This window comes from Algoriphagus machipongonensis, assembly GCF_000166275.1.
Taxonomy (GTDB): Bacteria; Bacteroidota; Bacteroidia; order Cytophagales; family Cyclobacteriaceae; genus Algoriphagus; species Algoriphagus machipongonensis.
Map to the genome: position 1 here is coordinate 288,358 of NZ_CM001023.1, position 230,686 is coordinate 519,043.

The 230,686-nt window shown below is 39.1% G+C and carries 156 protein-coding genes (2 of these 156 running past the window's edge); 75 read left to right on the plus strand and 81 right to left on the minus strand.

The annotated features are described in order from the left end of the window. The 5 genes from ALPR1_RS01345 to betA all read left to right on the plus strand — a co-directional run. Positions 1-459: the 3' portion of a metallophosphoesterase family protein gene (locus ALPR1_RS01345; RefSeq protein WP_008197881.1), read on the plus strand. Its footprint begins 438 nt before the window's first position; 459 of the gene's 897 nt are visible here — the last part of the coding sequence; the start codon falls outside the window, past its left edge; the stop codon is at positions 457-459. A 363-nt stretch (positions 460-822) separates the two neighbouring features. Continuing rightward, on the plus strand, positions 823-4,062 hold the full coding sequence (locus tag ALPR1_RS01350) for a SusC/RagA family TonB-linked outer membrane protein (protein WP_008197883.1): 3,240 nt from the start codon (positions 823-825) through the stop codon (positions 4,060-4,062). An 18-nt stretch (positions 4,063-4,080) separates the two neighbouring features. Beyond that, on the plus strand, positions 4,081-5,871 hold the full coding sequence (locus ALPR1_RS01355) for a RagB/SusD family nutrient uptake outer membrane protein (RefSeq protein WP_008197885.1): 1,791 nt from the start codon (positions 4,081-4,083) through the stop codon (positions 5,869-5,871). A gap of 65 nt (positions 5,872-5,936) precedes the next feature. Next, positions 5,937-7,190, plus strand: a complete 1,254-nt coding sequence (locus ALPR1_RS01360; RefSeq protein ID WP_008197887.1) for an alkaline phosphatase family protein — start codon at positions 5,937-5,939, stop codon at positions 7,188-7,190. A 60-nt stretch (positions 7,191-7,250) separates the two neighbouring features. Beyond that, entirely contained in the window at positions 7,251-8,918 is a 1,668-nt protein-coding gene (betA, locus tag ALPR1_RS01365; RefSeq protein WP_008197889.1) for a choline dehydrogenase, read from the plus strand. A 41-nt stretch (positions 8,919-8,959) separates the two neighbouring features. Here betA and ALPR1_RS01370 read toward each other — a convergent pair whose 3' ends face one another. The 3 genes from ALPR1_RS01370 to ALPR1_RS01380 form a co-directional block, all read right to left on the minus strand. Next, complete coding sequence (locus ALPR1_RS01370; RefSeq protein ID WP_040303108.1) at positions 8,960-10,516, minus strand: BCCT family transporter; 1,557 nt, start codon at positions 10,514-10,516, stop codon at positions 8,960-8,962. A 191-nt stretch (positions 10,517-10,707) separates the two neighbouring features. Further along, complete coding sequence (locus ALPR1_RS01375) at positions 10,708-12,567, minus strand: DUF4139 domain-containing protein (RefSeq protein ID WP_008197891.1); 1,860 nt, start codon at positions 12,565-12,567, stop codon at positions 10,708-10,710. Positions 12,568-12,694: 127 nt separating this feature from the next. Continuing rightward, positions 12,695-15,133, minus strand: a complete 2,439-nt coding sequence (locus tag ALPR1_RS01380; RefSeq protein ID WP_008197892.1) for a S9 family peptidase — start codon at positions 15,131-15,133, stop codon at positions 12,695-12,697. Positions 15,134-15,483: 350 nt separating this feature from the next. Here ALPR1_RS01380 and ALPR1_RS01385 point away from each other — a divergent pair, with 350 nt between their 5' ends. From ALPR1_RS01385 to ALPR1_RS01405, 5 genes are all read left to right on the plus strand, one after another. After that, complete coding sequence (locus ALPR1_RS01385) at positions 15,484-15,852, plus strand: PKD domain-containing protein (RefSeq protein ID WP_008197893.1); 369 nt, start codon at positions 15,484-15,486, stop codon at positions 15,850-15,852. Between the two features lie 287 nt (positions 15,853-16,139). Further along, complete coding sequence (locus tag ALPR1_RS01390) at positions 16,140-17,708, plus strand: arylsulfatase (RefSeq protein WP_050776352.1); 1,569 nt, start codon at positions 16,140-16,142, stop codon at positions 17,706-17,708. A gap of 164 nt (positions 17,709-17,872) precedes the next feature. After that, a complete protein-coding gene (locus tag ALPR1_RS01395) occupies positions 17,873-19,060 on the plus strand; it encodes a helix-turn-helix domain-containing protein (RefSeq protein WP_008197895.1) in 1,188 nt (395 codons plus the stop codon). 249 nt (positions 19,061-19,309) lie between these two features. Next, positions 19,310-20,365: an HAD family hydrolase gene (locus tag ALPR1_RS01400; protein WP_008197896.1), complete on the plus strand. Its 1,056-nt coding sequence runs from the start codon at positions 19,310-19,312 to the stop codon at positions 20,363-20,365. Between the two features lie 47 nt (positions 20,366-20,412). Then, complete coding sequence (locus ALPR1_RS01405) at positions 20,413-22,035, plus strand: arylsulfatase (protein WP_008197897.1); 1,623 nt, start codon at positions 20,413-20,415, stop codon at positions 22,033-22,035. Positions 22,036-22,318: 283 nt separating this feature from the next. Here the strand turns inward: ALPR1_RS01405 and ALPR1_RS01410 are convergent, their stop codons facing one another. Next, positions 22,319-23,161, minus strand: a complete 843-nt coding sequence (locus ALPR1_RS01410) for a DUF2490 domain-containing protein (RefSeq protein ID WP_008197898.1) — start codon at positions 23,159-23,161, stop codon at positions 22,319-22,321. Between the two features lie 370 nt (positions 23,162-23,531). Between ALPR1_RS01410 and ALPR1_RS01415 the strand changes: the two genes are divergently transcribed. The 5 genes from ALPR1_RS01415 to ALPR1_RS01435 all read left to right on the plus strand — a co-directional run bounded on the left by ALPR1_RS01415 (position 23,532) and on the right by ALPR1_RS01435 (position 28,455). Beyond that, positions 23,532-24,320, plus strand: a complete 789-nt coding sequence (locus tag ALPR1_RS01415) for a hypothetical protein (RefSeq protein ID WP_008197900.1) — start codon at positions 23,532-23,534, stop codon at positions 24,318-24,320. A 128-nt stretch (positions 24,321-24,448) separates the two neighbouring features. Further along, positions 24,449-25,930, plus strand: a complete 1,482-nt coding sequence (locus ALPR1_RS01420) for a hypothetical protein (protein WP_008197902.1) — start codon at positions 24,449-24,451, stop codon at positions 25,928-25,930. Positions 25,931-26,092: 162 nt separating this feature from the next. Continuing rightward, on the plus strand, positions 26,093-27,160 hold the full coding sequence (locus ALPR1_RS01425) for a hypothetical protein (protein ID WP_008197903.1): 1,068 nt from the start codon (positions 26,093-26,095) through the stop codon (positions 27,158-27,160). Positions 27,161-27,234: 74 nt separating this feature from the next. After that, positions 27,235-27,876, plus strand: coding sequence for an outer membrane beta-barrel protein (locus ALPR1_RS01430; RefSeq protein WP_040302435.1), 642 nt, complete (start codon positions 27,235-27,237; stop codon positions 27,874-27,876). 75 nt (positions 27,877-27,951) lie between these two features. After that, a complete protein-coding gene (locus ALPR1_RS01435) occupies positions 27,952-28,455 on the plus strand; it encodes a hypothetical protein (protein WP_008197905.1) in 504 nt (167 codons plus the stop codon). 6 nt (positions 28,456-28,461) lie between these two features. Here the strand turns inward: ALPR1_RS01435 and ALPR1_RS01440 are convergent, their stop codons facing one another. Beyond that, on the minus strand, positions 28,462-28,905 hold the full coding sequence (locus ALPR1_RS01440; RefSeq protein WP_008197906.1) for a DoxX family protein: 444 nt from the start codon (positions 28,903-28,905) through the stop codon (positions 28,462-28,464). Positions 28,906-29,075: 170 nt separating this feature from the next. On the opposite strand from ALPR1_RS01440, the gene ALPR1_RS01445 reads away from it, so the two are divergent. Next, on the plus strand, positions 29,076-29,933 hold the full coding sequence (locus tag ALPR1_RS01445) for a glycoside hydrolase family 16 protein (protein WP_008197907.1): 858 nt from the start codon (positions 29,076-29,078) through the stop codon (positions 29,931-29,933). Between the two features lie 4 nt (positions 29,934-29,937). Here the strand turns inward: ALPR1_RS01445 and rluF are convergent, their stop codons facing one another. The 3 genes from rluF to mfd all read right to left on the minus strand — a co-directional run bounded on the left by rluF (position 29,938) and on the right by mfd (position 35,509). Then, positions 29,938-30,669 carry a 23S rRNA pseudouridine(2604) synthase RluF gene (gene rluF / locus ALPR1_RS01450; RefSeq protein ID WP_008197908.1) on the minus strand — a complete coding sequence of 244 codons (732 nt, stop codon included), beginning with the start codon at positions 30,667-30,669 and terminating at the stop codon, positions 29,938-29,940. An 85-nt stretch (positions 30,670-30,754) separates the two neighbouring features. Beyond that, positions 30,755-31,978 (minus strand): gliding motility lipoprotein GldJ, encoded by a 1,224-nt coding sequence (gene gldJ, locus ALPR1_RS01455; RefSeq protein WP_008197909.1) that lies wholly within the window; start codon positions 31,976-31,978, stop codon positions 30,755-30,757. Positions 31,979-32,155: 177 nt separating this feature from the next. After that, complete coding sequence (mfd, locus tag ALPR1_RS01460; protein ID WP_008197910.1) at positions 32,156-35,509, minus strand: transcription-repair coupling factor; 3,354 nt, start codon at positions 35,507-35,509, stop codon at positions 32,156-32,158. A 123-nt stretch (positions 35,510-35,632) separates the two neighbouring features. Between mfd and ALPR1_RS01465 the strand changes: the two genes are divergently transcribed. Both ALPR1_RS01465 and ALPR1_RS01470 read left to right on the plus strand, forming a co-directional pair. After that, positions 35,633-36,247 (plus strand): cytochrome c oxidase subunit 3, encoded by a 615-nt coding sequence (locus ALPR1_RS01465; protein WP_008197911.1) that lies wholly within the window; start codon positions 35,633-35,635, stop codon positions 36,245-36,247. A 7-nt stretch (positions 36,248-36,254) separates the two neighbouring features. Then, entirely contained in the window at positions 36,255-36,698 is a 444-nt protein-coding gene (locus tag ALPR1_RS01470; RefSeq protein ID WP_008197913.1) for an SRPBCC family protein, read from the plus strand. Here the strand turns inward: ALPR1_RS01470 and ALPR1_RS01475 are convergent. Then, on the minus strand, positions 36,695-37,168 hold the full coding sequence (locus ALPR1_RS01475; RefSeq protein ID WP_008197915.1) for a Fur family transcriptional regulator: 474 nt from the start codon (positions 37,166-37,168) through the stop codon (positions 36,695-36,697). The two genes, ALPR1_RS01470 and ALPR1_RS01475, sit on opposite strands and share 4 nt — an antisense overlap. Positions 37,169-37,378: 210 nt before the next feature. On the opposite strand from ALPR1_RS01475, the gene ALPR1_RS01480 reads away from it, so the two are divergent. The 12 genes from ALPR1_RS01480 (at position 37,379) to moaA (ending at position 47,176) form a co-directional block, all read left to right on the plus strand. Continuing rightward, positions 37,379-38,632, plus strand: coding sequence for an aspartyl protease family protein (locus tag ALPR1_RS01480; protein WP_008197917.1), 1,254 nt, complete (start codon positions 37,379-37,381; stop codon positions 38,630-38,632). A 116-nt stretch (positions 38,633-38,748) separates the two neighbouring features. Continuing rightward, on the plus strand, positions 38,749-39,339 hold the full coding sequence (locus ALPR1_RS01485; protein WP_008197918.1) for a LemA family protein: 591 nt from the start codon (positions 38,749-38,751) through the stop codon (positions 39,337-39,339). Positions 39,340-39,348: 9 nt separating this feature from the next. Beyond that, on the plus strand, positions 39,349-39,786 hold the full coding sequence (locus ALPR1_RS01490; RefSeq protein WP_008197920.1) for a TPM domain-containing protein: 438 nt from the start codon (positions 39,349-39,351) through the stop codon (positions 39,784-39,786). Beyond that, the gene (locus tag ALPR1_RS01495; protein ID WP_008197922.1) at positions 39,764-40,570 is read left to right on the plus strand and encodes a TPM domain-containing protein; all 807 of its coding nucleotides are present in this window, start codon (positions 39,764-39,766) and stop codon (positions 40,568-40,570) included. The genes ALPR1_RS01490 and ALPR1_RS01495 overlap by 23 nt, the downstream gene beginning before the upstream one ends. A 217-nt stretch (positions 40,571-40,787) precedes the next feature. Next, complete coding sequence (locus tag ALPR1_RS01500) at positions 40,788-41,957, plus strand: molybdopterin molybdotransferase MoeA (protein ID WP_008197923.1); 1,170 nt, start codon at positions 40,788-40,790, stop codon at positions 41,955-41,957. Further along, entirely contained in the window at positions 41,957-42,532 is a 576-nt protein-coding gene (locus ALPR1_RS01505; protein ID WP_008197924.1) for a molybdenum cofactor guanylyltransferase, read from the plus strand. Before ALPR1_RS01500 ends, ALPR1_RS01505 begins: the two co-directional genes overlap by 1 nt. Before the next feature lie 11 nt (positions 42,533-42,543). After that, complete coding sequence (gene cobA / locus ALPR1_RS01510; protein ID WP_008197925.1) at positions 42,544-43,356, plus strand: uroporphyrinogen-III C-methyltransferase; 813 nt, start codon at positions 42,544-42,546, stop codon at positions 43,354-43,356. A 16-nt stretch (positions 43,357-43,372) separates the two neighbouring features. Further along, positions 43,373-43,609 (plus strand): MoaD/ThiS family protein, encoded by a 237-nt coding sequence (locus ALPR1_RS01515; protein WP_008197926.1) that lies wholly within the window; start codon positions 43,373-43,375, stop codon positions 43,607-43,609. A 1-nt stretch (position 43,610) separates the two neighbouring features. Beyond that, complete coding sequence (locus ALPR1_RS01520; RefSeq protein ID WP_008197927.1) at positions 43,611-44,642, plus strand: HesA/MoeB/ThiF family protein; 1,032 nt, start codon at positions 43,611-43,613, stop codon at positions 44,640-44,642. Further along, entirely contained in the window at positions 44,623-45,051 is a 429-nt protein-coding gene (locus tag ALPR1_RS01525; RefSeq protein ID WP_008197929.1) for a molybdenum cofactor biosynthesis protein MoaE, read from the plus strand. The genes ALPR1_RS01520 and ALPR1_RS01525 overlap by 20 nt, the downstream gene beginning before the upstream one ends. 207 nt (positions 45,052-45,258) lie before the next feature. After that, positions 45,259-46,176: a bifunctional molybdenum cofactor biosynthesis protein MoaC/MoaB gene (gene moaCB / locus ALPR1_RS01530; protein WP_008197931.1), complete on the plus strand. Its 918-nt coding sequence runs from the start codon at positions 45,259-45,261 to the stop codon at positions 46,174-46,176. After that, the gene (gene moaA / locus ALPR1_RS01535; protein WP_008197933.1) at positions 46,160-47,176 is read left to right on the plus strand and encodes a GTP 3',8-cyclase MoaA; all 1,017 of its coding nucleotides are present in this window, start codon (positions 46,160-46,162) and stop codon (positions 47,174-47,176) included. The genes moaCB and moaA overlap by 17 nt, the downstream gene beginning before the upstream one ends. 139 nt (positions 47,177-47,315) lie before the next feature. On the opposite strand, the gene ALPR1_RS01540 is transcribed toward moaA, so the two are convergent. The 11 genes from ALPR1_RS01540 to ALPR1_RS01590 all read right to left on the minus strand — a co-directional run bounded on the left by ALPR1_RS01540 (position 47,316) and on the right by ALPR1_RS01590 (position 62,926). Beyond that, on the minus strand, positions 47,316-47,972 hold the full coding sequence (locus tag ALPR1_RS01540) for a DUF2490 domain-containing protein (RefSeq protein ID WP_008197937.1): 657 nt from the start codon (positions 47,970-47,972) through the stop codon (positions 47,316-47,318). A 151-nt stretch (positions 47,973-48,123) separates the two neighbouring features. Continuing rightward, positions 48,124-49,398, minus strand: coding sequence for an alginate export family protein (locus ALPR1_RS01545; RefSeq protein ID WP_008197939.1), 1,275 nt, complete (start codon positions 49,396-49,398; stop codon positions 48,124-48,126). Positions 49,399-49,545: 147 nt separating this feature from the next. After that, on the minus strand, positions 49,546-50,988 hold the full coding sequence (locus ALPR1_RS01550) for a rubredoxin (RefSeq protein WP_008197940.1): 1,443 nt from the start codon (positions 50,986-50,988) through the stop codon (positions 49,546-49,548). Continuing rightward, complete coding sequence (locus ALPR1_RS01555) at positions 50,985-54,509, minus strand: nitrate reductase (RefSeq protein ID WP_008197942.1); 3,525 nt, start codon at positions 54,507-54,509, stop codon at positions 50,985-50,987. The genes ALPR1_RS01550 and ALPR1_RS01555 overlap by 4 nt, the downstream gene beginning before the upstream one ends. Positions 54,510-54,613: 104 nt before the next feature. Beyond that, positions 54,614-56,038 (minus strand): MFS transporter, encoded by a 1,425-nt coding sequence (locus tag ALPR1_RS01560; RefSeq protein ID WP_008197943.1) that lies wholly within the window; start codon positions 56,036-56,038, stop codon positions 54,614-54,616. Between the two features lie 135 nt (positions 56,039-56,173). After that, positions 56,174-56,836, minus strand: coding sequence for a response regulator (locus ALPR1_RS01565; RefSeq protein WP_008197944.1), 663 nt, complete (start codon positions 56,834-56,836; stop codon positions 56,174-56,176). A 58-nt stretch (positions 56,837-56,894) separates the two neighbouring features. Then, the gene (locus ALPR1_RS01570) at positions 56,895-58,706 is read right to left on the minus strand and encodes a sensor histidine kinase (protein ID WP_008197945.1); all 1,812 of its coding nucleotides are present in this window, start codon (positions 58,704-58,706) and stop codon (positions 56,895-56,897) included. Between the two features lie 3 nt (positions 58,707-58,709). Further along, positions 58,710-59,291, minus strand: coding sequence for a DUF4202 domain-containing protein (locus ALPR1_RS01575; RefSeq protein WP_008197946.1), 582 nt, complete (start codon positions 59,289-59,291; stop codon positions 58,710-58,712). A gap of 11 nt (positions 59,292-59,302) precedes the next feature. Then, entirely contained in the window at positions 59,303-59,680 is a 378-nt protein-coding gene (gene nirD, locus ALPR1_RS01580; RefSeq protein ID WP_008197947.1) for a nitrite reductase small subunit NirD, read from the minus strand. A gap of 6 nt (positions 59,681-59,686) precedes the next feature. Beyond that, complete coding sequence (gene nirB / locus ALPR1_RS01585; protein ID WP_008197948.1) at positions 59,687-62,197, minus strand: nitrite reductase large subunit NirB; 2,511 nt, start codon at positions 62,195-62,197, stop codon at positions 59,687-59,689. A gap of 306 nt (positions 62,198-62,503) precedes the next feature. Further along, positions 62,504-62,926: a nucleoside-diphosphate kinase gene (locus ALPR1_RS01590; RefSeq protein ID WP_008197949.1), complete on the minus strand. Its 423-nt coding sequence runs from the start codon at positions 62,924-62,926 to the stop codon at positions 62,504-62,506. 187 nt (positions 62,927-63,113) lie between these two features. Between ALPR1_RS01590 and ALPR1_RS01595 the strand changes: the two genes are divergently transcribed. From ALPR1_RS01595 to ALPR1_RS01610, 4 genes are read left to right on the plus strand one after another with little or no spacing between them, the layout of a single operon-like run. Continuing rightward, complete coding sequence (locus tag ALPR1_RS01595; protein ID WP_008197951.1) at positions 63,114-64,148, plus strand: DHH family phosphoesterase; 1,035 nt, start codon at positions 63,114-63,116, stop codon at positions 64,146-64,148. A gap of 51 nt (positions 64,149-64,199) precedes the next feature. Beyond that, positions 64,200-65,123: an FKBP-type peptidyl-prolyl cis-trans isomerase gene (locus ALPR1_RS01600; RefSeq protein ID WP_008197953.1), complete on the plus strand. Its 924-nt coding sequence runs from the start codon at positions 64,200-64,202 to the stop codon at positions 65,121-65,123. Between the two features lie 45 nt (positions 65,124-65,168). Next, positions 65,169-65,720: an FKBP-type peptidyl-prolyl cis-trans isomerase gene (locus ALPR1_RS01605; protein ID WP_040302449.1), complete on the plus strand. Its 552-nt coding sequence runs from the start codon at positions 65,169-65,171 to the stop codon at positions 65,718-65,720. A gap of 6 nt (positions 65,721-65,726) precedes the next feature. Continuing rightward, positions 65,727-66,272: an FKBP-type peptidyl-prolyl cis-trans isomerase gene (locus ALPR1_RS01610; RefSeq protein WP_040302451.1), complete on the plus strand. Its 546-nt coding sequence runs from the start codon at positions 65,727-65,729 to the stop codon at positions 66,270-66,272. 17 nt (positions 66,273-66,289) lie between these two features. On the opposite strand, the gene ALPR1_RS01615 is transcribed toward ALPR1_RS01610, so the two are convergent. Next, on the minus strand, positions 66,290-66,880 hold the full coding sequence (locus tag ALPR1_RS01615; RefSeq protein WP_040302452.1) for a methyltransferase family protein: 591 nt from the start codon (positions 66,878-66,880) through the stop codon (positions 66,290-66,292). A 32-nt stretch (positions 66,881-66,912) separates the two neighbouring features. On the opposite strand from ALPR1_RS01615, the gene ALPR1_RS01620 reads away from it, so the two are divergent. Together ALPR1_RS01620 and deoC are read left to right on the plus strand one after the other, a co-directional pair. After that, positions 66,913-68,118 carry an NAD(P)-dependent oxidoreductase gene (locus tag ALPR1_RS01620; RefSeq protein WP_008197957.1) on the plus strand — a complete coding sequence of 402 codons (1,206 nt, stop codon included), beginning with the start codon at positions 66,913-66,915 and terminating at the stop codon, positions 68,116-68,118. 9 nt (positions 68,119-68,127) lie between these two features. Next, positions 68,128-68,793 (plus strand): deoxyribose-phosphate aldolase, encoded by a 666-nt coding sequence (deoC, locus tag ALPR1_RS01625; protein ID WP_008197958.1) that lies wholly within the window; start codon positions 68,128-68,130, stop codon positions 68,791-68,793. Here the strand turns inward: deoC and ALPR1_RS01630 are convergent. Next, positions 68,790-69,896 carry a Na/Pi symporter gene (locus ALPR1_RS01630; RefSeq protein ID WP_008197960.1) on the minus strand — a complete coding sequence of 369 codons (1,107 nt, stop codon included), beginning with the start codon at positions 69,894-69,896 and terminating at the stop codon, positions 68,790-68,792. The two genes, deoC and ALPR1_RS01630, sit on opposite strands and share 4 nt — an antisense overlap. A gap of 234 nt (positions 69,897-70,130) precedes the next feature. On the opposite strand from ALPR1_RS01630, the gene ALPR1_RS01635 reads away from it, so the two are divergent. The 5 genes from ALPR1_RS01635 (at position 70,131) to ALPR1_RS01655 (ending at position 76,441) form a co-directional block, all read left to right on the plus strand. After that, complete coding sequence (locus tag ALPR1_RS01635; RefSeq protein WP_008197962.1) at positions 70,131-71,270, plus strand: hypothetical protein; 1,140 nt, start codon at positions 70,131-70,133, stop codon at positions 71,268-71,270. 33 nt (positions 71,271-71,303) lie between these two features. Then, complete coding sequence (locus ALPR1_RS01640) at positions 71,304-71,720, plus strand: nucleoside deaminase (RefSeq protein ID WP_040302455.1); 417 nt, start codon at positions 71,304-71,306, stop codon at positions 71,718-71,720. Positions 71,721-71,824: 104 nt separating this feature from the next. Next, positions 71,825-72,430, plus strand: a complete 606-nt coding sequence (locus ALPR1_RS01645; protein ID WP_008197965.1) for a superoxide dismutase — start codon at positions 71,825-71,827, stop codon at positions 72,428-72,430. 200 nt (positions 72,431-72,630) lie between these two features. Next, positions 72,631-75,060, plus strand: a complete 2,430-nt coding sequence (locus ALPR1_RS01650; RefSeq protein WP_008197966.1) for an outer membrane beta-barrel protein — start codon at positions 72,631-72,633, stop codon at positions 75,058-75,060. 64 nt (positions 75,061-75,124) lie between these two features. Further along, positions 75,125-76,441 carry a serine hydrolase domain-containing protein gene (locus ALPR1_RS01655; protein WP_008197967.1) on the plus strand — a complete coding sequence of 439 codons (1,317 nt, stop codon included), beginning with the start codon at positions 75,125-75,127 and terminating at the stop codon, positions 76,439-76,441. Between the two features lie 50 nt (positions 76,442-76,491). On the opposite strand, the gene ALPR1_RS01660 is transcribed toward ALPR1_RS01655, so the two are convergent. Beyond that, positions 76,492-76,956, minus strand: coding sequence for a MaoC family dehydratase (locus ALPR1_RS01660; protein WP_008197968.1), 465 nt, complete (start codon positions 76,954-76,956; stop codon positions 76,492-76,494). 201 nt (positions 76,957-77,157) lie between these two features. On the opposite strand from ALPR1_RS01660, the gene ALPR1_RS20155 reads away from it, so the two are divergent. The 4 genes from ALPR1_RS20155 to mtgA are packed head-to-tail and all read left to right on the plus strand — an operon-like array spanning position 77,158 to position 82,473. Continuing rightward, positions 77,158-79,008, plus strand: coding sequence for a transglutaminase-like domain-containing protein (locus ALPR1_RS20155; RefSeq protein ID WP_008197969.1), 1,851 nt, complete (start codon positions 77,158-77,160; stop codon positions 79,006-79,008). A 1-nt stretch (position 79,009) separates the two neighbouring features. Then, positions 79,010-80,932: a DUF3857 domain-containing protein gene (locus ALPR1_RS01670; protein WP_008197970.1), complete on the plus strand. Its 1,923-nt coding sequence runs from the start codon at positions 79,010-79,012 to the stop codon at positions 80,930-80,932. A gap of 48 nt (positions 80,933-80,980) precedes the next feature. Beyond that, positions 80,981-81,775, plus strand: a complete 795-nt coding sequence (locus tag ALPR1_RS01675) for a class I SAM-dependent methyltransferase (protein ID WP_008197971.1) — start codon at positions 80,981-80,983, stop codon at positions 81,773-81,775. Positions 81,776-81,777: 2 nt separating this feature from the next. Continuing rightward, on the plus strand, positions 81,778-82,473 hold the full coding sequence (gene mtgA, locus ALPR1_RS01680) for a monofunctional biosynthetic peptidoglycan transglycosylase (protein ID WP_008197972.1): 696 nt from the start codon (positions 81,778-81,780) through the stop codon (positions 82,471-82,473). A gap of 449 nt (positions 82,474-82,922) precedes the next feature. Here mtgA and ALPR1_RS01685 read toward each other — a convergent pair whose 3' ends face one another. Both ALPR1_RS01685 and ALPR1_RS01690 read right to left on the minus strand, forming a co-directional pair. Beyond that, positions 82,923-84,701 (minus strand): chloride channel protein, encoded by a 1,779-nt coding sequence (locus ALPR1_RS01685; protein WP_040302457.1) that lies wholly within the window; start codon positions 84,699-84,701, stop codon positions 82,923-82,925. Positions 84,702-84,780: 79 nt separating this feature from the next. After that, positions 84,781-85,695 (minus strand): M28 family peptidase, encoded by a 915-nt coding sequence (locus ALPR1_RS01690; protein ID WP_008197974.1) that lies wholly within the window; start codon positions 85,693-85,695, stop codon positions 84,781-84,783. Between the two features lie 70 nt (positions 85,696-85,765). Between ALPR1_RS01690 and ALPR1_RS01695 the strand changes: the two genes are divergently transcribed. Beyond that, a complete protein-coding gene (locus tag ALPR1_RS01695) occupies positions 85,766-86,749 on the plus strand; it encodes a hypothetical protein (RefSeq protein WP_008197975.1) in 984 nt (327 codons plus the stop codon). A 195-nt stretch (positions 86,750-86,944) separates the two neighbouring features. On the opposite strand, the gene yjjX is transcribed toward ALPR1_RS01695, so the two are convergent. Both yjjX and ALPR1_RS01705 read right to left on the minus strand, forming a co-directional pair. Further along, positions 86,945-87,511, minus strand: coding sequence for an inosine/xanthosine triphosphatase (gene yjjX, locus ALPR1_RS01700; RefSeq protein WP_008197977.1), 567 nt, complete (start codon positions 87,509-87,511; stop codon positions 86,945-86,947). A gap of 26 nt (positions 87,512-87,537) precedes the next feature. Beyond that, positions 87,538-88,245, minus strand: a complete 708-nt coding sequence (locus ALPR1_RS01705) for a YebC/PmpR family DNA-binding transcriptional regulator (RefSeq protein ID WP_008197979.1) — start codon at positions 88,243-88,245, stop codon at positions 87,538-87,540. Between the two features lie 144 nt (positions 88,246-88,389). On the opposite strand from ALPR1_RS01705, the gene ALPR1_RS01710 reads away from it, so the two are divergent. Continuing rightward, the gene (locus ALPR1_RS01710; protein ID WP_008197980.1) at positions 88,390-89,721 is read left to right on the plus strand and encodes an NAD(P)/FAD-dependent oxidoreductase; all 1,332 of its coding nucleotides are present in this window, start codon (positions 88,390-88,392) and stop codon (positions 89,719-89,721) included. Between the two features lie 89 nt (positions 89,722-89,810). After that, positions 89,811-90,242, plus strand: a complete 432-nt coding sequence (locus ALPR1_RS01715) for a DUF4890 domain-containing protein (protein WP_008197981.1) — start codon at positions 89,811-89,813, stop codon at positions 90,240-90,242. Between the two features lie 81 nt (positions 90,243-90,323). Here the strand turns inward: ALPR1_RS01715 and ALPR1_RS01720 are convergent, their stop codons facing one another. From ALPR1_RS01720 to mutY, 5 genes are all read right to left on the minus strand, one after another. Then, complete coding sequence (locus tag ALPR1_RS01720; RefSeq protein ID WP_008197982.1) at positions 90,324-91,802, minus strand: glutamate synthase subunit beta; 1,479 nt, start codon at positions 91,800-91,802, stop codon at positions 90,324-90,326. A 1-nt stretch (position 91,803) separates the two neighbouring features. Next, positions 91,804-96,294, minus strand: coding sequence for a glutamate synthase large subunit (gene gltB, locus ALPR1_RS01725; RefSeq protein WP_008197983.1), 4,491 nt, complete (start codon positions 96,292-96,294; stop codon positions 91,804-91,806). 397 nt (positions 96,295-96,691) lie between these two features. After that, positions 96,692-98,041: a gliding motility-associated protein GldE gene (gene gldE, locus ALPR1_RS01730; protein WP_008197984.1), complete on the minus strand. Its 1,350-nt coding sequence runs from the start codon at positions 98,039-98,041 to the stop codon at positions 96,692-96,694. 68 nt (positions 98,042-98,109) lie between these two features. After that, the gene (locus tag ALPR1_RS01735; RefSeq protein WP_008197985.1) at positions 98,110-98,559 is read right to left on the minus strand and encodes a single-stranded DNA-binding protein; all 450 of its coding nucleotides are present in this window, start codon (positions 98,557-98,559) and stop codon (positions 98,110-98,112) included. A 45-nt stretch (positions 98,560-98,604) separates the two neighbouring features. Beyond that, complete coding sequence (gene mutY, locus ALPR1_RS01740) at positions 98,605-99,672, minus strand: A/G-specific adenine glycosylase (RefSeq protein ID WP_008197986.1); 1,068 nt, start codon at positions 99,670-99,672, stop codon at positions 98,605-98,607. 145 nt (positions 99,673-99,817) lie between these two features. Between mutY and ALPR1_RS01745 the strand changes: the two genes are divergently transcribed. From ALPR1_RS01745 to ALPR1_RS01755, 3 genes are all read left to right on the plus strand, one after another. Next, positions 99,818-100,126: an HU family DNA-binding protein gene (locus ALPR1_RS01745; RefSeq protein ID WP_008197987.1), complete on the plus strand. Its 309-nt coding sequence runs from the start codon at positions 99,818-99,820 to the stop codon at positions 100,124-100,126. A 21-nt stretch (positions 100,127-100,147) separates the two neighbouring features. Next, a complete protein-coding gene (locus tag ALPR1_RS01750) occupies positions 100,148-100,975 on the plus strand; it encodes a tetratricopeptide repeat protein (RefSeq protein WP_008197988.1) in 828 nt (275 codons plus the stop codon). A gap of 181 nt (positions 100,976-101,156) precedes the next feature. Next, on the plus strand, positions 101,157-102,728 hold the full coding sequence (locus ALPR1_RS01755) for an Rne/Rng family ribonuclease (protein ID WP_008197989.1): 1,572 nt from the start codon (positions 101,157-101,159) through the stop codon (positions 102,726-102,728). 45 nt (positions 102,729-102,773) lie between these two features. On the opposite strand, the gene ALPR1_RS01760 is transcribed toward ALPR1_RS01755, so the two are convergent. The 9 genes from ALPR1_RS01760 to ALPR1_RS01800 form a co-directional block, all read right to left on the minus strand. After that, positions 102,774-103,994 (minus strand): hypothetical protein, encoded by a 1,221-nt coding sequence (locus ALPR1_RS01760; protein WP_008197990.1) that lies wholly within the window; start codon positions 103,992-103,994, stop codon positions 102,774-102,776. Between the two features lie 38 nt (positions 103,995-104,032). After that, positions 104,033-104,785: a LytR/AlgR family response regulator transcription factor gene (locus ALPR1_RS01765; RefSeq protein ID WP_008197991.1), complete on the minus strand. Its 753-nt coding sequence runs from the start codon at positions 104,783-104,785 to the stop codon at positions 104,033-104,035. Further along, complete coding sequence (locus ALPR1_RS01770; RefSeq protein ID WP_008197992.1) at positions 104,782-105,861, minus strand: sensor histidine kinase; 1,080 nt, start codon at positions 105,859-105,861, stop codon at positions 104,782-104,784. The genes ALPR1_RS01765 and ALPR1_RS01770 overlap by 4 nt, the downstream gene beginning before the upstream one ends. A 74-nt stretch (positions 105,862-105,935) precedes the next feature. Then, positions 105,936-106,580 (minus strand): tetratricopeptide repeat protein, encoded by a 645-nt coding sequence (locus tag ALPR1_RS01775; protein ID WP_008197993.1) that lies wholly within the window; start codon positions 106,578-106,580, stop codon positions 105,936-105,938. 11 nt (positions 106,581-106,591) lie between these two features. After that, the gene (locus ALPR1_RS01780) at positions 106,592-108,751 is read right to left on the minus strand and encodes a TonB-dependent receptor (RefSeq protein ID WP_008197995.1); all 2,160 of its coding nucleotides are present in this window, start codon (positions 108,749-108,751) and stop codon (positions 106,592-106,594) included. A gap of 147 nt (positions 108,752-108,898) precedes the next feature. Beyond that, on the minus strand, positions 108,899-110,698 hold the full coding sequence (locus ALPR1_RS01785; RefSeq protein ID WP_008197996.1) for a M14 family zinc carboxypeptidase: 1,800 nt from the start codon (positions 110,696-110,698) through the stop codon (positions 108,899-108,901). 81 nt (positions 110,699-110,779) lie between these two features. Next, positions 110,780-112,159 carry a sulfatase gene (locus ALPR1_RS01790; protein WP_008197997.1) on the minus strand — a complete coding sequence of 460 codons (1,380 nt, stop codon included), beginning with the start codon at positions 112,157-112,159 and terminating at the stop codon, positions 110,780-110,782. Between the two features lie 25 nt (positions 112,160-112,184). Then, entirely contained in the window at positions 112,185-113,519 is a 1,335-nt protein-coding gene (locus ALPR1_RS01795; RefSeq protein WP_008197998.1) for an alpha/beta hydrolase family protein, read from the minus strand. Positions 113,520-113,619: 100 nt separating this feature from the next. Next, positions 113,620-115,278, minus strand: a complete 1,659-nt coding sequence (locus ALPR1_RS01800) for a carboxylesterase/lipase family protein (RefSeq protein WP_008197999.1) — start codon at positions 115,276-115,278, stop codon at positions 113,620-113,622. Positions 115,279-115,798: 520 nt separating this feature from the next. On the opposite strand from ALPR1_RS01800, the gene ALPR1_RS01810 reads away from it, so the two are divergent. Further along, on the plus strand, positions 115,799-116,935 hold the full coding sequence (locus ALPR1_RS01810) for a hypothetical protein (protein ID WP_008198000.1): 1,137 nt from the start codon (positions 115,799-115,801) through the stop codon (positions 116,933-116,935). Between the two features lie 89 nt (positions 116,936-117,024). On the opposite strand, the gene ALPR1_RS01815 is transcribed toward ALPR1_RS01810, so the two are convergent. Continuing rightward, on the minus strand, positions 117,025-119,556 hold the full coding sequence (locus ALPR1_RS01815) for a M14 family metallopeptidase (RefSeq protein ID WP_008198001.1): 2,532 nt from the start codon (positions 119,554-119,556) through the stop codon (positions 117,025-117,027). Between the two features lie 191 nt (positions 119,557-119,747). Between ALPR1_RS01815 and ALPR1_RS01820 the strand changes: the two genes are divergently transcribed. The 3 genes from ALPR1_RS01820 (at position 119,748) to ALPR1_RS01830 (ending at position 121,332) form a co-directional block, all read left to right on the plus strand. Next, entirely contained in the window at positions 119,748-120,059 is a 312-nt protein-coding gene (locus tag ALPR1_RS01820; RefSeq protein WP_008198002.1) for a rhodanese-like domain-containing protein, read from the plus strand. A gap of 200 nt (positions 120,060-120,259) precedes the next feature. Then, entirely contained in the window at positions 120,260-120,856 is a 597-nt protein-coding gene (locus ALPR1_RS01825; protein WP_008198003.1) for a Crp/Fnr family transcriptional regulator, read from the plus strand. 68 nt (positions 120,857-120,924) lie between these two features. Next, on the plus strand, positions 120,925-121,332 hold the full coding sequence (locus ALPR1_RS01830) for a nuclear transport factor 2 family protein (protein WP_008198004.1): 408 nt from the start codon (positions 120,925-120,927) through the stop codon (positions 121,330-121,332). A gap of 221 nt (positions 121,333-121,553) precedes the next feature. Here ALPR1_RS01830 and uvrA read toward each other — a convergent pair whose 3' ends face one another. Next, positions 121,554-124,370: an excinuclease ABC subunit UvrA gene (gene uvrA / locus ALPR1_RS01835; protein ID WP_008198005.1), complete on the minus strand. Its 2,817-nt coding sequence runs from the start codon at positions 124,368-124,370 to the stop codon at positions 121,554-121,556. Positions 124,371-124,510: 140 nt separating this feature from the next. Here uvrA and pnuC point away from each other — a divergent pair, with 140 nt between their 5' ends. From pnuC to ALPR1_RS01850, 3 genes are read left to right on the plus strand one after another with little or no spacing between them, the layout of a single operon-like run. Then, complete coding sequence (pnuC, locus tag ALPR1_RS01840) at positions 124,511-125,128, plus strand: nicotinamide riboside transporter PnuC (RefSeq protein WP_008198006.1); 618 nt, start codon at positions 124,511-124,513, stop codon at positions 125,126-125,128. Further along, positions 125,115-125,642 carry an AAA family ATPase gene (locus ALPR1_RS01845; protein WP_008198007.1) on the plus strand — a complete coding sequence of 176 codons (528 nt, stop codon included), beginning with the start codon at positions 125,115-125,117 and terminating at the stop codon, positions 125,640-125,642. The genes pnuC and ALPR1_RS01845 overlap by 14 nt, the downstream gene beginning before the upstream one ends. A gap of 4 nt (positions 125,643-125,646) precedes the next feature. Beyond that, the gene (locus tag ALPR1_RS01850; RefSeq protein WP_008198008.1) at positions 125,647-127,179 is read left to right on the plus strand and encodes an arylsulfatase; all 1,533 of its coding nucleotides are present in this window, start codon (positions 125,647-125,649) and stop codon (positions 127,177-127,179) included. Between the two features lie 20 nt (positions 127,180-127,199). On the opposite strand, the gene ALPR1_RS01855 is transcribed toward ALPR1_RS01850, so the two are convergent. The 11 genes from ALPR1_RS01855 to ALPR1_RS01905 all read right to left on the minus strand — a co-directional run bounded on the left by ALPR1_RS01855 (position 127,200) and on the right by ALPR1_RS01905 (position 144,511). Beyond that, complete coding sequence (locus ALPR1_RS01855; RefSeq protein WP_008198009.1) at positions 127,200-128,282, minus strand: serine hydrolase domain-containing protein; 1,083 nt, start codon at positions 128,280-128,282, stop codon at positions 127,200-127,202. 119 nt (positions 128,283-128,401) lie between these two features. After that, positions 128,402-129,946: a M20/M25/M40 family metallo-hydrolase gene (locus ALPR1_RS01860; RefSeq protein WP_008198010.1), complete on the minus strand. Its 1,545-nt coding sequence runs from the start codon at positions 129,944-129,946 to the stop codon at positions 128,402-128,404. Between the two features lie 233 nt (positions 129,947-130,179). Continuing rightward, positions 130,180-131,040, minus strand: a complete 861-nt coding sequence (locus ALPR1_RS01865) for a phosphoenolpyruvate hydrolase family protein (protein WP_008198011.1) — start codon at positions 131,038-131,040, stop codon at positions 130,180-130,182. A 124-nt stretch (positions 131,041-131,164) separates the two neighbouring features. Then, positions 131,165-132,382 (minus strand): Tm-1-like ATP-binding domain-containing protein, encoded by a 1,218-nt coding sequence (locus ALPR1_RS01870; RefSeq protein ID WP_008198012.1) that lies wholly within the window; start codon positions 132,380-132,382, stop codon positions 131,165-131,167. A gap of 139 nt (positions 132,383-132,521) precedes the next feature. Beyond that, positions 132,522-133,481: a glycoside hydrolase family 43 protein gene (locus tag ALPR1_RS01875; protein ID WP_008198013.1), complete on the minus strand. Its 960-nt coding sequence runs from the start codon at positions 133,479-133,481 to the stop codon at positions 132,522-132,524. A gap of 84 nt (positions 133,482-133,565) precedes the next feature. After that, complete coding sequence (locus tag ALPR1_RS01880) at positions 133,566-134,417, minus strand: sugar phosphate isomerase/epimerase family protein (protein ID WP_008198014.1); 852 nt, start codon at positions 134,415-134,417, stop codon at positions 133,566-133,568. Positions 134,418-134,423: 6 nt separating this feature from the next. Then, positions 134,424-135,539: a Gfo/Idh/MocA family protein gene (locus tag ALPR1_RS01885; RefSeq protein WP_008198015.1), complete on the minus strand. Its 1,116-nt coding sequence runs from the start codon at positions 135,537-135,539 to the stop codon at positions 134,424-134,426. Between the two features lie 152 nt (positions 135,540-135,691). Beyond that, positions 135,692-136,438 (minus strand): ThuA domain-containing protein, encoded by a 747-nt coding sequence (locus ALPR1_RS01890; protein ID WP_008198017.1) that lies wholly within the window; start codon positions 136,436-136,438, stop codon positions 135,692-135,694. 51 nt (positions 136,439-136,489) lie between these two features. Continuing rightward, complete coding sequence (locus tag ALPR1_RS01895; protein WP_008198019.1) at positions 136,490-137,044, minus strand: plastocyanin/azurin family copper-binding protein; 555 nt, start codon at positions 137,042-137,044, stop codon at positions 136,490-136,492. A gap of 7 nt (positions 137,045-137,051) precedes the next feature. Then, positions 137,052-140,123 (minus strand): PVC-type heme-binding CxxCH protein, encoded by a 3,072-nt coding sequence (locus tag ALPR1_RS01900; RefSeq protein WP_008198020.1) that lies wholly within the window; start codon positions 140,121-140,123, stop codon positions 137,052-137,054. Positions 140,124-140,431: 308 nt separating this feature from the next. Next, complete coding sequence (locus tag ALPR1_RS01905) at positions 140,432-144,511, minus strand: hybrid sensor histidine kinase/response regulator transcription factor (RefSeq protein WP_040303124.1); 4,080 nt, start codon at positions 144,509-144,511, stop codon at positions 140,432-140,434. 651 nt (positions 144,512-145,162) lie between these two features. Between ALPR1_RS01905 and ALPR1_RS01910 the strand changes: the two genes are divergently transcribed. The 8 genes from ALPR1_RS01910 to ALPR1_RS01945 all read left to right on the plus strand — a co-directional run bounded on the left by ALPR1_RS01910 (position 145,163) and on the right by ALPR1_RS01945 (position 159,021). Then, a complete protein-coding gene (locus ALPR1_RS01910; RefSeq protein ID WP_008198023.1) occupies positions 145,163-148,285 on the plus strand; it encodes a SusC/RagA family TonB-linked outer membrane protein in 3,123 nt (1,040 codons plus the stop codon). Between the two features lie 20 nt (positions 148,286-148,305). Next, positions 148,306-150,174 (plus strand): RagB/SusD family nutrient uptake outer membrane protein, encoded by a 1,869-nt coding sequence (locus ALPR1_RS01915; RefSeq protein WP_008198025.1) that lies wholly within the window; start codon positions 148,306-148,308, stop codon positions 150,172-150,174. 24 nt (positions 150,175-150,198) lie between these two features. Beyond that, the gene (locus ALPR1_RS01920) at positions 150,199-150,903 is read left to right on the plus strand and encodes a DUF3823 domain-containing protein (RefSeq protein ID WP_008198026.1); all 705 of its coding nucleotides are present in this window, start codon (positions 150,199-150,201) and stop codon (positions 150,901-150,903) included. A 71-nt stretch (positions 150,904-150,974) separates the two neighbouring features. After that, positions 150,975-152,039: a family 43 glycosylhydrolase gene (locus ALPR1_RS01925; protein ID WP_040302464.1), complete on the plus strand. Its 1,065-nt coding sequence runs from the start codon at positions 150,975-150,977 to the stop codon at positions 152,037-152,039. Positions 152,040-152,219: 180 nt separating this feature from the next. Beyond that, a complete protein-coding gene (locus ALPR1_RS01930; protein WP_040302465.1) occupies positions 152,220-154,370 on the plus strand; it encodes a beta-L-arabinofuranosidase domain-containing protein in 2,151 nt (716 codons plus the stop codon). Continuing rightward, positions 154,363-155,910: a glycoside hydrolase family 43 protein gene (locus tag ALPR1_RS01935; RefSeq protein ID WP_008198029.1), complete on the plus strand. Its 1,548-nt coding sequence runs from the start codon at positions 154,363-154,365 to the stop codon at positions 155,908-155,910. The genes ALPR1_RS01930 and ALPR1_RS01935 overlap by 8 nt, the downstream gene beginning before the upstream one ends. Positions 155,911-155,964: 54 nt before the next feature. Next, the gene (locus ALPR1_RS01940; protein ID WP_008198030.1) at positions 155,965-157,815 is read left to right on the plus strand and encodes a glycoside hydrolase family 2 protein; all 1,851 of its coding nucleotides are present in this window, start codon (positions 155,965-155,967) and stop codon (positions 157,813-157,815) included. Between the two features lie 84 nt (positions 157,816-157,899). Continuing rightward, positions 157,900-159,021: an aldose epimerase family protein gene (locus ALPR1_RS01945; protein ID WP_008198031.1), complete on the plus strand. Its 1,122-nt coding sequence runs from the start codon at positions 157,900-157,902 to the stop codon at positions 159,019-159,021. Between the two features lie 55 nt (positions 159,022-159,076). Here ALPR1_RS01945 and ALPR1_RS01950 read toward each other — a convergent pair whose 3' ends face one another. From ALPR1_RS01950 to ALPR1_RS01975, 6 genes are all read right to left on the minus strand, one after another. After that, positions 159,077-159,733 carry a transmembrane-type terpene cyclase gene (locus ALPR1_RS01950; RefSeq protein WP_008198033.1) on the minus strand — a complete coding sequence of 219 codons (657 nt, stop codon included), beginning with the start codon at positions 159,731-159,733 and terminating at the stop codon, positions 159,077-159,079. Between the two features lie 945 nt (positions 159,734-160,678). Next, on the minus strand, positions 160,679-161,584 hold the full coding sequence (locus tag ALPR1_RS01955; RefSeq protein WP_008198035.1) for a serine hydrolase: 906 nt from the start codon (positions 161,582-161,584) through the stop codon (positions 160,679-160,681). Positions 161,585-161,709: 125 nt separating this feature from the next. Continuing rightward, positions 161,710-163,278, minus strand: a complete 1,569-nt coding sequence (locus ALPR1_RS01960; protein ID WP_008198037.1) for an amidohydrolase family protein — start codon at positions 163,276-163,278, stop codon at positions 161,710-161,712. Between the two features lie 137 nt (positions 163,279-163,415). After that, positions 163,416-164,774, minus strand: coding sequence for an FAD-binding protein (locus ALPR1_RS01965; RefSeq protein WP_008198040.1), 1,359 nt, complete (start codon positions 164,772-164,774; stop codon positions 163,416-163,418). Positions 164,775-164,825: 51 nt separating this feature from the next. Beyond that, a complete protein-coding gene (locus ALPR1_RS01970) occupies positions 164,826-167,009 on the minus strand; it encodes a xanthine dehydrogenase family protein molybdopterin-binding subunit (protein ID WP_008198042.1) in 2,184 nt (727 codons plus the stop codon). 8 nt (positions 167,010-167,017) lie between these two features. After that, a complete protein-coding gene (locus ALPR1_RS01975; protein WP_008198043.1) occupies positions 167,018-167,479 on the minus strand; it encodes a (2Fe-2S)-binding protein in 462 nt (153 codons plus the stop codon). A gap of 348 nt (positions 167,480-167,827) precedes the next feature. Here ALPR1_RS01975 and ALPR1_RS01980 point away from each other — a divergent pair, with 348 nt between their 5' ends. The 3 genes from ALPR1_RS01980 to alr are packed head-to-tail and all read left to right on the plus strand — an operon-like array spanning position 167,828 to position 172,206. Beyond that, positions 167,828-169,051, plus strand: coding sequence for an ATP-grasp domain-containing protein (locus ALPR1_RS01980; RefSeq protein WP_008198045.1), 1,224 nt, complete (start codon positions 167,828-167,830; stop codon positions 169,049-169,051). 15 nt (positions 169,052-169,066) lie between these two features. Then, the gene (locus ALPR1_RS01985) at positions 169,067-171,055 is read left to right on the plus strand and encodes a hypothetical protein (RefSeq protein ID WP_008198047.1); all 1,989 of its coding nucleotides are present in this window, start codon (positions 169,067-169,069) and stop codon (positions 171,053-171,055) included. Beyond that, a complete protein-coding gene (gene alr / locus ALPR1_RS01990; RefSeq protein WP_008198049.1) occupies positions 171,049-172,206 on the plus strand; it encodes an alanine racemase in 1,158 nt (385 codons plus the stop codon). Before ALPR1_RS01985 ends, alr begins: the two co-directional genes overlap by 7 nt. 63 nt (positions 172,207-172,269) lie before the next feature. On the opposite strand, the gene ALPR1_RS01995 is transcribed toward alr, so the two are convergent. After that, positions 172,270-173,370 carry a hypothetical protein gene (locus ALPR1_RS01995; RefSeq protein WP_008198051.1) on the minus strand — a complete coding sequence of 367 codons (1,101 nt, stop codon included), beginning with the start codon at positions 173,368-173,370 and terminating at the stop codon, positions 172,270-172,272. Between the two features lie 420 nt (positions 173,371-173,790). Here ALPR1_RS01995 and ALPR1_RS02000 point away from each other — a divergent pair, with 420 nt between their 5' ends. Further along, positions 173,791-174,201 carry an Rrf2 family transcriptional regulator gene (locus ALPR1_RS02000; protein ID WP_008198053.1) on the plus strand — a complete coding sequence of 137 codons (411 nt, stop codon included), beginning with the start codon at positions 173,791-173,793 and terminating at the stop codon, positions 174,199-174,201. A 53-nt stretch (positions 174,202-174,254) separates the two neighbouring features. Further along, complete coding sequence (locus tag ALPR1_RS02005; protein WP_008198055.1) at positions 174,255-175,091, plus strand: SDR family oxidoreductase; 837 nt, start codon at positions 174,255-174,257, stop codon at positions 175,089-175,091. An 88-nt stretch (positions 175,092-175,179) separates the two neighbouring features. Here ALPR1_RS02005 and ALPR1_RS02010 read toward each other — a convergent pair whose 3' ends face one another. The 10 genes from ALPR1_RS02010 to ALPR1_RS02055 all read right to left on the minus strand — a co-directional run bounded on the left by ALPR1_RS02010 (position 175,180) and on the right by ALPR1_RS02055 (position 190,517). Further along, complete coding sequence (locus tag ALPR1_RS02010; protein ID WP_008198058.1) at positions 175,180-176,286, minus strand: peroxiredoxin family protein; 1,107 nt, start codon at positions 176,284-176,286, stop codon at positions 175,180-175,182. A 277-nt stretch (positions 176,287-176,563) separates the two neighbouring features. Beyond that, positions 176,564-177,082: a DinB family protein gene (locus ALPR1_RS02015; protein WP_008198059.1), complete on the minus strand. Its 519-nt coding sequence runs from the start codon at positions 177,080-177,082 to the stop codon at positions 176,564-176,566. Positions 177,083-177,264: 182 nt separating this feature from the next. Beyond that, a complete protein-coding gene (locus ALPR1_RS20160; protein WP_008198062.1) occupies positions 177,265-177,876 on the minus strand; it encodes a serine acetyltransferase in 612 nt (203 codons plus the stop codon). Positions 177,877-178,196: 320 nt separating this feature from the next. After that, on the minus strand, positions 178,197-178,706 hold the full coding sequence (locus ALPR1_RS02025) for a hypothetical protein (protein ID WP_008198064.1): 510 nt from the start codon (positions 178,704-178,706) through the stop codon (positions 178,197-178,199). A gap of 238 nt (positions 178,707-178,944) precedes the next feature. After that, entirely contained in the window at positions 178,945-182,574 is a 3,630-nt protein-coding gene (locus ALPR1_RS02030; protein ID WP_008198065.1) for an amidohydrolase family protein, read from the minus strand. A gap of 154 nt (positions 182,575-182,728) precedes the next feature. Further along, complete coding sequence (locus tag ALPR1_RS02035; protein ID WP_008198067.1) at positions 182,729-183,769, minus strand: response regulator; 1,041 nt, start codon at positions 183,767-183,769, stop codon at positions 182,729-182,731. Beyond that, a complete protein-coding gene (locus ALPR1_RS02040; protein WP_008198068.1) occupies positions 183,769-184,161 on the minus strand; it encodes a response regulator in 393 nt (130 codons plus the stop codon). Before ALPR1_RS02040 ends, ALPR1_RS02035 begins: the two co-directional genes overlap by 1 nt. A gap of 68 nt (positions 184,162-184,229) precedes the next feature. Next, entirely contained in the window at positions 184,230-185,606 is a 1,377-nt protein-coding gene (locus tag ALPR1_RS02045; protein WP_008198069.1) for a sensor histidine kinase, read from the minus strand. Between the two features lie 60 nt (positions 185,607-185,666). Then, entirely contained in the window at positions 185,667-189,380 is a 3,714-nt protein-coding gene (locus tag ALPR1_RS20165) for a sensor histidine kinase (protein WP_008198071.1), read from the minus strand. A gap of 609 nt (positions 189,381-189,989) precedes the next feature. After that, positions 189,990-190,517, minus strand: a complete 528-nt coding sequence (locus ALPR1_RS02055) for a nuclear transport factor 2-like protein (RefSeq protein WP_008198072.1) — start codon at positions 190,515-190,517, stop codon at positions 189,990-189,992. A 240-nt stretch (positions 190,518-190,757) separates the two neighbouring features. Between ALPR1_RS02055 and ALPR1_RS02060 the strand changes: the two genes are divergently transcribed. Together ALPR1_RS02060 and ALPR1_RS02065 are read left to right on the plus strand one after the other, a co-directional pair. Then, positions 190,758-192,656 carry a tetratricopeptide repeat-containing sensor histidine kinase gene (locus tag ALPR1_RS02060; RefSeq protein WP_237701608.1) on the plus strand — a complete coding sequence of 633 codons (1,899 nt, stop codon included), beginning with the start codon at positions 190,758-190,760 and terminating at the stop codon, positions 192,654-192,656. Next, entirely contained in the window at positions 192,653-193,384 is a 732-nt protein-coding gene (locus ALPR1_RS02065) for a LytR/AlgR family response regulator transcription factor (protein WP_008198074.1), read from the plus strand. The genes ALPR1_RS02060 and ALPR1_RS02065 overlap by 4 nt, the downstream gene beginning before the upstream one ends. Before the next feature lie 90 nt (positions 193,385-193,474). On the opposite strand, the gene ALPR1_RS02070 is transcribed toward ALPR1_RS02065, so the two are convergent. The 10 genes from ALPR1_RS02070 to ALPR1_RS20185 form a co-directional block, all read right to left on the minus strand. Beyond that, a complete protein-coding gene (locus tag ALPR1_RS02070) occupies positions 193,475-195,646 on the minus strand; it encodes a tetratricopeptide repeat protein (protein WP_008198075.1) in 2,172 nt (723 codons plus the stop codon). Positions 195,647-195,855: 209 nt separating this feature from the next. Continuing rightward, positions 195,856-202,026, minus strand: a complete 6,171-nt coding sequence (locus ALPR1_RS02075) for a S8 family serine peptidase (RefSeq protein ID WP_008198076.1) — start codon at positions 202,024-202,026, stop codon at positions 195,856-195,858. Positions 202,027-202,419: 393 nt separating this feature from the next. Beyond that, complete coding sequence (locus ALPR1_RS20960) at positions 202,420-205,818, minus strand: sensor histidine kinase (protein ID WP_008198077.1); 3,399 nt, start codon at positions 205,816-205,818, stop codon at positions 202,420-202,422. Between the two features lie 340 nt (positions 205,819-206,158). Next, the gene (locus tag ALPR1_RS02085; protein WP_153231755.1) at positions 206,159-206,941 is read right to left on the minus strand and encodes a DUF6090 family protein; all 783 of its coding nucleotides are present in this window, start codon (positions 206,939-206,941) and stop codon (positions 206,159-206,161) included. Positions 206,942-206,945: 4 nt separating this feature from the next. Beyond that, complete coding sequence (locus tag ALPR1_RS20175; RefSeq protein WP_050776354.1) at positions 206,946-209,105, minus strand: sensor histidine kinase; 2,160 nt, start codon at positions 209,103-209,105, stop codon at positions 206,946-206,948. After that, positions 209,102-214,018 carry a sensor histidine kinase gene (locus ALPR1_RS21050; protein ID WP_008198080.1) on the minus strand — a complete coding sequence of 1,639 codons (4,917 nt, stop codon included), beginning with the start codon at positions 214,016-214,018 and terminating at the stop codon, positions 209,102-209,104. The genes ALPR1_RS20175 and ALPR1_RS21050 overlap by 4 nt, the downstream gene beginning before the upstream one ends. 3 nt (positions 214,019-214,021) lie before the next feature. Next, a complete protein-coding gene (locus tag ALPR1_RS02100; protein WP_008198082.1) occupies positions 214,022-219,916 on the minus strand; it encodes a nuclear transport factor 2 family protein in 5,895 nt (1,964 codons plus the stop codon). 464 nt (positions 219,917-220,380) lie between these two features. Continuing rightward, positions 220,381-223,671, minus strand: a complete 3,291-nt coding sequence (locus ALPR1_RS20180) for a sensor histidine kinase (protein WP_008198084.1) — start codon at positions 223,669-223,671, stop codon at positions 220,381-220,383. A gap of 63 nt (positions 223,672-223,734) precedes the next feature. After that, a complete protein-coding gene (locus ALPR1_RS02110) occupies positions 223,735-224,133 on the minus strand; it encodes a RidA family protein (RefSeq protein WP_008198086.1) in 399 nt (132 codons plus the stop codon). Between the two features lie 358 nt (positions 224,134-224,491). Continuing rightward, positions 224,492-228,388, minus strand: coding sequence for a sensor histidine kinase (locus ALPR1_RS20185; protein WP_008198088.1), 3,897 nt, complete (start codon positions 228,386-228,388; stop codon positions 224,492-224,494). Positions 228,389-229,014: 626 nt separating this feature from the next. Here ALPR1_RS20185 and ALPR1_RS02120 point away from each other — a divergent pair. Further along, entirely contained in the window at positions 229,015-229,959 is a 945-nt protein-coding gene (locus ALPR1_RS02120; protein WP_008198089.1) for a hypothetical protein, read from the plus strand. A gap of 119 nt (positions 229,960-230,078) precedes the next feature. Further along, positions 230,079-230,686, plus strand: partial view of a hypothetical protein gene (locus ALPR1_RS02125; RefSeq protein ID WP_008198091.1) — the 5' portion only. It continues 394 nt past the right edge of the window; the window shows 608 of its 1,002 coding nt (coding positions 1-608); the start codon lies at positions 230,079-230,081; its stop codon lies off the right edge, out of view.

The following is a 230,686-nucleotide window of genomic DNA, read 5'->3' on the forward strand; positions in this document are numbered from 1 at the left end:
TATTACAGTTTTGACAAAGGAAACTGGCATTTCATTATTCTTGATGGAAACTATGAGGGTATAAGCCTTGGAGAAGAGCAAATGAAATGGCTTGAGAAGGATTTGGAAAAATTGCCTGCTAATACTCCAACCTTGGTCATGTCGCATTTTCCGATTACCTCTATCACCAATGCATTGGTGGGTGGTCAGCACAAAGATCATAAGGAGTTAAAAAGCTTATTTTATAAGCATAAAGACAAGGTGCGAGTATGCCTGAGCGGCCACCAGCATTTATTGGATCGAACTTGGTACAATGATGTTCATTATTTCTGCAATGGTTCCCTGAGCGGATTTTGGTGGGGAGAAGGAGATGAAGAATCTGCCGGAAAACAATATTACCTAGAAACACCCCCAGGATATGCTATTTTGAAGCTTCACGACGATGGTCGAGTAGAAAATGAATATTTTCCTCTAATATAATATGACTTAAACCCTATGGTTTGAATGTCAGATATATAGATCACTTTTTGATTTTCGACTATATTTTTTTTAGTGAGTTCAAGCCAAATATCCTTCTCTTAGGGAGCCCTAGAGCACTTTTTAATGGGTATATCCCCCTTTTCAGGCTAAATATTATCGGACTTTTTCGCCTGTATGAAATATTATGCCTCAGTATTAATTAACCGTTAAGTTATAGAGAAATGAAATTAAATTCCTTTGATATATAAATTACAATATTTAATATTGAATGAATATTCAATAAATTTCTGTTTTAGAATGGACAATTATGTGGTATGTTCAAAACAGGAGAATGGGCAACGAATCAAATCAATACAATAATTTATGAAGCAATTTTTACAAAGAATCTCTGGTCGACAACCCTACTTTAGGAGTGTTGGACTATTGGTTTTGATCATGATGACTGTCACGCTACAGTCCTTTGCTCAAAGCCAAGTCAAAGGAAATGTAATAGACAAATCCGGGCTGGGTATGCCTGGGGTTTCTGTATTGGAAAAAGGAACTCAAAACGGTACTATTACAGATTTGGATGGTGCTTATACCCTTGAGCTGAGTACTGAAAATCCTGTTTTGGTGTTTTCATTCATTGGATACAAAACCATAGAGAAGCCTGTTGGAGCGCAAAGCACAATAGATCTTACTTTGGAAGAAGAAGAAACACTACTAGAGCAAGTAGTGGTAGTAGGTTATGGAACGCAAAGAAAAGTAAATGTCACCGGTGCTGTAGATCAGTTATCAGGTGAAGAAATTTCTGATCGTCCTATTGCCAATGTAATGCAGGGACTTCAGGGAATGAGCCCAGGTTTGAATATTACCTATCAAGGTGGAAAGCCAGGTTCTGTACCAAATATTAACATTAGAGGATTTACTTCTATCAATGGAGGTGATCCATTAATCATTATCGATGGTATCGCTGGTAATAACAGTGATTTATTGAGACTGAACCCATCGGATATTGAGTCTTATTCTGTCTTGAGAGATGCTGCGTCTGCAGCGATCTATGGTGCTAGAGCAGCTTTCGGTGTGATATTGATTACTACGAAAAAAGGCGCTGAAGGAAACCAAAGAATTACGTATAACAATTATTTCGCTTGGGGTAGACCTTCCGTTCTTCCTGAGCCAGTTACTGATCCCTACATACATTCGAGAGTTTTAGAAACTTCTACCAATAATACTCCTTGGGATTATGTGAATTATTCTGATGCGCATTATGCTTGGGCAAAAGAAAGATCTGAAGACCCATCAATTGAAGACACCAGATTGGATCCAAATAACCCGAACCTTTGGGCTTATATGGGGAATTATGACTGGTATGATTACTTCTTTAATAAATCAAGTTTCTCTACCAACCATAGTTTAGCCATCAGCGGAAATAGTGGTGGAAAAATGCCAATGGGATATTATGTGTCAGGAGACTACACTAATGAGAATGGGTTGAATAAGCTGGCGGATGATTATTGGAAAAGATATTCATTAAGAGCGAGAGTTACTGCCAAGCCTTTGAAATGGTTAGATGTAGATAACAACCTGAACATTTACCAGACGAAAAGAGAAGACCCTACGAATAACATCACCAGTGTTTACAACTTAAGACCAATCGATGTAGCAGTAAATCCTGATGGAAGTTGGGCAAATACTGAAACGGGCCGATTAGCAGCAAGGCTTGTTGATGGTGGAGAAAACCAGGAAAACATGTTCGGGTTCCAAAATATTTTAGGAGCAACTGCCACAACTTTAAATGGTGATTTGGTATTCAAAGGAACAGCAAGTTTCAAAAGAGAGCAATGGAAATACCATTGGGATAGAAAGAAATACAATATTGGTTTCGGTCCTGAAGATATCAGAACAGAAGGCGGTGACGGATCTGTCATCGAAAGAAATGGAACTTTGAATACGACCATTTTTGATTTTTATGGAAAATACTCCAAAACTTTTGGTAAGCATGACTTTAACGTTTTGGCAGGTTATAACCAAGAGAATTATGATTACTCAACGATTCAGGCGGAAAGAAGGGTATTAATTTCTTCGTCTCTTCCTTATATCGGATTGACCACAGGAGAGTCCTTTATTACTCCTTCCTATAGCGCCTACTCATTGAGAAGTTTATTCGGAAGGATTAATTATACTTTTGCTGATAAATATATTCTTGAAATTAATGGACGTTACGATGGTTCCTCAAGATTTCCAAGTGATAATAGATGGGGCTTTTTCCCATCTGTAGCAGCTTCTTGGTTGATGATGGATGAAGATTTCTTCCAACCATTAACGAGTGCAGTTTCTACATTCAAATTGAGAGCTTCTTATGGTAGTTTGGGTAATCAAAACGTATCGAATTTTGGATATATCCAGGCCTTGCCAACCAACCTTTCAAGTTACTTGATTGATGGAAGCAAGAGAACAATTATTAGCTCTGCTCCTTCTTTGGCAGTGGATCCTAACTTTTATACTTGGGAAGAGGTAATTTCTACCAATGTCGGTTTGGACTTTGGATTCTTGGGAGATAGAATCAGTGGTACTTTTGATTACTTCATTAGAGATACTAAGGGAATGCTTACTGACCCAGTAGAGCTTCCAGGTGTATTAGGTACTGCGCCACCAAAACAGAATGCTGCAGATTTAAGAACCAAAGGATTTGACCTTTCTATTGGCTATAGAGACCAGGTTGGAAGTACATCAAACCCAGTTCAATATGGTGTGAAAGTGATCCTTTCCGATTCTAGATCAACTATCACAAAATTCCAGAATGACCAGAATCTTTTCTCCAACTGGAGAGTAGGTCAGGAAGTAGGAGAAATTTGGGGACTTGAAAGTGACGGACTATTTGCCAATGAAGATGAGATCGCTCAATTAGATCAATCTAGCATTGTTCCATGGGGTGCACTTGACATTGTCCCAGGATGGCCAAAGTATGTGGATTTAGACAATGATGGTAAAATCGAAAGAGGGCAAACTTCAGATGATCCTAAGGATTTGAAATTGATTGGTAACTCTACTGCCAGATACAGATATGGAGCTAACATTGACGTAAGCTGGAGTGGATTTGATTTATCGATTTTCATGCAAGGTGTGGCGAAGAGAGATTATTATCCAAGCCGTTACCTATTCTGGGGACCTTACCAGCAGCCTTATGGAAACGTTTATCCATGGAACTTGGATTTCTACAGAGGTCAAGCAGATGGAGCGGATTTAATGGACCAGCACTCGCAATCTTATATCGATGCAGGCTTGGCTGACCAAAATCTCGATTCAGCTTATCCAGTACTTCAATCTTGGATGGCAGATGCCAATTATGGATCTGGATTGGATATTCCTCAAACCAATTACTTGTTGAACGGGGCATACCTAAGATTCAAAAACATCACACTAGGGTATAGCTTACCTCAGGCCTTGATAGAAAAAATGAAGGTGAGCAAAGTTAGAATTTATGTAACCGGAGAGAACTTGTTTGAGATCTCTGAAATCAAAAGATATGTTGATCCAGAGTCGATTAATGCCTCAAGCGGAGATGCAGATGCATATCCTTTCCAGAGAAAATTTGCATTTGGAGTTAACATAGACCTGTAATTAAGAATAGATAAAATCATGAAAAAATATATCCTTTATTTATGTGCAGCTTTAGTTTTAGCTTCATGTAACGATGATTTTCTAGATAAGTATCCTCAAACTTCAGTAGCTCCTGAGGAGTTTTTCAAGACAGAGGAAGATTTAGAGTTATATGTAAATGGCTTGCTGACATTGGCAGGGCCAGGCAGCTACTTAGCTGATCAAAGCAGTGATAATAGCGCGACTACAGGTGCGATTGAGATAAAAAATATAATGACAGGTTCTCCTAGTTCACAAACCCTTACCGGTGGATGGAATTGGGGTACTTTGAGAAACATCAATTATTTCCTGGATAATTATACCAAAGCAACAGGGTCTGAAGACGCTATTGCTCATTATGTAGGTTTAGCTAGATACTACCGTGCTGTATTTTACTTTAATATGGTAAAAAGGTATTCAGACGTTCCTTGGTACGAAACTACTTTGAATCCGGGTGATGAAGATTTATACAAGCCAAGAGATTCCCGTGAAATGGTTATGGGTAAAATGATGGAAGACCTTGATTATGCCATGGCAAATGTCAGAGAGTCTGTTCCTACGGGTACCCCAGATGTTTGGGCTGTTAAAGCCTTTACTGCAAGAGTTGCTTTGTATGAAGGAACATATAGAAAATACCATTCAGAATTAGGTTTGGAAGGAACTTCTGCTCAATTCTTAGAAAAAGCGAAGACAGTAGCTCAAGAAATCATGAATTCTGGACTATTCTCTATCTATAATTCAGGTAATCCAGAAAGTGATTATGGATCTCTATTCGGAGCTCAGGATTTATTAGGAAACCCAGAAGTAATTCTTGCTAACATTTATGATTCTAGCAAAGACAGGGGTTCAAATAATAACAGAGGTATTTTCGGAGATTATGAACAGTCTCCTGCAAGAGATCTTATTTTGAGTTACCTCATGAAAGACGGTTCTAGGTTTACCGACCATGAAGATTTCGATCAAAAAGGTTTTGTTGATGAGTTTCAAAATAGAGACCCTAGACTTAGTCAAACCATCGTTTATCCTGGTTGGGTAAGACAACCAGACGACACACCATACATTCAGGTTCTGAATAAAAATTTCACTGGATACCACCAGTTGAAGGGTTTTGTGAATAGCATTGATAATGTGGAAATTTCAAGTGATGATTTCCCAGTTTACAGATATGCTGAAACCTTATTGATTTATGCAGAGGCGAAAGCTGAACTGAATGAATTAAATCAAGGAGACTTGGACATGTCTATTAATTTGTTGAGACAAAGAGCAGGTCTTCCAAATTTAGATATGGCTGCAGCAAATGGTAACCCAGATTCTTTCTTAGCTTCTAAATACCCCGATCTATCAGGAGCAAATCAGGGAGTTCTTTTGGAGATCAGAAGAGAAAGAAGAGTAGAAATGGCCCTGGAAGGTTATAGATATGATGACTTGATGAGATGGAACGCAGGTAAATTACTTGAAGCTATTCCTCAAGGCATGTACTTCGATGGTCTTGGGAAATATGATATGACAGGTGATGGAATCGAAGACATCATTTTGGTAGATAAGGACAGTGTGATTCCTGTAGGGGATGAAAAGGAGAAGAATAGCTTGGGAGAAACTTTGATTTATTACAAAGCTGGAACGATCGATGAGAATGTGGATGTTTTCTTATCCAATGGAGCTGATGGAGGAATGATGGTTACTGAAACCAAAGAAAGAACCTTCGTAGAACCAAAATATTACTACAGACCTGTTCCTATTCAGCAAGTAACCTTAAATCCGAATCTTACTCAGATTTTCGGTTGGGAATAAAAAACCAATAGAAATTGTAGCCCGGAATTTTTGTTCCGGGCTTCTATAGTTATCCAATTATTGAAATGAAGAAATTAATTCTGGCAAGCTGTATTGGCTTGTTTGTATTACAAGCCTGTTCTACCCAAGAAAATCAGGAGGAACCTAAAGCGAAAAAAGCCCTTTTTGTCATTGTTGATGGTATCCCTGATGATGTTATTGATTCGGTGGCAACACCGAATTTGGATAAAATCATTGCTGAAGGAGGAATTACTAAAGCAACCATGGGAGGAGAAAAAGATGGCTATAGCCAAACTCCTACAATTTCTGCGGTTGGCTATAATTCTGTTTTGACAGGTGTATGGGCTAATAAACACAATGTTTGGGGCAATAGTATTAAAGACCCAAATTATCACTACCCCACTATTTTCAGGGCATTCAAAGATCAATTCCCAGAAAAATCAATTGGTATCTTCTCTACTTGGTTGGACAATAGAACCAAATTGGCTGGTGCTTCTTTGCCACAGACACAAGGCTTAACTTTTGATTATCATTTTGATGGTTTGGAATTAGACACTGTAAATTATCCTCATGATGAAGGAAGGATTTTCATCTATAACATCGATGAGGAAGTTTCGAAAGCGGCTGCCAAAACAATCTCTGAAAATGCTCCTGACTTATCCTGGATGTACTTAGAGTTTACGGATGATATGTCACACCGCCATGGAAACAGTCCTGAATTTGTCGATGCTGTAGAAAAAGCGGATATACAAATCGGTAGAGTTTGGGATGCAATCAAAGAAAGAGAAGCCAACTTCAATGAGGATTGGTTGATCGTGATTACGACGGATCACGGTAGAGATATGAAAGGATATGGGCATGGTGGTCAATCTGATCGTGAAAGAAGTATTTGGATTGCTACTAATTCAGATAATCTAAACAATCACTTCCAGGAGAGAGGTCAGACCGTTGATATCTTCCCTTCTATTGCAAATTTCCTAGGAATGGAAATACCAAAAGGAAACGCAATGGAATTGGATGGCGTTCCTTTTATTGGGCCTGTAGATGCAAGCCAATTCAAAGCTGAAAAAGTTGAAGGGAACATAAACCTCAATTGGAAAACGCTGTCCAGTGAAGAAGCTGGTAAAATTTGGATCAGTACTACCAATGATATCAAAACGGGTGGAGAAGATAATTATGAATTAGTGGCTGAGGTGAATTTACAAGACGGAAAGTATTCATTTACTCCAGAATCCATTGATTCAGAGTTTTATAAAATAGTATTGGAGACTCCTTCAGGATATCTAAACTATTGGATTATTGAAGAAAAAGGAGAATAATTAGACAATAGCTTTTGCAAGGAGCATGGTCTTGCTTATTCTTTGAAATAAATGCGATCAATGAAGTACGATTATATCATAATAGGTGGAGGTTCAGCTGGAGCCGTACTCACCAACAGACTGAGTGAAAACTCAGAAAATGAGGTTCTGGTTTTAGAGGCAGGAAGACCTGACTATAAATGGGATTTTAGAATCCATATGCCAGCTGCATTGACCTATTTGCTAACTGGAACGAATTATAACTGGGGCTATTCTTCAGACCCAGAACCTCATATGCACAATAGGAGAATTGCCCAGCCTAGAGGAAAGGTCTTGGGGGGTTCTTCTTGTATCAATGGGATGATTTGGATCCGTGGAAATGCCATGGATTTCAACAAATGGTCAGAAGATGAAGGAATGGAAGATTGGGATTATGCTCATTGCCTTCCTTACTTCAAAAGAGTGGAGGATAGATTGATTGGTGGAGACACTTATCGTGGTGATGAAGGTAATCTGAAATTGACCACTCCCAAATGTGATAATCCGCTGTTTGATGCTTTTTTTGAGTCAGTTCAAGAGGCGGGATACCCCCTTACTGATGACGTCAATGGTTATCAGCAGGAAGGGTTTGGCAAGTTTGACCAAACGATTTACAATTCAAGAAGACTTAACGCGGCGCGAGCATATATTCACCCTGTAAAACACCGAAAAAACCTTCATGTAGAAACGCAAGCGACTGTGATGCGTGTTTTGTTTGAAGGTAAAAAAGCGGTGGGAGTAGAATACAAGCAAGGTGGAAAGATCAAGCAAGTTTATGGGAAAGAGATTATTTCCTGTGGAGGAGCAATCAATTCCCCTCAATTACTTCAACTCTCTGGGGTGGGTGATGCTGCGCATTTAAAAAGTTTGGGTATACCAGTAGTTCACGATCTGCCTGGCGTAGGTGAAGACTTGCAGGATCACCTGGAAGTATATGTTCAATGGGCTGCCAAAAAACCTGTGAGTTTATTCCCCGCCTTAAGCCCTTGGAGAGCTCCAAAAATCGGTTTCGATTGGCTATTTAGGAAAAAAGGTCTTGGTGCTTCCAATCATTTTGAAGCAGGAGGTTTTATCCGTGGTAATGATGAGGTAGAATATCCTAACCTTCAATTCCACTTCTTGCCAATCGCAATTCGATACGATGGCTCAGCGCCAAAAGAAGGCCATGGTTTCCAGTTACATGTAGGTCCCATGAATACTGATGTTAGAGGTCGTGTTAAAATCAAGTCTGCAGATCCTACCGAATACCCAAGTATTTTATTCAATTACCTTTCTACTGAAAAGGAGAAAAAAGAGTGGGTTGAAGCCATTCGTCTTTCTAGAAAAATAATTGAAACCGAAGCTATGTCTGAATTAATGGGAGAAGAATTATCTCCGGGAAAAAATGTTCAGACCGATGAAGAAATTCTTGATTTCGTAGCCAGGGAAGGAGAAAGTGCTTATCACCCTTGTGCTACATGTAGAATGGGAGTTGGGCCAATGGACGTGACAGATCCAAAAACACTCAAAGTTCATGGTGTCGAAAATCTTCGCGTAGTGGATGCTTCGGTTTTCCCTTATGTGACGAATGGAAATATTTATTCACCTGTGATGATGGTAGCTGAAAAAGCCGCTGATATTATATTGGGAAATAAGCCTCTCAAACCAGAAAATGCTCCTTTTTACAAAAAGGAAGATGTGTTGGAAAATGAAAAAGCTCTCGAAAAATAATTTTAAGAGAGCTTTCAAAATAACAAGAGCCACGAATTAGATTATTCGTGGCTTTCTTTTTTCTCTTCCTGATATTTTTTCAATGCTTTGTTTACGGAGTAACAGACAAGCAACATTAACAAACAAACGGGTAATCCAGTAACCAAAGAACCTGTTTGAAGGGCAATTAATCCTCCTCCTAAAACTAGGACCGCAGCAACCGCTCCCTCAATCAAGGCCCAGAAGATTCTCAATTTTACCGGAGTATCATCCCGACCTCCACTAGTAATAAAATCAATTACTAAAGAGCCACTATCAGAGGAAGTTACAAAGAAAATCACACCCGCAATTACCACAAAAAGGATACTCATGTAAGGAAGTGGGAACATCTGAAGTAAGGAATAAAGCCCTGTATTGATGTTTTCTTGTACTGCTTCGCTGATTCCGCCAGCTCCAAAAAGCTCTACATGGAATGCGGTACTTCCAAAAATGGAAATCCAGACAATACTAGCAGCAGTTGGGCCTAACAAAACCCCAAGGATAAATTCTTTAATCGTTCTTCCTTTGGAAATTCTCGCTATAAATAATCCTACAAAAGGAGCCCATGCAAACCACCAAGCCCAGTAAAAGAAAGTCCAGCTATCCATCCAGTGTGTACCTCTATAAACTTCCATCCAGGTGGCTGTTCCGATCAGGCTTTGTAAATAAAATCCAGTGCTTTGAACAGTAGATCCAATAATAAACAATGTTGGGCCGACGACTAGCATAAATGTCATCAGTATAATTGCCATAATCGAAGCAACTTTACTCAAAATCTGAATGCCATTATGTAATCCAGAAACCACAGAAATGGTGGCGCATAGAGTAATAATTCCGATTAAGATTACTTGTACTTCTGGACTATCTTTAATTCCAAAAAGGTAATTCATTCCCGAATTGATATGTTGGATTCCTAGTCCAAGTGTGGTTGCTAAACCAAACATGGTTGCTACCACTGCCATAGTATCAATCAAATGACCAATTGGGCCTTTCAGTTTGTCTCCTAAAATCGGATACAAAATCCAGCGAACCCCAAGTGGAAGCCCTTTATTATAAGTAAAGAATGCGATAGCTAATCCCATCAAAGCATAAACGCCCCAGCCATGAAGACCCCAGTGGAGGTAAGATAAATTCAATGCATTCTTCGCAGCCAGAAGGGTACCCGCTTCTCCATATGGAGGATTTGAGAAATGACTGATGGGTTCTGCGACAGCATAAAACATCAAGACTAATCCTATACCTGCATTGAAGAGCATGCTGAGCCAGGCCCAAGTACTAAACTCAGGTTTAGAATCGGGGCCTCCTAATCGGATAGTTTTAAATCGGCCGAAACCTAAAAAAAGGCAAAATACCAGGACGACATTTACAACGATGACATAAAGCCAACCGAATTTTAAAGAGATGAATGCCTGTAGAGATTCGAATAAAGATCCGACAGAATCCTGGAAGATTAAAGTGAGTGTTACAAAGAGGACAATTAGTCCTGCAGAGGGGTAAAAAACCCAGGGTTGTATACTCTTGAAAAAGGGAGTTTGAGTGCTTTTTGAACTTTCGATAATAAAGGTGGTTTTTTCGCTAATTTACGCCTTTTTTGGCCCTTAGGAAAGGAATTAAGCCCTTTATAAAGTGAGTTTTTGACCTTTTATTTAAGTTTTTTCTTGGTTTAAAAAGTTATTTAAATCGGAGTTTAAAAAAGGATAATTTTAGGAGGTTTCATACGATGAAAAACCCCCTAAAATTGTATTGAAAAAAGGTAGATAATTTTATCTTTTTATCTATCCAAAATCACCTTTTCCCGCTTTGGATATTTTACCTCATACTGCAAAATAAGTTCTTGCTGAGATCCTGCCGGTATGGAAAGATCCCAAGTAACAATTCCTGTGAGTTCATCAAGTTTTCCACCTGACAAGTCGATGGCTTCCACCGAAATTTCAGAATTGACTGAAACAGGAATTTGGTCTTCTATACTGATGCTGATGGGTTGGGATTTGTTATTTTTTACCGTGATTTTATATTCTCTCCGCTCAGTGATATTGGATCCTATGGCGCGTTTTTTGGAAAACTCTTCATTCTTATCTCGTTGAATTACAATGCTTTTATCCCTTCCCATGGAGATTTTGAGTGTATCTTGAATTGAAGAGGCATTCAGTATGGAGCGGCCTACGAAGCCATCTTCAAAGTATAAATTGCTCTCTCCTTCCAGTAAACTGTATTGACTCCAGTAGCTGATTTCTGCCACCAAAAACACATCATTATCAACTTTTGGAATGGCCGAATAGAAATAATTGGCAGGAATATCATAGGCTTTTAAATCCACCATGGTTTTTTCTCCATTGGATTTAATGCTGTAGGGTTCAGCTACTTCGATCTCCACCGTAGTTTGGTTTTCCTGTACAATTGTCTGTATTGGCGGAGCAGGCATTGCTTCTTTTCGGGACATATTTTGAATTGCTCTACCAGAATTTTTAGAATAATCCAATGTTACAACTTCATTTAATGCCTGATTGCTAGGGTCTAGGACGACATTGATGGATGAAGAATTTATTGGCACTGTTTTTTGCTGGTATCCTATAAAAGAGAAGATTAAGGAGGTAGCAGATTTTGGCAAACTCAAAGAATAAAATCCTTCTATATCTGTGGCTGTTCCAATGGTAGATCCATTTACCAAGACCGTTGCGCCTGGTAAAGGCTCATTGTCTTCGGCAAATACTCTTCCCGAAACACTATTGAAGGCTATTCCGCTTTTTGAAAAACTAGTGAATCTAGCAAAATTCAGCTCCCACTTATCGATAGTAGGTACTTGACCACTTTCGTTTGGATTTCCATTGGAAAAACGAAGCTTAACATCATTCCAATCCACTCCTGTATTTTGATGTACTTCGGCTTTGTAGTTTAACTTTAATGGAGAATTCACATCTTTTACTCTCACATCATATTTAGGGTACCAACCTGCATTTGCTACTAAATAGTTTAATTCGAAACTAGCTGGGCCAGCGGCAGTTGCTTTTACTCGAATCCTAACTTCAGAGGTTGATTTATTGCCTGATTCCTGAATCGTACGAATCTGGTTTTTAAGTTTTTTCTTTTCCTGTTCGCTCTCTTCAAGTTTTGATACCAACTGATTCACTTCCGTTTTGATCTTAGTGAGTTCGGTTTCATAAAAATCCATTGCTTGCTTGAGCTGAGTCATATTTAACCCACTTTGACTTCCTCCGATCGATTGATTTGCATTAAGCAATTTCTCTTGCTGAACGAGTACATCCAAACGAACTTTTGACTCTTCTTCCTTCTTTTCAATCTCCTTTATTTGATTCTCAAGTGATGAAACTTCTTCATTAACTTTCTGCTCAGAAAGGTAATCTAAACGCTTGTTGACAGCCTGTATAACGAAATTTCCTTTTCCTTTTACCTGTATACTTTTTTCATCTAAATATGGAGAAAGACCCTTGATCAAAATGAATGATTCTCCTGCTAGAATCTGCCCAGAAGAGGTTTCAAAGACTTGAGCACCATTCAGAAAAACAGTTACTTCCTGAATTTTTGAGGTGAACTTGGTCTCTTTGATTTCTTGAGCAGTAATTTTAAAAGTGATGAATAGAACTAGAGAAGCAAAGAGTATCAATTTCTTCATAGCAGATCGGATTTGGTTGAAAGAATTTCTTAGTAAACAACGTAAAAAAGTGGGGTTTGGCAACATTTAAAACAAAAAACCCTCTCCAAATTAAATTGAAGAGGGTTTATTAATTTTGTAGAATTACTTATTCCGTCCCTTTTTCCATTTGATTTTTGTTCTTCACAAACTTCTCTAGCCAAGTGTCCATTTCCCAAAGCGTATGTAAAATAGATTCTTCGGCAGCATATCCATGACTTTCATTCGGTAAAAAGACCAATCTTGCCGTAGCTCCATGACCTTTCAGCGCATTGTAATATCGCTCTGATTGAATAGGAAAAGTTCCAGAATTATTATCCGCCTGACCATGAATTAATAGGATGGGCGTTTCTACTTTATGAGCAAAAGAGAATGGGGACATGTTGAAATATACATCTGGAGCCTCCCAATAAGTTCTTTGCTCATACTGGAATCCAAAGGGTGTTAAAGTTCTATTGTATGCACCTGACCTTGCAATTCCTGCAGCAAATAAATTTGTGTGAGACAGTAAGTTAGCAGTCATAAATGCTCCATAGGAATGGCCTCCTACCGCAATTCTATCACGATCACCGATGCCTAATTCTACAATATGATCTATGGCTGCCTCAGCATTAGCTACCAATTGCTCTATAAAATAATCATTGGGTTCTTTATCACCTTCACCCACGATTGGCATTTCGGTTCGGTCCATGATAGCATAACCTCTGGTCACCCAATAAAGTGGAGAACCCCAGCTTAATCTGGTAAAAGAATATTTTGATCCTCTAACTTGAGCCGCCACTTCTTTTGATTTGTACTCTCTTGGATAAGCCCACATTAAAACCGGAAGAGGACCGTCGCTTTCAGGATTATAACCTGCTGGAGTATAAATGACAGCAGATAAATTCAGTCCATCATTTCTTTCATAAGTAACCAATTGCTTATTGATCCCTTTTAAGGATTCATAAGGATGAGCAAATGCAGTCACCTGAATTGGTGCCATTCTCTTTCTGGTATTCACCAACCAATAGTTTGGCTGGATATCGGTACTTTCTTTCAAGGTGATGAATTCAGTACCATTGTCGTCAAGCACTTTTACTACACGCTCGTAATAAGGGGCTTGTGATCTCCATAGAATTTCCTGCTCTTTCGTTTTTGTATCGAAAGTGGATAGGAAAGGCATGTTTCCTTCTGGTGAACCACCTGGACTGGTCATAAAAACTAAGTCACCTTTACGAAGGAGTACATTTCTACCAAATTCATTTTCTGTATAAAGCGGATCTCCTGGATCGTTATAGAGATCATCGGATGATCTTTCAATAATTACTTTTTTAGGTTGAGAAGGATCTGAAGGATTGATAACAGATCTCACTTCTTTTCTGGATTGAGACCAGCGTTCATTGAGAATTGCGAAAGAGTCATCAGACCAAGCAATTCCAGCATATCGATACGGAGTGGAGGTTAATTTTTTCTTAGCGTCGGAAAAAGGTGCATTGAGTGTAAAAACAACATCTCTTTCCTCAATGTCAACTCGGGCATCTCCTCCATCTTGTGCTTCTACCCAATACAAAGTAGAAGGTTTATCAGCTCTCCAACTGATATTTCTGGGACCAGTTACTGTGGCATCAAATCCAGTTGGGCGATTTTCATCCAAAGGAATTTCAGCCAAAGTTTTGATTTTGCTGCCTCCGATAGACCATATTTCTACATCATAAGGAAATCTGTAGGCAGGCACTAAATAAGAAAAAGGCTTTCTTATTTGTTCTACAAGCACATATTTTCCATCTGGTGACAGGTCCATAGACTTGATCATTCCTGGTTTCCCAATAGGAGTTTTAGTTCCATCCATATCCACTAGCATCAATTGGGCATCGATGAAATAGGCAAAAAGCTTTTCCTCAAATGGGTTGGAAAGAAGATCTTGATAAGTTCGACTAGGAGCTGCATCCCCTTCCGTTTCTTGAATAATTGGACCCGCAGGAGCAGCTGGTTTTTTAGGAACATCTCCCCTGTTTGGGTTAGAGGCTTTGATCAATAGTTTATTTTCTGGAGTCCATGTCAAAGATCTACCCATGACATCATTGAGTATGGGTTCGCTGAGTTTTTTTGCCTCCAATGTGCTCATGTCTACCACCCAAAGGCTTATGCCATTTGACTCAGTTTGTGTAAAAGCAAGGTAGGATTCATCCATTGAGAGAGAAAAATCACCCATGTTGGGTTGAACAGGAAGTCCGGTTATTTGTTTTTCCTCTCCACCTCGGGTCATTTTGATTTTGATATTTTCCACTCCTCTTCCACGACTGGGACCTGAAGTAGCCGGATTAATCCTTAAGCCAGCAATCTTTAATTCCGGTTGGGAGAGGTCTTCAATGCTTGGGTTATCTGCTCTTTCCAAAAGCAGCATCCAGCTTCCATCTTTACTAAAATTGACGGAAGGAGTACTGGGAGCATTGACCAGATCCAAAATTGATTTTGGTGGTTTCTGGTAGGTAGTTTGAGCCTGAGAGTCAGGCAGAACTGTACCTATCAAAAATACTAAAAGTGATAAAGACTTAAATAACTTTCTCATTGTGGTAGGGTTTAATTTTCCTTATCTAAAATAGCTGATTTTGCTATATAACATGTCGAAAATGAGATCAAAGGTTAGAAATAGAGTTAAGTGCTCAAATAAAGATGAATAGGAAATAATGATCGTAAAAAAGGTTACAGTAGTGATGATCTCCTTGAGCTTTTATAAGGAAATGGATCTCGCGTTAAATGGGGCTGTGGAAAAATCATTCTACTGAACGATCAATATATCAATTATTTTAAGGCATTTATTGTGTTAATGACTGAAAAAATTGTGTTTAAATAATCTAAAATTCAAATTTTTTAAAAAAAATAATTTAATTTTAACTGAACTGACCAAAACTAATAACTATGAAAAAATTATTTTTAAGTACCATCCTTTCTATTTTCTTTCTCGGGTTTTCTACTTCCTGCTCCGAGGAGGATAAGGATAATTTTGAATGTGCCGTTGAAAGTGGTAAAGTTGACTTATACCATGATGTAGATAGTTCAGATCCGAAAACAATTAATCTGGAACTGAGGTATGTGGGCAATCATACCGTTTTAGATATTTTGTGGGATTATGGTGATGGGACCTCAGAGACAGTTTCAGGTAAGGAAACTTCCCATACCTATGCTGATGCAGGGAATTATAAAGTAACTGCTACCTTTATTATTCAAGAGGACAGCAACAATTTTTGTGAATTTGAATTGGATGAAAATGTGACTGCGGCAGAGTAAAGGTCTTATTTCCAATTATAATTAAAGGAAGAAAAAGTATAGAACATGCACTTTTCTTCCTTTTATTTTGATAGCTGTTTTAAGTTTTGTTCGATGGTATTTTTTCCTAAAAGAAAAATATCATAAATGTGTTTGTTATCATAATGAAAACAATGTGATTTTTTTATTTTAAATCTTTTACGTTTGATTTTCTTTTTAAATGGAGATAAATTTTAAAATCTAGTATTTAAAAATTGTCTTTTGAAAAGATTAAAATTAAATTTTGAAGTATCAAATTCTTCCCTGTTATGAAACATAATTTATCAATTTTAAAACTTGTCATCATGATGCTACTTTTTGTCCCACTCCTGGGGCAGGCACAAGAAAAACCCAATATCCTGGTGATTATGGGCGATGACATTGGTTATTGGAATCTTAGCTACAACAACCGTGGAATGATGGGCTACCGTACTCCAAACATCGACCGTCTGGCAAATGAGGGAGCAATTTTCACAGATTATTATGCTGAGCAGTCTTGTACTGCTGGTAGAGCCGCATTTATAACTGGGCAAATGCCGGTAAGAACGGGTTTGACTAAAGTAGGAATTCCTGGCGCTGCTGTTGGGATCCAAAAAGAGGATCCAACTTTGGCGGAATTATTAAAACCTATGGGCTATGCCACAGGTCAGTTTGGGAAAAACCACTTGGGTGATAAGGATGAATTCCTTCCTACCAATCATGGTTTTGATGAGTTTTTTGGAAACCTATATCACCTCAATGCTGAGGAAACCCCAGAGAATCCATATTACCCAAAAAACCCTGCATTTAGAGAAAAATATGGGCCTAGAGGTGTAATAAGAAGTACGGCGGATGGTAAAATCGAAGATACGGGACCATTGACCAAAAAGAGAATGGAAACGATAGATCAAGAGGTTTTAACAGCCGCAGAGAGCTTTATTGATCGTTCAGTGGATGCAGACAAACCATTCTTTGTTTGGTTTAATACCACTAGGATGCACTATGTAACTCATGTTCCTGAAAACTATTCCGGTAGAACAGGCCTTGGAGAATATGCAGATGGTATGGTTCAGCATGACGATCAAATCGGACAATTGCTGGACAAATTGGATGAAATGGGTATTGCAGATAATACCATCGTTCTTTATACCACAGATAATGGTCCACATTTTAATATGTGGCCTGATGGAGGAATTACTCCTTTCAGAGGAGAGAAAAACACCAACTGGGATGGTGGTTACCGTGTACCAATGATTATCCGCTGGCCAGGAAAAATCAAGCCCGGTACAGTAATCAATGAAATTGTGGCTGGAAATGACTGGATGCCAACCTTAATGGCAGCTGTAGGTGAGTCAAATATCAAAGAAAAACTGAAAAGTGGCTATACAATTGGTGATATGACTTATAAGGTTCACCTAGATGGTTATAACATCTTGCCCTTCTTAACTGGAGAAAAAGAAGTCACGAAGGATCAATATGGAGCGACCAATTTTCCAAGAAGAGAATTCTATTATTGGAATGACGATGGACAATTAGTGGCGATGAGATATGACCGTTGGAAATTGGTATTTATGGAACAACAGGCCGATAAATTTGGAGTTTGGATGTACCCATTTGTACAATTAAGAATTCCTTTGATTTTCGATCTAAGAATGGATCCATTCGAAAGAGCACAGCATAACTCCAATAGCTATTATGCATGGATGGAGGAGATTATCCAATTTGCTGGCGGTGCTTCCCAAGGCATAGCAGGTGAAATGGTAAAGACATTTGTCGAGTTTCCTCCACGTCAAAAACCAGATTCATTTAATCTGGATGCAGTTCTTCAATCTTTGACAGCAGGTCAGGAAGGAAATTAAAGTTTGAAAATTTATTTAAAAATGGAGCGTCCACAAGATGCTCCATTTTTTTTCCTTTTTTTTGAGAATCAATGAAGAAAGATCGATTTACATGGATTTTGATTTGAAAAACAAACATCTGAAATCATCAAAAAATTGTATGAATCATTAACTATTAAGTTTGGATGCAACTAGAACTAAATTTCTTCAATATCATCTATCTCCTTTCTTGTTCTATTGGATTTATTTTGGGTTTAGTTTTATTAACCTTTGGGATAAAGAGAAAGTCTACGAGTATCCTTTTGGGTTTAAGTTTTTTATTCCTCTCCTATGCCATTTTATTGGCGGGACTAATTGATTCTGGTTTGATCATTCATTTTCCTAATCTTTTTAGGACTGGAAATGTGGCCGCTTTGATTTATTCTTTTTTGCCCTTTGTATACATTCAATATTCCTTGTTTCAGCCAAAATTTAGGGTTTGGCATTTAATTCACCTTCTTCCAGCGATGATTTTCATCATAGATTTTATGCCGGTATTTCTATTGGATACAGCGGATAAAGTCGCAATGATTTCTTCACAGGTCAATGATCCTTCTTTAATAGTCAGTTATACTCAAAGCAGATTTTTCCCAGACAATTTCCATACTGAGTTTAGAACTATCCTGATCAGTATTTATTGGATTATCAGTGTCATTCTCGTTTGGAAGTATAAAAACAAAAATCCCCAGCTTGGAAATAAGCAAATCTTATTCAGATGGATCCAGACGTATTTGTTTTTTCAGCTAATCATTATTGCTCCCTTTTATTTAACATTTCAAAGCTCAAACAGTGATTTGGCGTATAAAGCAGTTCATTTTTCTGGTGCTCTAATGAATTTGGGTACAGGTATTTTTCTTCTTTATTTTCCCAACATTCTCTATGGGACCAATTTTTATAGGAAAAAGTCCAGCGCTTTTGACAAAGAGGATTTTCAGACATCTAAGGATGAAAAATCTGTTGAAATCGATCATGAAAAAGCGGAGGAACTCAGTAAGACTTTGGACGAACTCTTAAAAACCCAAAAGGTATATCTTAGAAAAGGCTATTCAGTTTATGATCTGGCGAAGGATTCTGGGATTCCACATTATTTGCTTAGTCAGTTTATGAATCAGCACCTGGGAGTTTCATTTCCTGAATTTATCAATAAGGCAAGAGTGATCCATAGTTGTGAGCTTCTCGATCAAGCCCAAACAGAGAATTATACTTTAGAAGCAATTGGAGAATTGTCAGGATTCAGCAATCGGAATTCTTTTTCTTCTGCTTTTAAAAAAGTGACAGGTAAATCTCCTTCAGTTTACCTCAAAGAGAGAGGATCCATCCGAGATGAAGGATAAGCACCATTTTTTATGCACAAATAGCCCTGATTTTTGCACATTCAAGAAGACTGAATAAAAGTTGCTTCTTTTAGTTATTTATCTTGATCAGTCCTATTTCCTTGTGAGAAGTATTAGTTGGGGTAAAGATTAACTGAAAGTTATTTTTTATCCTTTTTAAGCATTTAACTATTACATAATAGGATTTTAATTATCCAATTTCTAATTTATAGAACCTTTTTATTTATCCATATTCACCTTTTTCAGATTATGAGACATCTATTTTCTGGTAAACTGGCCAAATTAATTTTCTTCCCAGTAGCAGTTTCAATCCTTATTTCATGCGGGGCTCCAGAAGAAAAGACCTCTAATACCTCTGCAACTTTAGATGCTGCTGAAAGTTCCACTGATTTTTTGTCGTCTTGGCAAGATGGGCCAAAGAATAAAATTATGGATTGGGTTAAATCAACTACGACAGAAGGCTCTACAGATTTTATTCCCGAAAAAGACCGAATTGCAGTTTTTGACAATGACGGGACACTCTGGTCTGAGCAGCCCTATTATTTCCAATTGGCTTTTGCTATTGATGAAGTAAAAAGATTAGCTCCCGAGAATCCTGATTGGGAAAAAGACCCTTCGCTCAATGCTTTAATCAAGGGGGATATGGCAGGCTTTATGGCCGGTGGAGAAAAAGCACTTCTTAAAGCTGTGGCAGTGACCCACTCCGAGATGACTGTGGATGAGTTCGATGCTAGGGTGAAAAACTGGATCAAAACGGCGACCCATCCCAAAACAGGTAAGCATTATAATGAAATGATTTTTCAACCCATGCTGGAATTGCTCCAATATCTAAGGGCAAATGGGTTTAAGACATTTATTGTTTCTGGAGGCGGTATAGACTTTATGAGGGCTTGGACAGAAGAGGCATATGGAATTCCTCCTTATCAAGTGGTTGGTTCTCAATTTGGATTATCTTATGTGGACACTACAGCTAGTCCCGAATTGATCAAGATTCCAGAACTTGTTTTTTTGGATGACAAAGGTGAAAAACCTGTTGGGATTTACCGAAATATAGGGAAGAGACCTGTTTTTGCCGGTGGCAATAGCGATGGCGACTACCAAATGCTTCAATATACTTCCACTGGAGACGGCGCTCGCTTTGGATTAATAGTTCACCATACCGATTCCGTGAGAGAGGTTGCATATGATCGTGAATCACATATCGGCCAATTGAATAAAGGGCTTGATGATGCCGCAAAATACAATTGGCTAATTGTGGATATGGCGAAGGACTGGAAAGTCATTTACCCCTATGAGTTGAAGTAGTTTTAATTAGCAAATTTTAAACATGTAATAACTTTTAATTTATATCTATGAAACAAAAATTATCAATTTTAAAAACTGCCATTTTTGCCTTGTTGTTTTTGCCTTTTTTGGCGAATGCACAAGACAAACCAAACATCGTCGTCATTTGGGGCGATGATATTGGGTATTGGAATGTGGGTGCATATACCCATGGAATGATGGGTAGAACTCCAAATATTGATGGAATTGCCCGGGATGGAATGCTTTTTACAGACCACTATGGACAACCAAGTTGTACTGCAGGTAGAGCAGCTTTCATCATGGGGCAATTACCTGTTAGGACGGGAATGACTACCATTGGTATTCCAGGTTCAACACAAGGAATCCAAGCTGTAGATCCTACTTTGGCACAAGTACTGAAAGCACAAGGGTATGCTACCGCTCAGTTTGGTAAAAACCACTTGGGTGATAGAAATGAGTTCTTACCTACGATGCACGGTTTCGATGAGTGGTTTGGTAACCTATACCACCTGAATGCTGAAGAGGAGCCAGAAGAATTGGATTACCCAGGACAGAAAAATCCTGCTTACAAAGAAAAATTCGGTCCTCGAGGAGTTTTGCATACTTGGGCAACTGATACCGATGATCCTACTGTAGACCCTAAGTTTGGTAAGGTTGGTAAGCAAAGAATCGAAGATACCGGACCTCTTACCCGTAAGAGAATGGAAACTATCGATTCGGAAGTAACTGATGAGACTTTGAAATACCTGGACAGAGTGGGCAAAGAAGATAAACCATTCTTTGTTTGGTACAATACCACTGCCACCCATATCTGGTCACATAGTACCAACAAATACATCCAAGCTGCTGTAGACGAAGGACGCGCAGAGGAAGATGTAGTTCGTGCGAAAATGATTGAGCATGATGAATTGATTGGTAAGATTCTTCAGAAGATCAAAGACATGGGAGAAGAAGATAACACCATCGTGATCTACTCTACAGACAACGGTAATGAGTTGATGTACTGGCCTGATGGTGGTTATGCTCCATTCCGTGGTGAAAAAGGAACTACTTGGGAAGGCGGTCTGAGAGTGCCTATGTTAGTAAAATGGCCAGGTAAAATCCCTGCTGGTACTTATTCGAATGGTATCCAAAGTCATGAGGATCTTTATGTTACTCTTGCAGCGGCTGCAGGTGCTCCAAACTTGAAAGAAGAACTTTTAAATGGGAAAGATATTGGAGGGACTACCTTCAAAACCCATTTAGATGGCTATAATAATCTGGACCTATGGACAGGAAAAACGGATAAGTCAGCCCGAAGAGAAATGTTCTACTACGATGAATCCGATTTAATGGCAATTCGAGTAGATGCCTGGAAAATGCACATTGGGGTGAAGCATGGAGGAAGCTGGTTTGATGAAAAATCATACCCTAGTGTACCCTACATTGTGAATCTATTGATGGATCCAATGGAAAAAATGACTCCTGATTCTGAAGAATGGGGATATGCAGGTCGAAAATTTGTAGCTCAAAAACTTTGGGCACCTACTGCTGCTGTTCCATTCATTCAAGCACATTTGAAATCTTTATTAGATTATCCACCAAGTCAGGGTGGTGAGTCTTTGAATATGAAAGCATCTATAGAGAGAGCAATGAAGGCGATGGAGCAACCAACTGGTGGAGTCCACTAATTTATAATTTCATTGATGATCTTAACTCATCAATTAGCATTTCAAAGGCAGGTCCATTTTCAAAATGGCCTGCTTTTCTTTTAGTTCTTTTTTCTAATCCCTTAGCCTCATTCTAACTCAAACCGAAGAATAAAAGGGGAATCCAAATGGATTAATCTATAGATGTTGAGTTAATAGTTTTCAGTCTCAGTCACCAGATTCGCTATGGCTATATAGATTATCAGTCATTTTACTTTCAACCGGTAAAACATAAAAGTTGATGACATAATTATAGTCAATCTCCTTAATTCACATCATTACTTACCATATCAAAAGTCTCTCTCACTTTCGGTTGGAAGTTCCATTTCAAGGCTACGGTCGGTCCATAATACACATCAAACTGATTTCCATTTGTTCTTAACTGCATCTGAGCAATGATCCCTGTGAGCATGGTCAGGTTTTTGGTCAATCCAGCTGAGTAATACACGGATTGTCGAAAAATGTCGAATCGGTTTTTGGCATATTCCTTTGAAGGGAATTTGAACATGATCTCCGTATAATAAGAGATGTTCTGAGATGTGAAAATTGGGTTTTCCTTTTGTTTGAGGTAATGATTGACACCAAAACGTCCTCTTAATCGAGGGATGGTGCGTTTGATACCATTTTTATCATCGAAAAATTTTGTCTCGAATCTCACTTGTTCGAACAGACTTCCTTTGGGCATTTTTTGCATATAAGTTCCCATCAGTATCAATCGCCTTTCTAGAATTTCTGGATTTCCAGCCTCCTCGATCTCATATTTCTTATTTCGTGCGTAGCCAACATAAAACTTCATATGTTTAAATCCTGAGTAAACCAGCCAAGGCCTGACAACAAAGCGCTGCACATAAGCATAAGGGTTTGAATTGGTATAAGCACCTTGTGAGACTAATTGTACATCTACCTGGCCTGAAATTTTCCATTTGGTTAGTAAAGGAAAAGCGACATCAATCTCAGATATCGAGGCGGGAATAAAACCTAATTTGTATTGAGGTTCAGATTGGGCAGACAATTTAAAAGGGTTCAATAAATTGAAAAAGAGTGCAATACAGCAAAGGATTGTCCAGTTAATTTTTTCTTTGCCAGAATTTTTATAGAAGCCTTTCATGAAATTTATGACAGTAATAAACCCAGTCTAAATAGTTGCTGAATTTAATCTAATACTCGAAATATTTGATCTTTTAATGAACCAGAGGTGGAATTTTAAATAGATAAATTTTCCCGTATTTAATTTTCATCATTTGGTTGATATTGAGAGAATCTTAGAGTAACCGAATTAGGTTGATAAACTCCCTATACATCATATGATTTCTATTACAAGGAGAGCAATCTGAAAACCTTTTTTTATATAGAAATTACTTCGAAATAAGTCAGATTCTTGATCATAAATAAAAATTGTCAGCTACAATTCTTTAAATTTAAAAACATTAAGATTCATTTTTATTTAATAATTGAACCCAAAGCAATAATTAAAAACCATGAAAAAAATTATACTAAGTGCTTTTTTTCTTTTAGCCATTTTTCAATTTGGATTCGCTCAAGATGATGCAGCAGAGTTGGCTAAAAAACTTGCGAACCCTATCGCATCGCTGATTTCAGTTCCTTTCCAAAACAATACGGATTATGGAATAGGATCTTTGAAAGGAAGTAGAAATACAATGAATATTCAGCCGGTTGTTCCAATTTCAATCAATAAGAATATAAACATGATCACTAGGATTGTTGTCCCGGTAATCACTCAATATAATATCACCGCTCCAGGCGAAAAGCAGGCTGGTTTGGGTGATGCGGTCATGTCTGCTTTCTTCTCTCCTACAAATTCAGAAAAACTTACTTGGGGGGTTGGTCCAGCTCTTTTGCTTCCTGTAGGAACAAATGATTTCCTTACCACTAAGAAATTTGGAATGGGGCCAACGGCAGTTGCTTTGAAGCAGATGAATGGATGGACAGTGGGAGGCTTGATCAATCAAATCTGGTCAGTGGCAGGTAATGCAGAAAGACCTGATGTCAGTCAAATGTTTGTTCAGCCATTTGTCAACTATAACTGGAAGTCAGGGGCAGGAATTGGAGCAAATATGGAATGGACTCAGAATTGGAAAGCTTCAACTTCGACGCTTTGGTTAAATCCTACAATCTCTGCCGTAACTTCTTTAGGTAAGCAAAAAACACAATTTGTTGTTGGTCCAAGGTTAAACCTCGCAGCTCCAGAGGGAGGCAAGGCAGATTGGGGTTGGAGAGCGGTAGTGATATTCTTGTTTCCAAAATAAGTTGAGGTCAATGAATAAGAATTTCATTCTGCAGTTGTGTCAATCTATATCAAATGATCATGGCTTCAGAAGCCTTAAATGAAATTCATTTTAGAAAATTATTGTCTTAGTGATTTTTTCTCCTGAATATGAAGTCATCTACAAAGATATTTTTAGATAGGACGAGCCATGATGTTTCCGCATGGAGGGTTTTTGTTATTGGGCTTTTATTGCTGTTAATCTCATGTGGACTAAAGGCGCAAGACACAAACCACTGGGGTAATCAATTTGGAACTCGAGCGGCCTTGCTTGGAGGAGCTGTTTTATCAGACACCACTGACAATGCCGGTGTTTTTTATAATCCTGGAAATTTAGCCTTTTTGGATACGACTAGTTTGTCCCTAAATGCCAATTTGTATGGTTTGGAGAATATTAAAATTGAGAATGCCTTAGGAGAAAAAGCAGATTTTAAAGGACTTCAGTTCAATACAGTTCCCTTGCTAATTAGCGGAGCTTTAAAATTGAAGAATGGATTTCGTTTGAATTATGGGCTTCTGACTCCTGTAAGTTTTAAATTTAATGGGGTAGCGAGAATTGATCGTTTAAGTGATTTAGTGGAAGAAAGTGAAAGCCCGGGTGAAGAGGAATTACTAGCCGAGTCTTCCATCAATACCAGAGTTCAGGAAACGACTCTTGCCTTAGGAGTATCTAAAAAAATAGGTCCGAGATTAGGGATAGGATTAACATTATTGAATACGATCAGAACTGTGGATTTTACCTACCAGTTTTCAGGAAAAACCTTAACAAATGAGGTGGACCCCTTATTAATTTCGAGAACTTCTAATGAGTTTGTACACTACTTTAATATCCGTACTGCTCTCAAAGGTGGAATTAACTATCAAGGACAAAATTATGGTCTTGGATTTACTTTGACCACACCAGGCATTAAAGTGCTTGGAAATGGGACGGTAGCTAAAGATTTGACTTTGGTTAATAATAAATTAGAAATCTCTGACAATAGAATTTCTGCTTATGCTTCAGATCGTCAAGAAAAATTGAAATCAAAATATAAGTCGCCTTTGGAATTGGCTATTGGAGGGCATAAAACTTTTGGAAAAAATACACTTTCAATTAATGTCACTCATTTTTTAGGAATAGACAATTACAAGATTATTGAGGCAGAGCCGAATCAATTGATAAGACCAGATATTATTGAAGGGATTACCAGTTCAGATTTTCTAAATGTTGAGACATCGATGAAATCAGTGACCAATTTTTCAATTGGTATGGATCATTATGTCAAACCAAGTTTAAGCTTTTTAGGAAGTATTAGGTCTGACTTCAGTTACTTTGATCCTGACTTAGTTTTGGGAGATCAGCTGAGGACGGAAATTACCCAATGGGACATTTTCCATTTGAGTTTTGGTGCTGTAAAAAGAAATGAGCAGAGTAATTTGACCATTGGGCTGACCTATAGTTTTGGAAGTACCGATTCTTATGTTCAGGAAATCAATTACTCAGAAACTAATCCAAACCCACCTCTTGAAGGCACCTTTGCCATTACAAAAGCCAAGTATTCCAATATTGGGATTCTAATTGGCTATAGTCTGTATTTTAAGAAATTGAATTAAGAAATGGAGGAATCCATCTGGAATAAAGCTTATATGGTTTATATATTTTCTCTTTAAAAATTGAATTTTCACCAATGCAAGAAATCAATGAATATCTGGAAAATTCTGGAGATGGCATTTAATTAATTAACTTAATAAGAACAAAACCAAGAAGTTTAACGAATGGAAAGAGGGCAATACAGAAAAAAATCATTTTCCTTTTGGGGGATATTTGCGTTGGTTTTCAGTTTATTTTTTTTGTTCCAATCTCAGCTATTTGCTCAGGGAGCCCAGAAGATTTTTAATGATGTTCACGATGAATATTTTGATAGCCTAAAACAAATAGATTATCCGATGGTTTTTCCGATTCTAGGAAAAGGAGCCTACAAAAGGGGGTACGACTTACCTTATGCTTGGGGAGTCAGTGGTATTTATTTTACACAGCGTCAAGAAATAACCATTGAGAAAACGCTCATTGGGTTCAACAACAGTGAGATGATAGATGTAAGTAGCCTGATTAAGTTTGGGCCTACGATCGCCAATACCAATGCCTATACTATAAGGCCTGATTTGTGGGTTTTACCTTTTTTAAACGTTTATGGGATTATCGGTGGAGGAACCACCCAAACTGATGTGACTTTATTGAGTCCAGTAGGTTTTGAAACAAGTCAGAAGTTTTCCGTAGATAGCTATGGTTTAGGAGCCACTCTTACGGGTGCTTTTGGCCCGATTTGGATTGCATGGGACAACAATTACAATTTCGCAGATGTGGAGGTAGTAGTAGAACCCGTTCCCGCTTTTAATAGTAGTTTGAGAATTGGTCATGCTATTCCCGATGTGAATCACCCCGAGAGAACGCTTTCCATTTGGGCAGGGGTTTTCTATCAAATAATTCAAAACGACACCCAAGGTAATATTGCTGTATCAGATATATTCCCAGGATTTGGAGAAGGTAATTTCATTGCAATGTTAAACGATTGGGCTGATGGTCTGCCACCAGCACAAAGAGTTGTAGTCAAGCAAATTATTGGGAAATTGGAAGATGCTGCAGAAGGAATAGATACTTCTGATAGCTATATTGATTATAAACTAGACAAGAAAGTAACAGCACCATTCAACATTATTTTAGGCGCACAATATCAATTCAATAAGAACTGGATGTTGAGAACAGAACTAGGTGTATTTGGTAAAAGAAGTCAGTTCTTGCTGAATCTGAACTGGAGATTTCCAGGATTCAAAAAAATGAAATAATGAAAATAAAACGCTCAGTTCTCCTAATAGTCTGCTTTTTTTGTCTTCATCAAGTTTCAAATGCTCAAGTAATAATGAGTTTAATTTTTGGTGATAAGTTGAATACTGAGGACAATACCTTTGGATTGCATGTAGATTACAGCTTAAATGGGATTACAAACATTGAAGATTCTAAAGCATTAGGTTTGGGCTCTTTGAATTTAGGCTTGTTTTTCAGCCGGAAGTTTGATGATAATTGGGCTTGGAATTTGGAATTATTAGGTAAATATGTCAGAGGAGCAGCAGGAGTTCCAGCTTATTCTCTAATGGATCCAGAACTGGATGCTCTTTATTCAGGAACCAAGTTCGATCGAAAAATAAGCTATTTAAGTGTGGCTCCTACCATTCGATATTTAACTGATATGGGGTTGTTTCTTGAAGGAGGGGCACAGTTTTCTTGGAGGACAAGGAAAGCAAAAGACTATTTTGAGAAGAAAGTCCCAGATGGAGAACTGTCCCTGGAAGTGGATGTTAGAAATCAAATCAATCAAATCGATGCTTCCTATATTGTGGGTGTTGGGGCTTTCATCGGGAAGTATAAGATAGATGCAGTGGGTATCAGATATGTAGGAGGAATAGTGAATGTCATGAAAAACCAGGGAAATAATAAACATTCTCAGGTTGCCATCTATTATAACCTTCCAATAGGAAGAGGAAAAGTTGGTTTGAAGGATTAAACACCAATCGTTTCAATTGGTTCAAACATTTCGTTATAGGGATAAGCTTTCCTCCTATCTAAAAATTAGCATTCTATGAAAATCTTTCGGGAAATTTTTCTTTTCATAATTCTCTTGGGTTTATTTTCCTGTAAAGAAGACAAAGACATATTGCCGCTCAGTCCGCTTGAAGGAATTTGGCAGCGTGCAGTTTATAATTCCGATCAAAAAGTCTTTTTTATCTTCCAATATATTTTTCAGACAGATGGCACATTGGAGAAAAGTATTTTGATTAGAGAAAGTGAGACTACCAACATACTAGGTTATTACAGTAATGCAATTGGAACATACGAACTCCGTGGAGAGTCCTATACAGAGAATATTTCCAAGATGTATGAGTTAAAATTGGATGCATACCTCATATATGTTCCAAAAGAAAATCTTCAGGAAACGGAGGTTACAGGCACCTACCCCATAACAGGTAGTATGATTTTTTCTCCAAATAACAGAACTTTTGATTTGGTGTATCCTTGCAATGATACTCCTAATGGAAGAGTAAATAGTTGTGTTGGAGCCCTGACCTATAAAAGAGTTGATTAAAAGGTATTAACCATTTGGGTGTTTTTTCATCCAATGATCTACAGAGAATTTACCTGAGCCATATATTAAGAAGACAAACAAAAGGATGAGCGTAAGTAGAGATAACTCAAACTCCAAATTGTTTGAAACTGAGAGAAATCCTTGTTGGCTATTGACAAATAGTACCGCTCCCAAAAGAATCGGAATTTGAACGCCCACAGCAGCTCTGGTCATTAAGCCCATGGCTATCAAAATACCCCCCATCAAATGTGCAAAGGCCACTACATGAGCCAACCCTAGATTCACAAATTGTAAATCAGCATTTTCCATCAAGGCTAAAAGAGCGTCCGTATTGGAAATGAAAAGAATCCCTTTGTAAAGGATAAAAAGGCCTAAGAGAATTCGCAAGAAGTCAATCCATTGGGGATGGTGAGTATCTGCCCAATGCTCAATTTTAGAAACAGTATTCATGGCTTTTTGGGTTTTGGTTATACTATTTATACGTGAAAAATGAAAATAATGGTTTGAAAACCAGATTGTTAAGATATTTGGCAATATTCATATAAAGACAGAACTTTTTTCAAAGGTCCGAGACTGGAAGTAAAAAGTCTGGAAATATTCATATAAAGCAGTAATTTTCGATGAACCTCATACTCAAGCTCGTGAAAAGACTCTTATTAAGTATTAGCTCTATTTTTTTATTTCAAAACGCAATCAGCCAGCAGGTTCCTTCTGATTACACCTTGGTCTGGGAGGATGAATTCACTAAAGAAGGTAGTGTAGATCGGGAATATTGGAATTTTGAGAAAGGCTTCGTCCGGAATAGGGAACTTCAATGGTATCAGGAATCAAATGTCAATCAAAAAAATGGGTTTTTGCACTTTGAAGGAAGAAGGGAACAAGTGAAAAACCCGAATTATGAGGCAGGAAGTGAAAACTGGAAGAAATCTAGAGAGTATGCAGAATATACTTCCTCCAGTATTAATACAAGAGGGAAATTTGAATTTCAGTATGGGATTTTAGAAGTAAGGGCAAAGTTTGATACCTCATCGGGTATGTGGCCTGCTATTTGGACTTTGGGAGTGTCAAAACCTTGGCCTGCCAATGGTGAGATAGATGTATTGGAATATTATCAAGTTGAAGGGTCTCCAACCATATTGGCCAATTCAGCCTGGGCCCATGAAACGAAAAGAGCAGCTTGGGATGATGCCAAAATTCCATTTTCAAAATTTCTATCAGAGGACCCTCAATGGGCAGAGAAATTTCATGTTTGGAAGATGGACTGGAACGAGGAATATATCAGGATTTACCTGGATGATGAACTTATTAATGAAATTGACTTAAGCAAAACAATCAATCCGGATGGTTTTAATCCTTTTCATCAGCCTCATTATATCCTGCTAAACTTGGCTTTAGGTTCCAATGGAGGAGATCCAAGTTCCACCGTTTTCCCAAAGGAATATGTCGTAGACTATGTGAGAGTCTATCAAAAAAAGTAAAGGTTCAGTCTACAGTTTTGGAACTTTCTGATACTAAATCATTCAATTCCTTTAATTCACTTGCAGTTAAATCTCTCCATTTTCCTACAGGAATATCCAGGTGTACATTCATGATTCGGATCCTCTTCAACTGTCTGACCTCATAGCCCAAATATTCACACATTCTCCTAATTTGTCTATTGAGTCCTTGGGTAAGAATAATTCGAAATTTGACTTTAGAGATTTTTTCCACCTTACAAGGGTCGGTGACAGTATCTAGGATAGGTATTCCTGCCCCCATTTTCTGAATGAATCGATCAGTAATGGGTTTGTCCACCGTGACGATATACTCCTTTTCATGGTTGTTTTTAGACCGAAGGATTTTATTGACAATATCTCCTTCACTCGTCAGAAAAATCAAGCCTTCACTATCCTTATCCAAGCGTCCGATTGGGAAAATCCTTTGTTGATGCCCGATATAATCAATCATATTGTTTTTCTCAGCCTTGGTATCTGTAGTAGAAACAATTCCTACGGGCTTATTGAAGGCAATGTAAACATGGTCTTGGATAGGCTTTCCTACAGGCTTTCCATCCACGCAAACAACGTCTTTTGGCATTACCTTGGTACCAATTTCAGGGATCTTGCCATTTAGCGTGATTCTACCTGCTTCCAGTAATTTATCCCCTTCTCTTCGGGAGCAAAACCCTACTTCGCTCAGGTATTTGTTAATTCGGATGCCCTGCTTTTCTTCCATAAGTCAAAAATCTTGGATTTTTGGGAAATAAAAAAGCCCCGAAGAGTATTACATCTTCAGGGCTATTTCAGTTAGTTATTTCTTTTTATTTTCCTTTTTCTCCGATGGAAATCATTGCACATCTGAAACCAATTGCATTTGTAGCAGAGTCTTGGTGCATGAATCTACGGGTACCTGGAGAAAGCCAGTAGGCTACATCTTTCCAAGAACCACCTTTATAAACTCTAAATTCATCGCTCAACATAGAAGTTTCGTAGTTCTCAATTTCATCAAAAGATCCATCTTTTCTCAAGGGGTTCAAATCATCAAAATCTTGATAAGATAGTGGTCGGTAAACATCATATACCCACTCATTCATATTACCTGCCATATGATATAATCCAAAATCATTTGGAGCCATATCGTAAACATTGGTTGGAAGGATTTCACCGTCATTTCTTTGATTACCAGCGATACCCGCGTAATCACCACGACCTCTTTTGAAGTTGGCTAAGAAATCACCTTGCTTACCTTTTCTTTTCACATTGTAAGGGTTTCTAACGCCTCTACCATCCCAAGGATAGATTCTACCGTACTCTTGATTTTCATCCAAGTACTGCGTACCAATCATCGCCTTAGCTGCATATTCCCACTCACCTTCATTAGGAAGTCTGAAATCAGCCATCGCCACACCTCTTTCAATCAATTGATTTTTGGTAAAGGAAGAGTCGATTCCTCTTTCTTCTCTCACTAGCTCCTGAACATATTCTGTTCTCCACTTGGAATAAGCATTTGCTTGCACCCAAGAGACACCAGCAACAGGATAGAAATTAAAACCTGGGAATCTGAAATAATAAGATTGGTATAAGTCATTGAATGACATTTCACCTGACCATACATCTTCAGAAGGTTCTAATTTTAAGATGGAATCAGCACTGACATTTTTCTTCATATTGAAAAGGAATTCACGATAATCATTGTTCGTGATTTCTGTTTCATCCATGTAGAAATTTGAGATAGTTACTGTTCTCTCCAAGTTATCGCGGAATGCCATAACATCTTCCTCTTGCGTACCCAAAACAGCACGTCCACCCTGAATAAATTTCAAGTTGGGTCCAGGAATTTGTTCAGCATTTTTCGCCACGAAAAAATTGGTGGAGTCATTTTCTTCAAAGCTGAATTCTGCACCTGTGGTCGCGCTTGTTTTACCGGGCTTATTGGCAGTCCTTCTACCATAACCTGGAGTTTTGTTACAAGAGGTAAGAATAGAACCAGCCACAATAACCATTGCTGCGGTCCACATTCCCCAAGATTTGTTACTCAGACGCATATTTATAAGTATTTAAGGTCTTGATCAATTCGTAAATATAGAAGCTATACGGGCTACTTCCAATCGTTTTTTATGTCAGCAAGATTGATAAATGCACTTTAACATGCAAAATCTCAATTTATCTGCAAAATCGGTATGGGAAACTACAATATTTATGCCAGTTAAACTTTATTAAAATCAAGCCTCTGACATCTCATTTAAGGCATTTTGGGCTTTTGAAATGGTTGAAATTTCCGCAACTGTAAGAATCAAACGGTTTTTATGTTCTTTTATTTTGCTTCTCTTGGCATGAATCTGTACAAATTTCATGATTTTTCCGAAAATTTCGGAAGAATAAAAATCATCTCTTGATGATGGAAGCAAATAACACTTCATTTGATTTCCCTTTAGCATAAGCTTTTCTATCCCTAATCGTTCGGCCATCCACCTCAGTCTCACTGTTTCCATCAAGTCTTTCACGGATTCTGGTAATGGCCCAAATCGATCTGCTAGCATAGTAGAAAATTTGGCCAATTCTTCTTCATTTTTGATAGCATCTAACTTGGAATACAGACCAAGCCGCTCTGAAATATTGCTGACGTACTCTTCAGGGATCAACAGTTCCAAATCCGTCTCAATTGTACAATCCTGAACCAAGACTTTGACTTTTTCTTTCAGGTCCACCTCAAATAATGCTGCGAATTCATTCTCCTTCAATTCAGTGACAGCCTCATCTAGGATTTTATGGTACATCTCAAACCCAAGGTCTGTGATAAATCCACTTTGCTCCGCACCAAGAAGATTGCCGGCACCTCTGATATCTAAATCTTTCATGGCCACTTTAAAGCCATCTCCCAGATCAGAAAATTCCTCTAATGTTTGAAGTCTCTTCCTTGCTTCAGGTGTAAGTCCAGACATCGGTTGAGTCAATAAAAAACAAAATGCTTTCTTATTACTTCTACCTACTCTTCCCCGCATCTGGTGTAAGTCACTCAATCCAAACATATGAGCTCGGTTGATGATGATGGTATTAGCATTAGGAATATCCAAACCTGATTCGATGATATTGGTAGAAACCAGTACATCGTATTCATGGTGGATGAAATCGACCATGATTTTTTCCAGTTTTTTTCCATCCATTTGACCATGAGCTCCTATCACTCGGGCATCTGGAACCAATTTCATAATCAAATTCGCGATGCTATCAATCTCACCCACACGGTTGTGGACGAAAAATACCTGCCCACCTCTTCGTAATTCATAAGCCACTGCATCACGGATGGTTTCTTCCTGAAATGTCGCCACCTCAGTAGTAACAGGTTGCCTGTTTGGTGGAGGTGTTGCAATTACCGAAAGGTCTCTTGCCCCCATTAGTGAAAAATGCAGCGTTCTGGGGATAGGTGTTGCTGTTAAAGTAAGTACATCTACATTTACCCTTAGATTTTTCAACTGGTCTTTGACTTTGACACCAAACTTTTGCTCCTCATCAATGACTAGGAGACCCAAATCTCTGAAGACGATATCCTTGTTGACAATCTTGTGGGTTCCTACTAAAATGTCGATTTCACCAGACTTGACCTGGGAGATAATTTCTTTGATTTGCTTTGCTGTGCGAAAACGGTTGATGTATTCCACCTTCACCGGGAGATTTTCCAGCCGTTCGCTAAAGGTCTGGTAATGCTGCATCGCCAAAATGGTCGTTGGAACGAGCACTGCAACTTGCTTTCTGTCATTTACGGCTTTAAATGCTGCTCGAATTGCGACTTCTGTCTTACCAAAACCTACATCTCCACAAACTAGGCGATCCATGGGGTAGGATTTTTCCATATCGGCTTTGACATCTTCTGTTGCCAAGGCCTGATCGGGGGTATCCTCATATATGAAAGAGGATTCCAGCTCCACCTGAAGAACAGAGTCCTTGGTAAAGGGATAGCCATTTGCTGACCTCCGTTTGGCATATAGTGCAATCAAGTCCTTTGCAATATCCTTGACCTTGATTTTGACTCTTTTCTTTTTATTGTCCCATTCTGGAGATCCGAGCTTCGACATGGAGGGCATGGTGCCTTCCTGACCTGAATACTTGGATATTTTATGAAGAGAATGAATGTTGACGTACAAAAGGTCATCGTCTCGAAAGACCAATCTTACTGCCTCTTGGAGTTTTCCATTTACATCCACTTTTTCTAAGCCTGCAAACCTACCGACTCCATAATCTACGTGCACAATGTAATCTCCGGGATGAAGTGCCTTTAACTCCTTAATCGTAAGGGCCTTGGATTTACTCGCTTTGTTTTTGGTCCTATATCGATGAAATCTCTCAAAAAGCTGGTGATCGGTATAACAAACTAATTTAAGTAGTCGGTCCTCAAATCCTTCTCTCAAGCCTAAGAGCATGCTTTGTACCTGAAGTGTAGGGTCCAGCTCTCTAAAAATGCCTAGTAAGCGCTCAATTTGTTTTTCATTTTCTGCAGTCAGGATATTGATAAATCCCTTCTTCTCGTTTTCAGAAAAGTTTTCTACCAGAAGGTCAAAATTCTTATTGAAGGAAGGCTGAGGTTTACTTTCCCATTGAATTTGCTTGCTGTTTTTTAAATAAAATTGTCTGCCAAACTCAATCTGTGAATGTTTGCTCACCAATTCAACCAAGTCTTTTCCTTTGTCAAACAAATCTTCTGGTTTCAGCATCAGCTTATCTGTTTGAGTTTGCTGGGCGATCAAATCAAAAGACTGCTCCGCTTTATGAAAACACTCATCCATCACATCCAAAGTCAATTGATAATCTTTGTGCCATACTCTGCAATTTTCTGGCAGAAAGCTCAGGAAAGATTGACGTACTTCTTGAAGAAGTTTGGTTTGTACATTCGGGATCAAGGATATTTGATCCACACTGGCAATGGACAGCTGACTTTCTGGATCGAAAGTTCGGATACTTTCTATTTCTTTTCCGAATAGTTCTAGTCGGTAAGGGTTTTCATTAGCAAAAGAAAAGACATCCAAAATTCCCCCACGAATAGCAAACTGACCTGGTTCATATACGAAATCAGTTTTTTCAAAATCATAGCTGGTTAGAATTTCAGAGACAAATTCCATATCCACCGATTCACCTACTTTCGCTATAAAAGTATTTTCCTGTAGCGATCTTTTATTGATTACTCGTTCGTAAAGAGCCTCTGGATAGGTAATAATAATCCTTGATTTCTCTTTGGCTTCCAGCACCATGTTCAGCATTTCTGCTCGCAAAAGTACATTGGCATTGTCTACTTCCTCGTATTGATAAGCCCTCTTAAAACTAGAAGGAAAAATCATGTGTTCTTCTGTGTCAAGCAGGTTTTGTAAATCCGAGTTGAGGTAGGCAGCTTCCTCCTTATCCTGTGCTACAATAAGGTGATATCCCCCATGTTCCTGAAAATAGGAAGCGAGCAATATCATATCCAAACTTCCGGAAACTCCTTTTAACTGAATTTTAAAGGGTTCCTCTTGGTTCAATTCATGCGCAAGAGTCTGAAAAATCGGGTCAGATTTATATAAAGAAAGAAAAGACTGTCGATCCAAAATGGTGGTTTTTGTATGGGATGATTTAAGAAGACAAATTTAGGGCATTCTACTGTCTTTTGGGCTAAATTGAATTGATTTAGAAAATTATGAACCTATGGAGCTGTAAAATGTTTAGCTGTCATGGAGCATCCAAAAGAGACCAAAACTTGGCTACAGAGATTGGAAAGTCTGCATCATTACGAAACGCTTTTGTTTTTGGGAATGGTGGGCAGTGGTCTTCTTTTTCTTTTTTTGACGGTTGCTTTTCTCTTTTCGGATCGAAAATACCTTGAGGGACTGAATCAGAAAGTTCCGGTTTCATTTGTTGTTTCCACGGTTCTGATCATTCTGAGTGGCTATACAGCTACCAAAATGAGGTACTATTATCAAGAAGAAAATACCCTAAAACTTCAGGCTGCCCTTCGAAACACCCTTCTACTTGGTTTGGCTTTTACGCTTTTCCAGTTAGTAGGATGGCTGGAGTTGACGAATATGGGTGTTAATTTTACAGGAATCCCCAGCGGAAGCTTCCTCTATGTGTTATCCGGTATTCATATTTTCCACTTATTGGGAGCGATGATTTTTGCCATCATTTTATTGCGGCAGATTCGAAAGCACCAAGAAGACCAGATCAAAAATCTTGTGTTGCTTACCAATCCTTATGAAAAAATGAGGATTCGGTTATTCACAGTCTATTGGCACTTTATGGATGCAATCTGGTTGATTTTGTTTTTCCTTTTTGTCCTAAGTTTTTAAATCAAGTATGAAACTGACTCTTAAAACTTCGGTAGAGAAAGATTATCTAGCAGTAAAAGCTGAATTTGGGAAGGAGCTATTTGAAAAGCTTAATCCACCTTTCCCACCAGTAAAACTCCTACAGTTTGATGGATCCAAGAAAGGGGATTTGGTATCTCTGGAGTTAAACTTTATTCTTTTTCGCCAAAAATGGATAAGTGAAATTGTGGAAGATCAAACAAATGAAAAGGAATTCTACTTTGTGGATCAAGGCAAGATTTTACCTTTCTTCCTAAAAAGCTGGAAACATAAGCATCGCATCATTAAATCTGAAAATGGAAGTATCATACAGGATGAAATCAACTATTCTTCCCCTTTCGGGTTAATGACATTCCTGATGTATCCCTTGCTATGGGTACAATTTGCCTATAGAAAACCCATTTACCGCAGGTTTTTTAGAAAGGAGAGTTAGACTAAGTCCAATTTGTTTTCACAGTCTTTGATGAGGCAGTCACCATATAATACCAGAGAATGACTTTTGATGGAGGAGTTAAATTCTGCTCCCACAGTCTCCTTGATCTCATTGATTTTTGGATCGGAGAATTCTCGGATTTTTCTACATTGGTTGCAGACATGATGGTCATGATGCTTGTAAGTCAAAGCCTGCTCATATAAAGCCACTTTGTCTTTAAACTGGTGCTTGACAGCAAGGCCACTTTCTACCAAAAGATCCAATGTGTTGTAAATAGTCGCTCGACTGATGGTATAACCCTTATTGCGCATGCTAAGAAAAAGGCCCTCTACATCCATGTGCTCATCCTCTGGCAAGGAATAAAGCTCATCGATCACTGAAAACCTTTCTGGGGTTTTTCTACTTCCTTTTTTGGAGAGAAAATATTCAAAAATCTTTTTCGCTTTTTCTATAAGTGCTTTATCGGCCATATTTTGGATACTAAAAAATAAAGATGAGAGATTCTATGATTTTTGGCAAGGGGAGCAAACAATTCTACGCTTATTTGGTATTAATCTAAATTCAACAAAGAATCATCAAATCCGTAAAAGATGTTGTTGTCAATGGAATTTAAGAAATTCCATATGCTTTTTTTTTAAAAAGGATTAACTTATAACTGTCACCCAGGTTACTAAGCCCAAATGAATCATAGGATTGCTGTACTTCTATTTTTATGCTTTTTCTTTATAGAAAAGGGGATTTCCCAAGTACCGGGGTTTTATATGAAAGAAGAAAAGAGGAAAGTTCAAATCCCTTTTTACGCCTCGAATAATTTAATCATTTTACCAGTTTCGATCAATGGAAATTACCCTGTCAACTTTCTAGTAGACACCGGTGTTCGCGCCAATATCCTCTTTAGCAAGAGTCTAGGAGATGCAATGGAACTGTCCTATTCTCGAGAACTCAATTTAGTGGGAGCGGATGGAGCCGCAAGTCTGGTGGCATTTGTTTCACCCTCTAACCATTTAGACCTTGGGCCATTAGAAGGAACTTTCCAAAACTTATTGGTTTTGGAGGAGGACTTTTTGGAATTGGAAAAAGTGATCGGAATTCCGATTTATGGGATCATTGGCTATGAGTTTTTTAAATACAACCCGATCAAGATTGATTATGACCAGGAAATGATTTCCTTTTATCAGCGAGGAGCATTGAAATGGAAACCCCTATTTTATAAAAAGCTGGATATGATTATTGAGGGGCAAAAACCCTATATCGAGGCTAAAGTAAAACAAGAAAATGGACCGGTGCTGGAAACCAAATTATTGATTGACACTGGGGCAAATCATGGCTTGTTGTTAAATAAGGAGACTTCCAATGACATATTCTTGCCCAATCGTTTTATTGAAACCCAGCTTGGTCAGAGTTTAGGTGGAGAGCTATTTGGCTTTATTGGTAGGGTGAAAAACTTGAAAATCAAAAATATGCGCTTAGACGAGGTTCTTACTTCCTATCCCGAGGAGACACCGTTTAGCTATGTGATCAAAGAATCTGGAAGGCAAGGAAGCTTGGGATCAGAAGTCTTAGGGAGGATGAATATGATTTATGATTATCCAAGAGAAAGGGTTTTGATCCAAAAAGGTGATAATTTCTACCAGCCATTTGAGTATGATATGAGTGGCATGTCATTGAAAAAAGTGCCAACCGAGGAAAATAGGATTTATGTCAGTCAGGTTAGAGTCAATTCTCCAGCAAGCGAGGTAGGCATTGTGACTTTTGACGAAATTCTCTCCATTAATAAAGTCCCAATTTTTATCTGGGAGTTACATGAAATCATTAAATTATTTCGATCCGAAGATGGAAAAGAAATTGACTTGGAGATCAGAAGGTATGAAGGAGAAGATATAGAGAAATACGAAGATCTTCAGTTTCGAATCGTGCTAGAAAAGCAGATTTGAGATATTGTGCGCCTATTCGAAGAAAAAAGGATATTTTTGACTTTCATTGGAGGGGAATAAAACTTCCCAATTCATATTCCGTGAATAATTCAGTTTACTAAACCAAAAGAGCAACTATGAAAAAATTACTGATTCCTATTTTAATATTAGCCGTGGTCGGGATTTTCATCTATACCAAGGCAGTAGGAACCTATAATCAATTTGTCCAAACTGAAGAGCAGATAAATGGACAATGGGCCGAGGTGGAAACCCAATATCAAAGAAGAGCTGATCTTATTCCAAACTTGGTGAATACGGTCAAAGGATATGCAGATTTTGAGCAAGAGACTTTAACAGGCGTTGTAGAGGCTAGAGCAAAAGCGACTTCGGTCAATGTGGATGCAAGTAATCTTACACCAGATAAATTAGCTCAATTTCAGGAGGCACAAGACCAACTTTCTGGAGCATTGAGTAGGCTTTTGGTCACTGTGGAGCGTTATCCTGATTTAAAAGCAAATCAAAACTTCCTAGAACTTCAGGCTCAGTTGGAAGGAACAGAAAATAGAATTGCTGTGGCAAGACGGAAGTTTAACGAGTCGGTTCAGGCTTACAATTCAAACCTTCGGATATTCCCTAACAATATCTTTGCGGGCTGGTACGACTTCGAACAAAAAGGCTACTTTGAGGCCGCTGCAGGTTCAGAAAATGCCCCTTCAGTCCAGTTTTAATTAATAGCTATGGCTTCAAAATTATTCTCTTCTGCAGATAGAGAGGCGATTATTAACGCCATCAAATCTGCAGAGGTAGCTACATCAGGAGAGATTCAGGTACACATAGAAAGTCGATGCAAAATCGATGTACTTGATAGAGCAGTGGAGGTTTTTGATAAACTTAAAATGTATCAAACTCAGGACAGAAACGGGGTATTATTTTACCTCGCAGTGACCGATAAGAAGTTTGCCATTTTAGGTGATTCAGGGATTAATGAAGCTGTCCCAGAGGATTTCTGGGAAAATATTAAAGAACAAATGGCCAGTCATTTCAAAGCTGGCGAATTTACACAAGGTCTGATAGAAGGCATTAATCAAGCCGGTAAGCAACTAGGAACGCATTTCCCTTATCAAGGTGATTCAGACATAAACGAACTTCCTGATGAGATTTCATTTGGATCCTAAGATCCGCCCAATAGTATTCTTATTAATTTTTGTTTCAGGAGCGTTATTCGCTCAGGATTTTCCTCCTTCTCCAAATCCTCCCAGATTGGTAAATGATTTTACCAATACACTTTCTGCTGCTGAAAACCAGCAATTAGAAAACAAGCTAGTGGCTTATAATGATAGCACATCCACTCAGATTTCCATCGTCATGATGCGTTCTGTTGGGGATTATGATATTTCAGATTATGCCTTTCGATTGGCTGAAGACTGGGGTATAGGGGGTGCTGAAAATGATAATGGGATTCTAATTTTGGCTGCTATGAATGACCGAAAGGTCTTTATCGCTACTGGATACGGAATGGAAGGAGCAGTTCCGGATGCACTTGCCAAAAGGATTGTAGAGCAACTCATCATCCCTAATTTTAAGATGGAGGCCTATTACCAAGGTTTGGATCAGGCAACAGACATGATTTTCAAATTAGCTTCTGGTGAGTATAAAGCAGAAGATATTGAATCTAAGGGAAAAGGTGGAGGAGCGATTTTCTTCCTCTTGTTCTTCATATTTATTTTCGTGATCCTCCCAATGATAAGGAATAAAAATGACAATGATAACCACATGGGTGGCCGTGGAGGCGGTGTAGATCTGTGGACCACGATCATGCTAGCTAATATGCTGGGCGGCGGTGGCCGAAGAGGCGGTGGCTTTGGAGGTGGCGGCGGCTTTGGTGGCGGCGGAGGTGGTGGCTTCGGCGGTTTTGGCGGCGGTGGCTTCGGCGGCGGTGGAGCTGGAGGAAGCTGGTAAGACGAAAAATATGAAGTGAAAATTCAATAACCTGAATAAACATAGGCCTGGAATCAATTTGATTTCAGGCTTTTTTATTTCTGTATGAAAGGAATGCTTAGAATTCTTTTTCTTGGTATAAATTAAAAGAGAGTTTACTCTTTGATGAAAATAAATACGTAGAAAAATAAGTATTTATACTTAAATTACTTATCTTTATCACCTGTTCGAATAGTTTATGATTTCTGTTTTCCAAGCGCTTTCTATTATTGATCAAAACACAGAAGCCTTAGCCCCTGTTCTTTTGCCATTGTCAAAATTGAATGGATGTGTTTTGGCAGAAGATGTTCAAGCACCGATTAGTTTGCCGCCTTTTCGCCAATCAGCCATGGATGGTTATGCTTTTAAGCATGGGAAGGATGAGCTTCGGTTGATCGGAGAAAGCAAGGCAGGTGATTTTGCCGAGTTTAAAATTGGAAGTGCAGATTGTGTTAGAATATTTACCGGAGCCCGCGTTCCAGACCAGGCAGATACTGTGGTCATGCAAGAGCATGTAGAAAAAACCAGTTCAGGCATTCGTCTTATCAAAACTCCCGAAAAAGGAACGAACGTGAGACCTGTCGGCGAGCAGATAAAGCAAGGAGAGATTGTCTTAAAGAAAGGAACCAAGATCAATGCTGCGATAGTAGGGTTCTTGGCCGGTCTTGGCATCTCAGAGGTTTTAGTCATACCAATACCCAAAATAGCGTTGATTGTCACGGGAAATGAACTTCAGGAGCCAGGAACGCCCCTGAAGCCCGGGTCAGTTTATGAAAGCAATCGAGTGATGATTGAAACAGCCCTGAAGGCTGAAAATGTTGAGTTGATTCTTTCTAACCATGTATTGGATGATAAGGAATCTACTTTCGAGGCAATAAGAGTAGCCTTGGATGCCGATATGGTTTTGATTTCAGGCGGCATCTCTGTGGGCGATTATGATTTTGTCAAAGAGTCTCTAGAAAGAAATGGAGTAGAAGAAAAATTCTATAAGATTAATCAGAAACCCGGGAAGCCGCTTTGGTATGGGAAAAAAGGAAAAACTCAGGTTTTTGCTTTGCCTGGAAATCCAGCCTCTTCTTTAACCTGTTTCCTGATTTATGCCACAGCGGCGATCCGTAAAATGAATGGAACAGAGAAGATTGATATTCAATTAAAAAAAGGGAAAATGAAAGGTCATTTTGTGAATAAATTTCAAAAAGCACTTTTCTTACAAGCCCGGGAGCAATCTGGAGTTTTGGAAGTATATCCCAAACAAGCCTCCAGCATGCTGGTATCCTTCACACAGAGTAATGCGTTTTTATTTGTTCCAGAAGATGTGAAAGAAATACAGGAGGAGGATGAAGTGCATTACATCCCTTTCAAATTATAATGAGCCAAAGCAAAGAAAATATCGCGGTGTACATTCTCTGCGGAGGAAAAAGTACTAGAATGCAAGAAGAGAAAGGTCTCGTTGATTTTCAGGGTAAACCTTTTATTCAATGGATTCTTGAAGCTATTTTTCCTCTTAGTAGTAATATTACTTTGGTGACCAAGAACAAAGCATACCAGAAATTCGGATTCCCTCTGATATCAGATTTGCAAGATGATAAAGGGCCTGTGGGAGGAATTTATACCGCGCTTGCCCATTCGGATACTCAGACAAACCTTATCCTTAGTTGCGATATTCCAAAGATTACAACCAATGTACTTTCGGAACTGATAACTCAGGCAAAAAACTGTAAAAACAGCATTTGCTTTTTGACGGATGGATTACATGATTACCCTTTAATCGGATGCTATTCTAAATCATTACTTCCTGTTTTTGCCGAAGCAGTATTGGAAAGCCGATTAAAGCTTTGTCCTTTAGTGAACGAACAGAATCCGATGAAACTGTTCGTCTATCAAAAAAACCAATCAGCCTTGACCAATATCAATTCCAAAGCTGAATTGCATAGCCTTACCTAACAAACCTAGCCATGAATACAATCACAGGAAAATCTCCTCAACTCACGTTGGTGGGAGCAGGACCCGGAGACCCGGAGCTATTGACTTTAAAAGCGATCAAAGCGCTTCAGGAAGCAGATGTCGTACTTTATGATGCCTTAGCAAATGAAGAAATTCTAGATTACGCTAATAAGGCCTTGAAGATTCCCGTGGGTAAGAGAAAGGGAATGCATTCTCATTCTCAGGATCAGATCAATGAAATGATTGTGGAATATGCTTTTAATTATGGGCATGTGGTGCGATTAAAAGGTGGAGATCCTTTTGTTTTTGGCCGAGGAAAAGAAGAGCAGGAATATGTAGAGAGTTTGGGAATAGAAACATCCGTCATTCCCGGAATTTCCTCCAGTGTTGCTGTTCCGGCAAGTATTGGCATTCCTGTCACTTCCCGAGGCGTATCAGAAAGCTTCTGGGTGATAACAGGAACCACCACCAGCAAAAAACTTTCTAAGGATGTGGCCTTAGCGGCACAATCTACTGCAACAGTGATCATTTTGATGGGGCTGGGGAAGATTAGTGAAATTACCTCTATTTATAAATCTTTAGGGAAAATGGATTTGCCTGTCGCTGTCATTCAAGATGGTACCAAACCAGAGCAGAAGGAAGTAGTCGGAACGATTGATAGCATTGAGGAGTTGATTGAGAAGGAGAAGATTTCCGCTCCAGCCATTATTGTAATTGGAGAGGTCGTACATTTAGCATCGAGAAAATTAAAAGAGGAATTAGATTTTGTACTGGAAGATGAATTCATTTTTCAGAACCTCAATACGATTCCTTTTGTAAATTGAATGAAAATTATAGCCTATGATTCAGGTAAAATATTTCGGGGTAATTGCAGAAGCAGCACAGCGTGATTCGGAGAATATTGCCGAAAATAATATGACTTTGGCTCAGGTTCTCATGGAATTATCCACCAGACATAGTTTAGGCGATTACCACTTTCAGGTAGCGATCAACCGGAAAATTGTATCTGAGGATTCAGACCAGGTACTTTCCGATGGAGATGAAATTGCCTTTTTACCACCATTTTCTGGAGGTTGAAATGAATCGATATATCCGTCAGATAAATTTACCCAATGTAGGAGACTCAGGTCAAAAAAAACTACGCGATAGTCAAATTCTAGTCATAGGTGCTGGAGGTTTGGGTTGTGCTGTTTTGCCATATTTGGCTGCAGCTGGCGTGGGAAGAATAGGTATTATCGATGGTGATAAAATCGAGGAGTCAAACCTCCATAGACAGGTACTTTATGGCCCCCACCAAATTGGCAGCTATAAATCCAAAATAGCGGCAGAATCCATCATCAAAAACAATCCAGATGTGGAGGTTTTGGTGTATGAAGAATACCTTAGCTCCAAAAATTCAGAAAAGATTTTTCAAGGATTTGATTTGATCATTGATGCCACAGATAATCTCTTTATCCGGTATGTGATTAATGATACTTGCTTAGCATTAGGAATTCCTTTTGTCTATGGCTCTATCCATCAATTTCAAGGACAGGTTTCTGTTTTTAATTACCAAGGTGGGCCCAGTTATCGTGATATTTTTCCGGATGAAAATCAAACCGTTCCTAATTGCGCAGAAGCAGGAGTTCTGGGAACTACTGTAGGTTTGATAGGGATGCTTCAAGCCAATGAAGCAATTAAAATCATTTTGGAGATCGGAGATGTACTTTCTGGCAAACTCTTGATTTATGATATGTTGAGTCATTCTCAGCAAGTGTTTGAATTTGGGAATGCACCGAAGAAGGAAAAAAAAGAAAATTCCAATTCCTTTGAGTCTTTGAATCCAGAGGAAGCTCTAGTTGGAGATGCTATCTTGTTAGATGTTAGAGAAAAAGGTGAAGTTCCTGTAATAGAGTTTGCTAACTCCATCAGCATGCCCTTATCTTTAATGGAAAGCGAAAGTAATAAACTGGATAAAGAGGCAGAAATTCGCATCTTTTGTCAATCAGGAGCTCGAAGTAGAAAGGCCGCTGAGTTGCTTTCCAAAAAAGGATTTCAGAATTTGAAGTTGATACGTGGAGGAGCAAAAGACTTATTACAATTAACGAAAAATGAAAAAAGTATTTCTTGAAGGAGCGATTTCCCCAGAATTCATATCAGAATCCATCGCAAAGCATCAAAGCAAACATAGTATTGGTGCTCATAACATCTTTTTGGGCCAGGTAAGAGCAGATGAAGTGGAGGGCAAGAAAGTTGAGTCCATCGACTTCACGAGTTATGAGGAGATGGCCAATGAAAAATTGCATGAAATCCGGGAAGCTGCTTTTGAAAAGTTTGATTTGACTTGTTTACATATTTATCATAGTCTCGGAAACGTGAAAGTTGGGGAGATTTGCATTTTCGTTTTCGTATCTTCCAAAAGAAGAAAGCCGGTTTATGAAGCTACTGAATGGCTGGTCAATCAGGTAAAAACGGAAGTTCCGATCTTTGGGAAGGAGATTTTCGAAAATGAAGAATCTCAGTGGAAGGTGAATAGTTGAGCAGTTTTCAGTGGGCAGTCGCAGTAGGCAGTGTGAAAAGTCAGAAGTCTGAAAAGGGAAAGAAATTAGAAACTGAAAATAGGAAACGGAATGAATGTCAGGCTGAGCGGAGTCGAAGCCTTTTCTTTCACAGTGATAAAAAGTAGTCAGTAGGAAGGGCATAAATTCAGAAAGCTGAAATCAGAAGTCTGAAAAGTAAATTTTGAAATGGTAGATATTACGCATAAAATAACCACCCTTCGTGTTGCCAAGGCGAAAGCTATTGTTCAGGTAAGTATGCCTGAGACCATCACGGCCGTGGAGGAAAATAAAGTACCTAAAGGAAATGTATTCGAAATGGCCAAAGTAGCCGGTCTTTTCGCAGTGAAAAACACACATATTACCATTCCAGATTGTCATCCTCTTCCGATTGAATTTACGGCAGTGGAATATGAGATTCAGGGAATGGAAATTCATATTTTCATTACGGTGAAAACAGTCTATAAAACAGGCGTGGAGGTAGAAGCCATGCATGGAGCCTCAGTGATCGCACTGACCATGTATGATATGCTCAAGCCGATAGACAAAGGAATAGTAATCCGTGAAGTAGGTTTGGTGGAGAAGAAAGGTGGCAAAAGCAGCTTTAAACAGCAAAGTCCAGATACCATTAATGCAGCAGTGATCGTTTGTTCGGATTCTGTATCTAAAGGGATCAAAAAAGATGCTGCAGGGAAGGCGATTGTGGACAAATTGGAAACGATGGGAGTGGATATCGCTTCCTATGAAATTATTCCTGATGAGCTGGAGCAAATTCGCAAAAAGGCATTGGAATATGCGGACTCTACCAAGCTGGTGATTTTTGCCGGAGGAACAGGGTTATCCAAGCGGGATGTTACCCCAGAGGCTTTGGAACCTATCTTGGAGAGGAGAATTCCTGGAATTGAAGAGGCCATTCGAAGTTATGGACAGAAAATCATGCCTTACGCTATGTTGTCCAGGTCGGTGGCAGGTACTATTGGAGATTGCCTAGTTTTGGCTCTTCCAGGCTCCACCAACGGCGCCAAGGAATCTATGGATGCGGTTTTTCCGCATTTATTGCATGTATTTAAAGTATTGAGAGGAACGAAGCATGATGGGAAAGACTGAAAATCTACAGGTACTCAAAGATCAATTTGGTAGGACACACGACTATCTTAGAATCTCTCTGATCGAGAAATGCAATCTGCGATGTCAGTATTGCATGCCTGAAGAGGGGATTCCTTTGACTCCTTCTAAATTTCTGATGAATGCTGATGAGATCGAAAGTCTGGCTCGAACTTTTGTGAATTTGGGTGTAAAAAAGATACGCCTTACGGGTGGAGAGCCCCTGCTTCGTAAAGATTTTGAAGCTATTCTAGCAAAGTTGTCCCAATTTCCGGTGGATTTGTCTATTACCACCAATGGGATTTTGGCGGATCGCTTTCTCCCTATTTTTAAAAAACACCAACTCAAAAAAGTCAATTTCAGTCTTGATACCCTAAAAGAAGAGCGATTTAAGGAAATCACCCGAAGATCAGGCTATGAAAAAACGATGGAGAATCTCGACCTGTTTATTCGGGAAGGATTTGAAGTGAAATTGAATATTGTACTGATGAAGGGCATCAATGATGATGAGGTAGTAGACTTTGTGAAATTCACCAAAGACCTTCCTATTTCTGCCCGTTTTATCGAGTTTATGCCTTTTGATGGGAATAAATGGGATCGATCTAAAATGGTATCCGAACAAGAGGTGTTATCTGCAGTAGGATCCACTTTGGGTTCAGAAAATTTAATAGCGCTTCCTGATGAGGAGAATCTAACAGCCAGAAAATTTCAGATTAAGGGATACCAAGGGAATTTTGGGGTGATTTCATCCGTCACCAATCCATTTTGCGGTACCTGCAACAGAATCCGCCTAACTGCCAATGGCAGAATCAAAAACTGTCTGTTCTCCAATCAGGAAACAGATTTGTTGACAGCTTTAAGAGCGGGTGAAGATGTGGAGCAATTGATTTTGGAAGCTATTCTACGTAAAAAGGCTGTGCGTGCCGGTATGGATAATTTAGAAAAATTGTCTGACCCTAATTTACATTCTGATAATCGCAGTATGATCGCGATTGGGGGGTAATTAATGAGTTTTTAGACTATCCCGTAGCTATTCGAGATCCGATAATTATCGGAATGCAATCTCAAATTCAATTCTATTTTTTTAAAAGGGTTGCAATATTTTTATCTCTCCGTTTTCTTTGGTTTAAAACCGAACTGATTTAAAAATTAATAAACGAAACAATATTTATTTGATCCCTATTGGTATTGGGTAAAAACTGGTTCATATACCCGATTTCGAGCCGTGTTGTTTTCGAAAACCGATAACCTATTCCACCATAGAGCCTGTTCCGATCAAATGTATTGCCCGAAGTGTTTAGGAAAATTTCATTGTAGGCGGAGAAATATACAGTATGATCTATCATATCCTTATTATTCAAAGGAATATTTATTGACAGAAAGTATCTAAACCGCATTCTAAAGTCTGATTCAATAAATCGTTGCTCAAATCGATAGCGATGCTGGACTGCAACAATTCCAATATTTTGGCGAGTGATAAATTGCTGAAAAATCCGATGTTCATTAATATTCACTTTGTCATCAGAGTCCTCCATGTAGTTTTGACTCAAAATGTATCCATAGCCAAGCAGAACATTATTGTTATTTTCTGTCAAGTTATAGCCAATTCCCGTTCTAATAAGTAATTGTTCTAGATCACCGATTGCATTATAATTTCGGTATTGCACTTCGTTGTGCCAATTCCAATCATTCTTGATTTTCATATTACCAAAGTAAAGCAACCAATTTCCTAGATCACTTTCTTGGGAATAGCTTGAGAAGGGAATAGCCATTATTAAAAAAATCAGGAGTTTCTTCATTCCATCAAATTATGCCCAAAACTTGTATTAACCCAAGTTCTACCTTCCTATTGTGAATATATCTTCAAAATCCACAAGTATTTGAGGGTTTCCGAAAAGGCAAATTGGAGAATGAGAAAAAGGAAAAGCCCGTCGATTGACAGGCTTTTTGCTATTTTTCATCCATTGTGAAATTCAGTAATCTAGGATTGACTACAAGCATCACCCAGCCCCAGTTGTTGGTGTTTTCGGAACTGACTCCCCCTTTAATCACACTCATGCTTTCGGAAGCAAATAGTTGGGAATAGCCAACATTCATTTTGATGTTTTTGCTGATGACTTTGCTAAAAACCAAATCTAGTTCAGTTCCTAAATAACTTTCCTGTCCATCTCCCAAACTGGCCTGACTGGAGAAATAATGCAAGTTTGCCGCAAAGTTTGACTTCTCACCTGTGGGAATCTGAGCTTTTGCATAGATGTTATTTAGCCCCACATTGTTGGCATGGTTGCCTACATAAAAATAGTCCATGTATCCATTAAACTTGTGATTGGTGCCATAAAGAGGGAAAAAGGAATTGTTTTTTTCCGAGCCAGATGGATCCGTTCCACTTAGTGATTCAAATCCTAATGTAAAAGCAACTTTTCCAGGTTTAAATTTTGCCTCAAGCATGTATTGATAAGCTGATAAATCTGTGCTTGCATTTGCTTTGCCAGTTTGCAAATAGGCCGAACCTGTGATGCTGAAAACAGAAAGCGGAAAGTTAAAATAGGTACCAGTGGTTTGTCTGTAATAAAGCCCATCAGGTCTCGGTGTCGCCTCATCAGTATATTTCTGGAAGCCATTATTCATAAACAAAAAGCTAATTGATCCTTTGTCCCAAGCTTTTTTCAAATGTGCTAATTGCATCACTTTATAAGAAAAAAGCCCATTGATGGTGTAATCAGAGCCTAGTGATTTTTGATTTTCCTGGTTAAAAGCAAAGGCTAAATCCAAGTCCAGTTTATTTTTGCTGAACTGAAGCATAGCCGCATCGTGAAATCGACCCTGCATGGTCCAATCCACCTCACCTAATATCCGTTGATCATCATACGAAATCGCCTGCCTTCCGACTTTCAAAGCCCAGTTTTCTGTGAAGCGATAACGCATCCAGGCCTGAAAAAGGGAAAATGAGTTGTTACTGTCTCCAATAGCCAGCTGCTGGGTATCTCCCCAAGTACTGACATCTTGCACGCTCATGTAGATTTGAAGTTTGCCATCTTGGTAGCCAAAGTTCAATCGGGATCGTTGCGTGACAAATGCAGCGGCTTTTGCATCATCAGGAAAAAGGCTTCCAAAACCATGTCTATATTCAAATCTCGGACGTAGATCTGCGTCCAAAGTAAAAGTCTGCGCTTGACTAAGCTGATACCAGCTAATCAAGAGTAAGGTGCTAAGAATTCGTTTCATAGGTTGAGTAGTTAATACGTATAAAAATAAGTATAAATACTTAATAATAAAAAATATAAATACGTATTTATTTACGTATTTTATTTAATAGATATAAAAAAAACAGGCTGATTTTGAGCCTGTTAACTTATGGAGACAGGAAGGGATTCAATCCAGTTGCCGTGAAAACTTTTTCTTGACAAAATCAGCCTTCGGAGCATCACAAACTGGACAGAGATAGTCAATAGGCAAGTCATCGAAAGAAGTTTCTGCCGGAATGTTTTGTGTGTGGTCTCCGTAAATTGGATCATATATCGTCAGGCAATTTTTGCATTGGTAGGCTTCCGTAATAACCAGCTCTTTGGCGGGGGATGATTTCTTGGACTTTTTGTTTTGGTTTCCAAGCTGCTCAAAGTAAAGTTTACTGAGCTCTATCAAAAGATTCGGTAATTCCACCTGGTCCACTTCTTGAACATGTACTATGTATTCTTGTGTGTTGGGGTCAAAATTTTTAGCATAAAGCAGGTTGTAAGTGCTTTTTAGGTTGAGTTCTTCGAAACCTTTTGGGGGATGATTTTTTTCGATAATGATCGAAGTGAAATAGTAAGCCTTCTTTGTATAATCTGTAATGCTAAAGGTCAGTCCATAGGTACTGATGTCGTTTTTATCAAAATTGGAAACCAAATATTCTTTCAGCTCCAATGCTGATTTATTATTGACAGGTAGGTGCCAATTTAGTTCCAGCATGGAATGCCTGACATTGATTCCCCAAGTTCCTAAAAGCTTCTCCCATTCTAGTTTTGATTTTTCGGGAATCCCTTTGATAATAATCGATTTCCAGGGAGTAATTGAGATTTTCCCGATTTTACAATCCGCACAGAGATCACATAAAACTTTCAGAAATGCGATGTAATATTTATTGTTTCTCCAATATAGTCCAAGCCAATAACTGTCTGCACCCACTCTATTGATCCCTTCGTAATAGGGGAATGGGAAAAATGGGATTTCCAGAGATTGATCCACGGTTCGATTATTGGTCTGCACGGCATCATTGACCAAGTCGAATAGCATTTCTGTGGAATCAGGATCTTCTTGAAGTAGATTTTCAATTGTCCCAGCCACCTTGGCTAAATCCCAGCTGTAGATTAAAGCAGGGTACATTTCGGTCTGCTCCCAGTCAGGTAGTCTGACATATAAATACCAATAATCTTCGTGTTCGGAAGCGATAAAATTTAAGTGCCCCGTATAGAGTGGTACCAACCGCTGCCTGGGATCTGTAATGTTTATTTTAAGGACAGTTTTTTGACGAAACTGCTCCAAAATGTACAAATAGCGATCTCCAGTAAGCCAGGGAGTATTTGAAAAAATATCCGCTGAGACATAAGATGAAACGATGTTTTCACTGCCAGTTTCATCTGGAGAAAGAATCTGAAACTTATCTGATTTCTCTACCTCTATTTCTTCTCCTTCCCCGATAAATAGAATGTCTTGTCTAGAGCCTAAAGAAATGGTTTCTAACCCGGCATTTTCTGCCAGTTCCAATATTTGTTTTAGTTCTGCAGGAGATAAAACCCCTCCTTTGACGATTACTCTGGAAAATGACTTTTTCATGCCGTTACCTTTGATTGGTTAAGTATTTCACGGACTTCAGTTTTACAGCTACCGCATCCAAGACCTGCTCCTGTTTCAGAGCAAAGATTTCCAAAATCAGTACAACCACCAGCTATTGCTTCTTTGATGTTTCCTTCCCCAACTCGGCTGCAGCTACACACAAGTTTTCCTATAACAGGTCTGGTGTCAGAGGAGCCCATAAGTAGAGTTTTTCTCTTTTCAGAAAGCTCAATTCTATTTTCTATGAGAGTCTTGAATTCTGCAAATTCATTTTTATCTCCCATTAACACGGCTCCAATCAAGAGGTCATCCTTGACGATGCATTTTTTATAATAGCGTCTGCTGATATCCGTAAATACTATTTCCTCATAACTATCGTCATTTTCCGGAACGAAAATATCTCCGATACTACAGAGTTCCAGATCCTTGAATTTGAGGATATTCATTAAGACCGAGCCGTCATAAGAACTACTGACATCTCCAGCAATAAAATTAGCTAGGACTGCGGCCTGCTCCTCGGCAGCCGAAGTAATTCCAAACAATTGATTATTGTATTCTGCAATTTCCCCAATGGCAAATAAGTTGGGAAAATTTGATTGTAAATGCTGATTTACTTTAACCCCTCTCCCGCAAATAATGCCATTGTCTCTGGCAATTTTGATGTTGGGCTGAGTACCTATGGCATAGACAATGGCATTGGCCTGAATGATCTTGCCACTTTTTAAAGTGATGCTTAGGCTATGTTCCTCCTCTTCGTCAAACACCGTACTTACTTCATTATCGAAATAGGTGTGAATGCCTCGCTCCTGAACATCCAATGCTAATAGCTTACTGGACACTGCATCAAGTTGGCGCTCCATTAATCTGGAAGCTCGCTGTACGATGGTTACTTTTACCTTGGTATGCTGAAGGGCAGCTGCAAGTTCCAATCCTAACAGTCCACCTCCAACAATGACTACATGCTGATTTTCTGGTGGGAGTTTGGTGGAATCTAAGTAGGCTTTGAATCGGTCTGCATCTGATTTATTCCTCATGGTAAACCTTCCCGGCATATCCAATTGCGCATCTTTTGGAACGAAAGCTCGGCTACCTGTCGCTAGAATAATCTTGTCATAAGCATATTCAATCCCATCCTGATCTTTCACCAGTTGATTTACCGGATCAATGTTTTCAATGGACTTTCCTGTAAGTAGATCTATTTTGAGCTTTTTCAGCTCTTTTTCCTTAATCTTCTGAAGCTGCTCCCAGGTGAGCTCTTCAGTGACATATTCTGGAAGCAAGACTCTGTTATAGAAAGGGTTTGGCTCTTTGGAAAAGACTTGAATAGAGTCGCTCTCATTATGTTCACGATAATTCTGAATAAACCTGAATGCCGCTGCACCTGCTCCGATCACTAGAATCTTTTCAACAGGCTTTTTATATTTTTTGACAGATACCGTGGTATACTTAAAGTCTGGCTCCTTTGACTGAGGATCTACTCGGTTAAAGGTTAGATTATTGGCTCTATTAAGATCATTTTGTAATTGCTTGCCCCAATGCATTGGGAGAAAAACAACGCCTTCGCGAATGTTTTTTGAGATTTTGGCTCGAACTCGAACAACGCCATTTTTACTTTTGATCTCCACCACATCTCCTTCTTTCACTTTATCAATGTAGGCGTCGATGGAATTCATTTCCAGCACCGGATGCGAATAATGTGTTCTCAAACGAGATACTTTTCCCGTTTTGGTCATGGTATGCCATTGATCCCGAACTCTCCCTGTGGTCAAAATCAAAGGAAATTCTGGGCTCGGTTTTTCCGAAGTGTTTTCTACTTGTTTTGGGATATTGAATACCGCTTTTTTGGAAGGAGTGTGAAACTGATGGTCAGCAAATAATCTAGGAGTTCCCGTATGGCGATAATCTGGCACAGGCCATTGGAAGGTTCCTTCTGCTTTAAGTCGATCATAGTTCAAAAATGAAATATCGATCGAAGTACCTTTTGTCATCGACGCGTACTCCTCATAAATTTCTTCTGCATTGGAGAAATTGAATCCACGAAATCCCATTTTTTTGGCAAAGTCACATAGAATTTCCACATCTGCACGAGCTTCTCCGGGAGGTTCGATTCCCTTGTTTAAATAGGAAATTCTTCGTTCGGAATTCGTCATGGTTCCTTCCTTCTCCAGCCATCCCGCTGCAGGCAAAACCAGGTCTGCAAAAGCTACTGTATCAGATTTATGCGAGATGTCCTGAACCACCACAAACTTTGCGTTGGAAAGGGCTTTTTCCATCCTTTTTAGGTTGGGAAGGCTCACCATCGGGTTGGTACAAATGATCCAAACAGCTTTCATTTTTCCAGATTCTAAAGCTTCAAACATTTCTGTGGCTGAAAATCCGGGATTGGGTGATATCTGATCTACTCCCCAAAAGTCTGCTACTTCCTGTCTATGTTTTGGATTTGAAAGTTCTTTATGCACTGCTAATAAGCTAGCCATGCCTCCTACTTCTCTTCCTCCCATAGCATTGGGCTGGCCTGTCAATGAAAAAGGACCATTTCCTGGTTTCCCAATTCTTCCCGTAACAAGCGATAAATTCAATAAAGAGAAGTTTTTATCTGTACCGATGGAGCTTTGGTTGAGGCCCATTGCCCACATGCTGATAAATCCTCCTGAAGTACCGATTAGATCTGCTGCAGTTTTAATATCTTCAATGGGCACGCCACACATTTTAGAGGCATTACTCAGTGAGACAGACATAACTTGTTTTCGGTACTTTAGGTAGTTTTCTGTGTGGTTCTCAATAAAATTTTGATCTACAAAGCCTGTCTCGATCAACCTTCTTCCGATGGCATTGTAAAGGATAATATCCGTCCCAGGGATCAGTTGTAAGTGTAAATCTGCAAAATTGGCGGAATCTGTTTTTCTAGGATCTGCTACAATGATTTTGACATTTGGGTTCTTCTCCTTGTGCTTTTCTAGCCTGCGGAACAGGATGGGATGACACCATGCGGGATTAGCACCAGCAATTAAAAAAACGTCTGCCAATTCTATGTCATCGTAAGCGATAGGCACTGAGTCTTCCCCAAACGTCTTTTTGTAGGCCACTACTGCTGAGCTCATGCATAGCCTGGAATTGGTGTCGATGTTATTGGTACCCAAAAAACCTTTAACCAGCTTATTGGCGATATAGTATTCTTCAGTAAGGCACTGGCCAGATACATAAAAACCAACGCTGTCAGGTCCATGTTTTTGTATCAAAGACTTGAATACTCCTGCTGCTCTATCCAATGCATCATCCCAAGAAACCCGCTCCATAGGATGAGACTTGCTCCAGCGCATTTCTGGATATAAAATCCGGTCTGAAGTGTCATTTACTACGTAGTGAAGGTTCATCCCTTTACTACAAAGCATCCCTTGGTTTACAGGATGGTTTTGATCTCCCTCTACCAGGACTTTATCTTTTTGATCAATGCTTGCCACGATTCCGCAACCGACACCGCAATAAGAACAAGTGGTTTTTATTTTTTTGCCAAGATTCACAGGTGAATATTTAGATCAATTGATTAGCGCTTTAAAATTTAAAATAGCTCCTTGATAGCTAGAAATCCAGTTTCAAGGAGCTTATTTATTGGATTTAGAATTATTTATTTCTCAACTCTCACAAGCTCTGGGGTCAACTTTTTTAATTCTATTTCAGCTTCTTTTTCATCTTCTGTACTAAATCGAATGATTAAGGTAACTATACCTGCTAGGACGATGCAGGAACCTATGATCAAATAGCCAGATGATACTGCGGAGGCGGCTGCGGCTGATTGAGCCGCGGCAGCAGCTGTAGCTCCTAATGTTTCTGAAGCTACTAAAGCGGCTTTCTCTGCCACAGCAGACTTAGAACTTAAGAAAAGTGCGGCAAGAAAAGCTCCGAAATTTCCTCCGGCTCCTACGATTCCAGAGATGGAACCCACGGCTTTTCTATTGATAAATGGAACAACCGAAAAAGTGGCTCCTTCGGCCATTTGAACAGATAAACTAAAGGCAATCAGAAGGGCAATTCCTACATATAAACTGCTCGCTAATGAAAATGCGCTTAACATCACCCCCTCGATTACCATGATGACAGCCAAGAAATATACCCGACCTTTCAAACCATTGGTTTTACCGAATTTATCTCCAAAGAATCCTCCCAGTGTTCGTGCAAAGAGATTCATTAATGCAAAGGAGAGTACAATGTTTCCTGCGGTGATTCTTTCCAACTGAAATGTATTTTGTAAGTAATCATCCATGGTTCCATAAACCGTAAGTTCTATACCGAAGCATGCTGCATAGACGATAAATAAAACCCATACTCTGTAATCTTTTAGGGTTTCTAAAAAGCCAACTTTGTCTTTTTTGATTTTAGGTAAGTCCACACCTTTGGCTTCCAACTCGCTAAAGTTTCCTTCTGGGGTGTCTTTTGTAAAGAAATAATAAAGCAGACCAGTCAAGAAGCAGACAATACCTGCGATAACCATAGAATATCTCCAAGCATCTCCTTCTGCGATACCAAAGCTAATGACGATGGCTGCAATGATAGGCATCCCTAATCTATTGGCTCCACCCCCTAAATTTCCCCATCCAGCTGAGGTAGCGTTAGCAGTTCCCACCACATTAGAGGCAAACATCAAAGAAGTATGCACCTGAGTGATGACAAAAGAAGCCCCAATAAATCCAGTGAAAAGACGGCATAAGTAAAACTGCATTGGGGTCTGAACCAAACCACTAAGTATTACCGGGATAGAACCTAAGACCAAAAGCCAGGTATAGCATATCCTAGGACCGTATTTATCGCACAGTTTCCCTATCAAGAGTCTGGCAAAAACAGTTCCTGCCACTGCTAATACTGTTGCATTCCATTTTTGTGCTGGTGTCAAGCCTAAATCTTTGACGACATCAGGCATGAATGGGACAATCCCAAACCATGCGAAAAAACAAATGAAAAACGCCAACGAAGTAATCCAAAAAGTTCGGATTGGAACACTACTGATATCTCTGAGATTCAATCGTGTTGCTTTGTGTGAGATGAGATGTTTCATTTTACTTAATTTTATCTTGAATAAAAGTAAGTAAAAATACTTATTATCTAAAGAAAGTACGTAAAATATTTAGTAAAAAAATTAAAAAAAGCCTTAAATGGTCTTTTAAGGCTAGTAAATATACGTATTAAATACTTAGATTAAGTGAAGCTCTTTGGATTTGTTGGTAAGCTCTACCAAATTTTTCACATTGAGTTTTTTCATCAAATTAAAGCGATGGACTTCAGCAGTTCTTTTACTGATTTTTAATTCATCAGCAATTTCATTATTCCCTTTCCCTTTGAGAATCAAATCCAAGATTTGTTTCTCACGATTCGTCAGTGCTGCAAGCTCTTCAGAAACCGGCTCTTTCTTCTGCTTAGGCTTAGGTGTTCCTCCTACAAAATTATTGATGATAATGGCGGAGACATCTCCGGAAAAATACTTTCCTCCGTCTTTGATGCTGTTCAAAGCCTTTAAAAACTCGGATTTAGACGATCCTTTAAGTAAATATCCATCTGCTCCAGCTTCAATGGACTCTAGAACATATTCTTCTGAGTCATGCATGGAAAGGACTAATTTTTTTATTTCTGGGTATTCAGCAGTTAATTTTCTAACAACCTCTATCCCATTCATGTTTGGCATTCGGATATCAACAATCAATAGATCAGGCTGTCTTTTCGAAATGACTTTCAAAGCTTCGATCCCGTCTGATGCCTCATCAATTACCTGAAAACCAGATTCATTTTCTAAAAGTGATTTAATACCATCGCGAACCAATTCATGGTCATCAGCAAGGACTATTTGTGTGGGATTCATGGGCTCTAAAGTTAATACGTAGTAAAATAAGCAAATTTACGTATAAAAGGCTAGTGAATTATTGCAAAGGGACGTTCAAGGTTACTCTTGTACCCTCGTTTTCAGAGGAATTGATAAACAGTCTTCCATTGATGTAATTGATTCTTTCCTGCATAAAAGTTAGTCCCATTCCGCCGTCCTTATCTGGCTTAGCTTTCAATTTCGATTTGTCAAATCCTTTGCCGTTGTCATCTACAATGATGCTTAGCAGTTTTTCGCTATGGGAAATAGTTACGATGATATGAGAAGAATCTGCATACTTGATGGCATTGTTGATGGCTTCCTGGGTGATTCTATACAAGTTAATCTCCACCAATGAATCAAGCCTTTGATTAAAATCGGTCTTATTGAAAAGAACGATGTTTTTATCCGTCAATTTTTCCAGTTCCTGGGTCAATTCTGTCAAAGCTGGAACGATCCCGTAATCTTTCAGTTCTGGAGGGGTAAGGTTAAAAGTAGCAGTCCTTACCCCTTTGATGATATTACTCGTGAGTAACTTCAGTTTTTCTATTTTTTCGGCAGCAGATTCGGGATTTTCTAGTTCAACACTCTCTAGCAAGTATTTTAAACCTGTAAGCATTTGACCGATACCATCATGGATATCTTTAGCAATCCGGTTTTGCTCATTCTCTTGATTTTCTATAATCTGACGGCTCAACACTTTTTGTTGAAGCATCTTTTCCTCAAAACTTTCTTTGGTGAGGCGCTCCACCTCGAGCATGGCTTCTTTACGCTTGGTGATATCAAGACAAACAATAATCAGTTCGGTCTTATTTTCTCCTGCATTAAAAGGTAGCATGGAGAAATCCAGCCATATTTCTGTGCCTTCTTTATTACACGCTTTGATTTCACCTTGCCAACCTGATTTTTTGTTTTCGGAAATAATCCGATCTACCATTAACTGTTCATTTTCATTAATGGAAATCAATTCTGAAAACTTGGCATTCAGGTTTAGCTTTTTGGCTTGAAGGAGTCTTGCAAACTGATCACCCATATGAGTCACATATCCCTCAGGAGTTACTCGGGCAAAAAGCAAGATTTCGTCCATGGCCTGACTTAGAGCTCTCAGTTCACGAACAGATTTTTCTTTGGATTGAGAAAGCAAATCAGCATCCTTGGCCATTTTGACCGCTTTTTTCTCTGCTTCCATGAGTTCTCGAATGCTGTTTTTCATCGCTTTTGCCGATGGCCAAAAGATGATCAAAAACTCTCCTAGCAATACAAGCAAGGTGAATATGGTAATGCCAATTTCTAGCTTTCTTAATTTGGATACTTTTGCTTTGGCTTCATTGTCGTATTGATCGACAATTTTTTCCATTTGTTTCAAAAATGCAGATGCTGCCCCTTGAAGTTTCTTCAATTCCTGATTGACCAAAACAGAATCGGGAGATGGCTTTTGGGATAGTAAAATCAAAGATTGGGTAGTAGTGATCACTTGATCAAAAGTAGGCTGGATTCCAGCAAACATTTCTGAGATTTCAGGGCTGTTTTCTGCTTCTAAACCTAACTTTTCATCCCCAAATTTTAAAGCTTGATGCGCCATCTCCCATTCCGCTTGCGTGGCATGAATATTTTCAATCAATGGCTGTTTTGTGGAATCTGATTTATTGAGAGTCAGCAAAAGTACCTCTTTTGTCAATTTTTGACTGAGCATTCGTTGCCTACCAGCTACATTGATAAGTTTACTATCGTCTTCCTGATCGTTTAGATAGGTACGAATTAAAAATTGGCTAGTCAGTAAGGAAATAGCGATGGCGCCTAAAGCGATGATGTATAAACGCCGGAGCCGATTAAAAGTATACTGATCTAAAGTTTTGGTATGCTGAGCCATTATTTATTCTAACACTGCTTCTTTTATGAGTTGCAAGCTTTCGGGAGAAAATGAAATTTGTAATGCGGCCTTATGGCCTTTTTCGGACATTTTTGTCCAGGTCTTTTTTAAGATGTCGATGATTTTTTCCTTTTCATGTTTGGCTGCAAAATCTTCAAAATAATGCTCCAGAAAAACCAGGCAAATGACATCCTCTAAGGTTTGGGTTTCCAAATCCGATTTTAGATGTTTTTTGCGAATCAAATGGGTTACTCTATCAATAAATCCTTCATCATACCCGACATCAGATAATAGTTTGGAAGTAATGTCTGCATGCATTTTTTTCAGTTCTTCCCTCCATCGCAAGTATCCAACTCGGTCCATCGGGTATTCTGATCTTGGAATTTTCCACCTGCCAATATGTTGTGCTCTAGCAGCAATTTTTAGATGTTCAGGAGCATTGGGGTCAAAGGCCTCCAATCTTTTGCTCATTCGTATGGAATAGAGCAATTCTTTTGCATACTGATGTTCCCCAAGGGTTTCATTTACAGGGTCCTCGGAATTGATCGCGTCGATTTTAGCAATTGCTTTATTAAAAATGGTCATGTGAAATTGGTTTAATCCGCAAAACCAATATATACATTTCCATCTTCTATTTTGACGGGATAAGTAGCAATGCTATAATCTTCTCCATTTAAATTGCTTCCATTTTCTAAGGAAAAGGTCTTCTTATGTAAAGGGCAAGCTACTTTTGGGATTCCTGAAGCATCTCCAATCATCCCTCGAGACAGCACCATTTCCATTTTATGAGGGCAAAGATTCTGGCAGGCATACCAAGTATCGGTGCGCTGAAAATAGTAAACTGCTATTTGTTTTGATTTGTATTTGATACAGCCTCCACCATTCGCTGGAAAATCTGCAGCTTTACCCACGGACACCCAATTGATAACCTCGTTTTGAGCTACAGTTTGATATGTTTTCAATAATTCTTCCATAATTTCTTACCAGGGTTTTGGCATTTTTTGATCTCTCATGGGGACAAAAACTAAGCGGTCATCGGTTTCATCCGTGTTGACAAAATGCTTGAAGCGTTTCATCATTTCTGGGCTTTCTATCGCCTCCTTCCATTCACAGGCATATCTGTTGACCAATTCTTCCATCTCATTTTCTAATTCTTCTCCTAATCCCAAAGAATCTTCCACTACTACTTTTTTCAAATAATCAATTCCACCTTCAAGTTTATCCAACCAAGGAGCTGTTCTCATCAATGGAGCGGCAGTTCGGATGTAATAAATCAAAAAGCGATCTAGGTATTTGATACAGGTTTCATCATCTAGTTGCGAAGCTAATAACACCGCATGTTTAGGTGTAGCCCCACCGTTTCCACAGACGTAGAGGTTCCATCCACCTTCCACGGCGATGATTCCAAAGTCTTTTCCGCGGGCTTCGGCACATTCTCTAATGCATCCAGAAACTCCACCTTTTAATTTATGTGGGGATCTTAAGCCCTTATATCTTTCTTCAATTCTGATAGCAAAACTTACTGAATCGTGCATTCCATACCTGCACCAGGTAGAACCCACGCAGCTTTTGACAGTTCTTAAGGATTTTCCATAAGCATGACCACTTTCGAATCCAGCATCAATAAGCTCCTGCCAAATCAAAGGCAGCTCGTGAAGTTGGGCTCCAAAAAGGTCGATTCGCTGGCCGCCGGTGATTTTGGTGTAGAGGTCGTATTTTTTGGCGACCTCACCTAAAACCATTAGCTTATCAGGTGTTATTTCACCTCCTGGAACCCTCGGTACGACTGAATAGGTGCCATTTCTTTGGATGTTGGCAAGGAATCTATCATTAGAATCTTGGATAGGGACTTGACGATTGGCAGTTTCCATAAAGATGCTGGCAAAAATGGAGGCCATTACTGGCTTACAGATTTCACAACCATGGCCTTTACCATATTTATCCAATGCCTCATCATAGCCTCCGATTTTGTTGATTTTGATTAAATCATATAATTCTTGACGGCTGTAATCAAAATGTTCGCAAACAGTCTCTTTGACTTCTTGCCCTAAGGATTTTAAGGTTTCATTAACCAAGTCAACCACCATAGGCTTACAGCCACCGCAGCAGCTAGAGGCTTTTGTACTTTGGACTACTTCTTTGAGGTTGGTACAAGCTCCGCTTTTTAATGAATCACAGATTGCTCCTTTGCTTACCGCTTCGCAAGAACAAATTTGTGCGCTATCTGGCAGGTCCAGAGCAGAACCCATAGTTGAAGAGCTTCCTTCACCTCTAGAACCTAGAATGAGTTCTTCTGCATCTTCAGGAAGTGGAAGGGAATTGATGTAGAGCTGGAAAAGTGAATTATAATCTGAGGCATCGCCTACGAGAATCCCTCCAAGTAATTTTTTGCCATCTTTGGTGATGTTGATTCTCTTATAAATGCCTTTTTGTTTGTTTTCATAGGTAATAGCTGTAGTCTGCTCATCGTCAATAAAAGGGTCACCGAAGGAAGCTACTTCTGTTCCTACTAATTTGAGCTTGGTAGACATATCGATGGTAGGACTCATTAATTTATCCCCACCAGTAATTTGATCCACTGCTACGCTTGCCATTTCATAGCCTGGTGCTACCAAGCCATAAATGCCATTATTATATAATGCGACCTCTCCAATTGCGTAAATTGAGGGGTCTGAAGTTTGCATCTTGTTGTTTACTTCTATTCCTCCTCTGGAACCTGTGACGATGCCTGCGCTTATTGCCAGCTCATCCCTGGGCCGGATCCCGGCAGAGATGACAAGCATGTCGTAAGAAGCTTTCTCCTCATCATGGAATTCAATTCCAGTCATTTCATTTTCTCCAAGAATTTGTTTGGAGTTTTTGCTTAAATGAACGGAGATTCCAAGGTCTTCGATTTTAGATTTGAGTAGGTCACTGGCCGCCTGGTCTAGCTGCCTTGGCATAAGTCTAGGAGCAAATTCAATGACATGTGTTTCCATTCCCAGTTCTTTGGTAGCATTTGCTGCTTCAAGACCTAAAAGGCCTCCTCCGAGAACAGCTGCTTTGAATCGCCCCTTGTTTTTCATTTTATGGGCATATTCCTCTATTCCTTCCAAATCTTCGATGGTCCTATAAATAAAAACACCTGGCTTAGAAACTCCTTCCAAGGGAGGTATAAAGGGAGAAGAACCTGTCGCTAAGATTAAATAGTCGTAGTGAAAAGCTTCATTTTTATGAGTTAAGACCAGTTTGGACTTTGGGTCGATTTCTGAAATCATTTCAGAGGTTCGTAACTCAATATCATTTTCCTCATACCATGCTCTTGGAGCAAGCAATAGTGGTTCGGATGACTTCAAAGAAAAATACTCACTTAGATGTACTCGGTCATAAGCAGGTCTTGCTTCCTCACCAAATACTACAATTTCAAAGTCAGATCGATTAGCATGAGCGGCTAGTTTTTCACAAAACTTATAGCCAACCATTCCATTTCCTACGATTATTACCTTTTTCATGTCTACGTAAATTAGACTCAAATATAAGTAAAAATACGTATATCAAAATAAAAACCTTAAAAATAATAAGTTGGAATACGTAATGTTATTTCCTTGAAATTCATGAAATATGGGTGTATCGAGGCTTAAATGCATATTTAAGCAACTGGGAATGATTCTATGTACTAGTAAGTAAATAAAGTATAAATACGTATATAAGGAGTAAAATCTTCTCAGGCTAGGAGGGAAACAAAAAAAAATGAGATTGACAAAAATCAAAAAAGGCACCCCCGAGGAGGTGCCTTAAAGAATCGATTGGGTAACAGATTATGCGATTCTTTCAGTTTGTGAGAAGAAGAATGAGCCTTCGATAGCTGCATTTTCATCAGAATCAGATCCGTGTACTGCATTTGCTTCGATAGATTTAGCAAAAATCTTTCTGATAGTACCTTCTGCAGCATCAGCTGGGTTAGTAGCACCAATTAATTTTCTAAAATCTTCTACAGCATTATCTTTTTCCAAGATAGCAGCGAAAATAGGTCCAGAGGACATATAAGCGCAAAGATCTCCGTAAAAAGGTCTTTCTTTATGAACTTCGTAGAATTTACCTGCAAGAGTTGGAGTCAATTGAGTAGCTTTCATTGCTACGATTTTGAATCCAGCTTCTTCAATCATTTTAAGGATGGCTCCTGAGTTACCAGCTGCAAAAGCATCCGGCTTGATCATGGTAAATGTTCTGTTTGTTGCCATGGGTTTTGTATTTACATTGGTTTATTTCGGGCGCAAAAATAGGAGAATTATATCCATCTTCCGAGTTTTATAAATTATTTATCTCATATCAGGCTTATTTTCAAGGAAATGCACAAGTTGGGATTTGTCAAAAAATTACTGACCTTTGCGACTTACTTAGAGCCAAAGGGCCGCTAATTCTAAATAAATGGAAGCATTAGCCTCATTTAAGAAAAAGATTTCATCCCCCAAAAAAATATTCATTACCACACATGTCAAGCCCGACGCGGATGCATTGGGGTCTTCATTAGGTATGGCAAATTACCTGATCAAGAAAGGGCATGATGTAAGTGTAGTGACTCCTACAGATTATCCTTCCTTCCTGAATTGGATGAAAGGCAATGATGACGTGCTGGAATTTAATAAACCAGAACATCAGAAAATTGCTACCAAGAAGTTAGAGGAAGCTGATATCATCTTTTGTTTGGATTTCTCTGTGTTGCACAGAGTTAATGAACTGGGAGAAATGATTCGGAATTCAGATGCATATGTGGTTAACATAGACCATCATCAAGATCCCGAAGATTTTGCAGATTTTGAATATTCCAGCACGAAAGCTGCTGCTACTTGTGAACTTGTTTACGAGTTGATCGTGGAGCTGGGGGATAAGAAATTGATCGACAAAGACATTTCAGAATGCCTATATGCAGGTATCATGACTGATACCGGTGGGTTTAGACATCCTAATACCACCAAAAATGTTCACCTGGTTGTTGCCGAGCTAATAGAACTCGGTGCCAATGGATCCCAGATTGCCAATTGGATTTATGATTCGAATTCAGTCAACCGATTGAAATTTATCGGATTTGCGATCAGCAGAAGATTGGTGGTAAGGGAAGATCTTCATACTGCCTACTTTGCGATCAGTAAAAAAGATCTTAAAAAATATCAAAGCCAGACCGGGGATACTGAGGGATTGGTCAATTATGCATTATCTTTGGACGGCATAAAAGTGGCTGCCTTGTTTTCGGAGCGAGAAGATGGGATTAAAATCTCATTTAGATCATCCAGTGAAGTTGCTGTTAATAAGTTTGCAGCAAAATATTTCAATGGAGGAGGACATAAAAACGCTTCCGGAGGAAAGTCAGACCTTGGTTTAAAAGAAACTGTAGAGCATTTTGAAAAATTGGTGGAAGAAAATCAAGATGAGCTTTTTGCTGCTGAGACTGTCAGCGCAGAGTAAAGCCAGCTTAATTCCTACCAAAAAAGATAATTTGAAAATCACTTTAATTTTATGAAAAACAACAGAAGCCTATTGGCTATCCTAGTGCTGATGCTTGGTACGTCTATCCTTTCCTCTTGTCAAAAGAAGAAAGTAACCGAAAAAGATGGGATTGAATACACCTTTATCAAAGAAGGAGATGAAAAAGCTCCCAATGGTGAGTTTCTTCTTTACAACCTGAAGATTGCGACTGCTGATGATTCTGTGATTTACTCAACCGATAATCAGCCTTTTCCAGGTTATATGATGGCAAATGACTCTGTCAAGCCTACGAATGGAATGGACGAGATTTTCTTAAATCTTCGCAAAGGTGATAGTATTGCTTTTGAATCTACTGCTAGCATTATTTTCGGCCCAAACACACCTCCTACTTTAGAAACTACAGATGTGGTAAAAGTAAATTTGGGAGCATTTGATATTATGGACCAAACAGAAATTGAGACATTCTTTAATGAAAGAATGGAAGCAGAAGAAGGTAAAAAAGCTGAGCGAAACAAAGAACTTTTGCTTGAGCAGGAAAAAACTATTGAAGCATATGTTGCGGAAAAGGGTTTAGATGCGAATAAGACTGAGAGCGGTCTTTATTATGTCATCGAAGAAGAAGGAACAGGAGATGCCGTTACTGCAGGTGCCACTATGCATGTAAACTATGCTGGGTATTTGTTAGATGGAACTATGTTTGATACTTCTATTGAAAACCTAGCTAAGGAAAATGATATTTTCAATGAGAACAGACCTTATGAGCCTCTACCTGTTAACGTAGGAATGGGTCAAGTAATCCCAGGTTGGGATGAAGGTTTACTTTTATTGAAAAATGGATCAAAAGGAAAATTCATTATTCCTTCTCCACTTGCTTATGGAGAGAACGGTGCTGGAGCTATGATTCCACCAAACTCCATTTTGGTATTCGACGTAGAAGTTACAGGTGTTGAATAAAAGTTCCGCTCGGAATTAAGAGACATTTAAAACTATACCAACAAAATGAAAATTAATCTTTATCCCGTATTTGCACTATTGCTATTGAGCACTTTGATGATTTCTTGTGTCAGTGATCAAGAGTCAGCTCAGGTCATTTATGATCGAGATATTGCAGCAATCAATGATTACATCGAGGCGAACAACTTGACCAATGTCAAGGAGTACAATGACCCAACTTATGGCATCCGTATTATCTGGCAAGAAGTTTCTGATAGCGGCGTTGAAATAGAGTTAGGTGATACGCTTGTTGTGGATTATACAGGAAAGTTGCTGTCAGATAGAGTATTTGATTCTTCTATCGAGACAGTGGCCAGGGATAACAATATTTACACTTCCTCCAGAGAATATATTCCTTTGAAATTCAGATTGGGACTTGGTTCTTTAATCTTTGGATTTGAATATGGAATTGCTCAAATGGAAGAAGGAGATAAAGCAACCGTGTTTATTCCTTCTGATTCAGGATATGGTAGAAACTCCAATGGAGATATTCCAGCAAATTCACCTTTAATTTTCGAAATGGACCTTAAGGAAGTGATTCCAGGTCCGACAGAATAATAATCAATGAGATACCTTCCTATAATACTTCTCTGCCTATTTTTCGGACTCATGAGCTGTGAGCCAAATAACCCATTCAATACAGGTCCTGCCTATGATGTGGATGGCAATCTGGCAATTGACTCTGTGAAAATAGTATCCTATTTGGATACTGCCCAGATCGATAGTTTATATAGGATCCATGATCCTTCCGGAGTGGTAATTATCGTTCAGGAGGAAGGAGAAGGTTCACGTCCGATTGGAAGTACTGTGGTTTATACAGATTACATCGGTACGCTGATGGAAGATGGATCCTTGTTTGACACAAGTATCAGATCTGTAGCCCAAGACAGTGATATATATGATGAGGATAGAGATTATTCAGTATTGAGTTTTGTACTAGGGGCTGGCCAGGTTATTACCGGCTGGGATATTGCCTTCAGAAGACTACGCCCTGGAAGTAAGGCTCGATTGGTAATCCCATCTCCTTATGGCTATCGAGACCAAGAAAGGTTTAAGATACCCGCCAATTCAGTTCTGATTTTCGACGTAGATTTCAAAGGAATAGATTAATAAAAGATAAAGAGGGCTTAGGCCCTCTTTTTTTTGAATATCCTGGGAAAGAAAACAGGAACTTCTTTCTGATATTTTTGATAGGCCTCCCCAAAAGTTGCCAGCATATTTTTTTCTTCATAATAAATCCCAAAGGGAAGGTATACCAATAGACATAGCAGGTGGATCAATGAGGTAAGCTGTCCAGCGACAAAAAGATAGCCAATAAAGATTAAGACTAGCCCTACGTACAAAGGGTGTCGGGTTCTGGAATAAAGTCCTGAAGTAACCAAAGAAGGTTGGCTTTCGGGAGTACTAAGCCCCAAAAATTTCTTAAGTTGAATTTGTTTGCTTGACTTGATCGCTATGATTGTTCCGAAAGTTGCCAAAAGGTACCCAAAATAGGTGGTAAGAGGGCTTAAAGGGATGATAAGCTGACTTGGAAACATGGCCGAATAAATGAGAATCCAGGCAAAACCAAGAAATGAAAATAAAGAATAGAAAAGACGGTATCTTTTCATCCGACTTGGGGATACAGCTTTTAGATTTCTTTTTATCTTGGCAGAAGCGAAGAGGCTGTGTAAGAAATAAAAGATACTCCAAAAGAGTACCAACCATGCATAGTCCATTTGTAGTATGATTACCCGATAACCTAATTTTTATGAAAATCGGAATTATCCGTGAAGGTAAAAACTTTCCCGACCGGCGTACACCATTTATACCTGAGCAACTTCAATATATCCAGAATGGATTTGAAGGACAATTTACTTTTCAGGTGCAGTCTAGTCCCCATCGATCTTATTCAGATCAAGAATATGCGGAGGCAGGTATAGAAGTGGTGGATAATCTTCAGGAATGTGATGTGATTTTTGGGGTTAAAGAGGTGCCTATCTCTGATTTGATGGAAGGGAAATCCTATTTCTTTTTCTCTCACACCATCAAAATGCAGCCGTACAACAGAAAGCTACTGCAGACTATTCTAGAAAAAAATATTCGCTTGCTGGATTATGAAGCATTAAAAGATGAATCAGGAAAGCGAGTGGTAGCTTTTGGAAGGTGGGCTGGAATAGTTGGAGCTTACAATGCTTTTTGGACTTATGGAAAAAAAACTGGACTCTTCGATATCAAAAGAGCTTTTCAATGTCAAGATCGAAAAGAACTTCATGATGAATTGAAAAAGGTGCAGCTTCCACCAGTAAAAATCGTGGTGACAGGTTCCGGAAGAGTTGGAAATGGAGCAATTGAAATTTTAAAAGAACTTGGGATTAGAGAAGTCTCTATCCATGATTTTCTTCATCAGTATTTTGAAGAGCCTTGCTTTTTGGTTTTAAAATCGGAGGATTTTAATCGTAGAAAATCCGATGGAGGATATGATAAAGAAGAGTTTTATAGCTTCCCAGAGAGGTATGAAAGCCATTTTATGAAATTTGCTGAGGTCAGTGAGATCATGATTTCCACTCATTTTTGGAATCCAGGTGCTCCACGATTATTTCAATTGAATGAAATCGATAACCCGGATTTTGCCATTTCTGTGATAGCGGATGTATCCTGTGATATCCATGGATCTGTTCCTACCACCTTGCAAGCTTCAAATATTCAAGAACCAGTATTTGACGTTGAAAGGGAGACAGGAGAAGTTATTGAGGCTTTTGGAAGCCAAACTAGCATTTCTGTCATGGCGATAGATAACCTTCCTTGTGAATTACCTAGAGAGTCAAGTGCAGCTTTTGGCAAGCAATTAACCCAATGGGTCATCCCTGAATTGAATAAGGAGTTTTCACCTATTTTGGAAGGAGCTACCATCGCGAGAGATGGGGACTTAACTTTGGAGTTTATGTACCTCAATGACTATGTAAAGGGGGTATAAATTGTCACTATGAAAAATTTTCAAAGATTTTTAGAATCTACCCTTCTGAGTGCTACGATGAATGAACAAGAAGTGAATAGCTTGGTTCGTGAGGCAATTGAAGAGCAGTTTGTCGGGGTATGTGTTCCTCCTTTCTGGGTCAAAAAAGTTAATAGAGAGCTTCAAGAAGAAGATATTCAATTGGTCACAGTTATAGGCTTCCCTTTTGGCTATACTGATACTGGAACCAAGGTTTTTGAAACAAAAGAGGCGATACGGCAAGGGGCAGATGAACTTGATCTGGTTTGGTCTCAGACGGCATTTCATTCAGGGATGAATTGGCCCAAAATCGAGATTGCCCAGATTTCAAAGATTTGCCATGAGGAAGGAAGGATACTAAAAGTAATTATAGAAACTGCTAACCTCACAAAAGATCAAATGAGGGATGCTTGTTTGATTTGTCAGGATGCAGGAGCTGATTTCGTTAAAACATCGACGGGTTTTGCATCAGGCGGAGCCAAAGTAGAAGATATTCAGATCATGCGATCAACGCTTTCTTCCAATGTGGGGATTAAGGCCTCTGGGGGAATAAAAACGTTTGATTTTGCACAGCAATTGATACAAGCCGGTGCTGATCGAATTGGAACTAGCTCAGCCAAGAAACTCCTCGAGGAGTGGAGAAACCAAATACTTTAGGTGCTGAAGTAAATCAGCAAAAATGGAATAATAAAGAAGGTCAGTAAGATATATGCAAAGCCGATGAATCGAGTTTGTACTGACTTTCTCCCCATATATTTCGCCAAGGTGACAGGAATGTTTCTAATTCCCGGAAAGGGTAAAAAGATTAATGCTCCAAAGAAATTAAATAGGAAGTGGACGAAGGCCAAGGCAATGGCTGCTTCGGTTTTATAGATAGCAGCAATGGCAGCGGTGATGGTCGTTCCAATGTTTGCTCCTATGATAAAAGGGAATGCCTTTTTTAGCGAGACTTTTTTATTGGCTACCAAAGGAACCACCAATGATGTGGTTACCGTGCTGGACTGGACTGCCGCTGTAAAAAAGGTCCCATAGATGAATGCCAAGTAGGGCTTTTTAAACACCATGTTGTTGATGCTTTGAAAGCTGTCAAGGACAAAAGCTTTATAGACGGCGGAAGAAAGCAATTTGATCGCCCCAAAAACCAAGAAGATAGCAATGACTAAAGTCAGGAAGGGGATCTGTAAAACTTCCGAAATCCACTCTGTCAGGGGTCTGGTGAATACTTTGTTGTATCCAAATCCGCCAGAGTAACTTTCTCCTGTTAGGAATAGGGAGGCAAGTTGATGAGCAATTTTTGATAAGAATTTAAAATATAGCTCTAAAGGAAAGAGGATTGCCACAGTGATAATATTGAACAAATCGTGCAAGACCCCTGCGGATATAGCTCTTTTAAAGTGTTTCTTCTTCATGATATAAGAGAAAGAAACCAATGTAGAGGTTAGGGTGGTACCAATATTTGCTCCCATCACCATAGGTACCGCCTGTTCCAAACTGATATTTCCCGCAGCGACTATGGCTACAATACTGGAGGTCACTGTAGAACTACTCTGTAACAGTGCAGTCATCAGCAAACCAATGAATAAACTGACGAAGGGGTTTCGGGTAGCCATTAAAATGTTGCTGGCGACAGAATTATTGAGCTGTCCCATGGCCACCGTCAACAGATCAATTGAAAAAATGAATAATACGATAGCCAAAAGCATTAAAATAAAGCTTTTTGGCTTGTTGGCTACAGGTTTTTCCTGATCTAATAAGTCCATTCCCTAGTATTACCCTTTACAGATTAACAAAACTTTTGGGCTCTTATTACAACTATAAACAAGTAAACCCAAATTTTTATTAAAATAATTGGCAAAAGTTGAAATTTTTTTGCGATTTGCAAGAGAAAACATGAGGAATAAAGAAGAATTTGCCCTTACTTAACAATTTCTTAACACTCTAGGAAAATTATCTTCCTTAATTTTGGGCTCCAAAAGAAAAACGAACTCATAGCCATGGCTAAGAAGAAAAAGAATTTAGATCAAAATATCAATCAGGAGAAGTTAAGTAAAACGGCCTACTCACTTTTTGATTTCGCTAAAAAAGAAAAACAATTCCTGCTGGGGATTTGTATTTTGATCTCAATCGCTGGATTAATTACACCCTATACTTATGCGGCCATGTGGTTTGGCTTTGCATTGGCGGCCTATTCAGCAATTGCTAATGATAGTATTCAGACGATCGGTACATTTATCGCATCCAACCAATCCCGAAAATGGTATTGGCTTTGGCTTTTTATGGGATTGATCTTTGTGGCAACAGTCACGTACAGTTGGTTTGCTTTTGACGGCGATGTCAGTTACCAACGATTGAGTACCAAAGGATTGGAGAAAGCACCTGAAAGCTTTGTTTTCCTCCAAATAGCGGCTCCTATTGTCTTATTGATTATGACCCGCTTGAGGATGCCGGTTTCTACGACTTTCCTTTTGCTCAATGTGTTTACCTATAGTGCAGGAACCATCGTAAGTGTGATGTTCAAAAGCTTTGTAGGCTATCTATTGGCATTTACTATAGCTATTGTTGTTTGGTTTGTTTTAGAGCGGTTTGTCGCCAATTATTTAAAGGGGAAAGCAAAACCGTATTGGTACATACTTCAGTGGTTGACATCAGGAACACTTTGGGCAGTTTGGATCATGCAGGATGCTGCCAATATTGCTGTATTTTTACCTAGACAATTATCTGTATTAGAATTCTCCGTTTATACCGGCTTCGTATTCGTAGGACTTGGATTCCTATTTTATCTAAAAGGAGATAAAATTCAAGGTATTGTCAATGAGAAAACCAATGTAACAGACGTCAGAGCTGCAACCATTGTGGATTTGGTCTATGCGGTTATCCTTTTCTACTTTAAACTTTATAGCCATGTACCTATGAGTACTACCTGGGTATTTATCGGATTGTTAGGTGGTAGAGAATTGGCAATTGCCATTGGAAAGCATGATAAATCCAACAAGAGAAAAGCTTGGTTAATAAGAGCTGTGACACTTGCCAGAAAGGATGTTTTCAAAGCAATGATTGGTTTAGTGATTTCATTGATATTGGCTGTTATCATCAACAAGGGAGTTAGAGACGAGATTATAGCTATTTTCTTCTAATAGGATTTGGAGTTATTCACAAAAGAATATTACATGAATGAGGCCTTAAAACAGGCCAAAATAGCATTCGAAGAAGGAGAGATACCTGTTGGAGCAGTCATTGTATTGAAAAATAGGATCATTGCGAGAGCCTATAATCAAACCGAAAAGCTCAATGATGTCACCGCGCATGCCGAAATGTTAGCAATCACTTCGGCTGCGAATTATATGGGAGCAAAATATCTCAACGATTGTAAGCTTTATGTTACCTTAGAGCCTTGTACGATGTGTGCTGGGGCTCTTTTTTGGTCTCAAATTGGAGAAGTACATTATGCCGCTCAGGATGAGAAGAGAGGCTATAGAAAAAGCAATCCTGAGATTTTGCATCCAAAAACAAAAGTTTTTCAAGGTCCTTTTCGAGAAGAATCCGAACAGTTGATCTTAGATTTTTTTAAAAAACTGAGAAAGTAAAAGGAATTTGAATTTCATGGAATTTTTTTTCTTTTCTGCCAGTTTCATAGACAGACTATTTGAAAGAATTAAATTTTAATCGTTTAACCTTAAATTTTAACAATATGGCTTTTGAACTTCCTTCATTACCTTATGCATACGATGCGCTAGAACCTAACATCGATGCGAAAACAATGGAAATCCACCATTCAAAGCATCACAATGGATATGTGACTAATTTGAATAAAGCAGTGGAAGGAACTGATCTTGAGGGCAAATCTCTCGAGGAACTTTTAAAGATTGCAGGATCTAATACTGCAGTAAGAAATAACGGTGGAGGTCACTTCAACCACTCTCTTTTCTGGTCTATCCTTTCTCCTGATGGAGGTGGTGAGCCAACAGGCGAGCTTGCGGACTCGATAAGCGCTAAATTTGGATCTTTTGCAGCTTTTAAAGAAACATTCAACAAAGCCGCAGCTACTAGATTTGGTTCTGGTTGGGCATGGCTTTGCATCGATACCAAAAAAGAGCTTTGTGTTTGCTCTTCTCCAAATCAGGATAATCCTTTGATGGATGTTGCTGAATGCCCTGGAACTCCTATCCTAGGATTGGATGTGTGGGAGCACGCATATTACCTAAATTACCAAAACAGAAGACCTGATTATATCAATGCATTTTGGAATGTGATTGATTGGGATGCAGTAAGTAAAAGATATGCTGCTGCGAAGTAATAATTGAAAAAAATAGAGAAAACCCCGGCAGAAATGTCGGGGTTTTTTGTTGAATAATGATCGATTAAGTGTTCGTTTTCGATACATGTCTTTTTCTGTCCACTTTTAAAAAGTCGCTTTTTAGGCATTTTGGGCAATTTTTTAGGATTGGCATCCCGTTTTCATTGCATGGTTGAAATCAACACACATATTTCATAGTAATGAAAACTACCAACTTGTTTTTTTTAACCCTTTTCATCTATATGCTAGGGTTAAGTAATCTAGCCGCAAAAGATATCAGTAAAATTTCAGGGAAGATTCTGGATCAGAATGGACAAGCTGTCCCTTATGCCAATGTTGCTTTGATCGCCATCGGTGATGGGCACTTGGTTGATGGTACTGTTTCTGACGAGGAAGGAAGATTCATTGTAGAATCCACCAAAACCTCTGAAGTGAAATTGGTGATCTCTTCCATTGGATTTAAACCATTTGAATCAGAGCCTTTTCAATTAAAACCTGGGTTGATCAAAGAAATGGGCGAAGTCCAGATCCAAGATGAAGCCACTGGTTTGGAAGAGGTAACTGTTAGGTCTACTCGCCCTGAAATTATTATTCAGCCTGATAAGACGGTTGTCAATGTTGAAGGTACAGTAATGGCTGAAGGTTCAACCGCTCTGGATGTAATCGGCAGATCTCCGGGTATCTATGTTGATCAGGATGGAATAATCAATCTTAATGGCCGAAGTGGTGTGGTGGTCATGATCAACGATCGTCAAACTTATATGAGTGCTACCGACCTGGCCAACTTCCTGAGAGCGATGCCAGCTGATAACATCAAAAGCATTGAGGTTATCAACAATCCATCTGCAAGATTCGATGCAGAAGGTTCTGCAGGTGTGATCAACATCGTCTTAAAGAAAAATACCGTAGATGGGATTTTTGGAAATGTACAGGCGGGTGGTCAATACAATGGTTTTTGGGCCCCGATTGCAGGAGTTTCCTTGAATGTTAAAAAAGGAAAATGGTCTACTAATGCTGATTTGAACTATAATCACAATGCCAATTTGAATGAATTGGATATTGAGAGGAATTTTGATGTGCTGGAGGGAGTGTCCAATTTCATGCAGGAATCAAGAATTAGACAGAGAAACAAGAATTTGTTTTTCAATGGAGCAGCAAATTATGAGATCAATTCTGACCATAATATTGGACTGAATATTCAAGCTTCTGACTTTGACAATGTAACCACCAACCCTTCTTTAACTGCTATTAGTACTCCAGGTGTTGCAGAAAACACATTTTTGGATTCATACAATGATTCCAAAGGTGGCGGGAATAGATACTTTGGAAACCTGCATTATGGTGGGAATTTGGATACTCTGGGAACGAAGATCACTGCGGATATAGATTTCACCAGAATGAATTCCGGAAGTGAATCATTATTGAGTACTACGACCTGGGAAGGCGAAGATGTGGAGAATGGAGAGCGTGGAAAATTGAATACAATCAATGATATGTATTACAATATCTTCACAGCAAAAGTAGATTTTGTAAAGCCTATCTGGAATGGTACCCTAGAGACAGGTGTCAAAGGATCTTGGGTTAAATCTGATAATAACTTAGACCTGACTTTATCTATCGAAGATGGTCCATTTGAGCCAACCCCAAATAGTAACCACTTTATATACAATGAAAATGTATTGGCAGCTTATGCTTCTTTTAAAGGAAAGATTTCTGACAAATTGAGTTACCAAGCTGGGTTAAGAGGTGAGTTTTCTGATATTGAGGGTAATTCTGTGACCTTGGATCAAATCAATACGCAAAATTATTTTAACCTATTCCCAAGTGCTTTTCTTCAGCATAAGGTGAGTGATAACTATCAGATCGTTTATAATGCCAATAGAAGGATTACTAGACCAAATTATAGACTCTTGAATCCATTCGTTTACTACATTGATCCGTTGACATCAGAGCGAGGAAATCCTAATTTGAAACCTCAGTATTCCAATAACTTTGAAATGAATCATGTGGTGAAAGGAGCATACCAATTCACCTTAGGCTATAGCGAAACAACGGATGCATTTATGCAGGTGTTTATTCAGGATGATGAGGAAAGAACTACGACGACCTTTACCGATAATTTTGACAAAACAAGAAATGCCAATTTTAGAGCAATGGTGCCGGTTCAGATTCGCGAATGGTGGGGAACTTCTAATATGTTGCAGGTAAATTACAACAGATATAAGTCGCTAATAGGCGATGATTACTTAGACACTGAGCAGACCTCATTTATGGTTAGAACACAGCATAATGTCAATCTTCCTAAAGGGTTCAAGCTAGAAGTAGTGGGAATGTACCTAGGCCCGCAGATTTGGGGTCAGGGAGAATTGAAAGGTTTTGGTTGGGTTGACGCTGGTGTGACCAAGACTATTATGAAGGATAAGCTAACAATCGCTGTCAACGGAACCGATTTGTTTAGAACCCAAGTGATTCGAGCGAAAGTAGATTTTGCGGACATCGATACTTCATTCAGACAATATAGAAGTAATCAAGGTGTGAGATTTACATTGAGATACAGATTCTCCAAAGGTGAAAGCTTCAGAGTGAATAAAAGCACAGGAAGCTCCGAAGAGAGAGACAGATTGAATTAAACCTTCGCATCCTCCTTGTAACCCAAGGAGGATTTTTTTTTATATTCACTGAATTCATAATGATATGCAACAACGGATTATCTACTCTTTATTTCTTTACCTGATCAGTGCAGCTACTCTGATTGCTCAAGATTTCAATAAACTGGATCAGTATTTTGATTCTCTGGAAGTCCATAACAAGTTTATGGGTAATGTACTTTTGAAGGGAAATGGAGAAGTTCTTTATGCCCGTTCCTTGGGCTTTAAAGATATTGAAGAGGGGGTAAAGTTAGAGGAGGATACACAATTCAGAGTGGGTTCCATCACCAAAATGTTTACGACGGTACTTGTTTTACAAGCGGTAGAAGAAGGCAAGTTGAAACTGGATCAAAAACTTTCTGAATTTATTCCTGAAATCGAAAATTCGGATCAAATAACAATTAGCATGCTTCTCCAACATAGAAGCGGTATTCATAATTTTACTAATGATGATTTATATGACACCTATTTCACAAGTCCTCAAACGCGTGAACAGCTCATAGAAATCATCAAAGAGGGAGGAAGTGATTTCGAACCTGATACCAAGGGAGAGTACAGTAATTCCAATTTTGTCTTACTCACCTTTATTTTGGAGGGGGTGTATGATGAATCTTATCGGGAATTAGTAAAGGAAAGAATCACTAAGCCTTTGCGATTAGAACATACTTTAGTTGGCCAAGGGAAAGGATCAAATGAAGCCAGCTCCTATTCTTTTGAGAATGGTTGGCAAAAAGAGCAGGTTACAGACATGTCTATCCCATTGGGGGCGGGAGCCATAGTTTCCACCACAGAGGATCTAGGGAATTTCATCGAAGGTCTTTTTTCTGGAAAACTCATTTCCGATGAAAGTTTAGGATTGATGAAAGAAATAAAAGATGGATATGGAAGGGGAATGTTCCAGTTTCCATATTATGAGAAGAAAGCCTATGGTCATAATGGGGGGATTGATGGTTTTTCATCTATGTTAGGCTATTTACCCTCGGAAGAAGTTACGATTTGTATTTTATCAAACGGCAGCAATTATAACAACAATACTATTATTCTTGCGATACTGGATACTCAGTTTGGAAGAGAGGTTAAAATCCCGTCGTTCCAAACAGCAACGTTAACAGAGGATGAGTTGGATCAGTATTTAGGGGAATATGCTTCAGACCAAATCCCACTTAAAATGACCTTCTCAAAAGAAGGGAATACCTTGATTGCCAAGGCTACTGGTCAACCAGAGACTCCATTAGAGGCCAGAGGAAATCATGTTTTTGAATTTGTCCAGGCAGGAGCTACGATGATTTTTGATCCTGAAAAAGGTGAAATGACGCTCAAACAAGGAGGCGCAACAATTTTATTTAAAAGAACAAACCTATAAAAAACTAACTTTTATTAGCTTCAATTTCATTTTATGATAATGGCTAGTAATTATTTAAAGTGGTAAAGGAAGACCAGCACTCCTGTAAAGGCAGGTTTTCTCTGATCCTTAATTTCTAATTTTACAGAGACTTCTGCCTTGACCGTTCCTCTAAGATTCACAACAGATTTCAAGTTGGCAACCAACCTAACTTGATCATTCACAAGAACGGGATGAGCAAACCTAAAATTTTCAATTCCATAATTGATCATCATTTTTAGGTTATTCACTTTTAAAATTTGTTCCCAAAGATGAGGAACAATACTTAAAGTCAAGTACCCATGCGCAATGGTATTTCCGAAAGCACCTTCGGATTTAGCGCGCTCAGGATCTGTGTGTATCCACTGGTGATCATGGGTAGCGTCTGCAAAAAGATTGATTTGATTTTGGGAGATTTGAAAATATTCGGAGGTTCCAAGTTCTTGTCCACTGTAGGCTTCAAATTCTTCGAAACTTCCTATTTCTATTGCGCTCATTCCTATATTATTTCGTAAAAATTCAAAATAGGGAACTTTTGTTGGGATTTACAAGGAGAAATTTCCTAAAAAAAATATAAAAAGCTGATAGTCAGAGCTATTGAAACTAAAGGAATTATTTCTGAAATAAATAATATAAAAATAGATTAGTTTTTCACCTTTTTATTTAATTTCAACGCGAATAATTCCAATTTATTTTGCATGAACAATCATTGTTTCCTTGTCCTTATCTTTCTAAGTTTTATTTCTGAAACTGCTTTTTGTTCTGCAAAAGATTCTGTTGATATATACTCTGAACTTACAGAAAAACAGGTGATTACGGTCACTAAAGATTTTGAAGTCAAATATTATAATGAAAGAACAATTACTGTTTTTTCAAATGAAGGATTAGATCATGCCTATACTTCATTATCCTATGATCGATTGAGTAAAATTGAAAATTTTCAGCTTGAGGTCATTAATCCCAAAACTGGGAAAACCTTAGAAAAAGCCAAATTGCGAGACATGAGTGATGTGGCGATTTACTCGACTTCTAGTGTTTTTGACGATAATCGGAGGAAATATTATGAGGTTAAAAGTGGGGTGTTTCCTATAAAGATTAAGATCATCACCGAGACCAAATCCAGCAGCAATTTTTTTCTGAGGACATGGATACCCGTTCATAGGTATAATCAAAAAATAAAAAATTCAAGCATTACTGTTAATTACCCAAAAGAGATAGGACTTCGGTATAAAGAGTTAAACCTCTTGGGTACCAGAGAGGAAAAGGAAGAGGATGGTATGGTTTCCATCACCTGGGAAGAAACTGACCTTCCGATTCAAGAGCCAGATTTCGAAGAAGAAGATGATCATAGATTATTAATTGCTCCTGTAAAATTTGGGATGGAGGAGTACTCTGGGGAAATGGGGGATTGGTCAGGTTTAGCGGATTGGCTTTACAAACTAAATGAAGGCCGGGACCAGCTACCAGAAGACCTGAAAAAGAAAATTCATGCACTGACGGATGAGCTAGAAAGTTCCTATGAGAAGGTAGAGGTTTTATATACTTACCTCCAGCAAAACTTTAGATATGTGAGTATTCAGTTAGGTATTGGTGGATGGCAAACCATGAGTTCTGAAGAAGTAGCCAAGTATGCTTATGGGGATTGTAAAGGATTATCCAATATTATGAAGGCCATGCTTGCTGAAGTAGGAATTGACTCAAATTATACCTTGGTATTTGCGGGTGAAGATGAAGAGGATATTGAGGTAGATTTTCCTTCAAATCAGTTTAATCATGTGATACTACAAGTTCCTACTGACAAGGATCCGATTTGGTTAGAATGTACATCCAATTTACTCCCTGCAGGTTATTTAGGATCATTTACTAAGGATCGACATGTTTTGGTGACTACAAAAGGAGGTGGCTATTTAACCAAAACTCCATCTTATAAGGAAGCTCAGTGGAATCAATCAAAATCTGAAACGAACATTAAAATAGACCCGCAAGGAAATGCTCTTATAGAAACGGATATGCAATTTGAGGGCAATTTTGCAGAAGATTTAATGTACGTGAAGAACAACCTGGATGAAAGAAAACAAAAAGATTTTTTCAATAGAACTTCACCAGTTTCAGGCTTAATTGTAACGGACCTTTCGATTGATTTACAACATCAAGATTCTATCCCGGTAGCCAAAACCAGCTACAAAGGATTCATTCAGAAGTTTACTCAAAATACTTCCAAAAGGGTTATTCTGAAGTCATTTATGGGGGATTTAGAGCCAGAAATGTTTCAGTCCAATCGATTGGTGAAAACAGATTCATTTCGCATTGATTTAGGTGATAACCTGACGCCAGAGTCAAGTTTGGAGCCTCTGTATTTTCAGGAGGAAGGAAACAACATTGCTATCGTCAGTAAACTTGACGGAAATATATTGAACGTCACAAGAGAGATAGAAATTGATTTTTCCGATGAATTGGAGGATGAAGCCAAAAAAGAGCTAATAAAAAAGATCAATTCAAAAGCTGTAAAAACTTACATCTTTTTAAAATCAGATATACAAACTAATTAATATGAGAATACTATTTACCATCATCCTCTTATTTACTTTTTCCCTTACCTGGGCTCAAAACGTGAAAATGGGGGAGTTTTCCGATGAGGAAATAAATTTAAAAGAGGTGTCCTATGAGCCGGATGCCGCTGCAGTAGTTTTATGGGAAGAAGGAGAATCCCAGTTTTCCTCTGGATTATTAGTAACTAACTACCTTTTCCGTGTGAAAATCCTTTCTGAAGCAGGTAAAGAGCATGGGGATATTCGAATTCGATATTATATCGGAGATAGTAAAGTTGAGTATATAAGTAGTGTAAAAGCACAGATATCCAATTTCAATGGGGATGAGGTAGAAACTACCAAATTGAAAAAGGAGAATATTTTTGATGTGGATTTAGGAGAAGGGTATCGAGAGACAAGAATTACTTTTCCAAATGTTCAAGTAGGCTCAATTTTAGAGTATTCCTATAAAAAAGCTGACAAGAATCTGACTTTTTTGGATGGCTGGACTTTCCAGAATTCTATCCCAACCCTTGGTTCACATTATCAGATTAAGATGAATCCGAACCTTGATTATCAAACCATAAGTCAGGGATATAATTTATCCACTAGAGCTGAAAAATCTGAGGACTATGGTATTTATAAATGGACATTGAGGAATTTATATTCCTTGAAAGAGGAGCCCTATATGAAGAATTACCGTGATTATATAGAGAGAATAGAATTCCAGCTATTTAGGTACAAAGAGTCTACGCATGTAGGTGAGCTGTGGAAGAATGTATTGAATACATGGGAAAAGTTAGGTGATGAGTTAATTTCTTCTTATCGTCAAAAAGGCTATTACAGAAGTAATCCCATTGAAAAGGAATTGCTAGATGCAGATATCAGTGGAGAAACTCAGCTTGAAATGGCAAGCAAAGCATATTATTACGTCCGAGATAATTTTACGGCTGAAGGTGTAGATTTCATCTATGCAGATCAACAGATTAATCAATTGCTAAAAACCAGGACTGGTAGCCCTCAAGAGTTGAGCTTACTATTAATGGGAATATTAAAGTCGCAAGGAATCACCTGTGATCCTGTTTTGATAGGCAGTAAAGGAAATGGTAGAACAGACATTGTTCCTTTTCCTTTTTTAAATCAATTTGATGAAATATTGCTAAGGACTGAACTTGATGGAGAAGTAAAATTCATTGATTTATCTGATAAAGATGCTCCTTTCGGGTATGTTGATTTGGATAAGCAGGTGAAAGCTGGCCTTTATCTAGTGCAAGGTACCAGCGCGATTGTACCTCTGGAATTTGAAGGCAGTGGCAATGTGGTGTATTTTAGTCAAGTTGATTTTGAAGGATCCGACTTGGTGATGAATAATAGTATTCGCCATTATCAGCATGAAGGGCTTAATTGGCAAAAAACTGTCGATTACTTGGAGAAGCAAAAGGATCCTTTGGATAAGTTGTTTGCAGAAAGTGCCAATAATATGAATATCCAAGATATTAGTTTTGAAAATACCCTTCAGGAAAAAGACTTTGTCACGACATCATTCAAAATTGTAATGGAATCCGCTGCAGAAGAGGATATGATTATGTTTAATCCTATTAAATATTCATCCTTTTCAAAAAATCCATTTACGCAGGAATATCGAATCTTCCCCGTGGATTTTGAGCATAAGTTCAGTGAGATGAGCAGTGTAAACATTAAAATTCCGGAGGGATACGAGTTGGATGATTTTCCACAGGATGCAGTTTTGACGATTGAAGGGAGTCCGATAGTTTTCTCCTATAGCACCAACTTTATGAACGGTATTTTGACAGTTTCTTCCAAATTGGCCATTCGAAATCCATTAATCGGAGCGGAACAATACCCTGATTTAAAATATTTAATGGAATCCATAGCCTCTAAGCTTCAGGAACCGGTGATCCTTAAAAAAATCGTAGCACCATGATCAGGTAATTGCCCTTTTTTTCTGATAATTTGGTGAAAAATTTACCAGATGACATCATACTTACATGGGTACTTTCCAGAAGAACAAGAAAGGCTAGTAGAGCAAGCGGGGATTTTAGGGTCTTTGATTTATCCGAGGATTGACTTTGAAGGATGTAAACATGTTTTAGAGATAGGTTCGGGTGTAGGCGCGCAGACCAAGGTTTTAATAAGCCTATTTCCGGATTTAAAAATCACCTGTGTGGATGCTGAGTCCAAGCAATTGGAAAAAGCCAAGGCTAACTTACTTGAAGAAGCAGATCGATTAACTTTTGTACATCAAGATGCCCAAAAATTGGACCTTGACGAAAAATTTGACGGAGCATTTTTATGTTGGGTTTTGGAGCATATTCCTGACCCTAAATCGGTTTTAGGTAGCTTAAAAAATCAGCTTCTCCCGGGCTCAGTTGTATGGATTACCGAGGTGTTTAATAGTACATTTTATTTCCAGCCTGAGTTACCAGGATTGAGGAATTACTATGATAACTACAATGCATACCAGCGATCGCTTGGAGGGGATCCGGATGTTGGCGCTAAGCTTGGTGGTTTATTAAAGGAAAATGGTTTTCGCGATATTGAGCTTTACCCTGGAGGTTTTCACTTAAGTAAGCATGAACCTGAATTATTGCAGAAATTCACTACCTATTGGATAGAATTGATGAAAAGCGGTGCCGCAGCCATGCTTGCATCGGAATGGATTTTGCCTGAGGAGGTGTCAGCGATGGAGAAAGATTTAATTAGAATTGCAGCTGACGAGAATGCAGTGTTTTATTATCGTTTTGTTCAGGCTAGCGCAACTATATAAAAATGGGGATTATTAGACGTGTTTGGAAGTTTTTCTGGAAACTGGTCATTTGGTTTTTGATTATTTCTATTGGATTGACTGTCTTGTATAGATTCGTACCTGTTCCTGTAACACCTTTGATGGTGATCCGACTATTCGAACAAACTTTTGATTCAGAGAAAAAAGTGAAATTGGAAAAGGACTGGGTTCCCATTTCCGAAATTTCGAAATACGCCGCTCAAGCTGTTTATGCTTCGGAAGATCAGAAGTTCCTGGATCATCATGGTTTTGATTTTGAAGCCATGCAAAAAGCCTGGGAAAATAATAAAAAGGGTAAGCTCGTGAAGGGAGCTAGCACCATTACGCAGCAGACCGTTAAGAATGTGTTTCTATGGCCGGGAAGGAATTACCTTCGTAAAGGTTTAGAGGCTTATTTTACGGTTTTGGTTGAACTTATCTGGCCAAAAGAACGGATCATGGAAGTTTACCTAAATGTAATTGAAATGGGTCCGGGGATTTATGGGATTGAAGCCGCTGCGCAGAATTATTACGGTAAATCAGCGATTGATCTAAATAGAAATGAAGCAGCGATGATAGCTGCAGTATTACCAAACCCGATTCGATGGAATCCAAAGAAGCCTACACCCTATATACTGGGAAGGCAAGTGTGGATCATGAAGCAAATGGGAAATCTAGCCCCTATTGGATTTGGGGACTGATCTTGACTAGATTGTATTTAGCTAGTTAAAATTGTAATTTATCAAGTAAGTTTAGGCTTGAAAATAGATATTCAATTCCAACTTGAATTGGTAAAGGGATCTACGCCATATTGATTTTTTTTTGGAACAGAATTTTATTCTAATCCATGAGTCAACAAGGATAAATTGTCAAAGTGACTTTTCTTTATTTTTTTGCTTTTTCATTAATAAAAAGTGCCTCTATTGGCTCCATTTGAGGATTGTAAATTGCAAGATAATTTTATCCACATTTTCATTAATTTATCCACACTTTTCCACAAGGCATATATAAGTAACTTTAAATCAGTGTTTTAGCACTAAAAATTAAAAGTCGATTTTGTGGATAAAACAGGCTAACTTTTAAAAAATAGTAAAATGTAAAATTGAAAAAGGTGGATAAATCTGAAGTCCAAATTTTATTCTAAATCGGTTTAATCTTGCTTTTGTCTAATCAGTCTTTTTCTATAAGCATTGAATATCCTAGACTTCGAAACAAAGCCCAAATAGATTTCATTTTCAATCACTGGGAGGTTCCAGGCACCTGAACTTTCGAATTTATCCATTGCTTTTTGCATATTTTCGGTTGCAAATAGGATTTCTGGAGGACTGTGCATCAGGTCCCTAACAAAAATGGTTTCCTGTTTCGAAGGGTCAAACATGATATCTCGGATATCATCCAATGTAATGATGCCTCGGAGAGCCTTTTTATCATCTACTACAGGGAAAATGTTTCTCTTTGAGATTTTTACCAATTTGATCAAATCCCTCAATTTCGCATCTGGATGAATCGGAAGTAAGTCCCGTTCAATGACATGTGTAATATCGATGAGCTCTAATAGTTCCTGATCTTTTGACTCTGGCAAAAACTTGCCTTTATCTTTTAACTGCATCTTATATAAACTGTCCTTCTGATAGTAGGTGGTGGTGATGTAAGAAATTGCAGATACAAACATCAAGGGAACGAATAACTCATAGCCACCAGTAATCTCTGCTATAAGGAATATGGCTGATAAGGGAGAGTGTTGAACTCCGCTCATGACTCCACACATAGCGACCAATGTAAATGAAGCCAGTGGGAGAGGAATATGGAATCCGAGAAGATTTTTTGAATAAGCGAAAACGAACCCTACGATTCCCCCAACATAAAGTGAAGGTGCAAATATACCGCCACTACCTCCGCCGCCGATTGTCAAAGCAGAGGCTATAGGTTTCACCAAGATGATCAAAATCAAAAAGATGATAATCATGTATGGATTTTCTATCACGGAGAAGAAAGGGCTGCGATTCAGGATTTCTGCAGATTTCCCATCAATCAGCTGATTTAAGGTATTGTAACCTTCTCCATAAATTGGAGGGAAAAAGAATACCATAAATCCTAATAAAGCTCCACCATATAGCATCCGAATCGTTTGACTTTCTAGGCCTTCTAATACTAATTCGGTTTTTCTTACCGCTCTATTGAAGTACAAGGATACCAGACCACAAATGATCCCCAATCCCAAATAATAGGGCATGTGAGCTGCCAAAAAAGTTTCTTCAAACCGAAAGTTGAATATGGATTCCTTGCCTATTAAAATCATAGAAGTTAAGGAACCCGTCACTGAAGCTATAAGCAAGGGAATGAAACTGGCAATACTGACTTCCAAAAGGACAACTTCAATCGCAAAAATTACCGCTCCAATAGGAGCACCGAATATGGCGGAAATTGAGGCTGCGGCTCCACAACCAATCAACAGAGCTCTTTTTTTGCCATTTAAGTGCATGAGCAGGCCGGTGTTGGACCCAATAGCTGATCCTGTAACTACCATGGGAGCTTCAAGTCCTACAGAACCCCCAAAGCCTACTGTCAATGCCGAGGTAAATAAACGGCTATACATTTTCACCCTAGGAATGAGGCTTTGCTTTTTGGAGATAATGAACAACACATCGGGAATTCCATGACCCCCAACGTCCTTAAAAATAAACTTCCCCACCAAGTAGGCAGCTGTAATCCCTATCATAGGATAAAGGATATACAGGAAGTTTGCGTATTCGTTGTAAAAATCTTCAGTTAGAAAATTCTGAATCGCATGCACTGCGCCTTTTAAGAGAACCGCAGCTAATCCAGAAAGCACCCCGATAATCACACTCAGGATGATAATAAAGGACTGATTACTCAGATGCCTGAGCCGCCAGATTAAAAGTTTTGTAATGAAATCTGATTTAGGCAAAATTCAATGGGATAGTCCTTCAATTTCTGCACAAATTAGTCATCCTTTTAGGCAATTCGAAAGAATAAAGCCATTCTTTCTATAATTTCTGATCCAATGCTATCGCACATTTCAAAATAAGGTTGACCGCATCAAAATAAAAGTCGGGTTGTATGTTTTTAAATTCGTCGCTGGGTCTATGATAATCCGGATGGTCTTCCACACCAAAATAGATATGTGGGATCTCTTTTTCAAGGAAAGCACCATGATCTGAGGACTTGCTCCAATCATCACTTCCAGTACCAGGAAGGTCATGACCAAAAACAAGCTTTGGGCTTTGTCCTTTAGAGGCCGCTTCCAAGATTGGCTTCAAATCAGGATTATGGTAAGTTCCTGATGCATATAATTCCCTTTTATCATTTCGGGAAATCATGTCCATATTAATGTTGAGAACAATGTTTTCTAAAGGAAAAGGGAAGTCATTTACCAAAGCCCTAGCTCCTTGAAGACCCATTTCCTCTCCATCTAGAGAAACAAATATCATACTGTGTTTTGGCCTATTTTCCTTAAAGTACTTTGCCAAGGCCAGCAGGGCAGCTGTTCCTGAAGCATTGTCATCTGCTCCGTTATAAATTGAATCACCGGCTATGGCAGTTCCGATACCTACGTGATCAAAATGAGCAGTGATTACAATGATTTTTCTAGATTCACTTCCAGCCACAAAACCTTCCACATTTGCTCCTTCAATTTTCTTCTGTTGTCTTCTACTTTCGAAGGAAAATAATTGTTCGTAATTTTTATAATGGGTTTCTAAACCAATATTTTTAAATTCCTCCACTAGAAATTTTCTCGCTCGCAGGTTTTCTTCGGTGCCGGTTTTTCTACCCTTGAAGGAATCTGAGGAAAGGAATTCTAAATTGTCAAGCAATGACTTTTTATCTACTTCTTGAGCTATTGACGTAGAAAAAGAAAAAATTAAGGATAAAATTAGAAAGATTTTGAATTTTGATTTCATCAAAACAAATAGTTAGCGTTATGTATATTCGTAAAAATACTAAGCTATAGGACTTCATCCATTCATTCACATGAAATATATTTTAACGGTTGCTTTACTTGTCATACTTTTCTTCGATTTGAGGGGGCAAGGTGTTATTCCGGAAACTTTTTTTAATGGCAAGTCAGTGGTAATGGTTTCAAATGATCCCGGTGCAAAACCTGTCATGACTTGGCAGGCGCTTGCGGATAGTGTTCATAATGGATTGGTAGAAGCAGGGGGAGATCCAATAGCCTATTTTGAATTGGAGCAAGTAGCAATTTCAGAGGCAGTTCAGGCAGATTATGCGAATAAGTTTGCTGGTAGGCTGGTGAAAAATATCATTTTTGTCACAAGGCAAAAATCAACAACTTCTATTCATGTGGCCCCTTTTACAGGTGATGGTCAGATGATTCCTACCACCTCTTTATATGGGACTAGTGCAGCAGACTATACTACTGCAGCAAAACAATTCGCAGAAATTGGTAAATCCACAAAATCTAGAAATTTATTGGTTCTGGATGTTCCAGAGTTTCCTAAAATGAGTGCTGAAGAAAGTACTTCTGATTTAAAATTTTTGAATCGAAATCCTCTAAACCTGGAAATGTTCAAATTGGGAATTCCTATTGAAGGTTCCTCTGCGGAAACAGGCTTGTTGAGCTATTTTAGGTATGATATGTATGGTAAGTCTCAGTCCACAATTTTAGCCGAGCAAGAGGCTCAGAAAACAGGAATCGAACAAATTCTGGATGCTGAGTATCCGCATGAAACAGTCTGGCTAACGGAGGCGAAAACAACGGAAGAATTGTTAGAGGAAAGGGTTCAGTTTTTATTGGTAAAAGTAGAAGGAAGAGAAGCGGATATGATGAAAAGTATGGGCTTAGAAGTGAGCGACCCCAATTCTGCAAATAGGATTGTAGTGAAATATTATATCAAACTTTTGGTAAGGGATGAATTGTATTTAGGTCCTGTATGGGATGCTGACCCCGATTGGAGAGTGGCTTTAAGAAATTTCCTAAAGCATTTAAAAGAATAGACCTCCCTGAGGGAGGTCTTTAGTTGAGACAAATTAAGGGTGATTGTAACAACTTCTTCTTTTTATTTGAATGCGAACTAATGTAACCACATTTAATTTTACTAAAGAAGCATTTTTTATCGAAGTTTCCAAGTTTTCATAAGTAATTATGAAAGGCTACTAGCTTTCTTAATTCATTTAAACTCTTGATTTAACTTAGAATAAATTTTTGTTTAAATATGGAATTAAGGCTAAGATAATTGCCTGCGAATAATAGGCTTTTCTATCCAGGACTCCGTGGGTTAAAATTCCAACTGAACCTCCCTGTTGTTTTGAGTTGTCCTGATCAAAGACTTCATCATCTGCCTTCCCCAATTCAACTCCTTTATTAACTAAACTTCGCACTTTTTCTGGAAGATAAAATACTCCTGTTTTAGCTTGACTTGTCTTTTTGTCTTTGTCCTCAATATAAATCCAAGCGAAAGCAAACATCCCATGCTCATCTTCATCGACCCCACCTTCTATTCCTACCCAATAATCTGCTTCTGGAAAGGTTTTTCTGGAATTTTCAGCCCTGTTTTTGGCTCCTAGAAGGGTTTCTTTATCTCCCTTAGGTTGATCAGGAACTCCAGAAGAGGTGTTGACTCCATTGACCAGAAATGGTCTTGAAAATGCCTCTGAAAAGGCGTCCTCTGTACAGGAGATTTTGACTGGGTTTTTACTTCCTACAATAATTAACTGTCTTTCAGTATCCTGAAAGTTGACTCTTTTTGGAAAATTCATAGATATAAAAAAACCTAGGCAGATGCCTAGGCCATGTTAGTGTATACGTTGTTGACATCATCATCTTCCTCCATCTTATCAATCATCTTGTGAATGATCTCTTCCTGCTCTTCTGTCAATTCAGTAAGTGTGGTAGGGAATCTTTGGAAATCGGCGCTGATGACTTCAATCCCTTTTTCTTCCAGGGCTTTTTGCATGGAGCCAAAATCTGCAAATTCAGTATAAACGAAAAGTTCGCCTTCATTTTCATCAATTTCTGAAAGGCCAAAATCGATCAGTTCAAATTCAAGTTCCTCCATGTCTAATTCCCCTTTATCAAAACGGAATACGGCTTTATGATCAAACATAAAGCTCACAGAACCAGAAGTGCCTAAAGATCCACCTGCTTTGGTGAAGTAAGAACGGATATTTGCTACTGTTCTATTGATGTTATCTGTGGAGGTTTCTACAATGACTGCAATTCCAAAAGGGCCATAGCCTTCATAAACGAGCTCTTCATAATCTTTTTCGTCCTTATTAGATGCTCTCTTGATTGCTGCCTCAATCCTATCTTTTGGCATTTGGGCACCTTTGGCATTTTGAATTACAGTTCTTAACCTCGGATTGGCTGTAGGATCAGGGCCTCCAGACTTTACCGCCATGACTATTTCTTTGCCTAGCCGAGTAAATACTTTGGACATTTTGTCCCATCTCTTGAATTTTCTTTCTTTTCTGAATTCAAATGCTCTTCCCATATTAATCGTGATTTGGGTAGTAAAAATAGCAAATCTTTTCTTCTTCGGCAGAAAAGCTGAAGTCCAAAAAAGATATTGAAATTTGAGCTCTTAATATTGTCCTTACTTGGGTCAATTTCGTTAGGTTAAAGAAACCGTAATATCATGGTAGTACCTGAAGAACTCCCCATACCCAACATTCCAAATTCACCGTTGCCAACCGTAGTTATTGTAGGAGGTGGATTTGCCGGTTTAAAGCTTGCTAGGAAATTAAAATCTGCGCCTTATCAAGTGATTTTACTGGATAAGCATAACTATCACCAGTTCCAGCCTTTATTTTATCAAGTTGCTACAGCTGGTTTGGAACCAAGTGCAATTTCCTTCCCACTTAGAAAGATTTTCCATAATAGCCCCAATACTATTTTTAGGATGGCTGAAGTGCAATCTTTTGATTCGGAGGAAAATCGTTTATATACCAATATTGGCTATATAGATTATGACTTTTTGGTTTTGGCCATGGGTGCTGATACGAACTATTTTGGAAATAAATCCATAGAGTATTATTCCGTTCCCATGAAAACGGTTTCTGAAGCATTGTTTGTCAGAAACAAGATCATTTCTAATTATGAAAGGGCGATCAATATAGAACTCCAAGAAAATAGGAAGTCCCTGATGAATGTGGTAATTGTAGGAGGAGGGCCTACAGGAGTGGAGCTTGCAGGAGCTATGGCGGAATTGAGAAATAATGTGTTGCCAAAGGATTATCCTGAGCTCAATTTTGACAATATGAAAGTGGTTTTGATTGAGGCAGGTCCAAAGCTTTTAGGTGCCATGTCCAAAGAGTCTCAAGATCATTCATTACAATATTTAGAGGAACTGGGAGTGGAGGTGATGCTGGATACCAAAGTGCAGGATTATGATGGGGAAGAAGTTCATATTGAGGGTAAAGAATCTATAAGTACCCAAACTTTACTTTGGGCTGCAGGGATTAAACCAAATTACATTGAGGGCTTATCTAAGGAACACTATGCACCTAATGGGCGGATTTTCGTCAATGAATTTAATGAGGTGAGTGGTCTCGAGGGTATCTATGTACTAGGCGATGTTGCTTTGCAGACGGAAGAAAATTTCCCAAAAGGTCATCCTCAAGTAGCGCAAGTAGCTTTACAACAGGCGGAAAACCTAGGGAAAAACTTGATCAATATATCCAAAGGTCAAGAAATGAAAGCCTTTCACTATAAAGATTTGGGTTCTATGGCAACTGTGGGTAGGAAGAGAGCCGTGGTGGATTTACCTTTTATGAAGTTTCAGGGAATGATGGCTTGGTTAACCTGGCTTTTTGTTCACTTAATGGCGATTCTAGGGGTGAAGAATAAGCTGTTTATTTTTATAGATTGGGCCTGGAACTATTTAAGTTTTGATTCTAGTTTGAGGCTATTGATTAAACCAAAATATGTAAGAGCCAGTGAAAGGAAAGAATTGATTGAAGAAAAATAGGTTTTAAGGTTCCTTAACAAAACAATATAAATAAGGATTAAACCCAATGGTTTTTATCGGGTCTAAAAGACAAACAAACCATAAAAACTATGAAAAAATTAATCTTAGCCACCGCACTGATATTGATTGGAGTATCGAGCAGCTTTGCTCAAAGAGAGAGAGTAAGAGAAAATTCTACGCCTGAAGAACGAGCTCAAAAGCAAACTGAAATGATGGCTGAAAAATTGGAGTTGTCAGAAGATCAGAAAGCTCAAATATTGGCGATCAATATGGAGTATTCCAAAAAAAGGCAAGAAGCCATGGAAGCTAGAAAAGCTGAAATGGAAGCAAGAAGAGAACAGATGATGGAATTGAGGGAGGAAATGAAAGCTCAGGATGAAAAAATCTCAAAAGTATTGACTGAGGAGCAAAGGAAAGAATGGGTTGCTTTGAAAGAATCACAAAGAGACCGCAGAGGAAGAAGACCAGGAGGGGAAGTACGGGAAAGAGGTGATTTACCTAGAAAAAGAGGAGGCAATTAAAAATATAAATGCCGTTCCGATTTAGTCGGAACGGCTTTTTTGATTCCAAAGGCCTTCCTTTGGCTATTAATTCTTTAAAAATTAATCTACGGTTTCGATACCTTCCTCAACTTCATAGAAGGATTCATCTTTTTGAGGTAATGCAGAGCTTCCCATCAAGAATTCGTCAACCTTGACAGCTGCTTCTCTTCCTTCTGAAATGGCCCAAACGACAAGGGATTGACCTCGACGCATATCGCCAGCTAAGAATACCTTAGAATTTGTGCTTTGGTAATTTTTAGATTTAGGAAGAGTATTTTCCATAGTATCCACAGAAAATGCTTCTAAAAGACCATTTTGGGCTGGACCAGTATACCCGATGGCAATAAATGCCCGGTCACATGGTACCACTCTTTCTGTTCCTTCTATTTCTTCAAAAATCATTCTACCACCACTTTCCTTCCATTCAATATCTACTAATTTCAGACCAGTTACCTCTCCTTTTTCGTTACCGACAAATTCTTTGGTAAGGATGGAAAAGACTCTTTCTGCGCCTTCTTCGTGGGAACTTGAAGTTCTCAGAGTCATAGGCCATTCTGGCCAAGGATTGACTTCAGTTCTTTTCATCGGTGGTTTAGGAAGTAATTCCAATTGCGTAATAGAAGCTGCTCCGTGTCTATTTGAGGTACCGATACAGTCACTTCCTGTATCACCACCACCAATAACGATCACATGCTTGTCTTTGGCAGAAATTGGATTTTCTTGAATTTCTCCATTGTTAACCTTGTTTTGGTTACCAAGGAATTCCATTGCAAAATGCACTCCCTTTAGGTCTGAACCGTTGATATTCAAAGCTCTAGGCTGTCCAGCACCGGTAGAAATTACTACAGCATCAAAGTTTTTCAGAATGTTTTCTGCTTTGATATTGAAACCTACTTCAGTACCGCAGGTAAAGATGACGCCCTCTTTGTTCATCAGATCCACTCGTCTGTCAATGACCCACTTTTCCAGTTTAAAATCTGGAATACCATAACGAAGTAAACCGCCTGGTTTTTGGTCCTTTTCAAAGACTGTCACCTCATGACCAGCTTGATTTAACTGATCAGCAGCGGCTAGTCCAGCAGGTCCAGATCCGATCACGGCAACTTGCTTTCCTGTTCTTTTAGCTGGTGGGTTTGGCTTGATCAAATCGAGCTCATATGCCTTTTCAGCAATATTTTTCTCGATTAATTCAATGGCAACAGGATCTTTATTAATCCCTAAAACGCAACTGGCTTCGCAGGGTGCAGGACAAATTCTTCCGGTAAATTCAGGGAAGTTATTTGTGCTTTTAAGAATGTTAATGGCTTGTTCCCATTCTTCATTGTATACCGCATCATTGAAATCGGGGATGACATTTCCTAATGGACATCCACTATGGCAAAAAGGAACTCCACAGTCCATGCATCTTGCCGCCTGATGATTTAATTGCTCGCCACTGAATGGCTTATATATCTCCTTGTAATCACCGATTCTTTCTTTAGTGTCTCGGCTTACAGGTGTTTCTCTTTTAAATTGTATAAATCCTTCTTTCGCTCCCATCTTACACCAATGATTTTGATTGTTGTTCAGCTCTCTTTTTCAAAACAGCCTTGTAATCTCTAGGAATTACTTTAATAAATTTCTCTTTAGAATTATCCCAATCTTCCAGGAATTTCGTACCCAACTCACTTTCAGTAAGTTTGATATGTCGCTTCAAGTAAGATTTAATGGTGGCAAAATCCTCTTCTTCCAGAATATCGATATCTACCAATTCAGGATTGATCTCTGTAATGTATTCTTTTAGAATATAGGCGATACCTCCGCTCATTCCAGCTGCAAAGTTTCTTCCGATTTCACCAAGATTCACTACTAAACCACCTGTCATGTATTCACATCCATGGTCTCCAATACCTTCGATAACGGTTTTAACACCTGAGTTTCTAACGCAGAAACGTTCTCCACCTTTACCATTGATATAAGCTTCTCCTGATGTGGCTCCATAAAATGCGACATTACCGATGATGATATTCTCATCAGATTTGAATCGGGCATTTCTGCTTGGATAGACGATTAGCTTTCCACCAGAAAGACCTTTTCCGAAATAGTCATTTGCTTCACCTTCAAGTTCAAAGTTCACTCCCTTAGATAGGAATGCTCCAAAGCTTTGCCCTGCTGAGCCAGTGAATTTAAATTCTATAGTATCATCTGGTAGCCCTGGGCTTCCGTAAATTTTCGAAATTTCATTGGACAGCATTGCTCCAACTGCTCTGTCCGTATTCTTGATAGGGAAGTTTCCTGTAGAACCAACCGCTTGCTCCAAGGATGGGTGCGCTGCTTTAATCAGCTGTCGATCCAATACCTTTTTCAGTTCATACTCCTGATCAATTTGCTTATGGATACCCACATGATCTGGAACTTCCACTCTATGGAATATTGGAGTCAAATCTACTTTGTCCCACTTCCAATGGTTTAAATGTCCTGTAGACTGAAGGATGTGGCTTTGGCCAACCATTTCATCAATGGTTCTGAATCCAAGTGAAGCCATTATCTCTCTCAAATCCTGAACAAGGAAATTGAAATAGTTTACTACATGATCTGGATCACCAGTGAATAGCTTTCTAAGCTCTGGGTTTTGAGTTGCAATACCCACTGGACAAGTGTTCAAGTGGCATTTACGCATCATAATACATCCTTCCACTACCAAGGCAGCAGTAGATATTCCCCATTCCTCAGCTCCAAGTAGGGTGGCTATTGCCAAATCACGTCCAGTTCTAAGCTGTCCATCAGTTTGAACCACTACTCGGCTTCTTAAATTATTTTTTACCAGTGTTTGGTGGGCTTCAGATAGACCAAGTTCCCATGGGAGACCTGCGTGTCTGATGGAACTCAAAGGAGATGCTCCTGTACCACCATCGGCACCTGAAATCAAAATAACATCCGCCATTGCTTTTGCAACACCGGCAGCTACTGTTCCAACACCTGCCTGAGAAACCAATTTCACATTGACTCTGGCTTTTCTATTGGCATTTTTTAAATCGTAGATCAGCTGTGCCAAATCTTCAATAGAATAGATATCATGGTGAGGTGGAGGTGAAATAAGTCCTACTCCAGGAGTGGAATGTCTAACTCTACCAATCCAATCATCTACTTTGTGACCTGGAAGTTGTCCACCTTCACCTGGCTTAGCTCCCTGAGCCATTTTGATTTGAAGCTCTTCTGCATTGGTTAGATAATTACTTGTTACACCAAATCTACCAGAAGCAACCTGCTTGATCGCTGATCTTTCCCAGTCACCATTCTCTTTCTTTTCAAAACGTATTTCGTCTTCTCCACCCTCTCCGGAATTACTTTTTCCACCGATTCTGTTCATGGCGATTGCCAAGGTAGTGTGGGCTTCAAATGAAATTGATCCAAAAGACATTGCTCCAGTAGCAAATCTTCTCATGATGCTGGAGGCTGGCTCCACTTCTTCGATTGGGACAGTTATTCTCTTCTTAAATTCAAAAAGGCCTCTCAAAGTCAAGGCATCTTTGGTTTGCTCATTGATTTTATTAGCAAACTTCTTATAAAGGGCGTAATCGTTTAATTTTGTAGATTTTTGGAGTAAGTGAATGGTTTCTGGATTAAAGAGGTGTTTTTCTCCTCTTCTTTTCCATTGATAAACACCACCCATTTCCAAAACAGGGCTTTTTGTGCCGTATGCTGTCCTATGACGAATCAATACCTCTTCTGCAAGCTCATCAAATGAAATTCCTGAGATTCTGGAAATCGTACCTTTAAAGCAGCGGTCGATGACCTCAGGGCCTAATCCTAATGCTTCAAAGATTTGTGCACCTTGGTAGGACTGAAGTGTACTGATTCCCATTTTAGAAAGAACTTTCAAAAGACCTTTTCCAATAGCTGTTTGATAGTTAGAGAAAAGTTTCTTTTTGTTCTTCACATCAGGAAGCTGTCCTTTTTCATGCATCTCCAATAATGACTCAAGCGCCATATAGGGGTTGATGGCAGAAACTCCATAACCAATTGCTGTAGCGAAGTGATGCGTCTCACGGATATCTCCAGACTCAAGTACCAAACCAGCTTTCGTTCTGATTTTCTTTTTCACTAAATGGTGATGAACTGCACCAATTGCCAATAGAGATGGAATTGGAGCCCATTCTTCATCACTATTTCTATCAGAAATGATTAGGATATTCTTATTTTCACTAATGGCATCCTCAGCTTCTTGACAGATTTTGTCTAAGGCTTCCATTAATCTTCCTGGCTGATGATCTGCCTTGAAGTGGCTATAAATTCTTTTGCTTCTATAACCCAAGTGCTCCATGTTTTGGAGTTTCTCTAAATCCTCATTCAGCAATACTGGCTGAGAAATATGGATTTGTCGGGTATGTTTTGGGCTTTCTTCCAGAATATTATGACTTTCTCCAAGTCTGGTAAATAGTGACATTACCAAACGCTCCCGGATCGGGTCAATAGGTGGATTACTTACCTGAGCGAATAATTGCTTGAAGTAATTGGAAATATGCTGACTTTGCTTCGAAAGAACAGCCAAAGGCGTATCTGCTCCCATAGAACCGATCGCTTCATATCCAGTATTACCCATTGGGCCAACTACTACTCTCAGCTCTTCAGAAGTATAGCCAAATACAGTCTGGCATTTCTTAAGGTTTTCAGTGTTATATGGATGGCTTAAAACTTCAGGGTCTGGCATCAAACGAAGTTTAATTCGTTGATCAGCAACCCACTTTTCGTAAGGTTGTTTGGTGCAAACTTCCCCTTTGATTTCCTCGTCAAAAAGAACTCTCTTCTTTTCTAAATCTGCCCAAAGCATTCTTCCTGGGCTTATGCGGCCTTTCTGCTCAATCGTAGCTTCTCGAATCGGCAATGCGCCGGCTTCGGAAGATAAAATCAATCGCTTGTCTTTGGTGATAAAGTATCTTAATGGTCTTAGGCCATTTCTATCTAAAGTGGCACCTACGGATTTTCCATCTGTAAATAATAGTGCAGCTGGACCATCCCATGGCTCCATTAATGAAGCGTGGAATTTGTAAAATGCTTTTCTATCTCGGTCCATCACCTCATTATCCTGCCAGGCTTCGGGAACGAGCATCATCATGGCATGTGGCAGAGATCTTCCTGTAAGGGTAAGTAACTCTACCATTGCATCTAGATTTGCAGAATCCGAATGGTGATTATTCGTAACAGGAAGTAACTTTTTAAATTCCTCGTCAGAGTAGAACTTCGATTTCATCAAAGTTTCCTTAGACTTCATTTTGGTGAGGTTACCACGGATGGTATTGATCTCTCCATTATGAGATAAGAATCGGAAAGGTTGAGCCAATCTCCAGTTAGGGAAGGTATTTGTAGAGAATCTGGAATGCACAATCGCAAAAGCAGACCCGATTTTACTGTTCTGCAAATCCTTATAAAAAGCAAGAACTTGATCCGTTCTTAGCTGCCCCTTATATATAAGTGTATTACTACTTAAACTGGCGAAGTAAAAAGAGTTATTTACCCCTGGAATTTTTGAATTGATTTCTGTAGTAGCGTAGTTTCTTAAAACGTAAAGTTTTCGCTCAAGATCAATTCCAGTAAGACCCTTTTTATGCTTGACAAAAAGCTGCTCAATATTAGGCATTACTTCCATGGCACTAGAGCCTGGGACTGTTTCATCTACAGGTACCTGACGGTATCCAATCAGTTCAAAATCTAACTCCTCAATGATTTTGTTGAGTTGCTCTTTAGATTTATGAAACAGCTGTCTATTTCTTGGGAAGAAAGTCATTCCTATCCCATAGTATCCAGCTTCTGGAAGGTCAATTTCTGACCTGTGAGTAATGTCTTTTAAGAATTGGTGAGGAACTTGTATTAATATACCTGCTCCATCGCCCGATTTTGGATCGGATCCTCTGCCTCCACGGTGCTCCATGTTACTAAGCATGTATAAGGCATCGCTGATTGTCTCGTGAGTTTGCTCACCAGTCAAATCGACAACCGCACCAATACCGCAGGAGTCATGCTCAAACTCCGATCGATATAACCCTTTTTGCATTTTTCAATAGAATTAATAGGTTCAAAATTTCCAAAAAATACAGAAAATTTTTCTTTCATTAAAATTAAGACAATGAATAGCCACTCTAAATGCCTTATTATTTATGAAATTAAACTTTATTGATTTTTTCGTAATGAGGTATTGGGTTAAATAAAATAATGGTTTGGTGAAAATCGCAGTAATTTTAGATCAATTGGGGTTCAAAACCACTAATTATCCAACCCTAAACTGTAAAATCGTGAATTTTAGGTTTCGAGGAAAAATTTTTGAAAAAAATATCAAATATTTTTCGCTAAAATAGATTCAGGCAGCTTAGAAAGTCCTAGATGGATTAAATATACAAAATAAAAATCTGACTAAATGAGTTTGTTAAGAATTAAGTATATGGATTGTGGGGCTAGTCAGTAAATGCGCCTGTGCTATCCTTGTCCAACCCAATAAGTCTTACCTTCACCTTTTTAATCTTCCTTGCATCCACTGCCAAAATGGTAAATTCAAACTCCTCAAAATGAATTTTTGTCCCATTCTTTGGAAGCTTGGAATTCAACTCGAGAAGCAATCCACCAAGTGATTCATTCTCCCCTTTGACTTCATCAAACATCTGTGCGTCTAACTCCAGTTTTTTACAAAAGTCATTCAGGGATACTTTCCCTTCAAAAATAAAAGTGTTAGTGTCTATTTCCTGGAAGAACACATCATCCGTATCATCAAATTCATCATTGATCTCTCCAATGATTTCCTCAATCAAATCCTCTAAAGTGACCAGTCCGGAGGTTCCACCATACTCATCAACGACAATAGCCATGTGTACTCGCTTAAGCTGAAAGTCCTTCAGAAGCGTATCTACTTTTTTGTTTTCAGGCACGAAATAACTCTTTCTGATTAAGTCATTCCAGTTGAAATCCTCGTCCCGCTCAATAAAAGGTAGAAGATCTTTGATGTATAAAATTCCAGAGATGTTATCAATGGTTTCCTGAAATACGGGGATCCTCGAAAAGCCACTCTTGTTGATTTTGTCCATCAACTCATGAAAATCCATATCCTCATCAACTGCTGTAATGTCCATACGGCTTCGCATGACCTGCTTTACAGTGAGAGTACCGAAGTTTACAATTCCTTTAAGGATGTCTCTTTCTTCTTCAGGGGTGTCTTCAGTGGTAATCTCCAAGGCATGGTTTAGCTCGTTGACAGAAAGGGAATAACCTCTTTTTTGGATATTCTTTTCAATCAAATTGCTCATCGCCATCAGAAAAAGGGAAATGGGTTTTAGGACAGCTCCAAAAAAGCTGATACTGGGAGCCATTATCATACTGAATTGCAAACTTGCTTTGGAAGCATAAACTTTGGGTACGATCTCACCAAAGAAGACAATGGCGAAAGTAATACCGATGGTTTGGATCAAAATGATGACAATTCCTGTAGCATTCATACCGAAGATCGACCAAGACACGAAAGTGGTCAAGGTCACAATCCCGATGTTGATCAGGTTATTTAAAATGAGAATGGTACTCAGTAGATTTTTTGGAGCCTCAATCAATTGGATTACCTGCTTGGCTTTATCGGATTGATCTTCCTGAAGGTTTCCCAAGTCCTCATTTGACAGGGAAAAAAATGCAACTTCTGAACCAGAAACTAGGGCAGAACCGACTAGTAGGAGAATAAAAAGTAGACTATTGAAAATCAGATAACTTATGCTTACGTCACTGATCTGAGCTAGTAAATGATAACTCGGATAGGGGTCGTCCATGGATTGTCCAGAATGTTTGCTACAAAAGTAAAAAAAATCCCCTGAAAAATGCTCTCAGGGGATTGTATTTAAAATGGTAGATCGTCCTCACCTTCATCCAATGGCTTATTACCAGTATTGGATGGCGCTGGCGCTGGTTTGGATTGCGGGTTGTTCATAGGTGCAGGTGAAGGATTGTTTCCTTCAGGTTTGCCACCGAGCATGGTGAAGCTATTGACACGAATCCGCATTCTTTTTCTGTTTTGGCCATTTTCATCTTGCCAAGTATCGGATTTGATCTTGCCTTCTACATAAATCTGAGATCCTTTTCTCAAATATTGTTCAGCTATTTTTGCTTGACCATCCCACATTTCAAGATCATGCCATTCGGTTTGATCTACCCTGTTTCCACTTCTGTCTTTATATGATTCGGTAGTAGCCAATCGCAAATTTGCCACAACTTTCTCTCCTTCTAGGTATTTTACTTCTGGATCTGCTCCGAGATTTCCAAGAAGAATCACTTTGTTTACTCCTGCCATAATTTTTTAATAATTGTCGATTTAAAAAATCAAAGTTGAAGTTACTTAAATCCCTTGATCAGTCAAAAAATTGACGATCAACTTCGGCTTTGCCAAATAATCAATTTGATCCTCTTTTACTAGAGTAAAACCTTCATTTTGACACCATTCAGCAAGTTTTTGGTAGTTTTTTACCGGAACTTCAATTTCAGAAAAAGTAGCGTTTAATTTCTGATGAGACAGAATATGTCGGTATTTTTTTGGGTATTGTTTTATTTCTTGGGCTTCCATCGATTCCCAAGTTTTTAGGACTTCTTTTTCTTCTGACTCCGAAACAGGGAAATCAAAAAGGCCTTCCCAGATATCTCCAGATTTTCTTTTCTTCCAAACCCAATCTTCTCCACATTTCACTATATAATAATGGAGGTTCCTTTCCCGAATCTTTATTTTTTTGATTTTCACCGGAAGTTCTTTCACCATTTGGTGTTTGTAGGCAAAGCAGGAACTTTGCAGAAGGCAAGATGGGCAGTCCGGGTTTTGGGGGGTACATTGTCTCGAACCAAAATCCATCATCGCTTGATTGTACTCACCAGGATCTTTTTGAGGGATTATTTTATTTCCCAATTGCTCAAACTCTCCTTTGGCTTTGGAGCTGGCAATATCCGTGTCAATTCCAAAATAACGAGCCATAACACGGAAGACATTTCCATCGACCACTGCTTTTGGCTCATCGAATGCAAAGCTGGCGATGGCAGAGGCGGTGTAGCTTCCTACACCTTTTAATAATAGGAGGTCCTTGTAGTTGTTTGGAAACTTTCCTCCCAGGTCAAAATGAATATGCTGAGCACAAGCGTGTAGGTTGCGCGCTCGGCTATAATACCCCAGTCCTTGCCATAATCTCAAGACTTCTTCCTGAGGTGCCGTTGCCAAGTCTTTTACTGTTGGGTAGTGAGATAGAAATTTTTCATAGTATGGTAACCCTTGGGCAACACGAGTCTGCTGAAGGATGATTTCAGAGAGCCAAATTTTATAAGGATTTTGGGTTCCACGCCATGGTAATTCTCTTGGATTTTTATGGTACCATTGCAGGATTTGATGTGAAAATGCCTGAAGGTCAGAGTCTTTATATATCATTCGTTGAATAAATCTATCATGCAAACCAAGCTAATTTTTCCCAATTTGTTTTTTAATTGCGTAGGTTCTCGTACATTTGCAGTCCCAAAAACACTTGGTTAATAGGTTGTTAAGCTTATTTCATAATTTCTAAATTAAAATTACTGTGACAAAAGCAGAAGTAATCACTAAGATTTCAGACAAAACAGGTATCCAGAAGGATGATGTTACACAAACCGTAGAAGCGTTCTTCAAAGTAGTGAAGGACTCAATGTCTGAGGGAGAAAACATCTACGTGAGAGGTTTTGGTAGCTTTATCAATAAGAAAAGAGCTAAGAAAATCGCCCGAAACATTTCCAAAAACACAGCGATCGTGATTGACGAGCACTACATTCCGGCTTTCAAGCCTTCTAAAGTGTTTGTTGAGAAGATCAAGAATAGCAAAAAAATTAAAGAATTGGCTCCTCAGGACTAATCTCTGAGAAGATAATTTGAAATGAAAAAAACTCAGCTCATTCTCATCGGTGTGGGAATCCTCGCTATCGCTGGCTTATATGCATTGCCAAGTGTAGTTGTGGATAATGAAGGGGAAGTAGATGCGATTTCTCAGGAAAACGCTTCTGTTGGAACCGCCGACAGCGATGCTGTCGCCATGCATGAGGCTGAATTAACTCCCGATCAACAAGGAGCTGTATCCAAGTTGAGAGGTCAGTTGAATCAGGAAGGTGCTGAAAATTCAAAAACAGCTGTGTTGGATTCCTTAGGTGGAATCTATCAAGAATTGGGTAAATTTGACAGTGCAGGATATTATTTTGCGCTGGCGGCGGACGAAAGCAAGGATTTAGCACTCGCTGAAAAAGCTGGTGAATCTTATTACGAGGCTTTTACGTTTGCACTGGATGCGAACAAAGTAGCCTACACTGCCGAACAAACCCAGAAGTATTTAAACAGAGTGTTGGAAAACGATCCCACTCGATTGGATTTGAAAACGAAGGTCGCTATGACTTATGTATCATCCTCTAACCCAATGCAGGGCATTACGATGTTGCGAGAAATTCTAGAACAGGATCCTCAAAACGAAGATGCTATATTCAATATGGGTATATTGGCGATACAATCAGGTCAGTATAAGCGAGCGGCGGAGCGATTTGAGGATTTGATTAAATATCACCCTCAGAATCTTCAAGGTCAGTTTTATCTTGGGGTAAGTTATTTTGAAGCCAATCAAAAAAGTAAAGCAAAAGCTCAGTTTGAGTCAGTTTTGGAGATGACAGAGGATGAAATGATCCTCAACAGTGTTCAGGGCTACTTAGACAAGCTATAAATAATTTATATCACTTAAATTCTAAAAACTATGCCTTGCGGTAAGAAAAGAAAAAGACATAAGATCGCTACGCACAAGCGTAAGAAGAGACTTAGAAAAAACAGACATAAGAAGAAGTAATAAACTTCTTCTTATACCCGTTTTATAACAACGTTCATTTACATATTTATTAGACGCGATTTTGAGTACGGAATTATTAATTGATTCTGCTCAAAGTGGTAGTCGTATTGCACTCCTTCAAGATAAAAGCTTGGTTGAATTGCATTCCGAAGGAATGGATAACCAATTCAAGGTTGGCGATATTTATTTGGGAACGGTCCGCAAGATCGTCAATGGGCTGAATGCAGCCTTCATTGACGTCGGATATGAGAAAGATGCCTTTCTTCATTATCAGGACCTGGGCCCGAATTTCAACAGCCTGATGAAGTTTACCAAAATGGTACGCAACAACAACTATAGCAGTTATAATTTGAAGGGTTTTGAAAACGTACCTGAAATAGACAAGATTGGGAAGATTTCCTCTATCCTGTCTAAAAATAATCAAGTGTTGGTTCAGGTCGTCAAAGAACCCATCTCCACGAAAGGACCCCGACTATCCTGTGAGCTCTCTCTACCCGGTCGATACCTTGTCCTTGTTCCCTTTTCAGATTCAGTAAATGTCTCTAAAAAGATCAGAAGCAGCGACGAGAGAAAAAGACTTTTAAGGCTAATCAATTCTATCAAACCTGCCAATTTTGGTGTGATTATTCGCACCGTGGCCGAAGGACAGTCAGTTACTGAACTTGACAAAGACCTTCGTAATCTTCTCAACAATTGGGAAGAAGGAATGCAGAAATTGCTTAAAGCCAAAAGCCGCGATAAGGTAATAGGAGAGATGAGTATGGCTTCCTCACTAGTGAGAGACCTCCTCAATGAATCCTTCGATGCAATCACCGTAGAAGAAGAATCAACTTACGATCAGATCAGATCCTACATCAGGTCCATAGCGCCTGAGAAAGAAAAAATTGTCAGGCTTTACAATGGTAAAGCCAAGCTATTTGAAAATTTTGGAATAGAAAAGCAGATCAAAAGCCTGTTTGGTCAGACGGTCAGCCTTCCACAAGGAGGGTATGTGATCATCGAACACACCGAAGCACTTCATGTCATTGATGTGAATAGTGGAAACAAATCCAATCAGGAAAGTGACCAGGAATCAACAGCATTAAAAACCAATCTGGTCGCTGCGAAAGAAATTGCCAGACAGCTCCGCCTCCGAGATATGGGAGGCATCATTGTCGTTGACTTTATAGACATGAGAAAGGCCGAGAATAAAAAGGTCATCTATGAAGCAATGAAAGAGGAGTTGAAGATGGACAGATCCAAGCATACTGTTTTGCCGCTGAGTAAATTTGGACTCATGCAGATCACCCGCCAAAGAGTAAGGCCGGAAGTTAATATTGTTACGAAAGAAACCTGTCCTGCTTGTAATGGAACCGGCAAAATCCAAGCTTCGATCTTGGTGGCCGACAAGCTAGAGAAAGATCTGGAGCATATTGCTACTATCCAAAATGTGAGTCAAATTCACATCGGGCTGCATCCCTATCTGCACGCATACTTTACTACCGGCATTATCAGCCGCAGAGTAAAGTGGTTTTTCAAGTATTACAAATGGATTAAACTGATCAAAGATTCTTCCCTACCAGTGACGGAATACAGATTCCAAGACGAATCTGGAGAGGAAATAGAACTAAAAGTAAAAAGCGAGACTGAATAGTCTCGCTTTTTTTTTGACCTGATCATGATTCCTAATCAGAAAGTTTCATTGTTTTATAAATTCAAATCTGGACCAGTTTTCCAATACTTTAAACGTAGGTTCATTACTAAAAAAATCATAACTCAACATCAGTTTTTCTACCCGAATTGTATGAGGACCAGGAGCTAGTTCTTTTAAATCAAGCACCGCTTGATAGATTTTTTGCTTGGTATTGGGGAACCTCACCTTGGACCATTTGCTCACAGGTATCAGTGAATCGTTCACATAGATACGGTGTAAATGTGCAGTTTCAGAAAGTGTTTTCCATTTTAAGGAGTCTAATTTTTCAGAAAAATTTCTCTTAATACCTTCCATCACTTTTCGATCTCCTTCGTATCTGGCAATGCTTATTTCTATGATATTGTCATTTGTGATCTCTTGATCTATAAAAGCCCTGGGGTATCTTTTTTCGGGATTATGATAATCCTCAAAATGTAGGTATTTGGCTGGCCATTCCCGCTCACTAGGGCCTCCAATATTTCTTTCATTGTCAAACATACCGAAATCTTCTATATCTGTCATGATTATAGGAAGGGCCAAAACAAATATGAAGAAGGCATAAAAAACGGTAAACCATTTCCCTAGGTTACTTTGGTAAATAGACGAAATTGAACTGATGATGGTGCTCGAATACCATTTTTTGAATCGGGTTCTCCTTGAGGAAATCATAAAAAAAGCAAAGCCCATAAAGGTCATCAAAAAGATTACATAAATAAATAGAAAAGGTAGATCAAACCAGATATAAATAGAAATCAATATCCCCAAATAGATGGTTACAATTAGGAATGTAATCACGAGTGACACTGGAAATGCAAAGGTCATACTGCAAATGCGTTCCAGCTTCAAAACCATTTCATCTGGTTTTTGATATTGATAACCTTGCCCAATCTTAAATAGGTTTTTTTCAATTACACCTTCGGGAAATGCATAGCTTAACCCCAACAAACCTGCCCAAACAAACCTTAGGATTAAATGCACCACAAAGAAAATTTTGAATACAGAAATAATGGTAGAAGAGTAAATCAAGATTAAAATGGCTGGTAAAAAGCCTGTTCCCAGATCTTGAATCAGGTAGGCTGCAAATTCAAAAAGCTGGGAAGGGAAAGCAAATAGAAAGGCAAGCGTAATACCTGAAATGATGACCTCAGGCTCCCAACTGTTTCGCTGAAGGTTTTCCAGCCAGGATAATTCTTCCTGTTTTCTGATATAATCTTTTTTTTCTTCCATGATAAAAAAGTACTACTAATTTAAATGATTTCTAAAATCTATTGATCTAACCATTTTTTAAAGTCTGCTACCTTATCTCTACTTACTAAAATATCAGAATCATCGCATTTCTTCAATTTCACTTTTAATCTGCTATTGGAATAAGAATGTATGGAATCAATTGCCTCATTTGAAATAAGGTATTTTCGGTTGAGTCGGAAGAACTTAAATGGATCGACAAGAGATTCTGTTTGCTCCAAAGTATACTCTAATACATACTTTTTCCCTTCCTTTGTGACGAGAAAAGTTACTCTTTCCTCACTTAGAAAATAGGAAGATTGCTCTACTGGGATGCTTTGGATTTTATCTCCAAACTTGACCAGAAATCTCGTCTTATAGCTAGTTTTTTTGGGAGTAAGCAAGTCCTTCAGCATACTCAATTCTAGCGTAGATTGAATTTGGTTGGCTTTGAATTTTTCTACAGCCCTGGCTAGGTCCTCTGGATCTATCGGCTTCAATAAGTAATCAATTGCATTGACTTGAAATGCCTGAATAGCATATTGATCAAAAGCGGTTGTAAAAATAATAGGTGTGGAGATAGTAACATTTTTAAAAATCTCAAAGCTGTCTCCATCCGATAACTGTATGTCACAAAAGATTAGATCTGGCTTTGGATGACTTTCTAGCCAATTAATGCTAGCAGTTATGCTATCTAAATTCCCAAAAATCTCGGCATCAGGAAAATGCGGTAAGATTCGCTTGATTAGCAAATTTGCTGCTGGTTTCTCGTCTTCAATAATTAAAATTCTCATGTGGATATAGAAAGAATGGGAAGACTCACCAAAAACTCATTCTTCGTTTGAATTATTTCGGGTGATTTATCTGATATCAGTTGGTAGCGAAGTTCTATGTTTTTTAAACCTACTCCTGAGGAAGTTTCAGATTGCCCTGATTTGGGTTGAAAAGAATTACTTACCCAAAGAATATTTTCCTTTTCATAGATGTGGATAAATAAGGGAAATTCCTGACTTACAATATTGTGCTTAATCGCATTTTCAAGCAGTAGCTGAAGGGAAAGAGGGGGAAGAAACCCTGTTTGACTAGAGAGGTCAATTTTAAACTGTAGACTTTCCTCAAACCTGATTTTTTGTAGCTCTAAATAGTTCTTTGCAAATGAAATTTCCTGTTCCAAAGTGACAAGTTCTTCCTTTTGTACCTCTAAAACATAGCGGTAAATCCTAGATAGTTTTTGGATGAAAGCTGCAGATCGATCAGCATCTTCATAAACTAGACCTGAAAGTGTATTGAGGGAATTGAAAAGAAAATGTGGATTGAGTTGATCTTTGAGCCCTTGATATTGGGAAGCTAGTTTTTCAGATTTAAGTTGTTCTGTCTCGATGGCAGATTTCCTCCATTCTCCCAGCCATGACCAAGTGGTAAATAAGCTCATGAATATTAAAGCAGCAGTCATGGGCATTTGAGTATAGGATATTAATTCTAGCCAGGGGATATTGTCGAGTTGAATTTGGCCTCCTATCAGTGTCATTAGTAATATTAGGATATAGGAAGCCACAAATGAATAACTCATGTAAGTGATCACAGTAAGGAATAGCCTTTTTCTTGGCTTATCTATCCAGGAAATTCTTTTATCAAAGTAGGAGTCAACGAAATTGCCTCCAAAGCTTAGAACAGAGGAAAAAGTAAAGGAAATCAGAAAATCAGGGATTAGATTTATTATACCCTCCCAGGTCATCCAGCAGCTTGGACAAACAAAAATGAGTATGATGGTCGCAATGACCATTTGAACTCCTATAAATCGAAGAATACTAAAACTTGACCAAGCTCTATCGGTATTAAATGTTAAGCCGGACTTTAAAATATTTGACATGGATTTGAATATAGGAAAAATGGTAGAATAGGGAATAGAAAACCTATTCTACCATTGAGTTCTTTGGAGATTTTTTATTGGCAGAGTTTTACAATTTCATCTGCATTTCTTTTACCCCAAGTAGGTAAAATGTATGAATCCGTGATTTTAGCTGCTTCTTTAGTATAAAGATCTAATGCCATTCTAGCCATTCCACAGGCTTTTTCGGGTCCTGAACCAAAAAACTGTGACATGCCTAATTCCATTTGTGCCATCAAAGTGACTGCTCTTGGATTTTCTTTGTCCTGATTGATTGCTTTACCAAATAATTGCATCGCTCTTGGGCTAAGTTCTTGGCCTCGGGAAGCAGGGTCCAGACTTATTTTACCCATCAAAGCATAGCCTTCCAGTGCAGTAAGTTCCGAGTTTTCGGGAGAAATATTCTTCGCTTTTTCGATGTATTTCAATGCCTGGTCAAAAGCTTGGTCTTTTTCCACATCAAATCGGAAAGCGGATTCAATCTGAAGCAATCCCGCATAATAAAGAGGTAGCCATTCTTCAGGATGAGCTTCAGAGATTCTTAAAAATGTGTTGTAAATTCTTTGAGACTCATCTATAGTTTGGATGGTTTCCATAGCCTGAATTTGCTTGTTCATTGCTTTTTCGTAGGCCGGATCATTTGCAGATACTAAGTTTATCCACATAAAGATTACTGCGAGAGTTAGGATAGTTTTTTTCATGATTTTAGTTTTTAAAGGTTGTTTAAATTATTTGCTGTTTTGTCTTTAGAAAGGGTCAAGAAAACGCCCAAAAGGATGAATCTTGGGGCAGCTTGTCCAGAAGGAAGAGATTCAAAAACTCCTGATGGATTTGGGGTTTGTGAATATTGATACCCGAATACATTTTCCCGTCCCAAGACATTGCTCACTGCGAAGTGAATAATCAGATTTGGTTTTGGGAGGTAGCTCCAGCTAAGACTTAGGTTCTCGAAAGCCTTGGTTTTAGAATTCATTTCTCCTGGTTGATTTGGGTCTGTATAGGCATAGCCATCATTCATGGAGTAGCTCATTCCCAATTGAGATTTTAAATTTTGGAACATATGCTTGGCCACTACGGAGAAATTGTGCTTGGGAGCAAATGCCGGCTGAACCTGAGTGCTGTATTGGTCAAATTGACGCTCGCTATCTACAAAGCTGTAGGTAACCCAAAAGTCCGTGTTTTTGATAGATCTACTGTCTCTGTAAAACACATCAAATCCTTTGGCAAACCCATTTCCCTCATTGATAGGATTAATAGGGTTCATCGGTTGGCCTTCAAAGGTTACTAAGCCTTCATAGGACTTATAGAAGGCCTCAGCTCTAATAGTTCGACCATTATTTCCGTAGAGGTAGTTTAAAATCAAGTGCTTGGACTCTACATTTTCTAGTTTTTGATTGAGTACTCTCAAGTTTTCTGTGGGAGCTTGGGAAAATGTACCTCCAGCTAAAGAAATTTGAGCATTTTCTGAAACCTGATAGGCGAATGAAGCTCTTGGGTCTACCCAATACTCCTGATTTAGAGAGCTACTTCCCGCTCTAAAACCACCTCTGAAAACCAGTTTTTTACTTAAGTAAAAGTCCCATTCGGAAAATGCATAGATCTGGTTGTCAACATAGTCTCTTTCCATGTTGGCCTCGCTGATGCCTTCGCTGTAATCATTTTGGAAATATTCGATTCCAGAATTGGCAGAGATACGATCATTGAAATCTTTGATTCCTGTGAACTTTGCGTGGATAAGTTTACTGGATGTTTGAAAGTTGACTGAATCATAAAAAGTATCATCTTGATTGCTGGAATAGGCGATTCCTGAAAATAGCGTCCAACCGTTATCGTAGGCTTTTTTCCAATTGGTCTGAGCAAATGTGTATTTGTTTTTTAAATCTATAAAGACTCCTCGCCCTTCTTTTCCAGGCTGTTTTTGCCAAAGCTCCATTCCCCCAGATTCAGTTCTTGCCATGACTTTTAGCAAACCACCTTTTGCCAATTTTTTCTGTGTTGACACTTCCAAGTCCCAGCTATGTGGACCTCTTTCCCAATCGATGTTTTGCTTAACAAGATCCTGATAAGGGTCAAGGTCAAAGAAATTAGCACTCATCGTAATACTTTGTTTATCGGAAGAGAGAGTATGCGAATAACCACCTCCTAGAGATAAAACACTTAAGTCTCCTTGACTTCTGGGAGAGATGTCTTTGGTGTTGAGTGCCAATGCAGAAGAAAGAGCTTGACCATATTCTGCAGAATATCCTCCTGTGGAGAAGAATGTTCCTTTAAAAAGGTTAGGGTTGAAACGCGTTCTCGTGGGTACATTTCCGGCAGTGGAACCATAGGCATTTCCTACTCTCAATCCATCGATATAAATGCCTACTTCGCTAGCATCTCCCCCTCTGACAAATAGTCTACCATCGTTTCCTACAGTACTTGTTCCAGGTAAGGTTTGAAAGGCTCCAATGATATCGCCCATGGCACTAGGTGTGGTGACAATGTCAAGAGGTTTAAGAACCACTGCTTTGGAAGCATCTGAGGCCTGCATTGCTCCGGCAGAGATGGTGACTGCATTCATCTCTGTAATCAGTTCTGTCAGGGAGACATTTTCAGTTTGGATAGGATCAGATTCACATTTAATAGGTAGCTCTTGAGATTTGAATCCCAAAAATTGATAGACAAGAGTTTTATCTCCAGCTTCTTCAGTTTCGAATTCAAAATATCCCTCTTGATCTGAAGTGGCTCCATCATAGCTTCCTTTAATAAAGACGTTGACACCGGGTAAAGGAAGGTTTTTCTCATCGAGAACTTTTCCGGAAATAAGTGTTTGAGAAAAAACCCCTAAGTGGATAAAGAAAAATAAGGCAGTTAAATAAAGTTGGCTTTTCATATCGCATCATTGTTTGAAACGAATATGGAGGCTTTACCAAGCTCAAAAAATTGAAACTGACTGAACTGTCACTAGGGGTGACTGAAATGTAAAAAGCCATACCTGAGTTTTTTCAGGTATGGCTTTTCCCTTGATTAAAAATGGATCTTACCACTCTCGACCAACCGGAATAACTTTCCAGTTTTGATCTATGTAAGGAGTTTGTTCATAAAACCATCGGTAGATTCTGCGAGGTGATTTGGCAAATGCTTCATCTTTTGCCAACTCTTCCTCAAATCTCGTTTTTAGCGCCGGATCCTGATCTAGCATGCTTTGAATCATCGGTTCCATCACATAGGTTTCCATGTATTCCGTTTGGGACAAAATCGTATTGAAATACCCCCATTGGAAGAAACTATCAACCGATTCTGGTTCCAACAAGATTACTGCAAGTTCTCCAAGGGGCTGGTCCGTTTTTACTCTAACCGATCCAGGCTGCAGGGTAAGTTTTCTATATTTTTTCGCAAGATCAAAAGACTGGAAGCGCATTTTACCCTCGTAGGGTTGACTCACCATTCTATAATCAGTCACTGTAGAATACTCTAAGTTCAATTCTTTTGCTTCCTCCAAAACCTCCATTTGAATGCCATGTTCTTTCATTTTTTGGATAACCTCTTTCCATTCTGATGGTATCCAATAAGCCTTCGGAACAGGCACGGAGGAAACTGGACGGTCCATCAATATACTGGGTACTTGCTGGGTAATAGGTTCTGCCTGCCAAGAAACATATTCATTTCCTGTAAGTGCAGAGGTGATTTTCTCTGATTTAATACCCAGAAATTCCATAGAATCTGCAGGGGTTTCCCGGAAACCATATTTTACAACCACTGATTCCATAGATTGATCACTGTCCGATTCAACGGCATTTTGAAGCGACTCAAAATGATCTCCAACTGACTTAATAGCTTGCTCTAAAAATACATAAGTGCCCAAAACTCTTTGCTCGAAAGGTTTTAAGGAATGGTTTTCAATCAAAATAGCGGGTAAGTGTCGGATATCTCCGTAGGTATGCGAGAAACGAGGGCTGAAAGAAAAGGCAACATTTCCCTCAGAAAAATCCTGACCATTAGCAGCAAAAAGCAGTGGGCCAGGAATGTGACCATGGTCTTTTAAGGCTTGATCCACTTCTGGTTTAAATTGGGTTGATAGCCAAGATGAAATTTCGGGAGAATATCCTCCTGTTTCCACAAAACCATAAGTGACATCATATTGATAATCTGCTCCGTCAGTTACATGGATATCAATGTATAAATCTGGGTCATAATCGTTGATGACCTTTGCCACTGCTTTGATTCCAGCCGTCTCCAGCTTGGTATAATCCCTGTTTAAATTAAGGTTCACAGCATTTGTCCTCCAGCCCATAATTTTTGGGCCACGCTGGTTGACACGTCCATATTCACTTTTTCGTTCATGTCCATCCACATTGAGAATTGGGATAAAAAGCAGGTTGGCTTCGTCTAAGAGTTCTAATTTTTCTCCCTGATTTATATCTCTCAATAGCATCATTCCGGCATCTTTACCATCAATTTCCCCAGCATGAATTCCTGCTTGAAACAATATCAGGGGCTTCTTTGATCTAGCGATCTCATCAGCAGTAAATTCTTGGTTTTTGGATACGATCAGCATCTGGATGGCTCTTCCCTGCTCACTCAATCCAATAGGAATCATTGTGATATAGGGGGAGTTTTCATCCAGCTTTTCCAGCCAGGCCATCGTTTCCTCATAACTAGGTGACTCTGTTAATCCAGTAAGTTCTCCTGGGGTTACCCAAGGATCAGTGGGACTTGCAATCAGGCTTTTGCTTTTGCCATTCCATGGTAAAGTTTCAGGAAGGAAGTCTTGTGCTACCGTGATCATGGTAAATGACCCCATAATGATGGTCAGTAGAGTTTTTTTGAAGTTGCACATAGGCTGTAAATAATCGTTGGATCGAAAGATTAAGAAGGATAAATATAGCCTTATTTAAGTTTCAATGTAGATTGAAATTACTTAGGAGGGTTGATAATCAGGATTAGGTTTGCTGGGTATTGGAGCTTGAGTTTCAGCCCACCAATTTTTCATCAATTGAAATAATTCCTCTCTCTTTTCAGGTAGTTTTTTTGAAAGGTCATTCTGCTCAGAGATATCCTCTTCCAAATCAAAAAGTTCGAAGTCTTCATCTTCAAAATAATAAATGAGTTTCCATTTTCCTGACCTCATGGCGGTTCCTGGTCTCGTTCTGAAAAGAGAATCTCTAGTTTCATTTTGACCATATCGGTAAGATTCTAGATAGATTGGGAAGTGCCAAAACAAAGTCCTATCCGGAAGTTCCTTATTCTGAGTCAACAGTGGAATCAGACTTTCCCCATCCAAGGAATATTTATCTTTGATTTCTGCAGCTTCAAGTATGGTAGGGAAAATGTCAAGATTCGTGATGGGGGTATCATTTGTTTTTCCAGAAGGGATATGATTTTTCCAGATGAAAAAGAAAGGAACTCTGATTCCTCCTTCATAATAACTTCCTTTTCCAGCCCGCAAGGGCTTTTGGCTTGTGATTCCATTCAGTCCACCATTGTCAGAAACAAAAATGATCAAGGTATTCTCTAATTGATCGATAACTTCTAAGGTTTGAAAAAGCAGGCCTATGTTTCGGTCTAAATTTTCGACCATGGTAGCATACTCTGCATTCTTTTGGCCAAGTTTGGAAGATTTTCCTTCATACTTAGCTAGCAAAGATTTGACGGGTTGAATAGGTGTATGAACTGCATAGGGAGAATAATATAGAAAGAAAGGAGAATCTGTCTTTTGGAGCTCAAGAATGGTTTTTTCCATAATCGCATCCGTCAAATACTGATCAGGTTCTGTCTCGATATCCACATTTCCATAAGGAGGATAATAGCTGGAAGGGTGTCCATTATGCCCTCCTCCGATATTCACATCAAACCCAAACTCTAATGGGGAGTTAGAAACATGCCATTTTCCGGCTGCGATCGTTTTATAGCCGTTGCTATTTAATACCTGTGGCAAAATGGTAAAGTCTTTACTCAGGTCAGTGGTGTTTTGCGTAGGGATAATTTTTCGATCTTTCGATTTTCCTCTTTCTGAAGTTCCAACCGTATAAATTCCGTGTCTGTTGCTCCACTTTCCGGTCAACATGGATGCTCTACTTGGGGCACAATTAGCAGCAGATGCATATCCTTGGGAAAAAACCATCCCCATTTTAGAAAGTCGATCGATTACGGGGGTTTCAAAGAAATCACTGCCCATAAAACCCACATCTCTCCATCCCATGTCATCAATATTGATCAAGATGATGTTCGGTCTTTTGTTTTGGGAATAGGCCTGAAGGCTAAATGCAAGAAATAGAAGGATTGAGAGGTGTTTCATCATGCTGGGAAAGAATAAGAGATCGAATTTAATCCTCTAAGTACCGCTTTGCAAATTCAATGAAATATCCCCAATTGGGATCTTCGGTATGACCTCCGTCGTGCTGTCTGAAAACTAAATCTCCATCAAGTAAACCTACATTTGTTCCAGGATATTGGTCGGTATTGATTCCCTTTTTGCCTAAAAATTCATACACAGGGGTTGCAGCGACTGCAGTTTTAAACATGCCTACCGCATCAATCCAGTGACCTTCAACATCCGGATCTCCCCCGGAAATAAATACAGGTCGAGGCGCACAAAGTGCGACCATTTCATGAGCATCCACAGGTAAATCCATGGGTGTAAGAGGCCCTGCATACTTGATGAAATTAGGAGTAAACCAGTGGTATTCTCCGGAAGAAGCCAAGTTTTCCACTTGTTCGCCGTAGACTCTTCGAAATATTTTTGCCCCACCAGCTCCAGAGGAAGCCAGAAAACCTATAGCGAATCTTGGCTCATCAACCATGGCCACCAAAGCTGCTTTTCCATATCTGGAGAGTCCTTCGATTGCAACTTTTTTAGCATCAACGCTTGGATCTGTTTCAAGGTAATCCAAGGCTCTACTTGCTCCCCATCCCCAAGCTCTCAAGGTTCCCCAATCATCCAACTTTCTTGGCTGACCCTTATTGACCAAACCGATGATTCCAGCACGTAAACCAGCTCCATTATCCGCCTGAAAACTTGTTGGAATTAACATCGCAAAACCCCAGCCTTCTTTCAGCATCTGCTCCTGCCAAGTGGGTCCCTGCGGTCTTGGGCGCTGCATACTGGCTGGCCAAATCCAACTGAATTGCATCACTAAAGGCACCTTTTTGGCATCTTTGGGAGTGGCCATATACATTTCTATGTTTACTTCAATTTCTGGATAGGATGAGTTATCTACATGGCCTATGAGCTTTTTAAACCTGGCAGGAACTTCACCAAAAAGGCTGTCTTTTTCTTCAATGATTTCCCAGGAAACAGAAGGGGTGTTTTCTGGTATTCTTCCATAAATCTCTGATGCAAAATGCTCTTCGATCTCTGTCTTTCTTTTTTCCCAATCTTTTTTATTTCTGACTTTCTGGCCATTGTCAAAAACTAAGGGGTCTGGAAGAGCCGTGTAAGGGGTTGCAATCGATTCATCCTTGTTTGCCGCATTAGGAGCTTCAGGATTTCCTGAAGGACCAGGTCGAAGCGATTCTATTCCTAATCTTTGCATCATCAGCTGATGATCTGCTTGGCTGAGTTTTGCAATACTGTCTCTAGCCTGTTGGGACATTTGTGCAAAAGAGGGAAATATGGTCAGAAAAAAAACCGATAAAAGAAGAAATTTGACCTGTTTCATGGAGGTTGAGATTTTTGGGTATACTGCTTCTATACAATGTAATAAAAAAGCTCAGGCCTGTATATACAAACCTGAGCGATGGTAAATAATTGATTGCTAATTAGCTTGGCAATGCTTCCCTTCCTCTTTTGTCAGGATTATTCTTCAGGGCACTGACATCATTGAGAATCATGGTCTCTCCGCCTTCTGGGGAGTATTCTTTCCAGGTTGGCAATGAACCTGCATTTGGATTTCCTGTGCGCATGAAAGCTAAAAGTGAAGTAGACATCGCCTTGGATAACTTCCTTGGTCTCTCCCCTCCGCCAGTATGCGTATACATCCGATCCGTGTTATCAAACCAAAAACAGATATCAATACAGTGAAAAGCTTTCATTCTGCCAGAATACAATTCGGGTTCCCACCCAAACCAAGCCAGGTAAACGGGTGCTTTCTGCTTTGCTTTTGCATTGGAGGTATTGATTGCACCCTGCCTGTTAGAAAGGACCATCGCCCAAATATCTGCTGGAGAAGCATCTGGGAAATCCTGTCTATAGGCATTCACAATTTTCTCCGAATCCGCTCCAAATCGTGGTTGGATTTTTTCTACCACTCCTGCCCAATCTATTTTTTCTAATTCAGGAGATGTTCTGGTCGGATTCCATTCGTGGAAGGTCGTACAAACCAGCATAGGAATATCTGATGCCAGCCCATTTGGATCGGAGAAAAACTCACCTTTAGGGATATTAACTCCATCAGCGACCGGACCAAAGCCTCCTCTGAAACCTGGAGTTGGATTGTCTTTTCTCATTTTTTCCAAAGCCTTGTTGGCTATGTCAATGTATTCCCTCCAGCTTAATTCCTGAAGTTTATCGATAGAGTCAGGAGTAAGCCCAGCTTCTTTCATGACATATTCACCCAGTTTTCTGGAATATTCCTGATCATTGGCTCGAAGCATAGAACCGCTCAAAGGAACTCCTTTGTGCACCAATCCTTTTGCAGCAGGCATGGACATGGTGGCAGTAACTTTTGCTCCTCCACCAGACTGACCCATGATAGTGACATTACCAGGATCTCCACCGAAATTGGCGATGTTATCGCGTACCCATTCAAGCGATGCGATGATGTCGAGTTGACTGACATTGCCAGAATTGGAATATTTGGAACCGCCGACACCCGATAGATCTGTAAACCCAATAGGACCTAGACGATGATTGATTGAAACGAAAACGATGTCGCCATTTTTACTGATATTTTCTCCATGGTAGCCGTCCTGTTCGATGCCATTTCCGTTGGTAAATCCACCACCATGCAGCCAAACTAGAACGGGTCTTTTTTTACTGTCCAAAGCTGGAGTCCATACATTTAATTTGAGGCAATCCTCGCTGACATCATCATAATTCCAATGGTCGGCAAATGAATAATCAGGACTCGCATAGCGGTTGTCCATGATTTGAGGAGCCGTATTCCCCCACCAGATTGTGGGCTTCACTCCAGTCCACTTTTCTGGTTTCTTCGGAGGCATAAATCTGTTTTTACCAGAAGTATCAGCCCCATAAGGAACTCCGAGAAATGTATAAACATCATTGAGAATATATCCTTTGATTTTGCCGGAATCTGTATTAGCTATCGCAATGTCATCTCCGATTTGTAAGAACTGACCGGAGCTGGCTTGATGTGATTTGGATTCTGCTTGGGTAGAAAAAGGAACACTTGCAGCTAATCCAAAGCCTGCTGTACCTACGCCGACTTTTTTGAAGAATTCGCGTCTTTGGTTTTTCATCTGAAATAGTTTGTTTTTAAAATCAGATGGAATCTCGCTAGCCTGAATAATCCTTCCAGATTGGAAAGGATGTGCCTAGCTCGATTTCATGATTTTGGGTTATTGATAATGGTTTGAAATTCAATAAAATATAGCTTGCTATTTTTATTAAAGTCAATTTAATAGAGATTTCCTGATAAAGAATTATTTGAATGGGTAAATATTGTTTCAAATTGAAAAAATAGGATTTGAACAAAAAAACCAACTCCTTTTCAAAGGGTCGATCATGATACATTAATGAGGATTTTTTGGTTTAGTAAGGAATTCCTGACTGTTTTCTTTAGTGTGATACTCGTGGTAAGACTGCCATAGGAAATATCAGTTATGAGGATGAAAAAGTTTCACCACTTATTAAGAGTCAACTAAATAGTTTTTCTATCTACTAATTCGTATTAAATTCACTGCAAGTTAACAGCCATTTTTAAAAGCATTTTTCCTTTAAATGCTCAAAACTTTGAGATAGGCTTTCTAAAAAAGTAAAATGAATAAAGTATTTAAAAGCTATTTTTTATTAATAATCATTGCAATAGGCTTTTTTTCTTGTTCATCGCGTCATTCTGATGAGATTGATTTTTCTGAGCTTGAGTTAATAGATAGCTTGGAAATAATGATGCCTCTTGGTTTTCTGCAAATGTCTAAGTGGCAAACTTACAGCGAGAATGGGAAGACGTATTTAATTGAATATGGCCTTAATAGAAATGGAGACTTATTGATTTTTAAACTTGATTTCAATAAAGGGAAGTATTTAGAACCTTTAGAAATTCCAAATCAAGGACCCGATGGGTTCAATTCTTTTGGAGTGTCTATTTCCTACCAGGGAGCAGATTCAATTTATGTTTTTCCAGCTTCGAAAGAGGAGTTTATCTTATATGATTCTTTTGGGAAAAAGAAAAGAGAATATCCTTATAATGGTGAAGATCGGCTTAGGTTCTACACTAGCGGGGTGTACTCAGATATTTCTAAATCAAAGGAGGGGCTATTGATACCTACAATTAATGATACGAGGTATGATGACCCTCAGTACTTTGAAAAAGTGGTTCCTGCTACCTTTTATGATTTTGAGAAGCAAAAGTTTGATATTGGAATACCCTATCCCGATTATCTTCAGGGAAAATATTTTCCTTCAAATTTGACGGCAGCCCAAGTCACTTACTTGAAAGATGATATAAGTATTATTAATTATAGCTTTTCGGATAGTTTATATCTGTATAATTCCAATGATAATAGTATCTCAAGTATTTACTGTGGTATTCCTAATGAGAGAGGGTTAAACTATCTAAATAGTGTACCTGATAGAGCTAAAAGTCTTAATTATAATGCTAAAGAGAAAAATTTTGAGTTTTCGAAGTACTATAATGGTAAAATATACAGGTTGGTTTCTCATTTATCTGAAAAAAGAGATAGGGAATTGAACGCTTATGAAATTATTGCCAAAAATGCTAGAGGAGTTACTCTAATAGAATTAGATCCAGATACTAAAAGGATAAAATATTATAAAATGCCTATTGCCAGATATTTTGTGTTTCAGGGAGATAAATTATTTGTTGGGGGAGTCTCTATGAGAGAGGACGAAAATCAAGATGTTTTTAAAAAGTTTTATATCTATAGCCTAAAATAGAAAGACCGGCCCATTTCCTAATGGCCGGTCTTAATACTTAAATCTTTTTACTATAATTCTTTTCTTGGTTTTTGAATCTAGTCTCTAACTTACTGTCCAACCATAAAAATAGCATTGCTCAATACCAGTTTTCCAGATTCCCAGAATCCTCTAAATATCGGGTCGTCCACAAAGTAAACGATTTGACCTCTTCCTGCTCTTTCAGCTCCGATTGCCATGGACTCTCCCATTTTGGATTTGATTTTAAAGCCAATGTAACCCGTTCTATAGGCGTCATTTGAAGCAATAATTCCAGCATTAACTCCATTATTTAGATAGGCATATCTACTTGAGTTATTTTTCAGGGTATAATATTTACCTCCTGTACCGTACCCTAGAGGATGAGTTTCGTCCATGGTGATTTCATAGATAGCACCAGCTGCACCACTCGAAATTCTAACTCTTTCACCTTCTTGATACGGTGCCAGTCGCTCTTCTTTGTTCAGTGCCTCGTATTCTTTTTGTGCGGCTTTCTTTTCATCATCTGTATCAAATGTTTTCAGGTCAAAACCTTCTTTATTTGCAAATGCATTCAAGGCCCCATCAATTGCGATTAGGTTTCCACCACCTCGAACCCATTCCATGACATTGTCCATGGCAGGTTTAGACAAACCACCTCCTCTGGTAGATGGCATGATCAAAACATCATATTTACTCAGGTCGTATCTGGCCATATTATCCAATTCCAGATTCACTAGAGGATAATTCAACTCCTTCTCAAAAAAGTGCCAGATGGCTCCATAGTTTAGGGAGTTGGTTCCAGAACCTCCGATCAAAGCAACATTTGGAGCTTGAATGATTCTGATATTTGGAGAGCCAAAGTCTTTTCCCTTATCCATGTATCCACTCATGGTGGTGGCTAGCGTCACTCCAAATTTATTGGCAATGTCCACCACTTTCTGGTCAAAGTTTGCCACATATTCATTTCCTCCCTTTGTTATCAATAGCGAACCAGCAGGGAAACTTTTTCCTTCTACCTCAAATGGAAATTCTGGATACTTTACTCTGATACCTTCATTTAGCAAGGCTGATAAAAATGCTGCATCTCTGGTTCCTTCCCAAGCAGCCATATAGGCAACAGGAGTCTTTCCAACTTGATTTGCTGTAAATTCTGGTGCTTCATATTCCCCTGAGGCATCAATTTTTCCTTCCACTGCATAGGCTTCCAAACCATAAGCATAAGGTAAAGCCCAGCTAGTGATATCGTAAGTAATGCTATCATGCAAGGCAGGATTCGGTTCAAAAAACACCTGAGTCAAAACAGATTTTGGCTGGTAAGCATTAATGATGATATCCTTGTCAGTAGTCGAAAAGGATTTGCTTTCTCCACTTTGATATTCAAAACCGTTAAGACCAGATTTGGATCCTGCTTTTCCGTAAAGAATTCCATTTTTGTCCAAAAGCTTCAAGAGCTTAGCCACTTGGGCAGGATTGCTCTCACCTTTGATCACAAAGCTTTTGTACTTTCCTTTTGGGTTGGAAGAATTTTCTTCATAATAGGTTTCAAATTGATCCAAAAGTTTTTCAGCGTTTTGGCTGGTTACTTCGGCAGCTGACATAGCAGCAGTATAATGTCCTGCGATTCTATAGCTTAACGTTACTGTGTCGCCTACTGAGTTGTACCCACCTATACCAGCTTGACCTCCGCCACCTTGTTCGATGGTCATACCGATAGCTCCATTAAACATAGGGTAGGAATCCCCATAAGAAGGGTAAAGTAGATCAAAACGCTCTTTGGTGAAGTAGAAACGTCCAGCTTCATCGAAGTATTTGGCAGTATTTCTTCCAAAGATATCCTGAAACTCATGTTGCCATGGAGTCAATTGCTCATGCAAAGGTTCTGCAGCTGGAGCCATGTAAAATGGATTGTTGATTCCTTGCTCATGGAAATCCAAATGGAGCTGAGGTAACCATTGGTTATACACTTTCATTCTCTGCTGAGATTCTACCTGTACCTGCCAAGCCCAGTCTCTGTTTAGATCAAATAGATAGTGGTTGGCACGACCTCCTGGCCAAGGTTCATTATGCTCTACAGATTGTAGGTCAGGCTGCAAAGTGGTATTCATTTTCTGATTGTACCAATTGGAATAGCGGTCACGCCCATCAGGATTGATACAAGGATCCATAATGATCACTTGGTTTTTTAGCCATTCCTGTGACTTTTCATTGGCAGGGTTTGCTAGCGTATAGAAAGAGGAAATTGCGGCTTCCATACCGACAGACTCATTTCCGTGCACATTAAATGACATCCAGTTGATCGGTACAGAGGTAGAAGGATCGCCCTCCAAAACTCCAGCTCTTTTCAAATTGTCTTCACGGATTTGCTCTATCCGCGCCATATTTTCTTCACTGGCAAGAATGGCAATGATTAATGGACGCTTTTCATTGGTTTCTCCATATTGGATCAATCTGACGTTTGGATTATTGGCAGCTACATGCTCAAAATAATCCACCATGCGGTGATGAGGCGTGAATCGATCTCCAGGCTTGTAACCCAAAAATTGCTCTGGTGTCTGGATTTGTGCCCAGGAGCAAATACTGATCGTAAAAGCTATAATGGTAAGAAGTATCTGTTTTCTCATAATTTGGGGATAGAATGAAGCCATGAATTTAAAAGGAATTGTCTTTTGTATTGGCACCAGTTAAAAAAAAGCTTGGTTTTGAAATTCTTAGTGAAGGGAATGTTGCCCTTGTGTGACAATAGTCGCTGTTTTAGAAGCTTTTCTGAGGGAAATTGCAAGAGTAAATAAGTCACTAATAAATAATAATAGATATGAATTTCTTCTCAGCCTTATTTGGAACAACAGATAATACACAGTTGAATGAAGCGCTTCAAGAAGGTGCTTTCTTGGTAGATGTAAGGTCTTCAGGTGAGTTTGCTTCAGGTTCAGTAAAAGGGGCAGTCAATATTCCTCTTGACCAAGTTGGTAGTCAACTCTCAAAATTTAAAGGAAAGAAAAACATTGTGGTATTCTGTAGAAGTGGGAACCGAAGTGCTCAGGCAAAAAATATTTTAGAACAAAATGGATTTCAGGATGTTATCAATGGAGGCACTTGGAATAACGTTAACGAGTGTATAAAATAAAGAGGTTAAAGGGTTTAGGTTTCATAAAAGGGAAAGTCAAATGACTCTCCCTTTTATTTTTTTGAATAATTTACCATGAAATCCGTAAATGAAACTTTCGTTTTTCATGGTAAATAACTGGTTAATGAATTCGTACTTCTGAATTTCATTAGTCAAGATTTGTTTAGAGAAAAATGAAGATTTAAAATTCTAACCTGCTAATGGAAAGAGAATCTGATTCTTATTACAATAAATTCAAAAGCCATATTGAAAAGCACCTCAACGTAAAAAACGTGGAGTTTGAGACTATTTCCCACTTTTTTGAAGTGAAAAAAGTGGGAAAGAAAACGAGTCTTATTGAACCGGGAGAAATTTGCCGCTTTGAAAATTTTGTTGTTTCTGGATTATTTCAAACCACTGTCCCAGATGAATCAGGGAAAATCCACACGCTAAACTTTCCTCATGAAAATTGGTGGGTAGGTGATTTCAAAAGTTTTTCTACCCAAACGCCATCAAACATGAGAATTGAAGCACTTGAGGATTCTGTCTTACTAGAAATCACCAAAAGCTCTCTAGATGAACTTTTAGGGAGTTCACCAGTTTTTGCAAATTATTTCAGAATCCTGAGTGAAAATGCAAGCATCGCAGCTAATGAGCGGATCATCTACCAATTATCTCAAACTGCTGAACAGCGATATCAGCTATTTTGCCAAAAATATCCTGCGATCAAAAACCGGTTGTCCCAGAGAAGAATCGCTAGTTTTTTAGGGGTTTCTCCAGAATATTTTAATCAATTAGAAAATAGAAAAAAAAGTTAAAAACTTAATCTAGTTAAAGTTTTTTGGGTATTTGTCTCACTAGTTTTGAGAAACTAAACTGATGAATAATGGCAGAGAAGCACCCGAATGTTAAACTAATAGAAAGCTTTTTCACAGCTTATTCTAAAGCTGATTTTGAGGGAATACAAAAAGTGATGGACAAAAATGTCGAATGGCACATTCCCGGAAATCACCCTTATAGCGGAATAAAAAAGGGAATTAAGGAATTGATGGAATATTTTGAAAAGCTAAATGATTTTGGCTTTAAAGCTGAGCAAATTGTCATGGGAGTAAATGACAATTATGTGATTGATTGCCATAGAAACTGGAGCACGTCAGATACTCATGGGTCATTGAATGCCTTGTCCTGTTTGCTTTGGAAAATTGAAGGGAATAAAATCGTAGAGGTCATTAATTTTCCTCAGGAACAGTCTTTGGTTGATGATTTTTTTCAGAAGAATTCTGAAGTTATCTAGAAAATTGCTTGTTAGTTGGCAGTAGAGTCGAGGCCAATTGGTTATCCTGTTAAAATGAGGATTCTTGGGGATTAACTTGTTCAAGTCTTTAGACTTGGACTTATAAAAACTGAAAATTGCAACATGATAAGCAAAAGTCAGAAGACTTGCGCTAGATAAGGCAAAGATTCCAATATATTGTCAATATAAAAAACCTTCGAGGTTTTTGAAACCTCAAAGGATTACACAAAAGCTTCCCTCAAATACTTGGCAGTATAATTTCCTTCTTCCTTCATCATATCTTCTGGGGTTCCTTCGAAAGTTAAATGACCTCCTTTATTCCCTCCCTCTGGACCCAAATCAATTACCCAATCAGCTGATTTGATCACTTCGGTATTATGCTCAATAATGATCACGGAATGACCTTGATCTATCAGGGCATTGATGGAATGAAGCAATTTCTTGATGTCATGAAAGTGAAGTCCCGTCGTCGGTTCATCGAAAATAAAGAGGATATGTTCTCCCGATTTCGTACCACCTTTCCCAAGGAAAGATGCCAATTTCACTCGTTGTGCTTCGCCGCCAGATAGCGTATTAGAACTTTGCCCCATGCCTATATAGCCAAGACCTACTTCTTGAAGAGGTAGCAGCTTATTGATGATCTGAGTTTTCCCTTGGAAGAACTCGATGGCTTCATCAATGGTCATATTTAGGACCTCTGAAATGTCTTTCTCTTTATACTTAACATCCAGTATTTCATTTTTGAAACGCTTGCCTTTGCAGGATTCACAGGTGAGATGGATATCCGCCATAAACTGCATTTCCACCGTGGTGATTCCTTCTCCAGAACAGGCTTCACATCGCCCTCCATCTACATTGAAAGAGAAAAAGGCTGGTTTGTAATTCCTTTGCTTTGAAATGGGTTGGTCAGAATAAAGAGACCTAATCGCGTCATAAGCTTTTACATAAGTGACTGGATTGGATCGAGAAGACTTTCCTATTGGATTTTGGTCTACAAATTCAATCTGGGAAACAGAGCGATAGTCTCCCTCAATTTTATCATACTTGCCCGTTTCATCAATCACCGTTCCAAGCATTTTACCCAAAGCTGGATAAAGAACCTTTTTCACTAAAGTGGATTTACCAGAACCAGATACTCCAGTCACTACGGTAAGTGTGTTGAGGGGGAATTTGACGTCGATATTTTTGAGGTTATTTTCCCTAGCACCTTTGACTAGGATAGAGTCTTTCCACTTTCGATTCCCTTCTTTTTTAAAAATATGCTCCTCACTTCGAAGGTATTTTGCGGTGTAGGTTTGGGCTGACTTCATCAGCTCATCGATGGGGCCTTGAAAAAGTAATTCCCCACCGTTTACTCCTGCATCTGGTCCGATATCTATGATTTGATCAGCAGATTTCATGACTTTTTCCTCATGCTCTACGACAATCACAGTATTTCCAAGATCACGTAGGGATTTCAAAACACCAATCAGTCGATCCGTATCTCTTGGGTGTAAACCAATGCTAGGTTCATCCAAGATATACATAGAGCCCACCAAAGCGGAACCTAAGGAAGTGGCCAGTTTGATTCGTTGGAATTCACCTCCAGATAGCGTGGAGGTTAATCTATTTAGGGTTAAATAACCCAATCCCACTTCATCCATGTAGGAAAGTCGACTTTGTATTTCTTTCAGCAGTCGATTGGCGATTTTAGCTTGATGTGGAGGTAGCTCCAAGGCATTGAAAAATGCCAAGGCTTCATCAATTGGTTTTAATACCAAGTCTATGATAGATTCTCCTTCAATTTTAACGTAAGAAGCATCTTTTCGTAATCTCGTGCCTTTACAATCTGGACAGGTGGTTCTCCCTCTAAATCTTGAGAGCATCACCCGATATTGGATTTTATGGGTCTTCGACTCCAAATCTTTGAAAAAGGCATTCAAACCTTTAAAATACTTATTTCCAGTCCAAATAAGTTGCTGCTCTTTTTCTGATAGTTCGTTGTAAGACCTATGTATTGGGAAATCAAATTCTATCCCCTTTTTTAATAAGGGTTCCAACCATTTTCTGGAGGATTCGCCTCTCCAGGGCGCGATGGCACCTTCATAGACAGACATTTCCTTATCAGGAATAACTAAGTCTAAATCAATTCCCAATACGTTTCCAAATCCCTCACAAGTGCGGCAGGCACCATAGGGGTTGTTGAAAGAAAAGAAATTGACGGAGGGAATTTCAAAGGTCATCCCATCCAATTCAAATCGGTCAGAAAAGATTCGGGTTTCTTTTCCTGGGATGGTGATTTTGCAATCTCCATGTCCTTCAAATAGGGCTGTCTGCACAGAATCGGCAATTCGAAACTGGTTGTCTTCATCCTCTTTGATGACTGAAGCCCTATCGATTAATATCTCATACTTTCCTTTGGGTACTTTTTTCTCTTCAAGTAAGTCTTCCACAAAGTACATCTCCTCGTTGATGAGAATTCTGGTGTATCCTTTTTGCAGGAGGAGTTCAAGTTCTTGTTCGATTTTCCTACCACTTTCTAATTGAAGCGGGCAGGAAATCATGACCTTGGAGCCTTCCTCGAAAGACTGTATATAGTCCACGATATCAGTAACCGTATGATGTTTCACCTCTTTTCCAGAAATTGGAGAGATGGTTTTCCCAATTCTCGAAAAGAGCAATTTCAGGTAATCATAAATTTCAGTGGTCGTACCTACCGTGGAGCGAGGGTTTTTGGTGTTGACTTTTTGTTGGATGGCAATGGCCGGAGCTACACCTTTGATGTATTCTACATCCGGTTTTTCCATCCTACCTAAAAACTGTCTTGCATAGGAGCTGAGACTTTCCACATACATTCGCTGACCTTCTGCAAAGAGGGTGTCAAAAGCCAATGAGGATTTTCCTGACCCAGAAAGCCCTGTCACCACGATTAATTTATTTCTAGGAATCGCAACGCTAAGGCTTTTTAGGTTATTTACCTTAGCATTTTTGATAATGATAAATTCCTTCGGGTCGAGAGAATCGATGTCTGTTTTAGCGGATAAAGTGCTCAAAGTCATAGTCGGCAAAGTTAAACATCAATGAGGGTATTCGGGTATAAATTCGGGAAACTTGTCAGACATTCTTGTCTTTTTCATTTTGAGCAGGTATAACAAAGTAGATCGGCAAAAGGATTTAGAAAATTTCACTTATTTCGGGAATGGATTTCCAATGGATTCTTGATGGTTTTACCGAAGGGCTGCAACAAATGACTTGGTTGGAGGGAATTGCTGTGTTCTTTGGGGTGTCATCTGTTTATTATTCGATTAAAGAAAACATTTGGGTTTATCCAACGGGAATTATCTCTACGCTCATTTATGTGTGGATCTGTTTTCAATATAAGCTATATGCAGACATGGGCATCAATGCCTATTATTTTAGTATGTCAATTTATGGCTGGTTTGTTTGGACTCATCCCAAAGTAGGTGAAAAAGTACTTCCAGTTACTTGGTTGAAACCCTCGGGCTGGGCCGTATCCATAGCTTTCTTTTTGATCTCTTATCTGACACTTTATTTGGTTCTGGCCAATTTTACAGATAGCGATGTGCCTTATTGGGATTCATTTACCACCGCCTCTGCATTCGTGGGGATGTGGTTGATGGCCAAAAAGAAGGTGGAAAACTGGATATTTTGGATCATTACTGACTTGGCTGCCGTTCCCTTGTATTTTTACAAAGGATTAATTCTGACCTCCTTTCAGTATTTGTTTTTCACAGTCCTGGCCACTTTGGGTTTGTTGGCATGGATTAAATCTGCGAAAGCTTATGAAGCTAGATAGGGTATTGATATTAGGACCAGAGTCTACTGGTAAAAGCACCTTGGCGAATGATCTTTCCGAATTTTACGGTGAACCTTGGGTGCCTGAATTTGCCAGAGAGTATCTGGAGAAACTTGATAATCAATATCAATACGAGGATTTATTGGCTATTGCCAAAGGACAGGTTGCATTGGAAGATGAAATGGCCGCAAAAGCAAATCAACTTCTTTTCTGCGATACAGATTTGCGGGTGATCCACATTTGGTCTCAACATAGGTTTGATAAAACTGCAACCTGGGTATTAGATCAAATGGAAAAGAGAACCTACAGTTTGATCCTTTTAACTGATACGGACTTGCCTTGGGAGCCTGATCCTCTTCGGGAATATCCAGATTTGAAAATGCGTCAATATTTCTTCGACAAGTATCATGAGCTGGCAAAGTCCAGTGGCTTTCCTTTTGAGATTGTCAAAGGGAATGAACAACGAAGAAAAGAGCAAGCAATAAATGCCATTAAAAATCATTTAAATAAATAGTTATATGCGTCGATTGATTTTCATTTTATTTTGTCTCCCTATTGTTTTTTCCTGTTCACAGGAGGAAGCCGAACAACCTGTTCAACCTAATATTATTTACATTCTAGCAGATGATTTGGGTTATGGTGAAGTGGGCTATCAGGGCCAAGAAAAAATCCAAACTCCAAATATGGATGCTCTTGCAGCCTCTGGAATGGTTTTTACCAATCATTATTCCGGAGCTCCTGTCTGTGCCCCGGCTCGTTGTAGTCTTTTAACCGGTAAGCATGGAGGAAATGCCTTTATTCGAGGAAATGACGAATGGGTAGATCGAGGGGATGTTTGGGATTATGCTAAAGTTTCCGAAGATCCTTATTTGGAGGGACAAAGACCATTGCCTGACAATACTCTTACTCTTGGGAAATTACTTCAAGATGCTGGGTACAAAACTGGAATTGTGGGAAAATGGGGTCTTGGTGGACCAATGACTGAGTCAATCCCTACGAAATTGGGTTTTGATTATTTCTATGGTTTTAATTGCCAGCGCCAAGCACATAACCTATATCCACCACACCTGTGGGAGAATGAAACGAAGGTAGACCTGGATAACCCAATAGTGATTCCTAATACAAAATTGGATGAAGGAGCGGATCCAAATGATCCTGAGAGCTATGCGAAATACAATCAGAAAGACTTTGCTCCCACCTTGATGCATGACAAAGCCCTGAGCTTTATAGAGGAAAATCAGAAGGAGCCATTCTTTTTATATTATGCTTCTCCACTTCCACATGTTCCGCTTCAAGCACCTCAAAATGATGTGGATAAGTATAGAGAAACCTTTGGGGCAGAAGATCCTTATTTGGGAAATCAAGGTTACTTTCCTAACCGTTATCCACACGCTACTTATGCAGCGATGATCACTTTGCTGGATCAGCAAATTGGTGAAGTGATGGCAAAAGTGAAGGAGTTAGGGCTGGAGGAAAATACCATTATCATTGTCACTAGTGATAACGGTCCCACTTACACAGGAGGTGTAGACTTTGATTATTTTGAAAGCTCTAAGCCATTTACGAATGGTTATGGAAGAACAAAGGGCTTTGTGTATGAAGGAGGAATTCGCGTTCCTATGACCGTCAATTGGCCGGGTAAAATAAAAGCTGGAAGTACGACGGATCGAATTTCAGCCTTTTATGATGTAATGCCTACACTTTGTGAATTGGTGGGAGTGAATGCGCCGGAAGATTCTGATGGCACTAGTTTTTTACCCACCTTATTGGGAGAAGCTCAAGAAGAACCTGAATACTTATTTTGGGAGTTTGCGGGATATGATGGACAACAAGCAGTAAGAATGGGGAAATGGAAAGGGATTCGTCTTAATATCAAAAAGGATGAGGCTTTGACTATCCAATTATTCGACTTATCCACAGATCCTTTGGAGCAGTATAATGTTGCAGATCAACATCCAGAAATTATCCAGCAAATGGAAGAAATCATGAAGAAAGAACATAGCACCCCTGCTTTAGAGAGCTTTAGAATGGCTTTTTTGGAAGAAAAATAAATTGTATCAAATTTAATTGCTTACCATTTACCTAAGGAAAGGGTAGCTGCTTCCACGAGCTTCATGACATCTGGATGGTAGTTGTTGTTAAGAATAATGATCGTTTTATTTTCCTCAATGTAACGCACTATTATGGTCTTGTATCCCGGATTATCTCCGGTATGCATGACCATTTTTCCAAATGGGCTTTTAGGTTCTATTGACCATCCAAAGCCATAATAACTTCGAGTTCCATCATTGAGTTTGGCAGGAGCAAAAGCTAGCTCCATGGTTTTTTGTGAGACAAGTCGATTAGTATACAAAGCCTGATCCCAGCGTAATAAATCTTCAGCGATACTGCTTACTCTACCCGGACCCTTTCGGTTGCCAAGCCAAATAGTATAGTCCGAAGAAGGGAATTTATTTGCATTGACGTACTTTCCATCTGAGTTTTTGATATGACCCGCCGCAAAGTTTTCAACTTTTGCTTTTTCCTCTGGAGATCTGATATCGGTGCTGTTCATATGCAAGGGTTTGAAAATCCATTCACGAGATAGTTCTACAAAGTCTTTCCCAGTTGCTTTCTCCACAATACTCGCCAAAAACACATAGCCCGTATTACTATACTGATATTTTTCTCCCGATTCAAAAAGCATAGGAGGTTCATATTCGTTGAGGTAAGCCAGTATATCCTTATTTCCTGCAACTTTGCTTTTATCCCAATGCTCATCCATCACAGCCTGATAGTCCGGCAATCCACTGGTGTGATTGAGTAATTGTCGGATGGTAATTCCTTTGTAAGGGACATCCAAGTATTTTCCTATTCGATCATCATAATCTAAGAGGCCTTTTTCCTGGCACAACATGATCATCATGGCAGTGAACTGCTTGGAAACTGATGCCATTTCAAAAACATCATGTTTTTTGAGAGGGATTTGATCCTCAAACGAACGCATCCCAATGGCTTTTTCGAAAAGTACTTTTCCATTTTGAGCCACTAAAATCACTCCAGAGAAATCCTCTTTTTCAGCATTTGCCAGTGCATCTTTAAGAATGCGTTCTTGTCCCAATATTGGGTGTATAACTAAACATAGGAAAAGTATAGGAGTAAAAAGCTTTTTCATATTTGCTGGGGTTAGGAATATGAAAAATACGAAAGCTTTTGTTTAGTAACTAGATGCAATGGGCCAAAAAAAAGAAAGCCACGGATTTCCGTGGCTTTCTGAATTTGTTGGAAAATGGATTAATTATCCAATCCACCTTTTCTTGTTGGAGAACGCATTGCTGGCCATTCAGTTGGCTCACCATTTCTTCCAATTGGAACTCTCACTTTTCTTGATACCATATCATCTTCTTCACTTGCCATGTAAACCATGATTGCAGCCAAGATGACATTGCTTTGAACATCGTCAAAAATGATTTTGTCATAGGTATCCAAATTGGTATGCCAAGTGTAATTGAAGTAAGACCAGTTCAATGAACTAAGAGAAAATGCCGGTACTCCTGCAGCTACAAATGAAGCATAATCAGAACCGCCACCCCCTGGGTTTCCAGGGAAATTCGTTTCAATTTCTCGAGTAATATTTCTAGGCACTTTTGTCAACCAACGGCCCAGATACTCATAACTATCTACAAAGCCTTGACCTGAAAGGTTTACTACTCTACCAGTTCCGTTATCCTGGTTGAAAAGTACTTGGATTTTATCCATCATTTCAGGATGATCCTCTACAAAAGCTCTAGAACCATTAAGTCCTTGCTCTTCCGAACCCCAGTGTCCTACCAGAATGGTTCTTTTTGGATTAGGGTAAATCTTTTTCAATACTCGCATCACTTCCATCATCATGATAGTTCCAGTACCATTATCAGTGGCACCTGTTCCACCATCCCAAGAGTCAAAGTGAGCAGAAAGCATCACATATTCATCAGGCTTTTCAGTTCCTTTGATTTCAGCAATGGTATTGAAAGTAGGAACAACACCCAAATCTTTGGATTGTGCATTGAGTGTAATTGTTGGGCTTTCTCCACCATCTGCAAGTCTAAATAATAGGCCATAATCTTCTAAAGAAAGATCGACAGTAGGGACTGTTTTAGTATAAGAAGAAAAGATCTTGTTGGCTCCAAAACCTTGAGACCAGTAAGAAGTGATAATTCCCAAAGCTCCAGCTTCTTCCAAAGCAGCAGGCAATTCTCTTCTTCCTTTACCAGTTTTTTGAAGTCTTTCATTCCAAGCTCTATTGGATTCAGTCTTCTCCTCTTTCATTTTTGCGAAAGACTCTTCTGTTGCAAATTCCTCCCAGTTGTAATCCGGTCTACCCGTTACCTGTGGAGCAGAAACCATTACATATTTTCCTTTTACAGAAGGCAACCAAGCCTCAAATGCCGCTTCGTCTGCTACATCAGGGATCACAACCACTTCTCCAGTTGCACCGCCTTCAGGCGAGGAAGGACTCCAAGCTAATTGCTGGCCTGCTAGAGATTTTGTCCATGGAGCGATCATGTCAATATGGGTAATTCCACGCTCCCAGCCTTTCCACTCTCCCCATTGTTCGTTGCGGGCTTCAATCCCCCAACTTTCGTATTTTTCTACTGCCCAATCATGAGCTTTTTTCATTTGTGGAGTTCCAACAAGTCTTGGCCCGATGCCATCCATCAACTCATGACCGATTTGCTTCAACTGAGAATTCTCAGTTTCCTCCTTGATAATCTTTTCGATGATTTCATCTTGAGCCTGAACTTGCGTGCCCAAAAGCAACATCAAGCCCATGCCTAATAAGTATCTCTTTTTCATATTTGAGTGTGATTTGAACCTAAAATTATTGTTTACAAATGTGATTTCCGCGCCGTTTGTGGATTTGTATTGGAAATCAACTTCAAAGTAAGCCCCTTTTATTTTGCTCGGAATAGTTGAGAATGCTAATCACAACTATTTTTTTCCTTCCGACAAGTACCCTAATTTTTGATCATAAAAAAAGTGGCAAGAGTAAACTCGAGCCACTTAATAATTTTATTTTTTTTGTTAACCTATTTAATTGTCAGCTTTTTAAATTCCTTGGTTAGGTTAGTTAGCGATTCTTCTACACCCATTCTTTCTAGAGAGGATGCCCCGACAAATCCATGGACGTCAGCCTTGTCCAAAACCTCACGAACATCTTCAGGAGTATTGATCGGTCCACCATGAGCTAGGAAAAATAAATCTGGATTCACGGCTTTGGCAGCAGCCACAATTTCATTGGTTCGTGCAACTGCATCATCCATGCTACAGCTCGCGCCAGTAACACCGATAGAGCCTCCTACGGTGGTTCCCACATGGGATATGATTGCATCAGCACCTGCTTCTGCCATTTGACGGGCTTCCTCAGCTGTTGCTACATAAACGATAGAGAAAAGGTCCATTTTATCGGCAATTTGGATCATTTCAACTTCCTTTTCGAAGCCCATGCCTGTTTCTTCTAAAACCTGACGGAAATGTCCATCGACAATAGAATGCGTTGGGAAATTATTAATTCCTGAAAAACCCATCTCTTTGACTTTTAACAAATGATGCCAAATACGTCTTCTTGGATCAGACCCATGAACACCACAAATGACAGGAATTTCTTCTACCACAGGGAGCACTTCAAATTCTCCGATTTCCATTGCCACAGCATTGGCATCGCCATAAGCCATGAGGCCAGCTGTCGAACCATGGCCTGACATCCTAAAACGACCTGAATTATAGATTATCAATAAATCTGCACCGCCTTTTTCTATAAATTTTGCTGAAATCCCTGTTCCGGCTCCAGCGGCGATGATTGCCTTTTTTTGAGCTAAGGTTTCTTTCAATCGATCACGTACTTCCTGTCTGGTGTAAGGATTTCCCTTCCCTGTCCATGGATTTGGCATAATTTCTACTTTTTATTGTTTCTATTTTTTTAACTGAGAATACCGCTTAGGATACCACAGAGTTTAAAGTTATAATACTTAAATATCCTGCTTCTGAAGAAGCTGTACTTTTTCATATTGCTCTTCAATCAATCATCTTCAATAAGCTGTCCACTGCTTTCTCAGCAAAGGCTTGATCATTGATATGGAATGGCAATTTGACAAAAGGGATTTCAGATTTCAAGTTATCTTGGATAGAAATTGAAAGTGCCTCGTTTGATTTTACGTTTTCAAAGACATTTCCTTTAGCATCTATCTGCGAAAGACCTTTTTCAGGAAAAAGAACAGCTACTTGTCCAAAACTTTGATTTAGTTTTTGGGCCAATATCTTTCCTAACTCTCTATTCTCCTCTTCATTTGTGCGCATCAAGGTGACGGTTGGCACCCAGCTATAAAAATGCCTGTTTTTATATTTTTCCGGCACGGAATCCATGGTACCAAAATTGACCATATCCATACACCCTGGAACAACTACTTGTGGAATTCCCATTTTACCTGCAGCCTCAAGTCTGTTGGGACCGGCGCTACAAATTCCTTCACATAGTTCATCTGCCAATTCAGTAGTGGTTATGTCCAAAATTCCTGCGAAACATCCCTCTAAAGTTAAACTTTCCATGGCTTTTCCACCAGGGCCATTGGCATGAAAAGCCATCACCTCAAAGCCTTGAGCTTCAAGTAACTTCGTACAATGATCTACGCAAACGCTGGTATTTCCAAACATACTGACTGCAATACGTTTTGTTTGATTTGGGATATTATCATTTGTTACCCTCGTCATGGCCACAAGTGCCGCTGCAGCTTGTTGAATAATGGGTTTAATGATACTGTTTAGTGCGGCGACATCTACCACAGATGGCATCAGTAGCACATCTTTGACTCCAACCAAATCGGAGAGATCTTTACTGGCCAAAGTTGAAATACAAATTTTTGGAAGTCCTAAAGGCAATGACTGGATAGATTTCAGCATCACATATGTTCCACTACCTCCTCCCATGCCGATAATGGCATCAAATTGCTTTTCCTTGTAAAGTTTAAGAAGAACTTTTTCTGCCCCACGTCCCATTACCTCCATGGCATACCCACGATCGTTTTTCTGTCGGATATTCGCCAGTTCTTCTCCCGCTTCCCTACAAATTTCTTCCGATTCAATGGATACTGGAAACAACTTTGTCGTGCCCATGACTCCCACATTTGCTGTCAAAACCTCGGCTCCATCAGCAATTAAACAGTCTCTTAAAAATGAGAATATTTCGCCTTTGGTATCAAAACAGCCAAGTATTAATATTTGTGGTTTTTGGGTCATGGTACTAGCTATATTGTCTTTTCACTTGGTTTCTATCTTTACATATCCTAAATGGTGGTGGTCTCTGAGATCTGCTTGTCGGCACGGCAGGCAGTAGACTTCTCAGTCATCTTTCCTTCGAAATGACCCTTTCACCATCTCAGTTCAATTCAAGAAATTTAAAGCTTCCTTCCTTCACTTTCAAAACATCAGCTTCTTTTCCGTTTTTCACAAATTCCAGTTCTATAAGAGCAGTTTTTCTTGGTGATACGTTTTCATCCGAATTGTGGGTGTGGAGGACATATTTCATTTTGCCCTTGGCATCTATAAAATAATCCCCGTGTCCAGATCCATTGATTCCTGCATCGGACTTGTCAAAAATTGGATTTGTAGGGCTTTTCTTCCAAGGTCCCAAAGGGCTTTCACTTACTGCATAGCCCACTGCATAGTCTGGATTTCTAAAATCATTGGCAGAGTAGATGAAGTAATAAAGCCCTTTATGTTTGATGATCGAGGGTCCTTCCGAAACGGTCCATTCCACATTTTGAGTGTTTTCCCAAGGTTCCTCCGCATGAAAACAATACGTCAAAGTTTCTTCTTTGATGCCAGAAAAATCATCTTCCATTTCTGCTACAAACAATCGGTTTCCTTCTGTAAGGCGAACATGATACAGATACTTTTTACCACCCTCGTCAATGAAAATATAGGGGTCAATCTGCTTTACAGGAGCTTCAAGGTCTTTGATTTCAGCTTGAGTAAAAGGTCCCAATGGACTATCTGAGCTTGCGATTGCAATATGTTCATTGGCTGTGTAAGCCATGTAGAATTTCCCTTCATATTCAAAAACCTGAGGAGCCCAAAACCCGATATCTCCATAAGATTCTCCTTTTTTGAGTGCATAACCCTCGTTTTTCTCAGAGCGCTTCCAAGCTTTTAGATTTTTGGAAACGTAAACTTCGAAACCCAGATTCTTATCATTTCCGCTGGTACCATAGAGATAGTAGGTGCCATCATGATAGAAAATCGTGGGGTCTGCCAGTAGGATGGGGTTTTTCTCAGGTACAGACAAAAAGCTCAAGCTAAACCAAAATGCTGTGATTAGAATAGGAGTGATGTTCATGGTTTAATAGGTTAAAAGGTTTCTTAGACCTAAGTCTTTAACTCACAGACCAGGGAAGGTATACTCAGGCTGAGCGAAGTCTCATTAATTCCTAAACTGCTCCTTATAAAAGGCCAATCCCTCGCTTGCCAATTCGTCTGCACTATTTGCCAAAGGTCTCCAAATGCAAGTGGCTTTGGCCATTTCCTTGGATACCGCACCGAAGGTTTCAATTACCATCGCTCCTTCGTATCCTATTTCTTCCAAAGCTTCTTTGATTTCATTCCAAGCCAGATTTCCAGTCCCTGGCGTGCCTCGATCACTTTCATTTCCCTGAACATGACAAAGCAATTCCTTCCCAACTTTCCGAATTGAAACAGCAATGTTTTTCTCTTCTATATTATTGTGGAAGGTGTCAAGTTGAATTTTTAAAAAGGGAGAATCTACAGCTTTCACGATTTCCAAGGCTTGGTCCACCGTATTGACCATGTCACTTTCGAAGCGGTTTAGTGGTTCCAAACCTAAGGTGATTCCAAATTCTTCTGCTGTAATGCAGGCCTTTTTCAGGTTATCCACACACCAGTCAAACTCTTGCTTTTTCTGCTCGGGAGAGATAGAGCGTAGTTTTCCAACAGCAGAATATAATGGACCTCCAAATAGAGGACTGCCCATTTTAGCTGCGATTTTGATGGAATCCTGGATGTATTTTAGCCCATTTGCGCGGATGGCAGGATCCTCACTGGAGATATCCCGATCTGCTCCAAATGCACCACTGATGCTGACTTTTAGCCCGACTTCATCTGTTAGTTTTTTTAATTCATCCCAATCCACTAAATCCTTGTTTTCCACAGGAACTTCGATGATATCAAATCCCATCTCTTTTACCTTGTGGACTAGGTCAAAAGAATGGGTATCGAAAGGCGATACCCATAAAAATGTACTTACTCCAAATTTCATTTTTGATTAGTCAAAAGTTGGAACCTGAATTCTCTCTCCACCTTTCATGGCAGATTCATGTGCACAAATACCAGCACAGGTATAATTGGCAGCAATCGCAGCATCTACTGCCGAATCACGTCCTTCTATTATCGCCGCAACGAACTCCTGCACCAAATGTGGGTGCGAGCCACCATGACCAGCTCCTTGAAGGAAAGACACGTGATTTGGATCGTCTATCGTTTGTCTTTTTGTGAAATGTTTGATTGGTTCTATCAGTAACTCATCTGTATCTGGTACATCAATTCTTCTGGCATTTTCTCCTCCGTCAAAAATCACGTGGCTTTCATCTTCCAATTGCTCCCATTCAAAGGACATTTTGGTACCATAGACATCATAAGACTCACGATATTGGCGTACCACATCAAATAAGGAACGTGTTGCCTCAGCGATCACATCTGAATTTTTCAAGGTGAAAGTAGCTGTTTCCATCGCAAATGGAGATCCATGTCTGCTTGCTAAATCCTCGCTCAAGCGACCTGAACCATGACAGACAACCGTTTCTGCTTTGGTGTTATTGATTCTCAAAAGAGGAGAAATGGCGTGGGTTCCATTGAGCATAGGCGGGAATCCTTTCCAATATTCATCCCATCCTGGCATACTCATGTCCTGTATATGCGAACCTCTAACCATTTGGATTTTTCCTAATTGACCTGTTTCAGCTAGCTTCAATCCATATAAAAATTCACGGGTATAAAGTGCCGTTTCCATCATCATATAGACCTTTCCGGATTTTCTCTTAGCGTCGACGATGGCTGCACAATCCTCTTTAGTCATTGCCATAGGAATGGTGCAAGCAGTATGTTTATTGGCATTCAGTGAAGCCAAAGTCATTCTGGCGTGATCAGGTACTGGAGTCACAATATGAATAGCATCTACATCATCACGCTTTGGTACATCATCAAAATTGGTGAAGCAAAGATCTCGATCTAGGTTAAACTTGGTAGCCAATTCGTCAATAGTCTTAGGGTTTCTGGTACAGATTCCGACTTTTTTGATGTTTGGATGTGCTTGATAAATAGGGATGAATTCTTTGCCGAAGCCAAGTCCGACTATTACTACCGTGATTTGTTTTTGACTCATTTGAATATACTTTAGGTTCTTGATTTATTGTTTAAAAAGGAAGGTTCAATAGGTTTGAGAGTTTTCACTACTCATTAAATATTATTCTGGTCTTTGTAGTCTGGCGTACCGGCAGGGCAGGCACAGACGGTGGACCTCATATGTTGAGAGAATTATTTAGCTGCCCATTTTACTGCGTTTCGGATTAAAGTCTTGTAAGCTTCCAATTCATGTGAAGCTGCATCATGACCCAGTGCGATTCCGACGATTTTCGCATGCGCATGCTTGACAATGTAAATGGATGGGAAAGCTTCATTTCCTTCCGTGCTGGCATTGGCTAATACCTCTATTCCAGGTCCTTCTGGATCCACTTTTTGATAATATAATTCATCATCTAATGAGAAGTGCGCAGGAAGACCTTTAGTCACTGGGTGCTTTACATCCGTCAAGTCAACATTGAAATTTCCATATCGATCATGTCCTCTGGATCCACCACTGACTAGCTCTTTATTATATTCAGGCCAGTCTCTCCAGCTATACCACATACCTGCATGCGCGATAATGATTCCTTTGCCAGCATCTGCAAAAGCAAAAATTGCTTCTCGGGTGGCAATGTCATTGATAGGCTTGTTGTTTGATAGAAAAAGGACGTCAATGGTATCTAGATAATCTTTGATGTTATCTGTGTCTTCGGTGTAAGTGACTTCTGCCAAGCCTTTACTTTCTAAGGTTGCAGCATCCACTTCTTTGTACCATTTTTCGAAATCGTGGGAAGCATTTCCACCAACGATAAGTACCTTAATAGGCTTTTTGATTGGGTTTGGCTCAGCCGACAGATTCATCAATAATCCAAAAGTCAGGATGAGGGATAAGCTTAACTTGACAAGTCCTTTTAAATTAACTCTACGAGTTGTTTTCATAGTTTAATGGGTTTGAGTACTGTTAATTTTTATTTATAACTCAATTTATAATCAACTTTCCACTACCATGATACCATTCATCATTCTCCAATGTCCAGGGAATGTGCATGCAAAAGGATAGTTTCCTGGCTTGGTAGGAGCGGTAAATGTTAGCGTGTATAGTTCCTGAGGACCAATCATTTTGGTGGAGAAAAGTACCTCTGGTATTTCGGGAACATAGAATTTTTCTGAGGCTTTCGGATCTCTCAACATGGCATCAGCAGCTGCACCCACTTTCTCTAGTGTTCCTGGTTTTGCGATCAGAAGATTATGTTCCATTCCATCTAAGTTGTCAATTTCAAGAATGATTTTATCTCCTGCTTTTACCTTGAAGGTATCTTGATCGAACTTCATCATTTCAGGCACGATTTCTAGTAAAATAGTCGTCTCCCGAAATTCTGAATTTCTTTCGATCTTAAAATTACTTTCTGGTTGGCTAGTGTTTTCTATACTTGGTTTAGCTTCGCAAAGAGCAATCGATTCAGACGATTTTAGCTCTTTGGTGTCAACAAACCAGTTCCCAATAACTAGCATCGCTGCCATGGGAAGAAAGGTTGCTTTAATCATTGTATGCTTATTTTAACTCTAATACTAAATTCCTCAGGTTGCCTTCAAAGCTGAATTCATCTTTGTAGGATCCTACATTTCGATCTCCTCCGAAATCACGGCCAGATCTTACACTAGGAGCAAGTTTTCCTGTGAAGGCACTATTCGCTTTGGCTGCTGCTACGGATTTACCATCAACCAGAATCTCCATTTTTCCATCCTGAGAAATTGTTGCTACTGCTTGATAGCTTTCTGGAAGAGTAGCACTTGTGACAGCCTCGAAAGATTTTCCATTTTGCTTAACTACCCAGTGTAATTTGCCTTCTTCTAAATAGAAGCTATACCCATTTTGAGCATCTCCTTGTGCTGTAATCACTCCGAATGGCTCCGCGTCTCTTCTCTGGGAAATTTCTGTGGAAATGGAGATCGCTTTTCCTTTTACATCAGGAGAATATTGAAGTGTACTTCTTCTTCCTAGTTCGTACCTCTCGTTTGCTACGGCACTTTCCAGTCTATTGGTCAGATCTGTTTTCTCAGGACCAATTGCATCGGTAAACGCATCCCCTTGCTCTGCCGCAGCTGCGAAAATCGCTTTTTGCAACCAGTCGTCTTTTGCATTTGCCTCATCTAAACTCGCCTGATATAGCATGGCTCCGGCTTCTGCACTAGCTGGAACTTCAGCAAGTTTTAAGATGGTATGCATTCTCACATTTAAATCTTTATCTCCAGTCAAACCTGCCTCTTGGATGGCTTGAGTGGTTGACTGATTAGTTGGCAATACAGCGATTGCTGCTTTTCTTACTCCAGCAGCAGCATGAGATAGGGCAGCAGTGGCCACCTTGATCGCCTCAGAATTATTTCCTGAAAAAGCTCCCAAACCATGAAGTGTCCATAGTGCATGAACTGCTGGGCTGTTCAAGCCAATTTCATCTACAGATGTATTGTTTACAATCTTATATAGATCCCCAAAAACTGCCTGATTTCCTGACTCTACAAGCAAGCGTTGAGCAGTCATTCTCCAGAACATGTTATCGTTTTTCAAAGCTGCGATTAACCCTTTAGTATCTTCCTTTGAAAGCTGCATTGGCTTGTTTTTACCATCCTTATAAACTACTCGGTAAATTCTGCCATGATTCGTGTCACGAAGTTGGCTTTGGAATGCATTTCCTTGTCCATGAGGCTGATCTTCAAAAGGCAAAACCATTCTAGATGGTGCCTGGCGCTCCACAAATACATTGTGTTGAATGATGAAGTTATACCAGTCTGCAACCCAAACTGCTCCATCTGGTCCAACTTCCGCCTGTACCGGACCAAACCATTCATCTGAGCTAGCAAGCAGATTCCACCCGTCTTTTTCGCTAAATCCAGCGCCATTTGGTTCAATGATCGCATTATGGGTTAATCGAATGGTAGGTTCATTTACAAAGGCAATTCTATTCCAATATTCTTTTGGGAAATCTCTGGCAGTGTACAATCTAAATCCAGCTGCAGAAGTAAATCCTCCCACTACATCCACTTGTCTCAAGTTTGGCGTCATTGCATGCGCATCATAATGCCCGTCAATTTTCTGAATTGGTTGAATATCGAATGCAGGAGAAATCTCTCCTTCTCCGGCTTTTGGAAATGCACGCTGCAAGTATTTTGCAGGTATGGAGTAATAGCCTGCATGTGTGTTGTTTGCGGTAGACATGAAGACATTATTGTCTTCAGAAAAGCCTAATCCCCAAGTATTATTGCTGGATCCGGCGAGGTATTCAAAGTTTTGGCCATTTGGGTCAAATCGATAAATCCCTTGAGGGAAATTCATTTGCTCTCCATTGATGGTTCCGTTGAATCCGGAATATCCGGTCACCCCCCAAATTTTATTGTCAAATCCATACTGTAAGTTAGAAGGACCGGCATGTGTATCATTTTTGCCCCATCCAGTCATGATGACTTCTTTCACGTCTGCCACATCATCTCCGTCAGTATCCTTCATAAAAACAAAATCAGGAGCCATGGATACGATGATACCGCCATTGGCAAAAACCATACTGGTAGGAATATTCAATCCATCTGCAAAAACTGTGAATTTATCTGCTTTACCATCTCCATCAGTATCCTCACATATTTTGATTCGATCATTAGATGCACCGTCTGTTTCTTTAAAAGTGTTGGGATAATCTACAGATTCTACGATCCATAATCTTCCTCTTTCGTCCCAAGCCATAGCGATAGGATTTTGGATGTCCGGCTCAGATGCAAATAACTCAATAGAAAAGTCTACAGGCTTTTGTATTAACTTCTTGGATTCATCTGGAGATAAGGCCTCTTGCATTTTTGGTACTTCATATCTCTTGGTGAAATCAGAAATAGTTTCATCATAAATCGATACATCTGGAATGTTTAAGGCTGCGACATTGGCTTGTACTTCATCGCCCATAGCCCAAAAAATCCCGTTTTTCACCAAAGCAAGAAAGCCTGCATTCTTCCAAGTTCTTTCATCATGACCATAAGCAGTATAGAAAACCCTGCCTTTACCCACATTTCTCACCCAGGTGTAAGGTTCATGGTGTTCTCCTTCCACTCGCTCTGTTAAGACAGTCATGTCAGGGTTGATTCGTTGATGAACATAGGTTTCATCCCAAGTATTGAATGGTTCTAAACCTTGCAGAATCGCATGACCGGGAGCCTCAAATTCAGATGTAAATTCCCCTTCTCCGTGAGAGGCAAACTGTCCCCCAATAGTTTCTATATACCAATCGGAGTTTTTGAAACAACCAGTTGCAGAATGCAGAGGGATTAATCCTTTACCGCTTTCCACAAAACTTTTCATCGCTGACTCTTGCTCCTTAGATAACACATCGTGATTTGCGTAGATCACCAGACCATCATATTTGGAGAGGTTTTCTTTATTCAAGTCCTCCAGTTTTTCTGTATAGGTGATGTTGATTCCACTTTCAAAAAGTGCCGTAGCAAGCCATGGAGCATAAAGTCTTGAATTGTGATGCTCACTGGCATGCCCCAAGAAAAGTACCTCGGCCCGTCTGGGTTCTAACTTAGGGTTTGAGGCTAATGCTTTTGGAGAAAGATTGAGACTTAGGAAAATAGTCCCAAGCAACAGGCATAGAAAATTGAAGTTTCTACTTAATCGCATGATTAATTCGGTTTATCAGGGTTTATCAAAATGATGTTGAAGCAAAGTCATCACTTTGATTCAACTTGGGATGTAAAACTACTATTTGACTTACTTTTCAATTAGTCCCAAAACTTCAAAAAATAGCAAATTCCCTTCTATTTGGGAGGTTGATTTCTTTTAAGGCCTTGATTTACAATTGGCAGCATTTTTTTTGCGATTTTAGGAGCTGGTTTTTGTTTTTTAAAATTTGCTGGTAAGTCGTTTGAGACACATTCTTTTTTAAATATGATTTAGGTCTCTAGGATGTCCGATTTTTTAGAAAAATCTTTAGGCAACTCTCCAAAGTGCTTTTGGAAGCATTTGGTGAAATAGGAAGGGCTGTTGAAACCGACCATTTCGCTGATTTCTGCTATGCTGTGCAATCCATCATTGAGAAGTTCAGCTGATTTTTTCAAGCGAACCAACCGGATATAACCGTTAGGGGTGAGTTCAGAAACCCCTTTTATTTTACGCAATAGACTGGATTGGCTCATATGAAGCTGATCTGCTAAATCAGACACCCCAAATAATTCATTTTCGATATTTGCCAGTATTGCCTCGTTGATTTTACTCAGGAATTCTTCGTCAGCTTTTGAGTGAGCGATCGTGTCAGAATTCACCATAGGTAAGCTGGCAAAGGCCTTTTTGATCTGGTCTCTATGTTGAAGCAAGTTTTTGATTTGGAGGTACAGAAATTCTAGGGAGAATGGCTTCTCAAGGTATACATCTGCACCCATCTCCAAACCAGTGATTTTCGCAGTGATGTTATTTTTGGCTGTAAGTAAGATGACAGGAATGTGACTCGTAGCCAAGTCGGATTTGATATGTTCACATAGTTTGTAACCATCCATTTCAGGCATCATCACATCAGAAATAACCAGATCAATGGGTTCTTTTTTCAAGATTTCCAATGCCAATATTCCATTTGGAGCTTTGTGTATAACATATTGTCCTTTAAGCTTTTCACCTAGGAATTTTAGCAGTTCTTTATTGTCTTCTACTAGCAGGATGGCAGGAAGACTACTTTTTTTCTTTGATTTTACTTCCTTATCGGATGGTGGAATTGACTCTTCTGAATCTTTTATCTCAGGAATTGCTTCCATTTCTTCCCCAAAATGAATGGCTTCTTTTTGTTTAATCGGCAACTCTAAAACAAATCTATTGAGTGTAGGGTCAGACTCTAAAACCAGTGAGCCATGGTGCATTTCTGCCAATGACTTTGCCAGTGGTAAACCTAAGCCTGTTCCTTGTTTAGCCTTTGTACTGGTATTTTCCTCGATTTGAAAAAATGGTTCGAAAATTTTTCTAGCCAAGTCCGAAGGAATCAGGGAGCCATCGTTGGAAATCTGTATTCTAAAAACAGAAGAATTGGATGGGTCGTAATCTAATCGAAGATGGATCATCGCATCGGCATTTTTGAGGGCATTGATCAATAGATTGCTGAGAATCTTGATAACAGCCTCTTTATCTACATCTGCGAATAGTTTATTGATTGACTTTTCCAGTGTGAAATTTAGACCGGATTGGGTAGCTGTAACTTTAAACCTTAGATAGAGTTCCTCTAGTACCTCACAGATTTCAGTCTTAAGAAAGCTTAGTTTAAATCCTCGCTGCTCGGTCTTTCTGAAATCTAACAACTGATTGCTCAGATCTATCAGACGATTGGTGTTTTTTTCAATAATCAATAAGTCATTTTTCACTGTCGAGTCCACAGATTTTTCTCTGCTTAGAATATCTTCTAGTGGCCCTTTGATCAAGGTAAGAGGTGTTCGGATTTCATGAGTAATATTGGTGAAGAACTCAATTTTTGCCTCGTACAGCTCTTTTTCTTTTTCTGCTTCCAATAAATTGAGCTGAACTTTATGGCGATTGTTTACTCTGTTTTTATAGAATGAAATCAGCCAATAGGCTACTAAAACCCCCAGTATAACATAAAAGGCATACGCCATTGGAGTTAAATAAAATGGCGGTAAAATCTCGATTTCTAATTGAGCCTCCTCATAATCGTCAGCAGACTGGATTTTGGGAGATCTAACCTGAAGTGTATAATTACCTGGTGGCAAATAGGAATAAGAAATGGTTTGTGAGTCAGCCATCTGTCTCCATTCATCCTCAAGCCCCTCCATGCGATAAGAGTAATTCCAACTTTGGGAATTGGTGAACCCCAGGGAAGCTACCTCAAAAGTCAGGGAATTTTGATCATGATTAAGGGTGATTTTATCTGTATAGCTAATTGATTTGCTTAGGATGCCATCTTCTGAATTGATAGGGATTTCTTCATTGAAAAGTTGAATGCCTGTGAACACCAGTTCCGGCTGAAAATTGGAAACCTCAATTTTATCTGGATGAAAAGAGATCAACCCTCCCTGAGAACCGAAGTATAATGTTCCATCTTCCGCTTTATAGCCAGATCGATAATTGAATGGGCTGGGAATCAATCCGCTTTTTTCATCGAATAATCTTACTGACTCAGTCTCAGGATCAAACTGCAGCAAGCCCTTATTGGAAGTGATCCATAGGTATCCATTATTATCCTCCAAAATTTTGTAATAGGTACTTGCAGGGAAGCCAGTAGCTACCGTATAGGGTTTGAATGTTTGGTTTTGACTTATGAATTTTGCAAATCCACCCCCGGTTGTAGCAATCCAAATGTTGTTTTTGGAGTCCTCAAATATGTCAATTACTGTCTTGTGTGGAATACTTCCTGGGGTACTAGGATCAGGTTTATATTGAGTTATTTCTCCGGTTTCGGCATCGATTCGAAAAAGGCCGTTGTTGTAAGTTCCTGCCCAGATGTTTCCGGAATGGTCTTCCATAAGAGCATACACAAAGTAATTTCTAAACTCTTCTAAGTTCCTGAACTTCTTCTCTTCACTTTCATACCTATACATTCCAAATGGTGTTCCAAGCCAGATTCTTTTTTTGCTGTCACTCAAAATGGAGAAAAAGTCATCTGTTTCTAGGCCTGCTCCTGGGGTGTTGGAATTAAAATTTGAGATTTTTCCAGTTTTGGTATTAATGATATTTACCCCGCCTGTGAAAGTCCCCACCCAAACTGAGTCGCCTTGTCTAGCGAGTCCATGAATGTTTCTGTAGGAGAGTTCTTGATTAGAATCACCCACTGGAATTTGATCAAATTTCCCTGTTTTCGGATCAAAAAGATTTAGGCTAGCATCTTCCGTTCCGATCCATAATTTACCATCTCCATTTCCGATAATTTCTCTTACCCGCCTTCCGCTAATCGTATTTGCATTTGTGATCGGATAGTATTTCTCAAATTTTACAGGTTGATTGGGCAGATAGTTTACTCCTCCAAAATAGCTGCCTACCCAAATACCTCCTTCTGTATCTTTCCAAAGGGAATAAATGGCGTTGTTGGCAATTGAATAAGGATCATCTGCATTCTCTTGAAGGTGTTGGTAAGTATTGGTGACAAAATCATAGATAAATAGTCCGGATTCTGTTCCGATGCCAAGTTCATTTTGGCTGAACTGAAACATATCCCGGATGAATAAAGGGTCTCCATTTTCATCAGAAAGTAGAAGATCAGATACTTTTCCAGTACTTTTTTCCATCTTCTTAGCACCTGAATTTTTGGTGCCAATAATTATGAAATCACCCCAATCATGAAGACCAATGATATTGTCCTGAGGAAGCTTTTTTTCCTCATCCATGTACATGGCGAATGTTTCAGATTCTTCAAGAAAACGACCAATACCATTTCCTACCACCGAAATCCAAACCACATTGTTTTCATCTACTTTGACTGAGGAAATATCTCCAGGAGGGATGGAACCTGATTGATTAGGGTCATGGGCAAAGAGAACCAGCTCTTTATTTCTGAAATTAAATCTGAATATTCCTTGGTTGTTTCCAGCTATCCAAATATTTCCGGATTGATCTTTTGCTATGGAAGAAATTATTCCGCTCGGACTTGCTCCATCTTTGGTTTGGTAAGGAAAAGAGGAAAACTTATCGAGAATTTTGTCATATAAATAAATACCTTCATCAGTCCCAAGCCATAAAAGTCCATCTTGGTCTTCAAAGATCACATGAATGTAATCATTCCCTAGGATGTCCTCTGGCTTCCCCTTAGAATCAGTGGTGTAGTTTTTCCAACGCTGGCCATCAAATCTATTCAGGCCGTATTTAGTGCCAAACCACATAAAGCCTTGGCTATCCTGAAAAATAGAAAAGACAGAGTTTTGAGATAGCCCGGAATTGACATCATAATGTCTAAAATAGTAACGCTTTTCCTGCGCTAAGCTGAAATTGCTTAGTAAAAGACTTAGGCTGAAAAAACCTGCCAGAAGTAGTTTGGACAAGTTCATAGTATTTTGGGTTATTGGAATTGAAATTATCAAAAACCAATTAGCTAGGTCCTTATGAATGGAATTTTTACAGGCACGGCAAAAAAGTTGCAGGTAATTTTCCATTTCATGACTGAAAAGTTACAGAATTTCAACCTGTAAATTTCGTTTTCGCAATCGATTACGAAGTTGTCTGTTTTCTATTAATTAGGATTGATATATCCTTAAGGTTTTTCACGGAATTTCGCGATTATTTAACTGTTTTAAGCTGTATAAATTTATGAAAACAGAATTAACTTCTGTAAAAATGGCATAGGGTAAATTTTTATTCATCTGTGTAGAAGATAAATTTACATTTTTTGAAGTTTTTTTAATACAGTACCGCTTTTGGAAAATTTACATTTATAATCTCTAAAACAGAGCTTTTCATACCGAAAAGAAACATGTCAATTTGAAGTAATATTTATAATAAACCCCAAACTTTAATGCAGACAATTCTTACTCCCACCTAGCCAGAGAATTTGACAACCCAGTAGTCTTTAATAGGCTGGGGTAATTTTCCCTTTGATTTTCTTCATTCCAGCTAAAGCCTTTTTCAAGGCTTCCTGGAATCGTATTGTCCAAATCGAAGGCTTTTTTATTCACATAGTTTTTAACCCAAAATGATTATTTATGAAAAGACTTCTTCTCATGAAATCTTGCCTTCTGCTCCTTATAGCTATCATGGCGGCTTCTCCGCTAATGGCGCAGCAAGGCAGAACTGTCCGGGGGACAATCCTGGAAGAAACATCCGGAGAGCCGCTCCCGGGTGTTAGTATCCTTGAAAAAGGAACTACAAATGGAACCGTCACAGATTTGGACGGGAATTTTGCACTTACTCTCGCTAGCGTTGATGCGACCTTGAGAGTTTCCTTTATTGGATATAAAACACAAGAAATATTAGTTGATAACCGTACGGAAATCAATCTTCAAATGGTCAGTGATCTTGGTAATCTTGATGAGGTGATTGTCATTGGTTATGGCGAGCAGCAAAAAGAAACTATCACTGGGGCAGTGGCAAATGTCACGAGCCGAGATATTGACAAAGTACCTTCAGCAACTGTTTCTGGTGCCTTGGCAGGTAAAATGGCAGGTCTTTCCTTCCGTCAACCTGATGGACGTCCCGGTGCTGGCGCTTGGCTTCAAATTAGAAACATGGGAACCCCACTTTTTGTAATTGATGGAATCCAGAAGGATGAAGGTCAATTTAACAACTTGGCTCCAGGGGATATAGAAAGTATAACTATCCTAAAGGATGCATCAGCAGCTGTCTACGGGTCTAGAGCCGCCAATGGTGTGGTCCTTGTGAAAACGAAGCAGGGGAAGCGTGGAGAAACTCCAACCATTAATATCAACGGGTATTATGGCTGGCAAAACTGGTCCAGGTTTCCTGAGGGTGTGGACGCCTATGAATGGATGCTTGGAAAAGCTGATGCAGACATTAACCAATTTGGAAGCACAAATATTACTGCTGAAGAATTAGAGAAATGGAATCAAGGAACTGAATATGGATATAAGTCATTCGACTGGCAGGATTTTATCATTAAGGGAAATGCTCCACAAAGTAATTTCAACGCCTCGGTATCCGGTGGTTCTGAACGTACAAACTATTACCTATCTGTAACCAGATTCGATCAGAAAGCTGTTTTCTCAGATGAGTTTGAGTTTAACAGAACGAATATCCAGTCCAATATCACCACCGATATTACCAACAAGCTGAAGGTAGGTATGCAGATTAATGGGCGGATTGAAAACAGAAATAACCCAGGAGTACCTGGTGGGGATGATTATTGGCAACCAAGATTTGCCTTGTTCAGAAACAGGCCAACAGAGAGACCTTATGCCAATGACAATCCGGACTACCCAGCCAACATCAATAATATAGAAACCAACTGGGCTTTGTTGAATTATGACCGTACTGGTTTTTATGAAAACAAATGGCAGGTCTTACAGACAAACTTTACTGCCGAATACGAGATAATTCCTGGATTGACTGCGAAAGGTTTGTATTCCTATTATTTGGCAGACAACATGTTCAATACCTTCGAATACACCTATGATGTATTTGGCTATAATCCAGAATCGGATGAATATTTTAGATCTGGTGGAAATGATAACCCATACAGGGATCGAGGTCAGACAAAAATCATGGAGAACGTATGGCAATTGTCTTTGAGCTATAATAAAACTTTTGGTGAGAAGCATAATTTCTCTGCTTTTGCATTGAACGAGCGGATCGATCGAACCCGACTTTATAACTTCCTACACTCCGTACCTACCAATAATTATTTGGATATCATCAAGTTTGCTGATACCGATACTTATAATGATGAGCGTCAAGTGGAGGCGAGAATTGGCTATGTAGGTCGAATCAATTACGACTACGCGGGCAAATATCTTTTGGAATTAGCAGGTCGTGCAGATGCTTCCTGGAAGTTCTCTCCTGATAATCGTTGGGGTTTCTTCCCTTCAGTTTCTGCAGGTTGGAGAATTTCAGAGGAAGAATTCATGAGTGAATTTTCTTCTAAACTTGATATGGATGAGCTGAAAATCAGAGCTTCCTATGGTCAACTAGGGGATGATAATATTGGTATCGGTCCATTTGATTATTTGACAGGCTATAGATATGGTGTGTCCACGGTAATTGTGGATGGTGAAAATATTCAAGGTTCTGCCAATACCGGACAGCCGATTGATAACCTTTCTTGGTATGTAGCGAGTATCGCAGATATAGGATTGGACTTCTCTTTTGGTAGCGGCAAAATCACCGGTGCTGTTGATTATTTCCATAGAAAAAGAACGGGTCTTCGAGGGGTAAGAAATGATATTTTCTTGCCATTGGAACTTGGGTACGGTCTGACAGATGAAAATTTAAACTCAGACTCCAATTCTGGAGCAGAGATCGCTTTAAACTGGAATGGGAAAGCTGGAGATTTGGTATTCCGAGTTGGAGTAAATGCCTCCTATGCAAGAAGTAAATTCCTACAATCTTATAACCCAACTTTTAGCTCCTCATGGGATCGATACAGAAACTCACGTGAAGATCGATACAATGGAATTTTCTGGGGATATGAAATAGAGGGTCAGTTTGAATCTTTTGAAGCGATAAATGACCATCCAGTGAATATCGATGGACAAGGGAATAAGACGTTGCTTCCAGGAGATCTTATTTATAAAGATGTTAACCAAGATGGTAAAATTGACGGGTATGATGAGCGTCCAATTGGATATCAGTCTGGAGGGCAACCAAGCTTGAATTTCGGTTTGAATTTCAATTTCCAATACAAAGGATTTGACTTGACTGCTGATTTCTCAGGTGGAGGAATGTACTCTTACAACCAAAACTGGGAAATGAGATGGCCATACCAAAATGGTGGTAATCTATTGGCATCCATGTATGACGACAGATATCACCGAGAAGATATTTTGGATATCAACAGCCCATGGGTTGCGGGTAAAAACCCTTCTCTAAGATTCAATACAGGTGGTCATAGTAACTATAACAGGAATTCTACCTGGTGGTTGACAAATGTAAAATACCTCAGAATGAGAACATTGGAAGTAGGGTATACCCTGCCTGAAAGAATGCTGAACAAATGGAACATGTCCAGAGCCAGATTATTTGTGAGTAGCTATAACCTGTTTGCCTTAGATAATGTGCATCAGTTTGGTATCGACCCTGAAGTTGCTGATGAAAATGGTTTACAGTACCCACAGAATAAAGTGGTCAATGTAGGATTCAACGTGTCATTCTAATAAACCCGAAAGAACGAACAATGAAAAATTTAAGATATATATGCCTTTTTATTATTCTCGCCGTTGCAGGTTGTGATAATGAAGAGTTTTTAGATAGAGAGCCAACCGATATCCTAGGTGAAGATCAGGTATGGGAAAATGAAGAATTAGTCTTTTCAGTATTGGCAGATTTGTACAATAGATTGCCTGATTTTCAAGGAGTGGAGAATTGGTGGGAATACGCCAATTTCGATGAGACTTTTGCTAGCAATGCAGGTGATTATTGGAGACATCAGAATCAAGAGTATGGATATGGTAGCTGGGGAATGTGGGATTACGGATACATCCGAGATTTAAATCTCTTTATCCAGAAGTGTAATGAAGCTACTGAGCTTTCTGATGATTCAAGAGCAAGATTTTTGGCAGAAGCGAAATTTATTCGCGCAATGGTGTATTTCGAGCATGTAAAGCGAATGGGTGGAGTGCCTTTGATCTTGGAGCCTTTGGAATATGATTACAGCGGTGATCCTACTTATTTGCAATACGCCCGGGCCAAAGAACATGAAATCTATGATTTTGTGATTGCTGAAATGGATGCGGTAAAAAATGACCTACCTAATGGAGGTACGAAATCCAGAGCCACTCAGGGGGCTGCACTTGCTTTGATTTCCAGAGCAGCTTTATACGCAGGTTCGATTGCCAATTATGGTCAAATGACTCCCGAAGTTTCTTTACCTAACGGAGAAGTAGGAATTCCATCAAGCATGGCAGATGCCTATTATACCAAGGCGCTAAGTGCTTCCGAAGAATTGATGAATTTGGGCACCTATGAATTGTATGATCAGGACCCAGACAAATCGGAGAACTACACTAATATTTTCCTGAATAAAAATTCAAACAATGAAGTGATTCTAGCCAAGGACTTCTTGGTACAGGGCAGAACTCATGGCTTCACTATTGATAATATACCGCGTTCTCTAAGAGAAGAAAACACCTCCGGTGGAAAGATGAACCCATCACTTAATTTGGTTCAGTCTTACGAACTATTAGATAATACTTTTGCAGAACTGCCAACCAAGGACGAGAATGGAGATCCAATTTTCTATGATAATCCAATGGATATTTTCGAAGGAAGAGATCCAAGATTAATGGGGACAGTGATTGTGCCAGGGGCATCATTCAGAGGAAAAGAAGTGGATATCTGGGCAGGATACAAATTAGCTGATGGTTCGGTAATCACTTCAGGACAGCTTGGTGGACGAGCTCAATTACCTGGTAGTGACGCTTCGGTTCAGGTCGTTGGTTTTGATGGACCTATTGATCAATTGGAATGGTCAGCTCAGAATGGTTTTTACCTGAGAAAGTATGTGGATACTTCGGTAGGTTCCGGTCAACGAGGTACGGGATCCGGGGTATGGCTGGTAAGATTCCGGTATGCTGAGATCCTATTGAATGCGGCTGAAGCTGCTTTCGAACTGGGAGAATTGGATAAAGCCGCTGAATACATGAATCAAGTAAGAAGGAGAGCAGGTTTTCCTATTGACTTAACTCCTGGAGAAATTGATTTTGATAGAATTGTTCATGAGCGGAAGGTGGAATTGGCTTTTGAAAATCACATCCTTTGGGACAAAAAGAGATGGAGATTGGCCCATCAAGTTTGGAACGGAGTTACAACAGATTTGACAAATAATCCTGGAGACGCGATGGCAGTTAGCACCAGAGTATTCGGACTGAAACCATTTAAATATTATGAGCCAGGATCTCCAAACAATGGAAAATGGATTTTTGAAGAGTTTGTTCCTGCACCGGTATTTAATGCTCATAGATTCCGATTAGGAAACTATTACTCCCTAATAGGGGACAATGTGCGAAACAACAATCCAAAGATTGTTAGAAATCCTAACCAATAAGTATTCCTCTAAACTCAAAAACACATGAAATTAAATTTCAAAAATATACTGGGAATGATGGGGATAGCAGCTTTCCTCACATCCTGTAACTATGATAATTATGATGAGCCTAGCTATCAATTAGATGGACGGATCGTCTATCAGGGCGAGCCGATAGGTGTCAGTTATAATGACGTTTACATAGAACTCTGGGAATCAGGCTGGCAACGACTTGGTAATATCGGAGTGGCAGTGGATCAAGATGGGTCTTATTCTTCCTTGCTTTTCAAAGGGGATTATAAAATGATCATACCAAATAATCAGGGACCTTTCCAGAAGATCACCAATGATCAAACCGGAAATGATACTATACCAGTCAATCTAACAGGAAGCCGTACCATGGACATTGAAGTGATGCCCTATTACATGATCAGAAATGTATCTATTAATGGGGGCTCAGATCAAGTGTCTGCGACATTTGACTTAGATCAGATCATCACTGGAGATGATGCACGAAATATTCAAGAAGTGTCACTTTATGTGAGTAAAACCTCATTTGTCGATATCCGAACTAGCATTGCTACAACTAATAGAGGTGGTGGTGATTTGGAATCTATGACTGGTATTTCATTGGGAGTGGATGTTCCTGAAAGAGTACCAACTCAAAACTATGCTTATGCCAGAGTGGGTGTAAGAATTGAGGGAGTGGAGGACATGATCTTTTCTGAAATTGTTAAAGTAGACCTATAATAGGTTAATTGGGTAAAGCCGGGAAGAACGGATCTTGAGATGGGATCTGGGGGACCCGGCTTTTTTTATTTATGTTTAGAAAAAATAAGCTCGTGTTTTTACCTATTATTTGCCTTTTACTCACATTAGGTTCATGCAGGAATACATCCGAGAGTCAAATTCATGAAATGGACTCTGGGAATGACACTTTAACCTATTCCAATCCTGTGTTCGAACCAGTCTTAGCAGATCCTACTGTTATAAAAGTAGGAAATGAGTTTTTTGCCTATGGGACAGAGGATAATTGGGGAAAAGAAGGTGGGTACCATTTAGTCCCTGTGATCAAATCTCCAGATCTGGTAAACTGGGAAGTTGTTGGGAATTCCATGGCGAAGAAACCCAATTGGAAGGAACGTGGAGGAATATGGGCTCCAGATGTCACGCAGGTAGGGGATCAATTCTATATGTATTATTCATTTTCCACCTGGGGTGATCCAAACCCAGGCATAGGTTTAGCTATATCTGAAAAGCCTGAAGGCCCCTTTATTGATCAAGGACCTGTTTTTACCTCTGAAGAAATCGGAGTGAAAAACTCAATAGATCCATTTTACATTGAGGAGAATGGAAAGAAGTTTTTGATTTGGGGGAGCTTCCATGGCCTTTTTATGACTGAGCTTTCCTCTGATGGGAAAAAGCCAAAAGGGGATAAAATTCAATTAGCAGGAAATCATCTTGAGGCAGCTTATGTGTTTAAAAAGGATGGATTTTATTATTTGTTTGGATCTGCAGGAACCTGTTGTGAAGGAGCAAATAGTACCTATCAAGTTTTGGTAGGTCGATCAAAAAACCTCTCTGGGCCCTATCTTGATCAAGAGGGGAAAAATATGAAGGAGGAAGACTCCGGTACCTTGGTGGTAGGGAGGAATGAAAGCGATCATGGTTATGCTGGCCCAGGACATAATGCTGAAATAGTCACAGACTCTAAAGGTCAACATTGGCTTTTATACCATGGTATGTCAAAACAAAAACCTAAGCTAGAGAATGGTACCAACCGACGGGTTTTATTATTAGATAAAATTCAGTGGACAGACGGTTGGCCAGAAATAAAAAATAAAGAACCAAGTTTAAAGGCTAAGGACGCACCGGTTTTCAAATGAAAGTTTAAAGAGTCATCTATGAACCTTTTCATTTTAGAACTGCTGTCTTAACTTTAAAGGCTATCCTAGGAATGAAATAATCTTATTAATCCCAAATTATTTTTAAGTCCTTACTCAATCAATAAAACCCAAAAGAATTCTTCCTTTACTAAGGAAATGAATGGTCTAATAACCAATCACATGGTAAACTCATTTATTAAATCTGGTATCTCATTTTGCCTTTTTATTGGCCTTTTGGCTTGTTCTGGAGAGGATGATTCACAAAATCAAGTGACTATCATCGATCGGATTCCTACAGAAGGAACGAATGGATTTTATATCAGCAATAGGCAACCACTTATGCCGAGTTCCTTGATCAAACTTCCTGTAGGGGCAGTAAAACCGGAAGGATTTTTAAAAGAGTACCTCATTCGTCAGAAAAATGGGTTGACTGGAAATCTGGGTAAAATATCTGCCTGGCTGCAAAAAGATAATAATGCCTGGCTTTCTGAAGATGGAACTGGAGAATGGGGTTGGGAGGAAGTTCCTTATTGGTTGAAAGGTTATGCAAATATTGGTTACATCATGGAAGATCAGGAGATGATCGATGAGGCCAAAATCTGGATAGAAAGTGTGCTAAACAGCCAGCGAGAAAATGGTGATTTTGGACCGAAAATAATGGATGGAGAACATCCTGATTTCTGGGCTAAGATGATCATGCTTTACTGTCTTCAATCATATTATGAATATTCACAGGATCAGCGGGTCATTGATTTAATGAGTAATTATTTCAGATATGAATTAAGCGTACCTGATGAGGAATTTTTAGAAGGTTACTGGCAGCAACTTCGTGGTGGAGATAACCTTCACAGTGTGATCTGGCTTTATAATCGAACCGGAGATGAATTTTTATTGGAATTAGCAGAGAAAGTTCATCGCAATACCTCCAATTGGGGAGGCAGAGACCTACCAATGGATCAGGTAAAAAATTATTTCGAAGTACGAGATGGAGGAGAGGTTCCGGATTGGTATAGAGATCAGGTAGATTGGCATAATGTAAATCATGCCCAGGCCTTTCGGGAACCCGCTCAATATTATCTCTTAAGCAAGAATGAGCAAGATCTTCAAGCCAGCTATGAGAATTTCGAAATCATACGGGAGCATTTCGGTCAAGTTCCGGGTGGAATGTTTGGTGCAGATGAAAATGCCCGTCCCGGGTATGCCGATCCTCGTCAGGGAGTAGAAACTTGTGGAATGGTGGAACAGATGAATTCAGATGAGCACTTATTGAGGATCACTGGAGACCCATTTTGGGCTGATCATGCAGAGGAAGTAGCTTTCAACACTTACCCAGCAGCAGTAATGCCTGATTTCAAAGCCCTTCATTATATCACATCCCCAAACATGGTTTTGTTAGATGCAGAAAACCATTACCCAGGAATTTCTAACAAGGGTCCATTTTTAATGATGAACCCTTTTAGCTCTAGATGTTGTCAGCATAATCACTCGCAAGGCTGGCCCTATTTCATTGAAAATTTATGGATGGCAACACCAGACAATGGGGTTGTCGCAGCTATTTATGGTGCCAGTAAAGTGGAAGTAAAGGTAGGAGATGGAAGTCTGGTGAAGATAGAAGAGAATACAAATTATCCTTTTGAAGAGGAGATATCATTTACTGTAAATACGCCAAAGGAGGTGGCCTTTCCTCTGTATTTAAGGATCCCTGCCTGGGCAAAAAATGCTTCTATTAAAGTTAATGGCCAATTGTTAAAAGAAAATATTTCTGGAATTGGATTTGCAAAAATCAATAGAAAATGGGCAGATGGAGATCACATAACTCTGATGCTTCCTATGGAAATTGAATTGAAGGAATGGGAGAAAAACAGCAATAGCCTTAGTGTCAATCGTGGACCCTTGACTTATTCTTTAAAAATCAGGGAAAAACACTATAAAAAAGAGAGTGATGAAACGGCACAATGGGACTCTAAATGGCAGAAAGGTGCAGACACAAAAAAGTGGCCTTCTTGGGAAATTCACCCCGTGACGGATTGGAATTATACTTTGGTCATCGATGAAAATGATCCTTTATCTTCCTTCGAAGTGATGAAAGGCCGGTGGCCAAGATCTAATTTTCCATTTACAGTAGAGGAAGTTCCCATAAAAATAGTGGCAAAGGCTGTACAAATTCCAGAATGGACTCTAGATGAAAATGGTCTGGTTGGAGAATTGAAAGATTTGCCTAAAACTTCCGACCAAGAAGTGACAGAAGTAACTTTAATTCCTATGGGAGCTGCCAGGCTAAGAATTTCTGCTTTCCCTCATATAAACGACAAGCCCAAAACTAATGATTAACCCAATCAATATTTCCAAAATTGTCCTTTTTGTATTTCTATTCGCTGGAATATCCAGCCTGACTTTCGGACAAAGTCGAAGCTTTGACAATCCTGTTTTAGCAGGAGACCGACCGGATCCAACGGTAATTAAAATTGATAATTATTATTATGCTTCGGCAACATCTAATGAATGGGCTCCCCTGTTTCCGATTTTCAAATCGGATGATTTAGTCAATTGGGAGTTGGTGAATTATGTGTTTCCCGATGGAGCGCCTAGCTGGGCTAAAAATAATTTTTGGGCTCCTGAACTCTCATATGATGAGGATCAAGGAGTACTTTATGCATATTATACAGCAAGGGATAAAGAAAGCAATCGACTTTCAGTGGCTGTGGCTAGCGCCAGTTCTCCTTTGGGAAAATTCACAGATCATGGACCCTTGGTAGCTCAGGAGTATGGTTCTATTGATGCTTTTGAAGCGAAGGATGAAAATGGGAAAATCTATGTGCTTTGGAAAGAGGACGGAAATAGCAAGGGACAGAAGACTCCTATTTGGGCGCAAGAAATCAATCAAGATAGGACAGCTTTAATCGGAGATAAACATGAGCTTTTCCGCAATGACCAGGAATGGGAAGGAGGACTCGTAGAAGGGGTGGCAATCTTTCAGAAGAATGGCTATTTCTATGCGACGTATTCAGCGAGAGGTTGTTGTGAAATTACTTGTGACTATGTCACCGGAGTAGCAAGGAGTAAGTCCCTTTTGGGACCTTGGGAAAAGTATGATATGAACCCTGTCCTTCAAGATAATGAAAATTGGAAATGTGCAGGACATGGAACGGTAGTCGAGAAGAATGGTGAGCTATGGATGCTTTATCATGCATATAATACTGAAGGAAGTGTGTATGTAGGGAGACAAGGGGTATTGGAGAAAATCGAATGGACCGATGATAATTGGCCGATTTTAGCCAACAATGCAGGCTATGAGCGGAGCAAAGCCTCTTTAGAATTTAATGACAATTTCAAAGAGCGACTGGACCCTATCTGGCAATGGAGAGTAACTCAGGATATTCAATATAAAACTGGTGAAGAAGGCTTAAAACTTCAGGCTTCTAAAGAAAATGAAACGCTCGGAACCTTACTAGTTCAAGGGACTAAGTCACTGGATTACCAATACGAGGCTACTATTATTCCTGATGAGCAAGCAGCAGCTGGTTTGGCAGTAATTGGAGGAGCAAACAATGGTTTTGGAGCTCCTGTGGCAGGTATGGGTGTTTCTGTGAGAGGAGATCAGTTGATGCTATGGGAGACCATTAATCAAAAAACAAACGAAATAGCCACTGTGAACATATCTTCTGAAAATCCTGTAAAATTGATTTTGAGTATGGAGGAGGGGTATAAAATGTCTACTTCAGCAATAGTTGATGGGGAAATAATTCAGGTAGGAGAAATTCAGGATGTTAAGCACCTGGTACCTTGGGGAATGGGCTTTAGACTGGGTTTGGTAGCAAAAGGATCCAAGGATTCTTATGCCCATTTCAAGGAAGTTAAAATAGTATATTAGTATTAAGTTTGGTTGGTAGAGCGGAGTTTAAATAAAATCGAAAAACCTATTAAAATGAAAAAAGCATTAATTATTGGCGCAAGCTTATTTTTTGCCCAACAAATCACCCCATTGCAAGCTCAGGATTGGGCTCCAGTGGAGGGGAGAATCATGACAGAATGGGCAAATCAAGTCAGTCCTGAGAATGTGCACCAAGAATACCCAAGGCCACAAATGACGCGTGAGTCTTGGACAAATTTAAATGGACTTTGGGAATATAGCATTCTCCCAAAAGGACAGGCAATACCTACCAATTTTGAAGGAGAAATTCTTGTCCCTTTTGCAGTAGAATCCGCTCTTTCTGGTGTTGGTAAGACAGTAGGAAAGGATAATGAATTATGGTACAGCACCACATTTGACACTCCAAAAAAGAAAAGTAAAGAGCATGTCCTATTGAATTTTGGAGCTTCTGACTGGGAAACAGAAGTTTTCGTCAATGGTCAAAGCGTAGGCAAACATCGTGGAGGTTATGATCCTTTTCAAATGGATATTACCGACTATTTACAAAAAGGCAAGTCACAAACTCTACAAGTACGTGTCTGGGATCCAAGTGATGATGGCCCTCAGCCTCGGGGAAAGCAGGTCAATAATCCTAATGGAATCTGGTACACTCCTGTGACAGGAATTTGGCAGACTGTATGGATTGAGACTGTTCCCGAAGCCTATATTTCTGGACTTAAAAACTCCTCAGACATCAATGCCAATGAGATTCATGTAACTCCAGAAATTTCAGGTGCCACGGATCAGATGGTTAAGGTATCCGCTTGGAAAGAAGGAGTAGAACTTGCCGCTCAGACAATAAATCCGGGACAAACTGCTGAGTTAGCGATCAAAGGGGCTCAATTGTGGGAACCTGGAAATCCTTTCTTATATGATTTAAAAGTTGAGTTGCTGGATGGTAAAAAAGTAATAGATGAGGTGGGAAGCTATGCAGCTATCCGAGAAATCACAATGGAGCCAGACGCCAATGGCATTCAGAGAATGAAGTTAAATGGCAAATTTTTATTCCAATATGGTCCACTGGATCAAGGTTGGTGGCCTGACGGATTGTACACGGCACCTTCTGAGGAAGCATTGGTATTTGATATCAAGAAGACCCAGGAAATGGGTTTCAATATGATCCGTAAACACGTAAAAGTAGAACCTGCGAGATGGTATTATGCTTGTGATAAAATGGGGATGTTGGTATGGCAAGATATGCCAAGTGGAGACATGGGCAATGGATGGGAAATGAAATTGGCAGTATTAGGAAGCCAAAGTGATAGAGATAGAACTCCGGAATCAGAGGCAATTTATAGAGAAGAGTGGAAAGAGATTATGGACGATTTTTACAATTTTCCTTCCATCGTAGTTTGGGTTCCTTTTAATGAAGCTTGGGGTCAATTCAAAACCAAGGAAATTACTGAATGGACTAAAAATCATGATCCTTCCCGATTGGTCAATTCTGCCAGTGGAGGAAATTTTGAAATGGAGGGAACCAAGATCGTTGGTGATATCATAGACCTTCATAATTACCCAGATGCGAAGATGCCTGCTCCAGGAATTTATGGCAAGGAAAATCTTCTGGTATTGGGAGAGTTTGGTGGCTTAGGACTTCCTGTAGATGGGCATGTTTGGCAGCAGAAAGATAACTGGGGATACCAGAGCTTTAAAAATGAACAAGAGCTTTTGGATCGATATGCAGGTTTAATGAAAAGAATGGAGGAGTTGATTGCTGCAGGACTTTCTGCTGCAGTTTACACTCAGACTACGGATGTGGAAATTGAAACAAATGGTTTGATGACCTATGACCGTAAAATAATCAAAATGGAAGCGGCTAAATTGAAGCCACTTCACGAGAAGTTATACCAAGTTCCAGTTAAATAAATTCATGGATCAAATCCCTATTCCTAAAAATTTTGGACTAGGGGTTTTGAACTTTAAGTAGGCACAATAAATCCAAAAAAAACTATGAAAATAAATGCCTTAACCCTATTAATGAGTTGCCTGCTTTTAAATTTTGCATGTACTCAAAAAAAATCTCAAGATAAACCTATTGAAGAACCTGAAATGAAAGAGAACCCTTATCAAATTTTAACCTTAAGTAATAAGAATGGTGTGAAGATGACAGTCACCGATCTCGGAGCCCGAGTGATGACTTTACTCGTCCCAGACAAAGCAGGAAACCCTGTTGACGTGGTTTTAGGATTTGACAGTCCAGAAGAGTATTTAACATCACCTGAACCATTTTTTGGAACTGCGGTCGGACGGTATGGAAACCGAATTGCCAAAGGGAAATTTACCTTAGAAGGACAGACTTATAATCTTCCAATCAATAATGGAGAAAACTCTCTACATGGAGGTCCTGGCGGGTTTCATAATGTGATCTGGAAAGTAGAAGAAGCAGATGATTCACAAATTGTATTTAGCTACTTGTCCGAAGATGGCGAGGAAGGTTATCCTGGCAACTTGAAAGTGAAAATGACCTATTTCTTGACTGATGAGAATGAGTTCAAGATCACCTATGAGGCGGAAACAGATAAAGCAACTCCAATTAACTTGACGCACCATTCATTCTTTAATCTAGATGGAGCTGGATCAAGTGATGTTTTAGATCATGTACTTCAGTTAAATGCCAGCAAATACACACCTGTAGATAGCAGTTTAATTCCTTTGGGAAGTATTGATCCTGTGGCAGGAACCCCGTTTGATTTTAAAAACGCCAAAGCAATCGGTAAAGATATTGGCGTTGAAAATGAGCAACTGAAATTTGGTGGTGGATTTGATCATAACTGGGTGTTGGATAAAAAAGAAGAGGGTGGCTTAGAGCTCGCTGCTACTGTTTACGCACCAGAGACGGGGATTTCTATGGAAGTTTGGACTACCGAGCCTGCTATCCAATTTTACTCTGGAAACTTCCTGGATGGAGGAGTGCAGGGGAAAGGTGGTAAGGCTTATGAATTTAGATCAGCCTTGTGCCTGGAGACTCAGCATTACCCAGATTCTCCAAACCAAGCTAATTTCCCTTCTACTATATTGGAGCCTGGGGAAACCTATCAACAAACTTGTATTTATAAGTTTGGAACGAAGTAAATCAAAAAGCCATCCTGAGAATTTCGGGATGGCTTTCTTTATTCTTTGAAGCGGTTTAGGCCTTCGGTTGTAATACTTTTTTTGTTGATTTCTTGTCTTGGACTAAGAGGTAGATATAGAATAAATCTACCACAAAAATGATCAGCCCTAGATAAAGGATATGCTTGTTGATTCCACCGGCAGTTTTTGATCCAATCATACCGATTAATACGGTAGAAGAGAAAGTACCAAAGCATTTTGAGATAGCTATCAGCAAGGATTGTCCATGACCTCCGCCTCTTCGGTAAAACATCCGAATAAAAAGGAAAGACATCACAAAATTGATAGAAAAACCGATGTAGAGAGCTCCTTGGACTATTCCGAGCCACTCAAAGGTATAATAATGGAATACAGAAGATAGAATCAGGAAAATAAATGCCTGAAGATAAAATACCGTGTCATTGGCTTTGACTTCCTTCCGACCATACTTGAAATAAGTATATAGAATTCCAATGTCTATCCATACCCATAAAAAGTTAACTATTGTGGATACATGATACCCAAACACAAAATAACCCTGTACCGTGTAATGGATTTCCCAAGTGAGATTTAATGCTAGGGTTATAAATGGAATGGAATAAGTTTTATCTCTAAAACCTATTCGTAATGCATCGACATACGCCACTATCCAACCTATACCGCACAAGGCTATAAACAAAGAACTAGTAGTCATAAATCATTCATTGTGATATGCGCTTCAAAAGCCATCTTTTTTTGCTTTTGAAAATTATGCGTAGGCGCTAATTAAATTAAAAACTAGGTTTTTTCGAGTTTTGGTTAAATCTACCCTATTAAAATATATTTCTGTTTCACTCATCCCTTTGTGAGGCTAAATTGCCATATAATAATTGAAATCTCCTCCACTTTCGAAATAATCCACTAAGATTATTTCTTTGCTAATCCCCAAAATCAGAAGTAGTGCAGCAATCACTATTCCCCTGAGTTATTTTTAGATTTAAAAAGGTTCAGAACTAAGTCCTCACTCATTTTCCCCAAAAATAGTAATTATCCTGTATAGCCTATTTTTATTTACTAGTCATCATTCCAATTTTGACTGGTAAAAGGCAAAAGAGAAGATAAAATACCGCCCCAAAGTTATGTTAATCGAAGTCATTTTTTAAATAAAATATTGATTTTGAACAGGTATTTACTTTTCTAACGCCTCAAACTCAATCTTAAGATCTTTGGATTTTAGAGTGTTTGTTGTTGATAGTAAAGCGGTTACCATTCTATTTTTATGGCTTTTTAATAAGCAGCGATGAAATCAAAATACTTCACCGAGAGAATTTTCTTAAGAACTTTTTTCAATTTGGTATAAATACGAAATAGAAGGGATTTAAGACTTGGGGCAAGCCTCAAAAAATTACTTTCTGTAGGTATAGAAATTAAAATTGACTGTATTCCTGCCAGTTTTCCATAGCCTCTGGATCATCAAAAACAAATTGAATTAATCGATGAACAATGCTTAAGCTATTTTGGCTATTTGTGAAGTAGACAAAGCCTTTCCCCTCACCAGGAGAAATTCGTCAAATTTCTTTGGGTTGATCTGGGCAAATGAGCTTTGAAAAGGTGAAATGAAAAAAGAAAATGAATGAGGAAGAGGTGGCGTTTCTTCATTTCAGTTTTCACTCATCATATGTTCATAAATGGTTTGGGAAATCCCGGCCAATTGTTCCGTTCCCTTGTCAAAATCTGCTAAATTTTTTGAAAGCAAGACCAATACATAGCTGCGTCCATCTGGTAGATAAACGATTCCTGCATCATGATGCACACCTGTGATGGAACCTGTTTTATGAGCTACAGAAACTCCCTCCGGAAGATGAAATGGAATGATTTCATTGAATTTCTGATCCTTGAGGATAGAAATCATCTCTTGACAATCTTCCTGAGTACCTGCCTCATTTAAAGCAATAGCTTCCATGATTTCTAATAGGTCCCGAGCTGTGGTGGAGTTACTTAATCCTAAGTCATAAGCCTTTTGGTCTTCAACTCCACGTAGCACTTCAATTTTAGCAGCGCCTAAATCTCGCATGGTAGCCGTAACTTTTTTTGCATCCACCAATTCTATCAGAACATTGGTAGCAAGGTTGCTACTCACAGTAATCATGTTATACATGAGGTCATTGAGTGAGACTTTCGTGCCTATTTTGTTGTAAATAATATCATCGCTGTCATCTCCTATATCCATGCTATAGGAACTACCATCCACAATACTTTTAAATTCATTGACCAGTAAAATAGAATCATCGAGATTGAGTTTGCCCTCTTCCTCTTGTTTGAATAATTCGATCATCACAGGGACTTTCATGGTACTTGCCGCATGAAACTCCTCATCTGCCTGGATCATCAAATTATCAGAAGGGTCGGAAAGATTAATGAAAGCCACAGCCACATCACCTTGAATAGAGGCAATTTGGGCGGAAACGAGCTCTTTAAAATCCGCTTTTTGCTCAGTTTTCTGTTGGCAAGAGACAAGAAAACCTAATAGTGAGAGAAACAGGAAAGTGAATAGACGGGTAGACATAAGTATAGTAGCTGGAGATAAATAGGAATTTGAAAATAGTAAAACACAATTTATCAATTTCTTAGCTTATGGTATTGAAATGATTTATTTCCTAATTCTTGGTTGCCTTAGCTATTATTAACTTGTCAGTTATTTTTCACCATTTCTTTGATATCTTCCCTAAGCTGGACAGCATCATAAACGATTCCATCTTTGATTGTGTATTTTATACCTCCAACTCGCTCCATTTTTCCTGTTTCATCATTAAGTTTGAGAAAACCTGTGCCATAGAGGACTTTTAAATTTTCAATCGGATTTTCATCCACAATGATCAAGTCAGCAAGTAGTCCTGGTCTAATCACACCAAATTCAATGGGTTTTCCTTTAGGTTCAAAAATCGCCTGTGCTGCATGTAAGGTAGCTCCTCTGATAACCTCCAAAGGATGAAAACCAGCCTCTTGAAGCAATTCCATTTCTTCTATGTATCCAAAACCCCACAAATTATAAATAAATGAAGCATCGTCACTAACAGTGACCCTTCCACCTGCATTCTTGTAGTCATTTAAGAAGGACATCCAAACTTTATAGAAGTTCCTCCAAGCTGTTTCATCCCAAGAAGTCCAATTGTAAAAATAGGAACCGTGGTTTTCTCTGTTCGGTGTATAGAAATCCCATAAGCTAGGTAAAGTATATTCCTTATGCCATTCCGCATTTCTTTCGCGCATCAGATCTCTTCCTGCTAGGTAGGCAGTCATGGTAGGATCTAGGATGAAGTCATTTTCCAAAAACTCTTCGATCAAAGCATTCCATCTTTCACTTCCTCTTGGGTGAATTTTATCCCATTGGTAAGCAACTTGGCTAAAACGATGTTGCTCATCATTGTAATTAAATTCTGCTGGCCAATGCTGGACATCCTCATCTTTATATAGTGCTTCGAAAAGACCATAGTAATGAGTCAAAACATCTAATCCCATTCTTGCTGCATCCAAAGCGTTGGTTTGAGCTACCATAGGTTGTGCTATATGGGCTACAGTTCCCATGTTATTTTCATGAGCAGCATCTATTGCAGCTTTCAAGACAGCAGGATCATGATTGAAAAATTTAATTCCTTCTACACCTTGTGCTGCTGCCCATTGGACCCATTCTTGGGCTTTTTCAGGCGTATAAACAGGTCCTCCTTTCCAATCTTCACCCTGTCCTAAAGTATGGAAGGCAACGATTCTAGGAGCCACAATTTCGTTTGAGGCGGATCGCTTTTTCTCACTTTGGGTCCATGCTACATTTGCTGCGGGGACTCCTCGGATTGTAGTAATTCCATTGGCCATCCAAAGTTTATATGGATACTCTGAATTTGGTGATTTTTCCGCCCCACCCACGTGTGCGTGAAGATTGATAAAACCCGGTAAGATATAGGAGCCGTGAGCATCGATTTCCTTGGTCGCTCCTTGGGGGCGACCTTGATCTTCTATGGGCACATTCGGCACACCAACTTGGCGGATTTCTACAATTTTATTGCCTTCAATCACAATATCTGCAGGGCCTGCTGGAGGTGCACCTGTTCCATCGATTACAATGGCACCGCGGATAATTAATCGATCGTAAGGCCCTTCTCCTTCATCAGCTCTTCGATCAGGAGCTGGATTGAGTTTAACTTGGGAAAATACGCTTGAGCTGAGGAATATTAGCCCAAGACAAAAAGTTAGGAGATATTTCATAAGGTTGGTGGTTGGTTGTAATATTAAAAAAGTCAAAAACCACTTGATTACCAAAGTTTTGTGGAGTTCAGTCATTATTCTGACAAAATACAATCATTACCAGCTAATGGAACCCAAATCTTAATTGATAATATCAATTAGTAAATATTTAAGTCCAAATAACTGTTTCTGAATTTACCTTCAGGATCATATTGCTTAGCTAAAGCCAAATATTCTGGAAACTTTTCGTACAAAACATGGAGGATAGCAGGGGAGATTGTGAAAAGCTTTCCCCAGTGTGGTTTAACTCCAAAAGGTGCCAGAGCATTTTCGATTTTTGGCAAGGTTTCCATGACCTCTTTAGTTTTTGGCTTCCAAGTAAAGTGAATGGAGATACAATCTTGGTGATAGCAGGGACTCATCCAAAAACCATCAGCTGCAATGGTTCTAATTTCTGTAATCATTAAGTGGGGATAGATTTCTTCCTTTAATTTTTCCACTGCTAGGATTGCCTCAACGGCATTTGCCCTTGGTACAAAATATTCTGATTGTAATTCATCTCCTGCACTGGGAGTGAAACCCATTTTGAAATGAGGGAGCCTATCGTACCAAGGCCCTGGAATCCCCATTTGTTCAGAGCATGCTTCTGCTGATAATTCTACAATAGGGTGGAGATTTTTGGTTGCCGCCTTTGCTCCATAGAAATCATCTCCTAAGTTCTGTGGATTGGTATCCATTCTTCTTTTTACCCATACTTCGCTCACGTTGTTATCCATCCAGTTGGTAAACAAACTCACACTATATCCTGCAGACATGATTTCCTCAAAGTTGCTTTCCACTGCCGCTAAAGGTAAATCTTGAAAGACATCTTGCCTGACATCAAAAGCATCTTGTAATTCCAATGTTACTTTGCTGATAATTCCAAAAGCTCCCAACCCAACTACAACGGCTGGAAAACCAGGATCATCACGATTTAAATTCACGAGCTCTCCTGAAGGTGTCACGAGTTCTATAGAGATTACAGACGTAGCAAGATTTCCATTTTTGACACCGGAACCATGGGTGGCTGTAGCACAAGCGCCGGCAACAGTGATATGAGGTAGAGAGGCCAAGTTATGGAGTGCATAACCCTTTTGGTAAAGCTCCTCCGAAAAATCACCATATCTTGCACCGGCCTCTACTGTTAAGGTTTTATTTTCTTCATCGAGATTGATCCACTTATTTAGGTTTTTTGTGGAGATCTGACTTTCCGGACTATCTGCAATATTATTGAAGCAATGTTTGGAGCCCAATGCTTTTTGTTTCCCTTGTTTTCGGACAATTTCCTGAAGTTCTTCAACAGACTGGGGTTCTAAAAGGGTTTTTGCTTGGTAAGTATAATTCCCGGCCCAATTTTTCCGAATGATTTCCTGAAATTCTTCCTTGCTAGTTTCTTTTGGGGTGCAAGCCAAAAAGGGTGACAAAAATCCTCCTGCCATGGCCAGAGAAGTTGTCTTAATAAAATCTTTCCTTTTCATGTAACAATTTCAATCAAATAATTCAATAATAGTCACTTACAAAAAAGTAGTTTAGCTATTTAATGCTTCCAGAACACGCTCTGGGGTAAATGGAATATGAGTCAGGGGTTTTCCAGTTAATTTGAGGAAGGCATTTGAAATTGCTCCGGCTACCATAGGAGTAGATGTTTCACCAACCCCTTCTGGGTGTTCTTCTGAATCAATCAAAGCTATTTCAATGCTATCTGGGCAATCTTCCATTCGTAAAAGAGAGTAGTCATTGAAATTGGATTGTTGGACTTCTCCATTCACAATGCTTATTCTTTCTTGTAGTGCACTGCTCATACCCATCATGATCCCTCCTTCCATTTGTGCTTTTACATTATCTGGCTGAACGATAATTCCAGCATCCAAGGCGATCCAAAAACGGTGAACTTTAATTTTACCAGTAGTTCTATCGAGAGAAATTTCACAGATGCCGGTTCCAAGAGAACCATGCTCTACAAAAGAGATTCCTTTGGCTCTGCCTTCCGGACTTGCCCCTGCCCAATGAGACATTTCCACTGCTTTCTCTAGGGTGGCTAATGCTCTTGGTGAATCGCTCATTAACTTTCTCCTAAGTGCCACGGGATCTATATTTTGATCTAAAGCAACTTGGTCCAACATGCTTTCTATGGCAAATTTATTCGCTCCATGACCCACAGATCTCCAGTGCTTTAATCGTACACCATGAGTGGTTTCACGCCAATCAGCAAATTGATTGGGGATGGCATAATGGCTATTACGTATTCCGCTGGCAACCAAATTTCCTCCATCACCCACAACTGTATGGGAAAAGCTGTTGATTTCTCCCTTGGAGTCGATGCTTGCTTTCACTCGCTGGAGGGACATAGGACGGAAAGTACCATATCGAAGGTCATCTTCCCGTGTCCATATAAGTTTTACTGGTTTGGGAGCCATTTCTTTTGCCAGAATGGCACATTCTTCAACAAAATCACTCAAGCTTCTTCTCCCAAATCCGCCACCAAGGTATTGTAAATGAACGTTTACATTTTCGGGTGGAACACCTAAGATTCTTGGGACTCCCAATTTGGTGTCCGCTCCTTGCTGGCTACCAACCCATACTTCTGCTTTTTGCAAATCCTTCGAAACTTGAATAACTGCATTCAAAGGTTCCAGCTGCGCATGGTACACATAGTCGTTCTTAAAATCGCAAGAATAGGTTTTGGAAGAATTCTGCCTCGCATTATTTACATCACCTTCGTCAACAATGACTTCTCCATTTTTGGTCCCTTCGGCTACTTTTTCATATTCTGAATAAATTTCATCTGAGTTAAACCCAGAAGAAGCCGATTCGCTCCACTCTATTTTCAATAAATTTTTGGCCAATAATGCCTGTTCTAAAGTTTGGGCTATGAGCCCAATGGCATAATCAAAGGGTACAATTTTGATAATTCCAGGCTGTTCTAAAATTTCTGATTCGTTGAGTAAAGTGGGCTTTGCACCATGTCTTTTTCCCCTTTCCAAGACGCCATAAACCATATCGGGAAGGCGGACATCGATGGCAAATTGTGCCGTTCCATCTACTTTTGCAGGGATTTCTGTGCGGGGAACATCCTGGCCTATTAGATTAAAATCGGAAACCTTTTTGATTTCCTTCTCGGTAAAATCCGGAAAACTCTCAGGGGTAGTTAAATAGGGAATCAATTCTCCATAGCTGATTTCATTGCCTGAAGCTTCATGAGTAATAACACTTTTTGAGGTCTTCAACTCAGAAATAGGCAGCTCCCAATGTTTGGCTGCTGAGTGAAGTAAAATATATCGTGCTTGTGCACCTGCTTTACGCATGGTGGTAAAGTAGCTATTGGTGGTTCTGCTTCCGACGGTAAACATTAGCTTGCTATCTGGGGACCAACCGGGAGAACCATAAATATCAGATTCCTGAGGAGAGAATTCTACCTTTACTTTGGACCAGTCGGCATCCATTTCCTCTGCGAAAATCAAAGGCAGGGAAGTCATGGAACCTTGCCCCATCTCTGCAGCAGGATTATAGATTGTCAGGCCTCCATCTTCTGTTAACTGAACCCAGGCAGAGACTGAATGCTTTTCAAATTGTTCTTTTAGCTTCTTTTGATCGGTACAGGAAACCATGACTGGAAATAAACCCGAGGCACCAATGAAAAGAGCAATTCCACCGGAGGATTTTAAAAATTCCCTACGGTTGATAGTCGCTATTTTGGAGATATCTTTCTTCATGGTTCAGATTATTTGTTTTGGGCAGCCAATTCAATGGCTTTAATGATTCGTAGGTAGGTCCCACAGCGGCATAAATTACCATTCATGTGTTCTTTGATCTCCTCTCTGCTTGGGTTAGGGTTATTTTCCAGCAAGTTTACAGCCTGCATGATTTGACCAGAATGACAATATCCACATTGAGGAGCTTGAGCTTCAATCCATGCCTTTTGAACCGGATGGTCTCCATTTTCAGATAAGCCTTCAATGGTTGTTATTTTTTCTCCGTTTGCGAAGTTATTTACCGGTAAAACACAGGCTTTCATCGGATTTCCATCAACGTGGATGGTACAGGCTCCGCATTGTGCAATTCCACATCCATATTTGGTCCCAGTCAGACCAAGGTGTTCTCTGATTACCCAGAGCAAAGAAGTCCCTTCCTCTACCTCCACTGGATATTTTTGATTGTTGATATCTAATGTATAAGAAGCCATATGCAGGATGATTTGAGACTTAAAATACATAAAAAACGATGATTATCAATTATTTAAAATGCAGTGTTCAAACTCGAGATTATGACTCATTTTTTCTTTTAAATTGAAATTAGTTTTTGAATGCATACAAGTAATTGAGGCATAAACTAGGTGTTTTTTACATTATTCTAAGAAAGAACTGTACTCTGTAAGGTAATTGAAAATTTATGGAACGATGCTTCGATAAGAACCCTTGTATAAGAGTATTCCTCGTTCTAAATGACTAATCAGTCCAATTCATCTTAACACTTCGTGTTGCTCGAGGGATCATTTTATTAATTAGTTTTTTCACTTTAAACCAGAAAAAAAATGGCTAAATGTTTCGCATTGATCGGCTGGAGTTTGCCCGTAATAGAAAGTATGCAAAAAACCGGAAGGCCTTTCGTCGTAGTTTCTTTTCCAGATTTTGAGCCTTATGCAGCTGAAAATAATATTCCTTTTGTTTCCTATCAATTGGACGAATGGAGTGATACCTCCAATTCCATCAACCTATATGAAAAACTGAAAGCTTTTGATGCAGATGTAGCAGTTCCTTTATATGAGGAGACTGTGGAATGGGCAGGAGCTTTAAATTCCATTTATAGAGGAGATCCACGTGTTTTGAATAGAGCATTTTTATTCAGAAATAAGGCTATGATGAAGCGGAAAGCTTTAATCGGTGGTTTACGTGTAGGTCTATTTGAGGAAGTTTATAACAAAGAGGGTGTTAAAGCCTTTATGAAACGACTTAACCAAGCAAACCTTCAGCTAGATGGAGAAGAAGATAGCTGGGTACATATCAAGCCCTTTGCCTCAGCGGGAACTGTAGGTCATAGGTTATTACGCTCAATGAGTGATGTAGATGAAAAATGTGAAGAGGGAGATTTCCCTTGCTTGGCGGAGAGTCATTTACCAGGTAGAGAGTTTTCCTGTGAAGCCTTCATTAACAAAGGAAAAATAAGGTTCCTGAACATAACAGAGTACGTGAAATTGGGTTATTCTAATTTTATTCCAGAAGGTAGATATTTGGAAAGCAAGCGAGACCTTATCCATAAGGAAGTTCAAAAGATGGTGGACATCTTCGGAATTGAATATGGAATGGTACACCCAGAGTGGTTTTTGACTGAAAATGATGAGCTGAATTTTGGTGAAACAGCCTGTAGAATTCCTGGAGGGCATATTCTAGAGCTTTGCTCAAAATCCTATGAGTTTGATGCGCTAGCAGCATTTGTGATATGCCATGACCCAAATATCACAGAAGAAGAGCTAGATGAAATCTTCCCAGCAAAAGATTTTAAGCCAAAAAACTATCATGGAAACGTGATGATTTACCCAAGGAAACGTCAATTCTCTAAATTGGAAATTCCTGAAAGCCTAAATGAAGAACCCTATTTTGTAGAACATACACTTGTGGCACCTCTAGAAGGACAAAAGTTAAGTTCAGACCGGGATGGTTTTGGTAATCACTTTGGAACGATCAATTTCCGAGGAGAAGATCCAGACCGGATGACCGAGCTGCTGAAGCATTATGAAGAGGAAGATTTTTACGTATAAACATTAATTCAATAAATGGGATTAACGACCGATAAGGTATTTAATAATTTCGACCAAAGCCTTCAGGAGTTTATAGACTCAGGAGCACTGACCAAACAGGAAAAAGCGACCAAATTAGCCAGCCATATTGATATATTAAGCCTGACCCGTAGTGGTCTGGCTTATTTATATAGCAAAAGCTCTGAGCTGGATCAAGCAGGTTTTTTTAAGGGTACTTCTTGGAGTGACCCAGATAAACTTGTTCCCTATTTGGTGAAAGGTACGCTGAAGCATGGCCATCCTTCCTCCAGTTTTGAGACACTATCTGAACTTAGGATGCTGCGGTATGCCAAAGGAGAAGCCCATCATGAGGCCTTGTCGACGGAGGATGCTCAAAGCTTTTTGGAAGAAGTGATCGTTCATAATTTGGAATTTGCTTTGCGTGAGCCAAGTGAGGAAACACGCATGAAAATGCCTGAAAGAGAGTTGAAAAAGGCTTTCAATCTATTTGGGTTTATCATGTCTGAGTTGACCCTGACCGGAGTTTATGAAAAATTGGTGGATGAAGTCAGGCTGATTTGTGAACAAAGGCCCATCAGGACTCAAAAGGCACGTGAATTAATCAGCTTAGTCAACCGGAGGTTTGATACCTCTGGAGATTCAGAAAATGACCAAGTAATTCGGGTGTACATCAACGCACTTTACGCTCCTTCTCAAGGATCTATCCAACATGAGGGAAAGGAGAACTATTTGAGGTTTTTAAAAGCTGCTGATGAAACAACACTTGCTTCTGAAGCCCATGAGATGGGTGAGCATATGAATGCCACGGGTCTTGTCAGTGGATACCATGCCATTTTATTGAGGCATATTCTTCATAGCAATTCTAATCTGGTTCCGATCTGCCTTGATTTAAATGATCGGGGAATTGCGGAATGGGAAAAATTCCATGAACTGGTTTCTACATTAATTTTAGAAACTGTCAGCTGGGATAATTGCCAATGTATTTATGGTTTGGCGAGAATGCTTGGAAAGAATTTGTTTTCTAGAAGGGCTGTTCGAGTGGGGTTGGAAAATTTGCGCAGGATCAAAGTAAACCATCAAGTGGAAAAAAGGATTTTGAAATCCTTAAAGGCACCTGACCGAGAGGTAACAGCCTTGCAGTATCTGATTGGAGGAACCATCAAAGTCTTGGGACAGCCTCTTGGAGTGGGACAAGGCAATAACCCAACTTGTCAATCTGCCCGTGGAATTAGTATGTGGAGTCAGCATTCCCCTGCTAAGTTGATTGATATGATCATTACGGTCACCACTCAGAATAACTTGATCATGAGGTTTGAAAATCAAAACCTGATTTCAAACCATCTGACCAAAGGGCTTCTAGATCAAATGGATTATAATCTGGATGTGGTATCTGTAGTTCTTGTTCCTCATCTAGACAAAATCTATAATGAAATGATGAAACTTTCTACAGGGCGATTGGATGATCCACATAAGTGGGTAAATCCAGCCATGTATGGACAGTGGATTCAAGTGGGTTTTGCTTCATGTTATGATTACATGAGTAATTCTATCATGGATTTTCCAGGCTACGTAAGGATATTTTACGCATCGTTTTATCCCGATTTTAATGGAAATCAACAAATGGTTTACCCAAACCCTGTTGGCATATTCATCACAAGCAATAAAGGAGACATGATCGGTTTTCATGCCATTTCCTTATTGCGAGTAGAAGAAAGCCCAAGTGGTGAAATAAGAGCTTATTTTCTTAATCCAAACAATGAAGGTAGGCAAGACTGGGGTCAGGACATTTGGCCTTCTGTGCATGGAAATGGTGAAAAACAAGGAGAGTCTTCTCTTCCATTTTACCAGTTTGCAGCAAGAGTCTATGCCTTTCATTACAGTCCACTTGATGTGAAAAATGGATTGGATAAAGTTCCTACAGAGGAAGTAGAAAGAGTAGAAAAGCTGGCTAGAGAGAGTTGGGGTAAATCGTATATCTGGAATCAACAAACTAAATTATGGTAAGGCACTCATCCCGAATAGAATTAAGTCAATCTTCATTGACGACCAATATAAACTTCATAAAAAAGAAAATAGGAAAGGGAGTACGAATCTCTTCTGTGGTGAAAGCCAATGCCTATGGTCATGGGATCACTGAGTTTGTGAAAATGGCTGAAAAAGCTGGGGTAAGTCATTTTGCCACAGCTTCTGCGTTTGAAGCAGAAGAAGTGATGGATGCCAAATCTGAGAATAGTGAGGTGATGATCATGGGGATTCTTTATGATGAGGATATTGATTGGGCAGTAGAAAACGGGATTGAATTTTATGTGTTCAATTATGCCAGGCTGCCTTTGGTGTTGAAGTCAGCACAAAAACTTGGAAAGAAAGCCAAGGTTCATATAGAGGTAGAGACTGGAGCAAATCGAACAGGACTCACTGATAAAGAGTTTTTGCCCACCCTTAATTTTCTCAAGAAGCATTCGGAGGATATTATTTTCAAAGGGCTTTGTACCCATTTTGGTGGGGCAGAAAACATTTCTAATCAGTTTAAGATCAATAAACAACATGATCGGTATAAGAACTTCTTAAAGAAATGTAAGCAAAAAGGTATGATGCCTGAGGTAAGGCATATCGCCTGCTCGGCAGCAGCTTTGGCTTATAAAGATACCGTTTATGACATGGTCAGAATCGGGGTTGCTCAATATGGATTTTGGCCGAGCCCTGATATTTATTACATGCATCTGCAGGAAATTGGGAAGCAATCAGACGGAGCACTTAAACGAATTTTTACCTGGAAAACAGATGTCATGGATATTCGTGATGTAGATGAAGGGGAGTTTATAGGCTATGGAACCTCCTTTCAGGCTGTTCAGGACATGAAGGTGGCTGTGATGCCACTGGGTTATTCCAATGGCTATCCTAGAGCGCAGTCTAACCGAGGCCATGTATTGATTAAAGGAAAGAAAGTGCCGATTGTAGGCCTAATAAATATGAACTTGTTTATGGTGGATGTCACCAATATCCCAGGAGTTGAATTGGGAGAAGAAGTGGTATTGGTAGGAAGGCAAAAAAACAATACCATCAATATCAGTTCATTTACGCAAGTGACTCAGCTTTTGAATAATGAAATGCTTAGCCGGCTTCCTTCAGCAATTCCAAGAAAGATTGTGAAATAAAAAGGAGTTGGCGAAACGATAAACTTTCAATTGTTTTTTATTAAGTCTTTTGAATGAAGAAGATCAATCTGATCTTTTCATGATTATTCTGGTTGATAAATTGGAGTGGTCTTCAAAATCATACTTTAAGTCGATAGTTAAAAAATCTTCAGTGAGTTCATGGATTAATACATATTGCCTCCAGCTATTTTCTGGGAGCATCATAAAATAGGTTCCAGTTACACTCAAAACCCATTTTCCATCTTGATTCTGAACAAAATCAGAGTTTCTACCCTTGACTATTGATTCAATTTTGTTTTCCAAAGAATACGTTCCTGATTCCATCAAATTAATAGAAAAATTGAGATTGATTAAGGAATCTATAGGGCCCAATTCACCAGGATTGGAGAACTCTTTGAAAGTCCATCTTCCAGTCAATCTGCTTTTTATTTCTGAAAGCTCTTCTGACGTTGGAAAACCTGTTTTAACTATTTCTATTTCACTGAGAGTTGGAAATTTCGAGTTTTTAAGATGAGAAGTATTTGCCAAAATAATTTCTCCCATTTTTGCCAAAGGATAGAAAATATATTCATCTAGATTTTCTTGGTTACTTACTTGAAGGACAGAATATTGACCACTTTTACGAATCTTCCAGTCTGAAAAACTTGCATATCCATGCCACTTTCCATTATGAGTGATGATTAAACTAGAGGAATTCAAAAAATGAAATATTAATGGATTTTGGAGATTATTTTCACAAGTTACTTTCCATTGAGTTTTCGTAAAATCATCATTTCTCAGTTGGGAATAAGCTGGTTGATAAGGAATCAGTGTGATATAATTTTCAATATTATCATTGATTCTAAAAACTATGCTGTCTTGATTGGTTGATACAAGGTTCAGGTTTGTCCTTTGGAAATTAATCTGATTTCCGTTCTTGATTTTTAATTTTTTAGCCCTGTTAATGAAGTTGTGGATTGTTACTTCATCATTATTAAATTCAAAAATGGCGTTTCCAAGTGAAAATGCTTCGTAGGTTTGACTTTTATCCTTAGGATTCTTTAATGAATTAAAAGTTTTAATGGATCTCTGATAGGCCATTCGCCATGTTCCACTTAGCTCTTGAGCTTTGATTGTTTGGATTACAGATAAGAAAAAAATGAGGAATAAAATGTTTTTACTCATGCTTTTGGGTGTGTAAGAATTACTACCTAAAGTTAAAGGAGTTTTATTTTGGCTTCTAATTAAAATATTTCCAAGAGAATATTATTACTATTTCGCAAGATTTAGTTGATTTAGGTTAACTGGTTTTGAATTGCCATCGAATAATTTAATTCAAAATATTCTACAGCATTTTCAAAAAATATTTTCAGCTTATCTACTTCCAAAATAAACTCAAAAGAATCCAAGGTTTCGATACTCCTCTAAAGGCTTTGAGGCTAATACATAGAGTGCAAACAATACATCACTCGATTTATCATTCCCGCTTTATTTGCTTTGATTAGGAATTCTTAGGCGTATAGGCTGGGGGGAGATAAAAAATAACTCGATCTTTATTGTAATAAAATATGTTACAATAAAGATTTTCATTACCTTTGGAGTCTAATGAACAACACAAGATTCGCAACAGCTATTCATATATTAACCCTTCTCGCAGATAGTGAAGAGGAATGGATGAGTTCGGATTGGATCGCAGGCAGTATCAATATCAATCCTGTGATGGTAAGGAAGGAAATTGGCGTTTTAACGAAAGCAGGACTTGTGGAAAGTAGAAAAGGGAAAGTAGGAGGTAGTAAGCTAGCCAAGCGAAGTAGTGATATAAGACTAGATGAAATTTATCTTGCGGTGAAGAATTCAGATGTGCTTGGAAAGAAAAATTTGAAACCTAATGTGCTATGTCCCATTGGTAAAAACATCAATCAAAAGCTGGGCAGTTTATTTTCAGAAATAGATAATTCTGTGATCGATGAGCTGCATGGTAAAACTTTAGAAAATTTCGTGAAAAAATTCAGCTGATATTTTTTTGCATCAATATGTAACAAAATCTATTACAAATTAAATTTAAGATTATGAAAATTGGAATCACCGGAGCCACCGGACAACTAGGAACCTTAGTAGTAGAGGAATTGAAAAAAAGAACAAATGCGGCCAACCTGGTTGCTCTTGTTCGTACTCCAGAAAAAGTGGAGGGAATTGAAGCCAAGGCGTTTGATTACGAAAAACCTGAGAACTTGGTAGAAGCCTTGAAAGGAATAGATAGTCTTTTGCTGATTTCTAGTAATGAGATTGGGAGAAGAGGCATACAGCATGAAAATGTAATTAAATCCGCCAAAGAAGCTGGCGTAAAGTGGATAGTTTATACTAGTATTTTAAAAGCAGATACTACCTCTATCAATCTTGCTGGAGAGCATTTGATCACTGAGAATTTGCTGAAAGAATCAGGAATTCCTTTTACGATTCTTAGAAATGGATGGTACACCGAAAATTATACTGCTTCGATTCCAGGAGCTGTACAAGCAGGTGCTTTTATAGGAAGTGCTGGATATGGTAGAATCTCTTCTGCCACACGACAGGATTTTGCCGAAGCTGCAGCTGTAGTATTAACAAGTGAAAACCAATCAGGTAAGGTGTACGAACTTTCAGGTGACGAATCTTATACCTTAGGCGATTTGGCCGCTGAACTATCTAAGCAAACGGGGAAAGATATTCCTTACCAAGACCTTCCAGAACAAGAATACAGTAAGATTTTGAAATCCATAGGATTACCGGAGGCCTTGGCAGATGGATTAGCGAGTTGGGATGTTTCTGCTTCCAAAGGAGATTTATATGACGAGAGAAACACACTTTCGGCGCTTATAGGAAGGAAAACCACTCCTTTGTCCACTGCAATAAAAGCAGTTCTGTAACAAAATTTTATTAATGTTATAAAATGAAAAGCCGATCCCATGGGTCGGCTTTTATCTTTATTATTTAATTTTTAATTTCTTCAAAAAGTTATCCGTTTACCTTCAAACTATCTAAGAATTCTCGGTCATTACCAATTATGACTTTTTCGATAATTCCTTTTTCATCGATGAGAAAAAAGGTCGGAGTACTAGTCACTCCGTATATTTCCCCAAGCTTTTTCGCATTTGGGATGACAGCAAAAGGAGCTTTTACCTCATCAAAATATTCAACTAGTTCTTGCTGCTCGTCAAAAGGAGCAATATAAAACGCTGCAATATCTTCTGAAAGCTGAAATTTTTCTTGATTGATGTGCATGATTGCTTCGTGGCAATAACTACAACCCACACTTGAAAAGTTGAGTAAAACTTTTTTTCCACGATAATCAGCCAAGTTCAAAGGCTTATTTTGGAGGTCCTTCTCAGTAAATAGGGGGGCTTTTTCACCTACCTTCAGCAAGTTTACATCTTTATTTTGCCCGTAAAAGGAGGAAGTGTAGTTTTCAGGAAACTCATAAGAGAATTCAGATTTTGTCAGTTCAAAATTGTAATCTGAATACTCGTAAATTACCTTTTGAGATAATTCTCCATTATAGTAATTTCTCCTTTCCCATCGATCCAATTGTTTGGAAGCAGGATTTAAAAAGATGTGTTGCTCTGTATAAACCGTATTTCCATCAATAACTGTATCGGTTTCTATTCTAAAATAGTTTTTTAGATTTTGCCCGTTTAGTAATGTATCCTTGACCAATTCCCAGTCCTTTTTTCTTAACAAAGTAATTGGTGAATACTCAATGTCATTGGTATGGTTGATGTAATTGATTACAACCTTAGGCTCATTTTTTTTAAATAGGACTACTTTTTCGTTTCTATGATTTACCGATTTAAGATCCTCATCGATATAGATCATATTGGAGTGTTTTTTATTTAAAATAAAATCATAGCCAAAGAAGCTGTCTTTATTTTTTCTGAAAATTGTGGACGCTTCAATGGTATCAATTTTCCCAACTGGATTTGGGTAGTAAGCATATTGCTTATAACTGATATAGTCTTGACTTAATAAGTCTAATTCGACTTGCTTCAATAAATCTCTAGGTATTTCAGTACAGTTAGAAAGCAAAAGAATAGCAATACATGTTAGGTAAGTATAAAGCTTCATGCGATTTATTTTATCGAGTAAAAGAACAGTTTAAAATCCGTTATTGTAGGATTAGTCTTTTATGTTAGTCGATAAAGCATGGTTTTATATGACAGCCGACAAGTCACTATTGGCATTGACATTTTGAATGTCACAAGCGAGTTCAAGAAAAATCTGAATCATATTTTGCAGGCTTTTTATCCCAAATTTTGGAAGCCTATTTTTTTAAATGATTGGGTAGTGGTGAGCAAAAAAACAAGGGGTACGCTCCAGTAACTTAAATGATGCTTTTTTATTTCTATTTAATATTACCCCTGGCTTTTTCTCTAACCCATTCAATATAGTCTGTTTGAGGTATTTTGGAAATTCCCAATTGACGCATCATCATCACTAGTTGACCCCTATGATAAGTACCATGATTAAGTACTGTTTGAATTATTTCACGAGCAGGTATTGAAAACTTTTCATTTTTGTGTTCAAATTGAATTTCCTCTTCTAAATCTGCTTTGCTTGTAAAATCTTTGAAATCCTCTGAGGTAATATTCCATTCCCTAAAAAGATCTGAATTTGATCCAGAAAACTCATCTACTTTTTTGACATCCCAACCCTTATTATTAAGTCTTGAAAGCCAACCTGTTTCTGCAAACCAAATATGCAATACAGTCTTTCTTATGCTAGGAAAACTCCCGATTAATTCTTCAGAAAGTAATGCTTCATCTTGTTCTGATAAAGTGCTTATTAATCTTTTATTCGCCCATAAATTATACAAGGCATAGTCTAAATATCTTTGACGAATTTCTTCAGATTTCAAGGTCATGGATGATACTATTTTTTGAAATATATAGGATTTTTTACCCTTTCACTTAATAAAGAGTGTGTTTTAGTACCCACAAAGTCCAGGATAAAAGTGTAAGATATTCATCCGAGCCCTAAATAGGACTAAGAATCAATAGTATATTCTATTAAAACAATTTGATTTATGAGAAAGATTAAAGATACTTATACTAGGTTAGTTTCCTTTTCTAAATCCTTTATATTCAGAGGGTTTCCATAGACAACCTTATGATTAGGGATGTTTTTTGTTACAACCGTATTGGCTCCAATAATAGCATTTTTTCCAATCACATTCTCACCTATAATTTTTACACCAGCATAGCAAATCACATCATCATTAATGATATTTCCTTTCGCAGTTTCGTTACGGTGACCAATGGTGCAATTTTGGTAAATTTTAAAACCCTTACCGATTTTATTCCTTGAACCTATCACGGTCCCGGTTCCATGAACAATATAGAATCCTTCACCTATTTGATTCGAGTAGTAAATTTCACAAGAACACAGATCTTTCATTAAAAAATGAATGGCATTGAGCGATTTGCTAGAACTATCTATGCTGTGAATAGTACTTCCAAAACGATATAAGAAAATGGCTAATTCATTTTGATTGTTAATGATTCTTTTAACCAAGTCTTCCATGGAAACATGATCAAAATGATAATTAACATCTTTCAAAGTTAGCTCTAATGCTTCATGAATAATTTCTGGCTCATAAAACAATAAATCTGGCTTGACAAAAACTCTATTTCCTAGGTATTGTATAAATTCTTCCATGATTACTAATAGAAATGGTCAAAAAAAAATGTTTGTAAATGTTCCTCGGTCTATGGGTTTATGTCAATCCGTAAAAAAAGTCCTTTAGGATTTAGAAAGTACAAAATTAAGAGTTTCGTCCAATTCAACATATGTTTTTTTTGATTTCTGTATCATTTTAAGAAAAACTTGATAAGGAGTTAAACGGTCTCTATTAACCGTCTGGCAAAGACTAGAAGTTAATGATTTTCGGTTTAGAACTGACTCAAGCAATTCCGAGTGGATCCGGATACAGTCGAATCCGCCTTAACTTCAATTAGACATAGTCAGTAAAATTTTTACTAATTTGATAGAAATTCAGTCACCACAGAACTTTTTTCGGATTCCATTTCACAAGTCCAACTATCGATCCACCATCTTCCATTTTCGAAATGAAGTTGTACGCTATTAAGTCCTCTAATATTAGATTCCGTTTCGGGGTCTGTACGTATTTCAAAAGCACTCCAAACTTGTGCAATATTTCCATATTTGCTGACTATTCTTTTAAGTTCCTTTTCATAAAAATTCTCTTTCGGTGATAATCCGATTGGGATATATTCCGCTTCTAGAGTACGGGATTCCGCTTTTCCGTTTTCGTCCAGTCTTGTGATTACAGCATTTTCTGAATGAATATATTTATCTCTTTCAAATTCCCAAGGCTCACTACTTGACCCTGAAACGACATCGTAATATGCATTTATAATTGCATCTATTGATTTCACATCCTTCGCATATTTTTCTTCATTCGTTTGTGCGAAAATTGAATTGAAAGCAAAAACTAAACTTAATGAAGTCAGAATTCTTTTGTTCATATCGGTTGGGTTCAATTTTTTGAAAATGGTTTGTGTAAACCTAAGTGCTGTCTGTGGCTTGTGTTTATATCACATGTATCCATTGTAGATTTGGGAGTTGATGAAACAAATTAAAAATATTGTCGATCCTTTCTAGTGATCTCTAACTATTTTAATTAGAGGCAGATATTTAAGTTTTTGTAAAAAAAATCCCTCAGAGCAATCGCTCTGAGGGATTTCTATTTGATTAAAGTAAATCTTACTTCAAACTGGTATTCGGTATCGGAGCAACCTTGGTCCAAGGAGTGACATCCATTTTTCTCGGGGTAGGATAGACTTCATCCAAGGTGTTGCCATCGTAAATTCTTCCGTTTTTCACCACATGGGTAATGGTATTGGTGTTTCGGATATTCTCCAAAGGATTGCTGTCCATAATCACCAAGTCGGCTAGTTTGCCCACTTCGATACTTCCCAATTCCTTATCCAATCCCAAAGCTTCGGCACCGGAAATTGTCGCTACTTTCAAAGCGTCATGGGCTTCCATTCCGCCGCTTGCCACAGACCAAAGTTCCCAGTGATAACCTAATCCCTGCAGCTGTCCATGCGAACCTACTCCTGCCAAGCCACCTTGCTCAAAAATTGACTTGATACCTTCTGCATGCTTCATAAATACATGATCTTCCGGAGCAAACCAACCCCCCAAGCTACCGGCTCTTCTTCTGGCTTTGGCATTGAGTTCCTCGTAAGGCGTGAACCGATTCAGCTTTGGATCATGCAGTGGGCTTTCGGTCGTATAGTAATAATTCTCTGCCCAAGGTCCACCATAAGCTACCAAAAGGGTAGGAGTAACAGCCATTTTACTTTCTGCAATGGTTTTGGTTACATCCTGATACAATGGATGGATCGGAATGGAATGTTCATGTCCTGGATAACCATCGATCAACTGGGTCATATTCAGTTTGAAGTCCAAACCTCCTTCTGTAGTGGGCATCAATTCTTGTTCTTTGGCAGCCATAATCACCCATTGTCTATGCTGTCTGTTACCCACCAAGTACATTTTGATATACTGGGTATTGTAATACTTGCTGTATTGCTTCAGTACATTTTTGGTTTGATCCAGAGATTTCAGATTGTACATCCAATAACCAACACCTGGACCAGTGCTGTATACTCTTGGGCCTGGTACCATGCCGGCATCCACCATATCACCATAGGTCAATACATCGGTAGTAGCGGTTTGAGGATCTCGGGTGGTGGTGACTCCATAAGCTAAGTTGGCCGCATAAATCCAAACTGTGTTTTTATGCAATCCCCAGGTAGGCCACATATGTGCATGGGTATCAATAAAACCCGGAGTAATAGTTTTGCCAGACATATCCATGACTTGAGCTTTGCCAGCATCTAAAGTGCCGGAGGCGCCAACAGCTTTGATCCGATTATTTTCGATCAGAATATCCCCATTTTCAATGACCTCATCTCCTTTCATTGATACAATTCTGGCATTTGATAGGAGTACAGAGCCTTGTGGGATGTCTTTGGTATAGTAAACAGAAACTTGATTTTCTATGGGTTTATAAGTTTCCTTTGCCTTTTTATCAGCTTTATAAATACTATCTGCTTTTGCTTTTTCCTTGTCGTTTTTCAGTATCTCTGCCAAGGCCTCTTTTTTGGCTTTGGCTACTGAATCAGCTGCTTTTACAGCTTCAGGTCCTAACGCTTTTAAAGCAGCAACGGAGTCTGCAGCAGCCATCATTTCTGCTTTTTTAGCTGCTTTTACTGAATCTTCTACAGTGACAGCTCTGTCGATATCATATACCCAATGACCATTTCCCAAAGACCAATGCACTTTCTTGCCATCTGCTTCCCAAGCTGGCCATTCTCCGCCGATTTCAGTTAACTGACGTGAAGGGAAATTGCTTGATTCTGGGTTGCCTACATTGATACTTGGTGTCTTACCAACTTTAGGGATTTGGACTACATAAATGTTGTTATTCACTTGTGCAACAGCCAAATCACCTTCTGGAGCCATCAATATAGTACTAGCACTACTTGGTCTCATCTGTGGTTCCTGTGCACTTGCTCCTTCTGGAAGCATGCAGTAATTCACCGCATCTGCATTTGACATTGGCAAACCCATTACATATCGAATGTCAGTTGCTTCTTCTGGGTTTGTTGTGTGATCGTGGCTATCATGAGATTCTGCCACCGATCCAAAAGGAGTAATCCCTGTGATTTTAGCATATTCCTTTTCATCAGTTCCATCCCATCTAACACTTAGCAATGTTCCTCCAGGACCATTTAAAAATACCCTAGAAGTGTCTTTGGTAAAATGAACATTTCCATGATTTCCTGCTTCCATGATTTTTCTAAACTCCCCACCATTTGCCGGTATCCAAACCAATTCTGCTTCAGAACCATTAATGCCTGGCCCCTCTGCATCTTTCATTACTTGGTTAGAAGCTTTAAAAACAGCAATTCTATTATTGGGTCCCCATGCGGGCTGCATATACAGTGCTTTCTCACTACTTAATTTTGTCACAGTATTGGTATTGCCTAGAGAGGCTTTGAACAATTGACCACCCTCTGATTCATCCCAGCCAACAAAAGCCAGTTGAGATCCATCAGGACTCCAAGTAGGCATAGCCTCTGTAAAATCATTGTCAGTAACTCTCCTTGGCTCCCCTTCTGGATAATCCATTACATAAAGTCTGTTCAATGCAGTGAATGCTAATTTCTTACCGTCCGGAGAAGGAGCCGCATCTCGAATCTGTGTAGCTCGAGCAGCTGTGGTATCTTTGATTTCATAATTAAAATATAACCGAGGTCCCATGGCCAGATTTACGTCTACCTCGAAAGGAATCTCGGTAGGCGTTCCTCCATCTACCGCAATTTTCCAGATTTTACCACCATAGGAAGTGATCACATTTTTGCTATCTGGGGTGAAAGCCATGGCTGGTAATACTCCTTGAGGAGCAATGGACTCCTGTTCATCTCTTTGCACTGGATAGGCAAGCCACTTCTCTTCCCCGCTTTCTATATTTCTTAAAACGAGACCGGTTTTTTCTTCCCATCTGCTGCCATATACCATCCATTTTCCATCGTCGCTGAGCGTTGGGGTAAATGCCGAGCCATATCTTGAGGTGATCGTATTCAGTTCTCCTTTATCAAAATCGTAAGTTCCAATCTGGTATTGTGGAAGCAAGGCATTGTAATTCCATGAACCAGATCTTTGTGAGAAATAGACCTTTTTGCCATCTGGGCTTACAAATGGATCAATGGTTTTGATGCTACCCGGATTTTCATTGAGTTGGATTCCTCCACCACCATCTTTATGGTACATCCATAGTTTGGTAATTCTTCTACCTTTTGCTACGACAATGTATTCACTGTCGGGAGTCCAATCTGCTCCGGGAACGTCCCCATTTTTATCTTTTGTGATCTGGACTGTGTCTTTTTTGTCCATATCTATGTACCAAAGGTTGTCACTACCGGCACGATCAGAAGTGAATAAGATCTTTGTGCCATCGGGAGAATACCTTGGGTGCGTTTCATAAGCCATCCCAGTGGTGATTGGGCTCGCTTTACCTCCTTCAATTGGAATGGTATAGATATCTCCTAATAAATCAAAGGCCAGTGATTTTCCATCTGGACTGACATCTACACTCATCCAAGTTCCCTGTGAGGTGTTGAATTTTATTTCTCTTTCAGGCTTTAAAGGGAGATCTTTGAATTTTGGAGAAACAATAGAGTCTTTCTTGGTGGAGTCAGCTAGGTGATAAGCTTTTTCATCCAAAGGAAGGAGCTCTTTTTCTTGCATTGGAACCATTGCAGCAAAACTGAAACTAGCTCCCAATGCAAGCAAAACTGCTGGTTGGATAAGTTTTTTCATACGACTTTATTATTGGGTAAATAAACTACGTTAAATTTTCCTTTTACAGAATAAAAATGCTGTTCAAAGCTTAAAATAGATCGATTTCGACCATTTTTTTAGGAAAAAATACAGGTTACTTTAAAAAAATAAGGTTGGTGATAGGCTTGTTAAATCAGGAAATAACCTCATAAACCATGACAGGCTTGGCTTTATTTTTCAAAATCATTTCGCCAATTTTTGTGATATTAAAATCGTTAGCCACTTCTTCCTGATATTTTTCCAATATTAAGATTTGACCTGGGTTTGCCTTGGATTGTAATCGGGATGCCACGTTGACTGTATCTCCGATCACGGTATAATCTAGTCTTTTTAATGACAATGATCCAATATTTCCAGAGACCATTTCCCCATTGTTAATTCCTATTGAGACTTTGGGTTTGAATCCTGATTTTTCTGAGAACACAGGCATCGCATTCATCTTATCCCTTATTGCAATACTAGCTCGGAGCGCTCTTTTGGCATAGTCCTCACCTTTAAAAACTGCCATTACTGCATCACCAATGAATTTGTCAATAATCCCTTTTTCGGCAATGATTTCTCTCACCATCATATCAAAGTAAGCATTTAACTGGCCTACAACTATATTGGGTTCTTCTGTTTCACTAATAGCTGTAAATCCACATAGGTCTATAAATGCCACAGCTGCTTCCAGTGTTTCATTATCATCCAAGCCCATTCCTAACTCTCTATTGCCCATGAAGTTTAAGACCGTCTCATCCACATACATTTTCAGGATATTATTTTCCTTCATGGTTTTGAGAGTTGCCTTGATTTGTTTGATGGACTCGATAGTTTTCTCAATGGTGATTTCCAGGTCTTGAAAGTCAACTGGCTTTGTAATGAAATCAAAGGCGCCGAGATTCATGGCTGTACGGATATTATCCATGTCTCCATAAGCTGAGATGATGACAGTTTTCAGAAGACTATGTTGCTCTTTTACTTTGGATAAAAGAGTTAGACCATCCATTTCAGGCATATTGATATCACTAAGGATCATATCAATGTCCTTGGATTCCTCCATCACTTCTAAAGCTTTTTTACCATTGAGAGCAAAGAAAAATTCATACTCTTCAGAACGGATTTTCTTTCTGAATTTCTGTTTGATCAATACTTCCAGATCAGCTTCATCATCTACAACTAAAATCCTTGTCATTATTTCTCTGAGTTATTTTTTTCCACCATCGCTGAGATCTCCTTTTTTAGAAAAGCAAAGTCTATGGGTTTGGTAAAGAATTCCTTGGCCCCCGATCCAATCGCTTTTTCATAGTTTTCATTGTCGCCATAAGCCGAGATCATACTTACATTGATTTTAGGAAAACGTTCTTTGATTTTCTTTAAAAGCTCTAAACCGGTCATTCCTGGCATATTTATATCTGAAAATACATATACTACCTGCGGTGGGTTTTCTTTTTCTAGAAAATCCAAAGCTTCCTGTCCTGAAAAAGCAAATGATAAAGCTATCGTTCCACTCCTAATCTCTTTTCTAAACTTCTGACGAAAAAGTATTTCTACATCTTTTTCATCATCTACTATTAAAATGTTCATATCCTTTTCATTAAGTTAAAATAATGATGACTCCGGTACTTTAATAATAAATTTCAGCTTTTAGACCTCTATTTATCTTTATTTGGTAATAAAATCGTAAAAATCGTTTTCTCTCCCTCTACTGACTCTACTTTAAAATCTCCTCCATGAGCTTTAACTATATCGTAGCTGAGGCTCAGTCCCAGTCCTGTACCTTCACCGGTAGGTTTGGTAGTAAAAAAAGGCTGGAAGATCTTTTCTTTTATCGTGTCAGGGATACCATTTCCATTATCTTCAATCGTTAATTTCAAGGTTTCTGGTTTCCCTCCTGTAGCAGGGATTAACTTTGAAGTAACTTTGACTAATGGCTGATAGTTTTCAGGCTTTGTTTTCGCCTTCTCATATACTGCATAAAATGCATTATTCACCAGGTTAAGAATCAGCCTACCAAAATCTTGGGCTACCACTTTTATCTCTGGAAGGTTTGGGTCCAAGTCGAGCTGAAAATCCGAGTTAAAGTTTTTGTCTTTGGCACGGAGACCATGATAAGAAAGTCTTAAAAACTCATCTGCGAGGTCATTCAGGTCAGTTGGTATTTTTTCTCCTGAATTCACCCGGCTATGTTGAAGCATTCCCTTTACAATAGAATCAGCTCTGTTGCCATGATGAGCAATTTTTTTCAGGTTTTCTGTGATGTCATCGACGATTTCTTTGGCTATATCGAGGTTTCCTGCATCAATTTCTTCTTTCATTTCCTCTAAGAGTTCATTACTTAGCTCTGAGAAGTTATTGACAAAATTGAGTGGGTTTTGTATTTCATGAGCAATGCCAGCAGTAAGCTCTCCTAGGGAAGCCATTTTTTCGGCATGGATCAGTTGAGTTTGCGTTGATTTTAACTCTTGTACAATCTTTTCGAGCTCATTTTTTTGAGAGGTAAGCTCTGCAGTTCTTTCTCTTACTTGTTGCTCAAATTGACTTTTTAATTCTTCGGAGATTTTGAGCTCCTTTTCTTTTTCAATGGTTCGGATACGCTCCATTTCCAGCTTTTTCTTTTGTCTGGAATTATTGATCCACATAGCGATTGCCCAGATAAAAGCAAAAGTCTCAGCCGTTTCAAAATAGGTTTCTCTTCTATTATAAAATTCTGGGGCAATGGAAGTTACTATTTCAGTAATAATGGAAATACCTATGATAGGAAGCCAGGCATAGATAAGACCCTTTTTATGTTCCAGTTCTGGAAACTTTAAGGTAGTATATATGATGATTCCTACTAATGCATAGGATGCCAAGCTTAGCACTACTTCTAATGCCGAAATCAATGGAATCAACTCTAAAACCAGAAGACCAACTGCAAGCCATAACCCATAATTGATCAAGCGTTTCCATTCCTCAGAAATAGTTACTGCACCTAAAGGTTTCTTCAGGAAGAATAAAAGCAGTATTGATATAAGATTTACTAAAAGCACGTTTAGAAAATTTGTTGAATTAGGCTATTAATTTGGTGATTAGTTTATTAAGAATCTTGATTACGCTTCTGTTTTTTCAGGAATATATATAGTAAATGATGTTCCCGATGATTCAGTAGTACTACTTTTAACTCTTAAATCTCCTCCATGGGATTTAACAATATCATAACTTAAGGATAGTCCTAAACCTGTTCCTTTCCCAGTTGGTTTTGTGGTGAAGAATGGTTGATAAATTTTATTGATAATCTCTTTTGGGATTCCTGTTCCATTATCTTCCACGGTAATCTCCAATCCTCCAATGACCTTTTTTGTTGATAGTTTAACCATAGGGGAATAATTTTCATCTCCTAGCTGATGTGCCTTCTCATTAACAGAATAAAAGGCATTGTTCACCATGTTCAGAATGACTCTCCCGAGGTCTTGTTGGATCACCTCTATCTTAGGAATAGATTCGTCCAGATCGGATTTAAAATCTGCGTTAAAGGTTTTGTCCTTGGCTTTGATGCCGTGAAAGCTTAAGCGTAAGCACTCATCTGCCAAAGCATTGATGTCTGTAGATTCTTTTTTACCTGATCCCACCCGACTATGTTGTAGCATCGCTTTGACAATCGCATCGGCACGTTTTCCATGAAGTGTGATCCTACCCAAGTTTTCCTTGATATCTCCGGCAATAGCTTCGGTTTCCTCCAAATCTCCATTTTTTAACTCCTCCATCATTTCATCAATAAGCTCATTGCTTACCTCCGAAAAGTTATTGACAAAATTCAAAGGGTTTTGGATTTCATGAGCAATACCAGCTGTAAGCTCTCCTAAAGAGGCCATTTTTTCGGCCTGTATTAACTGAGATTGAGTTTCCTTTAGGTTTTCGTGAGATGCCTCTAATTCTGAATATGCTTTTTCTATTTCCCTTGCATGGGCCAGCTCTCTCTCTCGAGCTTTTTTCTGCTCTGCTTTTAAAACTTGGTTTTTCTGATAGCGGCTGATTGGGTAAATGAATGAAAGAAAGATCAGTCCGTAGATAATGTATGCCCACCAGCTTCTGTACCAAGGGGGCAAAACAGTAAATGTATAACTGATAGGTTCTGTCCATTCTCCGGCTTCTCCTACTGAGGGACCAGTATACCTCGCCATGACTTGAAAGGTGTAAGTTCCTTCTTGGATATTACCAAAAGTGGCACTTGATTTTTTTAAGATAGGGCTCCATTCCTGATCATAGCCATCTAGAAAATACCGATACTCTACTAGATAAGGCTTGGAGACTTCATTGGTAGAAAAGTCAATATTTAGAATGTTATTTTTATAAGGTAATACAAGGTTTTGAGGGATCGGATGAAAAGGTGAGATGCTATCAAATTTGATGGCTGAAAAACGCTCTCTCATCGCTTCCCGCTCTTTTAAACTTAAGCTTCGTCCAAAGGTGCTCACTTCTTCGTTAATTTCGAGGGCTGTAATGGCATCACTTTCGGGATTGTTTTGGGAATGAGCTAACAAATTCCAAGAGACAACTTCCTCATTTATTCTTAATTGCTTGATTTCTACCACCGGCAATTCTTCATTTTTCAGAAGAGAAGGATAGCTAAATCTTGCCAAAGCAGTTTTGTTATTTCCGGTGCCTGCCCAAAGCACCCCTTTGCTATCCAAAAACATCCCGTTTTGGCCGTCAGTGAGATCTTTTACAGGGTAGCCAGTATTTGAATTGAATAATTCTAGGTTTGAAAGTTCAACAAATGGCTCGCCATCTACGGGGCCGTCAAATAAGGCAATGCCCAGATTAGTGCCCAAAGCTATTTTTCCATCAGGGAAAGAGACAATCTGTAAAATCACATCATTGGGAAGACCGTCGGCAGAACTGAAATTAAAAATTAGGGAATTATCATCTGGGAAGTCCCCGGCGAGCAGAGCTTCAATATTATTTGAATTGAGATAACTTAAACCATGTTCGGTGCCTATCCAGATATTTCCAGCAACATCCTCTTCAATGCTGAATACGCCATTGTCTATTAAGCCTTGTTCGATGGTAATGTTCGTGAAAGATTCTCCATCAAATACACTGATTCCTCCATCTGCAGCGCCAATCCAGATTCTTCCAGATTTATCCTCCAGAATGCTGAGAATAGCATAACCAGCAAGCCCATGTTCTGGAGCGTAATTTGTGAAAGACTCCCCATCAAATTTGCTGATCCCACCTCCATCAGTTCCAAACCATAGAATTCCATTAGAATCTTCTAATATGCTAAACACATCATTAGAGGATAGTCCGTGCTCAGTAGTATAATTGGTAAATTTTCTTCCATCAAAAAGGCTTAGACCTCCTCCTCCGCCAATCCAAAGATTCCCTGATTTTGTTTCCCGGATGCTGTAAACAATATCGGAGGCAAGCCCCTGTGCAGTGGTATAATTGGTAAAGCGTTTTCCATCAAATTTGCTGATTCCTCCATTAGCAGTTCCAAACCATAAATTTTGATTGCTGTCTTCGGCTACACTCATGACTATGTTGGCAGCCAATCCTTGAACTGTCGTATAACTGGTGAAACCTTTACCATCGTATCTGCTGATTCCTCCACCATCTGTCCCAAACCACAATTTTCCAGCTCGGTCTTCGGTAATGCTCAGGACATTATTCCCGGCTAAACCTTGTCTTGTGGTATAGGAAGTAAAATCATTTCCATCGTATCGACTAATACCCCCACCGGTGGCAAACCAGATGTTTCCCTCTTTATCTTCGGCTATGTACCTGATCACCATGCTTGCTATCCCATCTTCTAAACTGAAGTTGGTAAAGGAATTACCATCGTATTTACTAACTCCATCTCCCACTGTACCCATCCAGAGGTTATCCCTCGAATCTTTAAAGATCACACGAACTCGATCTCCTGAAAGTCCATCTTCTGTGTTGAAAGTTGTGAAATTATTTCCATCATATCGGCTAACGCCATTTCCATAGGTACCAAACCAAAGGTTTCCATTTTTATCTTCTTCAATGCTAACTACGACATTGCCCGCAAGTCCGTCTTCAGTAGTGAAATTTTCAAATGTAGTCCCATCAAATTTGCTGACTCCAGCACCATTTGTTCCAAACCAGAGGTTGCCATCTTTATCTTCTTTTATGATGAAAACAATGTCGTCCGGCAGTCCATTAGTAGTATTATAATTGGTAAAACTTTTGCCATCGTATTTGCTAGCTCCTCCCCCCACAGTACCAAACCAAAGGTTTCCTTCTCTATCTTCAATAATACTTCTTAGGTTATTGGCAGCGAGCCCTTGAGCTGTAGAGTAATTAGTGAACCCAGTTCCGTCATAGTGACTCACGCCTCCTCCGGATGTTCCAAACCAAAGGTGTCCTCGGCTATCCATTAGGGAAGAGTTTACTGCATCGAGAGCAAGCCCATCATCTGAAGTGTAGGTGGTAAATTGAGCCATTCCCCCTTCTCCTAAAATGAAGGGTTCCCCATCCTCATTTCTTACGATTCCTCCATCTTCATTTCGCATTACCAATAGTGGTAAAACCGCAGGGGGTTCAAGCATAATCCTTTCTCCCTCCGACTCGTAAAAATTAAATTCACCATCATTTAAAGGGAACTGGATAACCTGAGGAGCAGGAGAATTCTTAAGAAAAGTTTTAACTGGAAGTAGGGAGTCTGGTAACTGGGAAATATTGGTTTGTTCAGGCTTACTCAAATTTACTTTGAGTACAGACTCGGGTTTCTCTATGCTTTCTGAGCATGAAACCATAAGAAAAAGGACTACTAAAAATGAAAAATTGGAAACTTTCATTTTTTGTGATTTACTGAATTTGTAAAAAATGGTTGTATCATAAATTGAATAAAACTCTTTTTTAAACTTGTTTTGCCCAATAGATTTAAAACATTAGTATTTCAAAATCTAGGATTTATTTTACCCTGGAAATTTCATTTCTAAGACTGGCAATTTGTTTAAAAAACTGAAACGTGAGTCTCCAAGAAATTCTTGGTTTCAAGTTTACTACCTCTATTCCTATTGCTGTCAGTGGATACTTTGGGTCTACATTTATTAGATGTTAGTTTTCTTAAATTTTGATACTGTTTGGCCTCATAATCTACACTTTATTACGGGATTTTCCATAGGTATAAGGGATTTGAATTTCAACTAATTAACTCATGATGTCGCAGTATGAATACTTAAAATCATTATTTATAGTAGTAAAAGTGATTATTGTGTTTTAAATAGAGTTTAGTTAAATCCATTTAGATTTTAGCAAATCTTTGTACTTCCTAATCAATAGAAAAGCAGAGTTGATCTTTCTTCTAAAGAGGTTCAATAAGGAATAATTAGAAAATAAAAAAATCCGGAAGAAATGACTCAACCCCTTATTGAGTCTTCTTCCGGTGATTAAAAAAATTGTCCCTAGTTGTCTTCTTCTTCCGTCTCATTGGAAGCCATTTCTTCCGCTTCTTCTTGAATTTTCATCATAGCGAGTTGCATTGGTGCATTATTCCAATAGCCAAATGTTTTAACAATTTTCCCATCTACAAATTGAGAGGTGATATGTATTGGAGTTTCTATAGTTTCGCCCGTGGCTGCAATGGTACCTTTCCAAAGTCCCCAATAGTTTACCCAAGTTTCTCCATCGTCTGTTACGACCATTTCTAACTCATCATCATCTGTTTCAATTGTGTAAGATGAAAGGGGCTCTAAATTCAATCTTTGACCGGCAATAGCTTCTTGAATGGAAGAAGGATTTTCCTCCGTAGCGTTAAAGAAGATTTCTGCTCCTTCTGCATATTTTGATTCATATTCAGACCATTCTCCGTTCACATAGTTAGCAACGACAGATTCAAAAATTTCGATTTCTGGCGACTGCTGAGTATATCTCTGATTTTGACTGCAACTGACTATCATCAGTATGGAGCCTAGCATAAAAAGATATTTCATAATCAGATTGGTTTAAAAAACAATCCATTTTTGGAGTGTCTCTACTATTAAGATGGATTTTTTAAAGATGTAATGAAAACGGTTTAGTACGAACCCATCGAAAGTCTTTCCGAACAGGTACTTATTTTTCCCGAAGTAAATTTTATATACAATAAATTGAATTTCAGACCCGTCTATTTATTACATTTAGAAATGAGGAAAGCGTTTTTTCTAACTGTTTTTTTAATTCCCTTTGGGCTTTTGGCCCAGATAGTTGAAAAAAATGGATTTTTTCAATATCAAGAAGTATTCGTGGAGACGGACGATTTTCAGGCAGATTACCTGGATCAACTTGAAAATACACTACTCAAAATAAGTGAGAAGGATACCTTAAGGTTAGAAATTATAAATGACCTGGGCTATTACTACCATACCCGTAATCTTACAAAAGCTCTTAGCATTATAGAAGGAGGTTTATTGGAAGCTAGAGAAATGGGAGATAGTTATTGGGAAGGACATTTGATGGTTTCTCAAGGTGCTATTTTACTTCGGATGGAGGAATTGGATCCTGCAGAGATGGTACTCAAGGAAGCAATTGATAAAATCCCTGAAAGCGAAAGTTGGTTGCTTTATACCAATTTGGGTTATGTCTACGAGAGAAAAGGCTTGTTAGGGGAAGCATTTTCCTATGCCTCCAAAGTTCTTGAGATTGGAGAAACATACGGAGATCCGAAGGCGGTAGCTATGGCTTATTCAGATATGAGTAACCTTTTTTGGAAGCAAGGAAAATTTGAAGATGCATTGGCTTTTGGGTTAAAATCAGTTGAATTATTTGAAAAAAGAGGACTAAAAGACCTAGATTATGATTTTACGCTGCATTTGGTAGGGCAATTTTATGTAGACCTAGGGGAGCCAGAAAAAGCACTTGATTTCTTTCAAAGGTCAGTAGTTTTAGGAGAACGATATGGTTTTTATAATAATCTGAGTGATTCTTTTATCGCTCTAGTCAATTTGCAATCAACTTTAGGAGACTTCACAGGAGCAAAAAAATCTGGATTGGAAGCATTACGATATGCAGAACTTTTAGAGAACGAATTTATGATAATGCGTTCTTACCTGGCATTGGGAAAGGCTAGTAATACCTCAGGAGATCACTTGGATGCAGTAGGTTATTTGGAAAGTGGTTTAGCGAATATCAAATCTAATTTTGGAGATAAATTTTATTTGAGTTTAGTATTTGATGAGATAAGCAAAGCCCATGAAGGTATTGGAGATTTTAAAAATGCTCTTGAAGCAACACGAAGATCAAACCAACTTCGAAGAGATGTTTTTTCTGATGAAGCGGAAGAAAAAATAGCCATACTGCAAACTGAAATGGAAGTTTCCCAAAAAGAGAATACCATCAAATTGCAGCAAGCAGAGCTGGCAAAAAACAGGCTTATGCAGGCATTTTACCTAACGTTGGCAATTGTGGCTGTGGTGTTTTTATTCTTACTATACCGGGTGTTTTTGAGAAAGAAGAAGTATAGTCAACTTTTAGAAAAAAGGAATAAGGAAAAGGAATATTTGCTTAAAGAAATTCATCATCGGGTGAAAAATAATCTGGAAACCATATCCAGTTTACTTTCCCTTCAGATTGCGAGTATAGACAGCTTAGAGTTTAAGCAGATGTTGGAGGAAACTTATACCCGAGTACAAAGTATGGGGATGATACACCTGAGTTTGTATAAAGAGGGAAATCTGAAACAAGTGGAGATGAAAAAGTTCTTTGAGGAATTGGGTAGTTTCATCTTAGATACGTTTGATGCCGAAGATAGAGTAACCTTCGAAATTGATATGGATTCCATTGAATTGGATGTAGATTTGGCTATTCCCATTGGTTTGATTGTTAATGAGTTAATTTCTAATTCATTGAAATATGCTTTTCCAAAAAAGAGTGTTGGGAAAATTTCTGTTTCCTTGCAAGAAAGAGATGGATGTCTTTTTCTTAATGTTTCCGATGATGGAATAGGAATGGAAATGGACTCACCTTCCAAAGGTACTGGGTTTGGTAAAGAATTAATCAACCTACTAACACGTCAATTAGATGGTAAAATGAATTTTTACAATGAATCAGGCACCTCATTTTCATTTGAATTTATCTTAAATAAAGCTGCATGAACCCAACCCGAATACTAATAGTAGAAGATGATATGATTATTGCAGCCAACATTAGTTTACAGTTGAGTAAACTAGGCTATGAGGTCACAGGTATAGAAACCAAAGGGGAAGAAGCTATTCATCATGCCTTGGAATCAAAGCCAGATATCATCTTGATGGATATTCAATTAAAGGGGAATACCAATGGCATCGAGGCAGCTCACGTCATTCACCAAAATTTAGACATCCCTTTAATTTTCTTGACGGCAAATGAGGATGATGCCACTTTTCAAAAAGCAAAAGAAACCCAGCCATTTGCTTTTATTTCAAAGCCTTTCACCAAGCGTAATCTGGAGAGAACGATAGCCTTGGCGGAAGAAAGAGTTAAGGAGCAACCCATGATGAATGTTTCAACTGAACCTGTTTTAGATGAACAAGGAGATAGAATATTTATCAGGAATCAGAATAAGTTAATAAAAGTGATGCTAGATGATATTTTATGGGTGGAAGCTGAAAGAAATTATTGCAAAATCATCACTTTACAGCAACCTTTTCTTATTGTGAGTCCATTGAATAAACTTTGTGATAAATTGGATCACAAACGATTCATACGGATTCACCGATCCTATATGGTCAACTTTGGGAAACTGGACGCAATTACAGATTCCAATGTTGAATTGAACGGAAAAACTCTTCCTATTGGGAAGCAATACAAGGAGGATCTATTCAGTTTGATGAATAAGGTCTAAAAATGAGTGTGAGTATATTGAAATATTCAGTTGATCTTTATTTATAATTTTTGATTTAGCCAATTTTAGGGCTAGTGGTAATCATGAAATTTATTGTTTTAAGGCTTCCGCAGATTCAACAGGTAAAAAAATGATCATTTCTGTTCCTTTCCCTTCAGTGCTTTTCACTATCAGGTTTCCTTGATGGGCTTTAATAATATCGTAGCTTAGGCTTAGTCCTAATCCAGTACCTTGTCCAGTGGGTTTGGTAGTAAAAAAGGGTTGGAATATTTTCTCTTTGATAGAGTCGGGGATGCCGTTTCCATTGTCTTTTACCGAAAGCTCAATTCCTTTTTCAGTTTTCTTAGTGCTCACAATAACTTTTGGTTGATAACCTTCGATTCCGAGTTTTGATTTTTCATTGACGGTATAGAAGGCATTGGTTACCAAATTAAGAATGACTCGACCAATGTCTTGAGGAACCACTGTTACTTTGGGTAGATGTTCATCTAAATCAATTTCAAAGTCTGCATTAAAAGCCTTGTCTTTTGCTCTTATTCCATGATAGGATAAGCGTAAGAACTCATTGGCCAGCAAATTCAAATCAGTAGGAGCTTTTTCCCTTTGATTAGATCGACTATGTTCCAGCATGCCTTTCACAATAGAGTCAGCACGCTTTCCATGTAATCTTATTCTGGAGAGATTTTGTTTAATTTCTTCTCCTATGATTTTTGCTTCTTCAAATTCACCTTTATTCAATTCCTCTTTCATTTCTTCTATCATTTCCTCACTTACTTCTGAGAAATTGTTTACAAAATTGAGAGGGTTTTGAATTTCATGGGCAATCCCAGCAGTTAACTCTCCCAGCGAGGCCATTTTTTCGGATTGGATCAATTGAGCTTGAGTGGATTTCAATTTATCATAGGCTGAAACCACATTTTCCCTTTGAATGCGGATTTCCTCCTTTTGGATTTGTAAAAGCCGATTGGCCTTCTGCTTGCTTAAATTGTTTCGGAAAAGGAATATGCTGATGATGACAAACATCGCTAGGCCCACTAATGAAGCAATAATAAAAATCTTCTGATTAAATACTTTGGCATTTTTCAGCTCAGTATCTTTTTGAAGAAGCTCAATTTCTGATTCTTTTTTGTCCAGCTCAAATTCAAATTGGAGTTGTTGTATTTTACGCTCTGTACTTGATTTTGCTATTTCTTCTTTGACTAACTTGGCATTGATCTCATTTTCATATGCATCCTTATAATTTCCGATCTTGGCTTCTGTGTTGGCAAGATTTTCATAAATATCTACCAGTTCATTTTTAGCATCTAATTCTATCCCTAAAGATTTAGCTTGCTCAAAACTTGATATTGCTCCTCTGTAATCTTGCTGTATAATTTGCGTTTTCGCTAATCCGATAAGGCTTTGTGTCAACTCAAATTTGGCATCTAAATTTTTTGAAATATCCAATGCTCTTTGATGATATCTGTAAGCATCCTGAAAATTCCCCAATTGAGAACTAATCTCACCAAGTTGAGTTAAGGGAAATGTGGCGTCAAGAGTCCCATCACAAAGTCCCAAAGCCACTTCATGAAAATAGGTGGCAGAATCGTAATTGGATTCCAAAAAGTATACCTCCCCTATATTCATGGCAGCTATTGCCATACCTGATTCGAGATTGATCTCTTCAAATACCTCAAGTGATTTTTTGAAGGTTGTCAGTGCTTCACTGAATGTATTGCTATTTTTACTGTAAACAGTCCCGATATTATTGAGGGAAGTTCCAATTCTTAGTTTGTTGTCTAGTTGCTCTGAAATTTTGAGAGATTTGAAATGGAGTTCCAATGCTTTCGTATTGTTTCCAAGCAAATAATAAATTGAACCTAGATTACTAAGGATATTTGCTTCGCCGGTTTTATCCTGAATTTCTTGGTAGAATTTCAAGGCCTCTTGAAAAGTCAGAATAGATTCTTGGAAGTTTCCCTGTTGTGCATAGGCTCTTCCCAAGGCATTGTGACTATCTGCTAATCCCTTTATATAGTTTGCTTCAGTCGCCAGTTGAATGGCCTCATCAAAGTATTGCAAGGCTTCTGTTAAATCTGAGCCTAAGAGTTCAATCCCCAATTCGACATACCGATTAACTTTTGAACTGTCATCTTTTGAAGCTTCTATAGAACTCAATAAACTGTCGGCCCTAGAAGTTTGTGCTTTGCTTTTGTTTAAAAGAAAAAAAGAAAGCAGGATTAAAAAGAGGATGTACTTTTTGGCAGTCAAAAATCGATTCATTTTACCTTTGTATATGTATATTCATTGGCCTTGTTCAGATTGGTGGTCTTCAACTTTTTATGTCTATTTTTTATATACTTCATTTTAATAAAGAGAAAACTTACTCATTTCATCACTTTGTTTAGTTGTATTTCAGCCCTATTAATATAAGGAAAGAAACGTATGAAATATTTTTCCATACGTTTCAAAAAGAGCTGTTTCTCAAATATTTAAGGGTCTTTGATCACATTGACGGATTTAATGCCGTTCACGGTATTGACATGAATCACATAAAGACCCATATGCATCTGAGAGAAATCTAATTCCAGTCGACTTTCATTTTCATACCAAGTTTTTGGCAAATGGTGGATTCTTCCCATTGCATCCAAAATAACCAGTGAGTAATCAGTTGGTTCTTCCAAAACAAGACCCTTTAAATCGAGATTTAATTTGTCTTTGACAGGATTTGGATAAGCGATTAAGCGAGATGTTGTTTCTTCTCTTTGTAGATTGGTCATTCCCTCGGATATCACTATTTCAGTAGCTGTTTCGCCTGATAATGGATTAATCCTGGCATTTTCAAAATCTGAAACTCTTGGACGTATAGCGATCGCCTGAGCTATCCAATGCTCGCTTGCAGAGGAAGTAGCACTTAAATCTCCTGTTGTGCCTTCTTCACTTTGTATAAAGTAGGACATCATATTCGAAGTTAAACCTTGTTGATCATTAGGATCATCGTAAACTTCAATAGTACCTTCAGGTCCTTCCCAAGTTGAATTTTTCTTATTGGTATAGAATACCAACACCATGGTGTTACATTCCTCAGTTGTAAGAGAAGGTGCTGTTGCTATGAATCCCTGAGAACCAGAGGTACCGCTAAATGTCACAATTGGACCATCAGGATGATCTACATCTGCTCCACTAATTCGAGTAATTCCCATGGTCCATTTTGGAGATTGATTAATTCTGAAGCCATATTCCTCAGGTTCATTGTTGTCCTTTACAACTTTGTAATAGGTAACCATAGCTACCTGATTCTCTTGATTTACACGCTGAATGAGTACCCAGTTTTTATCAGTCGGATTAACAGAAGGTGCCTCACCTTTTTCAAACATCAATCCTACAATCAATAAATCACCTACCTGGGTATTTGCAGGCTTCTTGATCATGGCAGGATTACTTGAATTTCCTGCTCCCATAGAAGTTTCAAAATCACCCATGATTGGAGCTTCATTGATACAGCCTACGATGAGCAATGCTTGAGATTCTGAACTGGCGGAATTATAGTTTTCATCTCCGATATAGGTTGCAATTACCTCGTAGGTACCTGGGAAAATTGGAGCAATTGGACTAGGTCCATAACTAGTTTCTCCTACTCCTGAGTATTCTATATTAATGAGATTAGGGTCTAAAACATCCTCAATTCCCCCAATTCCATAAGCTAAAGCGGTTGCTTCAATCGGAGCTCCATTGTATTCAAACCTTCCTCCAGTTACTGAAACAGTCGGAGTTGCCTTATCAACCGACAAAAGACCTTTGTTAATATTTTCTAGGCTATAATTTGAAGGCTCTACAAAAGTAATCGTTGGGTCAATCTCATAAATTCCAGCATTGATTACTCCATTGCTTTCATAGTATGTGCTCTCCTTGAGAAGTTTATAGGAAATGGAGCTGATAACAGACTCTTCGTTATCCTCAATGGTTACTTCATTGCCATCTATATCAAGGAAATTGGTACTAATCGCAAAACCATCAAACTCAGTTTTATACTCAGGAGCTGCTTCTCCATAATTAATCATATCTGGTATTGCCGATGTGCTTGCATTTAGAGGAGCTGGATTAATGGTAAGATCTGCTGGTAAGTAAGATGAAATGAAGTTTCTGGATTCATAGGTTCCAGGAATAATTAAATGGTTACCTACATCTGTTCCAGTGACCATATTGACGGAGAAGAATTCAAGGTTGAAGTCGTCATCATTTTCGCCAATTTCTTCACCGAAGTCATAGTACTTACCTATTTCCGAATTTTCTCCCTCTTCGGCCAATTCCAAATCTGCTTCACCAAAAATCACAAGGTTATTTCCTCCCTCTGTTTCTTCTTCACCACCACTGCTGTTGATGATTGTACGAGAATTAATAATGATTCTTCCATTGATCATCGTACGTGCATTAATGATGGTTCGGCCATTGATAATGATTCTACCATTGATCATTGTTCTCGCATTGATCATTGTTCTCGCATTGATAATGGGTCGGCCATTTATGCTGACAGTTTTGAGATCCTGATTTAGAGGGTCATCTAGGTATTCAAGAAATGATGTAGCCGGCACATCAAATGCAGAATTAATAATTGGTCTACCATTGATAATGATTCGGCCATTAATCATTGTTCTAGCATTTATGATGGTTCGGCTACTTACCATAAAGCTTTTATTGACAAAGCTGTTTTTGTTGATAATTATCCTGCCATTAAAAATTCCCAGTGGAAGTCTATTATCTCCTTCTCTTTTGGCTAATTCTAGATCCTGCATGTATTCATTCAGAATGCTATTTTTCAAACCTTCGATGTTATTTATTTTTACTACACCTTCAGACTCGATAAGTTCCTCAGGGATAATAACTTCAAATTCAATCGCATCGCTAATTGACTCTCCGTATTCTAAAGCAATATCGCCAACCAGATCAACAGGTTTGATGGTGATAGGTAATGCTTCTACAGTTATTATTCCTGGACCATAATTCCCGAAGGCATTATTTGTCCCGTCGTAAAAGAGTGTTCCATCTTCCTGCAAAACACCTACATAATTATAAAAATCTGAGAATGTAACCCCTGGTAGAGCATGAGAAGCAGTAATAATATAAGACCCCACTTCAGCCAAATCGCCTGTAATCGTACTAGTTAGAGAAACGAGTTGTAAGGAAGGGTCTGGATTTTCTGGATCAAGAGTCAGTCCAACATCCTCGAGGGTCAGTTCACTTAACACCCAATTGTTATCCACTCTTTCATACACACTTGCAGTAAATGGCTCTATAACTTGCGCGTATTTTTTAGTCTGATCATCTGCTCTGATGGCAATGGTCTTTTTAACGATATCAAAGAAGTATTCAGGGCCGGCGGTTCCACCATCTTCATTAGTGTCAGAAATTGCATTATTTACTACTGTGACACCAGGATTACCCTCAAATGTGGGTACTGTTACAGTTAAATACCCAGTTCCAAATTCATCTTCTCCATAAATGGCTTCAAGCTGCTCTTCTCTCAAATAAACATTCGAACCTTCGTATAGATTGGTCCCTGTTATAATCAATTGAAATTCAGCCTCTCCCGGGTTTGTTCCTTCTTCATATACTAATTCTATATTGTCTGGGTTTGGAGTAGCGAGTGTCAATAAGGCTCTATCTGCTCTTACAAGGCCTGATCCTGATTTGAAATCTTCACCGGATTCATGCATGTCTTGGGCAGTAGACTTTAAAACTCTCCGGATATCTTCTGGTAAACTGACACCAGCCTCGCCAACCCAATCCGTTGGTTTGGTTTCAGGATAATATTTAATGCGTGCCTGCATCACCAAGGATGCAAGAGCAGCAGCATGAGGAGCAGCAGCAGATGTTCCATAGAAGTTTGGAAAATCATCACCTTCCAGATTTGGAGCTCCAAAGTTTACGGTAGTATTCACCCCATTCGGCGCTGTAAAATCGGGCTTGGCTCTCACGACACCATTGGTGGTTGTACCTCCTCTTGAGGAGAAAGAAGCGACTGTAAAAGGCTCTGTTCCACTAGGAACTAATGCTGGGTCAAATCCAAAAACAGAAGTGTTTGCATAAAGTACGGCACCCACAGTCATAGCACCCTCTGAATTTGCATGTCCTACAATAGAGGAAGCATTGATTCCATTTGTATCATTTGGGTCCAGTTCGCCTCTATAAACAACATATTTAAACTTGATTCCCAAATTGGAATCCATATCAGAACAGCTTTCGCACTCCCTTGCAATTACTAGATCAATAGTGGTTGGTTCTGATATTGTAAAAGAAAGAATTTCTATAGGGTCACCATTTGAATTGTCTCTGTTAAAGCCAAATAAGGGAACATCGAAATCTTTTAGGTAAATATCAAGGTCATATAAACTACCTACCTGATCAACTGAATAAAGAGGATCTTCCCACTGTAGTGCAATCATATAAACTGCAGGGCCATTTTGTCCTGGGAAAACGTTAATAGATTGGGTGGTATTTCCATCACTAAATTGATGAACTCGGCCTCCATCCCAGGTTCCACTATTTAATGGTAATTGAATATTTTCATCAGTAGTTGGATTAAATAACCCCTCAAAACTTTTGCTTCCAAAATTTCCTGCTGAAGTGAAATAAGATACTCCATTATCGGTTACCTCATTCACTGCTCTCGCGACTTTACCATCACTAAAAATAGGCTCAGTCATATAGGATATATCGTCTACTAATATATTACTACCGGCAGCAGCCATATCCCGTATACCTTGTGCAAAATCTCCTGCTGTAAGAACCCCTGTTCTGAAACCAAGTTCCGCGCCTGGAGCAACATCATGGATAATCTGCATCATGGCACGACCTTCGTCTGTTCCAGTCCCAAAGCGACTTGGCATATCTCTTAAAAAGTAAGTGTTTTCAGGTAAATCACCATTGGAAATATCATTGGCCAATGTATTGACTCCAGCATCTGAACGAGTGGCGTAACTATCTGATAAAACACCGATTTTTATCCCTGTTCCATCGATAGGTTGATCTCCTTCAAAATGAGAATATCCTGCTCTTACTAAATTGGAGCGCATTACCCGATCACCTTGTGTTGTTGTTGCTCCTTTATTGGCAACTGGAGGAATAGCAGGGCGAACGTAATTCAGGGTTTCTGGGAATTGATTTAATTCCAATAATTTTTCAATTGGGAAAAAACCTGCGATGATCAAAGAATTTGGATCCTGTTTTAGTTCTTCTTCCGATGGCGTAACAAATCCCAAGGATTCAAGAATAGCCTTTGCCTCGGAAAATTTATCCTTTATATAGATTGCCTCGATCAGTACCTCATTGCCGTAAATATAAAATACCTCATTAGACACCACTGTTTGACCTTGTTCAAAGATTTCGTGGAGGGCGCTTAATTCAGAACCAATCAAGTCATAAACTTTACCTTGGGTACATATTCCAAAAATCTGACGGTCGTTTACTGTCACTTTGAAAGTTTCAGTACTTCCACAATTTCCGGTAGTAGAAACCACAATTTCATCCCCATCAGTAACTAAAATAGATTCTGGGCTTTCTATGGTTTCGCCATTACGAGTAAAAATCAAGGTTTCAATTTCCACACTGACAAAATCATAAAGATTTGCAATTGCAGTGTTTCCTCCATTTTCGGTACTACATAAAATTGCATCTACGACGGATAAATCAGGTGGAGTTGAATAGGTCACTTCCATGCTACATTTTGAAGGGAAGCAAGTAGTTTCCTCCTCCATTTCCACAGATACAATGCCTGACTCTTTCCAGTCTACAATTATGGAATTGGTTCCTTGCCCAGAAATAATTTCTCCTTCTCCACTCAGAGTCCAAACATAGGATAAGGCTCCCTCAGGAGCAGAATAAGAGGCTGTGTTTCCGGCACAAACTTCTGTATCTCCCTGAATACTACATTCAATAGGTAGACCAACCAATTCAGAAGCTGCCTGCACTGAGCTACTTTTATTTCCAACTGATTTTCCATCTAAAGAAACAATTCGAGTATGGTATGGGGAACCATTGATGCTAGAAGCTGAATTTCCAGCACCCCAATCCAATGCATTGGAGATATGTCCACCCCAAGCTAATATTACCTCGTTATTAGCCCCATTATCACCATCTATTGTAAATGAAATACTGAGTCTTGTGACTGAGTTATTGATAGAGAGATCTTCTTCAATCACATAGGAAAGTTGATTGATAATTCCTCCATAAATTGCGATTTTTCTTTCCTCCTCAGAAAGTTGGTTAAAGCTGTTGATGGGCTGAGGAGCTCCGGATGGAGCTGGGATTATTCCATAATTGGGTGTCTCAAGACTAGGAATTACTTCTTCGCAAATCCTGTCGAAACTGGTGATATAATCGATTGCGTTTTTCCCATCTTTATTGGTGTCCCACTCTATTTCTAAGATATGATTCCCCGATTGCAATTTGGATATCGTCAAACGATAGGGGATGGATTGACCTTCCAAAAAATGGCTGTTACCGGAATTGGAATTACCAGTTGCCCAGATGACTGGGTTGGTAGGTTCACTATCAATACCGCCATTTTGTCCTTGTTCAAGAACGACATTTTGAGCAAAAGAAAAATTTGATGCAAGAAAAAAAAGTATCACTATCCCCTTGCAGAGCTTAGGTAATTTTCTCATGATATTATTTTAAGATTAAAGAATCGAATGATAAACTCAATGGGATTTTAAATAATCCAGCATTAAATTTTTTTATTAAAAACTACATTTTTCTATTTCTCAAACACAGAAATAACCATGTGAAATACTAATACAAAATAGCTAAATTTTTTATCAAAACATTAAAAATCAACTTATTAATGGTTGTTTGCGAAAATGGTAAATGAAAAATCCAATCAAAAAAATAATAATAAGAAATAGGTTTTTTAAAAAATTTAATGGCTCTAATGTTTTTATATGATAATACCAGTATTAAAAATTATTTTTCTTTGAAGAAATAGAAAAATTTTATTTATAAACTAAGTTTAACTTTTATTATAAACATATATATATTCTATATAGAAAAGGAATCATCTAAGCTATTAGAAGAAATTGAACTATAAATTTACAACCCAAACCTTCCATAGATTCCACCTTCAATTCCCCTCCATGGGCCTTCACAATATCATAGCTTAAGCTTAACCCTAGACCAGTTCCCGATCCAGTGGGTTTAGTAGTAAAAAAGGGCTGGAATATTTTCTTTTTTACTGAATCAGGAATTCCATTGCCATTGTCTTTAACTGAAAGCTCTACCCCTAAATCCCCTGAAGGGGACTTTATTACCGTTGTTTTTACTGTTACTTCAGGTTGATAGCCTTCGTCGATTTGGTTATCAGAACCTGATTTTGCTTTTTCATTTACGGCGTAAAAAGCATTGTTCACTAAGTTCAAAATCACCCGCCCGATATCGGGTGCTACCATATTGACTTTTGGAAGATCAGGATCAAGTTCTAGTTTAAAATCAGCATTGAAGGATTTGTCTTTGGCCCTTAAACCATGATAAGAAAGCCGGACAAATTCATCCGCCAAGGCATTTAAATCCGTCAGGACTTTTTCTCCTTTATTGGCCCTGCTATGCTCCAGCATTCCTTTCACGATCGCATCTGCCCGCTTGCCGTGATGGTTAATTTTGGAGAGGTTTTCTTTGAGGTCTTTCCCGATAAATTTCGCTTCTTCAATTTCCCCTTTCTCTAATTCCTCATTCATTTCATCTACTAGCTCTTCACTGACTTCAGAAAAATTATTCACAAAATTTAGCGGGTTTTGAATCTCATGGGCAATGCCAGCGGTGAGCTCACCAAGGGAGGCCATCTTCTCGGACTGGATCAGTTGGGCTTGGGTGGATTTGAGTTCAGAATAGGCTTTTTCGATTTCTTTAGCTTGAGCAAGTTCCCGGTCTCTCACCTTATCTCTTTCTTTTTTAGCGGCTCTTCGGCTTTGCTCTTTGATAAAAGCATAGGAAAGAATGACAAACAAACTAAAGTAGAGAACATAGGCCCACCAAGTCTGGTACCATGGTGGAAGCACCTTTATTGAGAGTTGGAAAGGCTCTATACTCCAAATACCATCCAGATTGCTAGACTTTAATTCAAGAATGTAATCTCCGGCGGGTAAGTTGGTGAAGACAGCATTTCCGTTACCGCCTGCATCCTGCCAATTGTCATCAAAATTCAGCAAGCGATATTGGGTATTGTTTTTACCACTTCCTCCTAAGTGGATAGAAGCAAAATTGATAGAAAGTGTAGTGATTCCAGGAGGGATGGTCAAAGAAGAAAAAGTGTGATTGGGCTTCCTATCAGTAGAGTCCAGAAAGGTTTGGTAGCTTTTTCCATCTAGGGTAATTCCCCGAATAATAATTTTTGGGGGATAAGGATTAGTTTTTATTTCTTTAGGATCAAAGACATTCATTCCTCCATTTCCAGAAAAGTAAATTCTCCCAGAGGGCCCCCTGTTATTTTGCTTAGTTTCAAAAAGGTTGGATTGAAGACCCCGCTCTGATCCGAAACGAACCGTCTTGCCAGATTCTGGATGATATTGAATAATACCTTCCGAGCTGGCAAGATATAGATTACCCTGATCATCAAAGCTGAAAGCTCTTATTTCCAAATCAGGAAATCCGAATTCTTCATATGTCTTCCAGACCTTCAATCCATCGTAGTTCTCATCGAAATAGCCAAAACCGTCAACAGAGGCAATCCATATTCTTCCTTGGGAATCCAGAATTGGCATTGCAGTAATATACCCTAAATCCTTATTGAAAAAATTTCCATTTTTGACAATGGCTTTTGAATCCGTATCGATTAATAACCAAGAGCTTTGAGCATAATCTTTTTGTATCAAGAAATTTCCTTTTGAATCAATTAAAGCCGCTCGGTAATATACATCTTTGTTGCCTTTCACGATTGAAGTAAAAGTTTCTGATTCTGGATCAAAAAAATCTATCCCATTGCTTAAATTTAGCCAAAGTTTGTCTTGAGGGTCCTTATAGATTCCAGATATCCAATTATTACTAAGTGAGGTCGAATCTTCCGGGTCATTTTTATATCGGGTAATCAGACCGGTTTTTGGGTCTATTCGATTAAGTCCGCCATTTTCATAACCGGGAGAGCCTGTTCCCACCCAAAGAGTAGAATCTTCAGTCTGTGTAATCGCCCAAGCAAAGGGATGGGATAAAACGGTTCCTGTAGTTTTCCCACCGGGAGTAAAATTTCCAAAGAAACCTCCTATCCTGTGAAGGATTGTTTTTCTGTCTGAAGCAAAATGAATCAATCCCTTTTCATTGCTAATCCGCTGACCTGCCCAGAAGGAACCATCTGAGAGCTCGTAGGATGAAAGAATATCGGGAATGACTTTCCCCTGCTCATCTCGTAAGAGGCCAAAATCCGACTGATAGGTATTTAAGAGACTGATGCCATATGCGAATTTAGGGATCCAAAGAACTCCTTGACCATCCAGAAATAAACGGCTTCCATGATTGCTCGCCGTAGGCAGTAGCTCTTTTTGGATGTTGGTTCCAGATTGAATAGTTGTTGACTCCCCTGTTTCAAGATTTATTGTAGAAATGGCATTGATCTGATTGAGCCAAAGTTCATTCTCAAGGAGGAGGTAAGAAGCATCAATTTCACTGACCTTCTCTTGAAGTATTTCAGGATCGCTTACTTTTTTAAATGTCCAAGCATCTTTATCTGACTCTCGGGAAGCAATCCCATTAGAGTTAAACAATACTGTTCCTGATTTCCCATAGGGGAAAATAATGGTAGTATAAGAATCACTAAAGGAGGGCTTATTTGGGGTATTTTCATCCAGTGGGAATTCTTCATAGCTAAATTTTCCATCTGGATGTCTTTTTCCTATTTTCTGTTCTTCACTCCCAGCTGGAATAAGAATAAAATTGATCCTTCCGTCCTCTCCGATATTAAGTTCCAAAACTTCGCCATCATCCTGTCCCGGTTCTAGCACAAAATTATTACTTGCCGAATCTAATTTCATGATGCCTTTGGAAGTGGCTGCGAATACTTCTCCATCCATTCCCAAAAGAACTTGGATAAAGCGTCTATTTGGATCCACATTCATATAGGAAATCAGCGTATCTAGGTTGGAATCATAAAAAAATAGATTTCCATTTTGGACTTCGATCCAGACCCCACCTTTATCATCTGCTTCTACATATCGGCCTTGTTGGTAAAAAATTTTCTCGTAGTCTTTTCCATCAAAGCGGTATACTCCATCCCAGGTGCCTAGGTAGATGAAACCGTAGATGTCTTGAGTAACATCCGTAACTGAAGTGCTTGGCAATCCATCATCGGATGTGATGTTATTGAAAATGTAATTTTGGGCTTGGGAAAAAAATGTTGAAGCCAAAAGGAAAAGAGGAGTCAGAACTAGAAGTGCCCTAAATTTTAAAAAGTTGGTATAGGTATTTATTTTTTTCATTATTTGAAATTTTCATTTTCTCCTCGATCAACTCGAGTTTGTATTTTACCCTACCCTCAAAAAAATTTATCTATTTAATCAGCCTCCAAAATACTTTTTTGTATAATTATTTTTAGAAGGTACTGAATTTTATTAACATTTAACATTGCATTCCCATCAAATCACACTCTTGGAAAAGCTTTGTATCCTTTACCTAAAATATTAAGTGAATCAAAATAGGCTTCAAAAATCCTTGATGGAGACCTCTAAAAATTTTAATCAGATCACTGATTTCCTTGATGATTCTGTCGAAGCTTTTTAAAAAGGAGTCGTTAATGGATTCCGGAAAATTGATATCATGCTATTTCTTTTTTTTCAATTCTTCTTCTACCATTTTAAGAGTTGTTTTTAAAAAGTCTTTTAAGTTCAATTCGTTTATAGAAACATAATCATTGTTGTGTTTGTGATGCCAAATTTGATTCTCAAATTCTAAATATTCCTGCTCAGATAACTTGAACTTAAATGGGGATTTTTCTTGGTAGTTTTTGAGATAATTTTTCCTGTCAAATGGCAGTTTTTTGGTGAGGTCTCCATTTGCTAAGGGGAAACGTTTCATCAAAAATGGCATTAAGTTGATGGTATAATTATCTGATCTAAAAAGAATATCCTCCTCTTGATCTACCAAAAGTGTCAGCCAATTTACAATCTGAGTTCGTAAGGCATCATTTTTCAAAAGGGTCAATTTTCCTGAATTGACGATTTCGCTAGACACTCCTGTTTGGGCATCAAATGAATTAAATGTGCCTATCCTTACAAGCAGGTCATCCAACAGTTCAGGATCATTTTCAAGGGCATTTGATCGTATCAGTTGGGTGAGTTGCACACTTGCTTCGGTTACTTTTTGATTGATAGTGATGCTAAAGTTTAATTCCTCCAGATTATTTTCGAATTCATTTTTTAGCCCTACAAGTATTTCCAATTCTTCATTATTTTCAATTCGTTGCTGATTCCAGGAATTGATCTGTAAAGCGATTAAAATTCCAATGGTGACTAAAAGAATTTCCCCAAGAGCATAGATTAAATACCGGGTCACTCGGTTTTGAGAGAGGAGTTTTTGGCGGATTTTGCGTAAGGAGGATATCAATCTTCTATAGATTAGGTAGTTGAATAATAAGTTTTGTTCCCTTGCCCTCTTCACTCTCAGCTAAAAGCTCCCCCCCATGCGCCTTCACAATATCATAGGATAAGGATAACCCCAACCCAGTTCCCGAACCGGTTGGTTTGGTGGTGAAGAAGGGCTGGAAGATCTTTTCTCTGATGTGTTCGGGGATGCCGTTGCCGTTGTCTTTTACAGAAATCTCTATCCCTAAATCTCCTGAAGTGGACCTTGCTACTGTTGTTTTTACTGTAACTTCAGGTTGATAGCCTTTATAGCTATCATTATCAGCACTTGATTTTGCTTTCTCATTTAGAGCATAGAACGCGTTATTGAATAGGTTGAGCAATACTTTTCCGATATCCTGGGGGATGACTGAAATTTTTGGAATATCGGGGTCTAATTTAGTTTTAAGCTCACACGTAAACTCCGGTTCTTTTGCCAAAAAGGATTGGTAACTCATGCTTAAAAATTCTTCTGTAAGGGCATTGAGATTGGTCGGTTCTTTCTCACCTGAACCTCTTTTGCTGTGTTCCAGCATACCTTTCACGATAGCATCAGCCCGCTTGCCATGGAGGGAGATTTTCTCTAAGTTCTGTTTGATATCAGCCGAAATTGCTTTAGCCTCCACTTTGTCACCTTTTTCGATTTCCTCATCCAACTCCTCGATCATTTCGCTACTCACTTCTGAGAAGTTATTTACAAAATTCAGCGGGTTCTGAATCTCATGGGCAATACCTGCGGTAAGCTCTCCAAGCGAAGCCATTTTCTCCGATTGGATCAATTGGGCTTGGGTGGATTTGAGGTTTTCGAGTGATAGATTCAAGTCTTTCGTTCTTTCATTCACCTTGGCTTCAAGCAGAATGTTCTGATTGGCAAGAATTTCTCGTTTTTCCTCAGTGATTCTGAGTGATTTTTCACTTTCCTCCCTTACTGCCTCCAGCGTCTCTTTGAACCGGACAGAGATATATGCCAAGTAAAATAACGGAGGGCTTAAAATATGGAGTGATAGGAGCAGTTTGTCATACTCGTTGTAGAGATCGAGAGAATATTTGTGAAGAATGATTTGGACAATGATGGCTACAGTCGGTACAACTACAGCCCCTACGATGGCCCATTTGGCTCCGGTAATTTCCTTGCGGTGTGCAAACAACGTTCTCCCGAAGTGCCAAAGCATGGCGACAAAGGCTATGGCAAAGGGTTGGGAAACTGAAAAAATATGTGCAGGGATATTTAAGATCAACAAGAGGGCAAGTAGTCCCCAGGAGTATTTTGAGATTTTTTGTGTAAGCACCCATTCTAAGATGAAAAGACCGAAAAGGGTCATTACAGCCTGAAATGTAATAAATACCAGAAATCTCACCTTTTCTAAACTGTAAGAGATTTCAAAGAAGGTATTCCCAAAAAACACCACGGATCCGATCAGCACCGCTGTGGTATACCATGCGACAATTCGAAAAATTGTCTGATCAGGATTGAGATAAACCAAAAACCAATACAAAAAGAATAGCAAAAATGACACACCGATTGAAAGTGTAACGTAAATATGAGTTTGCTTGTAAGCCCTGGTAACCCAAGCGGAATATTCAGGCCCAGTTAGGTTTATAAAAGTCTGGAGATTTTCGGGCTTTAACCTGATTTCCCGTTGTGTAAAAGTGGATTCATAATCCACAAAATGAATGGCAAGAAGATATTCATGACCAACTTCTAGATCCACCGGAATAGGATATTTCAGGATGGGGTTGTAGGCCTTGTACGGAAGCTCTGTCTCACCGAAAGAGTGAATCAATTTCCCGTCAAGGTACACATCCGTAGCAGCCCAGAGCTCCCTTGAAATGGCGAGAGGGATATTTTCAAAAGATTCATCTAATTGAAATTTAATTCTAAACCAGCCTTCATTACGGCCGGATGCATCCTCTAGCTCAGGGCTAAGTTGCGTTGGGTTGAAGTCTTTCCAATTTGAATCATCAAAATCAGGATCGGCCCAAGCAGGATTATTTCCTTGCTTGAACACCCACCCTTCCAGAGGAGCAAGAAAAATCCGTTGATGGGGATAAAACATTTCCTGAGAAATCTTGACCACTTCTGTTTGGGAAAAAGCAGAAGTGAAGTACACGAAAAAAAGGAAAAAGCAGGTCAGATTCTTTCTCATGTGGTGGAAGATAATGGAAGATATATAATAAATCTTGCGCCAGTTGCAAAAGCACTTTCAATTTCCAGAGCCCCCCCATGCGCCTTCACAATATCATAAGATAGTGATAATCCAAGACCCGTTCCTTGCCCTGTTGGCTTAGTCGTAAAGAAGGGCTGGAGGATTTTGTCTTTGATGGACTCGGGGATGCCCTTACCGTTGTCTTGGACTGAAAGCTCTACTCCTAAATCCCCTAAAGGGGACTTTGCTACCGTTGTTTTTACCGTCACTAGAGGCCTGTAAACTTCTCCCCCCTCAGAGCCTGTCCCGATGTTTCGGGAGGGTTGGGAGGAAGATTTGGCTTTTTCATCGACTGCATAAAAAGCATTGTTGACCAAGTTCAAAATTACTCGACCTATATCTGAAGCGACGACATTTACTTTTGGTAGATCAGGATCCAGCTCTAACTTGAAGTCTGAATTGAACGACTTATCCTTTGCTCGAAGGCCATGAAAGGAAAGCCGTACAAACTCATCCACTAAAGCATTCAAATCAGTAGGTGCTTTTTCACCTTTGTTTGCCCGGCTATGTTCCAACATACCTTTCACGATAGCATCAGCCCGCTTGCCATGAAGATTGATTTTAGCTAGGTTTTCTTTGAGGTCTTTCCCAATAAACTTGGCTTCTTCAATATCTCCTTTTTCCAATTCCTCATTCATCTCATCTACCAATTCTCCACTCACTTCTGAGAAGTTATTGACGAAGTTCAATGGGTTCTGAATCTCATGGGCAATGCCAGCGGTAAGCTCTCCGAGGGAGGCCATCTTTTCGGACTGAATCAGTTGGGCTTGAGTGGATTTGAGTTCGGTAAGTGTATGTTCAATCTGGGATTTAGCATCTTCCAGTTGTTTGAAGTCCTCATATCTAGCATAAGCTACTGAGAAAGCATCTGCTAAATTCTGAACCAGATCAATTTGTGCAGGGGATAAGTCCTCAACGCTTCCTACATACAACATCCCTTGGGGAAATGGAATGAACTGAAGCGTCAGTGACTCTGGAGGCTCTTCTCCTCCTTGATAAGTTGTAGCATTTTTGATTTGCTGCTGAGCTAACATGGTTTTTGTGAAAGCAAGAAATTCCTCTCTATTCCAATGGGCTATGTAAGGCTGTTGTTTTCTCCAGTGTTTTACTCCGTTGGAACTGATGTCATTGCTTTCAAAATCCAAGTGAAGAGCTGCTAAAGGACTGCCATCTGGAGTTGATAGATAGAATCGGACCTTTTCTTCTTTTTCATCCACAATCATCAATCCGCAGCGGAAAAAAGGAACACCTAAAGTCAGCAGTTCTCTCCAAATCAGCGGAGTAATTCTTTGGAGGTCTTCTGTATTTCTCATCGAGGCGATTTCTGCCCTGACACGATCCAGAGCGGATTGTCTGATAGCTTCTTTTTCTCGAATTTCAGCTTGTTTGATATCTTTGAAGCGGGTGAAAGACTGATCAAATACTTTCCCAAAGCGTTCTAGGATCGTAAACTTGTCATCTGATAAGGGTTCCAAACAAGAAATAAATAAAACCCCAAAGTCATTAAATGTATTGTACAAATAAAGCTTCTCTGGTTTCACCATAGCTGCTTTCACAATTTCTGGCAACCTTCCTAATTCGGTTTTATTGAAAAGAATTTCAGTCCAATTTTCCTTATAATCTCCTTCAAGTATATAGAGATATTTGGTTCTTCTTTCCTCCCAAGCTTTCCAATATTCATCATAGACAGGATCGTTTTGATTGGCAATGAAAAAGCTTTCGGAGCCACTTTCTGCTTCGGGATTGGCAGCCCACCAACGGACGGATCTATTTTCAGGATAATAAATCCAGATCACCGCACGCTCCATCTGAAGCTCCAGGTTTTTTAATTCCTCAAAAACTTTAGCCAGTATGATATTCAATTCGCTGGAATGCTGCATTGCCATAGATCGGCTTCGCACCCTTTCTAAGGCTGCTTCGATCTGCGCTTCCCTTGCTTGATTTTCAGCTTTTTTCAGGTCAAGGAATCGGGTATAGGTCTGTTGAAAGACTTTATTCATCCGTTTAAGGATATTATTTTCTTCCTCAGAATACATGATTTTCTGGTAATTAAACATCGTGATCCCCGAGTGGATGCCAAGTGTAGTCGAACCAGTCATCCCTATTCCTTGTGCTATTAATTCTTTGCGATCTTCTGGAACATCTATTCCCTGGGCATTAGGATAAAAATGGTCAAAGTAAACTTTCTTTGATTTTTTGTCTTCGTCAAAAGTGAAGAACTCAATGCCATTTTCTCTCGCATCTTTGTTCAGCTGGTGAATAGGATGATCGAAGTAGGGGAGTCTTACTAGCTTGGGATAGATCGCTGTACTCGCTCCAATCCAAAGATTAAATGCCTGATTATTTTCGTCAAAAATATCAATATAGCAAGTATCAACGACCAAGTTTAAATGCTCGAATTGCTTGAACAGTACTAGGATGACCTCTGATAGTTCACTGGTCTTATGCATGGCCATGGAGCGCGATCTGATTCTTTCCAATGCCGCTTCGATCTGCGCTTCCCTAGCTTGTTGTTCGGCTTTTTTCAGGTCGAGGAAGCGTAAATAGGACAATTTGAAAGTTGAAACTAATCGCTGAATTACGGATCGGTATTCTTCGGATAGAGGTTTTAGAGAGGAGAAAAGAATGCTTGAATATTCATGGAATTGGTAGGAGTGAAAGAAAACCTTTTCCAGGTTAGCTGAACGTAGGCGCTCTGCCCGCTTTTTGCTGAATATTTTATCTATCCAGTTAATCCATAATTCCAGCCGTTCCCCCTCTGCTGTAAGGGTGAATATCTTTTTGCCGGATTTCATTAGCTTAACTGATTCATCGGCCATCCAGAATTCGTTAATTTCAAATTCTTTGGAAATAATAAGTTCACGATTTTGGCTTTCCGTTGTATTGTCTGCAAAATAGGTAATACAGGTATTGGTTTCTGTATTTATTTCGCTTAGAGCAACACCTAATACGGGGATGGCTAATTCTTCTATCTGGGTTAAAAATGTTAGGGCAACCTGAGGTAATTCTTCGCTTTTGTGCATAGCCATGGAAGCCGAACGAATGCGTTCCAAAGCTGCTTCTATCTGCGCCTCATGCGCCTGTGCCTCTGCTTTTAAGAGGTCTAGAAATCTGGTATAGGTTTGCTCAAAGACATTAGTAAAACGTTGGAGTAGGACCTTAGCGTCTTCAGGCAAAGGTTTGGGAGTTGACACTAATAACATCCCGTGGCTATAGCAGCAAGCAAAATGAACGCGCCTATCTCTCTGAAATTTTTTGTCAAAGGGTAAGCCGAGTTCTTTCTGCAAATAAGAAATCCATTCTTTTAATTCCTGACCACTTAGGTCTATTTCTATAGATTTCTTTCCAGCTTTCCATCCGGAAAAAACTTTTGAAATGGTAGTGGGCTCATCAATAGTTCCTTTAAAAAGATGGTCTATTTGTTTACCTCCTTGTTCGGTGGACCACCACTCAATATTCCTTTCCTCTTCCCGCACTATTCCAATGTTCAGCCGCTCGGGTGTAGCTCCTAATGCTTCAAATTGGTCAAAAAGAACTGCTGCAACTTCTCCTAGTTCCTCACTTTTATGCATCGCCATAGTCCGGGCTCTTACTCTTTCTAAAGCCGCTTCAATCTGGGCTTCTCTTGCCTGAGCTTCCGCTCTTTGTAAATCGAGGTAGCGGGTATAGGTTTGATTAAATAGCGCCGAGAACTTTTGAAAAATTTGCAATTGCTCTTCTGGCAAAGGAGCATCTGTAAAAGAAAAGAGAATGCCGTGATTGAACACAAAATCATAATGATACACCCTTTCCGTCAAGTGTTTCTTATGGACTTGTGCGTGATAATTAGGAGAAGAATTGATCGCGGTAAAATATCTTTCGACATCATCTCCCTCCAGAATGTATTGATGGAATGGAGTTTTAGATTTCCACGATTTTCTGGCTTCCACTAACAAGGGATGTAAGGTCATATCCAGTATTCCAATGTCTATTTTGAACTCATCCTTCTGGTTTCTGGAAGCTGTCCAAACCTCCATGTTTTCGTTTTCCTGGTTGAAAATGCCAATCCCGGTTCTGGCATTTTTGCTCAATCCAAGAGCGGTAAGTTCATCAAACATCCTAACAATACATTTTCCAACATCTTCACTGGTATGCATGGCCATCGTGAGTGATCTGACTCGTTCCAATGCAGCTTCTATCTGGGCTTCCCGGGCCTGAGCTTCTGCTTTTTTGAGGTCAAGAAAGCGGGTATAGGTAAATTCGAATGCTTTGGCAAAACGGGAAAGAATTTCAATGGCTTCCTTTTTCAAAGGCTCAAAACTCATGATGCCAAGGAATCCTTGCAAAAAACCTGCATCAGTCATCACAATTTGATCAGGCGGAGATTTAAATAGTTTTTGATAATCTTCATCTTTAGCCACGTGGGGCAGTGTAGCTAGGAATGCCATATAATTGGCTAAATCTTCCTCCTGATAAATACGGATATTAATTGTTCCTCTGTCTTTCTTCCATTTCGAGTAAAATGCTTTTAATTGAGCTGATTGGTTCAATGGTGTAAAATGGCTTCCCGACATGACCCGTCCGTCTGCGTGAGTCATCCAGACTTTAACAGTATCTGTATTTGTATCAACATGACTGAAATAGGTTCTTGCTTCCTTTGGTAATAATTCTAAAAAATCAAACTGCTGAAAAAAGACTGATACTGTCTCATTCAGTTCAGCACTGTCTTTCATCACCAGTGTTCGGTTTCTTACTCTTTCCAAAGCTGCCTCAATCTCCAGTTCTCGATTCTTGGATTCCAATTCTGCCTCTTGCTCTTCCAAGGTGCGGTGTAATTGTTCAATTTCAGCTTTTAATCGGTCCTCGCCTTTCATCGCTTATTTTGGGTCAAAGGGTAATACAATCGTCATTTTACTTCCTTCATTTATTTCACTAGTAACCAATAAATTCCCACCATGCGCTTTGATGATGTCATGGGTAATGGAGAGACCTAGTCCAGTGCCTTCTGTTCCTTTTTTGGTGGTGAAAAATGGCTGTAGAATCTTTCCTATAATTTCTTCCGGAATCCCGGGGCCATTGTCTATAAACTCGAGCAATACCTTGCCATTAGAGCGATAAGTATTCACTGTCAATTTGGCTTCGTAATTTCCGCTTCCCAGCACATTCATTTTATCCCGCATGGCGTCAAAGGCATTGTTGCAGAGATTTAAAATCACTCTGGAAAAATCCTCCGAGATAATTTTCAGCTCACCAACTTCCTCTTTCAGCTGCAGGTCAATGGTTACATTGATAGGGTTTTTGCCTGCTCTCATACCATGAAAAGCAAGGTTGACAAATTCTTTGATGATGGGATTGATGGCTTTGGATTCCATCTTGTTATTGGAAGCCCGACTGTGTTGCAGCATGGACTTTACGATTCCGTCAGCTCGGGTACCATGTTCATGTACTTTTGCCAGATTACTTTTTACATCCTCGAGAATAGCAATGATTTCTTCCTTACTGTCTGAATCTTGTATATTTTTCAACTCATCAAAAACTTCATCAACCAATTCACGACTTAGATCGGAGAAATTATTTACAAAATTCAGCGGGTTTTTGATCTCGTGAGCAATTCCTGCAGTAAGTTGACCTAGACTGGCAAGTTTTTCCTGCTGTACTAATTGTTCCTGAGCAGCTTTTAGTTCTTTTAGCGCTTTTTCGGCCCGGGCTTTGGCTTTCTTGAGTTTCTTTAAATCTTCTCTGGCTTGGGAGAGATCCCTAAACCGTGAATAAGCTAAAGAGAAAACCGATGAAGCGCGAGCAAGGAGATCCCAGCTTTCGGAGGAAATCTCTCCCGGGGTTGCAGCTCCAATCGCCCCATTAGAAAATTTGGTCAAATGATAGGTTCGTTCAGGTATTTTTTTGCCGTAATAGCCATTGAGTTTGGGAGATTGCTTTGCACAGTAATTGATCCACTCTATTCTATTTTCTCCCTTCATTACGATGGAGGTTTTCTTCTCTTCGCTCTGATAGAAGTCCAGCATTTTTCTACCCACCCAGGTATCTTGATAGTTTAGATTAAAATGGTCTGCTAAATAGGTCTTGGTTCCTTCGCGGATGTCTTTGATGGAATACCAACATTCGGCTAATCCTGTAGTGTTTTTATTGATGTAAATCGAGCTAGTTTCCAGCTCTTCTACTCCTACTAAACCCATTTCCTCACGCATGACTTGCGCTACTTCAATGAGTTCCTCCGGTTCTTGCATAGCCAAAGCCCTAGCTCTTACCCGCTCCAATGCAAGTTCAATTTTTGCTTTTCTGTTTTGCTTTTCAGCAGTAAGCAAGTCTTCAAATCGTCGATATGCCAAGTCAAAAACCCCAGCAAATCGTATCAGCGTGTCGGTAGACTCTTGTGGAGGATTTGGCACTTGTCCGGGCAAACTGAAACCGATCTCACCATGAGTGGTACGTGCGATGACAAAAGTCAGACCTCCAATGGCCAAAATGTCCTCTTTAGATGGCGCATGAGGGTCGGCCTGTTCATACTTGCCATAGGTATTCATTTTGTCAATGTAGTCCCAAGCTTCAGGTCCATTTAAATCCAAGGAAATGATGGGTGAATCACTCTTTTCCCATTCGGCAAGTCTTGATATCTCATCGTGTACAAACTTGGGTACAGTGATGATCATGCCTACTTTTTCTCCATCTTCTGAGGTCATGGACATCTGGTAGTTTTCCGGTGTCCATTTCATATGCCAGAAATAGTCGGCCTCGTGTCCCAAAGAAATAAATTCCTTTCGCATAGAAACCACGATATCAAAAAGTTCGTCAGACTGTCTCATGGCCGTGACCAGAGCACGAATTCTTTCTAATGAGAGCTCAATCTGCGCTTCTCTTGCTTGAGCTTCCGCTTTTTGAAGGTCCAGGAATCGAGTGTAGGCTTGTTCGAAGACCCTTCCGAATCTTTCAAGGATAGTTAAATCATCCTCCGAGATATATTCTTCGCTTACGGTTTGTAGACCACTGAATTTGAAAAAGGTAAATCCTGCTACATAGCGTTTAAGAGCCTTATTTGCATCTTGGACATGTTTTGGAAAGCGTCGAAATTCAGTTTCTGAGTAGAGGTATTCGTCATAGATTTTTTTCTCCTCTCCTTCGATAGTATAGATAAATCGCTTCTTCTGACTCTTCCAAGCATCCCACATCGCATGATGAAAAGGATAATCTTCAAACTTCATGTAATAGGATTCCGGGTCTTTTCCTGTTTCTGGATTTGCAGCCCAGACGGTATTACTCATGTCTTGCTCATCGATGAGGTTGATGATACAAAAGGTAAGGGTAAATTCAAGCTTGGTGAATTCCTGAAGGAGCGTTTCAACGACCGTAGATAATTCCGAAGATTGGTGCATGGCCAAACTTCTTGATCTAATCCGCTCCAGTGCTGCCTCAATTTTTGCTTCTTTTGCTTGTTCCTCTGCTTTTTTCAGATCTAGGTATCGACGATAGGTCTGAGCGAATTGAGAACTAAAACGATGGATGATTTGGATTAAATCTTCAGAGAATTCGATGGGGCTAAAGGCATAAAAAAATCCATGCTCGAAGACAAAACCGTAGTGAAATTCTCTTTCTGGCAGTTTCTCTAAAGCTATTTGGATTTTGTAATCTGGAGCTTGATTCAGCATTTTGTAATAATTGAGCAAATCCTCACCCTCCAATACATACCTATGGAGCGATTCTTGTGCCTTCCAAGCCTTACGGGCACTTTTCAGCAGAGGATGCCATGACATTTCCAAGTGCCCAATATGCAGTTTGAATTCCCCACCTTCTTTTCTTGCTGTCCAAAGCTGATTGTTTTCGTTTTCATGGTTTAGGATCCCAATACCAAAGCGGGTTTGGATATTCACCCCTAAAGCAGTGAGTTCCTCAAACATCAAGACAATGCATTTGCCTATATCCTGGCTATTATGCATGGCCATGGTTTGCGCTCTGACTCTCTCTAATGAAGTCTCAATAGATGCTTTCCTGGCTTGGGCTTCAGCCTTTTGAAGATCTAAAAAGCGAGTATAGCTTTGTTCAAAAACCTTCCCGAATCGCATGACTATTTTATTCTCAGATTCCGTATAGGGAGTACCCGAAAAGTTTTCGATATATAAACTAACATTTGCTGACAAGGCTGTAGTAATAGCCAAACCATGGCAGTTTAAATAAAATGCTTTGGCTTCCTCAGTTACCCCTGGGACATGAGTTAAAAGCTCATTGTAGAATTTATTCTTTTCTTCAAAATCTAGATTTGTAACAAAGAAATCAGTCCCATTCTCTTTGGCATTGTGGAACTGTGTGGCCCACACAGACTCGAAATAGGGATGTGTTATTTTTGAAGGGATATTTTGCTCATCTGCGATCCAAAAATGCCAATCCCCTTTAGGAGTGTAGTCCACTACAAATCCAGCGTGGTCAAGATTGATTTTTAATTGAATGAGTTGCTGGTAAACCAGTTTGATGACTTCCTGAAGTTCGTCACTTTTTTGCATCCCCATACTTCTGCTTCGGACACGCTCCAATGCCAACTCAATCTGAGTTTCGCGTGTCTGGTATTCCGCATTTTTCAGATCCTCAAAACGCTTGTAGGCCAGATCAAAGACTTTGGCAAACCGGACTAAGGTATCCATAGCGTCTTGAGAAGGATTTGGCACAGATCCGGGAAGGCTAAATCCAATTTCACCATGGCTGGTACGAGCCATCACAAATGTTAAGCCTCCTATATGCCGGATATCATCGAGCGTTGGGGCTTGAGGATCAACTCGCTCAAAATCGCCCCATGTGATCATTTTATGAACATAGTCGACTGCAGTCTCCGTCTCCATCGCTAAAACCAAAATGGGATCGTTTCCTTTTTCCCAATCTGCTACCAACTTAATATCTCCATGAATACGTCTTGGCAAGCTCATCACCATACCAATCTGAGTTCCATCCCCAGAAGTCATGGCTTTTTCATAGCTGTCGGGATGCCAACGCATATGCCAGAAATAATGGGCCTCATTTCCCAAGTCGACAAATTCCTTTCGCATGGATACCATAATCTCAAGTAGTTCTGTAGATTCCCTCATGGAAGCTACTTGACCTCTAATGCGCTCCAGCGCTGATTCAATTCTCGCTTCTTTGGCTTGCGCCTCCGCTTTTTGGAGATCAAGAAATCTTGTGTAGGCTTGATCAAATACTTTGGCAAAGCGAACGAAAATTTCATGGGCTTCAGTGACCGACTCGTAGGTTATAAACAATAAAAAGCCTTTGGAAAAATAAGCATTATGCATGACCTGGAAAGTAGGTAGCGGGTGACCTGCTTGAATAATTGAATCAAGAATCTCTCCCACAACAGGCAACGTCCGCATGTACTTGTAGTGTGCCTTTAGTTTTTCGCCCCCCATCTCTACCACATGTAATAGTTTACCTTCTACATGGCCTTTCAGCATCTGAATGAACAATTCATCCTCGTTGGTAGGGGCTATAAATGGAGGTTGCAAGACGCCTTCACTACTCATCCAGAGGGTAACATCCTTTTTATCATCACTCCATATGCAATATCCCGTGCTCCATGCAGGCATGCCCAATGATTGTATTTGACTAAACAATAAATTGGCTGCATCTGCAAGTTCTTCAGATTTTTGCATCGCCATGGTACGCGCTCTTACACGCTCCAGTGCCAGCTGAATCTGCGATTCTCGTGCTTGCCATTCTGCTTTTTGAAGGTCAAGGAAGCGGGTGTAAGCTTGATCGAATACTTTGGCAAAGCGAATGAAAATATTATGGGCTTCGGGTACCGGCTTATAAGTAATAAATAGTAAATGACCATGGTTGAAAAAAGCCACATGGTCAATTTGTTTTTCGGGAAGTGGCACCCCAGAATTATGTAAATCGGTTAAAGCTTCTCCTAAAACCGGCAATGTTTTGAGGTAGTCATAATGTTCTTTGATAACTTCTGGACCAAATTCTTGGATATAAAGAGGCTTACCTTTTTTGCTTTCTTTATAATATTTCAGGAAAATATTTTCTCTGGGAGTTTTGTAAAAGGGGAGGATCCCTGCCGATGAAGTGAACCACTCCAAATCCCATGGAGTCGCTTCAGAACTTTCTTCATCGTAAATGTGAAATGCACATCCCCAATTCTCTATACCCAGTTTTCTAATTTCTTCTTCTAAAAGTATAGAAGCATCTGCCAGCTCCTCACTACTTTTCATCGCAAGAGATCGGCTTCTTATTTTTTCCAATGAGGCTTCAATTTCAAGCTCTCTGGTTTTATTTTCGAGCTCATTCGTCCGACGTTTTATGGCCTCACGCAGCTCTCTGTTTTCTTCATTGATTTGATCATAACCAATTGTTTCCCCTTCTAAAGCCTTGGCGTCAGGCATGGAAAAATGCTGATAAACGAATCGAAATCCCTCTTTTTCCATTCGTAAAGCAGAGGTACATCTAAACCTGCCATAATAATTCCAATCTCCGTTGTTTAGAAACCAGGCATCAAAGAAATGGGTAATGAAGATCAGTTCTCCAATCTTTTCGACCGTTATTTGGTCATTTCTTAATTCAGTTTTTCCTGCTAGTTGATCGGCTGTAGATTCAAAAAATGCAGTTGTTTCTTTTCTGCTTAAATACTCCTCGTTGTCAGTCGAACCAATGAAATGATAGTCGTCAGAGAAGTATGAATCGTAAGTCTTTATATCCCCATTGATATAGGCATAAAGCCAATCTTGATACAGAGCGAGCACTTCGGTCTGTTGTGTTTTTTCCAGTTGCATTGGTATAATAAAATCTTAGAAAACCTCGAAACTTGGGATTTGGAGTGTTTTCAACTCGTAATAAAAATTAGCTTTTACCAGAAACTGATGAAAAGCTGATAATGGGATGCTCCCTTTTTACTGAGGTAGGCTAATAAACTAGTTGGTTTTTTATTGTTTGGTAAAAACAAAATACAAAATCAATTGATGATCTGGACTAGGAAATAGTTGATTTTTAATGAATTGATTGAAATAAAATTTAATTCTTTGAATATTATTAGTTTAATTTTCTTACAAAAAAGTTGATTAGATCAATTGATAACTCTATTCTTTTCTGCTTGTGACCCAACTGATCTTTTTCTAGTTCCATTCACTTTATTGTTTCCGAAATTGTAGGTTTAAGTTGCCATAAATACTCGCTTATCAAACTTATATCTTCCTGACAAATTGATCGTCTATCAATTCAACTTCATCAACAAAAGCATTTATACTTGTTGAAGCTTTTCTTTGATGGGTAAGAAAAAAATCATTTCTGTTCCTTCCCCCTCTTTACTTTTCACCCTCAAATCTCCACCATGCATTTTGATGATATCATAACTAAGTGAAAGGCCGAGCCCAGTTCCTGAGCCCGTAGGTTTTGTTGTGAAAAAGGGCTGGAAAATTTTATTTTTTATGGCTTTTGGGATTCCGTTTCCATTGTCTACTACTGCAATTTCTACTCCTCCACTTTCTCCCTCGAGGTCGACAAGCCTCGAATGGATAGTGACTTTAGGAGCATAGTTTCCTAAACTGCCATTTTCTGCCATCAGCTCTTTTGCTTTGGAGTCCACTGCATAAAAAGCATTGTTGATCAGGTTTAAAATTACCCTGCCAATATCCTGACTCACTACTTCTACTTTGGGAAGGTCTGGAGCTAGATCAGTATCAAAGTCTGCCGAAAAACTTTTGTCTTTAGCTCGGAGACCATGATAACTTAACTTGATAAATTCCTCTGCGATCGTATTAAGATTTGTAGACTGCACATCTCTTGCATTGGTGCGGCTATGCTCCAGCATTCCTTTCACAATTAGCTCGGCTCTTCTTCCGTGCTGCTTTATTTTTTCTTCATTTGACCTGATGGCAGCTGCAATTTCTTTTACCTCAGCATATTCTCTATTTTGGATCATCTCTTCCAATTCATCAATGAGCTCCTGATTGAGGTCAGAAAAATTGTTTACAAAGTTTAGCGGATTCTGTATTTCGTGTGCTATTCCTGCTGTGAGTTCTCCCAGCGAAGCCATTTTTTCTGATTGAATCAATTGTACCTGAGTAGCCTTAAGATCTTTGTAGGCTTTTTCGATTTCTTTAGCCTGTGCCAGTTCTCGTTCCTGATTTTTAATTTTTTCACTAGCCAGGATACGATTTGTTTGAAATTTAACCAATCCATACACTAGCACTGCAAAGCCAAGAAAGTAGAGTATAAAGGCCCACCAAGTGGCATACCAGGGAGGAATTACTATGAAATTGAAGGCGATTTCTTCTGAAAGTGTATTGAATGTGTTTTTGGCCCTGACCTTGAATGTGTAGCTGCCGAAAGGAAGATTGGTGAATTCACGACTGACTTTTTCCTCCCAATTCCCCCATTCTTCGTCATAACCCTCTAAAAAGGTCTGGTACTGAATTTTGTTTTCCCGAACAAAAAAAGGAGAGATATATTCAAATGAAAACTCGTTCCCTTTAAAAGGAATTTCTGGTACTAAACCAGCTAGGTACTTGGGTAAGGCTAATCGTTTTTCTCCTGTCGAAATAGCGCTAAAATGTAGAGGAACCGGATGGTCTACTTTATACTCTTTATTTGGGTCAAGTCTCATTAAGCCCTCATCAGTTCCAATCCAAATTACTCCATCTTGCTGGGTATAACCTGAAGTCACACCACTTGCAGTAATTAGATTGACTGGGTAGCTCTTCAAAAGGTAACTACTGTCTGGCTGTTTTATGGCATATCTTTTCTCACCTTTAAAATCCAAATAAACATTCCCTGTTTCCCCGACTCCTAAACCGTAAGTATCGAGATTAATATCTGCCACTTCATCAGAAAAACTGAATACTGGGTCTTTCTCAAATTCATTGACGCTTGTATTGAAAAAATAAAAACCTTCGATTCCTGAGGTGTACACTTTGCCATCAATTGGACCCTCTGCTAAACCTGAAAGACCCCGGATTCCTTCATTTTCACCGTATTCTTCTACTCTGGCATTAGGCACATCCAGATTTCCTGAGGCAGTTTGGGGGAAAATAATTCGGTATAATATTCCCGCTTGCGTTCCTCCCCAAAGTTCTCCTTCTTGATTTTCTGCTAAAGAATAAACCGAGCGGGCTACCCCAGAGATAGGACCAATATCCTCATACTGATATTCGCCATTACTTTTAAGTTCTCTTTTGAAAACCTCTATGCCATAATTTCCACTGAGAAACACATACCCCTCATGTCTTTTCGATATCAAAACCCTCAAACTCTGAAAACTTTCAGTTTCCGGAATGATTTTCGATTGGCCTCCCTTGATTTCATAAAGTCCAACGCCTGTACTTAAAACGCTATTGGTGTCTTCTACTAAATCAAATACTTGCGTATTGGGGATTCCTTCTACTTTCTTAATTACCCCGTCATTTTTGTCCAGATAAAGCACATTCGTGGATGTTCCGATATAAAGTGTATTATCAAAAGCTGACAATGAAAGTGCATTACCGATTTCGTAAGTATCAGAATAATATCGAGTGAGAGGGGAGAATATTTCGATTTTTGAAAGCCCGCTATTTGTTCCAACCCATAAATTTTGCGTGTTGTCCAAGTGAAAAGCATAGACACTTTGATCGGGAATAGAATTTTTAGTATTGAAATGTGAGACCACCTTACCTTCTTGATCAATAATAAAGAATCCGCTTCCAAGAACACTTAGGGCATAAGTATTGTCAGGCAATGCCAATGCTTTATACAAACTTCTTCCCTGAAGTAAATCATCTATTTCGGTAGGGAAGGGATTGAAATTTTCTCCATCATAATGAAAAAGGCCACCGGAGAATGCACCAACTAAAAACTCTCCTTCCGTTTTATAGGGTAGCAGGACTTGAACTCGATCCCGACCCAGAAATTCACTTCCTGGAATAAGCTCAAGCGTGCCTTCCTCCTCCTTAAATAAACCCAAGTTCATTTGGTGGGTATAATAATCATCATACAAGCTGAAACCGTACATAAACTCTGTGTCGGGTTTCCAAATTTTAAGATTGCTTGCTTGATTATTTTCTGCGGGGGTATAGACAAAAATGGCTTCTCTTGCCTGGAAATAAATTTTGCCTTGCCTTTCACGAATCGACCAGACATCGTTGAAAATAAAATCAGCTGGATACCCTTCTAATAGTGATTTTTCGAGTGTTTTGCCAGTGGAGTCCTCTGTGACCAACCCGAAATCACCTAAAGATCCATAGTAAAGAGTGCCATCAGAGGCTAGCAAGGTAGACCGGACATTGGTATTGAATTCGGTACTGGGTGAAGCTAAAAGCTCCCAGTTTTTTCCATCGAATTTTTGTAATCCTGTGCTGGTGCCCACAAAAAGGTAACCGTCCAAGTTTTGGTTGACATTCCATATCTGTTGTCCTGCAGTACCCAAATCTCCAACAACATAATTGGTATAACTAGGAACACCCTTAGATGAATTTATTTGGCCATGAGTTAAGGAGCTAAATAAAGTCAGCAAAAAGATGCAGGCTATTTGAAAGGATTTTAGAAAGTATTTACCCATTGGTCAATTATTAAATCATCTTCATATTTATTTATAAAACCTTTCGCTTTATAACCAATCAAATTAATTCCCTTTATGTACTTCCAGCTCGATCTCAATCAAGAATTCAGGTAGAGACAAGCCTTTGACTTCTAACCAAGACCCAGTTGGATACTGTTGGGTGTATATGGAATTCCGATATTCTGAGTTTTCTAAAAATGCAGGCATATCCGTGGTAAATACATTTTCCACCACCACATCGTCAAAGCTGCAACCATAGTGATCCAGAACCTTTCCCAGATCTGTATAGCAGTTTTTCACTTGCTGAAGTAAATCTCCTACAGCCGTAGGGCCTCCCTCATCATCCATGCTGACTGCTCCGGAGACTTTGATGCTATTCCCAATCTTCACAGCATGTGAATAACCATAGGCTTTTTCCACTTCTGGTCTTAATGAGAAGTACTCAGGTTTTTCAGATTTCATGGTTTTAGTAGTTTAAAATGTAATATTCTGAAAAGATGAAATATGGGCTACTAAGGATCATCCTTGCCCACTTCAGTTTCCAGCGATAACACCTTTTTCAGGATTATTAAGTATGAAAGTTTTTACCTGATTCGTAAAAATTAAATCACAGAATTCCTAATACAAACTACCCGAAATTGCACTAAAATGGAATCTGTCTAGGACGAAATGCACTCTTCACTGTCCAAAGCCTATTGAAAATTTTTCAGTGATTCTATGAAATTCTCATCTATATCATTTTTGGACAGGAATTTTGTGGAGGGGTTCATTTTATTTTCATAGAACCCTTTTTCCTAAAGGAGATGGTTAAAGTTCTTATTTATGCTTGTTGTAGTTTTTCCTTGATGGGTAAGAAAAAAATCATTTCGGTTCCTTCCCCCTCTTTACTTTTCACCCGTAAATCTCCACCATGCATTTTGATGATATCATAGCTAAGTGAAAGGCCGAGTCCTGTTCCTGAGCCCGTGGGTTTTGTTGTGAAAAAGGGCTGGAAAATTTTGTTTTTAATGGCTTTTGGAATTCCATTTCCATTATCTTCCACGGCAATTTCTACTCCACTTTCTCCTTCGAGGTCTACAAGCCGGGAATGGATTGTAACTTTAGGAATATAGTTTCCTAAACTGCCATTTTCTGCTATCAGCTCTTTTGCCTTGGAGTCTACCGCATAAAAGGCATTGTTGATCAGGTTTAAAATTACCCTACCAATATCCTGACTCACTACTTCTACTTTGGGAAGGTCTGGAGCTAAGTTAGTAGCAAAGTCTGCCGAAAAACTTTTGTCTTTAGCTCGTAGACCATGATAACTTAACTTAAGAAATTCCTCTGCGATTGTATTAAGGTTGGCAGGCTGTACATCTCTTGTATTGGTACGACTATGCTCCAGCATTCCTTTCACAATAAAATCTGCTCGCTTTCCATGATGAGTGATTTTATTAAGGTTTTGTTTAATATCATTTGAAATTTCAACAGCTATTTCGGTATTCCCCTGGGCTAACTCCTCCTGCATCTCGTCGATTAATTCAGTACTCACCTCTGAGAAGTTATTCACAAAATTCAATGGGTTTTGGATTTCATGGGCGATACCTGCTGTGAGTTCTCCCAGCGAAGCCATTTTTTCGGATTGGATCAGTTGAGATTGGGTGGCTTTTAGCTCGGTATAAGCTTTCTCGATTTCTTTTGCTTGGGCCACTTCCCGTTCTAGACTTTGAGCTCGCTCCATCATCCGTATTCTGCGTTTTAAACCTGAATACGCTCCCAAAACCACAAGGCACAGAAGGACTGCATAGATGGAATAAGCCCACCAGGTTTTCCACCATGGTGGCAGTAGGGTGATGACTAGCGATTTACCTACATCGTTCCAAACCCCATAGGCATTGGAAGCGATGACCTTGAAAGTATAAGTTCCCGGTTCCAGGTTTGTATAGGCTGCAAAATTGCGATTATCATAAATATAGTCCTGATCAAGACCTTCCAGCATATGGGCATATTGATTTTTAGAGGGATTGGCATAGTGCAAAGCGGCAAACTCAAAACTGATGTCATTTTGATCGTGCTGGAGTGTGACTTCATTGGTTGCTAGCAAATCTACTTTCAGGGGCGAATCTTCACCCATGTCATAAACTGAGCGGTTTGAAATCAAAAGATTGGATATGATGACTGAAGGTGGAATTTTATTGGAAGCAATAGTTGAAAATGTGGTGATTCCATGATCCCCTCCGAAATAAAAATTGCCATCCGGGGTTTTGTCTGCTGCAAGTGATATAAATGATTCTCCACCTATTCCGTCTTCCTCATTGTAGTTGATAAAGGTGACTTTATCTAAGGATTCATTTTGCATCATCTGGATCAATCCACTTTGGGTAGAAAACCACATTTCTCCATTTTCACCCGGCAATACTGTTTCAATAAAATTGGTAGGCAGTCCATCCTGCTCCGTGTAATAGGAAATTTCATCCTTGGCTATATCCAAAATATTGATCCCCCCATAGGTTGCCATCCAAAGATTTCCATCCTTCTCCAATACATCATAAACTTGTCGGTCACTGAGAGTAGTTGGGTCCAAAGGATCACTGGTGTAGTATTTTACCGCATTTGTTTCAGGATCAATTCTTGTGACTCCCGCATTGACACTAGCTATCCAGATGTATTTTTCTCCTACCTCGATATCCGAGACGTTTGCATCCTGAATGATGATCTCCGCATTTTGCTCATTGACATTGACGACAGTGGATTCTGTAGTTACATCAATATCTTGTTTGAAAATCGCTACCCCATATAGGTCTATAAGATCTGGTTCGGAATCATTCCAGCTATCGTAGTGATGACTGTCATCGGAAGTATATCGAAGGGTATAAGACCCAGGATTCAGTTCAATTTGAGCAATCATTAATCGGTTTTTAAGTGCTCCGCCTGCCCAAAATGAATCTTCTATGGTTTCCATTCCAATAACTGTTTCACCTAGTCCGTTTGTTAGCCAGCCATAATCTGCCATACTTGCAGGGTCTCCTTCTCCAACGGTGACTAAAAAGTAGGTGCCTTTCTCAGTGATCTCAAAACCCTGGGTGAGTTCTTCACTTTGGCCAACTTGCTTGATACTGGCCAACTCCTGATCTGTTTCCAACCATTTATTGATTTGGGAAAGGATTTCATCCGGATAGGTTTGGTTATACTGACTATTGATATGCTTGAAGTTTTCTGAGGAGGGATTTAAAATTGCTAGTCCCCCATTTGTGCCTATCCATAGGTTTCCTTTTTTGTCCTCACGAATCACCCGAACCTGATTGTTTGGCAAGCTATTTTCACTTTCTGATCGATCGTATTTAAATCGCTTTATTTCTTGATAGTTTTCATCCATTTTGATTAGACCATCTCCCCAGGTTCCTACCCATAAGGTTCCGTCGTTTTGTTCATAGATAGATCTTGCTGATCCACCAAACATGTCATTGGAAGAGGGGAAATTAATTTTCTTCACAGAATGATCTGATTCATTGAAAACATCAAATCCATTACCTCTATTACCCACATAGATTTTTCCGGGAGTGATTCTCGAGGCGAATAAGCCATAGGTACCACCAGAACTTAATGAATTGGGATCTGCCTGATCATGCTTGTAAGCGGTGAAAGGTTGATTGACCGGATCATATTTGAAGAGACCTTTAGAACGAGATCCAAACCAAAAAATACCGCTTCGGTCGATCGTTAACCTGGTAAATCTGTTGGTCCAGTAACCAGTATTCATTTTTCTATTTCCCGGAATGATGACTTCTGTATACTTATCACTATTCCCTTCAAATTTTAGAAATCCTCGGTAGTTGTTCAAAACCCAAATATTGCCATCTGAATCTTCATTTATAGAATTTAAATAAGTAGCAATGTCTTCATTACCAGTGTCATACTGAATAATTGTACGTAGTTTATTATTTTCTACATCATATTTATAAATCCCCTGCCGGCTCGTGATCCAAAGGATGTCATCTTTGTCTAAATAAAGCGCCGTAATGAGGTTTTCTTGGCTATTAAAAGTATTTTCAACATCAAATTTGATAGCAGTAAATTCTGACGCGTTTTTTGGTAATTGCATCAGGCCATATACTGATGAACCTCCCCAGATGACTCCGCTCTTGTCTTCATAGACGGTTATTGAAAAAGAAGAGTGGACTGCAGGTTTTCCATTGACATTGGCATAAGGAGCATGTTTCCATGTATCCTCTTTCGGGTCATACTGAAGAATCCCTTGTCCAATTGTTGTTGCCCATACTCTGCCCTGAGAATCTGGCAATACTTTAACAGTTCTGGAAGCTCCGACTGTCTCAAATATGGAGTCTAAATTGTAATTCTTAAAGGTGTTATTTGCCCTGTTAAAATAAGTGAGACCAATTTCATTGGCAATCCATAAATTTTGGATACTGTCTTCAGAAATATAGAATGTCTGGTTATGCTGCAAACTATTAGGATCTCCTATGATGTTGCGATAAGTTTTCCAATTGTAACCATCATATCGCTGAACCCCATTGGCAGTGCTAATCCAGAGTAGGCCATAGCTATCCTGTGTTATGTCCAAAACGACAGGTGAAGCTAAACCATTGGATATGGAGATACTCTCTAGGTTTATTTCCTGAGATTTTAGATCCTCGCTGAAGCAAAAAAAGAGTAAAAAAATGGAAACTGTAAAAACCATAATCTTACTGGTCATTGAGCTATTTGTTGAATACTTCATGTAATTAAAAATTTATAAAGGGCGATCTTATAATTGAAATACTTTCCCTTGGGTGGGTTTAGAATGGAAATGAAAAACCTTTTCTGACTTCTTGATTTGAATTCCGAAGTGTGTCTCTCATTAGAGCAGCGATAAAAAAATGAATCTGATAAAACTTGCATGTCTACTAAAAATATTACAATTCTTACTAATCACTTACTTCTCTGAAAATAAGGGATTATGAAGAGAAATCAATTCTAATCGGCATAAAAAATTGTATTTTTTGAATCTTGCGCCTAAAAAAAATGAAGGTTATAAAATTTTGTTTTGCTATGGAGAGAAGAGAGCTGTCATTGAAAATAGATCAACTAGGATCCGCGAATAAATCATCATCTATCTGTTGAATGAGGGATTGGATTTTTTCTCATAATGGAATAAGTGCGGGTACAATGAAATAGAAATTGGAAAAACATGGAGGCTGCTCGAATGATGGTGATAAAATATCCCCACAATTGGGGATTGATATTGGACCAGTAATCATGGACTTTTGAATCAGTCAGATTAATCGCTTTTCAACCCAGGTTTATTATTAGATAAGCAATCTAGTTTTCGAAGCTTTAGAAGCAGCTTGTCTTAAATCAAAACTTATGAAAAAAACTATTAAACAATTCTATTTCGAAGGCCTCTTTTTTTTAGGTCTTTTAACCACTATCAATATTTCTTCCTTTGCCCAAGGTACAGCTGTTGGAGATAAAGCCGAATCCACTGTTGAGATTTATCAATACCACGATTATGTGAAATCCGGCAAAAGCGAGGTAGTAAAATCCTATCTGCTGAATGAAAAGAGCAAAGATGCTATTAGCTCAAATTGGTGGAGTGCTATAGAAAAAAAAGAAGATTTGGAGCGTGAAGAGCTTTCTTTGGCTAAACTCCCAGATTTTAAAAATTGGAACATATTGTTCACCTATTTGAATGGAGTATTTGTTGGGGTCCAAAAGCAAGACGATTCCTGGACAATGCTCAAGTTTAATGTAGTCGGTGAGCATAGTAATGCATACATATACCCAAACAATGAAGATTATTTAGATGGAAAGACCATCCGTCCCTATGCTTTTCTAAAGAATACAGATGAGGATTTGACCCAGGAAATCGAACTCATGGTTCGGGGAGCAAATATGGGGATATCTCCTGGATATATATACGAAACTCAGCTGACTGCAATTCAGCTTGAAAGAATGTTAACAAAGGAGGGTTTTGTGCGAATCAACCGGACCCAAAACTATGTTGATGAAAATGTAGGTATCGGAAACTTTGAGGTGAAAGCCAAGTCAGGTCATGATTATATCATGATTCTGTACACACCCAAGGAGCAGCCCATTTCACCAATAGCTGTTATCTCTGCGGGAGGCAAAAGTGCTACTGATGGTAATTTCTTTCAAGAATATCAGTTACCAGGAGCACTGAGCACTCTTCCTACCAAGGTGAGCAATGCCGTACATCAAAGTCAATCAGGTACTCATTTTTATATAGACGTGGTATCTGCCTCAGGGACTAATTATGCCCTGTTTGATATTTTTGAATTGAAAAAGTAACAGGATTTTTTAAACAGAAATCCAGTTTTCTCTATCATTAAAATAAACGTTTTCCGGCGTGAATCAAAGGATCCTTCTATCCCTGAAATCTGAAATTTTACAATCTTAAATTCAAAGAAATGAAATCAATATTTAAACCCTTAGCTTTCTTCTCCCTCTTTTTTTTGGGAATTTCCTCTCTTGGTTTTGCTCAAAAATCCCTTCAAGAAATAGCGGAATTGAATGACAAAAAATGGGATAAGCTTGTCAAAAACTACCGAAATTACAGCAACTCGATAGATCAGCTCCAAGGCTTACTCAATGTAGAGCTCCTAGCGGAAGAGAATTTACCAAACCCTAAGAAAATTGGTGTTTTATCCATGCAAGTTTGGGATTACTCGGTAACAAATTCCTCCAAAGTGGCACAAACCACTGTGTATCAGAAAAATTTTCTAACACCGGAAGGAAGCAATCTTGTGGCAGATCATTTCTTGGAGTCTATTCTTCCCATATTTCAAGATCAATTCCAAGCGAAGGGGATAGCGCTAGTAGAGCCTAGTGAGTTTCTCACAGATGAGGAAAAGAGAAAGATTTATGAAGAAGGAGGTAGTAGGATAGAGACTAGCGGTTTGGTCAAGACACTCGGATCTATTACCTCTTTCCTGTACAATTCAAAAATGGGAGAAGGCTCAGTTGCCGCATCAGGCTATGAGTTTTATCCAATCAGTGTTGTGAATATGTCTACAGA

What these genes read in the sequence shown, in the direction of transcription:
- yjjX (WP_008197977.1), bottom strand. Translation starts at nt 87,511, where the DNA reads ATGAATTTTCCAAAAAGAGTCAACTTTCAGGATACTGAAAGACAGTTA.
- mutY (WP_008197986.1), bottom strand. Translation starts at nt 99,672, where the DNA reads ATGATATATAAAGACTCTGACCTTCAGGCATTTTCACATCAAATCCTG.
- ALPR1_RS02015 (WP_008198059.1), bottom strand. Translation starts at nt 177,082, where the DNA reads ATGACCTTGAAATCTGAAGAAATTCGTCAAAGATATTTAGACTATGCC.
- ALPR1_RS01640 (WP_040302455.1), top strand. Translation starts at nt 71,304, where the DNA reads ATGAATGAGGCCTTAAAACAGGCCAAAATAGCATTCGAAGAAGGAGAG.
- ALPR1_RS01975 (WP_008198043.1), bottom strand. Translation starts at nt 167,479, where the DNA reads ATGGCTTCTTATACATTAGATATCAACAATCAAAAATATCCAGTGGAG.
- cobA (WP_008197925.1), top strand. Translation starts at nt 42,544, where the DNA reads ATGAATACAATCACAGGAAAATCTCCTCAACTCACGTTGGTGGGAGCA.
- ALPR1_RS01400 (WP_008197896.1), top strand. Translation starts at nt 19,310, where the DNA reads ATGAGACATCTATTTTCTGGTAAACTGGCCAAATTAATTTTCTTCCCA.
- ALPR1_RS01385 (WP_008197893.1), top strand. Translation starts at nt 15,484, where the DNA reads ATGAAAAAATTATTTTTAAGTACCATCCTTTCTATTTTCTTTCTCGGG.
- ALPR1_RS01910 (WP_008198023.1), top strand. Translation starts at nt 145,163, where the DNA reads ATGAAAAGACTTCTTCTCATGAAATCTTGCCTTCTGCTCCTTATAGCT.
- ALPR1_RS01570 (WP_008197945.1), bottom strand. Translation starts at nt 58,706, where the DNA reads ATGGCTCAGCATACCAAAACTTTAGATCAGTATACTTTTAATCGGCTC.
- rluF (WP_008197908.1), bottom strand. Translation starts at nt 30,669, where the DNA reads ATGGAAGAAAAGCAGGGCATCCGAATTAACAAATACCTGAGCGAAGTA.
- ALPR1_RS01445 (WP_008197907.1), top strand. Translation starts at nt 29,076, where the DNA reads ATGAACCTCATACTCAAGCTCGTGAAAAGACTCTTATTAAGTATTAGC.
- ALPR1_RS02035 (WP_008198067.1), bottom strand. Translation starts at nt 183,769, where the DNA reads ATGACAAGGATTTTAGTTGTAGATGATGAAGCTGATCTGGAAGTATTG.
- ALPR1_RS01430 (WP_040302435.1), top strand. Translation starts at nt 27,235, where the DNA reads ATGAGTTTAATTTTTGGTGATAAGTTGAATACTGAGGACAATACCTTT.
- ALPR1_RS01695 (WP_008197975.1), top strand. Translation starts at nt 85,766, where the DNA reads ATGAAATATATTTTAACGGTTGCTTTACTTGTCATACTTTTCTTCGAT.
- ALPR1_RS01650 (WP_008197966.1), top strand. Translation starts at nt 72,631, where the DNA reads ATGAAAACTACCAACTTGTTTTTTTTAACCCTTTTCATCTATATGCTA.
- ALPR1_RS01355 (WP_008197885.1), top strand. Translation starts at nt 4,081, where the DNA reads ATGAAAAAATATATCCTTTATTTATGTGCAGCTTTAGTTTTAGCTTCA.
- ALPR1_RS20175 (WP_050776354.1), bottom strand. Translation starts at nt 209,105, where the DNA reads ATGAGAAAGAATCTGACCTGCTTTTTCCTTTTTTTCGTGTACTTCACT.
- ALPR1_RS01420 (WP_008197902.1), top strand. Translation starts at nt 24,449, where the DNA reads ATGAAGTCATCTACAAAGATATTTTTAGATAGGACGAGCCATGATGTT.
- ALPR1_RS01465 (WP_008197911.1), top strand. Translation starts at nt 35,633, where the DNA reads ATGGAGCATCCAAAAGAGACCAAAACTTGGCTACAGAGATTGGAAAGT.
- ALPR1_RS01415 (WP_008197900.1), top strand. Translation starts at nt 23,532, where the DNA reads ATGAAAAAAATTATACTAAGTGCTTTTTTTCTTTTAGCCATTTTTCAA.
- ALPR1_RS01950 (WP_008198033.1), bottom strand. Translation starts at nt 159,733, where the DNA reads ATGACTACTAGTTCTTTGTTTATAGCCTTGTGCGGTATAGGTTGGATA.
- ALPR1_RS01595 (WP_008197951.1), top strand. Translation starts at nt 63,114, where the DNA reads ATGGAAGCATTAGCCTCATTTAAGAAAAAGATTTCATCCCCCAAAAAA.
- ALPR1_RS01985 (WP_008198047.1), top strand. Translation starts at nt 169,067, where the DNA reads ATGGGATTAACGACCGATAAGGTATTTAATAATTTCGACCAAAGCCTT.
- ALPR1_RS02030 (WP_008198065.1), bottom strand. Translation starts at nt 182,574, where the DNA reads ATGAAAAAACTTATCCAACCAGCAGTTTTGCTTGCATTGGGAGCTAGT.
- alr (WP_008198049.1), top strand. Translation starts at nt 171,049, where the DNA reads ATGGTAAGGCACTCATCCCGAATAGAATTAAGTCAATCTTCATTGACG.
- ALPR1_RS01940 (WP_008198030.1), top strand. Translation starts at nt 155,965, where the DNA reads ATGAAAAAAGCATTAATTATTGGCGCAAGCTTATTTTTTGCCCAACAA.
- ALPR1_RS01545 (WP_008197939.1), bottom strand. Translation starts at nt 49,398, where the DNA reads ATGAAACGAATTCTTAGCACCTTACTCTTGATTAGCTGGTATCAGCTT.
- ALPR1_RS01880 (WP_008198014.1), bottom strand. Translation starts at nt 134,417, where the DNA reads ATGAAATTTGGAGTAAGTACATTTTTATGGGTATCGCCTTTCGATACC.
- moaA (WP_008197933.1), top strand. Translation starts at nt 46,160, where the DNA reads ATGATGGGAAAGACTGAAAATCTACAGGTACTCAAAGATCAATTTGGT.
- ALPR1_RS01825 (WP_008198003.1), top strand. Translation starts at nt 120,260, where the DNA reads ATGGAAAGAGAATCTGATTCTTATTACAATAAATTCAAAAGCCATATT.
- ALPR1_RS01750 (WP_008197988.1), top strand. Translation starts at nt 100,148, where the DNA reads ATGAAAAAAACTCAGCTCATTCTCATCGGTGTGGGAATCCTCGCTATC.
- ALPR1_RS01925 (WP_040302464.1), top strand. Translation starts at nt 150,975, where the DNA reads ATGTTTAGAAAAAATAAGCTCGTGTTTTTACCTATTATTTGCCTTTTA.
- ALPR1_RS01720 (WP_008197982.1), bottom strand. Translation starts at nt 91,802, where the DNA reads ATGGGAGCGAAAGAAGGATTTATACAATTTAAAAGAGAAACACCTGTA.
- deoC (WP_008197958.1), top strand. Translation starts at nt 68,128, where the DNA reads ATGAAAAATTTTCAAAGATTTTTAGAATCTACCCTTCTGAGTGCTACG.
- ALPR1_RS02110 (WP_008198086.1), bottom strand. Translation starts at nt 224,133, where the DNA reads ATGAAATCTGAAAAACCTGAGTACTTCTCATTAAGACCAGAAGTGGAA.
- ALPR1_RS01655 (WP_008197967.1), top strand. Translation starts at nt 75,125, where the DNA reads ATGCAACAACGGATTATCTACTCTTTATTTCTTTACCTGATCAGTGCA.
- ALPR1_RS01605 (WP_040302449.1), top strand. Translation starts at nt 65,169, where the DNA reads ATGAAAATTAATCTTTATCCCGTATTTGCACTATTGCTATTGAGCACT.
- ALPR1_RS01810 (WP_008198000.1), top strand. Translation starts at nt 115,799, where the DNA reads ATGAATAAAGTATTTAAAAGCTATTTTTTATTAATAATCATTGCAATA.
- ALPR1_RS01590 (WP_008197949.1), bottom strand. Translation starts at nt 62,926, where the DNA reads ATGGCAACAAACAGAACATTTACCATGATCAAGCCGGATGCTTTTGCA.
- ALPR1_RS01395 (WP_008197895.1), top strand. Translation starts at nt 17,873, where the DNA reads ATGCAACTAGAACTAAATTTCTTCAATATCATCTATCTCCTTTCTTGT.
- ALPR1_RS01375 (WP_008197891.1), bottom strand. Translation starts at nt 12,567, where the DNA reads ATGAAGAAATTGATACTCTTTGCTTCTCTAGTTCTATTCATCACTTTT.
- ALPR1_RS01820 (WP_008198002.1), top strand. Translation starts at nt 119,748, where the DNA reads ATGAATTTCTTCTCAGCCTTATTTGGAACAACAGATAATACACAGTTG.
- gltB (WP_008197983.1), bottom strand. Translation starts at nt 96,294, where the DNA reads ATGCAAAAAGGGTTATATCGATCGGAGTTTGAGCATGACTCCTGCGGT.
- ALPR1_RS01660 (WP_008197968.1), bottom strand. Translation starts at nt 76,956, where the DNA reads ATGAGCGCAATAGAAATAGGAAGTTTCGAAGAATTTGAAGCCTACAGT.
- ALPR1_RS01380 (WP_008197892.1), bottom strand. Translation starts at nt 15,133, where the DNA reads ATGAGAAAGTTATTTAAGTCTTTATCACTTTTAGTATTTTTGATAGGT.
- ALPR1_RS01565 (WP_008197944.1), bottom strand. Translation starts at nt 56,836, where the DNA reads ATGAATCCCACACAAATAGTCCTTGCTGATGACCATGAATTGGTTCGC.
- ALPR1_RS02005 (WP_008198055.1), top strand. Translation starts at nt 174,255, where the DNA reads ATGAAAATTGGAATCACCGGAGCCACCGGACAACTAGGAACCTTAGTA.
- ALPR1_RS01965 (WP_008198040.1), bottom strand. Translation starts at nt 164,774, where the DNA reads ATGAAAAGGAAAGATTTTATTAAGACAACTTCTCTGGCCATGGCAGGA.
- uvrA (WP_008198005.1), bottom strand. Translation starts at nt 124,370, where the DNA reads ATGACTTTGAGCACTTTATCCGCTAAAACAGACATCGATTCTCTCGAC.
- ALPR1_RS01935 (WP_008198029.1), top strand. Translation starts at nt 154,363, where the DNA reads ATGATTAACCCAATCAATATTTCCAAAATTGTCCTTTTTGTATTTCTA.
- ALPR1_RS20185 (WP_008198088.1), bottom strand. Translation starts at nt 228,388, where the DNA reads ATGAAGTATTCAACAAATAGCTCAATGACCAGTAAGATTATGGTTTTT.
- ALPR1_RS02065 (WP_008198074.1), top strand. Translation starts at nt 192,653, where the DNA reads ATGAACCCAACCCGAATACTAATAGTAGAAGATGATATGATTATTGCA.
- ALPR1_RS01885 (WP_008198015.1), bottom strand. Translation starts at nt 135,539, where the DNA reads ATGAGTCAAAAACAAATCACGGTAGTAATAGTCGGACTTGGCTTCGGC.
- ALPR1_RS20155 (WP_008197969.1), top strand. Translation starts at nt 77,158, where the DNA reads ATGAACAATCATTGTTTCCTTGTCCTTATCTTTCTAAGTTTTATTTCT.
- ALPR1_RS01715 (WP_008197981.1), top strand. Translation starts at nt 89,811, where the DNA reads ATGAAAAAATTAATCTTAGCCACCGCACTGATATTGATTGGAGTATCG.
- ALPR1_RS02055 (WP_008198072.1), bottom strand. Translation starts at nt 190,517, where the DNA reads ATGAAATATCTTTTTATGCTAGGCTCCATACTGATGATAGTCAGTTGC.
- ALPR1_RS20160 (WP_008198062.1), bottom strand. Translation starts at nt 177,876, where the DNA reads ATGGAAGAATTTATACAATACCTAGGAAATAGAGTTTTTGTCAAGCCA.
- ALPR1_RS01850 (WP_008198008.1), top strand. Translation starts at nt 125,647, where the DNA reads ATGCGTCGATTGATTTTCATTTTATTTTGTCTCCCTATTGTTTTTTCC.
- ALPR1_RS01525 (WP_008197929.1), top strand. Translation starts at nt 44,623, where the DNA reads ATGAAAAAAGTATTTCTTGAAGGAGCGATTTCCCCAGAATTCATATCA.
- ALPR1_RS02120 (WP_008198089.1), top strand. Translation starts at nt 229,015, where the DNA reads ATGAAAAAAACTATTAAACAATTCTATTTCGAAGGCCTCTTTTTTTTA.
- ALPR1_RS01410 (WP_008197898.1), bottom strand. Translation starts at nt 23,161, where the DNA reads ATGAAAGGCTTCTATAAAAATTCTGGCAAAGAAAAAATTAACTGGACA.
- ALPR1_RS01485 (WP_008197918.1), top strand. Translation starts at nt 38,749, where the DNA reads ATGAAAAAATTACTGATTCCTATTTTAATATTAGCCGTGGTCGGGATT.
- ALPR1_RS21050 (WP_008198080.1), bottom strand. Translation starts at nt 214,018, where the DNA reads ATGAAAGGCGAGGACCGATTAAAAGCTGAAATTGAACAATTACACCGC.
- ALPR1_RS01945 (WP_008198031.1), top strand. Translation starts at nt 157,900, where the DNA reads ATGAAAATAAATGCCTTAACCCTATTAATGAGTTGCCTGCTTTTAAAT.
- ALPR1_RS02000 (WP_008198053.1), top strand. Translation starts at nt 173,791, where the DNA reads ATGAACAACACAAGATTCGCAACAGCTATTCATATATTAACCCTTCTC.
- ALPR1_RS01615 (WP_040302452.1), bottom strand. Translation starts at nt 66,880, where the DNA reads ATGGACTATGCATGGTTGGTACTCTTTTGGAGTATCTTTTATTTCTTA.
- ALPR1_RS01930 (WP_040302465.1), top strand. Translation starts at nt 152,220, where the DNA reads ATGGTAAACTCATTTATTAAATCTGGTATCTCATTTTGCCTTTTTATT.
- ALPR1_RS01470 (WP_008197913.1), top strand. Translation starts at nt 36,255, where the DNA reads ATGAAACTGACTCTTAAAACTTCGGTAGAGAAAGATTATCTAGCAGTA.
- ALPR1_RS01550 (WP_008197940.1), bottom strand. Translation starts at nt 50,988, where the DNA reads ATGAAAAAGTCATTTTCCAGAGTAATCGTCAAAGGAGGGGTTTTATCT.
- ALPR1_RS01620 (WP_008197957.1), top strand. Translation starts at nt 66,913, where the DNA reads ATGAAAATCGGAATTATCCGTGAAGGTAAAAACTTTCCCGACCGGCGT.
- mtgA (WP_008197972.1), top strand. Translation starts at nt 81,778, where the DNA reads ATGGGGATTATTAGACGTGTTTGGAAGTTTTTCTGGAAACTGGTCATT.
- ALPR1_RS01490 (WP_008197920.1), top strand. Translation starts at nt 39,349, where the DNA reads ATGGCTTCAAAATTATTCTCTTCTGCAGATAGAGAGGCGATTATTAAC.
- ALPR1_RS01800 (WP_008197999.1), bottom strand. Translation starts at nt 115,278, where the DNA reads ATGAAAAACCAAAGACGCGAATTCTTCAAAAAAGTCGGCGTAGGTACA.
- ALPR1_RS01915 (WP_008198025.1), top strand. Translation starts at nt 148,306, where the DNA reads ATGAAAAATTTAAGATATATATGCCTTTTTATTATTCTCGCCGTTGCA.
- ALPR1_RS01875 (WP_008198013.1), bottom strand. Translation starts at nt 133,481, where the DNA reads ATGAACATCACTCCTATTCTAATCACAGCATTTTGGTTTAGCTTGAGC.
- ALPR1_RS02100 (WP_008198082.1), bottom strand. Translation starts at nt 219,916, where the DNA reads ATGCAACTGGAAAAAACACAACAGACCGAAGTGCTCGCTCTGTATCAA.
- nirB (WP_008197948.1), bottom strand. Translation starts at nt 62,197, where the DNA reads ATGAAAAAGGTAATAATCGTAGGAAATGGAATGGTTGGCTATAAGTTT.
- ALPR1_RS01865 (WP_008198011.1), bottom strand. Translation starts at nt 131,040, where the DNA reads ATGCCAAATCCATGGACAGGGAAGGGAAATCCTTACACCAGACAGGAA.
- gldE (WP_008197984.1), bottom strand. Translation starts at nt 98,041, where the DNA reads ATGGACGACCCCTATCCGAGTTATCATTTACTAGCTCAGATCAGTGAC.
- ALPR1_RS01735 (WP_008197985.1), bottom strand. Translation starts at nt 98,559, where the DNA reads ATGGCAGGAGTAAACAAAGTGATTCTTCTTGGAAATCTCGGAGCAGAT.
- ALPR1_RS01980 (WP_008198045.1), top strand. Translation starts at nt 167,828, where the DNA reads ATGGCTAAATGTTTCGCATTGATCGGCTGGAGTTTGCCCGTAATAGAA.
- ALPR1_RS01630 (WP_008197960.1), bottom strand. Translation starts at nt 69,896, where the DNA reads ATGGACTTATTAGATCAGGAAAAACCTGTAGCCAACAAGCCAAAAAGC.
- pnuC (WP_008198006.1), top strand. Translation starts at nt 124,511, where the DNA reads ATGGATTTCCAATGGATTCTTGATGGTTTTACCGAAGGGCTGCAACAA.
- ALPR1_RS01705 (WP_008197979.1), bottom strand. Translation starts at nt 88,245, where the DNA reads ATGGGAAGAGCATTTGAATTCAGAAAAGAAAGAAAATTCAAGAGATGG.
- ALPR1_RS01760 (WP_008197990.1), bottom strand. Translation starts at nt 103,994, where the DNA reads ATGGAAGAAAAAAAAGATTATATCAGAAAACAGGAAGAATTATCCTGG.
- ALPR1_RS01575 (WP_008197946.1), bottom strand. Translation starts at nt 59,291, where the DNA reads ATGACCATTTTTAATAAAGCAATTGCTAAAATCGACGCGATCAATTCC.
- ALPR1_RS01855 (WP_008198009.1), bottom strand. Translation starts at nt 128,282, where the DNA reads ATGAAAAAGCTTTTTACTCCTATACTTTTCCTATGTTTAGTTATACAC.
- ALPR1_RS01830 (WP_008198004.1), top strand. Translation starts at nt 120,925, where the DNA reads ATGGCAGAGAAGCACCCGAATGTTAAACTAATAGAAAGCTTTTTCACA.
- ALPR1_RS01350 (WP_008197883.1), top strand. Translation starts at nt 823, where the DNA reads ATGAAGCAATTTTTACAAAGAATCTCTGGTCGACAACCCTACTTTAGG.
- ALPR1_RS20180 (WP_008198084.1), bottom strand. Translation starts at nt 223,671, where the DNA reads ATGGGTAAATACTTTCTAAAATCCTTTCAAATAGCCTGCATCTTTTTG.
- ALPR1_RS01995 (WP_008198051.1), bottom strand. Translation starts at nt 173,370, where the DNA reads ATGAGTAAAAACATTTTATTCCTCATTTTTTTCTTATCTGTAATCCAA.
- ALPR1_RS01860 (WP_008198010.1), bottom strand. Translation starts at nt 129,946, where the DNA reads ATGAAAAAGAGATACTTATTAGGCATGGGCTTGATGTTGCTTTTGGGC.
- ALPR1_RS01390 (WP_050776352.1), top strand. Translation starts at nt 16,140, where the DNA reads ATGAAACATAATTTATCAATTTTAAAACTTGTCATCATGATGCTACTT.
- ALPR1_RS01785 (WP_008197996.1), bottom strand. Translation starts at nt 110,698, where the DNA reads ATGTGCAACTTCAAAAAAACTCTACTGACCATCATTATGGGGTCATTT.
- ALPR1_RS02070 (WP_008198075.1), bottom strand. Translation starts at nt 195,646, where the DNA reads ATGAATCGATTTTTGACTGCCAAAAAGTACATCCTCTTTTTAATCCTG.
- nirD (WP_008197947.1), bottom strand. Translation starts at nt 59,680, where the DNA reads ATGGAAGAATTATTGAAAACATATCAAACTGTAGCTCAAAACGAGGTT.
- ALPR1_RS02025 (WP_008198064.1), bottom strand. Translation starts at nt 178,706, where the DNA reads ATGAACAAAAGAATTCTGACTTCATTAAGTTTAGTTTTTGCTTTCAAT.
- ALPR1_RS01905 (WP_040303124.1), bottom strand. Translation starts at nt 144,511, where the DNA reads ATGAACTTGTCCAAACTACTTCTGGCAGGTTTTTTCAGCCTAAGTCTT.
- ALPR1_RS02075 (WP_008198076.1), bottom strand. Translation starts at nt 202,026, where the DNA reads ATGAGAAAATTACCTAAGCTCTGCAAGGGGATAGTGATACTTTTTTTT.
- ALPR1_RS01505 (WP_008197924.1), top strand. Translation starts at nt 41,957, where the DNA reads ATGAGCCAAAGCAAAGAAAATATCGCGGTGTACATTCTCTGCGGAGGA.
- ALPR1_RS01710 (WP_008197980.1), top strand. Translation starts at nt 88,390, where the DNA reads ATGGTAGTACCTGAAGAACTCCCCATACCCAACATTCCAAATTCACCG.
- ALPR1_RS01790 (WP_008197997.1), bottom strand. Translation starts at nt 112,159, where the DNA reads ATGATGAAACACCTCTCAATCCTTCTATTTCTTGCATTTAGCCTTCAG.
- ALPR1_RS01360 (WP_008197887.1), top strand. Translation starts at nt 5,937, where the DNA reads ATGAAGAAATTAATTCTGGCAAGCTGTATTGGCTTGTTTGTATTACAA.
- ALPR1_RS01970 (WP_008198042.1), bottom strand. Translation starts at nt 167,009, where the DNA reads ATGAAGAAAGATATCTCCAAAATAGCGACTATCAACCGTAGGGAATTT.
- ALPR1_RS01690 (WP_008197974.1), bottom strand. Translation starts at nt 85,695, where the DNA reads ATGAAATCAAAATTCAAAATCTTTCTAATTTTATCCTTAATTTTTTCT.
- ALPR1_RS20960 (WP_008198077.1), bottom strand. Translation starts at nt 205,818, where the DNA reads ATGAAAAAAATAAATACCTATACCAACTTTTTAAAATTTAGGGCACTT.
- ALPR1_RS01955 (WP_008198035.1), bottom strand. Translation starts at nt 161,584, where the DNA reads ATGTCTACCCGTCTATTCACTTTCCTGTTTCTCTCACTATTAGGTTTT.
- ALPR1_RS01520 (WP_008197927.1), top strand. Translation starts at nt 43,611, where the DNA reads ATGAATCGATATATCCGTCAGATAAATTTACCCAATGTAGGAGACTCA.
- ALPR1_RS01870 (WP_008198012.1), bottom strand. Translation starts at nt 132,382, where the DNA reads ATGACCCAAAAACCACAAATATTAATACTTGGCTGTTTTGATACCAAA.
- ALPR1_RS01780 (WP_008197995.1), bottom strand. Translation starts at nt 108,751, where the DNA reads ATGAAAAGCCAACTTTATTTAACTGCCTTATTTTTCTTTATCCACTTA.
- ALPR1_RS01765 (WP_008197991.1), bottom strand. Translation starts at nt 104,785, where the DNA reads ATGAGAATTTTAATTATTGAAGACGAGAAACCAGCAGCAAATTTGCTA.
- ALPR1_RS01435 (WP_008197905.1), top strand. Translation starts at nt 27,952, where the DNA reads ATGAAAATCTTTCGGGAAATTTTTCTTTTCATAATTCTCTTGGGTTTA.
- gldJ (WP_008197909.1), bottom strand. Translation starts at nt 31,978, where the DNA reads ATGCGTCTGAGTAACAAATCTTGGGGAATGTGGACCGCAGCAATGGTT.
- ALPR1_RS01645 (WP_008197965.1), top strand. Translation starts at nt 71,825, where the DNA reads ATGGCTTTTGAACTTCCTTCATTACCTTATGCATACGATGCGCTAGAA.
- moaCB (WP_008197931.1), top strand. Translation starts at nt 45,259, where the DNA reads ATGGTAGATATTACGCATAAAATAACCACCCTTCGTGTTGCCAAGGCG.
- ALPR1_RS02040 (WP_008198068.1), bottom strand. Translation starts at nt 184,161, where the DNA reads ATGAACATTTTAATAGTAGATGATGAAAAAGATGTAGAAATACTTTTT.
- ALPR1_RS01770 (WP_008197992.1), bottom strand. Translation starts at nt 105,861, where the DNA reads ATGTCAAATATTTTAAAGTCCGGCTTAACATTTAATACCGATAGAGCT.
- ALPR1_RS01895 (WP_008198019.1), bottom strand. Translation starts at nt 137,044, where the DNA reads ATGATTAAAGCAACCTTTCTTCCCATGGCAGCGATGCTAGTTATTGGG.
- ALPR1_RS01515 (WP_008197926.1), top strand. Translation starts at nt 43,373, where the DNA reads ATGATTCAGGTAAAATATTTCGGGGTAATTGCAGAAGCAGCACAGCGT.
- ALPR1_RS01960 (WP_008198037.1), bottom strand. Translation starts at nt 163,278, where the DNA reads ATGAAATATCTCCTAACTTTTTGTCTTGGGCTAATATTCCTCAGCTCA.
- ALPR1_RS01475 (WP_008197915.1), bottom strand. Translation starts at nt 37,168, where the DNA reads ATGGCCGATAAAGCACTTATAGAAAAAGCGAAAAAGATTTTTGAATAT.
- ALPR1_RS20165 (WP_008198071.1), bottom strand. Translation starts at nt 189,380, where the DNA reads ATGAAAGTTTCCAATTTTTCATTTTTAGTAGTCCTTTTTCTTATGGTT.
- ALPR1_RS01920 (WP_008198026.1), top strand. Translation starts at nt 150,199, where the DNA reads ATGAAATTAAATTTCAAAAATATACTGGGAATGATGGGGATAGCAGCT.
- ALPR1_RS01675 (WP_008197971.1), top strand. Translation starts at nt 80,981, where the DNA reads ATGACATCATACTTACATGGGTACTTTCCAGAAGAACAAGAAAGGCTA.
- ALPR1_RS01890 (WP_008198017.1), bottom strand. Translation starts at nt 136,438, where the DNA reads ATGAAAACAACTCGTAGAGTTAATTTAAAAGGACTTGTCAAGTTAAGC.
- ALPR1_RS01540 (WP_008197937.1), bottom strand. Translation starts at nt 47,972, where the DNA reads ATGAAGAAACTCCTGATTTTTTTAATAATGGCTATTCCCTTCTCAAGC.
- ALPR1_RS01425 (WP_008197903.1), top strand. Translation starts at nt 26,093, where the DNA reads ATGGAAAGAGGGCAATACAGAAAAAAATCATTTTCCTTTTGGGGGATA.
- ALPR1_RS01845 (WP_008198007.1), top strand. Translation starts at nt 125,115, where the DNA reads ATGAAGCTAGATAGGGTATTGATATTAGGACCAGAGTCTACTGGTAAA.
- ALPR1_RS01560 (WP_008197943.1), bottom strand. Translation starts at nt 56,038, where the DNA reads ATGAAACATCTCATCTCACACAAAGCAACACGATTGAATCTCAGAGAT.
- betA (WP_008197889.1), top strand. Translation starts at nt 7,251, where the DNA reads ATGAAGTACGATTATATCATAATAGGTGGAGGTTCAGCTGGAGCCGTA.
- ALPR1_RS01600 (WP_008197953.1), top strand. Translation starts at nt 64,200, where the DNA reads ATGAAAAACAACAGAAGCCTATTGGCTATCCTAGTGCTGATGCTTGGT.
- ALPR1_RS01500 (WP_008197923.1), top strand. Translation starts at nt 40,788, where the DNA reads ATGATTTCTGTTTTCCAAGCGCTTTCTATTATTGATCAAAACACAGAA.
- ALPR1_RS01635 (WP_008197962.1), top strand. Translation starts at nt 70,131, where the DNA reads ATGGCTAAGAAGAAAAAGAATTTAGATCAAAATATCAATCAGGAGAAG.
- ALPR1_RS01440 (WP_008197906.1), bottom strand. Translation starts at nt 28,905, where the DNA reads ATGAATACTGTTTCTAAAATTGAGCATTGGGCAGATACTCACCATCCC.
- ALPR1_RS01405 (WP_008197897.1), top strand. Translation starts at nt 20,413, where the DNA reads ATGAAACAAAAATTATCAATTTTAAAAACTGCCATTTTTGCCTTGTTG.
- ALPR1_RS01670 (WP_008197970.1), top strand. Translation starts at nt 79,010, where the DNA reads ATGAGAATACTATTTACCATCATCCTCTTATTTACTTTTTCCCTTACC.
- ALPR1_RS02010 (WP_008198058.1), bottom strand. Translation starts at nt 176,286, where the DNA reads ATGAAGCTTTATACTTACCTAACATGTATTGCTATTCTTTTGCTTTCT.
- ALPR1_RS01480 (WP_008197917.1), top strand. Translation starts at nt 37,379, where the DNA reads ATGAATCATAGGATTGCTGTACTTCTATTTTTATGCTTTTTCTTTATA.
- ALPR1_RS01610 (WP_040302451.1), top strand. Translation starts at nt 65,727, where the DNA reads ATGAGATACCTTCCTATAATACTTCTCTGCCTATTTTTCGGACTCATG.
- ALPR1_RS01815 (WP_008198001.1), bottom strand. Translation starts at nt 119,556, where the DNA reads ATGAGAAAACAGATACTTCTTACCATTATAGCTTTTACGATCAGTATT.
- ALPR1_RS01795 (WP_008197998.1), bottom strand. Translation starts at nt 113,519, where the DNA reads ATGAAACAGGTCAAATTTCTTCTTTTATCGGTTTTTTTTCTGACCATA.
- ALPR1_RS01495 (WP_008197922.1), top strand. Translation starts at nt 39,764, where the DNA reads ATGAGATTTCATTTGGATCCTAAGATCCGCCCAATAGTATTCTTATTA.
- ALPR1_RS01775 (WP_008197993.1), bottom strand. Translation starts at nt 106,580, where the DNA reads ATGAAAAAAACTATCCTAACTCTCGCAGTAATCTTTATGTGGATAAAC.